Annotated in this window: 214 protein-coding genes, 5 tRNA genes, 1 other RNA gene and 1 pseudogene (1 of these 221 running past the window's edge); 102 read left to right on the forward strand and 119 right to left on the reverse strand. The window is 63.9% G+C overall.

The genetic code is table 11. From position 1 onward, the window contains the following. The first annotated feature begins 866 nt into the window (after positions 1–866). Together AAA989_RS00005 and AAA989_RS00010 are read left to right on the forward strand one after the other, a co-directional pair. The gene (locus AAA989_RS00005) at positions 867–3,758 is read left to right on the forward strand and encodes a class I SAM-dependent DNA methyltransferase (protein WP_338240341.1); all 2,892 of its coding nucleotides are present in this window, start codon (positions 867–869) and stop codon (positions 3,756–3,758) included. A gap of 57 nt (positions 3,759–3,815) precedes the next feature. Continuing rightward, complete coding sequence (locus tag AAA989_RS00010; RefSeq protein ID WP_338240342.1) at positions 3,816–4,556, forward strand: hypothetical protein; 741 nt, start codon at positions 3,816–3,818, stop codon at positions 4,554–4,556. A 128-nt stretch (positions 4,557–4,684) separates the two neighbouring features. Here AAA989_RS00010 and AAA989_RS00015 read toward each other — a convergent pair whose 3' ends face one another. From AAA989_RS00015 to AAA989_RS00025, 3 genes are all read right to left on the reverse strand, one after another. Further along, the gene (locus AAA989_RS00015; protein WP_338240343.1) at positions 4,685–4,906 is read right to left on the reverse strand and encodes a hypothetical protein; all 222 of its coding nucleotides are present in this window, start codon (positions 4,904–4,906) and stop codon (positions 4,685–4,687) included. 73 nt (positions 4,907–4,979) lie between these two features. Beyond that, entirely contained in the window at positions 4,980–5,987 is a 1,008-nt protein-coding gene (locus AAA989_RS00020; protein WP_338240344.1) for a tyrosine-type recombinase/integrase, read from the reverse strand. Between the two features lie 118 nt (positions 5,988–6,105). Next, positions 6,106–6,182: transfer RNA gene (locus AAA989_RS00025), tRNA-His, on the reverse strand. A gap of 195 nt (positions 6,183–6,377) precedes the next feature. Here AAA989_RS00025 and AAA989_RS00030 point away from each other — a divergent pair. Both AAA989_RS00030 and AAA989_RS00035 read left to right on the forward strand, forming a co-directional pair. After that, a complete protein-coding gene (locus AAA989_RS00030; RefSeq protein WP_338240345.1) occupies positions 6,378–7,010 on the forward strand; it encodes a prolyl hydroxylase family protein in 633 nt (210 codons plus the stop codon). Positions 7,011–7,014: 4 nt separating this feature from the next. Then, a complete protein-coding gene (locus AAA989_RS00035) occupies positions 7,015–7,428 on the forward strand; it encodes a GFA family protein (RefSeq protein WP_338240346.1) in 414 nt (137 codons plus the stop codon). 64 nt (positions 7,429–7,492) lie between these two features. Here AAA989_RS00035 and rpmE read toward each other — a convergent pair whose 3' ends face one another. The 15 genes from rpmE to AAA989_RS00110 all read right to left on the reverse strand — a co-directional run bounded on the left by rpmE (position 7,493) and on the right by AAA989_RS00110 (position 22,893). After that, complete coding sequence (gene rpmE, locus AAA989_RS00040) at positions 7,493–7,720, reverse strand: 50S ribosomal protein L31 (RefSeq protein WP_338240347.1); 228 nt, start codon at positions 7,718–7,720, stop codon at positions 7,493–7,495. Positions 7,721–7,808: 88 nt separating this feature from the next. Next, a complete protein-coding gene (fabZ, locus tag AAA989_RS00045; protein WP_338240348.1) occupies positions 7,809–8,258 on the reverse strand; it encodes a 3-hydroxyacyl-ACP dehydratase FabZ in 450 nt (149 codons plus the stop codon). A 25-nt stretch (positions 8,259–8,283) separates the two neighbouring features. Beyond that, on the reverse strand, positions 8,284–8,955 hold the full coding sequence (locus AAA989_RS00050; RefSeq protein ID WP_338240349.1) for an OmpH family outer membrane protein: 672 nt from the start codon (positions 8,953–8,955) through the stop codon (positions 8,284–8,286). Further along, positions 8,955–11,678, reverse strand: a complete 2,724-nt coding sequence (bamA, locus tag AAA989_RS00055; RefSeq protein WP_338240350.1) for an outer membrane protein assembly factor BamA — start codon at positions 11,676–11,678, stop codon at positions 8,955–8,957. Before bamA ends, AAA989_RS00050 begins: the two co-directional genes overlap by 1 nt. Positions 11,679–11,874: 196 nt before the next feature. Beyond that, entirely contained in the window at positions 11,875–12,996 is a 1,122-nt protein-coding gene (gene rseP / locus AAA989_RS00060) for an RIP metalloprotease RseP (RefSeq protein WP_338240351.1), read from the reverse strand. Positions 12,997–12,999: 3 nt separating this feature from the next. Next, entirely contained in the window at positions 13,000–14,154 is a 1,155-nt protein-coding gene (locus tag AAA989_RS00065) for a 1-deoxy-D-xylulose-5-phosphate reductoisomerase (protein ID WP_338240352.1), read from the reverse strand. Further along, positions 14,151–14,996, reverse strand: coding sequence for a phosphatidate cytidylyltransferase (locus AAA989_RS00070; protein WP_338240354.1), 846 nt, complete (start codon positions 14,994–14,996; stop codon positions 14,151–14,153). The genes AAA989_RS00065 and AAA989_RS00070 overlap by 4 nt, the downstream gene beginning before the upstream one ends. Further along, positions 14,983–15,663: a polyprenyl diphosphate synthase gene (gene uppS / locus AAA989_RS00075; protein ID WP_338240356.1), complete on the reverse strand. Its 681-nt coding sequence runs from the start codon at positions 15,661–15,663 to the stop codon at positions 14,983–14,985. Before uppS ends, AAA989_RS00070 begins: the two co-directional genes overlap by 14 nt. A gap of 127 nt (positions 15,664–15,790) precedes the next feature. Next, positions 15,791–16,345 (reverse strand): ribosome recycling factor, encoded by a 555-nt coding sequence (frr, locus tag AAA989_RS00080; protein WP_338240357.1) that lies wholly within the window; start codon positions 16,343–16,345, stop codon positions 15,791–15,793. A 2-nt stretch (positions 16,346–16,347) separates the two neighbouring features. After that, the gene (gene pyrH, locus AAA989_RS00085) at positions 16,348–17,070 is read right to left on the reverse strand and encodes a UMP kinase (RefSeq protein ID WP_338240358.1); all 723 of its coding nucleotides are present in this window, start codon (positions 17,068–17,070) and stop codon (positions 16,348–16,350) included. A gap of 377 nt (positions 17,071–17,447) precedes the next feature. Then, positions 17,448–18,374 carry a translation elongation factor Ts gene (gene tsf / locus AAA989_RS00090; RefSeq protein WP_338240359.1) on the reverse strand — a complete coding sequence of 309 codons (927 nt, stop codon included), beginning with the start codon at positions 18,372–18,374 and terminating at the stop codon, positions 17,448–17,450. 118 nt (positions 18,375–18,492) lie between these two features. Then, positions 18,493–19,293 (reverse strand): 30S ribosomal protein S2, encoded by an 801-nt coding sequence (gene rpsB, locus AAA989_RS00095; protein ID WP_338240360.1) that lies wholly within the window; start codon positions 19,291–19,293, stop codon positions 18,493–18,495. 422 nt (positions 19,294–19,715) lie between these two features. Further along, positions 19,716–20,681 carry a CDP-alcohol phosphatidyltransferase family protein gene (locus tag AAA989_RS00100; RefSeq protein ID WP_338240361.1) on the reverse strand — a complete coding sequence of 322 codons (966 nt, stop codon included), beginning with the start codon at positions 20,679–20,681 and terminating at the stop codon, positions 19,716–19,718. Then, positions 20,681–21,433 (reverse strand): phosphatidylserine decarboxylase, encoded by a 753-nt coding sequence (locus AAA989_RS00105; RefSeq protein WP_338240362.1) that lies wholly within the window; start codon positions 21,431–21,433, stop codon positions 20,681–20,683. The genes AAA989_RS00100 and AAA989_RS00105 overlap by 1 nt, the downstream gene beginning before the upstream one ends. Positions 21,434–21,492: 59 nt before the next feature. Next, positions 21,493–22,893, reverse strand: coding sequence for a helix-turn-helix domain-containing protein (locus AAA989_RS00110; protein ID WP_338240363.1), 1,401 nt, complete (start codon positions 22,891–22,893; stop codon positions 21,493–21,495). A 146-nt stretch (positions 22,894–23,039) separates the two neighbouring features. Between AAA989_RS00110 and AAA989_RS00115 the strand changes: the two genes are divergently transcribed. The 3 genes from AAA989_RS00115 to AAA989_RS00125 are packed head-to-tail and all read left to right on the forward strand — an operon-like array spanning position 23,040 to position 26,986. Further along, positions 23,040–24,632, forward strand: coding sequence for an isocitrate lyase (locus AAA989_RS00115; RefSeq protein WP_338240364.1), 1,593 nt, complete (start codon positions 23,040–23,042; stop codon positions 24,630–24,632). A gap of 30 nt (positions 24,633–24,662) precedes the next feature. Beyond that, positions 24,663–24,818 carry a hypothetical protein gene (locus AAA989_RS00120; protein WP_338240365.1) on the forward strand — a complete coding sequence of 52 codons (156 nt, stop codon included), beginning with the start codon at positions 24,663–24,665 and terminating at the stop codon, positions 24,816–24,818. Continuing rightward, positions 24,815–26,986 carry a malate synthase G gene (locus tag AAA989_RS00125; RefSeq protein WP_338240366.1) on the forward strand — a complete coding sequence of 724 codons (2,172 nt, stop codon included), beginning with the start codon at positions 24,815–24,817 and terminating at the stop codon, positions 26,984–26,986. Before AAA989_RS00120 ends, AAA989_RS00125 begins: the two co-directional genes overlap by 4 nt. A gap of 79 nt (positions 26,987–27,065) precedes the next feature. Here AAA989_RS00125 and AAA989_RS00130 read toward each other — a convergent pair. Continuing rightward, a tRNA-Tyr gene (locus AAA989_RS00130) sits at positions 27,066–27,151 on the reverse strand. Between the two features lie 153 nt (positions 27,152–27,304). Here AAA989_RS00130 and AAA989_RS00135 point away from each other — a divergent pair. Together AAA989_RS00135 and AAA989_RS00140 are read left to right on the forward strand one after the other, a co-directional pair. Next, complete coding sequence (locus AAA989_RS00135; RefSeq protein WP_338240367.1) at positions 27,305–28,102, forward strand: TrmH family RNA methyltransferase; 798 nt, start codon at positions 27,305–27,307, stop codon at positions 28,100–28,102. A gap of 3 nt (positions 28,103–28,105) precedes the next feature. Next, positions 28,106–28,924 carry a hypothetical protein gene (locus AAA989_RS00140; protein WP_338240368.1) on the forward strand — a complete coding sequence of 273 codons (819 nt, stop codon included), beginning with the start codon at positions 28,106–28,108 and terminating at the stop codon, positions 28,922–28,924. Positions 28,925–29,008: 84 nt separating this feature from the next. Here AAA989_RS00140 and AAA989_RS00145 read toward each other — a convergent pair whose 3' ends face one another. From AAA989_RS00145 to ffs, 6 genes are all read right to left on the reverse strand, one after another. Beyond that, a complete protein-coding gene (locus AAA989_RS00145) occupies positions 29,009–29,281 on the reverse strand; it encodes an HU family DNA-binding protein (protein WP_120075658.1) in 273 nt (90 codons plus the stop codon). Positions 29,282–29,519: 238 nt separating this feature from the next. After that, on the reverse strand, positions 29,520–31,907 hold the full coding sequence (gene lon, locus AAA989_RS00150; protein WP_338240369.1) for an endopeptidase La: 2,388 nt from the start codon (positions 31,905–31,907) through the stop codon (positions 29,520–29,522). 249 nt (positions 31,908–32,156) lie between these two features. After that, positions 32,157–33,089: a TonB family protein gene (locus AAA989_RS00155; protein WP_338240370.1), complete on the reverse strand. Its 933-nt coding sequence runs from the start codon at positions 33,087–33,089 to the stop codon at positions 32,157–32,159. A 40-nt stretch (positions 33,090–33,129) separates the two neighbouring features. Continuing rightward, a complete protein-coding gene (locus tag AAA989_RS00160; protein ID WP_338240371.1) occupies positions 33,130–33,471 on the reverse strand; it encodes a YbaB/EbfC family nucleoid-associated protein in 342 nt (113 codons plus the stop codon). 22 nt (positions 33,472–33,493) lie between these two features. Next, positions 33,494–35,350, reverse strand: coding sequence for a DNA polymerase III subunit gamma/tau (locus AAA989_RS00165; protein WP_338240372.1), 1,857 nt, complete (start codon positions 35,348–35,350; stop codon positions 33,494–33,496). A gap of 74 nt (positions 35,351–35,424) precedes the next feature. Further along, positions 35,425–35,519: signal recognition particle sRNA small type (gene ffs, locus AAA989_RS00170), an RNA gene on the reverse strand. A 100-nt stretch (positions 35,520–35,619) separates the two neighbouring features. On the opposite strand from ffs, the gene AAA989_RS00175 reads away from it, so the two are divergent. Beyond that, positions 35,620–35,847: a plasmid stabilization protein gene (locus AAA989_RS00175; RefSeq protein WP_338240373.1), complete on the forward strand. Its 228-nt coding sequence runs from the start codon at positions 35,620–35,622 to the stop codon at positions 35,845–35,847. Positions 35,848–35,905: 58 nt separating this feature from the next. On the opposite strand, the gene AAA989_RS00180 is transcribed toward AAA989_RS00175, so the two are convergent. Then, positions 35,906–36,184 carry an ETC complex I subunit gene (locus tag AAA989_RS00180; RefSeq protein WP_338240374.1) on the reverse strand — a complete coding sequence of 93 codons (279 nt, stop codon included), beginning with the start codon at positions 36,182–36,184 and terminating at the stop codon, positions 35,906–35,908. A gap of 17 nt (positions 36,185–36,201) precedes the next feature. Next, complete coding sequence (gene hrpB / locus AAA989_RS00185) at positions 36,202–38,640, reverse strand: ATP-dependent helicase HrpB (protein ID WP_338240375.1); 2,439 nt, start codon at positions 38,638–38,640, stop codon at positions 36,202–36,204. Positions 38,641–38,822: 182 nt separating this feature from the next. Between hrpB and AAA989_RS00190 the strand changes: the two genes are divergently transcribed. Next, positions 38,823–39,626 carry a hypothetical protein gene (locus AAA989_RS00190; protein WP_338240376.1) on the forward strand — a complete coding sequence of 268 codons (804 nt, stop codon included), beginning with the start codon at positions 38,823–38,825 and terminating at the stop codon, positions 39,624–39,626. A 77-nt stretch (positions 39,627–39,703) separates the two neighbouring features. Here AAA989_RS00190 and AAA989_RS00195 read toward each other — a convergent pair whose 3' ends face one another. Next, entirely contained in the window at positions 39,704–40,726 is a 1,023-nt protein-coding gene (locus AAA989_RS00195) for a polyprenyl synthetase family protein (protein WP_338240377.1), read from the reverse strand. Between the two features lie 118 nt (positions 40,727–40,844). Between AAA989_RS00195 and AAA989_RS00200 the strand changes: the two genes are divergently transcribed. From AAA989_RS00200 to AAA989_RS00210, 3 genes are all read left to right on the forward strand, one after another. Further along, complete coding sequence (locus AAA989_RS00200) at positions 40,845–41,150, forward strand: chorismate mutase (protein WP_338240378.1); 306 nt, start codon at positions 40,845–40,847, stop codon at positions 41,148–41,150. Positions 41,151–41,217: 67 nt separating this feature from the next. Further along, complete coding sequence (locus AAA989_RS00205) at positions 41,218–42,321, forward strand: PAS domain-containing protein (protein ID WP_338240379.1); 1,104 nt, start codon at positions 41,218–41,220, stop codon at positions 42,319–42,321. Between the two features lie 12 nt (positions 42,322–42,333). After that, positions 42,334–42,708 (forward strand): response regulator, encoded by a 375-nt coding sequence (locus tag AAA989_RS00210; RefSeq protein WP_338240380.1) that lies wholly within the window; start codon positions 42,334–42,336, stop codon positions 42,706–42,708. A 2-nt stretch (positions 42,709–42,710) separates the two neighbouring features. Here the strand turns inward: AAA989_RS00210 and AAA989_RS00215 are convergent, their stop codons facing one another. The 4 genes from AAA989_RS00215 to AAA989_RS00230 form a co-directional block, all read right to left on the reverse strand. After that, complete coding sequence (locus AAA989_RS00215) at positions 42,711–44,027, reverse strand: sensor histidine kinase (RefSeq protein WP_338240381.1); 1,317 nt, start codon at positions 44,025–44,027, stop codon at positions 42,711–42,713. Positions 44,028–44,121: 94 nt separating this feature from the next. Then, positions 44,122–44,799, reverse strand: coding sequence for a response regulator transcription factor (locus tag AAA989_RS00220; protein WP_338240382.1), 678 nt, complete (start codon positions 44,797–44,799; stop codon positions 44,122–44,124). 104 nt (positions 44,800–44,903) lie between these two features. After that, the gene (locus AAA989_RS00225) at positions 44,904–45,209 is read right to left on the reverse strand and encodes a hypothetical protein (RefSeq protein ID WP_338240383.1); all 306 of its coding nucleotides are present in this window, start codon (positions 45,207–45,209) and stop codon (positions 44,904–44,906) included. Between the two features lie 97 nt (positions 45,210–45,306). Further along, on the reverse strand, positions 45,307–46,017 hold the full coding sequence (locus tag AAA989_RS00230; RefSeq protein ID WP_338240384.1) for an SIMPL domain-containing protein: 711 nt from the start codon (positions 46,015–46,017) through the stop codon (positions 45,307–45,309). Between the two features lie 125 nt (positions 46,018–46,142). Between AAA989_RS00230 and AAA989_RS00235 the strand changes: the two genes are divergently transcribed. Both AAA989_RS00235 and AAA989_RS00240 read left to right on the forward strand, forming a co-directional pair. Beyond that, positions 46,143–47,957 carry an ABC-F family ATP-binding cassette domain-containing protein gene (locus tag AAA989_RS00235; RefSeq protein ID WP_338240385.1) on the forward strand — a complete coding sequence of 605 codons (1,815 nt, stop codon included), beginning with the start codon at positions 46,143–46,145 and terminating at the stop codon, positions 47,955–47,957. A 63-nt stretch (positions 47,958–48,020) separates the two neighbouring features. Continuing rightward, positions 48,021–49,514, forward strand: coding sequence for a hypothetical protein (locus AAA989_RS00240; RefSeq protein ID WP_338240386.1), 1,494 nt, complete (start codon positions 48,021–48,023; stop codon positions 49,512–49,514). Here the strand turns inward: AAA989_RS00240 and AAA989_RS00245 are convergent. Continuing rightward, positions 49,511–49,987, reverse strand: a complete 477-nt coding sequence (locus tag AAA989_RS00245) for a DUF6456 domain-containing protein (protein WP_338240387.1) — start codon at positions 49,985–49,987, stop codon at positions 49,511–49,513. The genes AAA989_RS00240 and AAA989_RS00245 overlap by 4 nt on opposite strands. Positions 49,988–50,090: 103 nt before the next feature. Between AAA989_RS00245 and AAA989_RS00250 the strand changes: the two genes are divergently transcribed. Together AAA989_RS00250 and AAA989_RS00255 are read left to right on the forward strand one after the other, a co-directional pair. Beyond that, positions 50,091–50,663, forward strand: a complete 573-nt coding sequence (locus tag AAA989_RS00250; RefSeq protein WP_338240388.1) for a helix-turn-helix domain-containing protein — start codon at positions 50,091–50,093, stop codon at positions 50,661–50,663. Between the two features lie 13 nt (positions 50,664–50,676). Next, entirely contained in the window at positions 50,677–51,855 is a 1,179-nt protein-coding gene (locus tag AAA989_RS00255) for a glycosyltransferase (protein WP_338240389.1), read from the forward strand. A 31-nt stretch (positions 51,856–51,886) separates the two neighbouring features. On the opposite strand, the gene secF is transcribed toward AAA989_RS00255, so the two are convergent. From secF to yajC, 3 genes are read right to left on the reverse strand one after another with little or no spacing between them, the layout of a single operon-like run. Further along, positions 51,887–52,864: a protein translocase subunit SecF gene (secF, locus tag AAA989_RS00260; protein WP_338240390.1), complete on the reverse strand. Its 978-nt coding sequence runs from the start codon at positions 52,862–52,864 to the stop codon at positions 51,887–51,889. 15 nt (positions 52,865–52,879) lie between these two features. After that, on the reverse strand, positions 52,880–54,478 hold the full coding sequence (gene secD, locus AAA989_RS00265) for a protein translocase subunit SecD (protein WP_338240391.1): 1,599 nt from the start codon (positions 54,476–54,478) through the stop codon (positions 52,880–52,882). 22 nt (positions 54,479–54,500) lie between these two features. Next, a complete protein-coding gene (yajC, locus tag AAA989_RS00270) occupies positions 54,501–54,821 on the reverse strand; it encodes a preprotein translocase subunit YajC (protein ID WP_338240392.1) in 321 nt (106 codons plus the stop codon). Positions 54,822–54,997: 176 nt separating this feature from the next. Here yajC and AAA989_RS00275 point away from each other — a divergent pair. Beyond that, a tRNA-Pro gene (locus AAA989_RS00275) sits at positions 54,998–55,074 on the forward strand. 20 nt (positions 55,075–55,094) lie between these two features. Here the strand turns inward: AAA989_RS00275 and AAA989_RS00280 are convergent. The 6 genes from AAA989_RS00280 to AAA989_RS00305 form a co-directional block, all read right to left on the reverse strand. Further along, the gene (locus AAA989_RS00280) at positions 55,095–55,751 is read right to left on the reverse strand and encodes a DUF2490 domain-containing protein (RefSeq protein ID WP_338240393.1); all 657 of its coding nucleotides are present in this window, start codon (positions 55,749–55,751) and stop codon (positions 55,095–55,097) included. A 67-nt stretch (positions 55,752–55,818) separates the two neighbouring features. Next, positions 55,819–56,553: a carbonic anhydrase gene (locus AAA989_RS00285; RefSeq protein ID WP_338240394.1), complete on the reverse strand. Its 735-nt coding sequence runs from the start codon at positions 56,551–56,553 to the stop codon at positions 55,819–55,821. A gap of 185 nt (positions 56,554–56,738) precedes the next feature. Beyond that, complete coding sequence (locus AAA989_RS00290; RefSeq protein ID WP_338240395.1) at positions 56,739–58,748, reverse strand: ATP-binding protein; 2,010 nt, start codon at positions 58,746–58,748, stop codon at positions 56,739–56,741. Then, the gene (locus AAA989_RS00295; RefSeq protein WP_338240396.1) at positions 58,748–60,037 is read right to left on the reverse strand and encodes an O-acetylhomoserine aminocarboxypropyltransferase; all 1,290 of its coding nucleotides are present in this window, start codon (positions 60,035–60,037) and stop codon (positions 58,748–58,750) included. The genes AAA989_RS00290 and AAA989_RS00295 overlap by 1 nt, the downstream gene beginning before the upstream one ends. Before the next feature lie 18 nt (positions 60,038–60,055). Further along, on the reverse strand, positions 60,056–62,302 hold the full coding sequence (scpA, locus tag AAA989_RS00300; protein WP_338240397.1) for a methylmalonyl-CoA mutase: 2,247 nt from the start codon (positions 62,300–62,302) through the stop codon (positions 60,056–60,058). A 49-nt stretch (positions 62,303–62,351) separates the two neighbouring features. Next, positions 62,352–63,623 (reverse strand): cytochrome b/b6 domain-containing protein, encoded by a 1,272-nt coding sequence (locus AAA989_RS00305; RefSeq protein ID WP_338240398.1) that lies wholly within the window; start codon positions 63,621–63,623, stop codon positions 62,352–62,354. Between the two features lie 136 nt (positions 63,624–63,759). On the opposite strand from AAA989_RS00305, the gene AAA989_RS00310 reads away from it, so the two are divergent. From AAA989_RS00310 to AAA989_RS00335, 6 genes are all read left to right on the forward strand, one after another. Further along, a complete protein-coding gene (locus AAA989_RS00310) occupies positions 63,760–64,173 on the forward strand; it encodes a holin family protein (RefSeq protein ID WP_338240399.1) in 414 nt (137 codons plus the stop codon). A 62-nt stretch (positions 64,174–64,235) separates the two neighbouring features. Then, complete coding sequence (aroQ, locus tag AAA989_RS00315) at positions 64,236–64,670, forward strand: type II 3-dehydroquinate dehydratase (RefSeq protein ID WP_338240400.1); 435 nt, start codon at positions 64,236–64,238, stop codon at positions 64,668–64,670. Positions 64,671–64,751: 81 nt separating this feature from the next. Further along, positions 64,752–65,258: an acetyl-CoA carboxylase biotin carboxyl carrier protein gene (accB, locus tag AAA989_RS00320; RefSeq protein ID WP_338240401.1), complete on the forward strand. Its 507-nt coding sequence runs from the start codon at positions 64,752–64,754 to the stop codon at positions 65,256–65,258. A 10-nt stretch (positions 65,259–65,268) separates the two neighbouring features. After that, on the forward strand, positions 65,269–66,633 hold the full coding sequence (gene accC, locus AAA989_RS00325) for an acetyl-CoA carboxylase biotin carboxylase subunit (protein WP_338240402.1): 1,365 nt from the start codon (positions 65,269–65,271) through the stop codon (positions 66,631–66,633). Positions 66,634–66,655: 22 nt separating this feature from the next. After that, positions 66,656–68,587: a S9 family peptidase gene (locus AAA989_RS00330; RefSeq protein WP_338240403.1), complete on the forward strand. Its 1,932-nt coding sequence runs from the start codon at positions 66,656–66,658 to the stop codon at positions 68,585–68,587. Positions 68,588–68,605: 18 nt separating this feature from the next. Then, positions 68,606–69,610: a calcium/sodium antiporter gene (locus tag AAA989_RS00335; RefSeq protein WP_338240404.1), complete on the forward strand. Its 1,005-nt coding sequence runs from the start codon at positions 68,606–68,608 to the stop codon at positions 69,608–69,610. 13 nt (positions 69,611–69,623) lie between these two features. Here the strand turns inward: AAA989_RS00335 and AAA989_RS00340 are convergent, their stop codons facing one another. Continuing rightward, positions 69,624–70,055, reverse strand: a complete 432-nt coding sequence (locus tag AAA989_RS00340) for a GFA family protein (RefSeq protein ID WP_338240405.1) — start codon at positions 70,053–70,055, stop codon at positions 69,624–69,626. A 1-nt stretch (position 70,056) separates the two neighbouring features. After that, on the reverse strand, positions 70,057–70,524 hold the full coding sequence (locus AAA989_RS00345) for an Lrp/AsnC family transcriptional regulator (RefSeq protein WP_338240406.1): 468 nt from the start codon (positions 70,522–70,524) through the stop codon (positions 70,057–70,059). Positions 70,525–70,731: 207 nt separating this feature from the next. Here AAA989_RS00345 and AAA989_RS00350 point away from each other — a divergent pair, with 207 nt between their 5' ends. Then, positions 70,732–72,516: a sensor histidine kinase gene (locus tag AAA989_RS00350; protein WP_338240407.1), complete on the forward strand. Its 1,785-nt coding sequence runs from the start codon at positions 70,732–70,734 to the stop codon at positions 72,514–72,516. A 15-nt stretch (positions 72,517–72,531) separates the two neighbouring features. Then, the gene (locus tag AAA989_RS00355) at positions 72,532–73,530 is read left to right on the forward strand and encodes a polysaccharide deacetylase family protein (protein WP_338240408.1); all 999 of its coding nucleotides are present in this window, start codon (positions 72,532–72,534) and stop codon (positions 73,528–73,530) included. Between the two features lie 86 nt (positions 73,531–73,616). Here the strand turns inward: AAA989_RS00355 and AAA989_RS00360 are convergent, their stop codons facing one another. Then, on the reverse strand, positions 73,617–73,889 hold the full coding sequence (locus AAA989_RS00360; protein WP_338240410.1) for an usg protein: 273 nt from the start codon (positions 73,887–73,889) through the stop codon (positions 73,617–73,619). Positions 73,890–74,295: 406 nt separating this feature from the next. Between AAA989_RS00360 and groES the strand changes: the two genes are divergently transcribed. Both groES and groL read left to right on the forward strand, forming a co-directional pair. Continuing rightward, the gene (gene groES / locus AAA989_RS00365; protein ID WP_338240411.1) at positions 74,296–74,610 is read left to right on the forward strand and encodes a co-chaperone GroES; all 315 of its coding nucleotides are present in this window, start codon (positions 74,296–74,298) and stop codon (positions 74,608–74,610) included. A 50-nt stretch (positions 74,611–74,660) separates the two neighbouring features. Continuing rightward, complete coding sequence (gene groL, locus AAA989_RS00370; RefSeq protein WP_338240412.1) at positions 74,661–76,283, forward strand: chaperonin GroEL; 1,623 nt, start codon at positions 74,661–74,663, stop codon at positions 76,281–76,283. Positions 76,284–76,366: 83 nt separating this feature from the next. On the opposite strand, the gene AAA989_RS00375 is transcribed toward groL, so the two are convergent. The 9 genes from AAA989_RS00375 to AAA989_RS00415 form a co-directional block, all read right to left on the reverse strand. Then, positions 76,367–77,338, reverse strand: coding sequence for a fumarylacetoacetate hydrolase family protein (locus tag AAA989_RS00375; RefSeq protein ID WP_338240414.1), 972 nt, complete (start codon positions 77,336–77,338; stop codon positions 76,367–76,369). Beyond that, positions 77,338–77,904 carry a cupin domain-containing protein gene (locus AAA989_RS00380; protein WP_338240415.1) on the reverse strand — a complete coding sequence of 189 codons (567 nt, stop codon included), beginning with the start codon at positions 77,902–77,904 and terminating at the stop codon, positions 77,338–77,340. The genes AAA989_RS00375 and AAA989_RS00380 overlap by 1 nt, the downstream gene beginning before the upstream one ends. A gap of 16 nt (positions 77,905–77,920) precedes the next feature. Further along, complete coding sequence (locus AAA989_RS00385; protein ID WP_338240416.1) at positions 77,921–78,616, reverse strand: glutathione S-transferase family protein; 696 nt, start codon at positions 78,614–78,616, stop codon at positions 77,921–77,923. Continuing rightward, positions 78,613–79,752: an MFS transporter gene (locus tag AAA989_RS00390; RefSeq protein ID WP_338240417.1), complete on the reverse strand. Its 1,140-nt coding sequence runs from the start codon at positions 79,750–79,752 to the stop codon at positions 78,613–78,615. The genes AAA989_RS00385 and AAA989_RS00390 overlap by 4 nt, the downstream gene beginning before the upstream one ends. A 160-nt stretch (positions 79,753–79,912) precedes the next feature. After that, positions 79,913–81,070 (reverse strand): alpha/beta hydrolase family protein, encoded by a 1,158-nt coding sequence (locus tag AAA989_RS00395; protein ID WP_338240418.1) that lies wholly within the window; start codon positions 81,068–81,070, stop codon positions 79,913–79,915. A gap of 4 nt (positions 81,071–81,074) precedes the next feature. Next, positions 81,075–81,977 (reverse strand): VOC family protein, encoded by a 903-nt coding sequence (locus AAA989_RS00400; RefSeq protein ID WP_338240419.1) that lies wholly within the window; start codon positions 81,975–81,977, stop codon positions 81,075–81,077. Positions 81,978–82,003: 26 nt separating this feature from the next. Then, on the reverse strand, positions 82,004–83,119 hold the full coding sequence (locus tag AAA989_RS00405) for an FAD-dependent oxidoreductase (RefSeq protein WP_338240420.1): 1,116 nt from the start codon (positions 83,117–83,119) through the stop codon (positions 82,004–82,006). Between the two features lie 3 nt (positions 83,120–83,122). Next, positions 83,123–84,103: an MBL fold metallo-hydrolase gene (locus tag AAA989_RS00410; RefSeq protein ID WP_338240421.1), complete on the reverse strand. Its 981-nt coding sequence runs from the start codon at positions 84,101–84,103 to the stop codon at positions 83,123–83,125. 2 nt (positions 84,104–84,105) lie between these two features. Then, a complete protein-coding gene (locus AAA989_RS00415; RefSeq protein ID WP_338240422.1) occupies positions 84,106–86,595 on the reverse strand; it encodes a TonB-dependent receptor in 2,490 nt (829 codons plus the stop codon). Between the two features lie 120 nt (positions 86,596–86,715). Here AAA989_RS00415 and AAA989_RS00420 point away from each other — a divergent pair, with 120 nt between their 5' ends. Next, a complete protein-coding gene (locus AAA989_RS00420) occupies positions 86,716–87,612 on the forward strand; it encodes a LysR family transcriptional regulator (RefSeq protein WP_338240423.1) in 897 nt (298 codons plus the stop codon). Positions 87,613–87,648: 36 nt separating this feature from the next. On the opposite strand, the gene AAA989_RS00425 is transcribed toward AAA989_RS00420, so the two are convergent. Genes AAA989_RS00425 through AAA989_RS00435 form a run of 3 tightly spaced genes read right to left on the reverse strand, consistent with a single transcriptional unit; the run spans position 87,649 to position 91,201 of the window. Beyond that, a complete protein-coding gene (locus tag AAA989_RS00425; protein WP_338240424.1) occupies positions 87,649–89,082 on the reverse strand; it encodes a mannitol dehydrogenase family protein in 1,434 nt (477 codons plus the stop codon). Beyond that, entirely contained in the window at positions 89,016–90,425 is a 1,410-nt protein-coding gene (uxaC, locus tag AAA989_RS00430) for a glucuronate isomerase (protein WP_338240426.1), read from the reverse strand. Before uxaC ends, AAA989_RS00425 begins: the two co-directional genes overlap by 67 nt. A 26-nt stretch (positions 90,426–90,451) precedes the next feature. Beyond that, the gene (locus tag AAA989_RS00435; protein ID WP_338240427.1) at positions 90,452–91,201 is read right to left on the reverse strand and encodes a FadR/GntR family transcriptional regulator; all 750 of its coding nucleotides are present in this window, start codon (positions 91,199–91,201) and stop codon (positions 90,452–90,454) included. A gap of 105 nt (positions 91,202–91,306) precedes the next feature. Between AAA989_RS00435 and manD the strand changes: the two genes are divergently transcribed. From manD to AAA989_RS00460, 5 genes are all read left to right on the forward strand, one after another. Continuing rightward, positions 91,307–92,515, forward strand: coding sequence for a D-mannonate dehydratase ManD (manD, locus tag AAA989_RS00440; protein ID WP_338240428.1), 1,209 nt, complete (start codon positions 91,307–91,309; stop codon positions 92,513–92,515). A gap of 7 nt (positions 92,516–92,522) precedes the next feature. Next, a complete protein-coding gene (locus AAA989_RS00445; RefSeq protein ID WP_338240429.1) occupies positions 92,523–93,437 on the forward strand; it encodes a sugar kinase in 915 nt (304 codons plus the stop codon). 455 nt (positions 93,438–93,892) lie between these two features. Continuing rightward, a complete protein-coding gene (locus tag AAA989_RS00450; protein WP_338240430.1) occupies positions 93,893–95,614 on the forward strand; it encodes a cation:proton antiporter domain-containing protein in 1,722 nt (573 codons plus the stop codon). 62 nt (positions 95,615–95,676) lie between these two features. Continuing rightward, on the forward strand, positions 95,677–96,117 hold the full coding sequence (locus AAA989_RS00455; RefSeq protein ID WP_338240431.1) for a universal stress protein: 441 nt from the start codon (positions 95,677–95,679) through the stop codon (positions 96,115–96,117). A 125-nt stretch (positions 96,118–96,242) separates the two neighbouring features. Next, positions 96,243–97,661 carry an amidohydrolase family protein gene (locus tag AAA989_RS00460; RefSeq protein WP_338240433.1) on the forward strand — a complete coding sequence of 473 codons (1,419 nt, stop codon included), beginning with the start codon at positions 96,243–96,245 and terminating at the stop codon, positions 97,659–97,661. Between the two features lie 160 nt (positions 97,662–97,821). On the opposite strand, the gene AAA989_RS00465 is transcribed toward AAA989_RS00460, so the two are convergent. Beyond that, on the reverse strand, positions 97,822–99,042 hold the full coding sequence (locus AAA989_RS00465; RefSeq protein WP_338240435.1) for a potassium/proton antiporter: 1,221 nt from the start codon (positions 99,040–99,042) through the stop codon (positions 97,822–97,824). Between the two features lie 316 nt (positions 99,043–99,358). Here AAA989_RS00465 and AAA989_RS00470 point away from each other — a divergent pair, with 316 nt between their 5' ends. The 6 genes from AAA989_RS00470 to AAA989_RS00495 all read left to right on the forward strand — a co-directional run bounded on the left by AAA989_RS00470 (position 99,359) and on the right by AAA989_RS00495 (position 105,321). Further along, positions 99,359–100,423, forward strand: coding sequence for a fatty acid desaturase (locus tag AAA989_RS00470; protein ID WP_338240437.1), 1,065 nt, complete (start codon positions 99,359–99,361; stop codon positions 100,421–100,423). Positions 100,424–100,786: 363 nt separating this feature from the next. Then, a complete protein-coding gene (locus tag AAA989_RS00475; protein WP_338240438.1) occupies positions 100,787–101,863 on the forward strand; it encodes an NAD(P)-dependent alcohol dehydrogenase in 1,077 nt (358 codons plus the stop codon). Then, the gene (locus AAA989_RS00480; protein WP_338240439.1) at positions 101,860–102,813 is read left to right on the forward strand and encodes a bifunctional enoyl-CoA hydratase/phosphate acetyltransferase; all 954 of its coding nucleotides are present in this window, start codon (positions 101,860–101,862) and stop codon (positions 102,811–102,813) included. The genes AAA989_RS00475 and AAA989_RS00480 overlap by 4 nt, the downstream gene beginning before the upstream one ends. Continuing rightward, positions 102,810–103,994, forward strand: coding sequence for an acetate/propionate family kinase (locus tag AAA989_RS00485; RefSeq protein ID WP_338240440.1), 1,185 nt, complete (start codon positions 102,810–102,812; stop codon positions 103,992–103,994). The genes AAA989_RS00480 and AAA989_RS00485 overlap by 4 nt, the downstream gene beginning before the upstream one ends. Before the next feature lie 98 nt (positions 103,995–104,092). Then, positions 104,093–104,908 (forward strand): M90 family metallopeptidase, encoded by an 816-nt coding sequence (locus AAA989_RS00490; protein ID WP_338240441.1) that lies wholly within the window; start codon positions 104,093–104,095, stop codon positions 104,906–104,908. A 101-nt stretch (positions 104,909–105,009) separates the two neighbouring features. Then, on the forward strand, positions 105,010–105,321 hold the full coding sequence (locus AAA989_RS00495) for a hypothetical protein (RefSeq protein WP_338240442.1): 312 nt from the start codon (positions 105,010–105,012) through the stop codon (positions 105,319–105,321). 698 nt (positions 105,322–106,019) lie between these two features. Here the strand turns inward: AAA989_RS00495 and AAA989_RS00500 are convergent. Beyond that, a complete protein-coding gene (locus AAA989_RS00500) occupies positions 106,020–107,570 on the reverse strand; it encodes an ArnT family glycosyltransferase (protein WP_338240444.1) in 1,551 nt (516 codons plus the stop codon). A gap of 128 nt (positions 107,571–107,698) precedes the next feature. Here AAA989_RS00500 and rfbF point away from each other — a divergent pair, with 128 nt between their 5' ends. Next, the gene (rfbF, locus tag AAA989_RS00505; RefSeq protein WP_338240446.1) at positions 107,699–108,472 is read left to right on the forward strand and encodes a glucose-1-phosphate cytidylyltransferase; all 774 of its coding nucleotides are present in this window, start codon (positions 107,699–107,701) and stop codon (positions 108,470–108,472) included. After that, positions 108,469–109,551: a CDP-glucose 4,6-dehydratase gene (gene rfbG, locus AAA989_RS00510; protein WP_338240448.1), complete on the forward strand. Its 1,083-nt coding sequence runs from the start codon at positions 108,469–108,471 to the stop codon at positions 109,549–109,551. Before rfbF ends, rfbG begins: the two co-directional genes overlap by 4 nt. Here the strand turns inward: rfbG and AAA989_RS00515 are convergent. From AAA989_RS00515 to AAA989_RS00560, 10 genes are read right to left on the reverse strand one after another with little or no spacing between them, the layout of a single operon-like run. After that, a complete protein-coding gene (locus tag AAA989_RS00515; protein WP_338240449.1) occupies positions 109,503–110,465 on the reverse strand; it encodes a class I SAM-dependent methyltransferase in 963 nt (320 codons plus the stop codon). The two genes, rfbG and AAA989_RS00515, sit on opposite strands and share 49 nt — an antisense overlap. Beyond that, positions 110,465–110,869, reverse strand: coding sequence for a GtrA family protein (locus tag AAA989_RS00520; RefSeq protein ID WP_338240451.1), 405 nt, complete (start codon positions 110,867–110,869; stop codon positions 110,465–110,467). The genes AAA989_RS00515 and AAA989_RS00520 overlap by 1 nt, the downstream gene beginning before the upstream one ends. Then, on the reverse strand, positions 110,869–112,692 hold the full coding sequence (locus AAA989_RS00525; protein ID WP_338240452.1) for a thiamine pyrophosphate-binding protein: 1,824 nt from the start codon (positions 112,690–112,692) through the stop codon (positions 110,869–110,871). Before AAA989_RS00525 ends, AAA989_RS00520 begins: the two co-directional genes overlap by 1 nt. Beyond that, the gene (locus tag AAA989_RS00530) at positions 112,689–113,702 is read right to left on the reverse strand and encodes an NAD-dependent epimerase/dehydratase family protein (RefSeq protein WP_338240453.1); all 1,014 of its coding nucleotides are present in this window, start codon (positions 113,700–113,702) and stop codon (positions 112,689–112,691) included. Before AAA989_RS00530 ends, AAA989_RS00525 begins: the two co-directional genes overlap by 4 nt. Further along, positions 113,699–115,000, reverse strand: coding sequence for a hypothetical protein (locus tag AAA989_RS00535; RefSeq protein ID WP_338240454.1), 1,302 nt, complete (start codon positions 114,998–115,000; stop codon positions 113,699–113,701). Before AAA989_RS00535 ends, AAA989_RS00530 begins: the two co-directional genes overlap by 4 nt. Next, positions 114,997–115,947 carry a glycosyltransferase family 2 protein gene (locus tag AAA989_RS00540; protein WP_338240456.1) on the reverse strand — a complete coding sequence of 317 codons (951 nt, stop codon included), beginning with the start codon at positions 115,945–115,947 and terminating at the stop codon, positions 114,997–114,999. Before AAA989_RS00540 ends, AAA989_RS00535 begins: the two co-directional genes overlap by 4 nt. After that, complete coding sequence (locus tag AAA989_RS00545) at positions 115,944–117,050, reverse strand: capsule biosynthesis protein (protein ID WP_338240457.1); 1,107 nt, start codon at positions 117,048–117,050, stop codon at positions 115,944–115,946. The genes AAA989_RS00540 and AAA989_RS00545 overlap by 4 nt, the downstream gene beginning before the upstream one ends. Further along, the gene (locus tag AAA989_RS00550; RefSeq protein ID WP_338240458.1) at positions 117,047–118,930 is read right to left on the reverse strand and encodes an SLBB domain-containing protein; all 1,884 of its coding nucleotides are present in this window, start codon (positions 118,928–118,930) and stop codon (positions 117,047–117,049) included. Before AAA989_RS00550 ends, AAA989_RS00545 begins: the two co-directional genes overlap by 4 nt. Beyond that, the gene (locus tag AAA989_RS00555; RefSeq protein ID WP_338240459.1) at positions 118,927–119,757 is read right to left on the reverse strand and encodes an inositol monophosphatase family protein; all 831 of its coding nucleotides are present in this window, start codon (positions 119,755–119,757) and stop codon (positions 118,927–118,929) included. The genes AAA989_RS00550 and AAA989_RS00555 overlap by 4 nt, the downstream gene beginning before the upstream one ends. A gap of 5 nt (positions 119,758–119,762) precedes the next feature. Further along, a complete protein-coding gene (locus AAA989_RS00560; protein WP_338240460.1) occupies positions 119,763–120,575 on the reverse strand; it encodes an aldolase/citrate lyase family protein in 813 nt (270 codons plus the stop codon). A 139-nt stretch (positions 120,576–120,714) separates the two neighbouring features. Between AAA989_RS00560 and AAA989_RS00565 the strand changes: the two genes are divergently transcribed. The 10 genes and pseudogenes from AAA989_RS00565 to AAA989_RS00610 all read left to right on the forward strand — a co-directional run bounded on the left by AAA989_RS00565 (position 120,715) and on the right by AAA989_RS00610 (position 132,452). Then, the gene (locus AAA989_RS00565) at positions 120,715–121,329 is read left to right on the forward strand and encodes a M23 family metallopeptidase (RefSeq protein WP_338240461.1); all 615 of its coding nucleotides are present in this window, start codon (positions 120,715–120,717) and stop codon (positions 121,327–121,329) included. A gap of 113 nt (positions 121,330–121,442) precedes the next feature. Continuing rightward, positions 121,443–121,955 carry an RNA polymerase sigma factor gene (locus AAA989_RS00570; RefSeq protein ID WP_338240462.1) on the forward strand — a complete coding sequence of 171 codons (513 nt, stop codon included), beginning with the start codon at positions 121,443–121,445 and terminating at the stop codon, positions 121,953–121,955. 33 nt (positions 121,956–121,988) lie between these two features. Further along, positions 121,989–122,990, forward strand: a complete 1,002-nt coding sequence (locus tag AAA989_RS00575; protein ID WP_338240463.1) for a FecR family protein — start codon at positions 121,989–121,991, stop codon at positions 122,988–122,990. Next, positions 122,974–125,421 (forward strand): TonB-dependent receptor, encoded by a 2,448-nt coding sequence (locus AAA989_RS00580; protein WP_338240464.1) that lies wholly within the window; start codon positions 122,974–122,976, stop codon positions 125,419–125,421. Before AAA989_RS00575 ends, AAA989_RS00580 begins: the two co-directional genes overlap by 17 nt. Before the next feature lie 120 nt (positions 125,422–125,541). After that, positions 125,542–125,723: pseudogene (locus AAA989_RS00585) on the forward strand (OsmC family protein); the annotation flags it as partial. 180 nt (positions 125,724–125,903) lie between these two features. After that, positions 125,904–126,776 carry a LysR family transcriptional regulator gene (locus AAA989_RS00590; RefSeq protein WP_338240465.1) on the forward strand — a complete coding sequence of 291 codons (873 nt, stop codon included), beginning with the start codon at positions 125,904–125,906 and terminating at the stop codon, positions 126,774–126,776. Between the two features lie 230 nt (positions 126,777–127,006). Continuing rightward, positions 127,007–128,128 (forward strand): alkene reductase, encoded by a 1,122-nt coding sequence (locus tag AAA989_RS00595; RefSeq protein ID WP_338240466.1) that lies wholly within the window; start codon positions 127,007–127,009, stop codon positions 128,126–128,128. Between the two features lie 50 nt (positions 128,129–128,178). After that, complete coding sequence (locus AAA989_RS00600) at positions 128,179–129,564, forward strand: NAD-dependent succinate-semialdehyde dehydrogenase (protein WP_338240467.1); 1,386 nt, start codon at positions 128,179–128,181, stop codon at positions 129,562–129,564. 263 nt (positions 129,565–129,827) lie between these two features. Continuing rightward, a complete protein-coding gene (locus tag AAA989_RS00605) occupies positions 129,828–130,658 on the forward strand; it encodes an alpha/beta fold hydrolase (protein WP_338240469.1) in 831 nt (276 codons plus the stop codon). A 177-nt stretch (positions 130,659–130,835) separates the two neighbouring features. Then, a complete protein-coding gene (locus tag AAA989_RS00610) occupies positions 130,836–132,452 on the forward strand; it encodes a GMC family oxidoreductase (RefSeq protein WP_338240471.1) in 1,617 nt (538 codons plus the stop codon). 81 nt (positions 132,453–132,533) lie between these two features. Here AAA989_RS00610 and AAA989_RS00615 read toward each other — a convergent pair whose 3' ends face one another. The 3 genes from AAA989_RS00615 to AAA989_RS00625 all read right to left on the reverse strand — a co-directional run bounded on the left by AAA989_RS00615 (position 132,534) and on the right by AAA989_RS00625 (position 134,720). Continuing rightward, complete coding sequence (locus AAA989_RS00615) at positions 132,534–133,499, reverse strand: hypothetical protein (RefSeq protein WP_338240473.1); 966 nt, start codon at positions 133,497–133,499, stop codon at positions 132,534–132,536. A 115-nt stretch (positions 133,500–133,614) separates the two neighbouring features. Further along, positions 133,615–134,394: an SDR family oxidoreductase gene (locus AAA989_RS00620; protein WP_338240474.1), complete on the reverse strand. Its 780-nt coding sequence runs from the start codon at positions 134,392–134,394 to the stop codon at positions 133,615–133,617. Next, positions 134,391–134,720: a nuclear transport factor 2 family protein gene (locus AAA989_RS00625; RefSeq protein WP_338240475.1), complete on the reverse strand. Its 330-nt coding sequence runs from the start codon at positions 134,718–134,720 to the stop codon at positions 134,391–134,393. The genes AAA989_RS00620 and AAA989_RS00625 overlap by 4 nt, the downstream gene beginning before the upstream one ends. 117 nt (positions 134,721–134,837) lie before the next feature. Between AAA989_RS00625 and AAA989_RS00630 the strand changes: the two genes are divergently transcribed. After that, positions 134,838–135,746, forward strand: coding sequence for a LysR family transcriptional regulator (locus AAA989_RS00630; protein WP_338240476.1), 909 nt, complete (start codon positions 134,838–134,840; stop codon positions 135,744–135,746). On the opposite strand, the gene AAA989_RS00635 is transcribed toward AAA989_RS00630, so the two are convergent. Both AAA989_RS00635 and AAA989_RS00640 read right to left on the reverse strand, forming a co-directional pair. After that, positions 135,691–136,839 carry a DMT family transporter gene (locus AAA989_RS00635; RefSeq protein ID WP_338240478.1) on the reverse strand — a complete coding sequence of 383 codons (1,149 nt, stop codon included), beginning with the start codon at positions 136,837–136,839 and terminating at the stop codon, positions 135,691–135,693. The two genes, AAA989_RS00630 and AAA989_RS00635, sit on opposite strands and share 56 nt — an antisense overlap. Before the next feature lie 86 nt (positions 136,840–136,925). After that, positions 136,926–137,735, reverse strand: coding sequence for an alpha/beta fold hydrolase (locus tag AAA989_RS00640; protein WP_338240479.1), 810 nt, complete (start codon positions 137,733–137,735; stop codon positions 136,926–136,928). A 95-nt stretch (positions 137,736–137,830) separates the two neighbouring features. On the opposite strand from AAA989_RS00640, the gene AAA989_RS00645 reads away from it, so the two are divergent. Then, entirely contained in the window at positions 137,831–138,856 is a 1,026-nt protein-coding gene (locus tag AAA989_RS00645) for a GlxA family transcriptional regulator (RefSeq protein ID WP_338240480.1), read from the forward strand. 72 nt (positions 138,857–138,928) lie between these two features. Here the strand turns inward: AAA989_RS00645 and AAA989_RS00650 are convergent, their stop codons facing one another. After that, on the reverse strand, positions 138,929–139,480 hold the full coding sequence (locus tag AAA989_RS00650) for an FMN-dependent NADH-azoreductase (protein WP_338240481.1): 552 nt from the start codon (positions 139,478–139,480) through the stop codon (positions 138,929–138,931). Positions 139,481–139,608: 128 nt separating this feature from the next. Here AAA989_RS00650 and AAA989_RS00655 point away from each other — a divergent pair, with 128 nt between their 5' ends. The 4 genes from AAA989_RS00655 to AAA989_RS00665 all read left to right on the forward strand — a co-directional run bounded on the left by AAA989_RS00655 (position 139,609) and on the right by AAA989_RS00665 (position 144,634). Then, positions 139,609–139,995, forward strand: coding sequence for a winged helix-turn-helix transcriptional regulator (locus AAA989_RS00655; protein ID WP_338240482.1), 387 nt, complete (start codon positions 139,609–139,611; stop codon positions 139,993–139,995). A gap of 498 nt (positions 139,996–140,493) precedes the next feature. Beyond that, positions 140,494–140,829, forward strand: coding sequence for a helix-turn-helix domain-containing protein (locus tag AAA989_RS16395; protein WP_353527000.1), 336 nt, complete (start codon positions 140,494–140,496; stop codon positions 140,827–140,829). Next, entirely contained in the window at positions 140,826–143,933 is a 3,108-nt protein-coding gene (locus AAA989_RS00660) for an HsdM family class I SAM-dependent methyltransferase (protein ID WP_338240483.1), read from the forward strand. The genes AAA989_RS16395 and AAA989_RS00660 overlap by 4 nt, the downstream gene beginning before the upstream one ends. Beyond that, the gene (locus AAA989_RS00665; protein ID WP_338240484.1) at positions 143,930–144,634 is read left to right on the forward strand and encodes a hypothetical protein; all 705 of its coding nucleotides are present in this window, start codon (positions 143,930–143,932) and stop codon (positions 144,632–144,634) included. The genes AAA989_RS00660 and AAA989_RS00665 overlap by 4 nt, the downstream gene beginning before the upstream one ends. 50 nt (positions 144,635–144,684) lie before the next feature. Here AAA989_RS00665 and AAA989_RS00670 read toward each other — a convergent pair whose 3' ends face one another. From AAA989_RS00670 to AAA989_RS00710, 9 genes are all read right to left on the reverse strand, one after another. Further along, positions 144,685–145,755 (reverse strand): DUF3800 domain-containing protein, encoded by a 1,071-nt coding sequence (locus AAA989_RS00670; protein WP_338240485.1) that lies wholly within the window; start codon positions 145,753–145,755, stop codon positions 144,685–144,687. Between the two features lie 22 nt (positions 145,756–145,777). Continuing rightward, the gene (locus AAA989_RS00675) at positions 145,778–146,092 is read right to left on the reverse strand and encodes a hypothetical protein (RefSeq protein ID WP_338240486.1); all 315 of its coding nucleotides are present in this window, start codon (positions 146,090–146,092) and stop codon (positions 145,778–145,780) included. A 178-nt stretch (positions 146,093–146,270) separates the two neighbouring features. Continuing rightward, positions 146,271–146,897, reverse strand: coding sequence for a hypothetical protein (locus AAA989_RS00680; protein WP_338240487.1), 627 nt, complete (start codon positions 146,895–146,897; stop codon positions 146,271–146,273). A 2-nt stretch (positions 146,898–146,899) separates the two neighbouring features. Next, the gene (locus AAA989_RS00685) at positions 146,900–147,127 is read right to left on the reverse strand and encodes a DUF2188 domain-containing protein (protein ID WP_338240488.1); all 228 of its coding nucleotides are present in this window, start codon (positions 147,125–147,127) and stop codon (positions 146,900–146,902) included. 336 nt (positions 147,128–147,463) lie between these two features. After that, positions 147,464–147,943, reverse strand: coding sequence for a Dps family protein (locus AAA989_RS00690; RefSeq protein ID WP_338240490.1), 480 nt, complete (start codon positions 147,941–147,943; stop codon positions 147,464–147,466). 33 nt (positions 147,944–147,976) lie between these two features. Beyond that, positions 147,977–148,786: an alpha/beta hydrolase gene (locus AAA989_RS00695; protein WP_338240492.1), complete on the reverse strand. Its 810-nt coding sequence runs from the start codon at positions 148,784–148,786 to the stop codon at positions 147,977–147,979. Positions 148,787–148,817: 31 nt separating this feature from the next. Continuing rightward, entirely contained in the window at positions 148,818–149,684 is an 867-nt protein-coding gene (locus tag AAA989_RS00700; protein ID WP_338240493.1) for an alpha/beta fold hydrolase, read from the reverse strand. A gap of 11 nt (positions 149,685–149,695) precedes the next feature. Continuing rightward, positions 149,696–150,349, reverse strand: coding sequence for a cysteine hydrolase family protein (locus tag AAA989_RS00705; protein WP_338240494.1), 654 nt, complete (start codon positions 150,347–150,349; stop codon positions 149,696–149,698). A gap of 209 nt (positions 150,350–150,558) precedes the next feature. Next, a complete protein-coding gene (locus tag AAA989_RS00710; protein ID WP_338240496.1) occupies positions 150,559–151,389 on the reverse strand; it encodes an alpha/beta fold hydrolase in 831 nt (276 codons plus the stop codon). A gap of 172 nt (positions 151,390–151,561) precedes the next feature. On the opposite strand from AAA989_RS00710, the gene AAA989_RS00715 reads away from it, so the two are divergent. Together AAA989_RS00715 and AAA989_RS00720 are read left to right on the forward strand one after the other, a co-directional pair. After that, positions 151,562–151,942: a response regulator transcription factor gene (locus AAA989_RS00715; RefSeq protein ID WP_338240498.1), complete on the forward strand. Its 381-nt coding sequence runs from the start codon at positions 151,562–151,564 to the stop codon at positions 151,940–151,942. A 45-nt stretch (positions 151,943–151,987) separates the two neighbouring features. Further along, positions 151,988–152,632 (forward strand): response regulator transcription factor, encoded by a 645-nt coding sequence (locus tag AAA989_RS00720; RefSeq protein WP_338240499.1) that lies wholly within the window; start codon positions 151,988–151,990, stop codon positions 152,630–152,632. On the opposite strand, the gene AAA989_RS00725 is transcribed toward AAA989_RS00720, so the two are convergent. After that, on the reverse strand, positions 152,613–154,640 hold the full coding sequence (locus AAA989_RS00725; protein WP_338240500.1) for a PAS domain-containing sensor histidine kinase: 2,028 nt from the start codon (positions 154,638–154,640) through the stop codon (positions 152,613–152,615). The two genes, AAA989_RS00720 and AAA989_RS00725, sit on opposite strands and share 20 nt — an antisense overlap. 136 nt (positions 154,641–154,776) lie before the next feature. On the opposite strand from AAA989_RS00725, the gene AAA989_RS00730 reads away from it, so the two are divergent. The 4 genes from AAA989_RS00730 to AAA989_RS00745 all read left to right on the forward strand — a co-directional run bounded on the left by AAA989_RS00730 (position 154,777) and on the right by AAA989_RS00745 (position 158,405). After that, complete coding sequence (locus tag AAA989_RS00730) at positions 154,777–155,448, forward strand: hydrolase (RefSeq protein WP_338240501.1); 672 nt, start codon at positions 154,777–154,779, stop codon at positions 155,446–155,448. Between the two features lie 93 nt (positions 155,449–155,541). Then, positions 155,542–155,793: a DUF1427 family protein gene (locus AAA989_RS00735; RefSeq protein ID WP_338240502.1), complete on the forward strand. Its 252-nt coding sequence runs from the start codon at positions 155,542–155,544 to the stop codon at positions 155,791–155,793. Continuing rightward, complete coding sequence (locus AAA989_RS00740; protein ID WP_338240503.1) at positions 155,790–157,727, forward strand: amidohydrolase; 1,938 nt, start codon at positions 155,790–155,792, stop codon at positions 157,725–157,727. The genes AAA989_RS00735 and AAA989_RS00740 overlap by 4 nt, the downstream gene beginning before the upstream one ends. Before the next feature lie 3 nt (positions 157,728–157,730). Next, a complete protein-coding gene (locus tag AAA989_RS00745) occupies positions 157,731–158,405 on the forward strand; it encodes a YoaK family protein (RefSeq protein WP_338240504.1) in 675 nt (224 codons plus the stop codon). Position 158,406: 1 nt separating this feature from the next. On the opposite strand, the gene AAA989_RS00750 is transcribed toward AAA989_RS00745, so the two are convergent. The 3 genes from AAA989_RS00750 to AAA989_RS00760 form a co-directional block, all read right to left on the reverse strand. Further along, a complete protein-coding gene (locus AAA989_RS00750) occupies positions 158,407–158,745 on the reverse strand; it encodes a hypothetical protein (RefSeq protein ID WP_338240505.1) in 339 nt (112 codons plus the stop codon). Between the two features lie 1,088 nt (positions 158,746–159,833). Next, on the reverse strand, positions 159,834–161,033 hold the full coding sequence (locus tag AAA989_RS00755; RefSeq protein ID WP_338240506.1) for a tyrosine-type recombinase/integrase: 1,200 nt from the start codon (positions 161,031–161,033) through the stop codon (positions 159,834–159,836). Positions 161,034–161,205: 172 nt separating this feature from the next. Beyond that, a tRNA-Pro gene (locus AAA989_RS00760) sits at positions 161,206–161,282 on the reverse strand. A 195-nt stretch (positions 161,283–161,477) separates the two neighbouring features. Here AAA989_RS00760 and AAA989_RS00765 point away from each other — a divergent pair. Next, on the forward strand, positions 161,478–161,864 hold the full coding sequence (locus AAA989_RS00765) for a thermonuclease family protein (RefSeq protein ID WP_338240507.1): 387 nt from the start codon (positions 161,478–161,480) through the stop codon (positions 161,862–161,864). A gap of 108 nt (positions 161,865–161,972) precedes the next feature. Here AAA989_RS00765 and AAA989_RS00770 read toward each other — a convergent pair whose 3' ends face one another. The 3 genes from AAA989_RS00770 to AAA989_RS00780 all read right to left on the reverse strand — a co-directional run bounded on the left by AAA989_RS00770 (position 161,973) and on the right by AAA989_RS00780 (position 164,166). Next, positions 161,973–162,563 carry a DUF1989 domain-containing protein gene (locus AAA989_RS00770; protein WP_338240509.1) on the reverse strand — a complete coding sequence of 197 codons (591 nt, stop codon included), beginning with the start codon at positions 162,561–162,563 and terminating at the stop codon, positions 161,973–161,975. Beyond that, positions 162,560–163,225, reverse strand: coding sequence for a guanitoxin biosynthesis heme-dependent pre-guanitoxin N-hydroxylase GntA (gene gntA, locus AAA989_RS00775; protein WP_338242159.1), 666 nt, complete (start codon positions 163,223–163,225; stop codon positions 162,560–162,562). Before gntA ends, AAA989_RS00770 begins: the two co-directional genes overlap by 4 nt. Positions 163,226–163,377: 152 nt before the next feature. Continuing rightward, the gene (locus AAA989_RS00780; protein WP_338240510.1) at positions 163,378–164,166 is read right to left on the reverse strand and encodes a Crp/Fnr family transcriptional regulator; all 789 of its coding nucleotides are present in this window, start codon (positions 164,164–164,166) and stop codon (positions 163,378–163,380) included. 450 nt (positions 164,167–164,616) lie between these two features. Here AAA989_RS00780 and AAA989_RS00785 point away from each other — a divergent pair, with 450 nt between their 5' ends. Genes AAA989_RS00785 through AAA989_RS00800 form a run of 4 tightly spaced genes read left to right on the forward strand, consistent with a single transcriptional unit; the run spans position 164,617 to position 167,893 of the window. Beyond that, complete coding sequence (locus tag AAA989_RS00785; RefSeq protein WP_338240511.1) at positions 164,617–165,264, forward strand: SRPBCC family protein; 648 nt, start codon at positions 164,617–164,619, stop codon at positions 165,262–165,264. Beyond that, positions 165,264–166,451, forward strand: a complete 1,188-nt coding sequence (locus tag AAA989_RS00790; RefSeq protein WP_338242161.1) for a zinc-dependent alcohol dehydrogenase — start codon at positions 165,264–165,266, stop codon at positions 166,449–166,451. The genes AAA989_RS00785 and AAA989_RS00790 overlap by 1 nt, the downstream gene beginning before the upstream one ends. Beyond that, a complete protein-coding gene (locus AAA989_RS00795; RefSeq protein WP_338240513.1) occupies positions 166,448–167,248 on the forward strand; it encodes an SDR family NAD(P)-dependent oxidoreductase in 801 nt (266 codons plus the stop codon). The genes AAA989_RS00790 and AAA989_RS00795 overlap by 4 nt, the downstream gene beginning before the upstream one ends. A 27-nt stretch (positions 167,249–167,275) precedes the next feature. Continuing rightward, positions 167,276–167,893: a flavodoxin family protein gene (locus AAA989_RS00800; protein WP_338240514.1), complete on the forward strand. Its 618-nt coding sequence runs from the start codon at positions 167,276–167,278 to the stop codon at positions 167,891–167,893. Positions 167,894–167,961: 68 nt separating this feature from the next. Here AAA989_RS00800 and AAA989_RS00805 read toward each other — a convergent pair. From AAA989_RS00805 to AAA989_RS00830, 6 genes are all read right to left on the reverse strand, one after another. Then, a tRNA-Ile gene (locus AAA989_RS00805) sits at positions 167,962–168,037 on the reverse strand. An 82-nt stretch (positions 168,038–168,119) separates the two neighbouring features. After that, a complete protein-coding gene (locus AAA989_RS00810; protein ID WP_338240515.1) occupies positions 168,120–169,505 on the reverse strand; it encodes a M28 family peptidase in 1,386 nt (461 codons plus the stop codon). Between the two features lie 40 nt (positions 169,506–169,545). Then, entirely contained in the window at positions 169,546–170,043 is a 498-nt protein-coding gene (locus AAA989_RS00815) for a DUF427 domain-containing protein (RefSeq protein ID WP_338240516.1), read from the reverse strand. After that, positions 170,040–170,975, reverse strand: a complete 936-nt coding sequence (locus AAA989_RS00820; RefSeq protein ID WP_338240517.1) for an NAD(P)/FAD-dependent oxidoreductase — start codon at positions 170,973–170,975, stop codon at positions 170,040–170,042. Before AAA989_RS00820 ends, AAA989_RS00815 begins: the two co-directional genes overlap by 4 nt. 48 nt (positions 170,976–171,023) lie before the next feature. After that, a complete protein-coding gene (locus AAA989_RS00825) occupies positions 171,024–172,220 on the reverse strand; it encodes a GGDEF domain-containing protein (protein WP_338240518.1) in 1,197 nt (398 codons plus the stop codon). A 94-nt stretch (positions 172,221–172,314) separates the two neighbouring features. Next, complete coding sequence (locus AAA989_RS00830; protein WP_338240519.1) at positions 172,315–173,286, reverse strand: L,D-transpeptidase family protein; 972 nt, start codon at positions 173,284–173,286, stop codon at positions 172,315–172,317. 143 nt (positions 173,287–173,429) lie between these two features. Between AAA989_RS00830 and ettA the strand changes: the two genes are divergently transcribed. Further along, on the forward strand, positions 173,430–175,103 hold the full coding sequence (gene ettA, locus AAA989_RS00835; RefSeq protein ID WP_338240520.1) for an energy-dependent translational throttle protein EttA: 1,674 nt from the start codon (positions 173,430–173,432) through the stop codon (positions 175,101–175,103). A 71-nt stretch (positions 175,104–175,174) separates the two neighbouring features. Here ettA and AAA989_RS00840 read toward each other — a convergent pair whose 3' ends face one another. Continuing rightward, a complete protein-coding gene (locus AAA989_RS00840; RefSeq protein WP_338240521.1) occupies positions 175,175–175,462 on the reverse strand; it encodes a hypothetical protein in 288 nt (95 codons plus the stop codon). Between AAA989_RS00840 and AAA989_RS00845 the strand changes: the two genes are divergently transcribed. Continuing rightward, positions 175,455–175,742, forward strand: coding sequence for a hypothetical protein (locus AAA989_RS00845; RefSeq protein WP_338240522.1), 288 nt, complete (start codon positions 175,455–175,457; stop codon positions 175,740–175,742). The genes AAA989_RS00840 and AAA989_RS00845 overlap by 8 nt on opposite strands. 23 nt (positions 175,743–175,765) lie before the next feature. Here AAA989_RS00845 and AAA989_RS00850 read toward each other — a convergent pair whose 3' ends face one another. Further along, the gene (locus tag AAA989_RS00850; protein WP_338240523.1) at positions 175,766–176,803 is read right to left on the reverse strand and encodes an HWE histidine kinase domain-containing protein; all 1,038 of its coding nucleotides are present in this window, start codon (positions 176,801–176,803) and stop codon (positions 175,766–175,768) included. Between the two features lie 299 nt (positions 176,804–177,102). Here AAA989_RS00850 and AAA989_RS00855 point away from each other — a divergent pair, with 299 nt between their 5' ends. The 3 genes from AAA989_RS00855 to AAA989_RS00865 all read left to right on the forward strand — a co-directional run bounded on the left by AAA989_RS00855 (position 177,103) and on the right by AAA989_RS00865 (position 178,839). Continuing rightward, positions 177,103–177,903 (forward strand): TerC family protein, encoded by an 801-nt coding sequence (locus AAA989_RS00855; RefSeq protein ID WP_338240524.1) that lies wholly within the window; start codon positions 177,103–177,105, stop codon positions 177,901–177,903. 27 nt (positions 177,904–177,930) lie between these two features. Continuing rightward, positions 177,931–178,197 (forward strand): acylphosphatase, encoded by a 267-nt coding sequence (locus tag AAA989_RS00860; protein WP_338240525.1) that lies wholly within the window; start codon positions 177,931–177,933, stop codon positions 178,195–178,197. Positions 178,198–178,260: 63 nt separating this feature from the next. Beyond that, positions 178,261–178,839, forward strand: a complete 579-nt coding sequence (locus tag AAA989_RS00865; RefSeq protein WP_338240526.1) for a hypothetical protein — start codon at positions 178,261–178,263, stop codon at positions 178,837–178,839. Between the two features lie 158 nt (positions 178,840–178,997). Here AAA989_RS00865 and AAA989_RS00870 read toward each other — a convergent pair whose 3' ends face one another. Beyond that, complete coding sequence (locus tag AAA989_RS00870) at positions 178,998–179,630, reverse strand: pyridoxamine 5'-phosphate oxidase family protein (protein ID WP_338240527.1); 633 nt, start codon at positions 179,628–179,630, stop codon at positions 178,998–179,000. A 135-nt stretch (positions 179,631–179,765) separates the two neighbouring features. On the opposite strand from AAA989_RS00870, the gene AAA989_RS00875 reads away from it, so the two are divergent. Beyond that, on the forward strand, positions 179,766–180,770 hold the full coding sequence (locus AAA989_RS00875) for an RcnB family protein (RefSeq protein ID WP_338240528.1): 1,005 nt from the start codon (positions 179,766–179,768) through the stop codon (positions 180,768–180,770). 83 nt (positions 180,771–180,853) lie between these two features. Here the strand turns inward: AAA989_RS00875 and AAA989_RS00880 are convergent, their stop codons facing one another. Next, positions 180,854–181,405, reverse strand: a complete 552-nt coding sequence (locus AAA989_RS00880; protein WP_338240529.1) for a cytochrome b — start codon at positions 181,403–181,405, stop codon at positions 180,854–180,856. Positions 181,406–181,483: 78 nt separating this feature from the next. Here AAA989_RS00880 and AAA989_RS00885 point away from each other — a divergent pair, with 78 nt between their 5' ends. After that, complete coding sequence (locus AAA989_RS00885) at positions 181,484–182,167, forward strand: prolyl hydroxylase family protein (RefSeq protein ID WP_338240530.1); 684 nt, start codon at positions 181,484–181,486, stop codon at positions 182,165–182,167. 10 nt (positions 182,168–182,177) lie between these two features. Here the strand turns inward: AAA989_RS00885 and AAA989_RS00890 are convergent, their stop codons facing one another. Beyond that, a complete protein-coding gene (locus AAA989_RS00890) occupies positions 182,178–183,806 on the reverse strand; it encodes a lysine--tRNA ligase (RefSeq protein WP_338240531.1) in 1,629 nt (542 codons plus the stop codon). A gap of 112 nt (positions 183,807–183,918) precedes the next feature. On the opposite strand from AAA989_RS00890, the gene AAA989_RS00895 reads away from it, so the two are divergent. From AAA989_RS00895 to AAA989_RS00910, 4 genes are all read left to right on the forward strand, one after another. Next, positions 183,919–184,794, forward strand: coding sequence for a mechanosensitive ion channel family protein (locus tag AAA989_RS00895; protein ID WP_338240532.1), 876 nt, complete (start codon positions 183,919–183,921; stop codon positions 184,792–184,794). A gap of 72 nt (positions 184,795–184,866) precedes the next feature. Continuing rightward, positions 184,867–186,609 carry a MoaF N-terminal domain-containing protein gene (locus AAA989_RS00900; RefSeq protein WP_338240533.1) on the forward strand — a complete coding sequence of 581 codons (1,743 nt, stop codon included), beginning with the start codon at positions 184,867–184,869 and terminating at the stop codon, positions 186,607–186,609. After that, a complete protein-coding gene (locus tag AAA989_RS00905) occupies positions 186,606–187,085 on the forward strand; it encodes a hypothetical protein (protein ID WP_338240534.1) in 480 nt (159 codons plus the stop codon). Before AAA989_RS00900 ends, AAA989_RS00905 begins: the two co-directional genes overlap by 4 nt. A 15-nt stretch (positions 187,086–187,100) precedes the next feature. Further along, the gene (locus AAA989_RS00910) at positions 187,101–188,612 is read left to right on the forward strand and encodes a tannase/feruloyl esterase family alpha/beta hydrolase (protein WP_338240535.1); all 1,512 of its coding nucleotides are present in this window, start codon (positions 187,101–187,103) and stop codon (positions 188,610–188,612) included. Here AAA989_RS00910 and AAA989_RS00915 read toward each other — a convergent pair. Next, positions 188,609–189,568 (reverse strand): hypothetical protein, encoded by a 960-nt coding sequence (locus AAA989_RS00915; RefSeq protein WP_338240536.1) that lies wholly within the window; start codon positions 189,566–189,568, stop codon positions 188,609–188,611. The two genes, AAA989_RS00910 and AAA989_RS00915, sit on opposite strands and share 4 nt — an antisense overlap. Positions 189,569–189,756: 188 nt before the next feature. On the opposite strand from AAA989_RS00915, the gene AAA989_RS00920 reads away from it, so the two are divergent. Further along, positions 189,757–192,504 carry an ATP-dependent DNA helicase gene (locus tag AAA989_RS00920; protein ID WP_338240537.1) on the forward strand — a complete coding sequence of 916 codons (2,748 nt, stop codon included), beginning with the start codon at positions 189,757–189,759 and terminating at the stop codon, positions 192,502–192,504. Then, positions 192,501–193,034 (forward strand): SixA phosphatase family protein, encoded by a 534-nt coding sequence (locus AAA989_RS00925; RefSeq protein ID WP_338240538.1) that lies wholly within the window; start codon positions 192,501–192,503, stop codon positions 193,032–193,034. The genes AAA989_RS00920 and AAA989_RS00925 overlap by 4 nt, the downstream gene beginning before the upstream one ends. A gap of 34 nt (positions 193,035–193,068) precedes the next feature. On the opposite strand, the gene AAA989_RS00930 is transcribed toward AAA989_RS00925, so the two are convergent. From AAA989_RS00930 to rpmF, 5 genes are all read right to left on the reverse strand, one after another. Then, positions 193,069–193,449, reverse strand: a complete 381-nt coding sequence (locus tag AAA989_RS00930; protein WP_338240539.1) for a MerR family transcriptional regulator — start codon at positions 193,447–193,449, stop codon at positions 193,069–193,071. A gap of 36 nt (positions 193,450–193,485) precedes the next feature. Further along, positions 193,486–193,782: an integration host factor subunit alpha gene (locus AAA989_RS00935; RefSeq protein ID WP_338242162.1), complete on the reverse strand. Its 297-nt coding sequence runs from the start codon at positions 193,780–193,782 to the stop codon at positions 193,486–193,488. Positions 193,783–193,887: 105 nt separating this feature from the next. After that, positions 193,888–194,853: a beta-ketoacyl-ACP synthase III gene (locus tag AAA989_RS00940; RefSeq protein WP_338240540.1), complete on the reverse strand. Its 966-nt coding sequence runs from the start codon at positions 194,851–194,853 to the stop codon at positions 193,888–193,890. Then, a complete protein-coding gene (gene plsX / locus AAA989_RS00945; RefSeq protein ID WP_338240541.1) occupies positions 194,850–195,920 on the reverse strand; it encodes a phosphate acyltransferase PlsX in 1,071 nt (356 codons plus the stop codon). Before plsX ends, AAA989_RS00940 begins: the two co-directional genes overlap by 4 nt. Before the next feature lie 30 nt (positions 195,921–195,950). Further along, positions 195,951–196,133, reverse strand: a complete 183-nt coding sequence (gene rpmF, locus AAA989_RS00950) for a 50S ribosomal protein L32 (RefSeq protein ID WP_082126465.1) — start codon at positions 196,131–196,133, stop codon at positions 195,951–195,953. 207 nt (positions 196,134–196,340) lie between these two features. On the opposite strand from rpmF, the gene AAA989_RS00955 reads away from it, so the two are divergent. Continuing rightward, complete coding sequence (locus tag AAA989_RS00955; protein ID WP_338240542.1) at positions 196,341–196,736, forward strand: MAPEG family protein; 396 nt, start codon at positions 196,341–196,343, stop codon at positions 196,734–196,736. A gap of 9 nt (positions 196,737–196,745) precedes the next feature. Here the strand turns inward: AAA989_RS00955 and AAA989_RS00960 are convergent, their stop codons facing one another. Continuing rightward, on the reverse strand, positions 196,746–197,411 hold the full coding sequence (locus AAA989_RS00960) for an MBL fold metallo-hydrolase (protein ID WP_338240544.1): 666 nt from the start codon (positions 197,409–197,411) through the stop codon (positions 196,746–196,748). A gap of 51 nt (positions 197,412–197,462) precedes the next feature. Between AAA989_RS00960 and AAA989_RS00965 the strand changes: the two genes are divergently transcribed. From AAA989_RS00965 to AAA989_RS00975, 3 genes are all read left to right on the forward strand, one after another. Continuing rightward, entirely contained in the window at positions 197,463–197,924 is a 462-nt protein-coding gene (locus AAA989_RS00965) for a GNAT family N-acetyltransferase (RefSeq protein ID WP_338240545.1), read from the forward strand. Between the two features lie 97 nt (positions 197,925–198,021). Then, on the forward strand, positions 198,022–198,435 hold the full coding sequence (locus AAA989_RS00970; protein ID WP_338240546.1) for an ester cyclase: 414 nt from the start codon (positions 198,022–198,024) through the stop codon (positions 198,433–198,435). A 213-nt stretch (positions 198,436–198,648) separates the two neighbouring features. Beyond that, positions 198,649–199,422 (forward strand): SDR family NAD(P)-dependent oxidoreductase, encoded by a 774-nt coding sequence (locus AAA989_RS00975; protein ID WP_338240547.1) that lies wholly within the window; start codon positions 198,649–198,651, stop codon positions 199,420–199,422. 49 nt (positions 199,423–199,471) lie between these two features. Here AAA989_RS00975 and AAA989_RS00980 read toward each other — a convergent pair whose 3' ends face one another. Continuing rightward, positions 199,472–200,104 carry a LexA family transcriptional regulator gene (locus tag AAA989_RS00980; protein WP_338240548.1) on the reverse strand — a complete coding sequence of 211 codons (633 nt, stop codon included), beginning with the start codon at positions 200,102–200,104 and terminating at the stop codon, positions 199,472–199,474. A 145-nt stretch (positions 200,105–200,249) separates the two neighbouring features. Between AAA989_RS00980 and AAA989_RS00985 the strand changes: the two genes are divergently transcribed. Next, positions 200,250–200,438, forward strand: coding sequence for a hypothetical protein (locus tag AAA989_RS00985; protein WP_338240550.1), 189 nt, complete (start codon positions 200,250–200,252; stop codon positions 200,436–200,438). Further along, positions 200,428–200,784: a hypothetical protein gene (locus AAA989_RS00990; protein WP_338240551.1), complete on the forward strand. Its 357-nt coding sequence runs from the start codon at positions 200,428–200,430 to the stop codon at positions 200,782–200,784. The genes AAA989_RS00985 and AAA989_RS00990 overlap by 11 nt, the downstream gene beginning before the upstream one ends. A gap of 12 nt (positions 200,785–200,796) precedes the next feature. Here the strand turns inward: AAA989_RS00990 and AAA989_RS00995 are convergent, their stop codons facing one another. The 6 genes from AAA989_RS00995 to AAA989_RS01020 form a co-directional block, all read right to left on the reverse strand. Continuing rightward, on the reverse strand, positions 200,797–202,230 hold the full coding sequence (locus AAA989_RS00995) for an aldehyde dehydrogenase family protein (RefSeq protein ID WP_338240552.1): 1,434 nt from the start codon (positions 202,228–202,230) through the stop codon (positions 200,797–200,799). 66 nt (positions 202,231–202,296) lie between these two features. Then, positions 202,297–203,235 carry a D-2-hydroxyacid dehydrogenase gene (locus tag AAA989_RS01000; protein ID WP_338240553.1) on the reverse strand — a complete coding sequence of 313 codons (939 nt, stop codon included), beginning with the start codon at positions 203,233–203,235 and terminating at the stop codon, positions 202,297–202,299. Then, positions 203,232–204,671 (reverse strand): cysteine--tRNA ligase, encoded by a 1,440-nt coding sequence (cysS, locus tag AAA989_RS01005; RefSeq protein ID WP_338240555.1) that lies wholly within the window; start codon positions 204,669–204,671, stop codon positions 203,232–203,234. Before cysS ends, AAA989_RS01000 begins: the two co-directional genes overlap by 4 nt. 197 nt (positions 204,672–204,868) lie before the next feature. Continuing rightward, positions 204,869–205,366, reverse strand: a complete 498-nt coding sequence (locus tag AAA989_RS01010; RefSeq protein WP_338240556.1) for a DUF2939 domain-containing protein — start codon at positions 205,364–205,366, stop codon at positions 204,869–204,871. Positions 205,367–205,474: 108 nt separating this feature from the next. Then, a complete protein-coding gene (gene cobT / locus AAA989_RS01015) occupies positions 205,475–207,298 on the reverse strand; it encodes a cobaltochelatase subunit CobT (RefSeq protein WP_338240557.1) in 1,824 nt (607 codons plus the stop codon). Positions 207,299–207,351: 53 nt separating this feature from the next. Next, positions 207,352–208,044 carry a DUF4197 domain-containing protein gene (locus tag AAA989_RS01020; protein ID WP_338240558.1) on the reverse strand — a complete coding sequence of 231 codons (693 nt, stop codon included), beginning with the start codon at positions 208,042–208,044 and terminating at the stop codon, positions 207,352–207,354. Between the two features lie 53 nt (positions 208,045–208,097). Here AAA989_RS01020 and AAA989_RS01025 point away from each other — a divergent pair, with 53 nt between their 5' ends. The 4 genes from AAA989_RS01025 (at position 208,098) to AAA989_RS01040 (ending at position 214,697) form a co-directional block, all read left to right on the forward strand. Continuing rightward, positions 208,098–210,269, forward strand: a complete 2,172-nt coding sequence (locus AAA989_RS01025; RefSeq protein ID WP_338240559.1) for a primosomal protein N' — start codon at positions 208,098–208,100, stop codon at positions 210,267–210,269. An 86-nt stretch (positions 210,270–210,355) separates the two neighbouring features. Continuing rightward, positions 210,356–211,426 carry a PAS domain-containing protein gene (locus AAA989_RS01030; protein WP_338240561.1) on the forward strand — a complete coding sequence of 357 codons (1,071 nt, stop codon included), beginning with the start codon at positions 210,356–210,358 and terminating at the stop codon, positions 211,424–211,426. A 38-nt stretch (positions 211,427–211,464) separates the two neighbouring features. Next, positions 211,465–213,024: a cryptochrome/photolyase family protein gene (locus AAA989_RS01035; protein ID WP_338240562.1), complete on the forward strand. Its 1,560-nt coding sequence runs from the start codon at positions 211,465–211,467 to the stop codon at positions 213,022–213,024. Between the two features lie 92 nt (positions 213,025–213,116). Then, positions 213,117–214,697, forward strand: coding sequence for a tetratricopeptide repeat protein (locus AAA989_RS01040; protein WP_338240563.1), 1,581 nt, complete (start codon positions 213,117–213,119; stop codon positions 214,695–214,697). 9 nt (positions 214,698–214,706) lie between these two features. Here the strand turns inward: AAA989_RS01040 and AAA989_RS01045 are convergent, their stop codons facing one another. Then, positions 214,707–215,765, reverse strand: a complete 1,059-nt coding sequence (locus tag AAA989_RS01045; RefSeq protein ID WP_338240565.1) for a bifunctional transcriptional activator/DNA repair enzyme AdaA — start codon at positions 215,763–215,765, stop codon at positions 214,707–214,709. An 81-nt stretch (positions 215,766–215,846) separates the two neighbouring features. Between AAA989_RS01045 and AAA989_RS01050 the strand changes: the two genes are divergently transcribed. The 8 genes from AAA989_RS01050 to AAA989_RS01085 all read left to right on the forward strand — a co-directional run bounded on the left by AAA989_RS01050 (position 215,847) and on the right by AAA989_RS01085 (position 223,350). Next, positions 215,847–217,445 carry a S1 family peptidase gene (locus AAA989_RS01050; protein WP_338240566.1) on the forward strand — a complete coding sequence of 533 codons (1,599 nt, stop codon included), beginning with the start codon at positions 215,847–215,849 and terminating at the stop codon, positions 217,443–217,445. 147 nt (positions 217,446–217,592) lie between these two features. Continuing rightward, positions 217,593–218,150 carry a F0F1 ATP synthase subunit delta gene (locus AAA989_RS01055; protein ID WP_338242163.1) on the forward strand — a complete coding sequence of 186 codons (558 nt, stop codon included), beginning with the start codon at positions 217,593–217,595 and terminating at the stop codon, positions 218,148–218,150. A gap of 28 nt (positions 218,151–218,178) precedes the next feature. Continuing rightward, on the forward strand, positions 218,179–219,708 hold the full coding sequence (gene atpA, locus AAA989_RS01060) for a F0F1 ATP synthase subunit alpha (RefSeq protein ID WP_338240567.1): 1,530 nt from the start codon (positions 218,179–218,181) through the stop codon (positions 219,706–219,708). A gap of 30 nt (positions 219,709–219,738) precedes the next feature. After that, positions 219,739–220,611: a F0F1 ATP synthase subunit gamma gene (locus AAA989_RS01065; RefSeq protein WP_338240568.1), complete on the forward strand. Its 873-nt coding sequence runs from the start codon at positions 219,739–219,741 to the stop codon at positions 220,609–220,611. A 16-nt stretch (positions 220,612–220,627) separates the two neighbouring features. Continuing rightward, positions 220,628–220,972, forward strand: a complete 345-nt coding sequence (locus AAA989_RS01070; protein WP_338240569.1) for a hypothetical protein — start codon at positions 220,628–220,630, stop codon at positions 220,970–220,972. A 47-nt stretch (positions 220,973–221,019) separates the two neighbouring features. Next, the gene (atpD, locus tag AAA989_RS01075) at positions 221,020–222,477 is read left to right on the forward strand and encodes a F0F1 ATP synthase subunit beta (RefSeq protein WP_338240570.1); all 1,458 of its coding nucleotides are present in this window, start codon (positions 221,020–221,022) and stop codon (positions 222,475–222,477) included. Positions 222,478–222,482: 5 nt separating this feature from the next. After that, entirely contained in the window at positions 222,483–222,740 is a 258-nt protein-coding gene (locus AAA989_RS01080; RefSeq protein WP_338240571.1) for an ATP synthase F1 subunit epsilon, read from the forward strand. Positions 222,741–222,777: 37 nt separating this feature from the next. After that, positions 222,778–223,350 (forward strand): SAM-dependent methyltransferase, encoded by a 573-nt coding sequence (locus tag AAA989_RS01085; protein WP_338240572.1) that lies wholly within the window; start codon positions 222,778–222,780, stop codon positions 223,348–223,350. On the opposite strand, the gene AAA989_RS01090 is transcribed toward AAA989_RS01085, so the two are convergent. Together AAA989_RS01090 and AAA989_RS01095 are read right to left on the reverse strand one after the other, a co-directional pair. Beyond that, positions 223,347–223,625 (reverse strand): HNH endonuclease, encoded by a 279-nt coding sequence (locus AAA989_RS01090; RefSeq protein WP_338240573.1) that lies wholly within the window; start codon positions 223,623–223,625, stop codon positions 223,347–223,349. The two genes, AAA989_RS01085 and AAA989_RS01090, sit on opposite strands and share 4 nt — an antisense overlap. Before the next feature lie 11 nt (positions 223,626–223,636). After that, positions 223,637–224,542, reverse strand: coding sequence for a DMT family transporter (locus AAA989_RS01095; protein ID WP_338240574.1), 906 nt, complete (start codon positions 224,540–224,542; stop codon positions 223,637–223,639). 164 nt (positions 224,543–224,706) lie between these two features. Here AAA989_RS01095 and AAA989_RS01100 point away from each other — a divergent pair, with 164 nt between their 5' ends. Next, positions 224,707–225,710, forward strand: the 5' portion of a protein-coding gene (locus tag AAA989_RS01100; RefSeq protein WP_338240575.1) for a glycosyltransferase family 2 protein. It continues 25 nt past the right edge of the window; 1,004 of the gene's 1,029 nt are visible here — the first part of the coding sequence; its start codon is at positions 224,707–224,709; the stop codon falls past the right edge of the window.

Below are 225,710 nucleotides of genomic sequence, written 5' to 3' on the forward strand. Positions count from 1 at the left end.
TGAAGGCCACTGGCAAGACCCACCGGGGCAAGGACAGCCTTGGCCGCCCATTTGCCGCCAATGCCCGCGACGTGGCCACATGGCGCAAGTCCAACGAGGCCAGCATCAGCGAGACCGCACGGCACTTCAGCATCTCCCCAGCGACCGTAAAACGATACTGTGCTGCGCGTGACTAGCCGAAGACACCATCAGTGCTTCTACTTCGACCGAGTAACGGACGATTTGAGACGGTTAGTTTGTCGATGAAACAAACCTAGCGTAAACCTCCTGTTGGAAACCACTGTGATGTCGAGGGGGTCGAACTTTGAACCGCTACTGGGCGCTCATCAATGTGTTTGCTCTAGCGGCTTGCCAGCAGAGCAATGAGACCAATGGCCGCACTGTCGGCTTCGTTGAAGACCCTGAGAGATGCAACGAGACTTGGGTGGCTTTACTGGATCAGGAGCGAAGCAGGGTCCTCAATGAGGAAGATTATTGGCCGGAAATGGTCGTCCTAGACGCGGAGTTTGGGGGTGATGCCGAGTTGGCATCCCGATATATGGTGGCGCGGGGTTGGTCTGGGGTTGCAATGCCCCCACGTGACCAGTCCGACACCATGTATTTTCTACCCGGGGTCACTTTCAATATATCGGGCGAGGTGGCTAGTGTAACTCATGGGGACCTTCTTACACCGTGTAAGGCGTCTTGGGTTTCTGGGGTCCCATTCACTAGAGTTATCCGGCGGTACTCTGGGGAGAACGGGGGTATCGCTTATGAGGTTGAGGCTCGTTAATCTGTCTCCCCCCACCTTTGCTCTTAGACGCAACCCTTACGCGCCTATTCCAAAAGCCGCTTTATCTGCGGCCCCCGCGCGCTAAGACATTAGCATGACACCCCAGCAGTTTATCGCCAAGTGGCGCGACGCCGAACTGAATGAGCGCGCCGCCTCGCAGAGCCACTTCAACGATCTGTGTGCATTGCTGGGGGTGGACGACCCTATTTCTGCTGACCCCAAGGGTGAGTGGTATGCCTTCGAGAAGGGGGCGACCAAGACGAGTGGCGGCGAAGGCTGGGCCGACGTGTGGCGCAAGGGCTGCTTCGCGTGGGAGTACAAGGGGAAGAAGAAGGACTTGGACAAAGCCTTCGCCCAGCTCCAGCAGTACGCCATCGCGCTGGAGAACCCACCGCTCCTGATCGTGTCCGACATGGACCGCTTCCGCATCCACACCAACTGGACCAACACCGTCCAGGTGGTGCACGAGTTCGCACTCGACGACCTGAACGATGGGGCCACGCGCGACCTCCTGCGTAGCGCCTTCGAAGAACCCGAGCGCCTCCGCCCTTCAAAGACCCGCCAAATGCTCACCGAAGAGGCGGCGGAGGAGTTCTCCCAGCTCGCCCAGCGCCTACGCGACAGGGGACACGACGGACCCGCCGTGGCCCACTTCGTCAACCGGCTGGTCTTCTGCATGTTCGCCGAGGACGTTGGCCTCCTGCCAGGTCATATGTTTTCGGAGATGCTGAAAGCCAGCCGCTCGCAGCCCGAGACGTTCGCCGACCATGCCGCCACTCTATTCGCCGCGATGAAATCCGGTGGGCTGGTCGGCTTCACTAAGGTGGAGTGGTTCAACGGCGGCCTGTTCGACGACGATACCGCCCTGCCGCTCGACCGGGACGACATCGCCCTCCTGATCGCCGCCGCCAAGCTGGACTGGTCCGAGGTGGACCCCTCAATCCTCGGCACCCTGTTCGAACGCGGGCTGGACCCTGACAAGCGCAGCCAGCTCGGGGCGCACTATACCGACCGCGACAAGATCATGCAGATCGTGGAGCCGGTCATCATCCGGCCCCTGTCCGATGAATGGGCGGCAATCCGGTCGGAGATTGAGGAGTTGGTGTCGAGCGCCCCGCAGCAGACCGCTGACAAGCTCCTGCGTGGCTCCGAGTTGGGGAAGCGGACCAAGGCTCTCGACAAGGCTCAGGAGCTACTCAGGGGCTTCGTGGAGCGCCTCCGGACGTTCCGGGTACTTGACCCGGCGTGTGGTTCCGGAAACTTCCTGTATCTGTCCCTGCTCGCCCTCAAGGACTTGGAGCATCGCGCCAACCTTGAGGCTGAGGCGCTGGGCTGTACGCGCGAGTTCCCGGCAGTCGGCCCCGAGTGCGTGCTCGGGATCGAGCTGAACCCCTATGCGGCAGAGCTGGCCCGCGTCTCGGTGTGGATTGGTGAAATCCAGTGGATGCGCCGCAACGGCTTCGAGGCCGCCCGCAATCCCATCCTCCGCAGCCTCGGCAACATAGAGTGCCGGGATGCTGTGTTGGACGAGGAGACGGGCGAGCGCGCCCGCTGGCCCGAGGCCAATGTGGTGGTCGGCAATCCTCCATTTCTCGGGGACCGCAAGATCGTCCCCGAACTCGGGATAGAATACGCGACAAGGCTGCGTGCAGCTTACATGGGCTGTGTACCTGGCGGAGCGGACCTCGTTTGTTACTGGTTTGCGAGGGCATGGAAGATGATTAGCGACAGATCCCTTGAACGCGCCGGATTGGTCGCCACCAACTCGATCCGAGGCGGTGCCAACCGCGAGGTACTCAAACCCATTGCTGCGTCGGGTCGTATCTTTGAGGCCCTGAGCGATGAGGACTGGACCGTGGAAGGAGCCGCCGTACGTGTGTCCTTGATTTGCTTCGAGGCATCTGGCGGTAGTGGCGCAGTTCTCAACGGAAGGAACGTCCCGGAAATCTACAGCGATCTTACTGGTGGTCTCGATAGCGTCGACCTGACTTCCGCCGCACGACTGCCCAAGAACAGCGGTGTGGCCTACCAAGGGGTGATAAGTTACGGACCATTCCAAATAGAGGCGAGCGAAGCCCGGGAGTTGCTCCAGCTTCCCCGCAACCCTGACGGGTCCTCCAACCACGAGGTAGTCAAACCTTGGGTCAATGGACAAGACATTACGCGCCGACCCTCCAACAGATGGATCATCGCATTTTCGGACGAGGCAGCAGCATCGGACGCTTCCTTGTACGAAGGTCCATGGAGCATAGTCGAACAGCGGGTCCGCCCTTACCGCGCTCAGCGAGATAATGAGGTCCTAAACCGGTATTGGTGGCGTCTCTGGCGCAGTCGACCTGAAATGAGTGAGGCCGTGGTCAACCTGCACCGTCAAATCATTACACCCCGGGTTTCCAAGCATCGCCTGTTCGTGTGGCGAGAGGCAACGGTTATCGCGGACAGTGCGACGGTTGCCATTGCCCGGGACGACGATACGACTTTCGGCATCCTCCACAGCTACTTCCATGAACTCTGGGCGCTAAGGATGGGTACATTCATGGGGGCTGGCAACGACCCTCGTTACACTCCATCATCGACGTTCGAGACCTTCCCCTTCCCACAGGGTTTAACCCCCGACATCCCAGCCGCCGACTATGCCGATGATCCCCGCGCCGTGGCCATCGCCACCGCAGCGGCCCGTCTCGATGAGCTGCGCGAGAACTGGCTAAACCCGCCCGACCTGATTGAGCGTGTCCCCGAGGTTGTCCCCGGCTACCCCGACCGTATCATCCCCAAGGACGAGACCGCCGCCAAGGAGCTGAAGAAGCGCACCCTCACCAACCTGTACAACAAGCGCCCCGCATGGCTCGACCACGCCCACCGCGCCTTGGATGAGGCTGTGGCCGATGCCTACGGCTGGGGCGACGATTGGCGCGCTGGCACGCTCACCGACGACGAAATCCTAGCCCGCCTGTTCCAACTCAATCAGGAGCGAGCGGCCCGTTAGGTGCATCTGCCTCCGCAGCTTCCCCTCCCCGTCCAGCAAGATCAGAGCAGCCCGCGTGTGACAAAGCTAACCATAACCAACACTGACCCTGACAACCCCGATGATGAGCGTGTCATCGAAGAGCTGGGCCTGGAACTCCCCGCCGATGCACCCCAGACAGTGCCAGCCGCGTTCGCAGACGCAATCCTTACGGCTTCAGAAAATGCGCCGGAGGAGGCACCGCCGCTACCAGTCCATGCCGCAGCCCAAGCCTTCCTGAAGTCGGAGCACGAAAGGATCAGCAAGCAACTCAAAGAACAATACGGGTTGAACATGGGGGGTGGCTCGCCGTGGGCCTACAAGCCCAAGCCCAAGGACGCATACAACCTCTGGAAGCGGGCGGTGCCATTGTTCAAAGAGCTGCCACAGTCCTTGGATTGGTCGGTGATCCAACTCGCCGCGCATCTCGACAAAACCGAAGCCAACTTCGATGTCACCCGGGACATGATGTATGACCAGCTCAACGGGTACGCTGTGAAGGACCTACGCCGCGCTTTGGAGAAGCTCGGTGTGCGATTTGAGCTGAGACTGCCAGTGACCATCGCATCGCTTCGGCAGCAGTTCATCGAGAGAAGGGACGCCCTTCAGGGGAAGGCCGAAGAGCAGTTCAAAGGAGAGTTCGTGATCCGTGGAAACAAGGTCTGGATCAACGGGAACTCGTACGCGATCCAGCGAGCGCCCAACGGAGCAAGGCGCGTCCGCTACGGGTCTAACGGCTGGCTCAACGTTGAGGCGTTGAAGGATTTTTGCACACGGTAGCGGCACAGTCGGTGTCCTGTTGTATTTATATACAGAGGCACAGAATACCAATCGACCCTGTCGGCGATTTGATACCGTCTGAAGAAAGGCCGCCCTTTCTCGCGCTCCATCTGTCTCGTTTTCGCCTGCTACTCGCCGGATATATCGCGCCGTCCGTTACGGCGGCGCTCTGCGACTAGGTAGGCCATGCCCCCGCCTAGGGCCATCACGGGAAGCGTGTTGAAGGGGGTATCGAGGAACCAGCCAAAAATGACTGCTGCGAATACCCCCAGCCCGACCGGGACCTCCCAGCGTCCCCACCACCCGGACCCCAAAATCACGAGCCCCAGGACTGTCATCATCAGTTCCATATATTGCCCCGCCTCCCGGTGCAGAAGCTAGCCGCAAGGCTATCGAGGGCTAATGGAAAGGGAAGGTCCCCCATTACCATGTCAGGCTCCTCGCTGCTTCCCGGAGATAGTCCGGGTGATACCTCGCATAGACCCGCACGGTGACGTTAATGTCCCTGTGCCCCAGGTAGGAGGCAATCTCCGCCATAGGCACCCTATCCTCGGCCATCCACACCGCGGCAGTGTGCCGCAGCATGTGAGGGTGGAGAGATACCCCACTGCGCCTCGCGGCAGCAGCAAAGCCCTTCTTAATGTCTTTGCAGGGTGCCCCATTGTGTTCGATTATGTACTCGGTCGTGCGCCCTAGGTGGGCCTCGCAAAGGGCGGGCATAATCACGTCGTTGAGTGGCACGGTGGCGCGGTACTTGCTGTTCTGCCTCCGGCCCTCGGGGTTCAGGTTCAGGATACGGCGGGTGAAGTCCACCTGCTCCCACTTCGCTTCCAGCAAGGCTGTCTTGCGGCCACCCGTTGTCACCCCAAGCATGGCGAACAGCTTGATGTGCGGGGTAGCGCATCCATCGAGAAAGCGGCGAAACTCGTCCTTGGTCACATGCCCCACGCTCGTCTCGGGCATGGCGGGCAGCTTGATCGGCGGGGCGGCAGGGATATGCCGCTCACCCACCGCCCAGTTACAGGCAGTGCGAATAAGGGACAGCTCGTGGCGCATTGTGTTGATCGCACGGTTGCGCCAGGCGAGGTAGTCCTTGCTCACCTTGGCGTCGATCAGGTCAGGCCGCAGGTCGGCCCAGTATCTCTTACAGGCGGCCCAGCACTCCCGTTTGCGGCCCTCCTGCTTCTCGCCATTGAGACTATCGAGGTACGTCTCGACGATGTCCCCAATAGTACCGAAGCCACGCTCTTGCAGCCTTGAGGCTTCCCAGCGGGCGCGAGCATCGGCCCTGGCCGTTTGGAGGTCGGTCGTCCCCAGCGATATGCGGGTCCGCGTTCCATGAGGATTACGGGCAATCAGGCAATAGGACCAATAGCGAGTGCCATCGGCACGGGTCCGGGTGAGTTTTCCAATCGTGTAGGGTTCAGACATCAGCAGTCTCCTCCAAAGTCCGCCAGCGGCGGAGGGATTGGACGAGGGCCAGCAACGGCGCAGGTTCAGATGAACCCAAGGAGCGCCGGTACTTTCCGAGCTAAACTACTGGAGAAAATGGGGCGACCGACGGGATTTGAACCCGCGACCTCCGGTACCACAAACCGGCGCTCTAACCAACTGAGCTACGATCGCCACAACGAACAGGCACACATGCCGAGGCCCGGCCTGTTAGGGGTCTGCGCCGGTCGGTCAAGCCGCATTCGGCGCGGGCGCTGGCCTGTTGCACAAGTCGCGCCGCGTGCAAAGTGAAAAGTGCTTGTGGGGGCGTTACACGCAATAAAATTTCGCGGCTTGAACGGCGATATGGCGCGGCTAAACAATGCGCGCATGACGACTCCGGGCGAAACATCTGCCGAGATTCTCACGCGCCACCCGCGCGTGCGCCGCGTGCCCTCCCCGCGGCTGACGTTGCTCGACTGCCCGCGTTTCCTGCCGCCCGAACTGTGCGAAAGCCTGATCAAGCTGATCGACAAGGATCGGCGCCCTTCCACCATCGCCGATGCCAATGGCGACGACTATTTTCGCACCAGCGAGACGTGCGATCTCGACGCGAAGGAGGCCGCGGTGAAGGAGCTGGAGGAGATGCTGTTCGAACTCAACGGCATCGATCCGGCCCACGGTGAGCCGGTGCAGGGCCAGCGCTATGCCGTGGGGCAGGAATTCAAGCCGCACACCGACTATTTCGAGCCGCAGGGGCCGGACTTCACCAAGTTCTGCAGCGTCGCGGGCAATCGCACCTGGACCTTCATGGTCTATCTCAACGAAGTCGAGGCGGGCGGCGGCACGCGCTTCAAGGTAATCGGCAAGACCTTCCAGCCCGAGACCGGAAAGCTGGTGTGTTGGGACAACCACCGGCCCGACGGCAGTCTGAACGCCGCCACGCTTCATCACGGCATGAAAGTGCGCAAGGGCGTGAAATACGTGATCACCAAGTGGTATCGCGAAAAGCACTGGGGGTGATGAAATGACCGAATCACGAGAAGGCGGCTGCCATTGCGGCACGGTGCGGTTCACCGTCGATCTGCCCGAAGAGCCGACGATCCGCCGCTGCAACTGCACGATCTGCGCGATGAAGGGCGTCGTCATGCTCGACGTTCCGCTTGCCGCGCTGGAAATCACGAAGGGCGAGGATGCGTTGACGCTCTACACCTTCGGTTCGGGCGAGGCGAAGCATCGCTTCTGCTCGAAGTGCGGCATTCACCCGTTCCACCAGACCCGTTCGGATCCCGACAAGTACGGCGTCAACGTCGCCTGCATCGACGGGATGACGATCTACGATTTTGCCGAGGTGCCGGTGTTCGACGGGCAGAACCACCCGATGGACACCGGCGAGTCCGTCTATCTGGGCGTGATGCGGTACGAAAAGTCCGAACGCTGAATCGAAAAGGGCGGCCCGCCTGGACCGCCCTTCCCTGATTTCGCCACGCTTTCGTGGAAGACGCTTACTTCTTCTTCAGCGACAGACCACCAAAACGCTTATTGAACTGGGCCACTCGGCCGCCATCCTGAAGACGCTGCGGGCCGCCGGTCCACGCCGGGTGGCTGGTGGGGTCGATTTCGAGGTTCATCGTATCGCCCTCGCTGCCCCAGGTGGAGCGCGTCTGGAATTCGGTGCCATCGGTCATCTTGACCGTGATCATGTGGTAATCGGGATGTAAGTCGGCCTTCATGGCATTGTGTCCTTTATGGTGTGAGCCGGTTCCGACCGGTTCGCCAATGTCTGGGAAGCGGCGCCTTTATATGCGCGCCGAAATAAAATCAAGCGTCCGCGATCATGGCCGTGATGCTGACCTCGCAAGTCACCTTGCCCTCCACGCTGGCCTTGCAGTCGAACTTGCAGACCTTGCTGCGCTGCTGGGTGAAGGTGCTCTCCAGCGTCAGCAGGCAACCCGGGGTTACCGGTGCGCGGAACTTCGCGTTCTCGATGGCCATGAAATAGACGAGCTTGCCCGTTCCGGCCAGTTCCAGCGTCTCGATCCCGAGGATGCCGCTGGCCTGCGCCAGCGCCTCGATCTGCAACACGCCAGGCATGATCGGGCGTCCGGGGAAATGTCCCTGGAAGAACTGCTCGTTCATGGTCACGCCCTTGATGGCGGTGATGCTCTCGCCCTTGGCGAGATGCGTCACGCGGTCGACCAGCAACAGCGGATAGCGATGCGGCAGGGCCTCGAGAATACGGACGACGTCGTAGTCTTGCGTTTCGCTCATGGCCCTGCCCCATTCTCGTCTTGTCTTAGCGTCCGGTAGTCGCCGGCTGCTGTGCCGGAGCGGCAGCCTGCGCCGCGGCGGCAGCTTCCTGCTGCGCGCGCAGTTCGGCAGGCAGCCAGCCCTCGGGCGGAACGATCTGCGCGGACGGGATCAGCGTGTTGAGCTGGGCCAGCACGGCCTCGTTCAGATTGTGGCTGGCTTCGGCGTGAAGGATCGTGTCCGGCGTGATCACCAGCGAGACGCCCTGCGCGCGCGCAGCGTTTTCGATAGCGGTGCCCAGCTGTTCGCGGATCTGCTCTTCCACATAGGCCTGGCTCAGCGCGACGGGAGCCAGGATCTGCTGCAGTTCGGCCTGGCCGGTCTGCTGCAGCTGCTGGATCTGCCGCGCCTGCTGCTGCAGCGAAGCCTGATCGGCATTCGGCTGCTGGCGGGCGGTGTCGAAGGCCTGCACCAGCGGGTCGAGCTGCGCCTGCAGGGCGGCACGACGGGTTTCAGCCTGCTGCAACTGCGCGGAATAGGTCGTCTGGCGCTGCTGCTGGGCGGTCTGGTAAGCCGAAGAATTGGCGACCACGGCATTGACGTTGACGAAGGCGACACGCTGGTTCTCCTGCGCCGCTGCGGGAGCGGTGACGGCGGGTGCCATCACGGCCCCGGCGGAGAGAGCGGCAACGAGCGCCGATTTCACGAGAATTTTCATCAGAATTGCGTTCCTACGTTGAAGGAAAAGGTTTTGGTTTCGTCCCCGCGCTCCGATAGCACATCGTAAGCCACATCGATCCTGAACGGACCGAATGGGGAGTTCCAGTTCACGCCGATACCGGCCGTGACACGGGGCGACGGGGTATCGCCCACGAATTCCTCGACGAACGGCGGCAGCTGCGTGCCGATCGGATCGTTCAGGCGGCCATCCGGCGCCACCGGGCTGGTGGTGATTTCGGTGCCGATGACCTGGCCGTTGTCGCCCAGGTTGACCTGCGCATAGAGCGAGTTGCCCTCGCCGTCGCGCTGCGGGATGAACAGGCCGTCGGGCAAGGGGCTCTGCGTCAGCTGCGGTGTATCGACTCCGAATACCGAGCCCACATCGACGAAGACCGAGGGGCGCAGGCCGAGTTCGCGCGCGCCGGAACCGAGCGGAATTTCCAGCTCCGCGCGGGCCAGGTAATAGGCTTCACCGCCCAGCGCATCGTCCTGGTTGCGTTCGTCGCCCAGCGGGATGAGGACCTGGTTGCCGTCCTCGTCAGGCTCGTAGAACCGGCGCACAACGCGCGGGCCCACGCCGCGAATGTCGAAGCCGCGGATCTGCCCTTCACCCAGGAAGAACCGGTCGGTCAGCAGCACGTCGTCGCCAAGGCCGTTGATGTAGCCGCCCTCGAGGCGAAGCGAACCGACGAAACCCGATCCCAGCGGCCAGTACTTCGCGGCGTTGATGCGGGTGCGGATGTAGCGCGTATCGCCGCCGGCACCGGCAAACTGCACGGTGGCCGATACGTTCTCGCCGCGCGTCGGGCGCACCCGGCTGTCGAGAGAGCTGTAGTTCAGCGAAAGGCCGAGGATCGACTGCAGGCGATCGCCCAGGGCGTCGCACAGGTAACGACCGGCCAGCAGCGGTTCGCACTGCGCCACGCCGTCGCCGTCGAAGTCGGCGAAGAACTGTTCCTCGGCCACGGTCACCTGCTGATAGTTCAGCGTGTAGCTTCCCAGCAGGCTCATGTACTCGGTCAGCGGAACGCCGACACGCAGCGAGATACCGGTGGTCGTCTGCTCGTAGGTCGCGCTGTCGCGGTCGAAGTAGCCGTTGTTGTAATCCTGGCGGTAGATGTCGAAGCCGAGCGCGATGTCGCGGTCGAACACCTTGGGCTCGGTGAAGCTGACGTTGGCGGAGCGCGAATAACGCGAATAGTTGACGCCGAGGCCGATGGTCTGGCCACGCCCGCGGAAGTTGTTCTGCCGGATCGAGCCGTTGAAAATGAAGCTTTCCAGCGAGGAGAAGCCGGCCGAAAGCGAAAGCTCGCCCGTCGGTTCTTCCTGCACGTTGGCCTGCAGGATGATGCGGTCCGGGCTGGATCCCTCGACCTGCTCGACCTCGAAATTCTCTTGGAAATAGCCCAGCGAGTTGATGCGCGCCGACGAACGGGCGACCTGCAGCGAACTGAAGGCGTCACCTTCCGCGAGACGGAACTCGCGGCGAATCACCTTGTCCTGCGTCAGCGTGTTGCCGTTGATCTCGATCGCCTCGACGTAAACACGCGGGGCGTCGGACACGGTGAAGGTCACATCCATGGTGCGATCTTCGGGGTTGCGGTTGATGCGCGGATCGACGTCGGCGAAGGCATAGCCGAACGCGCCGGCCGTCTCGGTCAGGCCCTCGATCGTCTGGTCGACCTGCTCCGCGTTGTACCAGTCGCCCGGTTCCATGGAGAGGCCGGCGGAAAGCTGTTCGCTGGTGAAGTCGCGCAGCTGGCTGACAACCTCGACATCGCCGAACTTGTAGCGCTCGCCCTCTTCCACCACGTAGGTGATGATGAAGTCGCGCTTGTCCGGGGTGAGCTCCGCAACCGCGGAAACCACGCGGAAATCGGCATAGCCTTCGGTCAGGTAGAACTGGCGCAGCTTCTGCTGGTCGAACGCCAGGCGATCGGGATCGTAGCTGGTGTTGGAGCTGAAGATGGCCAGCAGGCTGTCTTCGCGCGTCACCATCTCGTCCTTCAGGTCGCCGTCGGAGAACATCTCGTTGCCGATGATGTTGATCTGGCGGACCTTGGACTTGGGACCTTCGGAAATCTCGAAGATCACGTCGACGCGGTTCTGGTCGAGCATGACCATCTGCGGTTCGACCGTGGCGGCAAAGCGGCCCTGCCGCTTGTAGAGCTCGATGATGCGGGCAACGTCGGCGCGCACACGGCTGCGGGTGAAGATCTGGCGCGGCGAAAGGTTGATCTCGGGCAGGATCTTCTCGTTGTCGATCCGGCGGTTGCCCTCCAGGATGACCCGGTTGATGATCGGGTTTTCCTCGACGGTGATCACCACCGCGCCCGTGCTCTCGTTGAAGGCGATCTGGTAGTCGGCGAACAGTTCGGTGTTCGCCAGGTCCAGCAGGGCCTGGTCGGCTGCTGCAGCGGTATAGGTCATGCCCGGGCGCAGCTGGATGTAGGAGACGATCGTTTCGGGCTCCAGGCGCTGCGCGCCGGAAACCGCGATGGTGCGGATCACCTCGCCCTGCTCCTCCTGAGCGGGCGCGGGGGTCGGCGTCGGCTGGGGGGCAGGCGTTGCCGCCTCCTCCGACTGGGCCTCGGCCGCGGGCGGCGTCTGCGCGTCGCCATCCTGGGCCAGCGCATGCACCGGCAATCCTGCAAGCATGGTGCAACCGAGCAGGGCTGCAGCGTAATGCTGGGAAATTATCGTCCTGGCCTTGGAACCCATTATCCGTCCACTCTTGTCGACACCGGCGCATCGGAGAAACAGGGAACCCTCAACCCGCTCCCCCTAGCGGGCGTCAGCCTTCCGGTTTCTCGCGCGAAAAGCGCCCTTGCCCGATGCCAGACTGGCAATCAAGCGCAGTTGCCTTGAATCACGCCGAAAGTGCCTTCCTTTCCCCACTTAAGCCCGTCTGGCCGGGCTAGCTGCCGAATATCGGCAACTTGGCGATATCGATCACAGTCACGAAGAGCATCAGCGCCAGCACGAAAGCCATGCCGGTACGAAACGCCCATTCCTGACTGCGCGGGCTGGCTGGCTTACGGCGGACCGCTTCGACCGCATAGAAAGCCAGGTGCCCGCCGTCGAGCGCGGGGATTGGCAGGAGGTTGATGAATGCCAAATTAAGTGAAATCAGCGCGGCGAAGCTGGCAAATTCCAGCCAGCCGAGGCTGAGTTGTTCGCCCGACACCTTGGCGATGGTGACGGGGCCGCCCAGTTCCTTGACGGAGCGGTCGCCGGCGAAGATCTGCCCGATCCCGGTCAGCATCATGTCGACGGTTTCGACGCACTGCTGCCAGGCAAGACCGATGGCCGATATGGGACCGACCGGTTCGAAAACACGTTCGCTCGGGCGGCCTTCCACGCCGATGCGGCCGATGACCGTGGCATTGCCGAACTGGTCGGTAACCTCGATGCGGTCGGTCGTGATGGGGACGGTGAAGGTCCTGCCGTCCCGCTCCACGCCGATGTCCAGCTCACTGTCGGGATAGAGCATGATGGACCGCGCGACCTGGCGGAAATCATCCATCGGTTCGCCCTCGACCGATACGATGCGATCGCCGATCTCGAGCCCGGCATCGCGCGCAGGCGAATCCTCGGCGAAAGCGGCGATGACCGTTTCCTCGGCCGGATCGCTGGCAACGGGGTTGCCGAAGATCATGAAGAACGCAGCGAATATGCCAAGGGCGACGATGACGTTGGCCACCGGCCCTGCCGCCACGATCAGCGCGCGCTGCCACAGCGGCGCGTTCTGGAAATCACCCTCGCGGGCAGGCTTGTCGGGATCGGGCTGGCTGGCCGGGTTCATGTCGCCCTGGAACTGCACGTAGCCGCCCAGGGGCAGCGCCGAGAGCTTCCAGCGCGTGCCGCGCCTGTCGGTAAAGCCGGCAAGTTCCTTGCCGAAGCCGACGGAGAAGGCTTCCGCCCCCACGCCGAACATGCGTCCGACGAGATAGTGCCCCAGTTCGTGAAGCACGACCAGCGGGCCGAGCATCAGCAGGAAGCCGAGAATGTACAACCAGAAGGGCGGGCTTTCGAACATGGGTCAGGCAATCTCCAGCATCTCTCCCGCGCGTGCCCTCGCCTCGGCATCGACGGCGAGCACGTCGTCGAGCGTTTGTGGCGCAGGGGGCGCGTAATTGTCGAGGGTTCTGGCAGATATTGCCGAAATTTGCGTGAACTTTACCTGACCGGCGAGGAAGGCCGCCACGGCCACCTCGTTCGCGGCGTTGAGGACGGCAGGCGCGCCGCCGCCCGCATGGGCCGCCTCGCGGGCCAGCCTGGTTGCCGGAAAACGCTCCTCGTCGGGCGCGAAAAAACTGAGTTCCCCGATGGTTGCCAGGTCGAGCGGCTTGCAGGCCGTGTCCATGCGCTGCGGCCAGGCCAGCGTGGAGGCGATCGGTACGCGCATGTCGCTGGGGCCAAGCTGGGCCAGCGTGGAGCCGTCGCGATATTCCACCATGGAATGGATCACGCTTTGCGGGTGGACGATGATGCGCAGGCGATCCAGCCCCACCGGGAACAGGTGGAAGGCCTCGATGAATTCCAGCCCCTTGTTCATCATGGTGGCGGAATCGACGCTGATCTTCGCTCCCATGTCCCAGTTGGGATGGGCGACGGCCTGTGAAGGTGTCGCAGCCTCCAGCTCGGCCATGCTCTTCGTGCGGAACGGACCGCCGCTGGCGGTCAGCGTGATCCAGCGCACGTCGGCAAGGTCGTTGCCCTGCAGACACTGGAAAATCGCGTTGTGCTCGCTGTCGACCGGCAGGAGCGTGGTGCCGTGCTGGGCGACGCGTGCCGTCATCACCTCGCCCGCCGAAACCAGCGCTTCCTTGTTGGCAAGGGCGACGGTGTTGCCCTGCTCTATCGCGCGCATCGTGGGCGCAAGGCCCGCGCAGCCGACGATGGCGGCGACGGTAATGTCGACCGGCCGCGCGGCGGCATCGCACAGCGCCTGCTGGCCTCCAGCGGCCTTCACCTTGCTGCCGGATAGGTGCTGCCTGAGTTCGGGCAGACAGGCCTCGTCACCCACCACCGCGATTTGGGCGTCGAATTCGATGGCGAGTTTGACCAGCTTCTCCGCCGAGCAATTGGCGCTGAGGGCAACGACGTTCCAGTTATCGCGATCGTTGCGGATGAGATCGAGCGTGGAATCACCGATGGAGCCTGTTGCGCCCAAAATGGAAATGGAGCGGGTCATGCTGAAAAGGTGTAGCCCGCGATACCGAGAATGAACAGCACAGCAAGTAGGCCATCCACGCGGTCGAAAAGGCCACCGTGGCCGGGAATAAGCTTGCCGGAGTCCTTCATCCCCGCCTTGCGCTTCATCCAGCTCTCGAAGAAGTCACCCGCTTGGGCAACGATGGCGACGAGCGCTCCTCCGATCACAGCCCATAACAAGATGGTTTCCGGCAGACCGATACGGATGATACCGGAACACGGTCCGTCAAACTGAAAAAATCCAGGTGGCAGCTCAGCGGGGGGATAAAACACCCGACAAAGTCCGTTGTCCCACGCGATAGGAAAGCTCGCGAGCATCGCCGCAGCACCCACCATTCCACCGAACAGCCCGGCCCAAGTTTTTGACGGACTTATCCGCGGGGCGATTTTCGGACCGCCAATCGTCCGCCCAGCGAAGTATGCTCCGATATCGGTAGCAATTACGGCTCCGAGGATCATCAGAACGGACCCCACGCCTTCGAACTGTCCGTGCACCGCAAACAGAGAGAAAGCGGCGATAGAAACATACGTAATGCCTGCCAGCATCCATAGTATTCGACTAGAAATCGAATCTGCGAAACGAAAGACGAGTCCCCGCCACTCCCAGAGCACGCCAAGCGCAACGAGCACACAGAAAACGGCCCACAACCAACCCCCCGCCCACAGCGCAGCCCCAGCCAAGGCAACCATCACCACCGCACTCGCCGCGCGCTTTGGCAAGTCGCTCGTGCGCACCGACAGCGGTACAGTGACGGCTTTCTTGGCATAGCGCTTTATCCTGTCGCGCCTGCGCTCCGGCGGAAGGTCGTCAACGTCCTCCATAGCGGCGCTCCCTCCTCGCGAATTCTTCGCAGGCTTCGCGCAAGTGATCCTCGCCGAAATCGGGCCAGAGCACGTCCATGAAGAGCATCTCAGCGTAGGCCGATTGCCACAGCAGGAAGTTCGACAACCGCACTTCGCCGCTGGTGCGGATCAGCAGGTCGAGCGGCGGCAGCTCGGCGGTGTAGAGATGGCGGTCGATCGCCTCGGGCGTAACCTCGCCCTCCTCCGCCGCCAGCCGCGCGGCGCGGGCGATTTCCTGCTGCGCGCCGTAGTTAAGCGCCACCGCCAGCGTGCGATCACCGTCCTTTGTGCGCTCCAGCGCATCTTCGAGCCGTTCGACAATATCGGGCGCGAAAGCCTTGTAATCGCCGATGATCTTCAGACGCACGCGGCGCTCTACCATGTCGTCCAGGTTCGCTTCGATGAACCTGCGCATCAGGTTCATAAGGTCGGAAATCTCGCCTTCCTCGCGCTTCCAATTCTCGCTGGAGAAGGCGTAGAGCGTCAGGCATTCCAGCCCCAGCTTCTCAGCCGCCTGCACAGTGCGGCGCACGGCTTCGCCGCCGGCCTTGTGGCCCAGCGCGCGCGGCATGGCGCGTTTTTTCGCCCAGCGGCCATTGCCATCCATGATGATGGCGACATGGCGGGGGAAGGTGGAATTGGTCATCAGAGAATAGACCGGGTGTCCTGAGCCTGTCGAAGGGCCGCTCCTGTTCCCGCTACGCCCTTTCCGAGAAAAGGCAGCCCCTCGGCAGGCTCGGGGCAGGCGGAGACAGGAGGGCAGCCCCCAACCGTCACTGCGACAGGATTTCCTGCACCTTCTTCTCCACCGCGGCATCGGTGTCGGCGACGTGCTTGTCGGTCATCTTCTGGACCTCGTCCTCCAGTCGCTTGCGCTCGTCCTCGGAGATTTCCTTCTTCTTCTCGTCTTCCTTCAGCGCCTCGTTCGCGTCGCGGCGAACGTTGCGGATGGCGATCTTGGCCTTCTCGCCGTATTCGCCAGCCAGCTTGGCCAGTTCCTTGCGACGTTCCTCGTTGAGGTCGGGCATGGGCAGGCGCACGTTCTGGCCGTCGGTCATCGGGTTGAGGCCGAGGTTGGCCTTGGTGATGCCCTTCTCCACCGCGTTCACGTTGGCCTTGTCCCACACCTGCACGCTCAGCATGCGCGGTTCGGGCGCGGAGACGGTGGCAACCTGGTTCAGCGGCATCATCGAGCCGTAGACTTCCACCACCACCGGATCGAGCAGCGAGGTGTTGGCGCGCCCCGTGCGCAGGCCGGAAAGGTCCCCCTTCAGGCTTTCGACGGCACCGTCCATGCGGCGCTCGATATCGGCCTTGTCATACTTCATCTTCAGTCATCCTTCCTGACAATCGTCTGTACGCCCTCGCCCGCCAGCACGCGTGCGACATTGCCCTTTTCGCGGATCGAGAAGACCACGATGGGAATGTCGTTCTCGCGGCACAGCGCGACGGCGGCAGCATCCATCACCTTGAGGTTATCACTCAAAACCTTCGAATAGCTAATCGTTTCATGGCGCTGCGCATCGGGGAAGCGCTTGGGGTCCTTGTTGTAGACCCCGTCCACGCTGGTGCCTTTCAGCAGCGCATCGCAGTTCATTTCCGCCGCCCGCAGCGCGGCGCCGGTATCGGTGGTAAAGAACGGATTGCCCGTTCCGGCGGCGAAAATCACGATCCGCCCCTTCTGCAGGTGCCGTTCCGCCCTGCGGCGGATGTAGGGTTCGCATACGGCGGCCATGGGAATGGCGCTCTGCACGCGGGTCTGCACGCCCAGCTTTTCCAGCGCCGCCTGCATGGCCAGCGCGTTCATCACCGTCGCCAGCATGCCCATGTAATCGCCGGTGGTGCGGTCCAGCCCCTTGGCCGCGCCGGCCATGCCGCGAAAGATGTTGCCGCCGCCGATGACGAGGCAGATCTCGAGACCGGTTTCCTTGGCCGCCTTCACCTCTTCCGCCAGCCGCGCCACATATTCGGGATCGATGCCGAATTCGTGTTCCCCCATCAGCACTTCGCCCGAAAGTTTCAGCAAGATGCGCTTTGAGTTCGGCAGCAGCATGGGTGGATTAATCCTCTGGGCAAGCGGGGTTTGCGGGCTTCTAGAGCGAGCGGGCGAAACTGCCAAGGGTTCCCGCCTTGGTTTTGCCAGGGCTTGAGTTCCCTCGGAATGTCGCTCGAAGCATCAGCCAGGGGGCCCGTGAAGCCGTTGCCGAGCGGACCATTCTATCGGATGGGCCGCGCCCTTAGCTTCGCAGCGGCTCTTTTCCATCGTCGGTTTTCGCCGCTTTGCCATCCAGATCGCTTTCGCGCGCGCTGTCGGACAAGTGTCAAGCAGATGGCGAGATATTCGCGCTATTTATCAGGCAGATAGCAAAACGGCGAAGTTGACAGTGTCAACTTCGCCGCCTTGTTTGCGATTCGTTGTGAAAGAGACGATCAGCCGCCGACGGCAGCCGCGACTTCCGCCGCGAAATCGCTTTCTTCCTTCTCGATGCCTTCGCCCAGCTGGAAGCGGACATAGTCCTTCAGGACGATCTGCGTCCCGGCTTCCTTGCCGGCCTGGGCCACGACGTCGGCGATCGGCGTCTTGTTGTCGATCACGTAGATCTGGCTCAGCAGCGCGTTTTCCTTGGCGTACTTCTTCACCGCGCCTTCGACCATCTTTTCCTGGACGTTTTCGGGCTTGCCGCTTTCGGCAGCCTTTTCGGCCGCGACCTTGCGCTCACGCTCGATCACCTCGGGGTCGAGGCTGTCGGCATCGAGCGCCTGCGGGAAGGCAGCGGCGATGTGCATGGCGAGCTGCTTGCCGAGCGGCTCCAGCACATCGGCACCGGCATCGCTTTCCAGCGCCACGAGGACGCCGATCTTGCCCAGGTTGGGCGCCTGCGCGTTGTGCATGTAGGGCACGACGATGCCGTTGGCGACATTCACCGTCTGCATGCGGCGCACCTGCTGGTTCTCGCCGATGGTCGCGACGTTGTCGGTCAGCTTGTCGCCCACGGTGCCGCCGTCGGGATAGGATGCGGCCTTCAGCGCTTCCACGTCGTCGCTGTCCATGCCCAGGGCCACCTGCGTGGTCTTGCGCACGAAATCCTGGAACTTCTCGTTCTTGGCAACGAAGTCGGTCTCCGAGTTCACTTCGACGGCAGTGCCCTTGGTGCCTTCGACGGCAACGCCGACCAGGCCCTCTGCCGCGGTGCGGCTGGACTTCTTCTGGGCGGTGGCCAGGCCCTTGGCGCGCAGCGCGTCGATCGCGGCTTCGATATCGCCGTCGGAAGCTTCGAGCGCCTTCTTGGCGTCCATCATGCCCGCGCCGGTCTTCTCGCGCAGGGCTTTCACGTCGGATGCGGAAAATGCAGCCATGTCGGTATTCCTTCAGGTTAGGTCGGGTGCCGGTTCACCAACGGGGGGAATTGGTGAACCGGCCCCTTGTGCTGTGAATGTGACGCGCGGCTTACGTGCCGCGCATCGCATGCAAGGATCAGGCGTCGGCCTTGCTTTCCTCGGCGGGCGCTTCCTCTGCCGGGGTTTCGGCAACGGCGGCCTCTTCCGGGGGAACGTCCATGGCACCGATGTCGGCGCCGGAGTCCACGACGCCTTCATTCTGGCCGGTGCTGGCGGCCTTGGCCACGGCATCGCAATAGAGGCGCACGGCGCGGCTGGCGTCGTCGTTGCCGGGGATCGGGAAGGCGATGCCGGTCGGATCGACATTGGTATCGAGCACGCCGATCACCGGGATGCCGAGCACTCCGGCTTCCTTGATGGCGAGGTCTTCCTTGTTGGCGTCGATCACGAACATCACGTCAGGGATGCCGCCCATGTCGCGGATGCCGCCGAGCGAAAGCTCAAGCTTGTCGCGCTCGCGCGTCAGCTGCAGGACTTCCTTCTTGGTCAGCAGATGGGTGTCGCCGGCCAGCTGCTCTTCCAGCGTCTTCAGGCGCTTGATCGACTGGCTGATCGTCTTCCAGTTGGTGAGCATGCCGCCCAGCCAGCGGTGGTTGACGAAGTGCTGGCCGCACGAACGCGCGGCTTCGGCGATCGGCTCCTGCGCCTGGCGCTTGGTGCCGACGAACAGCACCTTGCCACCTGCGCGAACGGTGCTGGAAACGAAGTCCAGCGCGCGCGCCATCAGCGGCACGGTCTGCGACAGGTCGATGATGTGAACACCGTTGCGGCTGCCGAAGATGTACGGCTTCATCCGCGGGTTCCAGCGGTGGGTCTGGTGGCCGAAGTGTGCGCCGGCCTCGATCAATTGCTGCATGGTGACGGTAGGAGCCGCCATAGATAATTCCTTTCCGGTTAAGCCTCTGGAAGACGGGGAACCGGCCTGTTGCGATAACGCGCGAGGCGGCACCGGTATGTCAGTGCCTTCCATGTGGATTTTGCCATCGCCAGCGGAAACGGGAATCGTTCCTGCCCTTCAGGCGGTCGCGCCACTAACGGATGTAGGGCGGGAAATCCACCCCAAAAACGCAGAGCGATCCGTAAGGGCGGAACACATCCGGAACAAAAAGCGCTTGACGGACTGGAACGAAAGTGGAACACGGAACGCAACAGGAACAAACGCGGAGTTTGAAGACATGACTGTAGCGATAGCGATTTCGGTGTTCTTCGGTTTCGTGGCCGCGGCTGCGTTGATCTCCTGCCACGCGTCGATCCGCCGCGGCGTGATCCGCTGGAAAGAGATCCGTGCGGAACTGGCCGCTATCGATCGCGGTCCCGTGAAGGCGACGGTTCCGCTTCGCCGTCCGAAAGAGGCTTTCGTGCTGCTGGCGGCGTAACCGCCAGGTCTGTTTCCTCGGTATTCATTGCGGCACCTGCGGCGCGCCGCTCCCGCTTCACCTTGGCATAGCCGCTGACCGCCCACGCGATCAGCACCATGTAGACCACACCGATCAGCACCAGCGTCCACCAGGTCTCGATCAGCAGACCGCCCACCAGCAAGCCCGCCAGCGCAATGAAGATCAGCTTGAAGTCGCCCGACGGACGCAGCGACTTCCAGCTTGGCGTCGCCATGTTGGAGACCATGAGCAGGGCGACCAGCATGATCCAGGGGCCCACCAGCCAGGCTTCGCGGAAGATCGGCTCACCCGTTGCCAGCCACAGATACATCGGCATGAAGGCAAAGCCCGCGCCCATCGGCGCCGGGACGCCGGTGAGATATCCGGCGGACTTGTGAGGCTGATCGTCGACATCGATCTGCGCGTTGAAGCGGGCAAGTCGCAGCGCACAGCAGATCGCATAGGCCAGCGCAGCCAGCCAGCCGAAGCGCGGCGCATCAACGAGGGCCCAGAGATAGAGGACCAGCGCGGGGGCGATGCCGAAGCTGGCGGAATCGGACAGGCTGTCGAGCTCGGCACCGAAGCGCGATTGCGCCTTCAGAAGCCGGGCGATACGTCCGTCCATCGCATCCAGCACGCCTGCCAGTATCATGGCGAACACCGATTGCGGCCACTGCCCGCCAATGGCGAAAAGTATGCTGGTCAGGCCCGAACAAAGCGCAGCCGCCGTGATCGCGTTGGGCAACACCGCTCGCAGCGACAGACCCGGGCCCGCGCGTGAACGCGTCACGCGCTCGTGTTCGCTCGCCTTCGGGCCAAGCCATGCGGGCCCCGCAGTGGCAGTTTCGGTATCGTCGAAGTCGTCTTGCTCGTCATCAGGGCTTGTCATCACTGATTAACACCCTCGAGAAGCCCCATCGTTCCAATTTCGGCCAGCACCGTCTCTCCCGCAACAACCCTTTGACCCAGCAGGACCTTCGGCTCCGTACCCGCAGGCAGGTAGACATCCACCCGGCTACCGAAGCGGATCAGGCCCACGCGCTGCCCTGCGGCGACGATGTCACCCGGCTTCACGAAGGGGACGATCCTGCGCGCCACCATTCCGGCGATCTGGGTAAAACCGATGCACGTGCCGTCGCCCTGTTCCACCAGGATATGCTGTCGCTCGTTCTCCTCGCTCGCCTTGTCGAGATCGGCGTTCATGAAGGTGCCGGGAATGTAGACGACCCGCTTCACGGTGCCCGCCACCGGCGCGCGATTGATGTGCACGTCGAACACCGACAGGAAGATCGAGATGCGCGTGACAGGGACAGCTCCGAGGCCGCGTCCCTCCTGCTCATCGTCGCGTTGCAGTTCGGCGGGCGGAAGGACCTGCGTGATCAGCGAAACCTGGCCATCGGCGGGCGAGACTATCAGCCGCTCGCCCTGCGGCACGACTCGCTCCGGATCGCGGAAGAAGGCGAAGACGCCAACCGAAAGGAACAGCAGGGGCCAGCCCAGCAATTCCCAGTCGAGGATCAGCAGGATGGCCAGCGCGATACCCATGGCGATCATGCCGAACTTGCGGCCTTCCGGATGGATCGTCGGAAGGCTCCACTCCGCATCGCCGCGACCGCGATTGTCTCTCAGTTCACCAGCCATATCCGGAGTCTATGCGCTCCGATCACGGCGGACAAGCGAAACGGGCCGCTGTCCCCCGCCTATTCCGCAGAGAAGTCGAACGGCATTCCGCTGTCGCGAAACCGGCTGGGTATCAACTCGCGGCCCAGCGGTGGGGCGGATCGCGCGATGCAGCGGGGGCGATGGCACAGGCGGCAGGCTACCCCGATCGGCGTCGGTTCGCTGGCCTTCACGGCCTCCCTGTATACGAGCCGGTCGACGTGGTCCGCCGAACAGGCCAGCGCCACTGCGCGCAGCACGCTGCGTTCGCCGAAGCGCCCTCCCCCGGCGCGCACGGTGCGAGCGATGGAAAGGTATCGCTCTCCATCGGGCAGTTCGATCACCTGCGCATCCACCACGCCCGGGGCGGAAAAAACCTGGTGGATGTTCCATAGCGGGCATGCCCCGCCGTGCCGCGCCAGCGGAAAGCCCGCGCCGTCCAGCCGCTTGGAGACATTGCCTGCCCGGTCCACCCGCAGGAAGAAGAACGGCACCCCCTCCTCGCCCGGCCGCTGGAGCGTGGTGAGCCGGTGTGCCGCCTGCTCGAAACTCACGGAAAAACGCGCGGCCAGGGCCTCGACATCGTAGCGCAGGTCTTCCGCCGCGGTTCGAAAGGCGCGGTAGGGCATCAGCAGGGCAGCCGCCCAGTAGGATTGCAGGGCACGGCGCACGAGGCGGGCAGTGTCCTCGCCGGAGAAGCGGCCCTCGGCCAGAAGCGCGTCGATGGCTTCCCCCTGATCCATGATGGCGAGTTGCAGGGCCGCCTGGAACCGGCGCCCGGAATGGTCGAGCCGTTCGGAAATGTGGACCCGGCGGCGGTGATAGTCGTGCCAGCGCATCCCGCCGCGCAGCAGGCCATCGTCTGCCAGTCGCAGATCGAGACCATGCTTCTCGGCGATATGGTCCCGCATGGCCTCGAAACTGCCCAGCGTTCGCGCCGCTTCGCCGGCGCTGTCGTCCAGCGTGGGGAAGCAGTTCCGCCGCGCAGCCAGGAAGGCGCGCGCCTCGGCCACCGGGTCGCTCGCGGACTGGGATGGTTCGCCCAGCCGCACCTCGCGCCTAGCGGCCAGCGCCAGCTGATCCTCCCCGAATGCCGTGTAGAGACGCAGCAGCGCCTCGGCCATGCCGGGGTAGCTCGTGGCGATGTCCTCGATATCGAGCGGTTCGATGGCGATATCGGCGAACAGCTGGTCGCGCAGGGCCGACTGGAGGCGGGCAACGGTCTCGTCGGCGTCTCCGTCGGCGAGATCGGCCACGTCGATGCGGTAGGTGGTCGCCAGCTTCAGCAGCATTTCCGCCGTCACCGGCCGCTGATTGCGCTCCATCAGCGCGATGTAGCTGGCGGAAATGTCCAGATCGGATGCCATGTTCGCCTGGGTCAGCCCCAGTTCGCGGCGCAGTTTCTTGAGGCGCGGCCCCAGGTAAAGTGTCTTTGCGGCCATCGCCGGTCCTCGTCGAAGTGTCGAACTTTACAACTTTACATGCAAATCCTGTAAAGTTCGACAACATTACAACGAATCGCACGAAACTTCCTCGATCAGGTGTCAGAAGCGCAGGCGAGAAACCCGCTTCCAAGGACCGACTAAACATGACCTATTTCGAGGAAATCCATCGCCAGTCCGCCATCAAGCACCGCAATGGCGCCACGTGGAAAGGCATCGACCCCGAATTCGCCGCGCGCCTGCGGATGCAGAACCGCTTCCAGACCGGGCTGGAGATAGCTCGCCACACCGCGAAGGTGATGCGTGCGGACATGGCTGCCTACGATGCCGACCCCGCTGCCTACACGCAGTCGCTGGGTTGCTGGCACGGGTTCATCGGCCAGCAGAAGATGATTTCCATCAAGAAGCACTTCGGCACCACCAAGGGCCGTTACCTCTACCTTTCGGGCTGGATGGTCGCCGCACTGCGCAGCGAGTTCGGCCCCCTTCCCGATCAGTCGATGCACGAGAAGACCAGCGTGCCCGCGCTGATCGAGGAACTGTACACTTTCCTCCGCCAGGCCGATGCCCGCGAACTCGGCGGCCTGTTCCGCCAACTGGACCGGGCACGCGAGAGCGGCGACGAGGCCGCTGCCGCGACGGCGCAAAAGGCAATCGACAGCCACGAAACGCACGTCGTGCCGATCATTGCCGACATAGATGCAGGCTTCGGCAATGCCGAGGCGACCTACCTGCTCGCCCGCAAGATGATCGAGGCCGGTGCCTGCGCGTTGCAGATCGAGAACCAGGTGTCCGACGAGAAGCAGTGCGGTCACCAGGATGGCAAGGTCACCGTTCCGCACGAGGACTTCCTGCAGAAAATCCGCGCCATTCGGTATGCCTTCATCGAGCTCGGCGTGCCCGATGGCATCATCGTCGCCCGCACCGACTCGCTGGGTGCAGGCCTTACCAAGCAGATCGCCTACAGCCGTGAGCCCGGCGACCTGGGCGACCAGTACAACCGCTTCCTCGATTGCGAGCCCGTGGAAGGGGTCGGCCAAAAGGGCGACGTGCTGCTGAACCGCGATGGCCTGCTGGTGCGTCCGAAGCGTCTGCCGTCCAATCTCTTCCAGTTCCGTTCCGGAAGCGGAGAGGACCGCGTCGTACTAGACTGCATCACCGCCTTGCAGAACGGCGCCGACCTGCTGTGGATCGAGACCGAGAAGCCTCATGTCGAGCAGATCGCAGGCATGGTGGACCGCATCCGCGAGGTCTGCCCCAACGCCAAGCTGGTCTACAACAATTCGCCCAGCTTCAACTGGACGCTTAACTTCCGCCAGCAGGTCTATGACGCCTGGGAAGCCGAAGGCCGCGACCTGTCGATGTTCGAGCGGGACCAGCTGATGAGCCAGCACTACGACGACAGCGACCTGGCCATCGAGGCAGACGAGAAGATCCGCACCTTCCAGCGCGATGCAGCGAAGCGGGCGGGCGTGTTCCACCACCTGATCACCCTGCCGACCTATCACACGGCGGCGCTCAGCACCGACAACCTCGCCAGGCGCTACTTCGGCGAGGAAGGCATGCTTGGCTACGTCAAGCAGGTCCAGCGCGAGGAGATCCGCCAGGGCATTGCCTGCGTGAAGCACCAGAACATGGCCGGATCCGATATCGGCGATGACCACAAGGAAGCCTTCGCCGGCGAAGCGGCCCTGAAAGCGGGCGGCACCAACAACACCATGAACCAGTTTGCGGCCTAGGTCCGCGCAAAGCGAAGAAGGAGAAGTATAATGGCACACCCGACGATAGCCCGCCCGGTCTTCTCGACCGAGGATTTCGGCCTCATCCGCAACGCGCTGGCCGTCGCCATCCGCAATGGCGAGGACAATGCAGAGACGCGCAAGCTGGTGAATCTGCACCATCGCATGGGACGCTTCGGCCGATGACGGCGACAACGTCTCGCCAGCGCGAGCACGGCAGCGAAACCACTCCGCGCGACGAGCCAGCAAATGGCCTGGTCCGCCGCGCGGGGCTGGACGTCGATCCCTTGCTCGCCACGTTCATCGAGACGGAGGCCCTGCCCGGCACAGGGATCGACGCCGACCGGTTCTGGTCTGGGCTCGCCGCTCTGGCGCGGGATTTCACTCCGCAGAACCGCGCGCTGCTGCACCGGCGCGAGGAATTGCAGGACCGGATCGACGCCTGGCATCGCGCCAATCCCGATGCAGGAACAGGCGTACCCCCGCGTGTGCTGCGCGAGATGGGCTACCTCGTGCCCGAGCCGGACGCTTTCACGATCGGCACGCGCGGCGTCGATGCCGAGATCGCGCAGGTGGCCGGTCCGCAGCTCGTCGTGCCTGCCATCAACGTCCGCTTCGTACTCAATGCCGTCAATGCCCGCTGGGGCAGTCTCTATGATGCGCTCTACGGCACCGATGCCCTCGGCAGCGCGCCTGACGCGCCGGGCTATGACCCCCAGCGCGGCCAGCACGTTATCGCCTGGGCGAAGGCCTTCCTCGACGACGCTGTCCCGCTCGCCACAGGCACCTGGACCGAGTGGACCGGCGGCCTGCCCAGACTTGCCGACCCCGCACAGCTGGTCGGCACGCTGGGCGACAATCTGCTGCTGCGGCACAACGGCCTCCACATCGAGATCGTGATCGATCCCGCGCACGAGATCGGCGCCGAAGACATTGCCGGCATTGCCGACATCCGCCTCGAATCCGCGCTCTCGACGATCGTCGACCTGGAGGATTCGGTGGCCGCAGTGGATGCGGCGGACAAGGTTGCCGCCTATCGCAACTGGCTGGGGGCATTGCGCGGCGATCTCGTCGCCAGCTTCACCAAGGGCGATGCCAAGGTCGTGCGCACCGCCAATCCCGATCGCACCTACCGCGACCTCGATTGCGACCAGCACGAATTGCGCAGCCGCAGCCTGCTTCTGGTTCGCAATGTCGGCCACCTGATGACCACGCCGGCCGTGCGCCTGTCCGATGGCAGCGAGATGTTCGAAGGGTTGCTGGATGCTGCCGTCACGACACTGATCGGGCTGCACGACCTGAAGCGTCTCGGTCGCCTGCAGAACAGCCGCGCGGGTTCGATCTATATCGTGAAGCCCAAGATGCACGGACCCGAGGAATGCGCCTTCGCCGATCTCCTCTTCGCAGCAGTGGAGGACATGCTCGGCCTGGATCGCAACACCGTGAAGATCGGCGTCATGGACGAGGAACGTCGGACCAGCGCCAATCTTGCCGCCTGCATTCATGCGGTGAAGGACCGGATTTTCTTCATCAATACCGGCTTCCTCGACCGAACGGGAGACGAGATCCATACCTCGATGCTGGCGGGCCCCATGCAGCGCAAGGCCGAGATCAAGCGCGCGGAGTGGATCGCCGCCTACGAGGATCGCAATGTCCAGATCGGCCTCGCCTGCGGCCTCGCCTGCGGCTTCGCCGGGCGGGCGCAGATCGGCAAGGGCATGTGGGCCGCGCCCGATGCGATGCAGGCCATGCTGGAAGAGAAGATCGGCCACCCGATGAGCGGCGCAAGCACGGCCTGGGTCCCCTCCCCCACGGCGGCAACGCTTCACGCCACCCACTACCATCGCTGCGACGTCTCCGCGCGCCAGCAAAATCGCATGGCCGAGCCTCTCGTCCCCGTCGAAAAGCTGCTGACCGTGCCCCTCGCCGAGGAGACCAACTGGACGGGTGAGGAAATCGCCGCCGAACTCGACAACAACGTGCAGGGCATCCTTGGCTACATGGTCCGCTGGATCGATGCCGGGATCGGCTGCTCCAAGGTGCCCGACATCAATGACGTGGGCCTGATGGAGGACCGCGCCACCCTGCGCATTTCCAGCCAGCACATTGCCAATTGGCTGCATCACGGCGTGATCGACCGGCTGATGCTGGACGAAGCGCTGCACCGCATGGCGGCCAGGGTCGATGCCCAGAATGCAGGCGACCCGGCCTATCGCCGGATGACGACCGCTGCCCGCACCTCCATCGCCCTGAATGCGGCGCGCGAACTGATCGTGACCGGTACGAAACAGCCGAGCGGCTATACCGAACCGGTCCTCCACCGGGCGCGGGCACTGGCAAAGCAGCGGGATTGAGAGCCGGAGAGGGGGAAGACGGCCGTCGCGGGAAACCTTGCGGCGGTCGTCTTTCGGCTGGTCTTCTTGTGAGCGGCGGTGGTGGACAGGGCTGGATTCGAACCAGCGTACGCTTGCGCGGGCAGATTTACAGTCTGCTGCCTTTAACCACTCGGCCACCTGTCCATACCGATGCCGGAAAGCGGGCTTTCGCCTGCCTAGATACGCTCCTGCCAAAAGGAGCCGTCCGACCGAGAGGCGGCTCTTTGGCGAAGCGTCGCTTGCCTGTCAATGGGCGGGCTGGCAGGAGGCGCCAAAGTTTCCAGGAGACAAGCCGATATGGCCAAGAAGGACAAGCGAGCACTGCGCGGGCGCGCGGGACGGATGCAGGGCGGTCGCGGTTCCGGGCGCGCGGCCAAGGGCCACGTTCGCCTTTGGGGTCGTCACGCCGTGGAAGCGGCGCTGATGAATCCGCGCCGCCAGCATCGCAAGCTGTGGGCGACGCGTGAGGGAATCGAATCGCTCGACGGTGAACTGCCGGCCGACTTTCCGGTGGAATATGCCGACGTCACCGACCTGGCGCGGCTGGTGGCCAAGGATGCGCCGCACCAGGGCCTGGTGCTCGATTGCGAGCCGCTGGAAGACCTTCACCTGGACGATGTGCTGGATGGCGATCCGGCGCGTCCGCTGGTGGTGCTCGACCAGGTCACCGATCCGCACAATGTCGGCGCCCTCCTTCGCTCGGCCGCGGCCTTCGATGCTGCCGCGATCATCACCCAGGATCGCCATGCCCCGCCCGAAGGCGGCGTGATCGGCAAGTCCGCATCGGGGGCGCTGGAAGTGGTGCCCTGGGTGCGCGTGGTGAACCTTTCCCGCGCGCTGGAGGACATCGCGGCTGCCGGTTACTGGCGCATCGGCCTTGCCGGAGAAGCGGAGGCGACACTGGCCGAGGCGCTTCCTGCCGGACCTGTCGCGCTGGTGCTGGGTGCCGAGGGCGAAGGCATGCGCCACAACGTCGCGCAGCATTGCGACGCCCTCGCCCGCCTCCCGATCAGCGAGGCAATGGAGAGCCTCAACGTATCCAATGCAGGAGCAATTGCGCTATATGCGATAGCGACACGCAATCGGGGGGAATGATCGATGAAATTCACGCGCCTTGCGGCCGGAGCCACTCTGCTGGCCTCCACCGCCATGCTGTCCGGCTGCCTGTTCCAGCCGGGCACGTTCGATTCGACGCTTCAGATCGGTGCCGACCGGGATTTCACCTTCTCTTACCAGGGTGAAATCGTCCTGGCCGGTCTCACCCAGCTGGCGGAGATGGCGCAGGAGGCCGAGGGCGAGGAGCCTTGCCGCGACGAGGCCAGCGGCAAGGAGCGACCCTGCACCCAGGAAGAACTAGACGAGCGCGCCCGCGAGAATGAAATGGGCCGGCAGATGATGGAAGGCATGATCGGCGGTATCGACATGTCCGACGAGGAACAGGTCGCGCAGATGACCGCGATGCTGGAACGGCAGGCCGGCTGGCACAGCGTGGAGGTGGTCGAGGAAGGCGTCTTCCTCGTGGACTTCTCGATCACGAGCACACTGGGTCACGACTTCGATTTCCCCACGTTCGAGGACATGCCCATGTCCAACGCTTTCGTCTCCGTCCGGCTGCGCGACGACGGCCGTGCGCGCATTGCGGCCCCCGGCTTCGCGCCGACTGGCGGCAACCCCATGGGTGCGATGATGATGGGCATGTTCGGCGCGATGAGCGAGATGGGCGAACAGGCTGACGATACCCCGCAGATCGAGATGCGCCCGGTCGACGGAACCTTCCGCATCATTACCGACGCGCGAATCCTGGCCAACAATACCGACGAGGGACCGACGGATGATCCGCGCGGCCAGGTGCTCACGTGGAATATCGATGCCAACAGCATGGCGGCACCGACTGCGCTGATCGAATTCGCCGAGTAGGAAACACCCGGCCCGGACATGAAAAGGGCCGCCCCGCAGGACGGCCCCATCTCACCTGACCCGTTCGGGTCGGCAAGCGTTACGTCAGTTCACCGCGTCCTTCAGACCCTTGCCGGCCTTGAACTTCGGCTGGGTGGATGCCTTGATCGTCATCGGTTCGCCGGTGCGCGGGTTGCGGCCCGTCGAGGCCTTGCGCTTGGCGACCGAGAAAGTGCCGAAACCGACGAGGCGAACTTCGTCGCCCTTCGACAGCGTGCCGGTGATGGTGTCGAAAACAGCTTCGACGGCCTTGGTCGCGTCGTTGCGCGACAGGCCACTGGAATCCGCGACCGCGCCGATCAGTTCGTTCTTGTTCATGTTCTGGAGAACCCCCTCATTTTCTATACTCGAGACGAAATTCGTGAATCGCTCTGCGATGACGGGAATTGAGCGAGTTTTCCGGGCTCTGTCAAAGGCAAAGCCGGTCGGAAAGCGGGATTTTCGGGACAGCACGACGCATTATCTCGCCGGATTGCCCAAATGTTGCCTCCGCGCCTTCAAAAAGCGCCGATGGACAATTGGCCAGCAGGCTTGCGGCCCGCCGAATCCCGCCGACTCAGTGCGCGGTCGTGACCGGCGGATCTCCCGCGTGGCCATGCGGCTGGCTGGCCAGATCGTCCGCCTCGGTCCATTCGATCGGCGCCGGCAGCGCCGTTAGGGCATGCTCCAGCACCTGGTCGACGTGACTGACGGGGATGATCTCCAGGCCTTCCTTCACGTTGTCGGGAATTTCGGCGAGGTCCTTCTCGTTCTCTTCCGGGATCAGCACCGTCTTGATGCCGCCACGCAGCGCCGCCAGCAGCTTTTCCTTCAGGCCACCGATGGCCAGAACGCGCCCGCGCAGGGTCACTTCGCCGGTCATGGCCACGTCGGGTCGCACCGCGATGCCCGTGAGGGTGGAAACGATGGAGGTGACCATGCCGATACCCGCGCTCGGGCCGTCCTTGGGAACGGCACCCTCGGGCAAGTGGATATGGATGTTCTTGCGCTGGAAGATGCTGGGCTTGATGCCGTAGGCCGGCGCACGCGCCTTCACGAAACTGAAGGCGGCGGCGACGCTCTCGTTCATCACGTCGCCCAGCTTGCCGGTCGTCTTCGCCTCGCCCTTGCCGGGCGTGGTGACGCTTTCGATGGTCAGCAGCTCGCCGCCCACCGATGTCCAGGCAAGGCCGGTCACTGCGCCAACCTGCGCCTCTTCCTCCGAGATGCCGTGCTTGAACCTGCGCACGCCCATGAAGTCGCCGAGGTTCTCGGGCGTGATGGTCACGCTCTCGACTTCCTTCTCGAGGATCTTGCGAAGGCTCTTGCGGCAAAGCTTGGCGATCTCGCGCTCCAGCGTACGCACGCCGGCCTCGCGGGTGTAATAGCGGATCAGGTCGCGCAGACCGGCCTCGGTCAGCTCGAATTCGCCTTCCTTCAGCCCGTGGTCGCTCACCTGCTTGTCGATCAGGTGGCGCTTTGCGATCTCGACCTTCTCGTCCTCCGTGTAGCCTTCCAGCCGGATGATCTCCATCCGGTCCAGCAGCGGCTGCGGTAGGTTGAGGCTGTTCGCCGTCGTGACGAACATGATGTCCGACAGGTCGATATCGAGTTCGAGGTAGTGATCCTGGAACTTGTTGTTCTGTTCGGGGTCCAGCACCTCCAGCAGAGCGGAGGCGGGATCGCCGCGGAAATCCTGGCCCAGCTTGTCGATCTCGTCGAGCAGGAACAGCGGATTGCTGGTGCCGGCCTTCTTCAGGTTTGATACGATCTTGCCCGGGAGCGAGCCGATGTAGGTGCGGCGGTGACCGCGGATCTCGGCCTCGTCACGCACGCCGCCCAGCGACTGGCGGATGAACTCGCGCCCGGTCGCCTTGGCGATGGACTTGCCGAGGCTGGTCTTGCCGACACCGGGAGGGCCGACGAGGCACAGGATCGGCCCCTTCAGCTTGTTGGTGCGCGCCTGGACGGCGAGGTATTCGACGATGCGATCCTTCACCTTTTCGAGCGCGTAGTGATCGGCATCCAGCACTTCCTGCGCCTTGCCGATATCCTTCTTCAGCTTGCTCTTCTTGCCCCACGGCAGGCCCAGCAGCACCTCGAGGTAGTTGCGAACAACGGTCGCCTCGGCGCTCATCGGTTGCATGGAACGCAGCTTCTTCAGCTCGCTTTCGGCCTTGGCACGGGCTTCCTTGGAGAGCTTCGTCTCCTCGATCTGGCGCGCCAGTTCGCCCAGCTCGTCGCCGTACTCGCCCTCGCCGCCAAGCTCGGACTGGATCGCCTTCAGCTGCTCGTTGAGGTAATATTCGCGCTGGGTCTTCTCCATCTGCCGCTTCACGCGGCCGCGGATCTTCTTTTCCACCTGCAGGACGGAAAGCTCGCCCTCCATCACGGAGAACACCATTTCCAGACGCTTCAGAGCATCGGCCTCGGCGAGCAGTTGCTGCTTGGTTTCGACCTTGGCGGCAAGGTTCGCGGCAATGGCATCGGCCAGACGACCGGCGTCGTCGATGGCTTCCAGCTCTTCCTCAAGCTCGTCGGACATCTTCTTGTTCGACTTGGCATATTCGGTGAACTGGCCCAGCGCGCTGCGCATCATGGCGGACACCTCGGTGCCGCTGGCGGTGGATTCCTCCACCTGCTCGGTCTGCGCCATCACGAAATCGTCGGACAGGCGCATCTCGGTCATCTTCGCGCGGAACTGCCCTTCCACAAGCACGCGCACGGTGCCGTCGGGCAGTTTCAGCATCTGCAGCACCTGTGCCACCACGCCCAGGTCGTAGAGGTCGTCCGCCTCCGGATCGTCGCACGCAGGATCGATCTGGGCGACGAGGAAGATATCCTTGCCGTTCTCCATCGCCGCTTCCAGCGCCGCTACCGACTTGTCGCGCCCCACGAACAGGGGAACGACCATGCCGGGAAAGACGACGATGTCGCGCAGGGGAAGAAGGGGAAATGCAGTCATTTGAAATTCCGTAATTCTGGGTTGGAACGGAATATGGGCATGACCCGCCAAGGCTGCAACGTCGGCTTTGTGCTTAGGGGTGGATAGCTAATGTGGAACACATGGAACACTGTCCTGAGGGGGAAATTCCGGGGTATTGCGGCGAGCACACATGAAGGCAGGGGCGATCCGCGAATTACCGGCATTACTCGGCCCTCGCATAATCTGATGGCAGTAGGAAAAGGCCTCCCCCGGCGACGGTTGGCTCTCCTATCCTATCGTGTAGATGACCCGCGTCACCCAATAGCTGGCGATCGGCTCGCCATTGCCGGCGATGGCCGATTCGAACCGCGCATGGCGTAGCAGCATTTCGCATGCCAACTCATCGAATGTCGGTTCGTTGAGAGAGTTCTGGACGGCGCAATCGCTCGGCCTTCCGCTCTCGTCCACGGTCAGGCGGATATTCACGATGGCCTGCTCCCCGCGGTAGAGCATGTCCCTAGGGTATTCTTCCTGCAGACGCCTGGCCCAGCTTTCGATTTCGAGAGGCCGGACGCGGCGAACAAGGCTCTTGTGCGCCTCCGCATCGATCCCCCAGTGGGTCAGCAGCTCGTCCATGCAGGTACGCATAGCATTCATCGGTGATCGCATCTCGCCCGTTTCGAGAACGAAATCCTCGTTGAACGCACGGCCGACGGCCAGACCGGTGATCTCGTTCTCACGCTCTTCGCGTCGCTCCTGCGTAATCGCGAGATCGACACCCTGCGTCACGGTCAGCTGGGTATCGAGACGCCGTTCCTCCGCTGTGAGAATGCCGATCTGCGAAATGTAGCCTTCGCCATACCCGTCGATAGCGATAGGCATCGGCCGCCCGTGATCGTGAGGTTCGCTGTCGGGAATGAAGTTCGCGGTAACGCCGCGGCTGCTGCGGAAGGAAAACCCGCGGTCGCTTCGGCGCAAATCATCGCTGGAAACGATCAGCTGCATCGCTTCACCGGGCTGGTATTGCCGCAGTTCGAGATAGACCTGCTGCCCCTCCTCCCCGAACAGGCTTCGCAGCGCGCAGCTATCCTGGGCATAGTCCATGACCCACGGCCCCGTCTTGGGAAGCCGCAGCCAGTCGTCGTATTGCGCGTGGGCCGCAGAAAGCGGCAGAACCGCCAGCACCAGCGCAGACAGCGCCCTGCACTCGAAAATACCCATCACGCCCTTCCCCAACGGCGTCAGTCCTGCAGAGTTCGACCTACCCCATACCCGGCAGGTTGAATCCCGGCGGCAGGCCCAGGCCCTGCTGCATTTCGGCCATGTGTTCGCCCGCCTTGCGGTCCGCCTTGTCGCGGGCATCGTTGAAGGCGGCGGTCACCAGGTCTTCCAGGATCGCCTTTTCCTCTTCCTTGAACAGGCTGTCGTCGATGGAGACGCCGAGGATGCGGCCCCGCGCGCTGGCGCGCACTTTCACCAAGCCGCCGCCGGCGCTGCCTTCCACCTCGATCTGGTCCAGCTTCACCTGCGCATCGTTCATCTGCTGTTGGATCTTCTGCGCCGCTTCCTGCGCGGCCTTCATCATTTCTTCCATGTTCTGCATGTGGTCTCTCCTTGGGGGGCTATCAGGCCCGCCTGCTCCAGTCCTGGCGACCGCGCGGCGGCTCCGTCTCTTCTACCAGTTGCGCATCCGGGAAATGGCTGCGCACGGCCTGCATCATCGGATGGCTTTCCACCCGCTCCTTCTCGGCGCGGCGGAGGGCCTCTTCCTGCTCTACAAGGGTGGGCGCGCCCTGTTCCTCGCTGCGCTGCACATCCCAGCGCTGGCCGGTGATTTCCAGCAGCGCCTGGCGGATTTCCTGCACGATGTCCTCGTCGAAGCCATCGGGCTGGGAAAAGGTCAGCTTGCCCGGCGCCAGGTCCACCACCCGTACCTGCAGGCGCAGCTTGGTGGCCAGCGACATGGCGTTGGGCAGGGCCGAATGATCGACCCGATCGACCAGCTCCTGCCAGCTGATCGCCTGCACGCCGCCCGCGCCTTCGCCGCCGGCACCACCAGAGGCGATGCCGCCCGCCAGCGCCGCGTCCTTCAGTTCGCGGGCCAGTTTTCCGGGATCGGGCATGTCGGCAGCATGCAATACGCGCAGCAGCGCCATCTGCGCCGCCACCAGCGGATCTGGCGCGGTGCGCACCTCGTCATGGCCTTTCAGCAGCAGCTGCCAGAGGCGATGGACCTGTCCGGGGGAAAGCTTCTCCGCCCATTCGCCCAGCGTCTCGCGCTCGTCCTCGGTCGGCGCGTCCACTTCGCCGCCGCCCACCTGGGCAACGGCGATGCGGTGGGTGAATTCCATCAGCGACCGGATCAGGGCCAGCGGTTCGACGCCCAGCGAATACTGCTGATCCACCGCCTCCAGCAGCGCCTGCGGGTTGCCTTCCAGCAGGTGCTGGAACAAACGCCGCTGCGCACCCTTGTCGGCAAGGCCGAGCATGTCGCGAACCTTGGCCGCGCGCACCGTGGCGCCAGCCTCGCCCGCTTCCATGTCGGCGTGGGCGATCGCCTGGTCGAGGATGGAAAGCCCGTCGCGCACCGATCCTTCGGCGGCGGCGGCGATCATGGCGAGCGCCTCTTCCTCCGCCTGAACGCCTTCCTTGCGGCAGATCCCGGCGAAATGGTCGCGCAGCATGTCGCGCGGGATGCGGCGCAGGTCGAAGCGCTGCGTGCGGCTGAGCACCGTGACGGGCAGCTTGTCCACCTCGGTGGTGGCGAACAGGAACTTCACGTGCGCGGGCGGCTCTTCCAGCGTCTTCAGCAAGCCGTTGAAGGCCGCCTTCGACAGCATGTGAACCTCGTCGATGATGTAGATCTTGTAGCGCGCTGACACGGTGGCATAGCGCACCGCTTCGATGATCTCGCGGATGTCGTCGATGCCGGTGTGGCTCGCGGCGTCCATCTCGATCACGTCGATATGACGCCCCTCGGCAATGCCGACGCAGGCATCGCAGACGCCGCAGGGGTTGATAGTGGGGCCGCCCTGCCCATCCGGCCCGACGCAGTTCAGCGCCTTGGCGATCAGGCGCGCGGTGGAGGTCTTGCCCACGCCGCGAACGCCCGTCATCAGGAAGGCATGGGCCAGCCGGTCGCGCTCTATGGCATTGCCCAGCGTGCGCACCATCGGTTCCTGCCCGATCAGCTCGCCGAAGGTCTGCGGTCGATACTTGCGCGCCAGCACGCGATAGGGCTGCGCCTTGTCGGGCAGCGGCGCCGGCTTCGGCGCATCGCTAATGGTGGCGGGCTTTTCGGGCGCGGGCGTGGTGGGCACGGGTGCCTCTGCAGCGGGCTTCGCGGCCGGGGTCGGGGGCGCATCGCCGAACATCGAGTTCTGCCCGGCGGCCTCCAGCTCTTCGGCAGAGGGCTTTGCCTCGTCGTCCTGCTCGTCAATTTCCCACGGCGGGGTATCCGGGTTGTCCGGTGAATCGCTCATGCCTGCGAAGGTAGGCGCTGCCCGCGCGAATGTCATGGCAACAATGTTGTGGGAATCGCAGATCGCGCGAAGCGAGAAAAGGAGCCGAGCGACCCGCTGCCATTTACCTGGGCTGCTTCCTTCCGGACCTGACCCGGTGAGCAAACGCGAACGTCCACCCGACTCCCGGCGCGCCATATGGCGAAACGGTCGGCCCGTTACAAGCCCGGTCTGAAACAAGAGGGGGCTTCAATGCGTTGCATCGGCAGGAAAGAGAAGGAGAAACAGTCATGTCGCAAGGAGACAAGGACAAGTATACCGACAAGCAGAAGCGCAAGGCCGAACACATCGAGGAAAGCTACGAGGAACGCGGCGTTTCCGAGAAGGAGGCCGAGCGCAGGGCCTGGGCCACGGTGAACAAGGAATCGGGCGGCGGAAACAAGTCCGGTTCGGGCCGCGGCCAGAAGGACACGCACGAAAGCAGCGCAAAGGGTGGCCGCAAGAGCGGTTCCGGCTAGTCAGCCAACTTTAGCTTGAGACAATCCCCGGAAACGGAGCGTCCGGGCCTTCGATAAACTAGCGGAAGTTGTCCGCGTAGGCCTGGAGCTTCAGCTTCTTGGGCGGCACCGGGTGCACCCGCGCCGCGATGCCGTGCTTTTCGGCATAGGCCTGCGCGGCCTCGCACGTGGGGAACTTCAACTGCACCTGCTGGCGCGTGTCGCCGCTGCCGGCCCAGCCCATCAGGGGATCGGGCTTCTTCGCCTCCGCGGGCACGAAATCGAGCACCCACTGGTCGATCAGGGCCTTGCCGGATTGCATCGCGCTCTTGGGGCGCTTGTAGATACGGGCTTCCATAATGGGCAGCGGATAATTCAACCGCCGCCTTTTGAAAAGGCGTTCTTGGTCTTCAGGCTGGGTTTTTCGGCCCAGGGCTCGTCGGGCCAGCGGTGCTTGGGATAGCGGCCCTTCATGTCCTTGCGCACATCTTCCCAGCTTCCGCGCCAGAAAGCTGGCAGGTCACGCGTGGACTGTATGGGGCGGCCCGCCGGGCTGGTGAGCTTCAACAGGAGCGGCGTCTCCCCGATCATCGGATGGCGTTCGAGGCCGAACACGGCCTGCACGCGCACCTCCACGCTGGGCGCATCGTCGCCGGCGTAGTCGATCGCGTGGGACGTGCCGGCGGGGCTGGTAAACTGGCGCGGGGCCCTGGCATCGAGTTGCTGCCGCTCGTCCCACGACAGCAGGTTGAGCGCCGCTTCGGCAAATCGACCCGGGGGCAAGTCCAGGTCCCGGCGTCCCTGCAGAAGCGGGACGAGCCATTCCTCCGCACGAGAGGCGAGAGCGGCCTCGGACAGAACTTCGACCCCGGCGAAGCGGGCGCGCGCCAGGAAGCCGGGCGGTAGCAGTATCCCCAATTGCTCCACCGACTTTTCCACAAGGATATCCACAATCGCGCCCTGGTCGGGATCGGGGTCCGGCCCGCTCGCCAGAGTGATTGCGCCCATTCGCCTTTCGCGGCGGGCCTCGACGCGTTTTTCGCTGGAATTCCAGCGTGCAACCGTCCGTTCTTCGATCAGATATTCAAGATGCTTCTCGACATCGTTTCGCGACAGTTCCGCCGCCGCGGTGATCCTCGCGCCCTTGGCCTGTCCCTGCGCGTCGGCGATCACCAGCCACTCGGCCCGGCCAAGGGGCGACCCGGGATCGAGGCTGAACCCGCGACCGCCGACCGTGGCCCAGCTTTCTCCCGAAGCATCGCGCCGTCGAGCGACGAAATCAGGTCGGGCGCGGGCGAGATAGATGGCCGGGTTCTCGCCGACGGATGAGGCCGAGGCACCCTCGCTCGCTCGTTCGGCGAGCTGCGCCCAGCGCGCGGCCAGCTTGCGCGAAGCCTCGGCCCGCTTGCCCCGGTCGCCGTTCCAGCGCTGGAGGCGGCCCAGCAGGTCTTCCCCGCGCCCGCCAAGCCCGCGTTCCTGAGCCAGAAGGACCAGTCGCGCGGCCTCCCGGGCCTGCCCGCCCTGCGCGGCGAACAGCACGGCAGCCGCGCCTTCGGGGTCCAGCGGGAGCGATGCCACCTGTTCGCCCCATCCCGTGATGGCCCCTGCACCATCAAGAGCACCCAGCTTGCCGAGCCTCTCCCGCGCCGAGGCGACGGACGCTGCTGGCGGGGGATCGAGCCATTGCAGGCTGGCGGGATCGGTCACGCCCCAGCGCGCCAGGTTCAGCACCAGCGGCGCGAGGTCCTGCGTCAGCATCTCCGGCGGGTCGAAATCGGGCCTTCCCGCATGGCCGGCCTCTTCCCACAGGCGATAGGCGACGCCCGGCCCCTGCCTTGCCGCGCGCCCTGCCCTTTGCGCCGCCGCTGCCTGGCTGGCGCGCTGGGTGAGAAGGTGCGTGGTGCCCGCCGCACGATCGAACTCGGCCCTGCGGGAAAGGCCGCTGTCGACCACCACCGATACGCCCTCCAGCGTCAGCGAGGTCTCGGCAATGCTGGTGGCAAGGACGATGCGGCGACGGCCTTCCGCGTCGCGGCGAATGGCGGCGCGCTGATCCTGCGGCTGCACCTGTCCGTGCAGGGGCAGGATCGGCACATCGGGCAGGCGCTCGGCCAGCCGCTCGCGGGTTCGTTCGATCTCTCCGACGCCCGGCAGGAAGGCGAGGATGTCGCCCTCCTCCTCGCGCCACGCCTGGAGGATGGCGGATGCCATCGCAGCCTCGATCCGCTCTTCAGGTCGCGCGCCAAGCCATTCGATACGCAGCGGGAAGGCCTTGCCCTCGCTTTCGATGACCGGAACGTCTTCGCCCATCAGGCGGGCAAATCGGGCACCGTCGATCGTCGCGCTCATCACGCCGATCCGCAGGTCTTCGCGCAGGACAGCCTGCGTCTCCAGAGCCAGTGCCAAGCCAAGGTCGCTGTCGAGATTTCGTTCGTGCGCCTCGTCGAAGAGCAGTGCCGAGACGCCGGCAAGCTCCTGGTCCTCCAGCAGCCGGTTCACCAGGATCGCTTCCGTCACCACCAGGATGCGGGTCGCCTTCGACTGCCGACTGTCCAGCCGGGTAAGGTAGCCAACCCGCTCACCCACCTGCTCGCCCAGCAGGCTGGCGATGCGCTCGGCAGCAGCGCGCGCGGCGACCCGGCGCGGCGAGGTGAGGATGATCTGCCCGGTACACCACGGTTCGTCGAGCAGCGCCGGAGCGACAGCGGTGGTCTTCCCCGCTCCCGGAGGCGCAACCAGAACGGCGCCATTGCCATTACGCAAGGCTGCGAGCAGGTCTGGCAGAACGGCGTGGATGGGCAGGCGATCGGACACGGCGCCTCCTTCGCACAAGCCCGCCCCGCTTGCAGCCCCCGAAGCCCGCCAGACACCGATTTCTTGGCAGGAGCTTCCAAAAGCTGCTACCCCACCGCTGCGGTCGCGAAACGGGGTCTTGGCTGCCCCGCACTGACGGTGCGCGGCCGACCTCCAATCAGATGGGGGAACATATGCAAAAAATGATGACGGCGATTGCCGCGATTACTCTGACCATGGGCGTTGCAGCCTGCGGCGAAACGGCCGAGGTGGAGACAGAGGAAACGGTGGCATCGGACGGCACCATAACCGGCGAATGGCTGGCCGACGTGGATTCGGCCGAGTTCGAGAACGACAACCGCAACTACATACTGGCAGACGGCACGTTCGAGTGCCTCAGCTGCATTCCGCCCTACGAGGTGAACGCCAACGGCGAATGGCAGAGCGTGGATCGCCCCGGCGTGGACTCCGTCATGGTGGAAGTCGTCGACGATTCCACCGTCCGCTCGGCCTTCCGCCTGGGCGAGGAGGAACTCGGCTCCACGACCTGGACGGTTAGCGAGGACGGACAGACCCTGACCAGCGAGTTCAACGACACGTCGGGCGACGAACCGGTGAGCGGTTCGGAAACTTTCACCCGCACTGCGGAGGGTCCGGAAGGCTCCCACGCCATGTCCGGCGAGTGGACCCTGGCCGACGTCGGCGAAATCAGCGATGCCGGCCTGCGTTTCTCCTACAGCCTCGATGGCGATCAATACACCAGCACGGGCAACGGCAGCAGCTACACCGCCACTCTCGGCGGGGAGCCCGTCGCGATCGAAGGCAATGATGCGAACGTAATGGTCGCGGTCGAGGAGATCGGCGAGAATTCCTATCGCGAAACCTACATGCGCGACGGCGAAACGCTTTCCGTCACCGAGATTACGATCAACGGCGACACGATGTCGGCGGTGAACACCAATCAGCGGAACGGCAGCATCGTGAGGTACAACGCCACCCGGCAGTAACGCGAACCGCGAAGGCGACAGATGGCCCCGGCTCTCTCACGAGGGTCGGGGCTTTCCTTTAGTCTGGAGCCAGGAGCCTAGTACCCGCGCGCCACGGCGAACTGCGCGGCTTCCACCATGGCGCGCCGTGCCGCGGAATCGGGGAAGATCGACAAGGCGTCGCAGGCGCGCTGCGCGTAGTGCCGGGCGCGGTCGCGGGTGGCGGAAACGCAGTCGTGCTTTCGGATCAGGTCCACCGCGTGGGCAAGGTCCTCGTCCTCGGCGGAAAAGCCGGCAATGGCATCCTGCCAGAAGCGCCGTTCGGACTCGTCGCCACGGGCATAGGCAAGGATGACGGGAAGCGTCATCTTGCCTTCGCGGAAATCGTCGCCGCGATCCTTGCCCATCTCGGCGGCTTCGGAATCGTAGTCGATGGCATCGTCCACCAGCTGGAAGGCGATGCCCAGGTTGCGGCCATAGGAATCGAGCGCCTTTTCCTCTTCATCGCCCCTTTCGGCAACGACGGCGGAAATGCGGCTGGCAGCGGCGAAAAGGGCGGCGGTCTTGGCGCCGATGATGTCGAGATAGCGCTCCTCGCTCGTCTCGATCTTGCGCTGCGCGGTCAGCTGATCGACCTCGCCCTGCGCGATAACGGCGCTGGCGCCTGACAGGATCTTGAGCACCTTCAGGCTGCCGTCCTCCACCATCAGTTCGAAGGCGCGGCTGAAGAGGAAATCGCCCACCAGCACGGTGGCGGGGTTGCCGTAGACGATGTTGGCGGCAGACTTGCCGCGACGCATCTCGCTGCCGTCCACCACGTCGTCATGCAGCAGGGTGGCGGTGTGGATGAATTCGACGGCAGCGGCCAGCTTGTGATGGCGCGTGCCCTGGTATCCCACCACTTCCGCGCCCGCTAGCGTCAGCATGGGACGCATGCGTTTTCCGCCACCTGCGATCAGGTGCCCCGCCAGCGCAGGGATCAGCGGAATCTCGCTCTGCATCCGGTCGAGGATGATGGAATTCACCGCGTTCATCGCCGTGGCGGTGAGCGACAGGATCGGGGTCAGCGTGGGTGGTGACGCATCAGGGCCGCGCTTGAGGGGGACGACGTTGTCGCTCATGCCGCTCTCCATGGGGATGCACAGGGGTGTTGGCAAGATGCCATTTCTCCCGCAAGGAAGGCGCATGACCATGCCGACCCAACAGTCGCGGCCTCTACCGGAGGCACCGGAGGCCCCAATGTCAGACGCGTCGTCAGAGACGCCACCCGATCCCGTGCTCGCTGGCTATCGCAAGAGCATCGACAATATCGATGCAGCGCTGATCCACATGCTGGCCGAGCGCTTTCGCATCACCCAGGCCGTGGGCGAGCACAAGGCGAAAACCCGGTTGCCAGCGGCCGATCCGGGACGGGAGGCGAGGCAGGTCGAGCGGTTGCGCAAGCTGGCGGTGGAGGCCGATCTCGACCCTGAATTCAGCGAGAAATTCATCCGTTTCGTGATCGACGAGGTCATTCGCCACCATCGCATCGCCCGAGGTGATTGACACTTTTAGCGTTTCACTGCTTTTCGGATGGAAACCGATCCGTAATTTCCACGTTTAGCAAGGCGAAATGGACAAGCCAACCAAACCGAAGCCCGGCGACAAGGCGCCGAAGGGCACCGGTCAGACATACGACGCTGGACCGAATTTCGACTCCAGCCCCGACCGCTTTCGCGAAGCCCACCCCGAAGACCAGTTCGTGGGTGCGTCAGGCGTGCTGTTCGAGCAGGCCATGGCGCAGACCCGCATGGCCATCTGCCTGACGGATCCCAACAAGCCCGACGATCCCATTGTCTTCGCCAACCGCGCCTTTCGCGAACTGACCGGTTATTCCGAGGAAGAAGTCATCGGCCGGAACTGCCGCTTTCTGCAGGGTCCGGAAACCGACCAGAACGAAGTCGCCAAGATTCGCGAGGCGCTGGAGACCGAAGACGTGACGGTCGTCGAGCTGCTCAACTACCGCAAGAACGGCGAGACGTTCTGGAACGCCCTCCACATCGGCCCGATCTACAATTCCGAAGGCGAACTGCTGTATTTCTTCGGCAGCCAGTGGGACGTGTCGGACGTGCGCGCGGCGCGGGCGGAAGAGCTCTATGCGAAGGAAATGGCGCGCGAGCTCTCGCACCGCATGAAGAACATGTTCGCCGTGATTTCGGGCATCGTGAACATCACCGGCCGGATGCGCGGCGTCGAGGAAGAAGCGCGCGAGATCAATCACCGGGTCCAGGCGCTGGGCCGTGCTTACGAAACCACGCTGGACGAGGCATCGTCCGGCAATATCCAGATCGGCGAGGCCATTCGCGCCATCCTGGAACCCTACGACGTCGGAACGGGCCGGCTTACCTTGCACGGCAATGGCCTGAAAGTGCCCTTCAACGTCGTTTCGGGCGTCGGCCTGACGCTCCACGAACTGGCGGCCAATGCCGAAAAGCATGGCGCCTGGTCCACTGACGATGGCCATGTGGAAGTGGATTGGTGGGCCGAAGGCGAGGACAACGAAGACCTCGTGGTCACATGGCGGGAAAACGGCGGGCCGGACGCCTCCATCCCCGTAGAACATCACGGATCAGGCAACGCGATCATCGATCGTCTTGTCACGCATGCGGGCGGCGTCATCCACCGGGATTGGAAGCGCGAAGGCCTGGAAGTACGGATCGAGTTTCCCGCAAGCTGAGGACCCCCCTTAATGAAAGACTGTTCCATCCTTTTGCTGGAGGACGAGCCTCTTATCCTGATGGATCTGGAGTTCGCCGCCGAGGACCAGGGCTGCACGCCCTTCTGCGCCAGCGGGGTCGCCAAGGCGATGGCTCATCTTGAAGGCCGCGATATCGACGTGGCCGTCCTCGACGTGACGCTGAAGGGCAAGGAGACCTGCGTGCCGGTGGCCGAGGAACTGGACAGGCGCAGGATTCCCTACCTGCTCCATTCGGGTGACCTGAACCGCGCCGACGAGACGGTGCGCAACCTGGGCGCGACGCACGTGCCCAAGCCCGCCGATGCATCTCTCGTCATCGAGACCGCGATCAATCTTCTGAAGCAGCCGGCCACCCAGAGCCGCTGACGCTATTCGCTGGCGCGGGGCAAGCGCAGGGTAATCAGCAAGCCGCCCAGGTCCTCGCTCTCGCCCAGGTCGACGCTGCCGCCGTAGATTTCCGCCACGTCGCGCACGATCGCGAGGCCGAGACCCGTGCCGGGCTTCTCGGTATCCAGCCGCGCGCCGCGACCGAAAATTTCGGCCCGCTTTGCCTCGGGGATTCCGGTGCCGTCGTCCTCGACCATCACCGCGCACAGCGCCGCCTCCGGCTCCGAATCGACCGTCACGAACACGCTGCCACCGCCGTACTTGGCGGCGTTTTCGATCAGGTTGCCCAGCAATTCCTCCAGGTCCTGCCGTTCTACCGCCACGTCTGCCGCCTCGTTGCCGTCGATATCGAACCGCACCTCGGGATAGAGGCGGCCCACGGCGCGCTCCACCGCCACGGCGCTTTCCATCACGTTGGCGCGGCTGAGGCCCACGGCGCGCCGACCAACGGCGCGTGCGCGGGCAAGATGGTGATCGACCTGTCGACGCATGGTGCTCGCCTCGCGCAGCACGGTCTCGTCCAGGTCTGGCGCACCTGCGCTTGCGGCGTTGGTCACGACGGTCAGCGGCGTCTTCAGCGCATGGGCAAGGTTGCCGGCATGACGTCGGGCTTCCTCCGCCTGCAATTCCGAATGGGCCAGCAGCGCGTTCAGCTCGTCCACCATGGGCTGCACTTCCAGCGGCAGCGGGTCGGTGACGCGGTTGCTGCCCGACGAGCGGATATGCGCAATCGCCTTGCGCACCCTTCGCAGCGGTCCGAGGCCGTACCAGGTCTGCGCCATGGCCATCAGGAACAGTCCGATGCCGAGGACCGCGAAAGACCAGGCGAGGATCGAGCGGATATCCGCGATCTGCTCGTTCAGTTCCACCCGGCTTCCCGCCACCACGAATTGCCATTCCACATCGCTGCCGGGCAGCGACACGGTGCGCTGCGCGATCCGCAGCGGCTCGTCGGTGAATTGCCCGGAATCGTAGAAGATCGTCTCGTACGCCTGCACGTCCTCGCGAATCTGAAGCAGGTCGTCCCACAGCGAGCGCGAGGGATATGGGGCGACGCCCTCGCCGCTGATCTGCCAGTAGAAGCCGCTGTTGGGTTCAAGGAAGCGCTGGTCGCCCAGGATGCGGTTGAACCGCACCTCGCCGAAGGGGTCGAGCTCAGCCGACAGCACCATGGCGTTGAGGGAAATTTCCAGCTGCTCGTCGAACTGATTGGAAACGAGGTTGGTCAGCGCCCGGTCCAGCGCCAGCCCGCCAAGCAGCAACAGGGCGAAGATCCACCCCGCCGCGATAAGCATCATGCGCCGGGCAAGGCTACCTGTATGACGCGGCCCGAAGGGGACGGCGGTTTCGCCGTCATTCGCGCGCGTCTCCACGTCCTGCGCTACGCCGGTCTTACTCGCGCGCAGGGTCGTCGGGGTCGTCGAGGCTGTAACCGAGGCCACGGATAGTCGTGATTACGTCAGCGCCAAGTTTCTTGCGGATGCGGGTGACGAAGACTTCGATCGTGTTCGAATCGCGGTCGAAATCCTGGTCGTAGATATGCTCGATCAACTCGGTCCGGCTGACGACCTTGCCCTTGTGGTGCATCAGGTAGCTGAGGAGCTTGTATTCCTGCGCCGTGAGCTTCACCGGCTCACCCGCCAGCGTGACGCGGCCCGAACGCGTGTCGAGCCGGACGTCGCCCGCCGTCAGTTCAGATGAGGCGTTGCCCGAAGCACGGCGGATCAGCGCGCGCAGGCGGGCGATCAGTTCCTCTGTCTGGAAGGGTTTTGCCAGGTAATCGTCAGCGCCTGCGTCGAGCCCGGCGACCTTGTCGCTCCAGCTGTCGCGCGCGGTCAGCACCAGGACCGGGAAATTGCGGCCTTCCTTGCGCCACATCCCCAGCACCGTCAGCCCGTCGATCTCCGGCAGGCCCAGGTCCAGCACGACGGCATCGTAATCCTCGGTGCTGCCCAGAAAGTGGCCGTCCTCGCCATCCGTGGAAAGGTCGACCGCATAGCCGTTCTGCTCCAGCGTCGATTTGAGTTGCTGGCCGAGCGTAGGCTCGTCCTCGACGATCAGGATGCGCATTCGATTAAGTCTCCCCTGCAATCACGCCCGACAATTGGGCTTTTGCCACAAACGCGTCAAGCGAGGTGGAAGTTTCCGGCAAGAAGCAGGTGGAAACCCGCGAATCAGCGGGAAATTCGCAGGATGCGAGCCGTCTGCGCGTCCACGTCGACCCAGATCATGCGGCCGTTGCGGATGAATTTCAGGCGATAGGCCTGCGCCGTGCGATCGTATTCGAAACCGATGTACTCGTCATCGCTTTCCATGCGCGGAATGATCCGCCGCTCGATCTCGCGGATCGGCATGTTGCGGCCCGCCTGCATCTCGGCGCGCGCGCTCTGCTGGTCGCCGCGCGACTGCGCGTGCACGGGTGCAGCGCCGAGCGAGGCGGCCAGCGCAAGCGCGGCGAGACAGGCGGAGAGGGATTTCATGGTGAGGTTGTGCCTAAGGCAATACCATTGAACAAGGAGTGAATGTTGCGCGCCAGAGGCGTTCAGGAAGCTTCACCGGCGAGGTGTGGCAGGAATGCTACTCCACCATCTCGAAGCTGAAATTCACCGTGATTCCGGCCTCTACCTGGCCCGGCCGGACCGGCGTCGATTGCTCCGCCACGTCGGCTGTCGCCGCGACCTGCCGATACATCGGCATGGGCTGGCTGGTCACGTTCTCGCTGATCTCCAGCAGACGCACGTTGCCGTAGCCCGACAGCCGCGCGTAATCCTGTGCCCGCTGGCGAGCGGTGGCAAAGGCGGCCTGACGCGCCTGCTCCACGAACGGCGCGGGATCGTCCACCGCCCAGCCGATGCCGCCAAGGTCGGTAGCCCCTGCGGCGACGAGCGAATCCAGCACTTCGCCGGTGCGCTGAATGTCGCGCAGCACGATGTTCACCCGGTTCATCACCCGATAGCCGCGGAATTCCTGCTGCCGGGTCTCCTGATTGTAGTCGTATTCGGCATTCAGGTTCACGCCGCTGGTCTGGATATCGTCCTCGTCGATGCCCAGTGCCTCGATCCGCTCGATGACACGGTTCATGGCCTGCGCATTCTGGCGCATGGCCTCCACCGCCGTGGGGGCGACCGTCGTCACGCCTGCGCTCAGATTCGCGATGTCGGGATCGACCGCCACGCTTTCGCTGACCGACAGTTCGACCACCGGGCCGGCAGCCTGAATATCAACCTCGGCGGCGGCGGGCGAAGCCATGACGGCGGCGGCGACTACGGGCAGGATGGGGCGGATCATATGATGTTGCTCCTTGGATACAGGCGCTCGGCTTGCGCCAGGCGGGATAACGCCAGGCTGAACGCCCCCGTTCCCGGCGAGGCCGCTTGCCAGCCGACCGGCGCACGCCTACCTGCGCGCTCGTCATGGCAGAACCACCGATCTTGAGCTGGGAAGGACTTGGCCTGCAGCAGGGCGGCCGCTGGCTGTTCGGCGATCCGTCGGATGGCGACGGGATGGACCTGCATATCGGACCGCGCGACCGTTTTGCGCTGATCGGTCGCAACGGCGTGGGGAAGACCACGCTGCTGAAGCTGATAACCGGCGAGATCGAAGCCGACCGCGGCACCCGCAAGGTGAAGCCGCACATCAACATCGTCTGGCTGGAACAGGATCCCGATTTCGACGGCTTCGATACCCTGATGGATTTCGCCCTTTCGGGAGATCGTCCCCCGGCAGAGCACGAGGTGGAGGCCATCGCCGGACAGCTGGGCATCGACATGAGCACCGGCACCGCCGGCGCCAGCGGGGGCGAGAAGCGTCGCGCCGCCATCGCCCGCGCGCTGGCACTGCAACCCGATCTCATCTTGCTGGACGAGCCGACCAACCACCTCGATCTTGCCGCCATCGACTGGCTGGAGGCCTGGCTGACCCGCTACAAGGGCGCCTTCATCGTCATCAGCCACGACCGCACGTTCCTGAAGCGCCTCACCCGCTCGACGCTGTGGCTCGACCGCGGACAACTGCGTCGCAAGGACGTTGGCTTCGGCGGCTACGAGGCGTGGGAGGAACAGGTCTACGCCGAGGAAGCGCGCGCGGCGGAGAAACTGGACGCCAGGCTGAAGATCGAGGCGCACTGGCTGGAGCGCGGCGTCACTGCGCGGCGCAAGCGCAACATGGGCCGGCTGGAGAAGCTTTGGGAAATGCGCGCCGCCCGTGCCGCGATGATATCGCCTGGCGGCACGGCCAAGCTGAAACTGGCCAGCGACGACGATTTCAAGAGCAAGTCGGTGATCGTCGCGGAGGATATCTCCAAGAGCTACGACGGGCGCGACATTATCAAGCCGTTCTCCCTGCGCATCCAGCGCGGCGACCGCATCGGCATCGTCGGCGCCAATGGCGCGGGCAAGACCACCCTGCTCACGATGCTGACCAAGGAGCTGGAACCCGATACCGGCACCGTGACGCACGCCAAGACCCTTTCGGGCGTGATGATCGATCAGCAGCGCTCACTGCTCGATCCGCAGAAGACCGTGCGCCAGGTGCTGGCAGAAGGCGGCGATTGGCTGGATGTGCGCGGACACCGCAAGCACGTGCAGGCCTATCTCAAGGACTTCCTTTTCGACCCCTCGCTGGTCGATGCGAAGATCGGCACCTTTTCGGGCGGCGAACGCAGCCGCCTGCTGCTGGCGCGGGAGTTCTCGCGAACATCCAACCTCCTCGTGCTGGACGAGCCTACCAACGACCTCGACCTCGAGACGCTGGACCTGCTGCAGGAAGTGATCGCCGACTACGAGGGTACCGTGCTGATCGTCAGCCACGACCGCGATTTCCTGGACCGCACCGTCACGGTGACGCTGGGCCTTGATGGCAGCGGTACGGTGGACATCGTGGCCGGCGGATACGAGGACTGGCAGGCCAAGCGGACACGAAAGCCGCAGAAGAAGGAGGCGAAGGGACAGGACGCCCCGGAAAAGAGCGCCCCGCCCCCTCCCCCGCCGCCGAAGGACCCGGCCAAGCTGAGCTACAACGACCAGCGCGATTACGAACGGCTGCCCGCGCGGATAGAGGAACTGGAAGGACTGATTGCCAAGGGCGAGGCCGCTCTTGCCGATCCGGACCTCTACAGCCGCGACCCGGATCGCTTCGCGCGCATCACGAAGTCGCTGGAAATGGCCCGCACCGAGAAGGACGAGGCCGAGGACCGCTGGCTGGAACTCGCCGCCCTGGTAGAGGGATGACGCCTCTCGCAAGAGGTTAATTCGCGTTAACCACGCTTGCTCACGTCGTTTGCACCAAAGTCCGTGAAAAGGCTTCTTATGGGGAATGCGACGAGCTCCGCTATGCGTGCCGACGAGACGGCAACGCCCGCACATGCAGCGGGTGAGGATGGACCTGCGTTCGGCAGCCTTGCCAACCTGGGCGGTCCCAAGAAATTCAAGAAAAAGCCTGTTCTCGTCCTCGATCCCGAGGAGCTCGAGAAGGCACACATGATGTTCCAGGATGCCTCCGCCGAATTGCTCGGCGAAGAAGTGCAGCGACCGGAACGTCCTTCCGCCGTCCTCGGCCTTGCCCCAATGGACGACGAGGATTCCTCGCCCGAGGACATGGGCGCCGACGAGGAAGGCGATGAGACCGACGACACCGAGGTGCCGACTGCCGAGGACCTGCTGCGGATGTCCGCCTCGCGCCCGGAGCCGGATCCAGACGACGAAGCCGCCATCGCCGCACACCTCGAAGGCCTCGATTTCGATCACCGCATCTTCCCCAGCCTGCCGCTGAAATCGGACGAGGAGATCGCCGCCGAGGAAGAAGCGGAACTGGCGCGTTCGGAACGCGAGAAGGCAGAAGAATTCGAGAACGGGGACGCGGACGATTTCACGCCGCCGCACGATGCCGCGTACCGGGCCGAAGCGACTTATAACGAACCCGGGATGGCGAGCACAGGCGGCGATGCCCCGCCCGTCGATCCACGCGCGCAGAGATTTCCAGTCAATCCGTTGCCTGAGCCGGAAGCAGAGTACGATCTGCCGGAAGAGGCGTTCGCCGAACCAGAAATCGAATCGCAGACCGAGGAGCCCGCCGAAAGGGCACAGGTATTCGGCGACGAGCCGTTCCTGGAGTTCCCGACCGGACCAATCAGCTGGCGTCCGGTGGCTGGCGAACCTGCCGCGGACCTCGAACCAGCCGCCGAGCAGGACCTCAACGAGGCGCAGCCCGATACCGACGCGTCAGTCGAGGACGACACCTTCGCCGCACTTCCCGAAGTGGAAGCGGAAGCCGAGTTCGAGCCCGATGCGTGGTCCGAGCCGATGGAAGAGCCTGCATCGAGCGAGCTTCCGCTCGACTATGCGACCGTGCCCGAGGCAGTCCCCGAAGATCGATCTTCCGCCGAACCGGAAGACGACACGAGCGCGGACTACGAACCCTATTCACCCTATACGGACGAAGACCCGAACCGGTTCGAATGGGAAATGGAAGAAGTGGTGGAGGATGGACATGTCCCTCCCCCGCCGCAGGATCGGCCCGAACCGGCAGACGATTTTCTCGAAGAGGAGATCGACGAGGAAGACGACAGCTATACCGAGACCGACGACGAGCCGGTGGATGGCTACGCCTTCATGTATTCCGCCAACCCCCGGGGCCGCACTTTGCATGCGCTGGCTGAAGGTGAGAGCAACTCGCTACGAGCTCGCCTGATCCGCGAACGCGAGCAGGCGCAGGCCGAGAGCGAATATGCGAGCGGACCGTCGCTGTGGGCGAAGTTCACCAGCTGGCTGCGCGGTCTTCTCAGCTAGTTGATCCGGTAGTAGTCGGCCACCCGGTCCAGCGCCAGTCTCAGCACCAGCTTGCCGCTGCGCGCGGGCCATTCCAGCGCCTTTTCCGCTATGGGGAGCGTTTCCCCGGCGCAGACGACGCGCCAGAGAATGTCTTCCAGCCCCCGCCCCGCCTGGCGCAGTGCGCCATCGAAACGCGAGCGCGCGGCGATCTGGCGCTCGGTTGCGGTCAGACCCTGCTCGCCCGTGCCCTTCACCCGTACCGGGTCCCATCGCATGGTGACGTTGGCGCCCAGCTGCGCCCGTTCGTAGTCGGCGCGTAGCCGCTCCCCTGCATCGAACAGGCGATCGTCGAGGTGACCGTGCGCATGCAGCCAGCCCAGCGGGCTCTCGGCGAGGTTGACCGTGACGCTGCGCTTGCGGCGACTGGCTCCGCCTCTCCTGCGCGGTCCCTCGCTCGTCAGTTCGCGTTCCACCAGCTTGCGGTTGTCCATGCGCTTTCCCCTTCTTCGACAGGCGGCCGCCTTGCAAAGGCGAATCGGGTGTAGGAAAGAGGATTTTGCAACCAGATCGGTTAAACCTGTTACGAGTGAGCCCATGATCAACCGCATCCGCGACATCCGCAAGCAGAAGGGCATGACCCTTGCCGAAGTCGCCGCCGCCTGCCGCCCCGCCACCACGGCGCAGACCATCGGTCGGCTCGAAACGGGCATGCGCAACCTCTCGCTGACCTGGATGAACCGCATCGGGGAAGCCCTCGGCGTCGATCCGGAAACCCTGGTGAAAGGCGAAGGCGGGCAACAGACGCAGATCATCGCCCGGTTGACGGAGGCCGGCGCGGAAAGCCTCTCCAGCCCGCGCGACGCGATTCTTCCGACAGAGCTGGTGGACGGTGACGCGCTGGTGTGCCTTTCCATCGAGACAAGCCAGGGCGAATACCGCAGCGGCGACCAGCTATGGATGCGCCAGGTATCGCCGGACGAGGCGGCCAACCTGGTCAATCGCGACGTCCTGGCCCCGCGGTCGGGCGGCCGGTTCGCATTCGGGCGGCTGATCGACAGGCAGGGCACGATGGTCGGCCTGCTTCCGCCGGGCATCGGTCAACGGCAGATCGTCATCGATAATCCCGCGTGGCTGGCCGTGGCCGAAATGCTGGTGAGAAAGCTATAGGGCCCTGCGCACCATGCCCCGGCTGCTCTCCATAACGACGCTTTACCCAAACATTCACCTGCCGCGTTTCGGCACCTTCGTCGCGCGGCAGATGGAGGCCTTGGCCGCGCACGGGGGCTGGGACGTCACCGTCATCAACCCCATCGGCGTGCCGCCCTTCCCGATGGGTCGGTATCGGGCGCAGGCCGAAGCGGCGATTTCTGGCGAGGAAGGCGGCGTGGACGTGCGGCGGCCCCGCTTCACCCTCATCCCGGCCGTGGGCGGCCCCTTCAATCCGGGAATGATCGTGAAAGCCGCACTGCCGATTGCCCGCAGGCTGCACGAGGAGGAGCCCTTCGCCCTCGTCGATGCGCAATTCTTCTATCCGGACGGACCCGCTGCGGCGCAGATCGCGGAGGACTTGGGACTGCCCTTGGCGATCAAGGCGCGCGGAGCAGATATCCAGCACTGGGGCCAGAAGGCCTATGCGCTGGAAAAGATGCTGGCTGCCGCCGATCAGGCTTCGGGACTGCTTGCAGTGAGCGAGGCGCTGAAGGCCGACATGGTGCAGCTCGGCTTTCCTGGCGAGAAGATCGCGGTGCATTACACCGGGCTGGACCGCGAACTCTTTCGCCCGCTCGACCGTGGGGACAGCCGTCGAAAGCTGGCAGAGGACTACAACGTTCGACTCGAGGATGACGCGCCGCTGCTGGCGACGGTCGGCGCGCTGATACCGCGAAAGGGGCAGCATTTCGTGATCCGCGCGCTGGCCAGGTTGCCCGATGCCCACCTGGTTCTGGTGGGCAGCGGCGGAGACCGCGCCGCGCTGACAGAACTGGCGCTGGAACTGGATCTGTCGCGGCGCGTGCATTTTCTCGGCAGCCTCGACCACGGCGAATTGCCGACTGTGCTGAGCGCCAGCGATGCCCTGGTCATGCCCTCGTCCAGCGAAGGACTGGCCAACGCCTGGGTGGAATCGCTCGCCTGCGGCACGCCGCTGGTCATCACCGACGCCGGCGGCGCGCGCGAGCTTGTATCGCGGCCCGAAGCCGGGCGGATCGTGGCGCGCGATGTCGAGGCGATCGTCACGGGAGTGCGCGAGGTGCTGGCGGCGGGATACGCTCCAGCCGACGTGGCGCGAAGTGTCGAGGCATTCAGCTGGGAAGCGAACGCAAAGGCACTGGCCGACATTTACGCCAGGCTCATCGACTGACGCCCTCCCGCTGACGGGAGGACGCCATCCGTCAGATTTCTCCGCGCGCCTTCTTGTCCTGCTGGTCGGCCACCGATTCCTCCGGAACGAAGCTGTCGCTGGTCACGCCCAGCCACACCAGGATCGGTGCGGCCATGTAGACCGAGGAATAGGTACCCACGAACACGCCCAGCACGATCGCGGCGACCATGCCGAACAGGCTGGCCGGGCCGAAGAACAACAGCGGCACCAGTGCGACGAGCAGCGTGAGGCTGGTCATCACGGTACGCGCCAGCGTCTCGTTCACCGACAGGTCGAGCAGTTCGGGCAGCGGCATCTTGCGATATTTCTTCAGGTTCTCGCGAATGCGGTCGTAGACGACGATCGTATCGTTCAGCGAGTACCCGATGATCGCCAGGATCGCGGCGATGATCTGCAGGCTGAATTCCAGCTGGAACAGCGCGAACATGCCCAGCGTCAGGCTGACGTCGTGGAACAGCGCGAACAGCGCGCCCACGCCGAACTGCCATTCGAAGCGGATCCAGATGTAGGCGGCGATGGCCAGCATCGCGAACAGCAGCGCGTAGAGCGCGGTCTGGCGGAATTCCCCCGAAACCTTGCCCGAGACGGTGTTGTTCGAATCGACGCGGAAATCCTGGTGCTCGGCCGTAACCGTGTCGATGATCTGGGTGGCAATGCGATTGGCCGCCGCCGGATCGCCTTCTGCGCTTTCGGGCAGGCGGACGCGGATGGAGACCTGGTTGGCCTCACCGAACCGCTGGATCACCGGATCGCCCAGCCCCAGCGTGCTTACCGTCTCGCGCAGCTCGCCAATGGGAGCTTCTTCTTCCTGCGTGAAGGTGCCGGTGATTTCCTGTCCGCCGGCGAAATCGACGCCGTAATTCAGGCCGTTGGCCCATACCAGGCCCCAGCTTGCCGCAATCAGCAGCAGGCTGACCACGTAGAACGGCACGCGCCATTTCAGGAACTTGATGTTGGTGGTATCGGGGACGAGTTTCAGAAGTTTCATGTCGTTTCCCTCCCCTTACACGTGGATTTCGGCGGGGCGCTTGGCACGAAGCCAGCCCGCGACCCACATGCGGGTGAGCGTCACCGCGGTGAACACCGAGGTGAACAGGCCGATGATCAGCACCACGGCGAAGCCGCGGATCGGGCCGCTGCCGAACAGGAACAGCAGCACACCGGCGATGAAGTTGGTGACGTTGGCGTCGTAGATGGCGCGGCTGGCTTCCTTGTAGCCGTTCTCCACCGCGGCGACCACGCGCCGCCCTCGCCTTCGTTCCTCGCGCATGCGCTCGTTGATAAGCACGTTGGCGTCCACCGCCGCGCCCACGGTCAGCACGAAACCCGCGATGCCCGGCAAGGTCAGCGTGGTGTTCATGAAGGCCATGATGCCCAGCACCATCAGCACGTTGAACGCGAGCGCCACGGTGGCGTAGACGCCGAAGCGACCATAGGTGGAGATCATCAGGAACACGACGAGGGCAGAACCGATGCCCATGGCCACCGCGCCCGCGACGATCGAGTCGCGGCCGAGGTCCGGGCCGACGGTGCGTTCCTCGATGATGGTCAGGTCAACCGGCAAGGCACCAGAGCGCAGCGAGATCGCCAGCGCGTTGGCGCTTTCCACGGTGAAGCCGCCGGAAATCTGCGCGCTGCCCGAGAGGATCGGTTCGTTGAACTGCGGCGCGGAGATCACCTCGTCATCGAGGATGATGGCAAAGCGTTCGCCGACATTCTCGGTCGAAAGCTGGGCGAAGCGCGCTCCGCCCTGGGCGTCGAACTGGATCGAGACGATCGGTTCGTTGGTCTGCTGGTCGAACCCCTGCTGCGCATTTGTCAGGCTGTCGCCGCGAATCCCGCCAAGCCGCTCCACCGCCTCGAACTGTCCGGCAAAATCGCTGTCCTCGGCATAGGGCACCAGCTCGCTGCCGGGATTGGCGATACCTTGCGCGATGTCGCTAGGAAGGGCGTTGGTGTCGACCAGCTTGAATTCCAGTCGCGCCGTCTGGCCCAGCAGTTCCTTCAGCTGGTCCGGATCCTCAAGACCCGGCACCTGCACCACGATGCGGTTGTCGCCCTGGCGGATGATGGTGGGCTCACGCGTGCCGAGATCGTCGATACGGCGGCGAACCACGTCGGTGGCCGATTCCATCGCATCGCTCACGGCCTGGTCGAGGCCCTGTTCGGTCTGCGTCAGCACGATGCGGTTGCCGTCGAGCACGGACAAATCCCACTCGCGCACCAGGCCCGAGCCGTTCATCAGCGGAGTCAGTATCTCGCGGGCGCGATCGATTTCGCCGGGATCTTCCAGAATGAAGGAAAGGCGACCGTTCGCGGTCGATACATCGCCGATACCGATGCGCGGTTCTGCTTCGCGCAGTTCCTCGCGCACCGCTTCTTCCATTGTCTCCAGTCGCTGGCTGGCCACCTGCGAGGGATCTGCTTCCAGCAGGATGTGGCTGCCGCCTGCAAGGTCGAGGCCAAGATTGACCTCGTAGCCCTCAAGTGCGTCGGGCGCATCGATACCGGACAGCGTGGCGATAGAGGGAAGCGCCAGCAGGGCCAGCAACAAGGTGATGGCCCAGAGCGATAGGCGCTTCCAGAGGGGAAAATCGAGCATTGTCAGCTATTCGCAGTCCGGATCAGTCGTTCGCGGGCTTGCCGCCCGGCTTCAGGATGTCGCCAATGGTGCTCTTGACCACCTTGATACGGGTACCCTGCGCAATCTCGACCTCTGCATAGGTGTCGTCCACCTTGGTCACCTTGCCCACGATCCCGCCGGCGGTCACCACCTGGTCGTTCTTCTTCAGGCTAGACACCTTTTCCTGGTGCTCCTTCGCGCGCTTCATCTGCGGACGGAACAGCAGGAACCAGAAGATCAGGATCATGCCGACGATAGGCAGGAACTGCAGCCATCCCGGAGGGGCATCACCGGCAGAAGCGGCGGCGAGAATATCAAGCATCAAACGAAGTCCATCCCGAGCAGTTGATCAGTATTGTGGGGAGGCCGCAGCGAGGTTCAAGTCGCGCCCCCTCTCCGGCACATGGCTGGCGCGCCTAGCAGCATTGGCAAATTGAGGCAATCGAGGTGGTTGCCAGCAGCGCGATGCCAAACTATAGGGCCGCTCTCCACTGGTCTCGGGAAGTAGCGCAGCCTGGTAGCGCATCACACTGGGGGTGTGGGGGTCGCAGGTTCGAATCCTGTCTTCCCGACCAGTGGACCTTGTCTCCAATCTTCAGAACGCGAATTCCACCCCGATCAGCGGGGCGTGGCCGATCTCGTCAGGTCCGTTGTCCTCGAAATCCTGCTGCCGAAGGTAGGTCAGCCCGATCTCAAGATTCTCGGTGATTGCGTAATCGAAGCCCGCCTGGGTGCGAAGGCCGGTGATACCCGTATCGCCGCCGGGGCTCGTGCCGCGAAGGGTCCAGAACAGTTCCGCGTCCGTGCCGAAGCTCAGGCGATCCGTCACGGGAATCGCAACGCCTGCGCGAGGACGCAGCCGGAGACCCATGCGGCCATCGCGATTATCCACGAATCGCTGCTCCAGCCGCAGCCGCGTGCGCAGAATGCCGTGGCTGGTAGTCAGTTGCTGCATCAGACGGGTTTCATCGTTGCCGCCATCGTTGACGCGCCGCTCCACCGCGCCGGACAGCGTCAGCCCCTGCGCAACCCGCTGAGAAAGCCACGCGCGGGCGAAATAGGTATCCACCCGGTCATTTCCCGCGGACCGGAAACGCTGCGCGGTTTCGAGTTTAACCGCCGTATCGGAATCGAGGTCATATGAGATCGATGGGTTGAGCCAGAGTTCGAAATCCTCGCCTGCATGGGCGGGACCGGCGGCAAGAAACGCGGCGCAACCGCCGATGACCCAGAGGAAACGAGTGCGTGTCATCTCTCATACTCCCTGGAAAAAGGGCCGGATCGCGCGAGCGACCCGGCCCCTGTGTCCGCGGCGTTTCTTACTCCGCGCCTTCGGGCAGATCGAAGAAGTCCACCTCGCCGGTATCGAGGTGGTAGTAGGCGCCCACCACCCACAGATTCCCCTCACGCTGCGGATCGAGCATGATCGGATCGGTCTGGTTGCGCAGCTGGTTCACGACGCGGCGCACATTGGCGCGAACCGAATTGTCCAGCAGATCGCCCGGTTCGTCCCGAACGCTCAGCACGGCCGGGATGATCGGCTCCACCATCGGGCCGATGGAGCCGGGGAACGTCGCATTCTCGGTCACCACCTTGGTGGCCGCGTCCACAGCGCCGCAACTCTCGTGACCCATCACGACGACCAGCGGCGTCTTCAGCTGGGCGACGGCATATTCGATCGAACCGAGCGCGACCGTATCCACGGTGTTGCCGGCGTTGCGGATGATGAACAGTTCACCCAGCCCGCGACCGAACAGCAGTTCCGGCGGCACGCGGCTGTCGGAGCAGGTGACGTAGGCGGCAAACGGGGACTGGCCGCGAGCCAGGTCCAGCCGCCGCTGGGCGCTGGTGAGCACGCGGGTCTGTTCCCCGCGAAGGAAGGCGGTGTTGCCTTCGCGCAGCAGGTCGAGCGCCTGCTGCGGGGTCAGGTCCGTGGCAGGCGGCGCCGGCGTCATTCCGCCCGTGCTGTCCTGCGCCACGGCGGTGTTGGTGGCGACTAGGGTGGCGGCACTGGCTGCTCCCAGCCCGCCGATGAAATTCCTGCGTGTAGTCAATTGGGTTACTCCTCTTCTCTACCGCCGATGCGATTGGAGGAGGTCGGCCCCCGTCAAACTGCATCGGCTGTCCGATGCGGTCCGACATCACGTGTGGCTAATGCCACCCGCCAGAGGGGCCCGGTATCCGCGCGTGATATAATATTGCCTTGGCCAGCATTTTCAAGACTGGACCAAGTCCCGTGTCACTCCAGTTCCAGGATCACCGCGTCCACCACCAGCGTCTCGCCTTCCTCGGCATTGATGCTGGAGACGGTCCCCGACTTCTCGGCGCGCAGGATGTTTTCCATCTTCATCGCTTCCACCGTGGCCAGCGGCTGGCCGGTTTCCACCTGGTCCCCCTCGCCCACGTGCAGTTTCACCAGCAGGCCGGGCATCGGGCAGAGCAGCATCTTGGAAAAGTCCGGCGGCTCCTTCTCGATCATGTGATCGGCGTGCTCCGCCAGTCGGGCTGGAAGGGCGCGCGCGGTGTAGGTGCGACCGTGGGTGTTGATTTTCCAGCTCGGGCGCTCGCGCGTGACGACAAGGCCCAGCGTCGGCCCGCCAGGCTGCGTGGCCGTGGCGGTCCGCTGGCCCGGCTGCCAATCGCAATGCCCTTCCACCTTGTGCCCATCGACCATGGCGTGGCCCTCGCCCAGCGTAACCATGTGATCCTCGCCATCCACGCGCACGATCCATGCGGGCGTTACCGGCAGCGGCCCGTCGAGCTGGCCGCTGATCTGGCGCTGGCGGGCCTGGTAGGTGAACTCGATCCCGGCAGCGATGGCCGCGATCACGCGGGTACGCTCCTCGCTGGTCGCCGCGCCTTCGAAGCCTTCGGGATATTCCTCGGCAATGAAGCCGGTGGTGAGCTCGCCGCTGCGGAAGCGCGGGTGCTGCATCAGCGCGGAGAGGAAATCGACGTTGTGGCCGAGGCCTTCCAGCTCGACCGCGTCCAGCGCCTTGATCTGCAGGTCAGCCGCCTCGTCGCGCGTCTTGCCCCATGTCACCAGTTTGGCGATCATCGGGTCGTAGAAGATCGACACCTCGCCGCCTTCCTGCACGCCCGAATCGAAGCGCACGCTGTCGACGCCGCGCAGGTCGCCCGCCCAGGGTTCGACCGAGGTGGAGTAGCGCACAAGTCGCCCGGTGCTCGGCAGGAAGCCGCGATAGGGGTCTTCGGCGTAGATGCGGTTCTCGATGGCCCAGCCGTCGATGCCGATATCGTCCTGCGTCATCGGCAGCTTTTCGCCAGCGGCGACGCGGATCATCTGCTCGACGAGGTCGGTGCCGGTGATCGCCTCGGTGACGGGATGCTCTACCTGCAGGCGGGTGTTCATCTCGAGGAAGTAGAAGCTCTCGCCGGTCGGGTCCGCGCCGCTGACGATCAGCTCCACGGTGCCCGCCGAATAGTAGCCCACGGCCTTGCTGAGCGCGACGGCCTGCTCGCCCATCTTGCGGCGCATTTCCGGCGTTACGAAGGGGGAAGGTGCTTCCTCCACCACCTTCTGGTGGCGGCGCTGGATGCTGCATTCGCGCTCGTTGAGGTAGAGCACCGTGCCGTGCTTGTCGCCCAGCACCTGGATCTCGATATGGCGCGGGTCCTGAATGAACTTCTCGATGAAGACGCGATCATCGCCGAAGGAGTTGAGGCCTTCGCGCTTGGTCGCCTCGAAACCTTCCTTCACTTCCTTGTCGGTCCAGGCGAGGCGCATGCCCTTGCCGCCGCCGCCCGCGCTGGCCTTCATCATCACCGGGTAGCCGATCTCATTGGAGACCTTCAGCGCCTCCTCTGTGGTGTCGATGGCATCCTCGGAGCCGGGCACGGTGTTGACGCCCGCTTGCTTGGCGAGCTTCTTGGACTCGATCTTGTCACCCATCGCCGCAATCGCGCTCGCGGGCGGACCGATGAAGGTGATGTTCTCCTTCTCCAGCGCTTCCACGAAGCTGGCGCGCTCGGAAAGGAAGCCATAGCCAGGATGCACCGCCTCGGCGCCGGTCTGCTTGCAGGCCGCGATGATCTTGTCGGCGAGCAGGTAGGACTCGTTGGCGGGTGGCGGACCGATATGCACCGCCTCGTCCGCCATCTGCACGAACGGCGCGCGGGCATCGGCATCGGAATAGACTGCAACCGTCTGGATACCCATGGCCTTGGCCGTCTTGATGACCCGGCACGCGATCTCGCCACGGTTGGCGATGAGGATTTTCTTGAACATCAGAGGTTTGCGAGGCCTTTCTCGAGATCGGCAATGATATCGTCGACATGCTCGATGCCGACGGAAATGCGCACAACGTCCGGCCCGGCGCCAGCCGCAACCAGCGCGTCGCCTTCAAGCTGGCTGTGCGTGGTCGAGGCCGGGTGAATGATCAGCGAGCGGGTGTCGCCGATGTTGGCGAGGTGGCTGAACAGTTCCACTCCCTGCACCAGCTTCACGCCAGCCTCGTAGCCGCCCTTCACGCCGAAGGTGAACACCGCCCCGCCCTTGCCGCCAAGGTACTTGTCGGCGAGCGGCTTGTACTTGTTGTCTTCCAGGCCCGCATAGCTGACCCACTCGATCTTCGGGTGATCCTGCAGCCACTTGGCCACGGCCAGCGCGTTGTCGCAGTGGCGTTCCATGCGCAGGGCCAGCGTTTCCATGCCGGTCAGCGCCAGCCAGGCGTTCTGGGGCGCAAGCGCCGGGCCAAGGTCGCGCAGGCCCAGCACGCGGCAGGCGATGATGAAGGCGATCGGGCCGATGGGCTCAAGCGCATCGACCAGCACCGCGCCGTGATAGCTGCCGTTGGGCTGCGTCAGGCTGGGGAACTTGTCGCCCTGTGCCTTCCAGTCGAACTTGCCGCTGTCGACGATAACGCCGCCGATGGCGTTGCCGTGGCCGTTCAGGAACTTGGTGGTCGAATGCGTGATGATATCCGCGCCGTGCTCGATGGGGCGACATAGCGCCGGGCTGGCCATGGTGTTGTCCACGATCAGCGGCACGCCGCCATCATGCGCGATATCGGCTATCGCCTGGATATCGGTGACGACGCCGCCCGGATTGGCGAGGCTTTCGATGAAGACGCAGCGCGTCTTGTCATCCATTGCATTTCGCACGTTCTCGACGTCGTCGGTGTCGACGAAGCGGGTTTCCCAGCCGAATTTCTTGAACGACTCTCCCATCTGGTTGAGCGAGCCGCCATACAGCTTCTTCGCCGCCACGATGTTGCAGCCCGGCTCCATCAGCGTGTGGAACGCCACGAGCTGCGCCGCGTGACCCGAAGCGACACCCAAAGCGCCCACCCCGCCTTCGAGCGCGGCGATCTTCTGCTCCAGCGCATCGTTGGTGGGGTTCATGATGCGGCTGTAGATGTTGCCGAATTCCTTGAGCGCGAACAGGTTCGCGGCGTGCTCGGCATCGTTGAAGACGTAGCTCGCGGTCTGGTAGATCGGCGTGATCCGCGCATTGGTGGTGGGATCGGGCTGCTGGCCCGCGTGGATGGTGAGCGTTTCGATCCTGTGGTCGGCCATTATTCAATCCCCTCCGGTTTATTCGGCTGCGTCGAGTTCTTCGCCCGAGGGCGGCATGTTGTGGCCGAGCAGGCGCAGCAGGTCCGCCGCAGCTTCCACCACATTGGTGCCGGGGCCGTAGATGCCCTGCACGCCGGCCTTCTTGAGGAAATCGTAGTCCTGCGGCGGGATCACGCCGCCTGCAACCACCTTGATGTCCGAACGGCCTGCGTCCCTCAGGTGGCCGATCAGTTCGGGGATCAGCGTCTTGTGGCCTGCCGCCAGCGAGCTTGCGCCGACCGCGTCCACCTCGTTCTCAAGCGCCGTTTTCGCCGCTTCCTCGGGGGTCTGGAACAGCGGGCCTGAAATCACCTTGAAGCCCATGTCGGCAAAGGCACTGGCGATTACGTTGGCGCCCCGGTCGTGCCCGTCCTGGCCCATCTTGGCGACCAGGATGCGCGGGGCGTGGCCCAGCTGCCGTCCAACCGCCTCCACCCCTTCGGTCACGGCCTTGTAGCGCGCATCGCCCTCGTAGGCGCGCGAATAGACGCCGATCACCGGCGAGGGCTTGGTGTCATAGCGACCGAAGGCCTGTTCCATCGCCTGCGAGATCTCGCCCAGCGTCGCATCGGCGCGCGCGGCTTCCACCGCCAGCGCCAGCAGGTTCGTCTCGTTGTCGGCGGCCAGCTTGGCCATCTCCGAAGGCGGCAGGGGCACGCCGCGTTCGTCGCGGCCCTCGGCAAGCCTGGCCTCGTTGTCGGCCCGGTCGACCTGCGCGCCGCGCGTCAGCCTGGCGAGCGCGGCCTTCACCGCTTCCTCGTCACGGTTGCGGCGGACCTTCTCGATCCGTTCGATCTGGCTCTGGCGCACCTTGTGGTTGTCGATATCCAGCGTGTCGATGTGCGCTTCCTCGTCCAGGCGATACTTGTTCACCCCGACAATCACCGTCTCGCCCTTGTCGATCCTCGTCTGCTTTTCCGCCGCCGCTTCCTCGATCCGCGCCTTGGGCATGCCCGACGCGACGGCGGCCGTCATGCCGCCCATTTCGTCCACTTCGGCAATCAGGGCGCGAGCCTTCTCGACCAGCTCGTTGGTCAGGTTCTCGATGTAATAGCTGCCGCCCAGCGGGTCCGCGACATTGGTCACGCCGCTTTCTTCCTCGATCACCAGCTGGGTGTTGCGCGCGATACGGGCGGAGAAATCCGTGGGCAGCGCCAGCGCCTCGTCCAGCGCGTTGGTGTGCAGCGACTGGGTACCGCCCAGCACCGCGGCCAGCGCCTCCAGCGTGGTGCGGATCACGTTGTTGTAGGGGTCCTGCTCCTGCAGGCTGACGCCGGAGGTCTGGCAGTGCGTGCGCAGCATCTTGGACTTGGGGTTCTGCGCGCCCAGCTCGTCCATGATGTCGTGCCACAGCACCCGGCCCGCCCGCATCTTGGCGATCTCCATGAAGAAGTTCATGCCGATGCCCCAGAAGAACGACAGGCGCGGCGCGAAGGCATCGATGTCGAGGCCTGTCGCCATGGCGCGCTTCACGTATTCCTTGCCGTCGGCAATGGTGAAGGCGAGTTCCTGCAGCGCCGTCGCTCCGGCCTCGTGCATGTGATAGCCGCTGATCGAGATCGAATTGAAGCGCGGCATGTGCTGGCTGGTGTAGGCGATGATGTCCGAAACGATCCGCATCGAAGGCTCGGGCGGATAGATGTAGGTGTTGCGGACCATGAACTCCTTGAGGATATCGTTCTGGATGGTGCCGCTCAGCTTTTCCTGGCTGACTCCCGAACGTTCCGCCGCGACGATGTAGAACGCCATCACCGGGATCACCGCCCCGTTCATCGTCATGGAGACGCTCATCTCGTCGAGCGGGATTTGATCGAACAGGATTTCCATGTCGCGCACGGTGTCGATGGCGACGCCCGCCTTGCCCACGTCGCCGCGAACGCGCGGATGGTCCGAGTCGTAGCCGCGGTGGGTCGCCAGGTCGAAAGCGACGGACAGGCCCTTCTGTCCGGCGGCGAGATTGCGCCGATAGAAGGCGTTCGATTCCTCGGCGGTGGAGAAACCCGCGTACTGCCGGATCGTCCACGGACGGCCGGTGTACATGCTGGCATAGGGGCCACGCGTGAATGGCGCGAAACCCGGCAGGCCGGGATCGAGGCCCTCGGCATCGCCTGCCGTGTACAGCGGTTTCACCGCGATACCTTCCGGCGTGTGCCAGGTCAGGTCACGGCCCTTCACTTCCTTGTCGGCCTTCGCCTGCCAGTCTTCGAACGTGTTTTCTTCACTCATGTGAAAAGCCTCATACAGACGCCGCGCGGGGTTTCAACGCGCAGCATGATCAGGAGGTTGCATCGAACGTGAAGCTGACCCGTACTGTCCCTGCCAGGTTTTCGGCGCTGGACCCGGTTCCGACGGAGAAGGCATTGCGGTCTATCGACGCGTTGCCTTGCACCGAACGTCGGTTCCCGCTGCCGTTCAGAGTGAATGTGATGCGCTGCGGGCGGCTGGCCCCTTTCAGAGACAGCGTCCCGTCCGCTTCGTAGCGATTGCCCGAGACCCGTCGCACGCTGGTGCTGCGCCAGGTGGCCTGCGGGAAGGCCGACGTATTGAAGAAATCGCCGCTTTTCAGCATGTCGTCCTGCGTGGCATCGCCCAGCGTGGCGCTGGCGAGGTTCACGGTGATGGAAATCCGCGCCGTTTCGGGCGCATCCGGGTCCATCACGATATCGCCGCGCCAGTTGGCGAAGCTGCCATTGAGCGCATTGCCGGCGTTGTCGACGCTGAACCGCAGGGAGCCGCCGGGCTGGATCGCCCAGCTTGGCGGCGGCCCGGCAGGTTCGACGACTTCCTGCTCTGTCTCTTCCGCGGCTTCGGACTCGGTCTGCTCGTCGGGTTCGGATTCTTCCTCGACGATTTCGTCCTCCCCGGCTTCGGATGTGGGCGATGACGAGAGTTCGGGCGTCTGCGCCGGTTCGACCGCCTCCTGCGGCTCCTCGATCGCTAGTTCGCGATCCTGCGCCACCGAGAAGAGCACGATAAGCCCGACGGCAACGATCGCCCCGCCTGCGGCAATGGCACGGTCGCCCTTGCCGTCGAAAGTCATCCGCGCCAGCAGGCCGTCATCCATGAGGAAATGATGCCGCAGCGCGCCGGCAACGTGCAGCACGAACAGCGCCAGGCCGCCCCAGGCCAGCCATTCGTGCGATTCCTCGGCCAGGTCGTTCCACCCGTCCGCCAGCGGCAGGTGCGGCAGTTCCACCACCCCGAAAAGGATGGTCGGCACGTTCAGGGAGTCGGTGGACACCATTGCCCAGCCGGTCAGCGGCATGGCGATCATGAAGACGTAGAAACCCACGTGCACCGCGCTCGCCAAGAAACCGGCAAAGCCGCCCTCCAGTCGGGGCGGGCGGGCATGGGTGAAACGCCAGCCCAGCCGCACCAGGCTGAGCGCCAGGATGGTGATGCCGATGGACTTGTGCAGCTGGTATTCGGCAAACCCGCTGGCATCCTTGGGCATGGCGAAGCCCAGCGCGATCTCTCCCGCCAGGGCAAGTGCGATCAGCCAGTGGAGGACGATGGCCCCCTTGGAATAGCGTTGTGCCTCGCTCAAAACTTGCCTCCCGGTCGTCTCGCGCCGGTGTCGCCCATCACGGCGTCGCGATCAATCCCGCGCGCAACCGCTTTCCTACACGATCCGGCGCGGTTCACAGCCGCCCGCGACTCCAACAGCAAGCGGAATCAAGTACATGGCCATCATCGAATCGCTTATCGGTCCCATCGCCTCCATCATCGACAAGGTCATTCCCGACAAGGAAGCGCGCGAACGCGCCAAGATCGAGCTTATCAAGCTCGAAGGAACGCAGGAAATGCAGCAGATCGAGGCGCGGCTTTCGGCCATCGTGGCGGAGGCGAATTCATCCGATCCGTGGACCAGCCGCGCCCGGCCGAGCTTCCTCTACGTGATGTACGTGCTGCTTCTCACGGCCCTGCCGATGGGCGTGCTGTCCGCCTTTGCCCCTACCACCGCGCAGGATATTGCGCGCGGAATGAACGATTATCTGGGCGGGCTTCCCGAGCCGCTCTACGCGCTGTTCGGCACAGGCTACCTCGGTTACACGGCGGCGCGCCAGTGGGGCAAGATCAAGAGCGTGGAGAAATAACCGCCCGATTTGCCGCAATCAGCCCTTGGCCGCGCCGGGTCCGGGCGGCTAAGGGCTGGTGCATGACCGACACGATATTTGTACTCAACGGACCCAACCTCAACCTCCTCGGCGTGCGAGAGCCCGATATATACGGCGCGGATTCGCTCGACGATATCGCCGGACGGCTCGAGGACCGCGCAAAGCCGCTCGGTATCGAGATCGAGATGCGGCAGTCCAACCACGAGGGACACCTGGTCGACTGGTTGCACGAAGCGCAGACCGTCGGCGCCAAGGCAGTGATCCTCAACGCGGGCGCCCTCACGCACACCAGCCTGGCGCTCTATGACGCCATCAAGGGGCTCAAGACCCCGGTGATAGAGGTACACATCTCGAACCCCGCCGCGCGCGAGGCCTATCGCCACAAGAGCTATGTCGGAATGGCGGCGCTCGGTACTATCTCCGGATTCGGCGCTTACGGCTACGAACTGGCGCTGGATGCCGCTGCCAAGCTGTGATCCCGCAGTGAGACTTGCCTTGCGGGCCGACAGGCTCTAGCCCGCAAGGCCAGCCTAAATTGGTCGCAGAATGGGGATTGCATGCCTGAAACGAAGGGCAAAACCGCCCGCAAGGGTGGACTGAACGTCGATACCGCGCTGGTGCGCGAACTGGCCGATATCCTGGCCGAAACCGGTCTGACCGAGATCGAGGTGGAGGACGACGACAGGCGTATCCGCGTGTCGCGCGGGTCCGTGGCAAGCGCCGCGCCCGCCACCTACGCCGCTCCCGCCATGGCCGCGCCCGCTCCGGCGAACGCCCCGGCGGATCAGCAGGGCAGTGCCGAGCCCGCCCAGCCCGCGCCGGTCGATCACGCCAATGCGGTGAAATCGCCGATGGTGGGCACCGCCTATCTCGCGCCCGATCCCGGATCGCCCGACTTCGTTAAGGTGGGCGACGCCGTGAAGGCCGGCGATACCTTGCTGATCGTGGAAGCGATGAAGGTGATGAACCCGATTACCGCGCCAAAGGACGGCACGGTGAAGGACTTGCTGATAGGCAACGGCGAGCCGGTCGAGTTCGACCAGCCGCTCGTCATCGTCGCGTAGGGGCGCGGTCATGGGCATTTCCCGCATCCTTATCGCCAATCGCGGAGAGATCGCGCTGCGTATCCATCGCGCCGCGCACGAGATGGGTATCGAGACGGTGGCGGTGCATTCCACCGCCGATGCCGAGGCCATGCACGTGCGGCTGGCCGACCATGCAGTGTGCATCGGTCCGCCGCCTGCCAGCGAAAGTTACCTGAACCACGCCGCGATCATCTCCGCGGCGGAGATCACCGGGGCCGACGCGATCCATCCCGGCTATGGCTTCCTGTCGGAAAACGCCAAGTTCGCGGACATCGTGGAAGCGCACTCGATCGCCTGGATCGGCCCGAAACCCGAACACATCCGCACGATGGGCGACAAGGTGCAGGCCAAGAAGACCGCCGGTGCGCTGGGCCTGCCGCTGGTGCCCGGAAGCGACGGCGCGGTTTCCGATTTCGACGAGATGCGCGAAGTCGCCGCGGAAATCGGCTACCCGGTGCTGGCCAAGGCGGCGGCGGGCGGCGGCGGTCGCGGCATGAAGGTCGTGCCAAGCGAGGAGCAGCTGGAACCGCTGGTGAAGCAGGCCATGAACGAGGCGAAGGCCGCGTTCGGCGACGACACCATGTACCTGGAAAAATACCTCGGCAATCCGCGTCACATCGAATTCCAGGTGTTCGGCGACGGGCGCGGGAATGCAATCCACCTCGGCGAGCGCGACTGTTCACTGCAACGCCGTCACCAGAAGGTGTTCGAGGAAGCCCCCAGCCCTGTCATCACCCAGGAGGAGCGGATGCGCATGGGCGGCATCGTGGCGAACGCCATGGCCGACATGCAGTATCGCGGCGCGGGCACGATCGAGTTCCTGTGGGAGAACGGTGAGTTCTACTTCATCGAGATGAACACCCGCCTGCAGGTGGAGCATCCGGTGACCGAGGCGATCACCGGAATGGACCTGGTGCGCGAACAGATCCGCATCGCCGACGGCAAGGATCTGTCGGTAAAGCAGGAGGATATCCGCTTCACCGGCCATGCCATCGAATGTCGCATCAATGCCGAGGACCCGTTCACCTTCGCGCCCAGCCCCGGCAAGATCGATTACTATCATGCTGCAGGCGGCATGCACGTTCGCGTGGATAGCGGCCTCTACGCCGGCTACACCATCCCGCCCTACTACGATTCCATGATCGCCAAGCTGATCGTCTACGGTCGCACTCGCGAGGGGTGCCTCATGCGCCTGCGCCGGGCGCTTGAGGAAATGGTGATTTCCGGCGTGAAGACCTCGATCCCACTGCATCAGGAATTGCTGCGGCAACCCGACGTCCTCAGCGGTGACTACACGATCAAGTGGCTGGAGGAATGGCTGGCCGAACGCGAGACCCCTGCCGACAAGAACTGACCTGAAAGCTGGAGTGCCTCTTATGCGTTGGATTGCCGTGCCCCTCGCCCTCATGTCGCTCTCCGCACCGGTTCTGGCGCAGGACGACGGCGGGCAGGTCGTGGAAAAGCCGGCTGCCATCGTGGCAGACGGTATTCCCGCGATCCCGCAATCGCTGGCGGCAGAAACGCGGCCCTATTTCGAATACCGAACCGCGGGCTTCAGCGGCTGGAACGCAGGCGATCGTTCGATGATCGTGACCACCCGCTTTGCCGACACCGCGCAAGTCCACCGCGTGGCCGTGCCCGGCGGCGCGCGCACGCAGATGACCTTCGAGGAAGAGCCGGTCGGGGGAGCCAGCTATTCGCCCGACGGCAGCGTACTGCTCATCTCGAAGGACATCGGCGGCAACGAGTTCGACCAGATCTTCCGCTACGAGAACGGTCAGCTGGCGCTGCTGACAGACGGCACCAGCCGCAACGGCCTCGGCGCGTGGACCAACGACGGATCGATGGTCGCCTTCAGCTCGACGAAGCGCAACGGGCGCGACACCGATCTCTACATCATGGATCCGCGCGATCCCTCCACCACCCGCGTGCTGGCCGAGCGACAGGGCGGCGGCTGGTTCGTGGCAGACTTCACGCCCGACGACAGCGCTGCGCTGGTGATCAACTATATCTCCGTGCAGGAAATCGAGCTTTATCTGATCGACCTCGCCACGGGCGAGGAAACCCGCATTACCGATCCCGATAACCCGATGGCCTTCAGCGGCCTGGAATATGCGCCCGATGGTCGCCTGTGGGTGTCGACGGATCAGGGCTCCGATTTCAAGCGGCTGGGCACGCTTGACCCGGCAACCGGCGCGTTCACGCCGGTGGTGGAAGAAGACTGGGACATTTCCGGATTCGATATCTCCGACGACGGCAGCTTCATCGCCTACGAGGTGAATGCGGCGGGCCGGTCGCAGCTGAAGATCTACGACATCGCCAGCGGCGAGATCCGCACGGCCGACTTGCCGCCCGGCGTCGTTGGCGGATTCGAAATCGCACCTTGGGGCGAAGTCGGCTTCACCTTCAGTTCCAACCAGGCATCGTCCGATGCCTACAGCCTCGACCCGGAGACACTAGAACTCACCCGCTGGACCACCAGCGAGACGGGCGGGCTCGACCCGACAGCCAACGTGCTGCCCGAACTGGTCGAGATCGAGAGCTTCGACGGCGAACCGATGTCGGGCTTCCTCTATCGGCCGGACCCTGAACGCTTTCCCGGACCGCGCCCGCTTATCGTGGATATTCACGGCGGCCCCGAAGGCCAGTCCACCGCCAGCTTCCAGGGCCGGGCCAACTACCTCATCAACGAATGGGGCGTGGCGATCTTCGAACCCAACGTGCGCGGCTCCACCGGTTACGGCAAGCGCTTCGTCAGCCTCGACAACGGTCCCTACCAGCGCGAGAACTCGGTGCTGGATATCGGCGCCTTCCTCGACGTGCTTGAAGCGGACCCCGCCATCGACGCGGAGCGCATGATGGTGACCGGCGGCAGCTACGGCGGCTACATGTGCTATGCCAGCGCCCTGCGCTACGGCGACCGTTTCGATGCCGCCGCCTGCGTCGTCGCGATCTCCAGCTTCGTCACTTTCCTCGAGAATACAGAGGATTACCGCCGCGACCTGCGCCGCGTGGAATATGGCGACGAGCGGGACCCCGAACAGCGTGCCAAGCTGATCGAGATCAGCCCTCTGACCCGGATCGACGAGCTTGACATACCCTTGCTGGTGGCGACCGGCGCGAACGATCCGCGCGTTCCCGCATCGGAAGCCGATCAGGTCATCCAGGCGGTGCGCGACAACGGACGCGAGGCGTGGCATTTCCTCGCCGAGAACGAGGGTCATGGTTTCGCACGCAAGGAAAACGCCGATTACTACTATTGGACCTTCCTGACTTTCGTGCGCGAAAACCTGCTGGACCAGGACTGACGGGAACCGCCAGTCACGATGCCAGCCCTCTCCGATATAGGAATACTCGTTGCCGGCCTCCTGCTGCTGATGGTCGGCGGGGACGTGATGGTGCGCGGCGCGGTGCGCATTGCCGAGCGGCTCAGTCTCTCGCCCATGCTGATCGGCCTCGTGGTGGTCGGCCTGGGCACGTCCAGCCCCGAACTGGCCGCCAGCGTTCAGGCTGCCCTCGCCGGATCGCCGGGCCTGGCCATCGGCAACATCGTCGGCTCCAACATCGCCAACCTCCTGCTGGTGCTGGGCAGCGCGGCCCTGATCGCCCCGATGGCGGTGGATCGCACCGCCCTGTGGCGCGACGGCGGCGTGGGCCTGGCGGCCTCGCTGGCGCTGATGCTGGCGGCCTACACGCTGGGCCTCGACCGCGTCGTGGCCACGGTGTTTCTGCTCGCCCTCGCCCTCTACATCTGGAGCGCATACAAGCAGGAGCAGACCTTTCCGGCGGACCAGAAGGTGGATCACAGCGCCGCCTACGACAGGGCCGCGGCTTCCGAAGGGCTGGACCCCGCCCTCTCCCCGCACGACGCGCCTGAGGGCAGCCTGGCCAAGGCGCTGGTGCTGTTCGTCGTCGGACTGGCGGTGATCGTCGGTGGCGGCACCCTGCTGGTCAACGGAGCCGTGGCCATTGCATCCGACATGGGCGTGAGCGAGGCGGTAATCGGCCTTACCATCGTTGCCGTGGGCACTTCGGCACCCGAACTCGTCACCTCGGTCATCGCCGCCATTCGCGGGCAGAGCGACATCGCGCTCGGCAACGTGCTCGGCTCCAACATATACAACTTGCTGTTCATCGGCGGCGTCACCGGCCTTGTCGCGCCTGGCGGCATCCCGGAGAAGATCGCCGATTTCGACCTGCCGCTAGCTACGCTGACGGCATTCGTCGTGATGGTTTTCGCCTATACCGGCGGGCGGCTATCGCGCCGCGAGGGCGGTCTGCTGCTGTTCGGCTACGTGGCATACACGGCCGTTACCTCCGGCCTAGTCTAGACACGTCGCCGCCCTAGTCGAAGGTAAAGCCCGCGGCTTTCGCTTCCTCGATCACCTCTTCGCCGGTCTGCCGGGGATGATCGCCTGATATCTCCGCCCACCGGGCCTTCTCGTCGACGAAAATCTCCTTCTCGACGGCGAAGGCATCGGCATCGGAGAACAGGCCCGCGTGAAAGCTGCGGTTGCCGGTTGGCAGAAACTTGTACCACAGGTTGCACCCGCAGGTGCCGCAGAACGCGCGTTCCGCCCATTCGCTGGAGCGATAGCGGCTGATCGCATCCTCTCCCGCGATGGTGAAGCTTTCCCCCGCCAGCGCGGCGTAGAACGGACCTCCGGTGCGACGGCACATGTCGCAGTGGCATATCTCTACGGATTGTTTCGGATCGACGAGCGTTATCGTCACCGCGCCGCACAGGCAGTGCCCCTCGATCGCGGCCGCGGTCATCCTAGGGTTCCAGCGGTACGCCGGGCTTGTGCTTGGACGTGCGAATCGTCAGCGAAGTCTTCACGCTGGCCACGTTGGGCGCGGGCGTCAGCTTGCTGGTCAGGAATTCCTGGAAGCTCTGCAGGTCCTTGCTCACGATCTTGAGGATGAAATCGATCTCGCCATTGAGCATGTGGCACTCGCGCACTTCCTCGAGCCCGGCGATGTGATCCTCGAACGCCTTCAGGTCCTCCTCCGCCTGGCTGCGGAGGGAAACCATCGCGAAAACAGTGATGGCAAAGCCCAGTTTCGAGGAATCCAGGTCGGCGTGGTAGCCACGAATCACGCCCTCTTCCTCCAGCGCGCGCACGCGGCGGAGGCACGGCGGAGCGGTCAGCCCGACGCGGCGCGCCAGGTCGACATTCGTCACCCGGCCTTCTGCCTGAAGCTCCGCCAAGAGGCGGCGATCAATCTTGTCGAGTGTGGACATCCAAAAGCCCCCTCCAGGGATTCCGCAATCCTGCGGATGTAGCACGCAACATATACTACGCCGGAACGCGTTCTCGCATAACAAAGTTCCTTATGATTGCAATTGTCCCCTTTTGCAACGCACCGGGCAACGGCCATGCCTGCCCCCCCTCGCCCGGCTATTGGCACGGTTGGTGAACCTTTAATCGCGTTTCCAACCGGAGCCTGAATGCTGTTCGATGACCGCCTAGCCACCGTGCTGCGCATGCGCGCCGGAAGCGAGGCCGCCTTGCGCACACAATTCAGGCAGTTACTCGACCTGCTGGGCACGCGGGATCCGGGAGTTCCGGGAGACGCGCTGGCCCGCATCGCGCGGTCTGCAGCAAGGTTGCCAGCTTCGGAAATCGAGCGGATGCTCGTTCGGCCCGCGCTGGAAAAGGGCGATGCGCGGCTCGCCACCATCAGCGGTTTCGTGCGCCTGCACGAATTGCAGCAGGCGATTCCGCAGGAAACGCAGTCCGCCATCCTGCGCGAGCCCGGCCTTCGCCTGCGCGATCCCGAGTTCGTGGCCTTCCTGGCCGAGGGCGATCCCAAGCCTGCCGCCGCCGCCGTCGCCACCGCGCGTCTGAGCGAGGCGCAGTGGCTCGACCTGATCCCCCGACTGCCGGTGACCGCGCGCGGCTTCCTGAGGCATCGCCGCGACCTGCCGGAGGGCGTCAAGCGCCTGCTGAGCCAGCTCGGCGTCCGGGACCTGGTGCTGCCGATGGGGAGCATGGCGGAGGAAGAAGCCGCCGCCATGGCAGCAAGCGAAGCCGGCCGGGAAGCATCCGATGTATCCCCCGTGGCGGGCACACCTGCCTCAGAAGAAGGGATCGGCGCGCTGCGACGGCGGATTGAGGCTTTCCGCGAGAACCGCCAGCAGGCCAAAACGGCCCCTCGCCTGCCCTTGGGCGACAGCGCCGCGCAGCCGGACGCTCCCGGTCACGACGTGCTCGATATCGTCACGGACGGCGCCGGCAACGTGGTAAGCGCGGACGGCTTTGCCGCGCCGATGCTGGTTGGCCTTAAGCTGACGGCCCCCGCCCCCGGCACGCTGGTAAGTTTCGAAGACGATGTCGCGGCCCAGTTGCGCCGCCACCTTCCGTTGCGCCAGGCGCACCTGACGATCGACGCCGCGCCGGAGATCAGCGGCGAATGGCGTATGGACGCAACGCCGCTGTTCGCCACCGCCACCGGCGGCTTCACCGGATACGCCGCGCGGCTCTACCGCCCGAACCGTCCGGTCGTGAGCGGGCGCGAGGACAGCCAGGCCGACGCCATGCGCCAGGTGCTGCACGAACTGCGCACTCCGGTAAACGCGATCCAGGGCTTCGCCGAGATCATCCAGCAGCAGATCTTCGCCACCGTACCTCACGAATATCGCGCCCATGCCGCCGCCATCGCGGTCGATGCCGCGAAATTGCTGGCCGGGTTCGAGGAAGTGGACCGGCTGGTGAGGCTGGAAAGCCGCGCCATGCAACTGGAGGAAGGCAGCTGCGATTTCCGCGCCGCGCTGGCCGACACGGTGGAGCGCCTGCAGCGCGTGCTGCGTCCCCGCAACGCGGGATTTGCGCTCGAGATCTCCGGCTCCCATTTCACCGTCGGGTTCGACCGGACAGAGGCAATGGCCATGTGCTGGCGACTGCTTGCCACTGCGGCGGGCGCGCTTGGGCCGGGCGAGGAATCGCGGCTGGCTCTATCGGGTGACGAGGCTGGCATCACGCTGGACCTGTCGGTGCCCGAATCCCTGCGTGCCGCGGCGCCCGATACTTCTCGCGAGGGGCAGCGGCGCAGCGTCGTCAGCGCGGGCATGTTCGGGCCGCGTTTCACATTCCGACTGGTGGAGGCCGAGGTCCGCGCAGCCGGGGGTTCGCTGTCGTGTGAGGGAGACCGGGTGACATTGCGCCTGCCCACCTTGACCTCGACGGGGGCGAGCCATAGCACCGGCACCGGATCGCAGGGCAACGGCCCTTGAAACAGGAGATCGACCATGGCGATGGGCAACATGCTCAACCCGCCATCCGCGGGCGCCACGGCGAGCTTCGCTGACGATACTCCGCGTTTCCTGCTGACGGTCGACACCGAAGAGGATTTCGACTGGGACCGGCCCCTGGCGCGCGACAGTCACGATACCCGGCACGTCAGCCAGCTGGGGAAATTCCAGCAGTTCTGCGAGAACGAGGACGTGGTGCCCGTCTACCTGGTGGACTGGCCCATAGCCAATTCGCAGACCGCGGCGCAGATCCTGCGCGAACCGCTGATCGATGGCCGGGCCGAGATCGGCGTGCAACTGCACCCCTGGGTGAATCCGCCGTTCCAGGAAGAGGTGACGCAGCACAATTCCTTCGCCGGCAACCTGCCGCCGGACCTGGAGGACAGGAAAATCGGCATGCTGCGCGAAGCGATCGAGAAGAATTTCGGCCTCGCCCCGCTGATCTACCGCGCCGGACGTTACGGCCTTGGCAGGCACACCGCCGCATCGTTGGAACGGCATGGCATAGCCATCGACACCTCGGTGCGGCCGCTGTTCGACTATTCCAGCGCCGGAGGACCGGACTATCGCTTCCACCCGCGGCATCCCTACTGGATCGACGACGACAGGACATTGCTGGAGCTGCCGCTGACCAGCAGTTACTGGGGGATGCTGCGCCAGCAGGGCGGACTGATCTACCCGCGGCTATGGCGCGTCCCCTCCATGCGCGGCGTGCTGGCCCGGCTGGGCCTTCTGGAACGGGTGCCGCTCACGCCCGAGGGCGTCAGCGTGGAGGAGGCGATCCGCGGGATCGACATCGCGCTCGACGACGGGCTGCCCCTGCTCGTCCTGTCATTTCACAGCCCCTCGCTGCGCCCCGGCTCCACGCCCTACGTCCGCGACGAGGCCGATCTCGACGCCCTGTACGACTGGTGGCGCCGCATCTTCGCCTACCTGCGCCAGCGCGGCGTCGCCGCCAGCAGCGTGCGCGACGTGATGGGCGCCGTGAAGCGGTAGGCGGGAACCCGCACGGAGGGCCGCGACAGGGCGGGTAGAGAGGGTCTTCGAGCCCTCCTCCGCCGCGACCTTTTGCTAGCCTCGCTTCACTCCTTCCATGAGATGACACCGTCGACGGATCGCCATTCGGCAGGCCGGATCAGCTTCTCGTGCGCGATCGTGACCGACTGTATCTCCGCCTCGATCTGACGCCGCCAGTGCGCCAGGAAATCGAACAGGACCGGGAAGTCCGGCGCTGCGTCGTATTCCTGCCAGGCGAACAGCTGAAGCAGAGAGGGGTGATCGGGCATGAAATAGCAGATTTCGGCCGTGGTCAGCCCGTATCCGTCGAGCTGGGCGATCAGGGCGCGATCGGTCATCGTCGTGGGCCACCTCGTTCGCAAGGCCGCCGCTCGGGTTCGCGGGTCCTGTTCCAGGATGCGAGAAGCGCCTGGGCAACCTCCGGCTCGTATTTCGGGCGAGGCGGATCAAACGGGTGAAGATAGCGGGAGAAGGGCTGCGACATCAGATGGTCCTCCTTTCTGTCTTCGATGCCTGCTCCATATCATGGGACGCGACGGGTCATATTTTTGAGTCAGGACGGCGATCTCGTCAAGACGGAACGAGAGCGGCATCGGCACCGATTGGCACTCGCTGCGAAGAGTGCCAAAAAATTTTCAGCCCCCTCTTGAAGCCGAATTTTTCGCCGCCCATTTTTCTCGCGTCTCCTGCTGGATGACCCGGGGGAGACACCATTGACATATCGCTTATTGATGGAGGTTATGTATGAATTTCCGTCCCTTGCACGATCGCGTGCTTGTTCGTCGTATCGAGGCGGACGAGAAGACCGCTGGCGGTATCATCATCCCTGACACCGCCAAGGAAAAGCCGATGGAGGGCGAAGTCGTCTCCGTCGGGGCCGGGACTCGCGACGATTCAGGCAAGCTGGTCGAACTCGCCGTGAAGGCGGGAGACCGCGTCCTGTTCGGCAAATGGTCCGGCACCGAAGTGCGTATCGAGGGCGAGGATCTGCTCATCATGAAGGAGAGCGACATCCTCGGCATCATCGAGGCGAGCGCCGAACTGAAGAAGGCCGCGTAAGCAACGCAGCCCGATCGATCTTCAACCAACTTTGAAAGGAGCAGGCCAAAATGGCTGCCAAGGAAGTAAAATTTGCGTCGGATGCGCGTGATCGCATGCTCCGCGGCGTGGATACGCTTGCGAATGCGGTCAAGGTAACTCTCGGCCCCAAGGGCCGCAACGTGGTGATCGAGAAGAGCTTCGGCGCGCCTCGTATCACCAAGGACGGTGTCACCGTCGCCAAGGAAATCGAGCTTAAGGACAAGTTCGAGAACATGGGCGCGCAGATGCTGCGCGAAGTGGCCAGCAAGCAGAACGACAAGGCGGGCGATGGCACCACCACCGCCACCGTGCTGGCACAGGCCATCGTGCGCGAAGGCGCGAAGGCGGTCGCCGCCGGGATGAACCCCATGGACCTGAAGCGCGGCATCGATCTGGCCGTGAGCACCGTGGTTAAGGACCTCGAGGCCCACGCGAAGGAAGTCTCCGCCAACAGCGAGATCGCGCAGGTCGCCACCATCTCCGCCAACGGCGACGCCGAGGTGGGCCGCATCCTGGCCGAGGCCATGGAAAAGGTCGGCAACGAAGGGGTGATCACGGTGGAAGAGGCCAAGAGCCTCGAGACCGAACTGGAAACGGTCGAGGGCATGCAGTTCGACCGCGGCTACCTCTCGCCCTACTTCGTCACCAATGCCGAGAAGCTGAAGGTGGAACTGGAGGATCCCTATATCCTCATCCACGAAAAGAAGCTGTCGAACCTGCAGGCGCTGCTGCCCGTGCTGGAACAGGTGGTGCAGTCGAACCGTCCGCTGCTGATCATCGCAGAGGACGTGGAAGGCGAGGCCCTGGCGACGCTCGTGGTCAACCGCCTGCGCGGCGGGCTGAAGGTCGCCGCCGTGAAGGCACCCGGCTTCGGCGACCGGCGCAAGGCCATGCTGAACGACATCGCCATCCTCACCGCCGGCAACGTCGTCAGCGAGGAACTGGGCACGAAGCTGGAAAACGTCACGCTCTCCATGCTCGGTAGCGCGAAGAAGGTCATCATCGACAAGGACAATACCACCATTGTCGATGGCGCCGGCAACCGGAGCGAAATCGATGCCCGGGTCAGCCAGATCCGCGCCCAGATCGAGACCACGACCAGCGACTACGACCGCGAGAAGCTGCAGGAACGTGTCGCCAAGCTGGCGGGCGGCGTTGCCGTGATCCGCGTCGGCGGCGCGACCGAGGTCGAGGTGAAGGAGCGCAAGGACCGCGTGGACGACGCGCTGCACGCCACCCGCGCTGCGGTCGAGGAGGGCATCCTTCCCGGCGGCGGTATCGCCCTGCTGCGGTCTCTGAAGGCGCTCGAAGGACTTCAGGCCGCCAATGACGACCAGCAGTCCGGTATCGACATCGTCCGCCGCGCCCTGCGCGTGCCTGCCCGGCAGATCGCCGAGAATGCGGGCGAGGACGGTGCCTTCATCGTCGGCAAGCTGCTGGAAGGCGACGACTACAACCACGGCTTCAACGCCGCGACCGGCGAATATGAAGACCTGGTGAAGTCGGGCGTCATCGATCCTGCCAAGGTGGTGCGCACCGCACTGCAGGACGCCGCCTCCGTCGCTTCGCTGCTCATCACCACCGAAGCGCTGGTGGCCGAGCTGCCGAAGCAGGAAAGCGCGTCGCCCTCGATGCCGGCGATGGACTTCTAAGGCAGCCCAGTCTTTCGCCAACCCGGGCAGGCGCGTTCGCAGGGACGCGCCTGCCTTTCCTCCGACCCGGCTCTTTCCGGGTCCTAGTGCCCCGGCGCGCGGACGCTCTGCTCTATCGCGCCGAATGGTGCGGTCCCATCGCTCGTGCGCGCCTCCATCCGGATGCTGTCGCCAAAGCGCATGAACCCGGTTTCCGGCTTGCCGCCTGCGATGATCTCGATAGCGCGGCGCTCGGAGATGCAGCTGGAGCCGACTTCGGCGTAGTTCCTGTTGGCGACGGTTCCGGAACCGATCATCGTGCCTGCCACGAGGTCGCGCGAAGTCGCTGCGTGGGCGACCAGATCATGGAAGCCGACGGACATCTCCCGCCCATTGGCGTGACCGAAGGGTTTGCCGTTCCAGGCGATGTGGAGATCGAGACAGACGCGGCCATCCTGCCAAGCTTCGCCCAATTCGTCGGGCGTCACCGCGAACGGCGCGACCGAACACGCGGGCTTGGCGAGGATGAAGCCGAAGCCAGTGCGCATTTCCGGCACCGCGAACGCGCGCAGGGACCAGTCGTTGATCTGCACTATCAGCCTGATGTGCTTCATCGCTTCTGCCGGACTGGTGCCCATGGGCACGGCATCGACAATGACGCCGAATTCGCCCTCGAAATCGATCCCGCCCTTCTCGTCGGGAAGCACGACATCCTCGCGGGGACCGATGAAGCGATCGGACATGCCCTGGTACATCAGCGGTCGTTCGGGATTGAGCGGCTCTGTATCGAAGGCGACCTGCATCAGGTCGGCATGGGTCTGGAAAGCCGACCCGTCGAGCCACTGCCAGGTGCGCGGCATGGGAGCCCGCAATGATGCGGGATCAAGCGCCTCGCCGTCGCCTTGCCGAAGGCGTTCGGCGAGTGCATCGAGCCGGGTCCAGGCGTTTTCCCAATCCTCCAGAGCGGACAGAAGACTTGGAAACCGCGATCCTGCCGCGAGGCAGCGCGTTGCGTCGTCCGAAACCGCCACGAGTTCGCCGTCGGGTTTCCCGTTCGCGCGCGTCGCCAGGCGCATCAGGCCAGGTCCCCCGTGAAGGTTCCGTCGATCAGGATGAAGGCAATGCGGCAGTTGCGATCCGTGCGATTTGCCCAGCCGTGATTGGTGCCACGCTGGATGATGATGTCACCCGCCCGGCAGACGGTTTCGCCTTCGTCGACAATCAGCACGAGTTCGCCTTCCAGCACGATGCCGTAGTCGATCGTCTCGGTGCGGTGCATGTGCGCATGCTTCGATCCCGTGCCGGTGTGCGACGAGGCATCGCCCGCACCAACCTCGGCGAAGTGCGCCCTCGCCTCTTCCGGGGTGACGTTGTCGAGCTTGTCACCGTCGGGCGGAATGTCGAGCACCCGGATGCGCGTGCCGTTCTTCGGCGGAGCAAGCTTGATGCCGTCTTCCGGCGGCTCCCCCGATGCCGCGTCGATCGGGGCAGGCGTACCGGTCGTGTTCCAGACTTCGTGGAACATCGGACCTTCATCTCCCCCGATGCGCTGGTAGCGCGGCACGGGGCCATCTTCCTGGATGATTGCCTGCCCGTCGGAATTATGTCCGGTGACTATGCGCCGTGTCGGTCCTGTCATCATGGCCTTGGTCTCTCCGTCAGTCTGGCTTGCCAATCGGCGGAGGCTGGAAGAACAGCCCGCGCGCCTTGAGGTCGTCCTGTGCCTTTTCCTCCCGCTCCAGCGCAGCCTGTGCGCTCGGTCGCCGGGAAGCCTCGGCATAATGCCGCTTTAGCGCGGGAAATTCATCCTGATCGAAACCTGCCCCCGTGATGCGGAACCATATCCACGCGAGATAGGCATCGAGGATCGACCAGTCCTGACCCAGCACCCACGGCTGCCCGTTCAGCCTCTGCTCCAGCGGAGCCAGCTGCATGGCAAGCCCCTCGGCCGCCTTGGCCCGGATGCGCGGTGCGTCGGCAGCGTCGATGGAGATCATCGGCGCCATCACGAAGCGCGTCACCAGCGGATGCAGGTCGCTGGAACAGCGGAGCAATTCGCCGAGCATTCTTGCTCTTTCCGCCGCATCCTGCGGCTGGGGCAGCAGCCCTGCCTCTGGGAAGACCTGCGCCAGGTAGATCAGGATCGCGCCGTTCTGCACGATCACGCCATCGTCGGTTTCCAGCGCGGGCACCTTGCCAGCCGGATTGACGGAGAGAAACTCAGGTTTGCGGTGCTCCCCCGCCATGAAGGCGATGAGCCGCGTTTCGAACGGCTGGCCGATCTCCTCCAGCGCCGTCAGCGAAACGCGCGCGCAGGTCTGCGGAGCGAACCAAAGGACAAGCCCCTTGCTCATGCTGCGGCCCTTCCCGGCGATTTTAACGAGAGGACTGCCCACAGGGCACCAACCCCCGCGGCGAGCGAGTAGATGATGAGGGCTTGCGGCAGGTTGCCTGCAAGACCGGAAAGAGCAGCCAGCATCAAAGGTGCAAGAAACTGGGCCAGGAAGAAGGAACCCGTCCAGAGGCCCATTCCCCTTCCCCGCATGGCCGCCGGAAGTGAACGCATTGTCCAGGCAAGCATGTTGGGCAACATCAGGCCGCTGCCGAAGCAGATCAGGACGCCACAGGCAGCGAGAGCGAAAAGACCGGGCGAAAGCCCAATGCCGGCATAGCCAATGCTGGCCACTGCCAGACCGATCGCCAGCAACTTCGGGCCAGCATTCTGCCTGCCCCGATGAAACGCAAGCGATCCGATGGCTACAGCGAGATTGCAGATGGCTCCGATCAATCCGATCTGCGCGGGAGAAACCGGTCCGGAAGTCTCCAGGATAGGGCCAAGCTGAACGGTCACAGTGTAGAAAATGACGCCAACCACAAAGGTCACGAGCGCCAGCGGCAGGACAGTTCGAAACGGAAAAGCCTGCGCATCCGTCCTCTCTTCGCTCGCGGTAACGTCCGGCTCGAAGAGACCTATCGCAGCCGCCAGCGCCACCGGCAGCGCGAGCAAGTAGAGGAGAAAGGGCCCTCGCGAGCCCAGGAGTTCGCCCAGTATCCCGCCGATGGCGATCAGAACGATTGCCGCCACACTGCCAACGGCGATCTGCAGGGCGATCCATTTTTCACGGCGCTCGCCTGAAAAGTAGTCCCCGATCAGCACCGTCGCGAGAGTCATGATGACAGCTTCCACCACTCCGAGGCCGAAGCGAGCGGCGATGATCAGGAAGAGGTCGTTGAGAAACCATGGCAAGATGCCAAAGAGTGCGTAGAGCACGAGAGCGCAAACCATCAGGTGCTTGCGCCCGATCAGATCGGATAGCCATCCCGCCAGAGGCGAGAACACCGCGACGCAAAGCGCCGGTATCGTGAGTGCCATCGGCACAAGGAACTCGCTACGGGGCACGTCCGCGAATTCGCTCAGCAACAGCGGCAGAACCGGGATCAGGGACACGATTGCCATGATCGGCAGCACCGCGGTCGCCAGCAGGATCAAGCCCTGGCTTCTTCCCGCCTCTCGCGCCCACGGAGCGTGACCCTTCATGAAACCGGCCTTTCCGTCCCGATGGCGCACCCTGCGGCTTCCGGGTTGGATCGACGCAGAACGACTTGCAAGGTCCTGCCCCGGTGCGCGCGGGTCCGCTGCGGCCACGTCGTCATGCGGTGTGGCCACCCAGCGTTTCCGCGAACCAGTCTGCGATCAGGTCGCGGCCATAGCTCATGTTGTCTGCGCCGACGTGTTCGACCCCGCCCTCGCGCTCTGTGAAGATCACCTTCTCACGTCGCGGCGAATTGACGAGCTGGTCATACAGATCGTCGGCATAGTCGACGCTGATCTGCCGGTCGTGCGCGCCGTGGGTGACGAGGAAGGGCACCTTGATCCGGTCCATGTGGCCGTTCAGGTTCATGTCGGTCGACTTCTCGAGGAAATCGTCCTGATCCTTGGCCCCGAAGGCCCAGTGAACGTGTGCCCAGTAATGCGGCACCGGGTTCTCGCCTTCGCGCTCCATGCGCTTGTCCTGCACCTCGCGCCAGTTGTGATTGGCGCCCCACACGGCGCCGCTGGCAAAGCGCGGTTCGTAGGCGACGGCACGCGGGGCAAAGTGACCGCCCAGCGAGATGCCGGTCATGCCGATGCGAGAACCGTCGACCACGTCCCGCGCTTCCAGCCAGTCGACTGCCTTGCTTGCCCAGTTCTCGGAATGCGGATCGACCGGCAGGTTCTGAAGGCGCAGGGCCTCCCCGGTTCCGGGCTGATCGACGCACAGGGTGGAGATGCCGCGACGCGCGAGGGCGGCGGGCATTCCGGTCCAGTAAAGCATTTCCTTGCAGCTATCGAGACCGTTGCAGAAGACCACGCATGGCTTTGCCCCCTCGCCCGGCGCGCGGGTGAAGATTGCCGACATGGTGCCTTCGGCCAGCGGAATCTCGACCCGCTCGCGGTTGATCTTCCCAAGCTGTGTCGAGCGGTCGAAAATTTCGCGGGCCAAGGCGTAGGTTTCCTCGCGACCCTTGGTTCCGTGGCCCTGCATCCGCTCCGCCACCAGCAGGTAGAGCGATGCCCGCTCCATCTTGTCGGAGGCGGAGAAGGCACGGCCCTTCTCCTCATCTTCCGCCGACAGTTCCAGCAGCTTGTGGCCCATGGCCGCCCAGGCCTGCATGAACTGCGGAGTGCCGGCATCGGCACCGTTGTCGGCCGCATCCAGGATCGGCTGGCACATGTCGACGATCTCGCCGATGCGCCCCCCGCTTTCCATCGCGATGGCGACGCTGAGGTTCCAGATGTAGTTCTTGAAAGGCGAATAAAGGGCCACGCGATCAGACCTCCGCCGGCTTGAACAGGCAGGGATCGGGCGCGGGCTTCGGCATGGTCTGCGGCCCTCCGACGCCAATGCCCCACTGGTCCATGATCCTGGGCGCGGGTTCGTAGACCGTCGGCTCGAAGGTCTCGAAGTCCACTTCCTCCAGCTCTGCGGTGTATTCCACGGCAAACCCGTTGGGCGTGCAGAAATAGCTGAAGGTGTTGTCGCCCGCGGTATGACGGCCCGGCCCCCACTTGATGTCGATGTCGCGCTGCTTCAGTCGCGAGACGCCGCGCAGCATGTCGTCCGCGCCCAGCATGTCGTAGGCGACGTGGTTGAGACAGGGCGGCCCGGGCAGCAAGGCAAGGCGGTGGTGCGCGCTGTTGCAGCGCAGGAAGCACATGAAGTCGCCCAGCCAGTCGGAAACCTTGAAGCCGAGCACGTCGGTGAAGAACTTCACCGCAGCCTGGTGATCGGGCGAATGCAGCACGATGTGGCTGATCTTGACCGGCAGGCCTTCCCAGCGTTCCATCGCCCGCTTGTCGAGCTTCTCTACATCTGCCGAAATCTCGAACGGCAGACCATCGGGCGAGAAGAAGCGGAAGCCGTAGCCGCCGCCCGGCCCGTCGATTGGGCGCGGCTCGTGGACGATCTTGCAGCCGGCTTCGGCAACCTTGCCGTGCAGATCGTCGACGTCCTCGCGGCTGTCCGCTGCCAGCGCAATCACCTCGATGCAGTTGATGCCGGTGTCGTGCAGGCGGACGACATGGTGTTCGTCGTGCCCGTGGGTCTTGAACCAGGCCATTCCCTCGGCATCGGCAACTTCGACGAGACCCCAGTCGTCGGCATAGAATTTTCGCTCGGCGTCAAAGTCCTCGACGCCATATCCGACATAACGGATTTCTGTGACTCGGCTCATGTGCTTGTCCCTCACAATGGTAGGAATCAGATCGGCTGCGCGGTGACTTCGAACATCTCCGCGGTGGCCTTGTGGTTGTCGACAGCCGGACCCTTGCCCAACTGGCCGTGGCAGATCGCCAGCGAGCTCTCGACGATGTATCTGCAGCGTTCGAAGCGGCGCTCACGGTAGGCGGCAAAGGCCTCTTCCGGCGTATCGGCTCTGGCCAGTTCTTCCGCCAGGACGATGCTGTCCTCGATCGCCATGCCCGCGCCCTGGCCCAGGTGCGGTGTCGTCGCGTGAACGGCATCGCCCAGCAGCACCACCCGGCCCTCGCTCCACGGACCGTAGAGCATCATCGCCTCCAGCGGGCGGTAAACGACGCCGTCATCGTCGGTGATTTGCTCGGCGAGTTCGCGAATGGGAGATGCGGTGTTCGCGAGCTTGTCCCGCATGGCCCCAGCCAGACTTTCCCTGTCGTACCAAGGATTTCCGGGTTCGGGCGTGGTGACGTACATGTACATCAGGTCCGAGCTCATGGGGACGAGACCCACTCCCGTCGGTCCATTGTAGACATGCAGGGCATCGAGATCGTCGGGACGAGGCAGGTTGTAGCGCCACACCGCCTGGCCGGTGTATTCGGGCTTCGGAGCATCGGGCATGATCTTCTGCCGGGTATCGGAATAGACGCCATCGGCACCGATCACGATGTCGTAACGTCCCTCGCTGCCGTCGGAGAAGCGTACCGTCACGCCTTCGCTATCGTCTTCGATAGCCTCTGCCGTCACGCCCAGGCGTACATCGGCACCCGCCGCAATCGTGCGATCGCCCAGCACCTTGTGCAGTGCCGGGCGGCCGATGCCGACATTGGCCGGGTAGCCCTCGACCAGCCGAGGACTCGGCACCTTGGCCACCTGCGTCCCGTCCGGCGCGTGGACCGCGACGAAATCGAAGCCGACCGCTGCATCCATGTAATCGTCGAGCAGGCCAAGTTCCTTCATCGCCCGCAGGACATTGCCCTGCTGAATGATGCCCACGCCGTAGACAGCCCATTCGGGATCTTTCTCGATCACCGTCACCCCATGCCCGTCGCGGCGAAGGGCAATGGCTGCCGTCAGACCACCGATGCCGCCGCCTACGATCAATATCTCGAGATTTTTCATCGCTCAGAATGCATCCATGTCGTCGGCTATCAGGAAGGGCCCTTCATAGACCGCTGCGATATCGTGAAGATACCGCATATGTTCAGGCTGGTTCTTTTCCCAGCCCGAGAAGTGCGTGACCACGACCGAACCGACGTCGGCGCGGCTGGCCAGCTCACCCACCTGCGTCGGCGAAAGGTGATGATCGGCCAGGTGCGATTGCGTGGCGCGCGAGACCGCTTCCGGCATGCCGGGATTGGCGGCCAGCATCCGTTCGATCGTAAGGGGTATGTCCATCATTTCCACGACGAGCAGATCGGCGCCACTCGCCAGTTCCTCCACTGCACTGCTGGGACCGGTGTCTCCTGTATAGGCGATGGAGCGACCCGGCAGGTCGAAGCGGTAGGAGAGCGACTGGAAACGGGCTGCAAGCTCGCTTCCTTCGGGAAAGCTGTAATGCGTGTTCTCGCGGACCGTAACCGTCATGCCGTCAACATCGACGCTGTCCCCGTCCCGCATTTCGATGACGCGGATACCGGCGCGATGATCCACGGGCGCTGCCCCGGCGACGCCGTAGTTGGCCGTCGCGCCCGGTACCATGGCGGCCAGAATGCCATCCACCAGCTGCTGCGTTTCTGGTGGGCCATAAATTGTCAGCGGATCTCTGCCGTTGGTCTGGAAGCGCAGCCCGAGAATCCCCGCGAGGCCAGCGGTATGATCGAAGTGAAGGTGGGAGATGAATATCCCGTCGATCATCTTCGTTTGCACACCAGCATTTCCGCTCTGCCTGGCCGCCCCGTCCCCGACATCGATCAGGTAGTCGCGCCCGTTGAAGCGGAGGAGGTTCGAGGGCTGGGAGCGTGTCGAACTGGTGACCGGCCCGGCACCGGTGCCAAGCGTGACCCAGACCCCTTCGCCCCCACCCGCTCTCTCCTGCGCTGCTGCGGGAATAGCAGACAGCGACAGGGAAGCGCTTGCTACGAGGAATCGTGCAAGAAGCTTCATGATCAAAACTCGTAACCCAGCCGCAGTCCATAGGTGCGCGGCGGCTCGTACTTCGGAGAAGCCACGTTTGCCGCCCCCAGCTGGTACAGCGAGCGCATTGCCTCGTCGGTGATGTTGCGAACGAACACGCTGGCCGTGAAGCCCTTGTCGTAAGGCACGAGCGAGATACTCGCATCAAGCGTCACGTCTTCCCCTGCATTGCCGGTGGGAAGATAGTTGAAACCGATGACCCTCTCGCTGCGGTAACGGCCGTCGAGAGTGGCGATTACCTCATAATCGCGCATCTCGAAGGTTTGCTGGATGCCCAGGCTGACGGTCCAGTCCGGCGCATTGAGAGCCGGCTTGCCGGAACAGTCGACCGTGAAGGTCCGCTGCGCCCCGAGGTTCTGCGTATAGTTGCAGCCGGTGATCGGCGTGAGGAAGTTGGGCGGATCGGTGGCGTCGGAGAGATCGACCTGCTCGTAGACGAAGGTGTCGTAAGTCGCGTCCAGATACTGGACACCCCCCCGCAGCAGGGTCGTTTCGGTTACCAGGGCCTGGAAGTCGATCTCGACGCCCTTGATCGAGGACTCGCCGACGTTGCGGGTGTAGAACGAGTTGTTGCCCCGATCGTCCACGCCCAGCGCGGCAAGTTGCTGTCCGCGGTAATCCCAGTAGAACGCCTCGAAATTCATTTGCAGGCGGTTGTCGAAGAAGCTGTTCTTTGAGCCGATGGTATACGCATCGATGTATTCCGGATCGTACTCTTCCTGCCCGAAGGTGAGATTGAATCCGCCGGCGCGGAAACCCGTCTCGAAACTGGCGTAGATAAGGTTGTCGGGCGTTGCATCGTATTCGAGCGCGGCGCGCCAGGTCACTTCATCATCGCCCGAAGATCGGACAATTTCAGTGGGTGTGTTGATCAGCAGCGCCTGCGGGCCCATCGGACCGAAGGGACCGTAGGGGAACGCCCCATAGGGCACTGCTGCATCGAGCGGCGACCCCGCGGGGAACAGCGCAGGGTTTAGCTGCTCCAGCGATTCCTGCAGCGTAAGACCCGCCGGAATGGTCGGCACTTGTGGGCAGCTCGGTGGTCCGAATTGCGGTTCGATCAGGCAGACACCGGTCGTGCTGATCGAAAGCGCGTCGATCGAACGGCTTTCGTCCGTGTAGCGAATTCCGCCAACCACACGGAAGTCGTCGGTCAGGCTGTAGCTCGCGCGCGCAAATACGGCGACGGATTCGGTTTCCGACGCGAAATCCTGGAATGAGACGGTCGAGAACTGGTTGTAGGAATTCAGCCCTTCGACGCTTTCGTCGAAATAGTATGCTCCCAACAGCCATTCGAGCGGACCTGCGTCACCGGACAACCGTCCCTCGATGCTGAACTGCTCGGCGGTGTCCTGGTTGATACCGGCCTTGAACGGCGCGCCGTTGAACTGGTTGTCCAGCTGGGAACTACGGAAGGCCGGAATGACGACCAGATCGGCTCCGCCAAGATCGAGATTGAACTCGGCATTGATACCCCAGTACTCGTCGTCCCTGTAAGGGAATTCATAGCCTACGACGGGCGAATAGAGCGGAGCGGCCGTCGCGGTCTCTTCGATGAAATCGAGGGTTTGCGGCGCGAAGAGACCCGTAAAGGGCTCGCTCACGGAAGAAGGCGCCGGGATGAACTGCCAGTTCGGAACGGTGGCATCGGGAGTGAAGGGCGCGAAGGTATAAACACCATCGACGTTCAGGCCCGGACCGGTGCCCTTCTGCGTGGAGTAGTCCGCCGACAGGCGAAGATCCGCGGCGGGGGAAATCTCGAAGAATAGCTGGCCGCGCAGCGCCAGGTCTTCCTTCGAGCCGGTTCCGTCGTCGTAATACCCGTCACGCTCCGAATAGGTGCCGGCCAGCCTCGCGGCGATCCTGTCACCAACCGGCAGGTTGATGACGCCGGTCGTCTCGATCGCATCATAATTGCCGTACTGGGCGCTGACGCTCCCCTCCAGCACACCGAGGCGCGGAGCGTTGGGAATGACGTTCACCGCGCCGCCCGTTGCGTTGCGTCCGTACAAGGTGCCCTGCGGTCCCTTGAGCACCTCGACGCGGTTTACATCGAGGAACGAGGCGACCGTGGACGACGGGCGACCGATGTAGACGCCGTCCAGATTGAAGGCGACCGCGGGGTTGGTGTAACCGTTGTTGGCGAAATTTCCGACGCCGCGGATGAAGTAACCTACGTTCGCGCCGCCCGCCTCGGGGACGTAGAGCGCGGGTGCGACCTTGTTCAACTGCGTGGCATCGACAACGCCCGTACGCGCCAGTTCGGCCCCGCTGATCGCGTTGATGGGAATGGCCGCATCCTGCAGGCTCTCTTCGCGCCGCTGGGCTGTCACGGTGATGACATTGAGGCCGGTGCTTTCCGCCGCCGGTTCGTCTTCGTTGCCCTGTGCTTCCTGGGCGCTGACGCCTTGGGCGAATGACAATGCGGCAAGAGCCGTGGTCGCGAATAGCAATTTCGACATGCTTCGAATCTCCCAACTGCCGCCTGACGGGCGGTCTCGAACGCGGGACGGATCGCACCGAAATTTGAAACAGTCGAATTTTTTGTTTTTGTCGTCTTCCATTTACGATATTGATACATCATGAGACTGGACAACTTCGACCTCAACCTGCTCGTCGCCTTTCACGTCCTGATGCAGGAGCGAAGCGTAACCGGCGCGGCCCGCCGCCTGAACCTCACGCAGTCCGCGATGAGTGCCGCGCTTTCGCGGCTGAGACAGTCGTTCAAGGATGAATTGCTGGTGCTGCACGGCAAACGCATGATCCCGACCCAGCACGCGCTATCGCTGGCCCCCCAGGTTGCGACGACCATTTCCCGGCTTCGCGGATTGATCGCGGCAGGGACGGCATTCGATCCGGCCACGTCCCAGCGCACCTTCCGCATCGACGCCTCCGACTATGCGACAACGGTCCTCCTCGTGCCCTTCATCACGCAACTGGAGCAATCTGCCCCGGGGGTGCGTTTCGAAATCTCCTTGCCAGGCGATGCCAGTCGCAGGCGTCTCGACAACGGCGAAATCGACCTCATCCTGACGCCCGAGCAGTTCATCGGAGGCGAGCATCCGAGCGAACTGGTTTTCGAAGAACGGCATGTCGTCGTGGGATGGTCGGAAAATCCCGCGATGCGAGACATGGATCTGGAGACCTTCGGGAATGCCGGACACGTCGCCGTGAGGATCGGCGGTCAGGATACTTTCGCGGAGGCGCTCCTGCGCCCCCTGGTTCCCGAACGGCGGATAGAGGTGGTCGCGCAGTCCTTCATTCAGGTCCCCTGGTTGCTGCAGGGAACCCAGCGGCTGGCAGTGATGCACGAACGGCTGGCGAATGCCTGCCGGCAGCTTCATTCGCTCGTGATCTGCGAGCCGCCGTTCGTCCTGCCGCTGATGCGGGAAATGATGCAGTTCCATTCCGCCCGCCAGAATGACGGAGGCCTGTCGTGGCTGCGCGAGAAGATGCTGGAGTTTGCGAAAACCCGGTAGAGGCAAGGCCGGCAGGGTAAATCCCGCCGCTGGAGGTCATCGCAGGTGCCGTAGCGTTTCGTCGATAAAGGCGATTTCGGACTCGTCCGGCATCCAGTCTGACTGCAGCGGGCCACCCGCACCGAACACCGCTTCCACGATGCCCTGCTTCCCTGCCTGCTGCCAGATTTCACGCAAGGCCGCCGCCTGCGGGTCTTCTACCTTACGCACGTCGCCGCTGACATGGTGAAGCCAGTGCGCAATGCCGGTCAGGATAGCTTCACAGCAATTGCCGCGCTTCTGCTGGATCGCGAGCGTCTCGAGCCAGCGTTGGCCAATCTTCTGGCTGCCGTCCATGGCGATCTGTGCGAGCCGGTGATTGAGCGCGGCATTTTCGAACCGCTCGATCAGTTCAGCGCCGTAGGTATCCAGATCCTGCCCCTCGCCCGCTGCAATCGTGGGGGCCGCCTCTTCCATCATCAGCTGCTGCACGAGTTGTCGCAGCCTTTCGTCAGCGATGGCCTCATGAACGAAGGTATGGCCGTGATCCAGCGCGGCATAGGCGAGCAGTGAGTGGGCACCATTGAGCATCCGCAGCTTGGCTGTCTCGAAGGGAGCGACATCGGATACGATCTGCACGCCGTGTTCTTCCCAGCGGGGATGCGGCCCTGCAAAGTCGTCTTCGATCACCCACTGCGTGAAGGCTTCCGTGAACACCGCCCCTTCGTCGCGCATCCCGATCCGCTGCTCCAGATCGTCGAGATCGGCAGCCGAAGAGGACGGCACGATCCGGTCGACCATGCTGTCCGGCGTCGTGCAATTGCCTTCGAACCAGCCGCGGAGGTCGGCGGCCTCGGCGTCGATCCACTCCAGCATCAGTCGCCTCAGCTGCTTTCCGTTGCCCGAGAGGTTGTCGCAACTGAGCAGCGACAGCCCCGGCAGGCCAGCATCGCGCCGCCGGGCCAGCGCTTCGCACAGGATCGGATGGAAGCCATCTTTGGCCGCAGCGAAGTCAAGCGACCCGTCGGGTGCGCGGCAGTAGCCCTTCTCGGTAACGGTAAACGTCACCAGATGACATTCGGGCGAGGCAAGGCGCGTGACGATTGCTTCACGGTCCGACGCGGCAACGAGAACCTCAACAACCGAGCCGATCAGTGCCGTGTTCTCACCAGCCGATCGCACGGTCAGCGTATAGAGTCCGTCCTGCGGATTGAGTTGGTCGGCGACGGTTGCCGAGCGCATGGAAACCCCGGCGATCATCCAGCCGGTCTCGCCCGCCCTCAGGCACGCGTCCGTATAGGCAGCCTGGTGCGCGCGATGAAACGCGCCGATGCCGAAGTGGACAATCCCGACAGGCTGCGTCCGGTCGTATCCGGGACGCGAAACATCCCCGGGCAACTTCCCGGCATTCTGGGTCGACAGCCTCACAGCTTGTAGGCCGCCTTGGCGAAATTGTAGGCCAGGTCCTGCGCCAGTTCGGCCGCTTCCCATTCTTCCATCCGGTGCTCTGCCACCAGCTCCGCCAGAAAGCCGCAGTCGATCCGCCTCGCCAAATCATGCCTGGCAGGGATGGACAGGAACGCGCGCGTGTCGTCGTTGAAGCCGACGGTGTTGCAGAAGCCCGCGGTCTCGGTGACCATGCGGCGATAGCGGCGCATCCCCTCGGGACTGTCGTGGAACCACCATGCCGGACCAAGCTTGAGCGACGGATAGTGTCCGGCGAGCGGCGCAAGTTCGCGAGCATATGTCGACTCGTCGAGCGTGAAGACTATCAGCGAGAGACGCGGATCGTTGCCGTGCTTCGCCAGCAGCGGCTGCAACGCGCGAACGTACTCGGTGCGAACGGGGATGTCGGCCCCCTTGTCTCTGCCGAAGCGATGGAAGAGCGCCGGATTGTGATTGCGGAACGAGCCGGGATGGATCTGCATGACCATCCCGTCGTCGAGGCTCATGGTCGCCATTTCCGTCAGCATCTGCGCGCGGAAGAGTTCGGCGTCTGCCGGGTCCACCTCGTCAGCCTGCACCTTGCGGAACAGGTTCTCGCAGTCGGCGAGGGAAAGGTCGGCGGTCGTCGGGGTGGGATGGCCGTGATCGGTGGACGTGGCGCCCATCTCGCGGAAGAATCCGCGGCGCTTTCGGTGCGCGGCAAGATAGCCCTGCCACGATGTGCAGTCTTCGCCCGTCAGGTCGCTCAAGGCACCAAGGTTGGCCCTGAAGCCTTCGAATTCAGGATCGATGACGGGATCGGGCCGGTAAGCTGTTATGACCCGGCCACCCCACCCGCTCTCCCTGATCTGCGCATGGCTTTCCAGTGTATCGAGAGGGCCTTCGGTCGTCGCAATCACCTCTATCCCGAAGCGATCGAACAAGGCGCGCGGGCGGAATTCGTCGCGCTGGAGAGCATCGGTGATGGTGTCGAAATAGCTATCCGCGGACTCGGCCGACAGCAGGACATCGAGATCGAAGACTTCGCTGAAGACCCAGTCCAACCAGATGCGCGAGGGCGTTCCGCGGAACAGATGATAGTTGGCAGCGAACAACCGCCAGGCTTCGCGGGGGTCGGCACTCGTGGCCCCGGATGTGTCGGGTACGCCGAGTGCTTCCAGCGCAATGCCCTGCGAATAGAGCATGCGCAGCAGGTAGTGATCCGGGACCAGCAGGAGATCGGTCGCGTTGCCGAAGCTTTCGTTCTTCGCGAACCACGCCGGATCGGTGTGTCCATGAGGACTGACGATCGGCAGGTCCCGTACGGTCTCGTAGAGTTCGCGGGCGATGGAGCGGGTGGACTTTTCCGCCGGAAAGAGCCGGTCAGGGTGGAGACGAAGCTGGGACATGATGGCAGAGATTTCTTCCAGTCTTGCTAGGCCGTCAGCTGCGCGTAGCGTTCGCGCTTGGCCTGCATGTTGCGGCGGGCCTCATCGACGGCGCGTTGCTCGGTCGCGAACAGCAGACTGTCGAGAACCTTCAGCAAGTGAGCGCGCATGGCAGCGCGCGCAGCGGCGGGGTCTCTTTCCTGCAATGCGCGCAGGATCGCCGTGTGCTCGTCGACAACCGGCTTGATGTTTGCGTGGCGCGCCTTCTCGTGAAGGAGAGCGGCCTCGCGGGAAGTGCTGCGCAGCTCCCACAGACGCTCCACCGTTTCCACGAGAGCGCTGTTCCTCGTCGCCCTCGCGACGGCCAGGTGGAAGGCGGTATCCGCCTCCTCCTTGCCGCCAGGGGCCTCGTTCTCTTCTTCGATCTGGCCGACCAGGATTTCCAGTTCGCGCAGCTCTTCGTCGGAAATTTGCGCAGCGGCCAGCGCGGCCACCTCGCTTTCGACGAGAAGGCGCGCTTCGGTAAGTTCGATTGCCGATACGTCGCCCGCGCCCACCTGATCCTGCTCCGTCGCAGAGCGGACGTAGGCGCCCGAGCCGACGCGCACGTCGACAAGGCCCCGGACTTCCAGCGCAATGATGGCCTCGCGGATTACCGGGCGGCTGACATCGTATTTCACAGCCAGATCCCTCTCCGCCGGAAGGCGGGCTCCGACTGGGAAGTTTCCGGACTGGATTTCCCGGATCAGCCTGGCAGCGATGTCCTTGTAGAGACGGGGGCTGGCCTGACTCTTCATCCGTCTCTTCGCCTCCTTTGGACTTACCAATTCTTGAAACTTGACAGACCAAATTGGTGTCGTCAACGACAGCATATTGCCTGTCGCAGACTTCCGGGGAGCTGCATGAAAATTCAAGCTGCGAAAGTCATCGTCACCTGCCCGGGACGAAACTTCGTTACGCTCAAGATCGAGACCGATCAGGGCGTGTACGGCATCGGCGACGCCACTCTGAACGGCCGGGAGCTGGCGGTCGTCTCCTACCTGGAAGACCACGTGATCCCCTGCCTGTTGGGAATGGATCCGCGCCGTATCGAGGACATCTGGCAATATCTCTATCGCGGTGCCTACTGGCGGCGCGGCCCGGTGACCATGCGGGCCATCGCGGCGGTCGACATGGCCTTGTGGGACATCAAGGGAAAGATGGCGGGAATGCCGCTCTACCAGTTGCTCGGCGGGCGCAGCCGCGACCGGGTGATGGTCTACGGGCACGCCAGCGGCGCCGATATAGAGGCGACGGTGGACGCCGTGGGCAAGTATATCGACCTGGGATACCGGGCCATCCGCGCGCAGAGCGGCGTGCCGGGCATCCAGAATGCCTATGGTGTCGGCCGGGGCACGCTGCATTACGAACCCGCCGACGCGGAACTGCCGTCCACCACCGGGTGGGACACACGCAAGGCCCTGAACCATGTGCCAAAGCTGTTCGAGAAACTGCGGGAAACCTATGGCTTCGATCATCACCTGCTGCACGACGGCCACCACCGCTACACGCCGCAGGAAGCCGCGAGCCTGGGCAAGATGCTGGAGCCCTTCCAACTATTCTGGTTCGAGGACTGCACGCCGGCCGAAAACCAGGAGGCTTTCCGGCTTGTGCGGCAGCACACCACCACTCCCCTGGCCGTGGGTGAGATCTTCAACGCGATCTGGGATTGCAAGGACCTGATCGAGAACCAGCTCATCGACTATATCCGCTGCACCGTCGTGGGCGCAGGCGGTCTCACGCACCTGCGCCGCATTGCCGATCTCGCCAGTCTCTACCAGGTCCGCACGGGATGCCACGGCGCGACGGACCTTTCGCCGGTCACCATGGGCTGCGCACTCCATTTCGACACCTGGGTGCCCAACTTCGGCATTCAGGAATACATGCGCCATACCGAGGAGACGGATGCGGTGTTCCCTCACGACTACACCTTCGCCGATGGCCACCTGCACTGCGGAGAGACGCCGGGCCACGGGGTGGACTTAGACGTGAAGCTGGCCGCCAAGTACCCATACAAGCCCGCCTACCTGCCGGTCGCCCGGCTGGAGGATGGCAGCATGTGGAACTGGTGACGCGCCGATGGCCCGCGTAACTTTCGTTGGCGAAGGCATGGTCGAACTGCGGCAGGCCGAGGGCGATGCCTACCGGCTTGGTTACGGCGGCGACACGCTGAACTCGGCCATCCACATGGCCCGCTCCGGCTACGACGTGGCTTACGCGACCGCGCTGGGTAACGACACGTTCAGCGAGCGCCTCCGCTCCGCCTGGGAGGACGAAGGGCTCGATTGCTCCACCATCCTCACCGATCCAGCCCACGGGGCCGGACTCTACGCGATCTCGCTCGATGCCCGGGGCGAGCGCAGCTTCACCTACTGGCGAAGCGACAGCGCAGCGCGCCAGCTCTTTGCCCTTCCCCGGACTGCGGACATGATGGAGCGCGTGGAGCAGTCCGAGATGCTGGTCTTCTCGCTGATTTCCCTCGCCATCCTGCCCGAGGCCGGGAAGGAGGCCTTGCTTTCGCTCGCAGCCCGGATGCGCGACAACGGCTGCTTGGTGGCCTTCGACGCCAATTACCGTCCCAGGCTCTGGGACAGCGCCCGGTCCGCCGCGCACTGGCGCGACCGGGCAATCGCGGTGGCGACGCACGGTCTTCCTACGCTGGACGATGAGATGCAGCTCGGCCCGGCGGGCGATGCCGACGATGTCGCCGCCCACTGGCAGGACCTGGGATGCGCAGAGGTCGTCGTGAAACTCGGAGCCGAAGGATGCCGCCTGCCCGACGGCGAGATACTGGCTCCGGCATCGACACTGGACCCGGTGGACACCAGCGGCGCGGGCGACGCCTTCAACGCCGGATATCTCTCAGCCCGCCTAGGTGGAGCCGATCCTCGCGAGGCGGCACGAAAGGGTAACGCGCTGGCTGCATGGACCATCATGCGCGCCGGAGCCATCCCGCCCCGGGATACCTCGGCACCCTACCCGGAAGACCCGTAACGAGAGCCGCCAGACTATCGCGCTGCGGAAAGGCCGCCACGATCCGCTGAGGCGCGCCAGTCGAAGTGGTCGGGGAGACGGAATTGGAATTTCGGTCGGTAATCCTCACCTTTCCACACTTCGCCCAACATCAGCCCCTCAAGATCAGACGAAGTGCGCCTCGCTAGTCGCACATTTCGCGAAGTCGGCTTTGCGCCCTCATCCCGGTCATTCGCGTTGCGCTCGCAAGCATGACAGCTTGGAGGGAGGACTCTCGAGAGCAATTCTCGATTCATTCCCGTTTCTTGTTCGATTGCGGTTGCGACAAGACTCCTGACGCGAGGCAGTACCAGTTGCATCAGGGAGTGGGAAACCTTGCTCGTCTCCCGGCTCGATGGCGCTGCGACGCCCCCTTCACAAATCCGACTGGAGACCTATCCTGCCTATTCGCTATCTGGAGTAGCCATCGCGCGGCCATGGAGAGCCACGTTCATATTCCCTACTTGCGGGAAGTTCTCGTCTTCCTGCTCGCGGCGGGTCTTGTCATTCCGCTGCTGCAACGCTTCGTCAGCCCGGTCATCGCCTATTTCCTGGTCGGCAGCATAGTCGGCCCCTACGGCCTCGGCCTTCTGGCCGACGACTTCGAGGCAGTATCGTGGCTTGTGATAACCGACCTGGAGGGCGTCGCGACCCTTGCGGAGCTGGGCGTCATCTTCCTCCTTTTCGTCATCGGGCTTGAGCTTTCGTTCCAGCGCCTGTGGGCAATGCGCCGACTGGTCTTCGGCCTCGGCAGCGCGCAGATCCTGGTCACCGGAGCCGTCATCGCAGGGATCGCCTTTGCCTGGGGCAACAGCGCTGCAACAGCCGTCATTCTCGGCGCCTGCCTCGCCCTGTCTTCGACCGCTATCGTCACGCAGCTGCTGATCGAGAGCGGGCGGCTGGGCTCGACTTCGGGCCGGGCCACTTTCTCGATTCTGCTGATGCAGGATCTGGCCGTTGTGCCGATCCTGTTCGCCGTGAGTGTGCTGGGTACGCTGGCAGTCAGCAACGTGGCCACGGGGTTCGGACTCGCGCTGCTTGAAGCGCTGGCCACGGTCGCGGTGATCTACGGCGTGGGACGCATCGTCTTGCGTCCGATCCTGAAACTGGTTGCGGGAGCCGACAGTCGGGAAGCGTTCGTTGCGATCATACTTGTTATCGCCGTCGGCACCGCGGCTTTGACCGGCGTGGTTGGCTTGTCGATGGCGCTGGGCGCGTTTCTCGCCGGACTACTCGTGGCCGAAACCGAGTTCCGGCACCAGGTGAAGATCGACATCGAGCCCTTCAAAGGCCTCATGCTCGGCCTCTTCTTCCTATCGGTGGGCATGGGGATCGACTGGCGCTTTGTTATCGAGAATCCGTTCTGGATCGTGGCCTCGGCTGCAGGACTGATCGTCCTCAAGTCCGCCATCAATTTCGGCCTCTGCCTTGCATGGAAGCTGCCCCGCAACCGTGCTGCAGAGGTGGCCATCATGCTCGGCCAGGCGGGCGAGTTCGGCTTCCTTGTTGTCGGCCTTTCCGTAGCTGTCGAATTGCTTCCTCCAGATGTCGGCCAGTTTATGCTGATCGTCGTGGGCCTTACCATGCTGGCGACGCCGGGGCTCGACTGGCTGGCGCGCAATGTCTCCCGCATTCTCGATCAGGAGCATAAGACCGACGACGACCCGAACACCGTGGTGGACGAGGAGCTGGAGGGACACATTATCATCGCAGGCTACGGCAGGGTCGGCGAAACCATCGCTACGGTGCTGGACAAGCAGGATATCCGCTATCTCGCTATCGAGAAGGATGTCGCCCTCGCCCGCAAGGCCATGCACGAGGGGCGGCCCGTCCGCATGGGCGACGCGGCGCGGCTGGAAACCTTGCGCGAGGCGCATCTTGATCGCGCTGCCGCCGTTGCCATTACCATCGGCGACGAGCAGGCGACGGAAATGCTGGCGGCGGAGATTCACCGAAGGTGGCCGCTGGTGAAGATCCTCGCTCGCGCCCGCGATGCCGATCACGCGCGCAAGCTGCTCGAACTGGGAGCGAACGTGGCCGTACCGGAAACGATCGAGGGAAGTCTTCGCCTCGCGCACACGATACTCCTGGAAGTCGGCACGGACGAGGAGACGGCCAGCAGGCAAATCGATCTTGAGCGGTTCGGCGAGGAACAGTGACGCTTCAGGCTTTCGGCCGAGGCTTGCGCAAGACCGGGGCTTAGGCTCGGAAAGGAACGAAGATGTATCGCAGGATCCTGGCGGCAATCGATTGCGAAGATGAACATGGCACCGCGCTGATTCTGAAGCGATGCGCTTCCCTGGCGCGCATGTGCGAGGCGAGAACATCTCTCGTGCATGTAAGGTTGCGCCTTCCCGAGGCCTACAGTCGCCACTTTGAATGGTATTCCGAGATCGATCTGGTTAGGGAATTGAAGGCCTCGCTCAGCGATCTGGCGCGGGAACACGGGCTGGAAGACTGTCTTTCCAATGTTCATGTTCCTGCGGGTTCGATCGCCAGGGAAGTGATCCGCACTGCCGAGGACGAGCGCGCCGATGTCATTGTCATGGCCGCACATGCGATGACTATCGGCCGGGTCGTTCTGGGTTCGAATGCCCACGCGATAATGCGCGAAGCTCCCTGCGATGTGCTGGTCACCAAAGTGCGGCAGATGGACCGATGAATGGTGGCGGTGCGCTGAGCTCCGGGATGGCGCGTGGGACTGGCGATTTCCGACCAGGGGCAATCGCTAGCGGAGGCAGTTGATGACGCCGAGACAGGCAAACTTGTGATGAGGGTGATTTGGCGATGAGAACGATTATCCTGGCGGCTTTCGCTTTGTGTCTTTCGGTATCGACCACGGCGCAGGCTGACGTCCTCCTGACCAATGTTACTCTCGTTGATATTGAGGAGGGCACGCTTAGCCCGAGCCAATCGGTTCTAATTGAAGGGACGCACATCGCAGCGGTCGGGCGTGATGTGTCGGCCACCGCTGAGGTCGAGCGGATCGACGCCGAGGGAATGTTTCTGATTCCCGGCTTATGGGACAGCCACGTCCACATCTTTTCCTCCGCAATTGAGCCCGATACCGCCTTCCCGCTCTATCTCATCAACGGCGTGACCGGAGTGCGTGACATGGGCGCGCTATGGCCAATCGCCGAGCAACAGGCGCTCCAGGCGCGGATCGAGAGCGGAGAGATTCCAGGACCCAGGCTCGTGCTCTCTGGCGCATGGGTAGACGCCAGCCCCGGCTCATGGCCCGGCATGTTTCTCGCCGACACGCCCGACGAAGCCCGCGCGGTAGTCGCTCGTATCGACGAGGAAGGCTGGCGAGCGGTCAAGTCCTACTCGATGCTCGATGAGCCAACCTATCTCGCACTGGCGGAGACATCCGAAGCGGCGGGTCTCCCGCTGGTGGGTCACATTCCAGAACGGGTGGCCCTTCGCACTGCAATCGAAGCGGGTCATGACGGCATGGAGCATTTCGGGCGTATCCCGATGGCTTGTTCAACCGAAGAGGAGGCAATGCTTGATGCCTTGCGCTCCGCCATGGCGGCAGGGGCATCGCAGGAGCAGATCTTCGCAATCATGGCCTCGCGCAACCGCATCATCCTCGAAACCTGGGACGAGAGACGCTGCGCAGCTATCTTGGCGGATGTCGCAGATGCCGATCTCCACGTCAGCCCTACGCTGGTTGTCGCCGATTTCTATCTCGGCAATTGGCCGAGCGCCGACACGCCGCGCATGCGGATGCTCCCCGCCGAAGTGCGCGAAGCATGGGGGAAGCCAGATTTCAGACTCGAAGCCATGACCGACGATGTTCGTGCGCTGGCGCAGGACAGTATCGCGCTCGATCGCAGGACGTTCCTGATGGCCCATCGCGCAGGCGTGCCAATACTCGCCTCCACCGATGCGTCTTTCGCAAACCCGTACCTGTTTCACGGCTTCTCGCTGCTCGACGAGCTTGATCTTTACGTAGAGATAGGCCTGTCACCGCGCGAGGCGCTGTTCACGGCAACCGTCGCGCCGCCTCGCTTTTTCGGTCTGGAAGATCAGGATGGGATTATTGCTGCGGGACGTCGCGGGGACCTCGTGCTGCTAGACGCCAATCCTCTGGATGGGCTGGCAACACTGCGCCGACCGCGAGCTGTCGTGGTCGGTGGGCGGCTACTCGATCGCGCTGAACTCGACGCTTTGGAAGAGCGGCTGCTAGAAGGATCGGACTAGACTATCACGTCAGCGTCACTCGGACGTCCGCCGGGCGGCGCATGCGCCTGAAACCGGACGTTCCGATAACGGGCCACGTTCGGTCAGTACGCGATGCATCGCGCCGGATTAGGCAAGAATAGGTGTTTGCCCCTTCGTTTGCAGCCAGCCTGCCCTTCGGTCAGGTTCCGGCCTGCTCCGACCGATCGTCCCTCGTGGTCATTCCCAGGCGTCCGGCAAACCAGTTGATGGTTGGCCCCTGGATGAGGCTAGAAAGCAGAACGACAAAGAACACGATATTGAATATCGCGAAGGCACCGGGCACGCCCGCGACAATCGGAAAGGTCGCCAGGACGATTGGCACCGCGCCACGCAAACCGGCCCAAGAGACGAACAGCTTGGCCCTCCAGCCGAAGCGTCGAAACGGTGCGAGACAAATGAACACGCTGACCGGCCTGGCCACCAGCATCAGAACGAAAGTAATCGCCAAGCCCGGCACGATGACGTCAACGAGGTTCGAAGGGGCGACGAGCAGGCCCAGGGTGAGAAACATGACAACCTGGGCGAGCCAAGCCATGCCGTCCTGAAAAGTAGCGACAATACGGTTCGCCGTATATGTCCGGCTGCCGGCCACGAGACCTGCAACATAGGCAGCCAGGAATCCATTGCCTCCTGCGACTTCGGCAAGGCCATAGGCGATGAGCACCCCCGCTATCGAAATGACGAAAGCGAGGCCGCCGTGCCGGTAATGAGATCGCTTCAATATCTCGGGTAGCAACCACCCGATACCGAACCCAATCGCACCGCCCGCCGTCATCTGGATCACGAATTGTGGGACAAGGGTCAGGGAAGATGCGTCGGGGCTTGCCAAGAACAGCAGCGCCGCGCCCACCAGGAAAATCGCCATCGGATCATTTGAGCCTGATTCGACCTCGATCAGTGCCGGCACATCTCCGTGGAGGTCAAGTCCTGTGGAGCGCAGAATGGCGAACACTGCGGCGGCATCGGTGGAAGCGACAACGGTGCCCAGCAGGAAGCCCTGCAAGGGCTCGAAGCCCAGAACCAGCATGGCGGCCAGCCCCGTGATGCTAGCGCTGAGCACAACTCCTACCGTAGCGAGGATCAGCGCCGGGGCGGCCACGCGCTTCACGTCGCGCCAATCGGTATCAAGCCCACCCGAGAACAGAATGAAGATCAGGCAAACGATGCCGATCCCCTGCGCGAGCGGATAGTCGCTAAAGGAGATGCCGCCCGGTCCATCGACTCCAGCCAGCATGCCCAGGGCGAGAAACCCGATCAGTGCCGGGAGCCCGAAACGGCTGGAGAGAGAGCCTGCGAAGACGGTGGCCAGAAGCAGAACGCCTACTGCGAGCAGCGCGACTTCTGGGCTGATGAAAGGCATGGCTGCCTAGAGAGACGCTTGCGGGCCAATTGGCAACCTCCGGCGCTCCGAGCCGCACGAATTGACAGGGCGATGACGCTTCAGGCACGCGCACGAAACTGCCGCAAGCGGTGACCCTCGGCGACAGCGTTTTCAGCACAAGGCCTCAGTTCGTCAAAACCGGACAGCCGACTGAAGGCCCAGACAGCGAATTCGCCGAACGAGCTTCAACCTAAGGCTGGGTTAATTTCACTGCCCTACAATCCAAAAACTCTTTACCGCTCGGCACATAGGATCGGCCGACGCGCGGTCAAACCAATCTAGAAAGCTTGTTACATTGAAGAATTGCCATTCGCCTGGCCCCGAAGACTCAGGCGACATTCGGGTTGCTCCTGTCGATCCGCGAAGACTCGTCACAGAGCTGAAAAGGTTCGGAACTCCCGACACGACCAAGAGCGTTGGCGAACTCGCTGCGACAATCGGTCCATTTTTCGGCGCGATCTTCGCCATGCTATTTGCCATCGAGGCTGGATATTATCTTGCGCTGGCGCTTGCCCCCCTGACGGGGCTGCTCCTACTCAGACTCTTCATCATTCAGCATGATTGCGGGCACGGGTCGTTCCTTGCGTCCAGGCTTTCCAATGACTGGGCCGGCCGGGTCCTGGGCGTCCTTACATTCACGCCGTATGATTGCTGGGCGCGTTCGCATGCTCTCCACCATGCGAATACGGGTAACCTTGATAGCCGTGGTTTCGGCGACGTCGATACTCTGACGGTTCGCGAATTCTTCGCTCGAGGACGACTCAAGCGGTTGGGATACCGCATCTATCGACATCCGCTCGTTCTGTTCGGCTTAGGCCCCGCCTACCTTTTCCTCCTGCGCCATCGATTGCCGATTGGGCTCATGAAGCAGGGCTCGAAGTACTGGGTGAGTGCGATCGCAACCAATTTCGCTACGGGCATTCTTCTGGCGGCGCTTGTCTTCTTCTTCGGCTGGCTTGCGACCTTGCTGGTCGTTGTCCCCACGATATTGATTGCCGCGTCAGTCGGCGTCTGGTTGTTTTACATCCAGCACCAGTTCGAAGATGCTCATTGGGATGCCAAGGCCGACTGGTCGTTTCACGATGCGGCCCTGTTTGGAAGTTCGTACCTGGATCTGCCCCAACCACTTCGCTGGTTTACCGGGAACATCGGAGTTCATCACGTCCATCACCTTGCAAGCCGCGTCCCGTTTTACAGGCTTATGGAGGTCCTCTCGGCATATCCGGAATTGCGAGACCTAAATCGCTTCTCCGTCCAACAATCATTCAAACCAATTTGGCTCTGCCTATGGGACGAAGAAAATCGAAAGCTGGTTACGTTTCGGGAAGCAGCCAACAAGGCGGCCCAAGGCCGCTGCTGACGCCGTTCTTCACCTAAGCGGTGGGCGCGGCGATGGCGGGAGACGAGAACGGGGCTGCGCATGCTCGGCGGTGAAGCTTCGGCCGTCGGTGGAGCAAGCTCGCGCTTGCTCTGCTGGATTACCATCTGGCCTTTCGGATCGTTATGCAGATCCCGAGCGGTCCACGGCATCTGGAGTCACCCGGACCGTCTCCTCGGGCTGATCCCGCATCGGAAAAAAGCCCGACCCCACTAGCTGACATCAGGAACCTCGCCGCAAGTCGATCAAATCGGCCGGCTTTGATGGCCTGGGCCTCTTTGACCCGCATCAACTCCGTCGTCACCGGGTATGCTATGTCACAGGCGTACCGCCAGGAGGATCTCTATGTCCAAGATGATGAAAGCCGCAATTTTCGTCGAGCCCAACCGCATCGTGTTAGACGACAAGCCGATCCCCGAGGTCGGCCCGCTGGACGCGCTGATAAAGGTCACCACGACTACGATTTGCGGAACCGACGTGCACATCCTGAAGGGGGAGTATCCCGTCACCAAGGGGTTGACCGTCGGCCACGAGCCGGTCGGTATCATCGAGAAGCTGGGTTCGGCAGTGCAGGGATACCGCGAGGGTCAGCGAGTGATTGCCGGGGCCATTACTCCCAGCGGCCACAGCGCTGCCTGCCTTTGCGGACAGCACTCGCAGGACGGGGCCGGAACCAAGCACGGTTACAAAGCGATGGGCGGCTGGCGTTTCGGCAATACCATCGACGGTGCTCAGGCCGAATATCTCCTGGTTCCTGACGCCATGACCAACCTTGCGCCTATACCCGACGGGCTGACCGATGAGCAGGTGCTGATGTGTCCGGACATCATATCTACCGGTTTCTCGGGGGCCGAACGCGGCAAGGTCAGGATCGGCGATGTCGTGGCGGTGTTTGCGCAAGGACCGATCGGTCTTTGCGCAACGGCGGGTGCCCGTCTGATGGGCGCTAGCACGATCATCGGGGTCGAATCCGTCCCTGCTCGAATGGCAATCGCCCGACAGATGGGGGCTGACCATGTAGTCGATTTCACCAAATGCGATCCGGTGGATGAAATCATGCGCCTGACAGACGGCCGCGGCGTCGATGTGGCGATCGAGGCCCTCGGCCAGCAACAAACCTTCAGCTCTGCCCTGCGCGTGCTGCGCCCCGGGGGTACTCTGTCGTCGCTGGGAGTCTATTCGGGCGACCTTAGCATTCCGCTCGACGCCTTCGCCGCCGGTCTTGGCGATCATACGATCGTCTCCACCCTGTGTCCGGGCGGCAAGGAGCGGATGCGCCGTTTGATGGACGTGATCGGATCGGAACGGCTGGATACTCGGCCACTAGTGACGCACCGCTTCGCGCTCGACGACATCGAGGAAGCCTATGACCTCTTCGCGAACCAGCGCGATGGTGTGCTGAAAATCGCCATAACACCATGAGCAATGCGGTAGACGCACTGCCCACAACGCCGCGCAGCATCGCGGACATCCTGGCTCTGGCGGCAAACCGTCCGGCGATACGCTGTGCTGTCGTCCACCCTTGTGATGCCGCATCGCTCGGCGGCGCGGTTGCCGGGGCGGACAGCTTTCTGATCGAACCCGTGCTGGTTGGTCCGGAAGCGAAGATTCGGGCGGCTGCTGATGCGGCGGCGCTGGACATTTCCCGGTTCGCAATAATTCCCACCGAACACAGTCACGCCGCAGCCGAGGAAGCCTGCAGGCTGGCGCGCGATGGGGAGGTGGACGCCATCATGAAGGGCAGCTTGCATACCGACGAGTTGCTCGGTGCCGTGGTCGATCGCGATAACGGCCTGCGAACCGACCGCCGGATGAGCCATGTTTTCATTTTTGAAGTGCCCGACTACCCCAGGCTACTGCTGGTGAGTGACGCGGCAATCACCATCGAACCCGATCTCGGCGCCAAGAAGGACATCGTCCAGAACGCTATCGATTGTGCCATCGCGCTCGGCATTGCCGCGCCGCGCGTTGCGGTGCTGGCGGCGGTCGAGACAGTGCATCCCGCCATGGTGGCAACAACCGATGCAGCTTCGCTTGCCAAGATGGCACAGCGGGGTCAGATCGTCGGAGGTATCGTCGATGGTCCGCTGGCGTTCGACAATGCGATCTCGCCTTCCGCGACGAGCACCAAGCATATCGTTTCGGAAGTGGCTGGACGAGCCGACGTGCTCATCGCGCCCGATATCGAAGCGGGCAACATGATCGCCAAGCAACTCACCTATTTTTCGGGGGCGCTGTCTGCCGGGATCGTCCAGGGCGCGCGCGTACCGATTATCTTGACCAGCCGCGCGGACGACACAGAAACCCGCCTCGCGTCCTGCGCCGCAGCATTACTCGTGTCAGGGCACCAGCGGTTGAAGCCACCGCGATGACAAGCCGGTTTCTAGTTATCAACGCCGGTTCGTCGAGCCTGAAGTTCGCGCTCTACAAAGGCCGCGCTCGACCCGAGTTGCTCGCTTCGGGCAACCTGTCGCGGATCGGCACGACGCCGCAGTTCTCGCTGCAGTTGACCGGCGCCCCCGATCAAATTCGCGCCGCTGTACCTGGCCCGATCGATCTGCCGACTGCAGCCAATTTCGTGTTCGACGAGCTGGACAGACTGGGCTTGCTGGCCGACGTTGCAGCAGTCGGCCATCGCATCGTTCACGGCGGTGCGGAGTTTGACCGTCCCGTGCGCCTGGATACCAATGTCTTGGCCGAGCTCGAACGGCTGGTGCCACTGGCCCCGCTTCATCAGCCCCATAATCTGGATATTGTCCGATTGGCCGCGACGCGGCTGCCACAGGCCATTCCGATAGGCTGCTTCGACACAGCCTTCCATGCCGACCGTCCCCGGCTCGACAAGCTCTATGGCTTGCCCCTGGAGATGAGCGACGAGGGGATAATCGCCTATGGCTTTCACGGTCTCTCCTACGAGTACATCGCGGCGAGACTGCGCCTGCTGGACGGCGCGCGCGCGGGAGGCCGTACCATCGTGGCCCATCTCGGCAGCGGCGCGAGCCTGTGCGCGATGGAAAGCGGCGCCAGCGTTGCCACTACGATGGGGTTCTCGGCACTCGACGGACTGATGATGGCGACCCGCTGCGGGGCAATCGATCCCGGAGTGCTGCTGCATCTGATCGATGCAAGGCGAATGACCACCGGGTCGCTGGCGGATCTGCTTTACAACCGATCCGGCCTTCTCGGCGTTTCGGGCATATCGGGCGACATGCAGGTGCTTCTTCAAAGCGACGAGCCGCGAGCGGCCGAGGCGATCGATCTGTATGTTTACCGCATCGCGCGCGCCATCGGGTCGCTCGTCGCCGTGCTTGGCGGACTGGATAGCCTCGTCTTCACTGCGGGCATCGGCGAAAATGCGCCACTCATCCGCCAGCGGATAACCGAAAGCATCGCGTGGCTGGGCCTGCAGATTGACGAAGTAGCCAACCAGAAAGGCCAAGAAGTGATTTCCTTGCCTACTTCACGCGTGACCATTCGGGTCATCCCCGCGGATGAAGAGCAGGCGATCGCAGAGCGGATGGCAGACTGTTTCGGCCTGGCGGGGAATGAGTGATCGATGAATGACGTTGCCCCTGCCCCCGGCCCATAAGAACCTGTCAACGCAAGGGCGGCTGCCTACCATAATGATGTGGCCCATCTTATCTCTGCCGAATGGACCTTCTCCCCTTCCTTCTTGTCGCCCTGCTCATTGGCGGGTTCCTTTGGTATCGCCGCAGATCAAAACGGCGAAAACGTGACCAGCTCCTGGCGACACCGCTTACCTTGGAACAGGGCCAGATTGTCGCGAAGATGGTGCCGATTTCACGCCGATTGCCGGATTCACTGCGACCTAAACTGGAGGGGAAAATAAATCTCTTCCTCGACCAGGTTACCTTTCGCGGCAACAACGGCCTCGAGGTTAGCGAGGAAATGAAACTCTCCATCGCGGCGCAAGCCTGTCTTTTGGTCGTCAACAGTCCGGCCTGGTACGACACGCTCAGAAACGTTTTGATCTACTCTTCGGCCTTCGACACTCGCCGTCCCATTCAGGACGGTTTTGTCGTCCATGAGAACAAGCAGGCTTCGCTTGGCGAAAGCTGGGTCCGGGGACCGGTCGTCTTATCTTCGACCCATGCGTTGCAGGGTGGCCTGAACGCGGAGGATGGGCATAACGTCGTCATCCACGAGTTCGCCCATCAGTTGGATAGCCTGACCGGTCATACGAACGGCATTCCCATTTTGCGTAAGGGGCAAGCATACGCGGGTTGGGAAAAGGCCATGCTGGATGCGTACAATGCGCATGTGGAGCGTGTCGAACGCGCGCAGAAAACCTTGATCAACCCTTATGGCGCCACCGGTCACGAAGAGTTCTTTGCCGAAGCGATCGTCACCTTCTTCGAAAAACCTCGGGCATTGCGCGGCGAGGAGCCGACGCTTTACGCACAGTTGTCGGAGCTGCTGGCGCTGGATCCCGCAGAGTGGGTCTGATCGATTCCTGACGCCACGCTCGAAAAGTAACGGTGTAAACCTCTGACCCGCAGAATGTGATAGATACCAACGAGTGCAACCCGTCCGGCAGGAGGCAATCCTTGAAGAATGATGCAGCGGAAAATGACGGCAAGGTCGAAGATATCGGCCGCGCCAGCCGAGATCGGAGTATCTCGAAGGAGCTGGAGAGGCTGATTGAGCCCATCCATGCAGAGTTCCCCCATGCCGTGAGCATCAGCTTCGAGTTTCAAAAGGCGCTGCAACTTCACATCGACTTGCGAAGCCTGGAAGAAGCGCGCGTTGCCGAAACGAGATTACCGGCCTTCTGCGGGGGCATTTTCAGCCAGATTTTTTGCGGATCTTCCCCGCACCATCCATTCTTTCACCGGGTAAGCGCCAAGGTACACAGATAGTTCCGGACGGCGAAACACCGCGGCTAATTCGGTTGGCATCCAAAAATGGTAGCGCAGAAGAAACTCGGGTCCCGACACGCGGAGCATAATTCCAACGCCTGAGACTGCGAAGCCGTGTGCCCGTCACTGCCATGCTGGGCTCTTCGAAGTGACGTAATGGGCCAAGTGGTCGGGGAGACAGGATTCGAACTTCCCTATTGGACTTTAATTTTTTCGCACCTAGCCCAACGGATAGCCCAATAGCTGGGCAAGATAAGCCTGGCAGTCTCGGAGGCAGCGCCTCAACGTCCGCTCTGCGCCCCAATTTCGGTCATTCCGTAACATGCTCTGTCTTCCCGAATGCGGACATCCTCTCGCTGCTAAGAAGTTTTCGACTTAGTTTTAACGCATGGCTGGGGACAATTAGTCTCAAAATACCAAGTGAGAGCTTATCCTCACTTCGGAGCTTACCGTCACAAAGATATCAACTCTCAAGCCGCAAGTCGTGTTGCCTTGGCGGTCATCCGCGAACACCTGAAGCCGTTCTACATCACGAGTGGTCGGCCCTCGGGTCGATCTTGAGCCGATGATCCGGATGCTGATCATCGGTCAACACACCGACATCGGTTCAAGGGCTGATGTGCGAGGAAGTGCATCTGTCTGGAAGAAGCTTCCGCGAATTCGCAAAGGCCGCAGCTATAGCCGCACGCACCCGCAGTTTAATCTACTTCAAGAACTAAGATGCTCGGGCCGCCACGTTCTCCTGGCACCGGAGCGAACCTTATGCGCTTGACAGCAGCGTGGACAAACTTCGCGTAACGAGCGTAGGCCTCGGGATAGGCGGATCGCTCTGAGGCGTACCGGTCGAAGTTGGAGAAAACGTAGAAGTCGGCACGACAACTTTCGATTTTGGCCTGATCGACGTGACCAAGGTCGACGATCGGTCCGCCCAGACGTCGCTCGTCCACTTCAGTCGCCGATATTCTCGAAGCCAGCACTGACCGCGCATCGATGCATCCGTCGGAGCCCAACGGAAACTTCACGTTCCACGATCCCTGCAGCAAGTCGAAGGCGGCATGTTCCACGAGCACGGTCGACCCCGGCGGGGCGTTTCGTTCGATCCAGGCGGCAGCGGCCTGGCGCGTATCGTGGCGGCGCTCCAGCGAACGCGCATGGCCTTCGGCGATGATCGGTGGCACAAGGGCAAGGACCGTCGCGCCGAAGGCAATGCCGAAAGACGTCAGACTGACATCCTTTCGCCACAGCGCGGATAAACCGTTCACCAGCGGCCAGGAAAGGCCCAGCGCCAGAAACGGCAGGACCGGGACCAGCCAGCGTTCCCACCACAAATCCTGAAGGCAGATCAGCGCGAGAAAACTTGCGAATACCGGGCAGACCACCAGCAGGAAGATCCGCGAGCGCACGGCGGCGAGAACCGATCCGCTCAGCGCCCCTGCCAGACCGGCCCAGCCAAACGAGTTAGCCAACGGGCCGGCAAGATAGCTCCCGAGGTTTCCGATGAAGCCCGAACCGGTTGCGCCGGGATGGCTCTGCCGCGCTTCGCCTGCCAGATCGGCCAGGGTTACGTCGAAACTCAGCACAAGGAAGGGCGAAACAGAGAGCAGCGTTACGCCAGCTGTCAACGGCAGGATCAGCACGCGATGCCAGCTGCGGTCTCCCCGCAGCCACAGACAGGCTGTTACTGTCATCGGGCTCAGGAACACTATTGCCGCCGGCCACTTCGTCGCACAGGCGAGACCGGCGAACAGGCCCGCCAGCACGTGGGCACGGAGGCCCGCCCCGCGATAGATCGCGATCGTCATCAGCAGGCAGGCGAGCATGAAGACGCTCGCCTGCACGTCCGTGCGAATGACCTGCGACCAGCCGATATGGAGGGCGTTCATGGACAGAAGCAGGGCGGCAACCAGTCCGTACCAGCGCCCCCACAGACGGTCGCCGAGCAGGTAGGTCAGCCCCACGCAGGCCACGCCGTTGGCGGCGATGAACATGCGCGCCGGCAGTATCACGATGCCGGGATTCGCGTAGATCGCCTGTGCGAAGTCCCCGATCCCGGCATATTGCCCGCTCACCACTGCAATGGCCCCGGTGACCGCCATGATCGCCGCCAGGCAGTAGAGCGTAATGGTGCCCGGATGTCCGAACCACTGCGGATCGAGCGAAGCGCGATCGAGCATGTCATAGGCCAGCATCATGAACAGCGGTTCGTCAGGGTCGTTGAGCGCCGGCAGACCGAAGGCGATGCCGTCCAACCGCAAGACGGCGGCAACCGCCATGACGACGATGATCGGGCCGTGTTCGAGCGCGAAACAGGACAGTCGATTGCGGGCATGGGGCGGCGATTTCGTCATGGGCTCGAACACCAAGACGTGGAGGACCCATGCAAACCGTAATTCTGGCGGGCGGCCTCGGCACCCGCATCGGGGAAGAGACCGCCCTGCGCCCCAAACCGATGATCGAGATCGGCGGCATGCCGATCCTGTGGCACATCATGAAGATCTATTCCGCCAGCGGATTCAACGACTTCGTGATCTGCCTCGGCTATAAAGGCTACGTGATCAAGGAGTTCTTCGCGAACTATTACCTGCAGACATCGGACGTCACCATCGACCTGCGCAACGGGAACGGAATGGAAATCCATTCGGCCCGCAGCGAACCGTGGCGCATCACCCTGGTGGAAACCGGGCCGCAGACCATGACCGGGGGCCGACTGGCCGCCGTTCGGCCCTATCTCGATCCCGGCGAGCCCTTCTGCTTCACCTATGGTGACGGGGTTGCCGATATCGATGTCGGCACGCTGGTCGCCTATCACAAGGCGCATGGATCGCGGGCCACCATAACCTCGGTTTCGCCACCCGGCCGCTTCGGCGCGCTGGCCTTCGACAACGACCGGGTTACCGGCTTCCGTGAAAAGCCCGATGGCGATGGCGGACGGATCAACGGCGGATTCTTCGTCGCCGATCCATCGGTGCTGGACCTCGTCGACGGGCCGGAGACACCATGGGAATCGCGCCCGCTGGAACGGCTTGCGGGGCGCGGCGAACTGATGGCCTATCGCCATGACGGCTTCTGGCAACCGATGGATACCCTGCGGGACAAGCAGTACCTGGAAGAGCTGTGGGCCAGTGGCACGGCCCCGTGGAAGGTCTGGTGAGCCGCGTCTGGAAGGGCCGCCGGATCCTGGTTACCGGCAACACGGGTTTCAAGGGCAGCTGGCTGTCGCTCTGGCTGCATGCAATGGGCGCGCAGGTCACGGGCCTCGCGCTGGCCCCGCCGACGCAGCCAAGCCTCTTCGCTTCGGCCCGCATTGCCGAACGCATGAACCATATCGAGGGCGACATCCGTAATCCCGCCGCGGTAGAGCGCGCCTTCGCCGCAGCGCGGCCCGAGGTGGTCTTCCATCTCGCCGCGCAGCCGCTAGTGCGGCCGTCCTACTTGCAGCCGGTGGAAACCTACGCAACCAATGTCATGGGCACGGTTCATGTCCTCGATTCCGCGCGGCGCTGCGACAGCCTGCGGGCCATCATCGCGGTTACCAGTGACAAGTGCTACGAGAACCGGGAGTGGCCCTGGCCCTATCGCGAGAACGAGGCAATGGGTGGCCACGATCCCTATTCCAGCAGCAAAGGCTGCGCCGAACTGGTCGTATCGGCGTGGCGCCGGTCTTTCCTGGCAGGCGATGGCCCGCTTCTCGCGTCCGCGCGCGCGGGCAACGTGATCGGCGGAGGCGACTGGGCGGAGGATCGACTGGTGCCCGACCTTGTCCGGGCCTTCGAAAGCGGGGCTGCCCCCCTGATCCGTTCTCCCGGATCAGTTCGCCCTTGGCAGCACGTACTCGAAGCCCTGCGGGGATACCTGCTGCTGGCTGAGCGACTGCTGGCCGGTGAACGCGCCTTTGCCGATGGCTGGAATTTCGGTCCTTCGGACGACGATGCCCGGCCTGTGTCCTGGATCGTCGACCGCATGGCCGCAGCATGGGGCGGCACACGTCCTGCTGCTGCCGATGGCGGGCCGGGGCCGCACGAGGCTGGGCTGCTGCGGCTGGATTGTTCGAAGGCACGCGGCGAACTGGGCTGGCAGCCCATCCTGCCTTTGGCGCAGGCGCTCGACTGGATCGTTGCCTGGCACCGGGCGGTCGCGCAGGGCGCTGATGCTCTCGATGTTACCCTGGAACAGATTGTCGCCTATCGTGCGCTTTCCAGTTCCGTGCCGGCAATCGCCTCCGCAGCCTGAGCGGACACGCGCGCCAAGGTCAGGATATTGCCCAGCCGCAAACGCAACGCGATGGCCGGGAAGGAAACCCTCGCCAGCCCCAGTCCGACAGCCTGACCTGCCTGCCGCAACAGGAAGTCGCTGGGGAACACGTTCGCCGCGGCCCGCACCTCGACATGGTCGAAGCCTGCGCGGCCCAGCAGGCCGCGCATGGTTCGCGGGCTGAACAACTGGGGATGCTGCAGGCAGAAAGGCGGCCAGCGTGTACCCAGCAGGCGGCGCAGCAGCGAACCTTCATTGTGCGTGACGATAGCCAGCACGCCCCCCGGCTTCAGCTTGCGGGCAATCTGGCGAACCATGGCCGCTGGCTTGATCAGGTGATCGAGAACGTGGATCATCACCGCCAGCCCCACCGTGCCATCAGGCACGGCGGCAAGGTCCTCCATTTCGTCGGTGATTATCGCAGGCTTGCCGCCAGCGGCTTCGCGCAGCTGGTCATGCACGGCCAGATTGGGTTCGTAGAGCCAGTAGCGCTCGAAATTGCCGCGTCGCGCCGCTTCGCCTACCATGTAGCCGATATCCGGTCCGATCTCGAGGAAGCCGCCTGACAGATCGCTCTTGTCTGCTACGGTGTCAAAGTAGCCACGCTGAGTAGCTGCCACCATGTGCGGCGGCACCATGTCCATGTTCGGCTCGAGATCGGCGTAGAGCTGCGCGAGGGTCCTCCGGCTGAAGTAGGTCGGATTGTAAACCAGTCCGCACGCCGCGCAGCGCACATAGGAAAAGAAGGCCTTGTTTCTCCTTAGGCCCGCCCACTGCCGCACCAGCTGGTGCGGCAGCAGGCCTTCTGCCGGAGGATCGCTGGCCGCAACCACGCTTGCACGCACCTCGCCGCAAGCAGGGCAGCGGCGGGTCATTTTCTCGATGTCTTGCACTATTTGTCCTCCGCACCGCGAAAGGTGATTCGGCTGTGCCAGAACCAGCTTCCCGCGATCAGCAGCAGGGTGAAACTCGTCTGCGCGACCACCGGCGAAATCCCGCCCAGCTCGACGAGCACAGGCAAGGCACCCCAGTTGGCCGCGTAGTTGAACAGGTAGAAGGTGGAGAAGGCGCCGAATTCGCGCCCCACCCGCCCGCGAGTGCGAAACACGCCGAACTTGTAGATGGCGAAGGCGAAGGCAAGGCAGACCACCTGCGCGATGCCCAGCGCCAGCAGGTAATGCCGGTGCAGGTAATCCGTGCTCCACACCAGCAAGGGGTAGAATCCCAGCCCGAACCCGGTGTTGATCGCGCCCGCGGCGATGAAGCGATAGTGGCGCGGCATAGTCAGCGCGGCCATCAGTCCTCCTCCAGCAAAGGGATGCGCATGTTCTCCGCCAGCACCTTACGCGGCAGGAACGGAGAAAGGTCTTCCAGCGCAGGCGAGGTTATGCGCCCGTCGGGATGGGCCCTAGCACCCAGTTTGGGCGCGAAGCCCACGTTCTCGTCGACGAAGAATTCGCACAGGGCCGGTCCATCGCAATCAAGCGTAGCCCCGATCGCTCCCGGCAATTCATTGTGCGAACGCGCCGCGACATGGGGAATGTCGAATGCCTCGGCGATGCGGCGGAATTCGGGAAAGGAGACGTCGCTTTCCGGTCCGCCGCCGACCTCGACCCCGCCGAAGAAGTTGCGGTGGGTCTGGAAGATCGAGACGTACCCTGAATTGTTGATGAGAAATATCTTCACCGGCAGGCGCTTGCCAGCGATGGTCTGCAGTTCCTGCAAGTTCATCATGATGCTGCCATCGCCGGTGATGCAGATGGTTCGCTTGGTCTCGCCGCGCGCCACGCACACGCCGATTGCGGCCGGCAGGTCGTACCCCATGGTGGCACTGCCGGAATTCGTCCACAGGCGCTGGCCTTGTTGGATATGCGCGGCCTGGAATCCCACCACGCAGGCGCTGCCGTTGCCCGTCACCACCACGTCATCGTCAGCCAGCGCGGCGAACAGCTCGTCCATTGCGACATAGGGATGCACCAGCGGCCCGTGATCGCGATATTCGGGCAGGACGGCAGGGAAACACCGCGTCCGCTCGCGTGCCCAGGCCAGCCACTCGCGATGGCTTGGCGCAGGACCGGCAAAGGGCGCATGGTTGAGCGCGGGCAGCAGGTCGGCAAGGTCCGCCACCACCGGCATATCGGGCCGGACGCTGGGCTTGTTCAGTTCCACCGGATCGATATCGACCCAGATCTTGAAGGCCTCGCGCGCAAAGCTGTACCAGTTATAGCTTACCTGCCGGATGTTGAGACGGCTGCCCAGGACCAGCAGCAGGTCGGCGCTCTGGGTCACCATGTTGCCGCCCCGATCGCCCACGGTGCCCGGCTTGCCGCAGTTTAGCGGGTGATCCGTCCACAAGGTATCGTGCGCATTCCAGCCCGTGACCACCGGGATCTGCAGCCGTTCGATAAGTTGCATGAACTCGTGGTGCGCTCCGCTGAGGCGCACGCCGCTGCCGGCGAAGACCACTGGCCGTTCGGCGGCCGCCACCAGGTTCAGGATGCCTTGTGCAGCATCCTCCAGATCGGTTGCGCGCCAAGGCTCGTCCAGTTCTGCGGGGTCGAAACCGGGGTGCAGTTCCGCATGATCGATCCGCGCGGCCTGCACGTCCAGAGGAATGTCCAGCCATACAGGGCCGGGCCTGCCGCTGGTGGCGAGGTATAGAGCCTTTTCGCAATGATACCGGATCGACAGCGGATCGTTCACCATCGCGGCATACTTGGTGATCGGCGTCACGATGGGCTCGATGTCGAGTTCCTGGTCACCGTATTGCCGCAGCGGCAGGCCGGTATGTCGCACCGTCGTCTCGCGCTTCACCTGCCCCGAAATCACAAGCATGGCGACCGAGTCCACGTAAGCGCCATAGACGCCGGTGATGGCATTGGTGCCGCCCGGGCCCGAGGTCACGTTGACCACCGCTGGCCGATTGGTGAGCCGGGCATAGGCCTCTGCCGCCATGGCCAGAGACTGCTCGTGATGGCAGAAGGTGGTCTTGAGCCGCGCATGGGTGCCCAGCGAATGGTTGAGGTGCATCGCCCCGCCGCCGGTCAGCATGAAGACGTCGTCGATGCCATGTGCGGCCAGCCAGTCGGCGACCCAGTCGGACAGCTTTATCGTGGTCATGGGTTCCATCCGTTTGCTAGGGCGGTGCGCCGGATCGCCTCGTCGAGGGGGACAGTCAGGCGCAGGCCGAGATCGCGGGCAATCGCCGCGGTAGAGGGGACGTATCTTCCGGGGTTCCAGCCGGCGTCGGGCGCGCCCAGCACGTCCACGCCAGGGTTGCCCAGGATGCGCGCGGTCCGGTGGGCGAGATCGGCAACGGATACCGCCTCCTCCGATCCGCAATTGTAGGCGCTCCCCGCCCCGGCGCGGGCCAGCATCGTCCAGAGCCAGACCGCGAGATCTGCGGGGTATAGGTACGAACGGACGGCCTGCCCGCTCCCCTGCACCTGTATGCGCCTCCCGGCCACGGCATCGCGGATGAAGTTGCCCGCCGCGAAATGGGTGTCGAGCGGCAACAGGGGCCCAAGCAGGGCGAAGATGCGTGCACTGGCAGTCGCAAGGCCGAACTGTGCCCCGTAGATCGTGCAGAGGGTTTCGGCCGCGCGCTTGCCCTCGGCATAGGCGGACCGGGGATCGCCGAGGTCGGGCCCTCCGCGCCAATCTTCGGTTACATGTTCAACATCGGCGGGCTGAGCCCCATAGACCGCACCGGAACTCATCAGCAGGTAACGGCCGGCACCGCTGAAGCGCGCCAGATCGAGCGTGCGACGGGTACCGCGCACGATAGTATCGAACATGCGCCGCGGATCGCTGGCGGTCAGGGCGGCACTGGCGTCGGTCGCGCCGTGGACGACATGGGTGAAACGGCACCGAGGAAAGGCGAAGGTGGCGGTATCGCCGGCCAGCAGATCGAACCGCGCGGCCAGGTGCGGGGCCCTGGTAGCGAAAGCCGCCGGATTGCGGGTCAACAGCACCGCCTCCACGTCGATCGGCGCCCGCGCCAGGACTTCCAGCATCCACCGGCCGATGAAGCCGGTGCCGCCGGTCATGAATATCCGGGCACCGTCCAGCGCGGGCCAGACATGCTCCAGCGCCTTCACGGCCTGCTCGACATCGCTGTGCACGATCATGCTGCTGCGAGCCCCAGTGCCGGTCGGTGCGAGGCATGCGCGCGGGCGACCTGCGCGATCGTATCGAGCGCCAGCGCCCACACGATCAGGATCAGCACGGCCGGCCGCAGGAAATGCCCCCAGGCAAGGCCGAACTGGGGCCGCACGGTGCGTTCTCCCAGCCAGCTTGTACTGCTGATCTCCAGGATCGTGGCCAGCGGCCAGTCTCCCACCAGGCACAGCAGGTACGCACACACTATCGCCACAACCGGACCGGGCCGCCGGAACCGTTCGAGGAAGACAAGGAACAGCAGGAATACCTGCGTGTAGCCTCCCGGCGACTGACTCGCGAGGTAGGCGCCCAGCAGGACCGCAGCGATACGGGTTCCGGATACGGCCTGCGGCTGCAACCAAGCTGCCCCAAATGCCGCGAGGGCAATGGCCTGCGTCGCGCGGATAGCGACGGACACGGCCATCTCGATGCTCTCCACGGTGCGGGAAGAGACGAATTCGAGCAGCGGCAGCTGCGCTGCCCGCATGTCGAGAAAAGGCGCGTAGCTGGTGGAGAAATTGATCTCGTTCCAGACCTGTCCGCTCTGGAATTCGACCCAGTTGGCCGTGTTGGCGGCAAGTTCGGCCGGTGTGCCGGCGCCCACAATCGCAAGCGTCACCAGGTAAAGCGCGACGGTGGCAATGCCAGCCAGTTCCAGCGCACGCCATTCGCGCCGGATCGCATGCTGCAACACGGGAAGCACCAGGTATGGCTTGAAATTGATCGTCGCCGCAGCGGCGAGCGCGCGCCATAGCCGCGAGCGTACCAGCGGTCCGTGCGCTAGGATGAAACACGGCAGGGAGGCAAGGATGAGGTTGCCGCGCTCCAGCGTGAACAGCAAGGGCAGACCAAGTGCCATTGCAACGGTGCGCATCCACGCGGTTGCCGCATCTGCCCGGCGAAAGCTGAGCCACGACAGGGCGACGCTCAAGACATAAAGGCCGATGATCGCGGCACGGCCCAGCCAGTCACAGTCGCGCGCCCAGAACGGCGATTGCAGATAGCAGTCGGGCAGGCTGGCCAGATCGAGGAAGACGAAGGAAAGCGGCGGATAGATTGTCCGCCATACCGAGTACATGCCGGGGTTGTTCGCCCAGTATGCCGTGTTGAACCAGTCCATTAAGGTGTCGTTGGTATCGAGCACGAAAGGCTGCGGCAGGTATCCGTTCTGGCGGAAGAACCACCCCGTCAGGCCGAGGGTGGCCAGCACGGCCAGGGCCAGCGCGACTTCGATCGCGAGCGCCAGTGTGCGGCGGCGGGAGGTCACGAGACTGCCGGTGGAAAGTTGATCCGCTCTTCCTCGATCACCAGCGGGACGTTCCTGCTCCGCTCGCACAGCAAGCGGACCTGTTCGGCCACAAGCCCGATCGATAGCAGCACGACCGTAAGCGAAGCCACTGCGAGACCAGCAAAGGCCAGGGTTCCGGTAGGACCGTCAAGGAAGAGCGCCACGAGGGAAACCAGCGCCAGCACGATCGTGCCCAGACCGCCGATCATGGCAAGCAACAGCGGCAGCCGAAGCATCGAGCGCGCGGAACCCGCCAGCGCGGAAAGGGCAAATCCTGCCAGCGAGGCGAACCCGTTCTTGCTTCTTCCCGCTGCGCGCGGGGGCCGGTCGAAAGGCACCACCACGATGCGATAGCCAACCTCCACCAGCATGCCGCGGAAGAAGGGTTCGGGCTCGTTCCACCGCGCCAGGGCATCGACCACCTTGCGATCGAACAGGCCGAAACCGGTCGCGCCGGGGATCACGGGGTAGTCCCCGAAACGGGAAAGGAAGCCGTAGCCCGCCTTGCGCACGACGCGCAGCAGGATCGACGAACGCTCCCGTCGCCGCTGTCCCAGCACGACCTGTGCGCCTGCGCGCCACTGCGCCATGAAGGTGCCGATCATTGCGGGCGGATCCTGGAAATCGGCTCCCATGCCGATCACCGCCGCCCCGCTGGCCTGGTAGATGCCATAAGTGGGAGAGCGCATCTGACCATAGTTGCGGTTGTTGAAGATCGCCCGGACAGTAGGATTTTCTAAGCACAGATCGCGGATGATCGCACGGGTGCCGTCGGTCGAGCAGTTGTCGATCAGCACGACCTCGTGGCTCGAGGCTGCACGTTCCGCCTCGGCGATAACGGCCATGCAGATGGCGCGGACGTTCTCCTCCTCGTTGTAGCACGGGATGACCACGGAGAGTTCCGGCGAGGAAGGGGCGCTCGTCACAGGGCGGCTTCACGGCGATGGACCAGGGGCAGACGGATGCCCGTGGCAGGCGCATAGATTTCGGTGAAGGCAGCCAGCAGGACGAGCAAGGCCAGCGCGGCAACCGCGGCAATGTTGACCTTGCGATCGACATCGAGCCTTGCAGCCTCGATCACCTGGACGTCGGACGCGGTCTCGCCCGCCAGTGCCTCGACCGCGACCTCTTCTGTCGAACGCGAATAGACCTCGTACAGCGCCTGTGCGAACCGATAATCGCGATAGAGATTGAGGTATTCGCTGGAGACCTCGGACAAGCCGGCGACATTGGGCCCGGCTGCATCGCGCCCGGGCGTGGACGCACGGGCGATCTGCTGCTGCAGGGACGCCACTTCGGACTGCACGGCGACGAGGCGCGGGTTCTCCGGCCCGAGAAAGCCGGCCAGTGTGTTCAGCTCGATACGCTTCGCCTGCAACTGCGCCTGCAGTCCCGCGCGCAGGGATATCTCCGCACCCAGTTGCGCTTCGGGAGCGGCAAGGCTGTTGCGACGGCGAAAGGCATCGAGAGCGGATTCCGCCTGGGCCACCCGGTCCGCCGCCTCGGCGAAGCGCCGACCTACGACGCCTTCCTTGCGCGCCGTGCGATCGCGTCCCAACAGCACGATACGATCGCTGATGGCGGTACTGTATTCCTCGGTCAGGGCCTCGGCCTGGGCGGCATCGTGGCTGCGCGTCTCGATCTCGATGAGACCACCGGTCAGCGAGTGCACGTCGACCTTGCGAGCCAGCATCAGCCGTGCCTCGCGCCTGCTGCCGTATTCGCGTTCCAGCTCCAGTTCGTCGATCACCGCGTCGGCAACCTCGGTGCTGCGGGCGACGGCAAGGTGCATGTCGACAGGCTGCTTCGCGCCGCCCAGCAAGGCCGCGAAACCCTGGAGGCTGCCGTTCATTCCGCCACCCAGCCCAAGGCCAAGGCTTCCCGGATCCTGCGGCAGGACCTTGGCCCGCGCGACATAGGGCTGCGGAAACAGGCACAGCACGGCGAGAACCGAAGCCAGCAGGGCATAGCAGAGCCAGCGGTTGCGCGGCGCTTCGAGCCCGACGCCGATGCGCGACAGCACGCTCATTCCACCACCGCCTTTACCGATGCTGCGCCGATCACGCCGCCGAACAGCGTGCCCGATATCTCGCGCAGGCGAAGCCAGAACTCGCCGCGGTTGGCGTCGATCGGCACGAAGACGAGGTCGCCCGGCAATGCCTCGGCGCGCAGGGTGCGGCTGCCGCTGGACAGCACCGTGCCGTTGGCGCGCACGACGAAGATCTCGTCGTCGTCGCCCATGTCCTGGATTCCGCCCGCCATTTCCACGTAGTCGCGGATGCGGCGCTGCTCGGCGAAGGCGAAGGAAGCAGGCGTAGGCACCGCTCCGAACACGCCGACGGTGACGGGGCGCGCCGGGACATGGATCGTATCGTTGTTTTCCATGACCAGGTCGGCAGGCAGGTCGGTCGCGTCCAGCGGCAGGTCGAAAACCAGCCGCCCGGTTGGCTCGCGCATGCCCATCTGGTCTACCACCGAACGGATGAGGTCGACATTGGCCGGCTGGACCATCTGCGCGCGATCCGCCGATGTCAGCGGTTGCGCCGTCAGCAGCATTTCCACATCGGCGATCGCCCGCTCGAAGCTTTCCTGCTGCTGTCGTCGCACGCTCTCGCGGGTGATGACGCTGGCATAGGGAAAGGCATCGGCAGTCAGCCCGCCGGCCAAGGACAGCACGTCGGCCAGGCGCGTTCCGGGGGCGAAGAAATAGCGGCCGGGACGGGCCACCTCGCCGCTGATGGTCACCAGCAGCGATTGCCGGTGTAGCGGCCGGGCGATGTCGGCATTGGTAAGGACGCGAATGATCTCGCCGCGCTGCACCGGCCGGGACCGGGCCTCGGCAGCCGTGATCTGCGCCCATCCGCCCGCGCTCTCGGCCAGTGGATCATAGACCATCAGGCGGCTGCGATCCGCCAGGGTGTTGGTGCCGCCGGCATATGCAAGCGCATCGGCGAGTGTTTCTCCGGGTGCGAGTTCGTAGATCGCCTCGCGGTTGACGCTGCCGGTCACGGCCACCTGCTCGCCCGCGGCAGCAACGAAGATGACATCGCCGTTCTGCAGCACGGCATCGCCCGTGCGGTCGCCGCGCAGCAGCAGATCATAAAGGTCGAAGTCCGACATCAGCTGGCCGCCGCGACGCAGCTGGATGGATCGAAAACTGCCGCCCGGCGAAGGCCCGCCTGCGGCAAGGACGGCATTCACCAGCGTCGACAGGCTCCCGACGGTGATCGTGCCGGGCTGATCGACGAAGCCGGTGACGAAGACGCTGACCCCGCCAAGCCGGGCGACGGCAACTTCCAGTTCAAAACTGCGATACTGGCGGGACACTTCCTGTCCGATAACCTCACGCAAGTCCGCATAGCGCACTCCGCCAACGCGGATGGCACCGATCTGCGGCACGAATATGCGGCCCTCGTTATCGACCGTCAGCCGCAGGTCGCTGGCGTGAACCGAACCGGCAAGGGACAGGCGGATCGTATCGCCCGGGTTCAAGCGATAGTCGGGTGGAATTGCGGCGGTAGGCGGCACCGCAAACCCGCGCGCCTCGGGCACCAGCAGTTCGGCGCCGAAGCGGCGCAAGTCGGTGCCCGCCAGGGTGGAGACGAAGCTTTCAAACTCACTGGGGACAGCTTGTCTGGAAAGCCTCGTCTCCTCAGCAACCGCCGCCTCTGCCACTTGTCCGGACGAGCCGCGGGTCGGGCTATCAAGGCTGGTCGGCTCAAACGACGGGATCCGGACTGGAGGGACGTCCTGTCCGGTCGCGGCGGTGCTGTTTTCGTTATCGCCAGATCGCTGCTGCTGCTGCTCGGGAGAAACGGGGAGAGAGAACTGGGCCAGCGCCGGCATGGACAGGCCGAGAGATCCGGCCGCCAGGCAGGCGAGCAAGCACCGGGCGGCCGGACGGTTCATGCAGCGCGCTCGATTTCCGGTGCCAGGCTCAGGGCCGCGGGCGCCAGCGTGCCGGTCGCAAGGTCCCACAAGTCATGGGTGGCAGCGGCGATCACGCCTACGCCGTCGCCGCCCACTCGGTAGGGCGATCGATCCCAGTGCGAGACATGGCCGCCGGCCTCTGTCACGAACAGCGCGCCGGCAGCGTGATCCCAGGGCAGGATGCGCTGAAACATCAGTACGTCGTCACGCCCCAGCACCAGCCGCGGGTAGCTTTCGGCCGCACACATCGGCACCGGCACGCGCTCGAAATGGGGACGCGCCGCGGCGTGGACCTGTTCGCGCCGCGCAGGTGAAAGGAAATGCGTGCCCAGCGCCGCAACGGGCCGGGCTCTCATGGGCCTGTGGCAGCGGACGCGAAGTCCGCCGCACCACGCGCCCTTCCCGCGTTCGGCAAAGCTCATGCGGTGCCCCCGGGGATCGAGCATCCATCCCATCTGTGTGATGCCGCCGATTACCAGCGCCACCATCATGCCGAAGGGTCCGCTGCCCGAAGCATAGTTTCTCGTTCCGTCGAGCGGATCTATCAACCACACGGCCCCTTCGCCGATACCGCCAAGCAAACTGGGATCGGCGGCAGCGGCTTCCTCTCCAACCACCCGCGCGGAAGGCAGGGCGGCGCGCAGCCCGGCTGCAAGCCGACGCTCGGATTCCAGGTCGACACTGGTGACAACCTCACCCGGCGACTTCTCGTAAACCTGTGCCTGTCGCAGGCAGCGGTAGTTCGGCAGAACCACCTCATCGGCCACCTGCCGCATCAGCTGCGAGACCTGGTCGTGGAGAGACATGGCTATCAGGCCGCCAGCGTTGCGAGGCCGATATTCCCGGCCTGGGCCCCGCGATCGCGCATCATGGCGATGCGCTTCGCATCTTCCTGCGCGATTTGCGAATAATAGGCGCGCTTGTTTTCAAGCCAGGCCAGCTCGAAGCCGACGGCATTGGAGATAGCTTCCTGATAGCGCGCGCTTTCCACGATGGCGGCATCGAAAACCACCTTGCGGGTCTCGATGCGATCCAGCCGAATTGCGCGGACCTCGCGCAGTGCGTCCACGGCTTCTGCAGAAATACCACCGCCCACGACGAGGTCGAGATCATGCTCGCGGCAAGCATCTGCCACGCGGGTCACGCATTGGGTGATCTGCGCCGTATTGATATGGTCGCGGCCCAGGCCGCGCGACAGGGTGAAATCTACGCGGCCAAAGACGATTCCGGCCAGATGCTGGCGCGCGATCGGCGCCATGTCGGCCAGGTTGGCAAGGCCAGTGACGGTCTCGATGTTGAAGAGGAAATCGGCTTGCGAGACATCGTCCCCCCATGTCCTTGCTCGCGCCTCGACATACTTGCCCAGCGCGTATGGCGTCTCCAACATCGGAGCGATCAAATAGTTCGCACCATAGAGCCTGGCCGCCAGCAGGTCGCTCACGGCCTCGCAGCCGCCGATCTTCAGTGCCACCTTCAGGTCTGCGCGATGCGTCATTTCCAGCAAGCGCAATAGTTCGTCTGGACGCGTGCCTTCCGCCTCGAATTCCGCCTTTACGGCCAAGACGCCGAACTCGTCGCGGCCCCTCTTCAGCATGTCTAGCATGTTCTGTTCGTAGGTATTCATTGTCGTGCCTCCCGAATTTGAGTGCGGTTTCCGGAAAGCGAGACGAAGCGGCGACAGCAGGCCCGCATAAAAAAATGGCCCGGCGAAAAAATTTTCGGAATGCTTGCGGGATCGCGCGCTCGGCTTCGTCCTGCCGACGATGCCGGTCCGAGCCGAACACTGTCTAGCCGTAGCTATCCTGCTGGTTTTCCAGCCGGTTCCCGCACGCTCGCAATCCGTGGAGCATTTTGGCCATGCGAGCACGGACAGTAGCAGCACCGCCGCTGGAGCGGTGATCCTGCCATGGCTGAGTTCCGGTTTCGGCTATCGCCGCCATCCGCTGGACGGAGCGGTGCGCCTGCATTCCGGCATCGACATCCCCGTGCCGCTGGGCACCCCCGTGCGCGCCGCCGCGCCGGGCCAGATCGGCCATGCGGGACGTGCGGGCGGCTACGGCCTGATGGTGGAAATCCGTCATGCCAATGCCATGCAGACCCGCTACGCACATCTTTCCCGGGTTCTGGTCGCGCCGGGCGAGCAGGTGGCCGAAGGCCAGGTTATCGCGCTTGCCGGTTCCACGGGGCGATCCACCGGCAACCACCTGCATTTCGAGGTGCGGCAAAATGGCCAGGCACGCGACCCGCTGCCCTTTCTTTCGACACCGCGCGCGTTTCGGCGTTTCGAGGCTGCTCCGCTGCTGGATTCAACGCCGCACGTGTCGGAATTCGCGCGCGCGCGCGAACGTTCGATCGCAGCGAACGGAGACGAGCTTTGAAACCGGGATGTGGTACGATCTTGACTTCGCCGCGTTTCAGCGATCTACGGGCGATAACGGCTTCGAGGGACGAGCCGGATCCGCACGCGGAGACCGATACCGTGTCCTCAGTCATGAATAACGAACATGTCAGTGGTTTGCAGGTCGTGGCGCTCAACGAGCGCGCGCGACTGCTGCGCTTCCTTGCCGCACGCGGCGCGGGAAACGATGCCGAAGACCTCTTCCAGGAGTTGTGGCAGCGCGTGGCGCGAACCCCGGCGCAGCCCGTTTCCGATCCCATGTCCTACCTGTTCCGCACGGCGGAAAACCTGATCCGCGACGTTCGCCGGTCGCAGATCAGCCGCGAACGGCGGCAACTGGAGTGGCACGATACGGGCGAGACCGCGGAAGACCATCCGCTTGGCGAACGGGTCCTGATCGCGCGCGAGCGGCTGGAGATGGTGTCGCGGACGCTGGAACAACTGGGGCCGCGCGTGGTAGCGGTGTTCCGACTGTACCGGCTTGACGGAATGACGCAGGCGGCAATCGCGCGGGAATACGGCATCAGCCTCAGTTCGGTGGAAAAGGACCTGCAGAAGGCCTACCGCGCGCTGGCACAGCTAAAGGCGAAATTCGATGCGGAATAGCGATATCGGCTTCGTCATCATCGGGGCGGGCGCATGACATCGGAGACTTCACAGGTCATGGATACCGCCCGCTCATGGATAATCCGCGTCAACGATCCCGGCTTCGAAGCCTGGGACGCTTTCACGCACTGGCTGGAGGCCGATCCGGTTCACCTGCACGCCTACGAAGCCGCGCTGGGGGAAGACGACTGGGCTGCAGAGGCGCTGCGCCAGGCCGACAACCCCGCTCCGGCGGTGACGGACCCCGTCACCCCGGTAGAATACGAACCCGACGAACAGCCGCCACGCACCGGGGGGATCTTCGCCTTTACGCGCAAGCAGCCTGTCTGGGGCGGTGCGATTGCCGCCTCGCTGGCGGCAGTCGTGGCATGGTCGTCCTTCCCAGGCGGGCCGCAGCTGACCGAGATCGCCACCGAGCCGGGCGAACACCGCAGCATCGCGCTGGGCGACGGTTCCCGGATGGAGATCAACGGCAACAGCCTGGTGACCTATCACCCCGAAGATCCGCGGCGGGTCACGCTCGCTCGGGGGGAGGCACTGTTCGAAATCGCTCACGACGCCGCCAATCCTTTCATCGTCACCGTCGGGGAAACCCGCCTGATCGACGCGGGCACGATCTTCAATGTCGTCCATGATGCGAACACGCTGGAAGTGGCCGTCGCAGAAGGCGTGGTAATCTACGATCATGGCGACGAGGAGGTGCGGCTTGAGCCGGGCGACCGGCTGTTGCGCGGAGCGCCGGGAACGGCGGTGGAAGTCGTCAGCGCCGCTTCAGGCACGATCGGTAGCTGGCGCGAAGGCCTGCTGCATTACGAAAACGCACCCCTGACGGACATTGCCCGAGATCTTTCGCGCGCGGTCGGCAAACCGGTGCAGGTGTCCGGGGATGCCCGCACCGTCCGCTATACCGGGACGCTGGCGACCGGCGGTTCCGAACGGCAATTGCTCGACAGCGCCAGCGCCCTGCTGGGCGTCAGCATCACGCAAACCGATGACAATTGGGAGATGAGACTGGGGAATGGTCCGCTTCGTTAGCCTGATCGTCGCAGCAGTCCTGCTATTCCCCTCTCCTGCCCTCGCCCGTGAGGAGCGGCAAAGGATCGACGTGTCGGTAACCTCGTTGGAGGAAGCCGTCCGCTCGCTGAGCCGGCAGACCGGATCGAGCATCGGTTTTCGCGATCGACGACTTGCCAATGTGCGAGTGCGATCGGTCAGGGGCGAGATGACGGCGAGCGAAGCGCTGGTTCGGATGTTGCGCGGCACCGGTGCCCGACCGCGCCGAGTCGCCTCCAACAGCTTCCTCATAGAGCGCGCCCCGCCATCACCGCAGCCCCGGCGCGCGCAGGCGGCGCCAGCCCCGCGTGCCCCTTCACCGGCCCCGCCACCGCCGCTTGTCGAGCCGATCGAAATTGTCGTTACCGCCACCAAGCGCGACATGCCGATCAGCGCCTATGCTGGGATGGTGCACGTGATCGAAGGCGATCGCCTGTCCGTTGCGCATGGCCGCCAAGGCACGGATGCGCTGGGCACCACGGCGGCAAGCGTCGTCTCCACCCATCAGGGGCCGGGCCGCAACAAACTGTTCATACGCGGCATCGCGGATTCCAGTTTCGTCGGGCCGACGCAGTCCACCGTCGGGCAGTATTGGGGCCAAAGCCGCATCACCTATGCCGCGCCAGACCCTAGCCTTCGCCTTTACGACGTCGGGCGGATCGAGGTGCTGGAAGGGCCGCAGGGCACTCTTTACGGCGCGGGTTCGCTGGGCGGGATCGTGCGCGTGGTTCCCCAGCCGCCGCGGTTGGACAGGATCGAGGGGTATGCCTGGGCCGGGATCGAAGCGGTTACCCACGGCGAGGTCGGCTACGATGGCGGCGGTGTCCTGAACCTACCGCTGGTGGAAGACCGGCTGGCGTTGCGCGCCCTCGCCTTCGGTACGTTTGAGAACGGCTATATCGACGACGTCGGTCGCGGACTGGAGGATGTCAACGATGTCGACTCGCTCGGGGGCCGACTGGCGCTGCGCTATCAGGGCGATGACGGCGTGACGATCGATGCCGGGCTTGTCGGTCAGCGGATCGAGGGCGCCGACGGCCAGTATTCGGAACCCGGACAGGGTGACCTGGAACGCGCCAGCACGATCGCCCAGCCTTTCGACAATGAATTCCTGCTGGCAGACCTCGTGGTAAACAAGGGCTGGGAAGACCTCCAGCTCACGCTGTCGGCCGCCTATGCCAACCAGTCGGTATTCGAAGCCTTCGAGGGTCCGGCCCTGGCCGATCTGCGCAATTCCGATATCGCCCCGCTTACCGGCGGTGAACTGGCCGGCTACACCCAGCGCAACCGCGAAGACATGTTCACGGCGGAAGCGCGGCTGGCGCGCACCCTGCCGGACGGTACCGGATGGCTGATCGCGGCCAGTTACCTGCATAACGAGGCGGAGACCTTCCGCCAGATCGATGTGAAAGGCACCGAATCCGATCTTACCGGCGTAGCGAACACAGTGGACGAGCTGACCGCTTATGGCGAGGCCACCTTCGCGCTGGCATCCGACCTTACCATGACCGCTGGCGGCCGGGTGACGGTGAGCCACCTGACGGGCGAGGCGCTGACCCCGGTCCTGCCGGAATTGGTGCTGAGCATCGATCCGTCGGCCGATGATAGACGAACCGAATCCGAATTCCTGCCCTCGCTCGCGCTGGCCTACCGGGTGGATGACAGTCTTACCGCGTTCCTGCGCTACCAGGAAGGTTTCCGCCCCGGCGGCATCGCGGTGCGCCGCGAATTCGTGCAGCAGTTCCGCAGCGACAGCGTGCAGACGCTGGAAGCCGGCGCCCGATATCGCGGGCAGGACCTCGAACTGGAAGCAAGCCTGTCATGGACGGACTGGAACAACATCCAAGCCGACCTGATCGATGGATACGGCTTTCCCACCACCACCAATATCGGCGACGGGCAGGTTTTTTCGCTCGGCCTGTCAGGGCGCTGGCGACTGACGCCGCGGCTGGAACTGGAAGGCGCCGTCTACTTCAACGAAAGCGAAGTAACCCAGCCGTTCGAGATTCTCTACCTGGCTGCGCCGACGGTGGAAGACGATGGCGACCTCGTGCGATTCAACGACGATCGCCTGCCCAACATCGCCGACCGGATGGCCCATGCAGGCTTCAGCTGGTGGACACCCCTGAGGCAGGATACCGAGCTGGAACTGTCGGGCTATGCCCGATACGTCGGCCAGTCCGTGCTGGGGATCGGTCCGCTGCTGGGGCGCCTGCAAGGCGACTACATCGACACCGGGATAGAGGCGCAACTGCTAATGGGCAAAACACGCTTCAGCCTGGCAGTCACAAATCTGCTGGATGCGACGGGCAACCGCTTCGCGCTCGGCTCGCCCTTCGAGATCCGCGACAAGGACCAGATTACGCCTCTGAAACCCCGATCGGTGCGTCTCGGCGTCCAGATTGCGTTCTGACGATTGTCTCGAAATGCAGAATTCCATATCCTGCTTCGTCCCGATTATCGAAAGCAGCGGCGGCGGTTATCTCTTGCGGACCCCAATCCGAAGGAGACTATCGTGAAAATCCTCTAGCAGACTTCCGCCACTGCTACCGGAGGCCGCACCGCAAGGTTGAATTCGACGACGGTTCCCTGGCCCTTACGCTGTCGACGCCGAAGGAACTTGGCGGGAGGGGCGGCCAGGGCGCCAATCCCGAACAGCTGTTCGCCAGCGGTTATTCGGCATGCTTCCTCAGTGCGCTGCGCTATGTTGCAAGTCCCCACTGGAGTCGATGAACCAGACATTCGGAGAGGTAATCCGGATGGAAGCGCTGTCCCGGCGAACTGCCGGAGCAACGCCTACGCTGGAGCAAAAACTACTCTCTTCCGAAATCTACAATATGGGTTATCGTTCACCCGGATTTTGAGGTTTGCTAACGAACTTCGTGAGGTGACCAAATGGATTCCCGGGGGCTTGAGGTGTTCGTCTGCGCGGTGCGCAAGGGCAGCCTTTCCGCCGCAGCCCGGCACCTCAAACTGACGGCCATGTCCGCCACGAGGCGGCTGGCTACGCTGGAAGAGGAACTGGGGGTTCGGCTGCTCCACCGAACGTCGCGTTCGCTCGCGCTTACGCCCGAGGGCGAGGCTTTTCTCCCGTTCGCTTCCGAGATGCTCGACACCCGGGAAGCTGCGTTGGCGACGCTCAGTCCTACTGAAGGCGGCGCGACTGGGCTGCTCCGTGTGACGGTAACCGCGACCCTCGGTCGCAAAAGGATCATGCCGATCGTTCATGAACTGCTCGAAGAGAATCCGCGCCTCCGGATCGATCTCGACTTGAATGATGCGATGGTCGATATCGTCGCGTCCGGCGTGGATCTTGCGATCAGAATTGCGCCACTCAAGGACTCGGGGCTGATTGCTCGGCGGATCGCAGATAATCCCAAGCTGATCTACGCTGCCCCTGCGTACTTGGAACAGCACGGCGCGCCCCGAACCATCGAAGATCTTACCAACCATGAATGCCTGACCTTCACCGACTTCACCCATTGGCAGTTCGTCGTCGATGGAAAGGAGCGATCGGTACCGGTGAGCGGCCGTTTCTCTTCGAGCAGCGTCGACGGATTCCTGTCGGCGTGCGTCTCGGGGCTCGGATTGGCGCAGCTCTCCGCCTGGGATGCAGAGGACGAGGTAGCGAATGGACGGCTTGTTCCTGTGCCGATCGAGGGCGCGACACCGCGCGATCTTGCGATTTGGGCGGTGTTCCCGTCGCGGCGGCAAGTACTTCCTAAGCTCCGTGTTTTCCTGGACAGATTCCAGAAAAGCTTGGCCTGAACCGGCTAGCGGACTGCGTCCTTGGAAAAATGAGCGCAGGAGTCCGCACGACTTGCCTTGCAACCCCCCGCAAAGCTGCCAGGTCAGGAAATTCCGGACTCTACACTGCAAGTCTTTTGGGACCCCAGTCAGTATAACGCTGCGCGTTACTAAGCTTCACTTGTAACGGATATGGTAACGACCGAGGGGGCGATTTACATCTTTGCCATTGATAACCAGCAGAGGTTCACATGGCACAGAACAATCTTTTTACTCCGCTCCAGCTCGGTGCGCTAACCCTCAGCCATCGTGTGGTCATGGCCCCGCTGACCCGCATGCGCGCGAGGCAGCCGGGCGACGTCCCGCATGAACTCAATGCCGAATATTACGGACAGCGCGCCAGCGCTGGCGGGCTCCAGATCAGCGAAGCGACCGACATTACGCCTCAGGCACATGGCTATCCCTGGGTGCCGGGGATCTACTCGGAAGAACAGATAGCCGGTTGGCGCCTCGCCACGGATGCAGTGCATGCCAAAGGCGGCGTCTTCTTCAACCAGATCTGGCACGTGGGCCGCGTCTCGCATTCGACGATGCAGCCCAAGGGCGCCCTCCCTGTTGCGCCATCGGCCATCGCAATCGCCGGCGATCACATGGACGCTCAGGGTAATCCGGTTCCGTTCGAAACCCCGCGTGCGCTCGAAAGAGAAGAGATTGCCGCGATCATCGGCGATTTCGTCCAGGCCGCCCGCAACTCGCGGAGCGCTGGCTTCGATGGCGTCGAAATTCACGGCGCGAATGGATACCTGCTGGACCAGTTCCTGCACGATGGCAGCAACCAGCGCACCGATAAATATGGCGGATCGATCGAGAATCGTGCGCGCCTTCTTCTCGAAGTCGTTGATGCTGTCGCTGCGGAGGTCGGTGCAGGGCGCGTAGGCGTTCGGCTGTCGCCGTGGAGCGGCATCCTGGACATGAAGGATTCCGCGGGCCTCGCGCTGTGGGATTACGCAATCGGCGAGCTCGGCAAGCGCAACATCGCCTACCTTCACCTGATCGAGCCCCGCGCAGACTTCACGAACGACGAAAAGCCGCTCGACTTGGATGCGCCCGATGTCGCTTCGCTGTTCAAGACGGCTTTTGGCGGTCCGATCATCTCTGCCGGCGGATTCCTGCCGGAAACGGCGGCAGCAGCCGTCGCCTCAGGAAAGTCCGATGCGATTGCCTTCGGGCGTCCGTTCATCGCTAATCCGGACCTGCCGGAGCGTATCCGCAGAGGTGCTCCGCTGAACAAGCACAATCGGGCGACCTTCTATGGTGGCGGAGCCGAAGGATACACCGACTATCCATTCCTGGTCGAAGCACAGGCTGCCTGATCACTCGGGAGGCCGGTCGGTCCGGCCCCTTTCAGAGTTGGAGAATTCCCATGGCGTACAAGAGCATCAATCCAGCGACCGGCGAGACCGTCGCCGAGTATTTCAACCACTCTGACCAGGAGATCGAGAACGCCCTCGCACAGGCAGACGCGGTTTACAGGGCGGACTGGTCGCAAGGACCGATCGAGCGGCGGCTCGCTGTTCTATCACTTCTGGCCGATCTGGTCGAGAACAGGGCGGAGGAACTGGCGCAAACTGCCGTTCGCGAAATGGGCAAGCGCATTTCCGAAGCGCGGTGGGAAGTCGAGGAGACCGCCAGGATCGCACGCCATTTCGCCGATAACGCTGCCAGGATGCTGGCGCCCGAGAAGATCGAGACCGATCAGGGAGATGCCTGGATCGAGTTCCATCCGATCGGCGTCGTGGTCGCCATCGAACCCTGGAATTTCCCGTACTACCAATTGGTGCGCGTGGCCGCTCCCGCAATCGCGACGGGCAATCCCGTGCTGGTCAAGCCGGCAGGCATTGTGCCGCAATGCGCAAAGCTGTTCGAAGAGCTGATACTCGAGGCAGGTGCTCCAAGGGGTGTCTGGACCACTGTCTTTGCGGATAAGGACCAGGTGGCCAAGCTGCTGCAGGATGATCGCGTCCAGGGCGTCACGCTGACCGGCTCGGAGCAGGCGGGCAGCATTGTCGCTGCCGAGGCGGGCCGCAATCTCAAGAAGTCGGTGCTCGAACTGGGTGGTTCGGACATCTTCGCCGTCCTGGACGATGCCGATCTCAATCGCGCAGCCGATATGGGCGCAGCTGGCCGCCTGACGGTCGCCGGACAGGTCTGCACGGCCGCCAAACGCTTTCTCGTCCACGAGAAGGTGGCGGAGAGCTTCATCGAGAAACTCGTGCAGAGGTTTCGGGCGATGCGCGTGGGTGATCCCATGGATGAAACCGTCGATCTCGGCCCTCTTTCCTCGCTCGCCGCGCGCGATTCACTCGCAGAGCAGGTCCGCAATGCGGTCTCGGCGGGCGCGCGTGTCCTCCATGGCGGCAACCCGGTCCAGGGCGGCGGCGCCTACTTCCAGCCGACGATCCTGTCGGACGTCGCGCGGGACAACCCTGCCTATTTCGAGGAGTTCTTCGGGCCTGTCGCGCAAATCCATATCGTGCGCGACGACGAAGAACTGATCCGGCTGGCGAACGACTCACCCTACGGCCTGGGCGGCTCCATCTTCTCGGCCGACATTTCCCGGGCCAAGTCGCTCGCATCGCGGATCGAGGCGGGCATGGTCTGGATCAACGCGATGACTGGCGGCGGCCCGGAACTGCCGTTCGGCGGGGTGAAGCGGTCCGGCTACGGCCGCGAGCTCGCCGAGAACGGCATCAAGGAGCTGGTCAATCAGAAGCTGGTGGTGGTGGCGTCCACAATGCAGGCCGCGTGATCCATCGACCCGAGCGAGAGCAGGAGCCGCTCGCTCGCTTTCAACCTGCACCCGCCCGCTCCGTTCGAATTGCGAACTGCCGGATCAGAGCTTGGAAGTGCCTCGCCCGAGAGCGACGGTAACACTCCCTCCCATCCTCCCAATCCCAGACCCGTCAGTTTCAACCCTGATTGTGTCACTTCCACCAAGCGTGCCGCTGCCGAGAGGCGACTAAACAACCTTTAGCAGCGGCGCTCCTGCCGCCTGAACCAAGGAGACCCATCATGGCGACGATCATTACCAAGGACGGCACCGAAATCTTCTACAAGGACTGGGGCAGCAAGGACGCGCAGCCAATCGTCTTTCACCACGGCTGGCCGCTCTCAAGCGACGACTGGGACAGCCAGATGCTCTACTTCCTGGGCCAGGGCTACCGGGTCATCGCCCATGACCGGCGCGGCCATGGCCGCTCCAGCCAGACCGACACCGGCAACGAGATGGACACCTATGCCGCCGATGTCGCGGAACTGGCAGCCGCGCTCGACCTCAAGGATGCCATCCATGTCGGCCATTCGACTGGCGGCGGGGAGGTTGCCCGCTACGTCGCCCGCGCCGAGCCGGGCCGGGTAGCCAAAGCCGTGCTGGTCGGCGCCGTGCCGCCGGTCATGGTGAAGTCGAACGCGCATCCCGACGGAGTGCCGATCGAGGTGTTCGACGGTTTCCGTGCCCAGCTCATCGCCAACCGCGCGGAGTTCTATCGCGAGATCGCCAGTGGACCGTTCTTCGGTTTCAATCGCGACAATGCTAAGGTGAGCCAGGGCTTGATCGACAACTGGTCCCGCCAGGGCCTCGCCGGCGGCGCCAAGGCGCAGTACGACTGCATCACGGCGTTTTCGGAGACCGACTTCACCGAGGATCTGAAGGCGATCGACGTGCCTGTCCTGGTCATGCACGGCACCGACGATCAGATCGTCCCTTTCGCCAATCATGGTCCGAAGGCGGTCGAACTGCTCGGGAACGGAACGCTGAAGGCATATGAGGGCTTGCCCCACGGCATGGCGCAGACTCATCAGGAGATCATCAATCCCGATCTCCTTGCCTTCTTCCTCAGCTGAGCGAACGAAGCCAACCGGCAACCGGCGCTGGCGCCGAGCCAGCCGCCGGTTGCCAGCCCCGCGGCGAAGACCGGCAACACCGGCCAAGGCCGCAAGAGCCATTCCGATCCCCGAGAAACGCCGGCGGCCTGCTGCCCGCCGCGGTTGCGGAGCAGTGTTCAACACCAAGGAACCCCGATGAGAGACCACGACAATATCGGCGAAGCCGCAGACTTTGAGCGCCTTGCACGCGAGAACCAGGCGCGCCTGACCGCCAATCTTCAACAAGCTTATGACTTCATCGTCTGCGGCGCCGGATCCTCCGGATCGGTAATCGCCCGCCACCTCGCCGAGAACCCGGACTGCAGGGTTCTTCTCCTCGAAGCAGGCGGAAGCGACGAGGCCGAGAGCGTGCTCGATCCGGCCCAATGGCCGACAAATCTCGGCAGCGAACGCGACTGGGGTTTCCAGGCCGAACCCAACCCTCATCTGGATGGACGCTCGCTGTCGATGTCGATGGGCAAAGGCCTCGGCGGCGGCTCCAGCGTCAATGTGATGGTCTGGGCGCAGGGGCATCGCAGCGACTGGGACCATTATGCCGCCGCATCGGGGGATCCGGGCTGGGGCTCCACGGCGGTGCGCGATATCTATCGCCGCATCGAGAACTGGCAGGGTGCGCCGGACCCGCAATATCGCGGCACCGATGGTCCGGTCTGGGTCCAGCCTGCCGCCGACCCAAGCCCGCTTGCCGGCGCGATGCTGGACGCGGCGCAGGAACTTGGCATCCCCCGCTTCGACAGCCCCAATGGCCGCATGATGGAAGGCGAAGGCGGCGCAGCCTATACCGACATGCTGGTGCGCGATGGACGCCGTCATTCGCTGTACCGCGCCTATCTGCGGTCATTGGCGGACCGGCCGAACCTGACGATCCTGACCGATACGCTCGTCCGGCGCGTCCTTTTCCACGGTCGCCGGGCAGTCGGCGTGGAGATCGAACGAAACGGCGACATCCTGGCGATTTCGGCCGGGAACGAAGTGATCGTTTCCACCGGCGCCATCAACACGCCCAAGCTTCTCATGCTATCGGGACTGGGTGACCGCGCAGAACTTGCCCGTCATGGCATCCCGCTGGTCGAGCACATTCCCGGTGTCGGACAGAACCTCCAGGATCACGTCGCCTTCTGCTGCACTTGGGAATTTCATCGCCCGCTAGCGCCGCGCAACAGCGGGAGCGAGGCTACCCTTTACTGGAAGACGCGGCCGGAACTGGAAGCGCCGGACCTGCTGTTCTGCCAAGTCGAGTTCCCGGTGCCGAGCGAGCGCACCGCCGCTCTCGGCGTGCCGGAGCATGGCTGGACGATGTTCGGCGGGCTGGCTCGCCCGCAAAGCCGCGGCGAAGTGCGCCTTACCTCCTCCGATCCTCATGCAGCTCCAATCGTGGACGCCAACATGTTGTCCGATCCGGCGGACGTCGAAGCCGCACGGGCCTGCATCTCACTTAGCCGGGAGTTGGGTGCCGCCGCAGCCTTCAGGCCTCTCGTCAAGAGAGAGGTAATCCCCGGAGAGGGCAACCCGATCGACTACCGCTTCATCCGCGATTCCGCGGTGACCTATTGGCACCAGAGCGGCACCGCACGGATGGGGCGCGACGACATGGCGGTGGTCGATGCGACGCTCAAGGTGCGGGGCGTCGAGGGCCTCCGGGTGGCCGACGGGTCCATCCTACCAAGAGTTTCGACCGGCAACACCCAGGCTCCTTGCGCAATCGTGGGAGAACGGGCGGCGCAATTCATTCGAGACACCCACGGCATCTGAAGACGTCAGGCTCCTCTCCGGTGGCTCACTCCACCGCCGGAGAGGAAAGGCGCTGGTTCGCCAGTCCTCGAGCCGGACAAATCACTCTGCAACGCTCGCCTTTGAACCACAGATATCTTCATAGCGGTCCAGCAGCGCCTGTACCTCCACGAAGCGCGACTGCACTTTAGGGGATTCGAGCGGATCGTAGCGATAGAGGGTTGCCCCCCCGCGGTCGCGGATGGTGAGTGTCAGGGACTGGTCAAAGCGCGATGCTAGCTGCTGCCAGGCGAAAAGCTCCGCCAGATCTTCGGGCGCTGCGGCACTGGCATAGAAGGAGACGAACGGGCTCTTGCGAAGCGATTCGTAAAAGGCCGGGGAATAGCGCAGGGGAACGGCCGACTCCCTTCGAAATGGCGTCCTCGCGGCGAGGCTGGAAGCGTGCGGTTGGGACAGGGCGCGAAGATCGTTCCAGATACCGGCACGGAAAGGTCCGGCTGCATTGTCCGTCAGGCCAAGAACCTGGTCGACGACATGCGACGCTTCGTGCAGCAGGATATAGGTAAGCGCGTCGCTCTCCCCGGCGTCGAACGCGACGCCGAAGCCCGACCCGTCATCTTCGAACAATCGGGCTTCCTTCGTGTTCAGGAATGCGGTCAGGCTTTCCTCCAGCAGGCTGGCCCGCAAGGTGATGTCGAATTGCAAGCTCGTCTCGTCGAGCCCGACCCTGCTGGTGAGCGCACTTCCGGAACCGGGCTGAAGATCGAGGAAGCTCAGTCGCCTGAGGTGCCGCTGCAGAAGGTCACGATGCAGGCGCGGCAATCGGGCAAGCGCGCGGTTTACCATGGCCAGTTCCTCAGGCGTAAGCTTGTGCACCGAAATGGCGCTCGCCCCTGCGCCGGAGAAAATGTCAATGATCGCCGGGTCGGGTCTGCCGATGCGAGAATCCAGCGGCACGGGATCATTCGCACCGGGCTCAAGGCAGGCAAGCGGCTGCGATCCGCCCGGCGCGGCTTGGGCCAGAACCGTGGTTGGTCCGGCCTGAATCGCCAGTGACAAAGCCGCCATTGCGCCAAGGCCGTTCCTCAACCCGAACCTCCCTGCTTCATCGTGTTCTTCGCCCTTCCTTCGTCCGTCCGGTTGCTGCATGACCGGCGCTTGCTCAACGCGATACCGCCCCGTCTCAGGCCGTGGGCACTGTGCCGCCGTCAATGACGTATTCGGTACCGGTAATCGTGCCGGCGCGGTCCGACGCGAGGAAGGCGATCAGGCTCGCCACCTCTTCGGGCTTCGACGGCCGGCCGATCGGTATTCCGCCAAGCGAGTCCATGATCATCCGTTTCCCCTGTTCGACATCCACCCCATGTTCTGCCGCCAGTCGTTTGGCCAGGTCGACCGAGGACTCGGTTTCGATCCAGCCGGGGGAGACCCGCACGACGCGCACGCCATTGGGTGAGACCTGTTTCGAGAGGCTCTTGCTGTAGGTGGATAACGCTGCCTTTGCAGCGGCGTAGGCGGTGGTCGCCTCTGGCAGCGGCAGTTCTCGCTGGATCGACGTCACGTGGATCACGACGCCAGACCCGCGCGTCTCCATTTCGGGAACAAGCTCGCGATCGAGACGGATCGCCGGCATGAGGTTGAGATCCAGTTCCTTCTGCCACTCCTGATCGGATAACGCTTCGTAGCCGCCGCCCGGCGCAGACGATCCGCCCAGCATGTGAACGATAATGTCCACCCCGCCGAGCCGCTCGCGCACGGCAGCGGCCAGCACGGTGCAGCCTTCCGCCTGCGTGAGATCAGCGGCGAAGAACTGCTCATCGGGCAGCGCCTCGGGCTTGTTTCGAGCACTGGTCAGAACGCGAGCGCCCAGTTCCTCGAACAGGGCCACCGTGGCAGCCCCCGCACCCCGCGTGCCGGAGGTCACAAGTGCTCGCTTCCCTTCCAGGCTGACAAGCGGGGTCATGGGACGATCTCCAGCTCGGCGATCTTCTCATCCTGAAGGACGAAGAAATATCGCAGGTCCACCGGGCTGCCGGGGAAGTTGCCGACAAGGTGGCTGGTGACCACGATTCGCCTGTCTTCTTCCGAAAGGGCAAAGGGCTCGACGGTATAGGTATACTGGGTGGACGCATTCGCCATCCACTGCCGGATCGCATCCCGGCCGGTATAGGTATTACCTTCGTCGATGACGACCGCGTCCAGCGTAAAGCATTCCGAAATCGCCTTCGCATCGCCCTTCTTGTCGGCGGAAAAATAGGCTGCAATCGCGCTAGATAGTGCGATGGTCATGATCTGTCTCCAGTTCGGTCCCGCGGTGCGCGGTTTCCGTCCGATGCAGATTTAGCGCTTTGACAGAATTCCTATAACCGGGATAAAGCAGGATGAAGAATTTCGGTTTTCAGGACAATGCGCAATTATAGCCTCACCGATTTCGAAGCGGTTCTCGCGATCAGCCGCAGAGGCACTTTTCGTGCGGCCGCGCTCGATCTTGGAATGTCGACGAGCGCCCTCAGCAATGCGATTGCCAAGCTGGAGGGGCAGCTCGGGGTGCGCCTCTTCAACCGGACGACGCGCAGTGTTTCGCTGACCGCTGCGGGGCAAAGATTTGTCGATCAGGTGACGCCCGCCCTCAAGGATATCCATCAGGCGCTCGATACGGTGCGCTCGCAGCAGGAGACGCCGTCCGGCACGCTGCGCATCAACACCTTCGCAACGGCAGGACGCGAAATACTCGCGCCCCTGGTGATCGAGTTTCTGCGGCGCTACCCCGAGGTCCACATCGACCTCGTGACCGAAGGGAAGCTTGTCGACATCGTGGCCGAGGGGTTCGATTTCGGGGTCCGAAGCGAGAATCTTCTGCCGACGGACATGATCGCGATTCCCCTAGGTCCGCCAAGGCGATATGCCGTGGTTGGCTGCCCCTCGTATTTCGAAGATCGTGATCGGCCTCGCGTGCCGTCCGACCTCCTTACACATCCCTGTATTCGCACGCGGCTGCCAAACGGAGCCTTGTTCCGTTGGCAGTTCGAGGCCGAAGGGCAGCCGGTGCAGGTCGACGTGGACGGTCCTGTAACGCTGGATGAGGCCAGTCTCGCCCGCGCCGCCGTTCTCGGCTCCTTGGGCATAGGTTTCTTCATGGAATCCGATGTGCGCGATGACATCGAAGCGGGTCGGCTTGTTCGAGTGCTGGACGAATGGACGCCACCGCTTTCACCCCTCTGCCTCTATTACCCGAGCCGGCGAAATCCGCCTGCAGCGTTCAAGGTTTTCGTCGACCTCGCTCGCGAACTCGCTCGCTCGTCGCGCCAGCACTGACCCCGTCAGGGTTCCCGGCTTCGGCCCCTGTGCAGCCAATCGGTTCGAGCGGACGCGGGTATCGATGCCCGGGCACGTGCCCGGTGCCCTGGCCTTCGTCGGCGATTGCCTCTGGATCACCCGCTTCACACGAAACAGGTTCCGCCGTCGGAATGAAGCTGACGCCGCGCTTCCTGACCGACAGGATCAGTCCGGCAGTCAGGACCGCCAGGCCGGTAACCTGCGTCAGCGTTGGGATCTCACCTGTCAGCGGCACGCCCAGAACAATCGCGACCCCCGGCGCAAGAGCGGGAAAAAGCGAGGCGCGGGCCGCACCGAGACAGCTCACCGCACGGCCGAAGGCGAATAGCGAAACGATGCCCGAGAACAGGCCGAGCACGATGGCGAACTCGATCACCATCAGCGGACCTGCGGCAATCAGCGCCTGCGGACCACGAATGAAAAGGTAACCGGGGGCATAGACCGCAAGCGAGATGACCGACACCGCGGCAGTGGTTGCCATGGGGTCCGCCGACCAGCGATGCTGCAGCAGGGTGAATAGCGCCCACATCAGGCCCGCCACGATGAAAAGCAGGTCTCCCTTCCAGGCGTGTGAACCGCCACCGAACAGCCCGGGGCCCACGGTTATCGCAAGGCCGGCGACGATCACCGCAAGTCCGATGGCGCGCGCGATGTCGACCCGATCATCAAGAAAGGCAGCGGCGAGGACGGTGCCCATCAGCGTCACGGTGCCGAGCTGGATCACCGGGCCATGTGCCAGGGGCGCAAAGGCAAGGCCGGCGGCGCTCACCAGAACGAATAGGGGGCCGGCGAGCAGCGCAAGCACGGCTCCCCGGAACCAGCCGACGCCGCCCAGCGATCTCACGTCCCTGCGCAACAGCCACGGCAGCATCAGTGCACCGGCCGTGCCGTAGCGCAGGAAGGCGAGGTCAGCGGCGTTCAAGCCTGCATCGATTCCGAGGCGCGCATAGGCGAAGAAGCCGCCCCAGATTAGCGCGGCGATTCCGCCCCATATGAATCCCCTTCGGCCGTCGGTCAGGCGCGGCCGACATGAGCAGGGCGGGAGTTGGTTGGTTGCTGGCGACAGGAGCATCGCTTTGGGTCCTTGCACGCAGTGATGGTCTAGCCGACGTGCGGGCGCGCCGAGCTCAGCCGGTCGACCGCGCCCGCCCAGTCTGCTCAGTTCGCGCCGACGGCGCTGGACTCGCCGGCTCGCTCGCGACTTTCACGTGCCGCGCGGTCGATCACATCGGACACCGCCTGCGCCTGGGTCATGAAGAGTGCATGGCTGCCGGGCACTTCGGTGATGTCGGCGTTCATGCGCCGTGCCATGTGCAGCAGCATGCCCTCGCCGAACGCCTTGTCCTCGCGGGCGATCACGGCCCAGCTGGGCTTGTTCCGCCAGGCAGCCTGGCCGATCGGCGTGGCGAAGACCGACATGTTGATCGGCACCTGCGAATCCCGCAGGAATGCGGCGTCGCTGTCGCTCGCATCGGCGGCGAAGGCGGCCTTGAACCTTTCCGGGTTCACGAAGCCGAAACCGTCGCCTTGCGTGTCGATTACGAAATCGGTGGCAGCGGGGAAGCCTTCATATTGTTGGGCGGTCGTCTCGCCCGTATCGGGAGCGAGCGCAGAGACGTAGACGAGGCCCGCCACCTTCGGGTGGTTCCCGGCCTCGGTGATCACCGTGCCGCCCCAGCTGTGCCCGACCAGGATGACGCGCCCCGGCTGGCGATCGATCACCCGGTTGGTGGCATCCACATCGTCCTCGAGCGAGGTCAGCGGGTTCTGCACGATTGCGACGCGATAACCCCTGGCGATCAGCCGGTCGTAAACGCCGCGCCAACCCGACCCGTCGGCAAAGGCGCCATGGACGAGGACGACGCTGGTCGTGTCTTCGGGGGTGCCGGCCGACTGGGCATCGGCCACCCCTGTCATGGCGAGCGCGGCCGCCGCGCCGAGCGCTAGGTTACGAATCTTACGTGTCATGATAGTCTCCTTCTCGTCGGTCCGGCGAAAGTGCCGGAAGATGACAAGGAAGCTACCGGGGTGGCGGCTCCGGCACGCTTGGGGAAAGCGACAGAATGCGGGACAAGACTGACAAGGATGCATCGAGCCGGATTGTCGCGGAGATCGCGCTGGTCATATATCCCGATTGCCAGCTTTCAGCGGTCTACGGCCTGACGGACCTGTTCCGCCTTGCCGTCACTGCGGCACAGATGGCGGGCGAGCGCGACGGGCCTGTCGTCCGCGTCACCCACTGGCAGGAAACTAACGATGGTATCACCTGCGCCTATGACAGCCATCCCGGTGAGCCGCACCGCATCACCTACATCATCACTCCGCCCAGCCTGGTAATGCCGAATGACCTGCCTTCGATGCGGGCGCTGGCCGTCTGGATGACGCGCCATCACGAACAGGGCGCGATTTTATGCTCGGTCTGTGCCGGGGCGTTCGTGCTTGCCGAAACCGGGCTGTTCGAAGGACGGGAGGTCACCACGCACTGGGCCTTCGCAGAAGCCCTGAGTTCTCGCTTTCCGGATGCGAAGGTCGATGCTGACCGCATCATTGTCGACGATGGCGATATCATCACCGCAGGTGGAATTCTCGCCTGGACAGATCTCGGCCTGACGCTGGTCCAGCGGCTACTGGGTGCCAGTTCGATGTTGCAAACCGCACGCTTTCTGTTGATTGATCCGCCGCGGCAAGCGCAGCGACCCTATATCAGCTTCATCCCGAAGCTCGATCATGGCGACGCGGCGATCCGCTCAGTACAACACTGGCTCCAGGCAAACGCGACGACGAATTGCTCGATATCGACACTAGCCGATCACGCCGGGCTGGAAGAGCGCACCTTCTTGCGCCGTTTCAAGGCTGCGACCGGGCTTCGTCCCACCGAATATGTGCAACAGATCCGCATCGCGCGGGCGCGTGAGGCGCTTGAGCTTACCCGCCGGCCGGTAGAACAGATCGCCTGGGAAATCGGCTATGGCGACCCGTCTGCATTCCGCAAGCTATTCAACAGAGTGACGGGGCTGCCCCCGGCCGAATATCGACGGCGCTTCGGCGTTGCGCTCCAGTCCCGGAACGAGGCGCAGGTTCATGGCTGAGCGGCATCCGCCCGACCATGATCGGGCGGATGCCAGCTCGTCGGGAGGCCCGCCTGCCAAAGGCGAAGACGCTCATGCAGCGAGCAACATAGCCTCGCCGCGCGCTTGAGCCAGCGCTGCTTTCTTCTGCTCCGGGCCAATGTTTACACCATCCGCGGCAACGACCTCCGGCTCGATGCCGATGAAATTGAAGGCCGTACGCAAGTAGGTCTCGAGATGCTCCATCGGAGCGGCAGGCGTATCGGCACCGTAGAATCCGCCACGCGCGAGCGCGATTATGACGCGCTTTTCGCCTACCAGGCCTTCCGCACCTGTCGCCGCGTAGCGAAAGGTTTTGCCGGCAACGAGGATGCGGTCGATCCACGCCTTGAGCTGGGTCGGGATCGAGAAGTTGTACATTGGCGCACCGATCACGACCGTGTCGGCGGCGAGGAATTCGTCGAGCACGGCGGTGTCGGCTAGTTCGGGCAGCGTGAAGTGGGGAAGCGGCTGCGCCACAAGATCACGCCGGATCACCTCCGCCCCTGCATTGCTCGCGGTCAACTTGTCGATAATGGCACGACTGATTTGGCGGCTAACGCTGTTTTCGCCGGTGATGCTGCTGTCGATGTGCAAGATGGTCATTATTGGCTCCTTGGTATGGATTTGATACCGAGGCTCATTAAGTAACCGCCCGTCAGACTCTCACAAGAACGCACATTTTTGTGTTTGAGGCACAAATTGGTGCCGAGGGAACAGGAAGGTAACCGTCCATGGCGCACGACGCGCACAGCCCCGCCTGCCGCACCATTAGCGGCCTTCTCCAGCGCGTGGGCGACAAGTGGAGCGTGCTGGTCGTCCACAATTTGGCCGATGGCAGCCGCCGCTTCAGCGAACTCCGGCGCGAAATTCCGAGCGTCTCACAACGGATGTTGACGCTTACCTTACGCAACCTGGAGCGAGACGGCCTCGTAAAGCGTACGGTCACGCCCACGATTCCACCCCGGGTCGACTACGAGCTGACCGAGCTCGGCCATTCCCTAAAAATCCCGGTCAACGCACTGTCCCAGTGGGCCCTGGATAACGTCGAAACCATCAAAGCCGCGCAAGCACGGTTCGACGCAGGGCGCGACGAGTCTAATCCCGCACGCTTTGCCTGAATCTAGGATCGTGCCGTCAGCATCGGTACCGAAATCTCGTGGCGATCTTTTAAGTACTCGCACCAGAAACGGGCTGGCATGCGGGCCTCGACCCCCCGCGTTTCTAAATCCTCGATTATGATTCAATTAGTTAGTCGACGATCTCGATAGCTTTTTTGGAACTCGAGAATGCATTTTCGCGCCCGCGAGCCAGCCAAGATTGATGTCCGCTTTGCGCCCTAATTTCGGTCATTCGTGCAGTCGAGATGTTCGCCCGAATGCTGCCGTAGGTTCAGACTAGCGTCGATCGCAGCAATGCGCCCTAAGATCGGTGATTTAGCCGGTTACAGCCGAATCTCTAGATCTGACATTCGTTCGGCGGCAATTGATCGATTTGTTAGGTTACAGCGCAGTTGGAGGGATGAGTAAATTGGTAGCAGGCGGACGCTAGACGGATAAATTGGAAACGTCCAAGCGCGCATCGAATCGGACGCGACTCTGGCCCAGTCGGCACCGCGCATGCTTTTCCCGACGTTCCATGGATGTTCTTGCGTTTGTCGGTCGCCGAGTCTATCGAATCTTGATAGACTTGGAGAAACTCGCTTGTTGTACAGTCGGAGCGCAGCCATCGCGGAACGGCATGACTCCCTGCTCGGGCTAATTCATCGCGGGGGCGGGTCTGCCACCGCTTTGGCGGAAGCGCTGGGTGTTTCTCCAGCGACAATCAATCGCGACCTCAGCTACCTGCGGAGCAAAGGGCACCCAATCCGAGCTCGACGTTCGGCTGCTGGCTGGTCTTACGCAATGGATGCCGCAGGCGGGACTAAACGCGCGACTTCCGAGCCGCGAGCATGACCACAGCAGCGGTCGAGGCCTGGCTCGAAAAGCTAGGCTATGTAGCTGAGTCGGGCGTGCTGCATCAGCGCGGCGACGTCGTTCCGGACACCCACCCTTATGCACTCGAAATCAAGACCCTTCTCAAGCCGGAGGGGGCCATCCGCGCGCAGGCCGTTTTCGATGTCGAGGGTGTACCGACCGTCGTGTTCGTCGGGGAGGATGGAACGCCGCTGTCGCAGGCCGAATTGGATAAGGCTCGCCAGCGCATCTGGAACCAGAACCTCGCGACGATCGTGATTGAGCTGAAGGGTGATGAGGCCGTCGCGCTCCCTGCTCGTAAGCTAAAGAATGCTGGCGAACGCTTGCGGCTCGAAGACGCGCGTTCGGATGGCCCGTTTTCCGCGTCGGACGTCTCGACGGCCAATTTGTCGAGGCGCATGCCGAAGTGGTTCGATGTCAAGGCGCGGGTCGATCGTAAGCTGCTTGCTAACCTGTCCACGACTGTCGCGAAACTGAGCGATGAGGGCCTGACCGGGATCGACGACGCCCGCGCGCGTCGACGCCTCGCCGAGCTTCTGATGGGTCAAGTGCTCTTTATCTCCTACCTCGAACATCGTGAGATCGTCGGCGCGACCTATCGAGCGCGGCGCGATGTGGAACAACTTTCTAACTTGGTTGCCCGGCTCGACCGTTCCGGCATCGCGGCGCTGATCGATCGGCTGCGGTCGGACTTCAACGGCGACTTCCTCGGAGACGATCGGCACGATCCCTGGACGGCGCTTTCGAACAGCGGCTTCAGCCTGCTCGCGCAGTTTCTCAGCCGCACCGACCTGCAGACCGGTCAGGGCGACTTCTGGAACTACGACTTCAGCTACATACCGGTCGAGCTGCTCTCCGGTCTATACGAACAGTTCCTGACGCGCGAAGAGCAGGCGGAAGACGGCGCCTATTATACGCCTCGCAATCTCGCCATGCTCGCCGTCGATCAGGCATTCCTCGCCTCTCCCAATCCGCTGACCGAAACGATCTTCGACGGCGCGTGCGGCTCGGGAATCCTGCTGACGACGGCCTATCGCCGGCTGATCGCGCTCGCGGAGGCAAAGAAGGGCGGCCAGCTCAGCTTTGCCGAGCGCGGTGAACTTCTCTCGCGCAGCATCTTCGGTGGCGACATCAACTTCATGGCCTGCCGCGTGACCGCGTTCAGCCTTTACTTGTCGCTTCTGGAGGGGCTCGATCCGGCCGACATTCTGGAAGCGCAGGATCGCGATGGTACCAAGCTGCCTCCGCTCAAGGACCACAACCTCGCGCACGGCCGCGATCATGCAGACTTCTTCGACGACGGCCATGCCTTCTTCGGGCGCCGCTTCTCGCTGATCATCTCCAATCCGCCCTGGGCGGAGCCAGAAGGTGAAGCGCACACCTCGGCGGACGTTTGGGCGGCGCGCGCGGGCACGCCATTCTCGCGCCGCCAAGTGGCTGGAGCCTACGCCCTGCGCGCGCTAGACTACCTGGACGAAGGGGGCCGGGCCTGCCTGATCTTGCCAATCGGCCAGCTCCTCGGCGCATCCAGCGAAGCCTTCGTCTCCTATCTGCTACGCGCCTATAAGCCGAGCCGGATCATCAACTTCGGTGACCTGCAGGGGTTGTTGTTCCCGACCGCCGAGAACACCTGCCATGTGTTCCTAGGCGCTCGCCGCGAGGCCAACGTTCCGAAAATCATCCCGTTTGGGGAGACGTTCGACTATCTGGTTCCTAAGGCCGATCTTAGCCTTGCACTCGGTCGTCTTACCATGCAGTCGGCCGATCGGCACCTACTACAGACTCGCTCGGTCGCTCAGGATCCGCAGCTTCTCGTCACTATGATGTGGGGCGACGCCAACGACCTAGCGATCTTGAGCCGGCTCAGCCTGCGCGGTACCTTTGCGAACCTCTGGCGCGGCCCTCGCGAGTTCCGGCGCTGGACCTACCGCAAGGGCATTCATCTCGAAGACAAAAGCCGTGAAGCAGTCGATCCCGGCCCGCTTCGCGATATGCCTCACATCCCGATCGCCGCGCTAAGCGCGGGGGTTCCGGTGCTGCATCCTGACCTGCTGCGGCCTTGGCCGGCGGAGAAGGCCACCGTTGTCGGCCTGAACGATGCGGTGCTCGCCGTGTTCGACGGGCCCCGCGTCGTCTTCCCTGATGGCTTCTCGCGCGAACAGCAGAATCTCCGCGCGGTTTACTACGACCGACCGGCGAGCTTTACCCATAGCATCGGGGTCATTGCCGGCCCCGAGCCCGACGCACCCCTGCTCAAGTTCGCGGCTGTCTATCTACGGTCCAGCCTCGCGCGCTATTTCCTGATGATGCGCGGCTGGAAAATGCTGTGCGAACGCAACGGTGTCCACCTGACTGATGTCGACGCATTCCCGTTTTTCTCGCCGGAAGACGCACCTGATCCTGACGCTGCCGCCATAGCGCTTGCATCGGTTAATAGTCGCGTCGATCGGCTGAGATCTCAGGACGAGCTCCTCCAGCGCGCCGATTACAGGTCGCTCCGCGGGGAGTTCGACGAGGCGGTCTTCTCCTATTTCGGCCTCACGGATGAAGAGAAAACCTTGGTGACAGAGACGGTCGAGGTGCTGATGCCCTCGATCAGGCCACGAAGCTTCAAGAGCCTCGATACTCGGGCGCAGAGAACCGCAAGCGACCAGGATTTCCGCATCTACGCCGATGCGCTGGTCGCAGCGCTGACCACTTGGCGCGACCGAACCGGTGGCCGGGGGCGGTTCGAAGTCAACGTGGTCGCCAGTGACCCGACTCGTGCTGGTCCTTCGGGTGTCGTGAAGATCAGCTACGCCGAAAAGGGGCGCGCGCGCTCCGCCGCTAAGGCAACCATCGATGATGAGCTTGTCATCGAAACCCTGGCCTCATTGCGCAAGTCGGGCTTGCGCACCATCCCGTCGGGCGATCACCTCGCCCTCGTCCCGGACGCCCATTTGTGGATCGACGGCAGCCTGTATCTGGCCCGGCCGTTGGCGCGCCGCCGCTGGACCGTTCGCCAGGCGTTGCGTGACGCTGAGCACATCGTGCGGTCGGTTCAGTCTGGCGCGGGCTCAGAAAAGCTGGCGGTGCGTTCGTGACGGAGGCTGCCGACTGGCTTTCCGCCTTTCCACTGCAATCCGCAACTGAGGCAGTCGAAGCGCTGTGTCAGGGATGGTCCGAGCTGGCGACTCGACCGTTTCCGGACTTCAATCCCAAGACCAAGGAAACCGCCCTTACGAAGCGCCTGAAGGTCTATGTCGAGAACGTTGTCGCTCGCGAGCGCGGCTTGCTTGGGATGTGGGCAGCCGAGGATATCATCGGTGACATCGATCCAGCCACCGGTGCGATGATCGAGGAGCGCCGTACCGACATTGTTTATGGTTGGAACAATGAGACGCAGGCGATGCAACTGGTATTCGAGTTCAAACGTCTTGGGCGCCAGAAGAGGCACCGGGACCATTATCTGCGCGATCAGGGGCTCGGCCGTTTCGTCAATGGAATCTATAGCCGGAAGCAGGCGGTTGCGGCGATGGTCGGCGTGCTACTCGACCCCGAGCCGGACATCGTGCCGCACATTCGCGACGCATTGGGCGATGCCGCAATCGCGAAGCTCTTGCGACTGAAGCCAACCGCCACAGGTGAGCCCTATGCACGGCCGTCATCACTGTTCACCGCCGCAGACTTCGACACGGAGCATGAGCGGGAGCCGGCGTTGGCACCCAGCCATGGCAGCATTCGCGTATCGCATTTTTTCTTCGCCTTCGGCTACCCCACGACCACCGTGAAGCCGAAGTTGTGAGGGCTGCTGCACAGCCGGCAGCCGCTGGTGACCGCTCGCTGGCCGAGCTATCACCGTTCTGGCCGCTTGCAATCCTTCGCAAAGTTTGCCGCGAAATAGTCGATCACCTCAGCCGCCTGTGTTCCCTTCCTGAAAGCCTTCTGCTCCTCGAAATCGACGCAGGGAATGAGATGAATAAACTGATTGTCGGCGTAGAGCGACATCACCGCATCTGGATCTAGTTCGCCACTCCGTAGTCCCGCCATGGTGTTTGCTGCTTCGAGCGCTGCGCCTATCATCACGTCGGCCAATTGCACCGCTGGGCTTTGCCTTGAATCGACCTGCGTTACCTGATTGAGCTTCAGCGGAAATTTGAAGCTGGCGATTGCGGTCTGGCGAAGCTCAATCGTGTCCTCGTGGTCGATGAAGCGCTGCAGCAGCTCGTGATAGCGTTCGAGGTTCTTCGACTGGTCGTGCTCGACCCGGTATGGCCCGTCGCTCATGATTTCCATCCGGCTGATTAGCGACTGCAGCACGATAATCGCGATGTCCGTATCTACGCCCGGCGTCATAATCGCTGACAGGCACTCGGGCGCTGCGTCGCGGGCAAGCGGGCCAATCGCTTCCGGTAACTCCAGCCAGTCCGTTCTCCGCGCCGCGGCAACGAGGGCACGCAACGCATCTGTGCTCTTCTCTTTGACCGCCCGTTGGAAAGCAGCCAGCAGGGCCGCGAACGCGGCCTCTCCCAGGATTGTAGGACCAGCGACCGACAGCAGTGAGGCCATCGCGTAGTTCTGGCCGTCTTCGTAGAAATTGTGTCCGCGCTCGTAATACCAAGGCTCAACCGCATAGTCGCAGAACATCAGGATGAGCAAGAAGCGCTTGTCGCACACATAGGTGACGCTCTTGAAGTCGGCGAGCAGATCGCGCAGCAGCGCGAGTAGCCCGGCATGGTTGGCTGGTCGGCGCGAGAGCGATCGATACTTCAGCTCGCTCGCTTGGACGCGCGGCAGGTGCTCCCTGATCAGGCGCGCTGCATCGTCATCACTTATCGCAATAGCCGCCGCGCCCTGGAAGCGCTGATCTACGTTCAGGAGGTCGAAGCCGGTAAAGCCGCTCTCATCGATCCGGAAGCATTCCATGATACTGGCTGGCCCCTAAAGGCTACGTCTCATATCGGCGCTCGTGCGACATCGGCATAGCGTCGCCCTTCAACTCCGCCCGCATGACGTGGATGTCTGGCTGGATTGAAAATGGCCTGGAGCTGTCCCACCAGCGTGCATGGACATGCAATTCGAAGCCGGATTCGTCCGTGTATATGTAGTTCCAGCGCTGGCTCATGGCGCGAGGCTCTTCGCCTCCTATCATGCCAACAGCTTCCGCTGCCTTTGGAACCGCATCAATGGTCTTCGCATCGGCAGCTTCGTCGATGATCTCGACGAAGCGGCGATAAAGTTCGAGCGACGTCGGTCGGGTCATCCTACGTCTATAGCAACAGAGCCGGTGCTTCGATAGAGAATAGGTAAGCGAAAACGCCTACAAGAATGAGCGCGAAGAGTTGCAAGCTCTCGTTCGCGCGGAGACGGCGGAAATTATGCGTCCGATCTTTGCGATCGATAAATAGAAGTGGACAGACCGCAATCAACCCGAGAGCCGCCTAAACAGGCTCTCCAGCGCCCTTCCACTCGTGCATCGCGCGAATGAGCTCGGCCGTTGGATATTCTTGAATGTCCTCTTCAGAAGATCCTGCCGCTAACTCTCGTTCCCAATACCATTCTTGGAAAGCGATATATTTCCCTTGGATTTTCGCTGATCCGATCGCGGCAGCTCCAGCCTGAGCGATGAGCCAGCTTCGCACATGCCGGACTGCTTTTTCATAATCACCGGCATGAGCTTGTATATCCCAACCGGAAATGTCCGAAAGCGCCCGTTGATAGTCGTACCGCGTATGCTCGAGAATGAGAATTCGCTTTTCCGTCAGAGGGAGTGGGCCAAATCGACGGCAAGCGTGATCCAAACCAAGTTCAAAGGGCATGTTCATGCGCGCGTATTCGTCGACCGTGCTCATCTTGCAGCGGCTTAGGTCATGAATGCCATATTTGGAGCCACGTATGAGATCAGCGATGCGGTCAAGTCGCGTCGCCGCGTTATCGGCGTTCTCTGGAGCCAGTCGAGGATGGAAGCCGAGATAGACGATGCAAAAAGCAAGCGCCTGCAGGATTGGCGCGTAATCGTCGTCAAACGGACAGTTGACGAAAACCGACTTCTCAAAGGGTGGAGTCAAACTCAGCCCTTCGGCGGATGCGGGTCGTTTCCGTAGGAACTACGTTCCCTAATCCGGCCATCACGGCCGTGTATGTAGAGTTCAGTCTTTTGATTCTGCGCGATCTTCGCTCCCGCCTTGATCGCATCGGCCTGCGTGTCGTGCACGCTACTGGCTCTGGACGAACCAGCCTTCTTCACTGCCCATCCACCAGATGAACTCCGAACTACGTGCTGACCTTGCTTCGCCATGGTTCTGACCTCCGCAACTGATATAGCAACATTGCTGGCCAGCCGCTAGGTGCTGCACGCCGATGTTTTGACCACAATGTCCGCTAAGCCTATCCACAATCCCGAGAGCTGACAGTCAGCTTACCGCCCAAAGCCGGACCTTGCCCTAGCGACGATCAAACGGCCGATTGTGGGCCGATACATGATTGCCCGCTTTTCATTTCATATGGCAGGCGAAGCCGACATTCAGCTATCGACCCAAGATGTACCAAGATGATTAGGAGCTGTGCGCAGCGTTCGTGGCTTCTCTGACAACGGAACTGGCTCACCTTGCTGATCCCAATTCGGCGACGAAGATCATTCCAGCAGACTACGCAGCATCCAAGCGGACTTCTCGTGAACATCCAGTCGCTGGGTTAGCAGGTCGGCAGTAGGCTGGTCGCCGTGCCTGTCGGCCACGACGAATACTTGACGGGCAGTTCGCGCGGCGGATTCTTGCGCGCTTACCAGAAGCCCGACCATCTCCATGGCCGTCGGAACGCCTTCGACTTCCTCGATGCTGCCGAGCGCAGTGAAGCACCGGTATGTGGCCGGAGCCGGAAAGCCGAGCGCACGGATGCGTTCGGCAATCAGATCCAGCGCCGACCATTGCTCAGTATATTGCACCATGAACATCTGGTGCAGGGAGTTGAACATCGGTCCGGTGACGTTCCAGTGGAAGTTATGGGTCATCAGGTAAAGCGTGTAGCTGTCGGCGAGCAGACGCGAGAGACCGAGGCTGATCTCCTCGCGCTGCGCTTCGGTCAGGCCGATGTTGATCGTTGGTGCGCTGGCCATTGTCGTCCTCCTTGCAGATGAAGTTTGCCCGGCCTAGGCGGCCGCAACCTGCTGATTGCTCTCCGCGGCTGGCGAGATGGTTGCGATCCAGTCAGCGATTGCCCCGGCAACCTCTTCCCAGCCGGGTTCCGCACAGAGGAAGTGGGATCGTCCGGCGAACTCGACATAGTCGGTGCGTGCCTTCGACCTCGACTGCGCCCGATAAGCCGCCTTTGACAGATAGGGCGAGACCAGCCGATCCTCGCTGCCGCCGGTGAACAGCAACGGCTGCTTGCGACCGGGGGTGTCGACCCAGCTGCCGAGCCACAGCGCGGCCTGGTGGAAGATCATGCCGGGAGCCGGGATGACGTAGGACGCGTAGGCCTCGTCGACCAGCGCCGGTGGCGCGGTGTGGGCGAACAGCTTGCCGAAACGCTTGCGCGACAACTTGTAGGGGCGCCGCCAGCCGAATAACCGAAGCATGATCGGCGTGATCGCGGCAAACGCGCTGGGGCCCGGTACCACCCCGCCGATCGGTGCCGGATCGATTGCAACGCCGGCGACACCACAGCCGCGGTCGATCAGCAGTTGGGTCAGCAGGCCGCCGAACGAGTGGCCCACGATGATCGGCACCTCGGGCAGTTCGCGGATGAAGGCCTCGTACCGGTCGACGATCTTGCCCAGAGTCAGGGCGCCGAAACCGGCCGGTGTGGCATTGTTCATCTCGTCGACCGAGTGTTCCGCCACGAAGGGCCATGCGGGGGCATGGGTGGTGAAACCACGGGCTTCGAAGAAGGCGCGGAATGGATCCCAGCTGGCAGGAGTGACCCATGCGCCGTGAACGAAAACGATTGTCTTGCTCATCTTGACCTCCATCGGGTTTCCTGGGGCCGGATCAGGCCTGGTTGACGAAGCTGGCGATCATCTCTGCCGCCATGACGGGGTACTGGTGCTGGGGGCCGTGGCCGCTGTCGGGGAAGGTCACAACGAACAGGGTTGGCCACTGGTCGTTGACCGCATACCAGTTCTCGACCGGAAAGATGATGTCGTGGTCGCCCGACAGCGCCATCACCGGGATGTCGGTGGTGCGGAAGAAATCGGCATAGGCACCGTCGGGATCGGGGAAGGGCGTGGTCGGATCGCTCGAAGCTTCGACCGACCTAATGAACACTTCCGCCGGGGTGGCGACATCGCGCACTTCTTCGCGAGCGGCAATGCGCGCCAGCGAGGCGTCGGCGAGCCGGCGGCTGGTGGCGGAATCCGGCTCGAAGAAGAGGATGTATTCTTCCTCCACGCCGTATTCGACCTTCCACGCCGTCTGGAAAAATAGGTCCTCGAAGGGCTTTACCATGAGGCCGGGAGGCATGGTGCCGATGGCGACCAGGTGGCTGACCCGCTCGGGGTGCAGCGCGGTGAAGACCTGCACGGCGTGGCCGCCGATCGACCAGCCGCCGAGCACCACCTTGTCGAAGCCGAGGCCGTCGATCAGGTCGAGGATGTCCTGCGCCATGTCGAGCTTCGCGTAGCTTGCTTCGCCGGTGGAAAGGCCCAGCCCGCGATAGTCGAACACGGTGACGGTGAACTTCTCCGCCAGCTGGTCGAGGAAGAGCGGGTCCCATACGTCCATCGTGCCGCGAAAGCGCACGGCCAGCACCAGGTTGGGGCCTTGGCCGAAAGTGCGGTAGGCTAGGCGCCGACCGTCAGCTTTGACGAAGCGATTGGGGGCGGTGAGTGCGGTATGCTTAGTCAGGGTATCGAGCATGGTACGGTCCTTCAGGCTGCGGCCGCGGGCACCGCGAGGGCACCCATCAGTTCGGCGGTGGTGGTGATGAGGTGGGCATAGGTGGGCCCATTAATCTCGTGCGCGCAGTGCATTGCCTCGCGGGTGGCAGCCGCAGTGGCATCGCGCACCAAGGTGACATGGTAGCCGAGCTCCGCAGCGTATTTGCCGGTGCTTTCGAGGCAGGTATTGGCGATCAGCCCGACGAGGATCACGTGCGAAATGCCGCGCTGCTTGAGCAGGGTATCGAGATTGGTGTTGGCAAAGCCGCTGCTGCCCCAATGCTCGGTGCAGACCATGTCTCCTTCGCGCGGGGCAAAGGCGGGGAACCATTCGCCACCCCAGCTGCCGACCGCGAAGATCTGCGCCTCGTAGCCAGCCAGCAAATAGGGGTTGGGGTGGTCCCAGGCATCGAGTTCGCCCGGCGACCAGCGATGGTGCGGAACGATTACCACCTGGATCCCGGCAGCGCGCACGGCGTCGAGCACGGCCGCCAACTTTCCGCGCAGGTCGATTTCGCCCGCCACTTCGGCTACCAGCGGCCAGAGCTTGCCTTCTGGATCGAAGAAGTCGTTGTATGGATCGACCAGCAGCAGCGCCGTCCGCGCGGGATCGAAACTTGGCGAGATGGCGGCATTGCTGCTCATGTCCGGATCCTTGCCTTGCCGGACGGGTGGTCCTGGCTCGCGAACGAACATGCGCCCCACCTGTGGCCAGGCCAATCGTACGGGAGAGTAACGCGGCTAAACCTTGGTATGGCTCGCGGCCTCCGAACCGGAGCTGGCAAATGCGAAACGCCGCCGCAGCTAGGGCTGCGACGGCGTTTGCGAGGGTGTGACACCCTAGCTGCAGAAAATTAGCTGCGGGCGAAGGCCAGCAGGTCCGGGTTCAATACATGAGGATGCGTGGTGCACATGCCATGCGGCAGGTCAGGATAGGTCAGCAGCGTACCTTTGGACAGCAGCGCCGCTGCCTTCGGAGCCGAGTCCGCGTAAGGCACGATCTGATCGTCATCGCCGTGCATCACCAGCACCGGGCAGGTGATCGCCTTGAGATCCTCGGTGAAGTCGGTTTCGGAGAAGGCCTTGATGCAGTCGTAGTGCGCCTTCGCGCCGCCCATCATGCCTTGCCGCCACCAGTTCCAGACGACCCCCTGGTCGACCTTAGCGCCCTCGCGGTTGTAGCCGTAGAACGGGCCGGCTGGCACATCGAGGAAGAATTGCGCCCGATTGGCGACGAGTGCCGCGCGAAAGCCGTCGAACACCTTCTTCGGCAAGCCTTCGGGGTTAGCCTGGGTCTGCAGCATGATCGGCGGCACAGCGCCGATCAACACGGCCTTGGCCACCCGGCCTGGCTCGGCACGCGCTACATAGCGCGCCACTTCGCCGCCACCAGTTGAATGGCCAATGTGCACCGCGTCCTTGAGGTCGAGTTTTTTGGCCAGCGCGATCATGTCAGCGGCGTAAGTATTCATCTCGTTGCCGGTCCATGTCTGCGTCGAGCGCCCGTGGCCGCGCCGGTCGTGGGCGATCACGCGAAAGCCTTCGCCCAGGAAGAACATCATCTGCCCGTCCCAGTCGTCAGCCGACAGCGGCCAGCCGTGGTGGAAGACGATCGGCTGCGCGTCCTTCGGACCCCAGTCCTTGTAGTAGATTTCGGTGCTGTCGGCGGTGGTGATGAAAGGCATGGTTCGCTCCTCGAGACAGTGGATGCATGGAGCATGCGGGTACGCACGGTCAGCGTCGATTGTGCGCAGGTCTTCCGCCACCAAACCAAGGTATGATTGCCCGCGACCGCGCGCGGCGCCTATCCGCAGTCCGAAGCTGCGCGGGTGCCCTGCGTCGCAGGAGAACGCCCAGTTGATCGCACTTCCCTCCCTGATTGCCGTGGTCGACGACGATCCCGGTATGCGGCGGGGTCTATCCAGCCTGCTCAAGTCCGAAGGATACGACTGCCGCGTATTCGCCGATGCGCGGGAATTTCTGGCCAGCCCAGCCAGCGATGAGGCCGATTGCCTGGTCACCGACTTGCACATGCCCGGCATGGACGGCTTCGATCTGCAGGGCGAAATGGCACGCGCGCGCCCTACTCTGGCGGTGATAGTGATGACCGCCTTCGGCGAGAAACAGACCCGCCATCGAGCGCTCGCAGCCGGGGCGCGGGCATTCCTGGTCAAGCCGTTCGAGACGCGCGAGCTGCTCGCCGAAATCGACTTGGCCTTGGGCGGGAAAATTGGATAAATCGTGGCAACCACCCGGCGCTAAAGCTCCGGTCCGGAGGGCATCATGGAACAGCAGGGACTGGTACATATCGTCGACGACGACCTCTCCATCCAGCGGGCGCTGGACTCGCTGCTTCGTTCGGTCGGGCTGGAAGCGCGCAGCTACGGTTCCTGTGGCGAGTTCCTCGCCACCAAGATGCCCGCGCAGCCAAGCTGCCTGATCCTCGACGTTCGGCTACCAGGCGTTTCAGGTCTCGATTTCCAGTCGCAGATGGCTTCGCACGGTATCAGCCTGCCGGTGATCCTGATGACCGGCCACGGCGACATCCCGATGTCCGTCAAGGCAATGAAGGCGGGCGCGGTTGACTTCCTGACGAAGCCGTTCCGCGATCAAGACCTGCTCGACGCCGTCACCACGGCAATCGAGCGCGATACCGCAGCCCGCGAAGAAGAGGGCCAGCTGCAGGCCATCATCGACCTCTACGACGCGCTGACCGAACGCGAACAGCAAGTGATGGACCTGGTCACCATGGGCCGCCTCAACAAGCAGGCGGCCTTCGATCTAGGGCTCAGTGAGATAACAGTGAAGATCTACCGCGCTTCGGCGATGAAGCGAATGCAGGCGCGCACGCTGCCCGATCTCGTCAAGATGGCCGAAGCCTTGCGGGCCGTCGGCCACTTGCGTCCGGTCACGCCAGGGGAAGCCTGATCACGAAGCGCGCGCCGCTGGCGTGATTTTCCGCCGCGATCGTGCCGTCGTGGGCCTCGACGATCGACTTGCACACAGATAGGCCCAACCCCATCCCAGTTCCCTTGGTGGTAAAGAAGCTGTCAAACAGCCGCGGCAGGTTCTCGGCGGCAATACCGGGCCCCGAGTCTGCGATCACCAGTTCGCAGTAATCGGCGCCGTCGGGCGTGATTGTCACCGAGATGGTGCGACTGTCCTCCGCGACCTGGTCCATCGCCTGCATGGCGTTGACTAGCAGGTTGACGATCACCTGCTGCAACTGGATCCGATCGCCGCTCACAGATGCGGGACCCTCGCCGAGATCCTTCTTCAGCTCGATTTCACGCGTCTCGAAATCGCGCCTTAGCAGCAGCAGCGATTCCCTCGTCATCTCGACCAGGTCAACCAGGCCGCGCGGTGCGGTCTGCTTGACCGCAAGCAAGCGGATGCGGCTGATGATCCCGCTAGCGCGCCGCGCATCGGAAGCAATGTCGACAGCCAGTGCACGTACCTCCTCGATGTCGGGCTGGGGGCGGTCGAGCCAGCGCAGGCTGGCATCGGCAAGCGCGGCAATGGCCGCCAGCGGCTGGTTCACCTCGTGCGCGATCGAAGCGGACATCTCCCCCAGCATCGAGATGCGCGAAGCGTGCGACAGCTCTTCGCGCACGCTACGCAGTTCTTCCTCGGCCAGCTTGCGTTCGGAGATGTCGACCAGCGCGACGATGTTGTGCCCACGGTCGACCTGGTCCTGCGTGAACGAGATCACGTAGAGCACGTCGATCGCCGACCCGTCGAGCAGGTTGATGCGGGTTTCCTCGGAGAACTCCAGCGCACCCCTCAGCCGGGCGACGAGCGAACGGCGCAGCGTACCTGGTCGATCGCGCCAGGCCCAGTCTACCGGCCCTTCCAGCTGGTCGAGCCGTTCGGCGCCGAACAGGTCGAGTGCCTCGCTGTTGGCATCGACCACGCGCGGGTGGCGTAATATCACCTCGATCAGCTGCGGATTGGCTTCGAGGTGGTCGGCAAGATCCTCGATCCCGCTTTCACTCAATTGCTGCAACCAGTCGTTGAGTTGTCCCAGCTCGATCCGCAGAAGGGCCACCGGCATGTTCTCGAACAGGTCACGATAGTGCTGTTCGCTTTCTTGCAGTTCGCGGAACGCGCGTTTGGTCTCCGACAGGTCAATCACGCCGACCAGCACGCTGCCTTGGGCCTTGTGGTCCTCGGGCCAGCAGACCGTGAACAGCACGTCAATCAGCCTGCCCGTACGGCTGCGCAGCACGGTCTCCACCGAAAAATGGTCGTCCCGTTTGAGCGCGGCGATCAGAGAACGGGCGAAAACTTCGCGGCTTTGCGGCGGCCAGGCCCATTCGATCGTGTCCCCCAGCGCCACATGCTTTTCGCCGATCTCGAACAAGTCGAGCGTCTTCTGGTTGACGTCGAGCACGCGAACGCGGGCGATCAGTTTGTCGATCAGTTTCGAATTGTCGAGCAGGTGCTGCGGCAGGTTGGCAACGCCTGCCATGTGCAGCCGGCCCAACTCCTCGCGTACACGTGAAAAGTCGAGTTCCCAGAATGAGGCTGCCATGGCGTTGAACAGGTTGACGTAGCGATGCGCGGAATCCCCGGCGAAGTCTTCGCTAGTGAAGGCCCGGCTCCATTCGGCGCGTTCGCTGGCCTCGGATAGCCTGGTGATGCGACTCTTCACACCCAAGCTCCGTCCGTCGGCAGCGGTGCGGAACACCTCGCCCTGCCACGTGCCAGTCTCCGCAACAGCCGTGTCGATGTGCGCCAGTCCGTGCGGGTGATGGGTTGCCAGCAGTTCGTCGATGTTGCGCCCCAGCGCCTCGCCGCTCGGATAGCCGTAGAGCTGTTCGGCCGCTGAGTTCCAGCTCAGGATCGCACCATTGGCAGAGGTGACTACCAGGCTGTCGGGCACGGCCTGGCCCAGCCAGCGGTTTCCATCCGGCGATTCCACGCGCGTGTCCATGGCGGGAGATTGTCGAATTGGCATCCCGATGCAAGCGCAACCTACCAAGGTATGACTTGCCCAATCCCAAGTTCAATCGCCACGCCGCGAGCGAGGCGGCAGTCTGGTTTCACCGAAGTTCCTGAGGAGAAATCAAATGTCCCTGACTGCCACCGCCAATCCCGCCACCAGCCTGCTCACGCCGGGCAACCACACGCTGCTGCTGATCGACCACCAGTCGCAGATGGCCTTCCCGGTCCGCTCGCAGGATGTCGCGGTGCTCCGCCTCAACTGTGGGCTCGTCGCCGAGTCGGCTGCGGGCTTCGGCGTACCCACAATCCTCACCACGGTCGCTGCCGAGAGCTTCTCCGGCCCGATCTTCGACGAGGTGCTCAATGCCTTCCCCGACTGCGAGGTGATCGACCGCACCACGATGAACTGTTGGGAAGACGCCAATGTCATCGACCGCATCAACGAGGTCAGCGGCAACCGCTTGGTGATCGGCGGGCTGTGGACCTCGGTCTGCATCGTCGACCCGGTACTCTCGGCTCTCGAACAGGGCTTCGAGGTCCATGTCATCAGCGACATCTGCGGCGACGTCTCGCCCGAAGCCCACGACCGCGCCATGCAGCGCATGATCCAGGCGGGCGCCGTGCCGATGACCTCGCTGCAGTACCTGCTCGAGCTGCAACGCGACTGGGCCCGCGGCGAAACCTACGAACTGACGACCGGCATCGCGAAGAAGTTCGCCGGCGGCTACGGCATCGGCATCGTTTACGCCAAGGCGATGTTCGGTGCCCAGGAAGGCGGCGAATCGCAGGCTGCCTAACCCAGTGAGCAGGCCGGCGGCGATCCCCAACCCCTCCCGTCCGATCCGCCGGCCTGCTCCTCTTTCCCATTCCCTGAGACAGAGGAGCGTCCGATGAAACCCTACCTGATCTCGCTTGCCGTCGGATTGCTGGCGGGCATTGTCTATTCGCTGCTAAACGTGCGTTCGCCCGCGCCGCCGACGATCGCCCTGATCGGGTTGCTCGGAATGTTGCTGGGCGAGCAATTGCTGCCCGTCGCCCGGCGGGTGATCAGCGGCGAACCGGTGCTTGCCTACGTCCGCACCGAATGCGCGGCGCAGGTGCTCGGCCCGCAAGCCGCGCCTCCCTCTGACGACTGCGTATGAGGCGCTTCTCACGCCGCGGGGCAATGGCCGCCAGCGCTGCCGGCGCACTGCTCGCCACCAGCCCGCTGTTCGCGCAGACACGGAGACAGAGCATGACCGACACGATCATCACCAATGCCCGGATCACTACGCTCGACCGCGAGAATCCGCGCGCGCAAGCGCTGCTGATCAGCGACGGACGCTTCGCCGTCGTGGGCAGCGAAGCGGAGGTGCGCGCCGCCGCTCCCGACGCCAAGATTATCGATGCGGGCGGACGCCGCCTCGTCCCTGGCCTGATCGACAGCCACATCCACGTGATCCGCGGCGGGCTCAACTACAACATGGAGCTGCGCTGGGACGGCGTACCCACGCTGGTCGATGCTATGGCCATGCTGCGCGAGCAAGTGGATCGCACACCCGCGCCGCAATGGGTGCGTGTCGTGGGCGGCTTCACCGAACACCAGTTCTCAGAGAAGCGGCTCCCCACGCTGGACGAGATCAATGCCGCGGCTCCCCACACGCCAGTCTTCATCCTGCACCTCTATGACCGCGCGCTGCTCAACGCGGCCGCGCTACGGGCGGTCGGCTATACAAGGGATACGCCCAACCCGCCCGGCGGCGAGATCCAGCGCGACGCCTCGGGTAATCCCACCGGCCTGCTGCTGGCCCAGCCCAACGCCACGATCCTATATGCGACGCTGGCCAGCGGTCCGAAGCTACCGCCCGACTACCAGAAGAACTCCACGCGCCATTTCATGCGTGAATTGAACGCGCTCGGCGTTACCACCGTGATTGATGCAGGCGGCGGCTTCCAGAACTACCCCGACGACTATGCGATCATCGAGGAACTGCATGCCGAGGGCCTGCTGACGCTGCGCATCGCCTATAACCTGTTCACCCAGAAACCGCGCGAGGAACTGGCCGATTTCGCCGGCTGGTCGACGCAAGTCAGACCGGGTCAGGGCGACGATCTCTATCGCCACAATGGCGCGGGCGAGATGCTCGTCTATTCGGCTGCCGACTTCGAGGACTTTCGCGTTGCGCGCCCCGAGATGCCGCCGAACATGGAAAGCGATCTCGAACCCGTGGTCCGCCTGCTGGCTGAGAACCGTTGGCCTTGGCGGCTGCACGCCACCTATGACGAGACGATCAGCCGCGCCCTCGACGTTTTCGAGAAGGTCCATCGTGATATTCCGCTCGACAGGCTCAACTGGTTCTTCGACCACTGCGAGACTATCTCGGACCGCTCGATCGACCGCATCGCCGCGCTGGGCGGCGGCATCGCCGTGCAGCATCGCATGGCCTATCAGGGCGAATATTTTCTCGAGCGCTACGGCCACCGGGCCGCCGAGGCGACGCCGCCGGTGGCGAAGATCTTGCGCGCAGGGGTGCCGCTTGGGGCCGGGACCGATGCGACCCGCGTTGCCAGCTACAATCCGTGGGTCTCGCTCGCCTGGCTGGTGACGGGCAAGACGGTAGGCGGGGCCACGCTATATCCTGTCGCCAACCGGCTGGACCGCGAGACGGCGCTGCGCCTGTGGACCGAGGCCAACACCTGGTTTTCCAGCGAGCAGGGCAAGAAGGGCCAGGTCAAGGCGGGCCAGCTGGCCGACTGCATCCTCCTATCGGACGATTTCTTCGAAGTGCCGGAAAGCGAGATTGCGCATATCCGGTCGGACCTGACGATCCTCGGCGGCAAAGTGGTGCACGGCTCGGGCGAGTTCGAGCCGCTCGCGCCGGAATTGCCCCGCCCCATGCCCGACTGGTCGCCTGTCGCCAGCTTCGGTGGCTATCATCAGCTCGATTTGCTGCAACAGGGGGCCGCGACCTGCTGCTGTGCGAGATCCTGTTCGGTGCACGACCATGACCACGCGGCGGCTCTCGGGTCTTTCATACCCACAGCAGACCCGCGCGGCTTCTGGGGCGCGATGGGCTGCTCCTGCTGGGCGGTGTGAGCCATGCCAGCCGATGACCGCCCCCTTGTCCCGATCCTACTGATCCTCTCGGTGGTGACCGGCATAGTCGATGCGGTTAGCGTGATTGGCCTCGGCAAGGTATTCGTCGCCAACATGACCGGCAATATCGTCTTCTTGGGCTTCGCCGTGGTGGGTACACCGGGCTTCCATTTCGCGCCCTTGCTCGCCGCGCTGGCCTGCTTTCTCATCGGTGCGTTGATCGCCGGGCGCAGCCTTACCCGCCCGCTGGAGCAGCGCACGCTGAGGGGCCATGTCTCTGTCGAAGCGGTGCTGCTGCTGATCGCCGCCGCTGCGGCAATCGGCTACGATCCGCAGGCACTTGCTCCCGGATGGCAGCTATACGCCATCATTGCGTTGACTGGTGTGGCGATGGGTTATCGCAATGCTACAATCCGCCATCTCAAGGTTCCGGAGCTCACGACCACGGTCCTCACCCTGACCCTGACCGGACTGGCTGCCGATTCCTCGCCTGCGGGCGGAACCAATCCTAATTGGCGCAGGCGGCTTGGCAGCGTGGCCTGCATCGGCGCGGGGGCGGCGGGAGGTGCCGTGATGCTACTGCGGGCCGGGATGGTACTGCCACTGGTCGTGGCCGGGCTGCTCGTGCTGGTCGCCGCATCACTGTGCCCCGGCAAGGCCATCGTTTCGCCCGCTTGATTCAGCCGGCGGGGATCTCCGCCTGGAAATCCATGCCGATGAAGCGCTGCATCAGCCCTCGATGCTCCGGCGGTTCGGGTGCAGGCTCGGCAAATTCCGGCTGGTTTGGATTGCTCCCATTCATGATGATCGCGCGGTTCGAAATGGAAGTGCCGTGATGGAATCGTTTGGCGACGATCTCGGCTGGAAGCGGCGCCGTCTCGAAAGGGTTAATCGAACGGCAGCTTTCGGGATTGCGTTGAATTAGAACGAACGGCCGAGATTGGGGCGCAAAGCAGCCATCGCCCGCGAGCTCATAGCGCTCTCGACGCCCTTTATTTGTAGACAGCCATCTGCTCATCTGGTCGCCCCTCACCCCTGCCAATGGGAACGCGCGCCGCGCCTCATGGTGACTCGCGCCCGCTGCTAGGGCCGCCCGAGTCGCGAATCACCTGCCGGACAGACACGGACTTGCCCTGCTTTTGTCCTGTCCGTCCCGCGCCTGCGCCCCTGAATCTCGAACTTTCCGCACGCTATGGGCGCGCCTGGTAGGTGGCAGCGTCTCAGGGCGTCTCATTCCGTCTCATTGTGTCTCAGGGCTTCTCAGGGCTTCTCATGCCTTCTCGCCAGTTGCGCTAGGGTGGTACCGTGGCACTCTGCTTTTGTGTCTCAGGGCGTCTCAGGGCGTCTCAGGGGCGCGATTGAAGGGGTCAGGGTCCTTCCCGCCGGGGTGCCTGGGCCGCGGGTGGCGCTGAGCGCGGATTCCGGGTGTTTTCGGAAATTCGCTAATAGGCATAGGGTCGATCCCAAAAACACAACACTTGCACGTCAGAGGAGTCACAGGAGTCACTCGAAGAGTCACAGGTTTCCGAGAGACTGTGACTCGTCTAGCCCGCAGAAATCCTCGGGTTTTTGGCAAGAGTCACAGGAGTCACAGTTACTTCCTATAGAGGCTATATTTGAGAAGTTGAGATGAGGAGGGGTGCCCCACATCACCTGGTCGGGGAGGGGTGAGATTCTGCAAAAATAGGGTCTCAGTGACCTACATGGAAAAAGAGTGTGACTCTTGAGCCAAGGCCCCCGAAAATTACAGTTAAAGCATTGAAACCAAAGGGAAATCAGGAGTCACACCCTGCCAGCCGAGGGTGTGACTCTTTTTCTGCGTTCAAAATCAGCGACTTATTGCTCCTGAGACGCTGTGAGACACTTCGCGACGCCTTGGGCCATGCGGCGAAATCACTTTTGGCCGAGCGTTTCGGAAGTGCTTGCGTCCCGGTTTGATCTCAAGAATGAACTGAGAAAACTAACTGCGTAAGCCCCCGAGGACCGGATAAAGGACGGATTCACAGAGTCGTCTCATAGCGTCTCACGAGAGAGCTCCCCCCTTCCCATTCAGGCTTCGGAGCCGCGCGACCATCAGGCGAAAACTCTCGAACCTAGCCTGCGGACCTAGACCAATTCTCCGAAGGTTCGAAGTTCGTCGAGGTAGCTCGCCCACCATTCGAGCATTGTTCGCCGCTGTCGCAGATACTGCGCCGAGTTGTACGCCGCCCTCACCTGATCTCGCTCATCGTGCGCAAGCTGACGCTCGATCCAGTCCGGCTCGAACTTCCCTGACTCGTTCAGGATCGTGGAGCCAGTTCCTCGGAACCCGTGCACTGTGGCTCTTCCATGATAGCCGAGGCGGTAGAGGGCGTAGAGCATGGTGTTCTCGCTCATCACGCCCTTACTCTTGCCCGGGAAGAGGTAGGGTCCCGCGAGCCCAAGCGAGCGCTGTTCGTGCAGGAGTGCGACGACAGATGGTGCCAGAGGGACAAGATGCTCAGAGCGCATCTTCATCCGCTTGGCCGGGACGCGCCATAACGGTTCTTTACCGTCCAGGTTCTCGAACTCGCTCCACTCGGCAAAGCGGGTCTCGTTGGTCCTGACAAGCGTATAGATCGTGAACAGGAGAGCGATCCGGGTTTGGGGCTCGAGCGACTCCCCGGCGAGCTTACTGAAGAACAGGGGAAGCTCCTTGCGCGGCATCGGCTTGTGGTGCCGGACCGGGGGGCGCTGCTTCAAGGCAGCCGTGATATCGCGCGATGGATCGCGCTCGGCAATTCCCTGGGCGACGGCGAAGCGAAAGATCGCGCCTATGTGATTATTCAACCTTTGCGCCATGTCGATCGATCCGCGCGCCTCAACCTTTCGGATCGTGTCGAGAATGTCCGCCGGAGTGATCTTTGAGATGGCCATGTCGCCAAGCATCGGGAAAATGTCCGCTTCGAGTCTTCCCAAGGTAATTCTTGCATAACGCTCGGTCCATTTGGGCTTCCGGCTCTCGTGCCAGTCGCGGGCCACCACCTCGAAGCAATTCGCTTCATCCAGCGCAGCCTGGCGCTTTGCCTGCTTTCGTGCTTCGCTGGGATCGATGCCCTCTGCCAACTGTCCTTTCGCCTTGTCACGCCAGGCGCGGGCCTTGGCCAAGGAGACGGCGGGATAGGTGCCGCCCGTCAGTTCTTTTTGTTTTCCACCGAATCGATAGGCAAGTTTCCACGTCTTTCGGCCCTTGGGCGAAACCGCGATCAGCAGTCCTTCCCCATCGGCAATCTTATAGGTTTTCTCGCGAGGCTTGAGGCTGCGAAGCCGTGTGTCCGTCAGTGCCATGTTGGGCTTTTCGCAGGGATGTTGGGCTTTGGCAATCACCAGCCCAACAAATCGATGAGATGGCATGAGAAGTCGTGAGACACTTCCCCATGCCATTTCCACATAAGATGCAATCTGAACAAGGCCCTATGAGAACCACTGAGACGCTGTGAGACAGCTGAAAGAGGCTGAGTGGTCGGGGAGACAGGATTCGAACCTGCGACCCTCTGCTCCCAAAGCAGATGCGCTACCAGGCTGCGCTACTCCCCGGACCGGGCCTGCCCTTAGGTTTTGCACGAAAACGGTGCAAGCGCCAATCGTCTCGCACGGCATCCATAGGCACGGTGTCCGACCGCTCCCCACCTGTCCTGCCGGGGCAGCCTAGGTAGAATCCCCTAGCCTTACGCGTCGATAGTGGAGCGGGATGGCCGCGCCGTGGCACGTCCCCCGCCCTAGTCAGGCGGCATGTTCATCACAGCCACGGCCCTTGCCATCACCCTCGCCTGCACCGTCACCGACGGGGACACCATCCGCTGCGGAGACGAACGCATCCGCATCACCGGGATCGACGCGCCCGAAACCCGCGCCTGCCGCCGTGGCAGGCAATGCGTGCCAGGCGACGGCCAGGCCTCGACCCACGCGATGGAACGGCTGGTTGACGGCGCACGCCTGTCGATCGTGAGGCTCGGGCGCGATCGCTATGGCCGCACGCTGGGCGTGGTCTATGCGGACGGGGTAAACGTGGCATGCGCCCAACTTGATGCAGAGCAGGCCTTCTACATCGAGCGATGGGACGACGATCAAATGGTGGCCGCCGACTGCCCGGAACTGACCGCAAGGAAGACAGTGTGATCCGGGCGGTGCTTCGGCCCGGCTCAGTGCGCGGCTGCCAGTGATTAACGCGCCGACGCGCTACGAATGCTGCTGGTTATGCGGATTCCCCGGATCGCCTCCACGGGGTCATGAGATCCTGTAGCCGATCGGTTTGAAGGTTCCGCCGTTGGACGCGTAGGCCGAGCAAGCGGTAAGCCCGATGACGAGGTCCATGCGCGCCTGCAGGGTCAATGTATCGCCGGCTTTCGAAACTGGCGGTTCAACCGAGAGCCGGCCGCTCTGGCCGTCGACGGGCACGTTCATGAAGACGTTGAAGGCACAGGGCAGGTCATCTTCGGTGATGTCGTATTCCGCCAGCGCTGCGGCGAGATTGCCGAAACATCCGCGGTGAACGGGCTTGTCCGGATAGAAATGCCGGAAGGTATCTTTGCTGCATGGCGTGAGGAGAAAATCGTGCATCCCCACATCGTCGGCGACGATATCCAGCATGGGGTTCGAGCGGTTCGACCACAGGGTGTTGCCGGCGGTAAGCTTGATCGTCTCCTCGTAGTCGAACGTCCGCCCGTTCGACAGCGCCTCGCCCCGGTCGGCCAATCCGAAGGCGAGGAGATCGGAAACCTGCCCCCCTTCGAGATCGATGACCTCCAGTCGCTGCCCCTCGCGAAGCACGAAGCTCGTGCCGCTTCGCGGCTCTATGCGGATCGCGTCGTCGCTCACGACCTGCGATCCTCGAACGGCGGCCTCCAGTCCTTGTCGACCGCCCGGCCGCTGTACTGCCGCGCTTCGCTTGCTTCGCCGTGGCGAGAGAGCATGGGATTGGTGTCGCCCGCCAGTTCGCGATCGCGATCCAAAATGGCTTCGCGCATCCTCTCGTATCGCCCCTGTTCGCGCAGACGCTCGAACTGGTCGTGCAGGTTGAAGACCATGACGGGGCGCGAGAACCTTCGGGCCGGGCGCGATGCGTTGGGATGCATTCCGACGACGAAAAAGGCCTCCCCGCCGAAGCTGAGGCTGAAATGCGGACTTTCGGGATCGGCACTCACGCGCTTGTCGTAGGTCTGGCCGCGCCAGTGATCCTTGTCGGCGAGAGACTGCAGCCGCTCCCACAGGTTCTTCTCGAATTCGTCTTCCGAAAGGCCAAGCGGTCCGTCGAACACCACGGCAAGGCTTCGCAGACCTTCGGGATCGTCCTTGTAGGCATAGGCCCACTTCAGCAGCGCATCGTGAATGGCGACGTCATTCCAAGCGCTGGTGATGTCACGCGCCTGGACGATGTTCAGCTTGCCAGTGGCAAGCGCCGACTTCGCGCCGACACAGGGGAAACCCTTGTCCCTGATATAGTCGGCGAAACGCTCTCTCGCCGTGTCATCACATTCGATTGTTGGCACCGTTCGCTCCAAATTCCTTGACCTAGAAGCGGCCCCGCGCGCGCAACGTTCCGCATTTAGCAAATGTCAAACGCGCGCCAGCGCCGCTTCCCTGATCGTGCGCGGCGGGTGCTGCACGATGGTCGAAACAGGTTCGCCCCGCGTCATTCGGGCGTCAGTTCATCGCCGATGCCAAGGCTGTCATCGCCATAGAGATAGCCCGGATCGAACCTGCCGAATTCCTCGAGCCCCTTGCGATCGTTGCAATAGAAGCGGCCCCTGCGGAACTCTCCCAGGCCCCGCTCCCTGATCGTTCTCAGCACGCGGCTCATGTGCACCGGGGTCGTGCCGCAGAATTCGGCGATGTGGCTTTGCGTCAGCGAACTGTTGAACCCGTCGTTTCTGGCCATCCCCACGAGTTCGAGCCTTGCCCAGGTCTCGGCAAAGAAGTGGGCGGCGCAGGCATCCGCGCGCAGCTGCTTGGTCTTGAGTATCCACTGGCGATGGATCGCCGCGTCGAGCAGGGTCGCGAACCACAGGATGCGCGCGAGGTGGGAATTGCCGTCGATGGCGGCCTTCAGGTCGTCGTGCCGACCATAGACCACCCGGCATTCGCCGACGGCCTGGATGTTGTGGTCCAGCCGCTTGAGCGCGAAGGAGTGAAGGTCGACGAAATCGCCGGGCACCTGGAGCCCCACGATACGCTGCTGGTGATCCGTGTCGATCGTTCGCAGCATCATGCCCTCGGTCAGGAGCATGCTCTTGTCGTAGAGTTTTCCCGCCTCGAGCACGATGGTGCCGGCGGGCACGTCCTGCTCGTCCGAGAGGATTTCCTCGAGCTCGGCCATTTCCCGGCTCGTCATCGCGTGCCGCAGGCGTCCCTTCAGGAAGGTTTCGCTTCGTGGGTAGGTGGTGCCGTCGCGCGCCATCATCTGTCCTGCTGTCAGTTCCATGCCGCATGGGAGTTCGGTTAACTCAATTTCAGGACGAGACTTCGGTTCCCCGTGGCGACTGGGACGGCCCCGATGCCTTCTCGTTGAAACGAAGTGCGTTTGCGCCGGGCCGGACACGGCGTGACTCTGCTGGCCGCGAAGGGCAGCGCCGATCCGCAGATTGTGGCGATCGAACCATCGCAAGGCACGCCGCAAGCGATGCCGCTCCGAACTTGAGAATGACTAATATTCTGATTTTTCGAACTTAATAAAGGTTAACTTGTCGAAGTTCCTGGCTTCGAACATGCAACCAAATGGCTCGCGCTCCGTTGCAAACCACACTTGTCGACATCCCTGGCACCACGCCCATGGAAGAGGATGTCACTGTTCCCGGCGCCCGCCCGCTCGCAGGCATGACCTGTCGAAGCGATGGAGATGAGGGCCAGCCGGACAGCACGGAAAGGAGCGGCAATGCGCAGCAAACATGACTTGAAAACGCCGGGGTCCCTCGTCGGCCTCGGGCTTGCCCTGGGAGGTCTGGCTTTCGGAACATTCCTTGCCCAGCGCAGGAAGGGCGGATCTGACGATGCGCCGATCTACACCCGCAAATCGCCGCCGGGCGAACATGCGGTGCTGGGACGCACCGTGACGATCCGCAAGCCGCGCGCCGAGCTTTACAGCTTCTGGCGCGACTTCCAAAACCTGCCGAAATTCATGGAAAACGTGGAGACCATCCGCTCGCAGGGCGACAGGTCGACCTGGGTCATCAAGGCTCCGGGCGGCAGCACGGTGGATGTCGAGACGCGGGTGTCGGACGAGCGCGAGAACGAGCGCATCGCCTGGCAGTCGACCGAGAACTCCGACATCCGGACAAGCGGCAGGGTGGAATTCACCGATGCCCCGGGTGAGCGCGGGACCAGGGTCTCGCTGATTATGTCGTACGACCCTCCCGGCGGCGCGGCAGGCCGCGCGCTCGCCAAGCTCTTCATGCGGGAACCCGAGGTGCAGGCCCGCCACGATCTGAAACGCTTCAAGGCCCTGATGGAAACCGGTGAGATCACCACGTCCGCCCGTCGCAGGGATGAAACCCGCGAAGCCAAACAGCAGGAGAACGGATGATGAGAGCTCTAACCTGGCACGGCACGCATGACGTCCGCGTTGAGACCGTCGACGATCCCGAGATCATCAACCCCCGGGACGCCATTATCAAGATAACCTCCACCGCGATCTGCGGCAGCGACCTGCACCTCTACGACGGTGTCATTCCGGGCGTGGTGCCCGGTGATGTCCTCGGCCATGAATTCATGGGTGAGGTGGTCGAGACCGGCAAGGATTCGACCCTGAAGAAAGGCCAGCGCGTGGTGGTGCCCTTCACCATTTCGTGCGGCGGATGCTTCCACTGCAAGATCCAGCAGTATTCCGCGTGCGAGAACTCCAATCCCGCCGAGAAGCAGGACATGTCGGCCACGCTCTACGGCCATCCGATGGCCGGGCTCTTCGGGTATTCGCACCTGACCGGCGGCTATTCGGGCGGGCAGGCGGAATATGTGCGCGTGCCATATTCCGATGTGGGGCCCATCGTGGTCCCCGATCATCTCGAGGACGACAAGGTCCTGTTCCTCTCCGACATCCTGCCGACCGGCTGGATGGGCGCGGAGAATGCCGAGATCCAGCCCGACGACACCGTGGCCGTCTGGGGCTGCGGCCCCGTTGGCCTGTTCGCCATCCAGGCCGCCATCGTGATGGGGGCGAGCAAGGTAATCGCCATCGATCACTATCCGAACCGGCTGGCGCTGGCCAAGCAGATGGGTGCCGAGACCATCGACTTCCGCAAGACCGATGTGCGCGAGGCGCTGATGGAAATGTCGGGCGGCATCGGCGTCGACGCGGTGATCGATGCGGTGGGCATGGAAGCGCACGGCTTCGCCATCGACAACATGCTCGACATCGCCAAGCAGAAGATCGGCATCGGCGCGGACCGGGCAAGAGCGCTCAAGCAGGCGATCCTGGCAGTGCGTCCGGGTGGCCGCGTCTCGATCCCCGGCGTCTATGGCGGCATGACCGACAAGTTCCCGCTGGGCGCGCTGATGGAAAAGGGGCTGCAGGTACGCAGCGGCCAGACCCATGTGCAGCGCTACCTGAAGGACCTGCTGGAAAAGATCGAGGACGGCACGCTCGATACCACATTCATGATCTCTCACCGCTTGCCGCTGGAAGATGCGGCACGCGGCTACAAGTGCTTCCACGACGAACAGAACGACTGGACCAAGGTCGTCCTCAAGCCCGACATGGAGATGGCCAAGTGAGCAAGAACAAGGTGAAAAAGCTCAGCGGCTTCACCGTCGTGACAGGAGCGAGCAGCGGCATCGGCCGCGAACTGGCGAAGCTGGCGGCGAAGGACGGATGCGACCTGCTGCTGGTCGCCGACCGCGACCTTGCCGCCGCCGAATACGAAATGCGCGAAAACGGCGCGGCGACGGTGGAGATTCTCGAATGCGACCTCGCCACCCGCGAGGGCGTGGACGAACTGATGGAAAAGATCGGCGAGCGATCGGTCGACAACCTGATCGCCAATGCCGGAACGTCCGAGGGCGGTGCCTTCCTCGATCACGAATGGGAGCAGGTCGCCCACACCATTCATACCAACATCACCGGCACGGTCTCGCTGATCTACCGTGTGGGCAAGGCAATGCGCTCACGCAACCGTGGGCGCATCCTCGTCACCGGCTCCATCGTGGGAGACATGCCGGGGCCCTACAATCTCGTCTACAATTCCACGAAGGCCTTCATCGACGACTTCTGCGTCGGCCTCGCCACGGAACTGAAGGATACCGACGTCGTCATCAGCTGCCTGCTGCCCGGCGTCACCGACACGGAGTTCTTCGAGAACGCCGACATGAAGGATGACACCATGGTCGGCCAGACCGAGATGAAGGCCGACCCCGCCAAGGTGGCGAAGGACGGCTACCAAGCCCTGCTGAACGGCGAGACCAAGGAAGTCAGCGGACTGATGAACAAGGTCCAGTATTTCTTCGCCGACATCCTGCCCGCCGGCGTCGTGTCCAAGATGCACGAACGCATGGCCAAGCCGCAGGACGCCTGACACCCCAATTGCTCGAAGGAGCCCCCCATGGCCAAACTCACCGCCATCGCCCTCAATGCCACGCTCAAGTCGAGCCGCGGCGACCCCTCGTCCACCGACGCCATGATCGACGTGCTGAAGAGCGAATTCGCCGGGCATGACGTCGAACTGACAGAAACGATCCGGCTCGCCGACTACGACATCAAGCCGGGCGTCACCTCCGACGAAGGCGAAGGCGACCAGTGGCCGGCGCTTCGCCGCAAGATAGTCGCGCACGATATCCTGATCTTCGGCACGCCTGTCTGGATGGGCCAGATCTCAAGCGTGGCCAAGCGGGCGCTCGAGCGCATGGATGCCTTCATTTCGGAAACCGACGACGAGGGGCGGATGCCCAGCTACGGCAAGGTCGCCGTCGCGGCGATCGTGGGCAACGAGGACGGCGCGCACAATTGCAGCGCGCAACTGTTCCAGTCGCTCAACGATACCGGATGGACCAATCCCCCCGTCGCGGCCTGCTACTGGGTGGGCGAAGCGATGGGCAGCACGGACTTCAGGGAACTGGAGAAAACCCCCGACCCAATCGCCAGGACGGCGAAAATGGTCGCGGCAAATGCCGCGCATGTCGCCCGGCTGTTCGAGGGAAAGGAATTTCCGGCGATCAGCTAGTCTTTGCCAGCCCCCGACGAATGAGGTGCAGGCCCGGCGGACGCTTTGCCGGACGAGCGAACGCAAGGTGGTGGGCCCGGCAGGATTCGAACCCGCGACCTAGCCGTTATGAGCGGCCAGCTCTAACCACTGAGCTACAGGCCCAACCGTGCCTTGCGTCCATTTGCGCCCCTAGCTTCCGCTCCGGCGTCGGGCAAGCAGGCAGTGTCGCAGATGGGAGCGAACCCTACTGGACGCCCCCCTGGATCGGCGCCGCCTCGTTGGCGAGGATGCCGACCACCTGCGTCCACACCGCCACGTTCTGGCGCAGCTGGACCGGGTCCACCATGGCGAGGGTATCGTCGGGCGTGTGGTGCAGTTCGAAGTAGCGGGTGCCGTCCTGCTGCAGGTCGATGATCGCCCCGCCCTGATCGCGCGAGATGTTGATATCCGCGCCGCCGGTGGCGACGATTGTGGAATTGGCGACGCCGAACCGCGCCACGGCCTGCGCCAGGCGGGCGTGCAGGTCGGGATTGGTCTCGCGGAAATTGCTCTCGAAACGCCAGATGCCGTCTGCTCCGAAATCGCTTTCGAGGCCCACGGCGATGGGTTCGTCGATGTGCGCGGCGCTGTAGGCCTCGCTGCCCCAGAGGCCGGTTTCCTCCGCGCCCGCCATCAGCACGCGGATCGTGCGCAGCGGCTGTCCGGCCTCGGCCACGTTCAGCGCCGCGGCGGATACGATGCCGCAGCCAGCCGCATCGTCGATCGCGCCCGTGCCAAGGTCCCAGCTGTCGAGGTGACAGGCCACCAGTACCGGCGGCAGCGAGGGGTCGCGGCCGACGATCTCGCCCACCACGTTGCCGCTGGTGGTCTCGCCCAGCCAGCGCGGGGTGAGCGTGAGGTGCATGATAATCGGCCGACCGTCGGCGCGGGCGAACATGCGTTCCAGATTGTCCGCATCAGGGTTGGACAGCGCACCCGCCGGGGTCGGCTCCACGCCTTCGGGGAAGGTGGTGCCGCCGGTATGCGGCGTGCGGTGGCGCTCCGTGCCGATGGAGCGGATCACCGTGGCGATCGCGCCCTTGCTGGCGGCAATGCCCGGCCCGGTCCAGCGGGCGGGACCGGCAAAGCCGTAGCCCGAACCGTCCTGCGTGGCGCGCATGTCGTGGCTGATGAAGGCGATCTTGCCCTCCAGGCTGCCCGCCGGCGCGGCGACCAGATCGGCATAGCTGGGGAAGTAGACCACCTCCGCCTCGATCCCGTCCGGACCGGTGGAGGCCGTGTTGCCCAGTGCGGTGATGTACATGGGCTGGGCGAAGGGAGCGGTCACGCGGGCCTCTTCCTCGCCGCGCACCCAGGTGCGCATCTGGAAGGGCTCGTCCGCCACGTTGGCGAAACCGCGGTCGTTCAGCCAATCAATCGCCCACGCCCGACCCCGCGCCTCGGCAGGGGTGCCCGGCTGGCGCGGACCGACTTCGGTCGTGATTCCTTCGAGGAAATCCCATGCAGCGGTATCGTGATCCAGCGCGCGATCAGCCATTTCGGCCACCGGGTCGGCGTGATGATCGGCCAGCGCTACTGTGGGGAAGGCGAGAGATGCGGCGGCGACGGCCGCGAGAAGATGTTTGTGCATGGCCGGGACCGCTAGCGCCACCTGTCCGGCTTGCCAAGCTCTACCAGAAACGGCTGCCCGGCACGCCCTTGAACGGGCCCGCGACGCCGCTGGTGATCCAGCCGCCATAGAATTCGCCGGGCTGCGGAATGACCTCTTCGCCATTCACCAGGCAGCGATCAAAGGGGGCGGCGTAGAACGCGATGTAGTCGGTCAGCGCGGCAAAGCCAGGCGTGGGGCTGGCATAGGACCAGCCGACGCGTTCCAGCACGTCATCCTTCACCACCACGTCCCAGTATCGCGCCGCGCCTTTCCATTCGCAGAAGGATGATCCGCCCGCACGTCGCAACACGCCCTTGGCGATGTCGACGGGCGGAATGTAGTAATTGGGCGGATGGCTGGTTTCCAGCACGCGCACGGCGCTGCGCGTATCGGCGATGGTCTGCCCGCGATGCTCTATCACGATGTGCGCATCGGTCGGCTCCGCAACGGCAGGACGCGGATAGTCCCAGACGCTTTCCTGGCCGGGCCGGACGGGATCGGGTTCGGGATGGATCATGCCGTATCCAGCACTTTCTGCGCCAGCTCCCAGCCGGAAAGCCAGGCATCCTCCACGCGCGGGCCATTCAACCAGTCCCCGCAGGCACCAAGGCGCGTTTCGGGATCCCAGATAGCGCCGCGGCCTGCGTTTCCGCTCATCGCGTAGCGCCACCTGTGGGCGGAGGAATGTCGCACGCCCGGCAATCTGCCCCCGGCCTGTTCCCGCAGCGCATCGAACAGCAGGACCGAGACCATGTCCTGCTCTTCTTCCAGGTATTCCCGCGACCATGCCGGCGATCCCTGCACCACCCAGCACTCGGATTCCCCGCGCTGCGGTTTGGAGGCGTTGCGGGCCGCCCACCCGATCGGCCATGCGTCGCGGATGGTGTCGGGAAGATCGGGGGGATCGTCGAAACCGATCATCAAGGTCCAGCAGGGATCGGACACCGTTCGCTCCGCCAGGTCCGTGATCTGGGGCACGTGCAGACCCAGCAGCGGGCCGACCTGCTCGGCGGGGACCGCGGAGATGACCGCTTCGAAAGCGCCGTCAGGGGCGCCCTCGCCCTCCAGCCGCCAGACGGTGCCCACAGCCCTTATGCTTTCGATCCGCGCTCCGAAGGTGACGTTTGCCCCTGCCGCCATCGCCTTTACCGGAGCGTTCATGGCCGGCGTACCGACCCATGCGCCGTCCCGGGCATTCGGCCATCGAGCCACGACGCCATCGGCCTCCCACTCCTCCACCTGGCGCACGAACCGCTCGTCGCGAGCGGTGAAGTACTGCGCGCCATGATCGAAGTGCAGCGTCTCGCCATCGATCTCCACGCGCCGGGAAGACATGCGTCCGCCGGGGCCACGGCCCTTGTCGAACAGCCGCACCGCGTGGTCGTTGCTTGTCAGACGCGCCGCGCAGGCCAGGCCTGCCATTCCGGCACCGATGATAGCGATATCCATCAAGGCGATTTGGCGACAAATGCGCCCCCGCCCAATACCTCATTTCGGCTATGCCGCAGCTACGACCCCCCGGGCGGGAACGACATGCGCACGCGCGGCCCGGCCGGCGTCGCTTGCCACGCGGTTCCGGCCTGCTTCCTTGGCGCTGTAGAGCGCGGCATCGGCGCGGGCGAACATCGCGGCGTAACTCTCGCCGCCGCGCCAGTCTACCACGCCGAAGCTGGCGGTGAGGCATATACCGTCGCCCAGCGCCGGGTGGACAAGCTGGGCACAGGCCAGCCGCAGGCGTTCCGCCAGTTGCAGGGCGGAAGCTTCTGCGCAATCCCACACCAGCACGCAGAATTCCTCGCCGCCCACGCGGCCTGCGAGGTCGTTCTTTCGGGTCGAATCGCTCAGCAGAGCGCCGAAGGCCGCAATGGCCTCGTCACCCGCCTGGTGCCCCCACAGGTCGTTGACCTGCTTGAAGTGGTCGATATCGGCCACCACCAGGCTGACCGGAACGCCCTCTCGCGAGGCGGCAGCCAGCCGCGCGTTGACGCCCTTTTCGAAGGCTTCGCGCATCCGCAGCCCGGTCATCGGATCGAACTTCGCACGTTCATGAACGGCATTGAACATGTCGAGGAAACAGGCCCCGATCAGCACCATGGCAACGCCCAGCGCCTTCACCGTCAACACCAGGTTGATCACCGAGTAGTAGATCGACTGCCGGTATTCGCCCACCGGGATCGCGCCTTCCGCCAGCAGGGTGAGGCTGGGTCGCAGCAGGAAATCGAGTGCGTTCAGGGCCAGCGCGGCGATGATCAGGTTGTCCATCCATCCACGGCGCGGCGAACCGAGCAGGGTCACCGCCCCGATGACGAACATGACGCCATAGCCGGTGTTGACGATGATCAGTCGCGGCCCGGCATCGTCGGAAAGAACGACCGCCACCACGAGTGCAAGCGCCGCGGCAACATAGGTGATGCCGAGAGCGGGAAGACTCACGGACACTCCGATCCTGTGGCAAACGCCCCATATCAGACAGGTCGATGCCGCGGCATAGAACAGCTGAGAGACGTGGAAGAGGAGCGGCGAGCCCGTGGGGAAGAGGTGGGTAACGCCGAAACCGATGGCAAACAGGCCATAGCCTATTGCGAACACCAGCACATGGCGCCCCATCCGCCCCTGGCGCCACATGACGAGCAGCGTCACCATGAAGACGACGGCCGTCAGCGGCGTGGTCAGTCCAAGGATCTGTTCGCGCATGTAAAATTCGGTCCCCTTGCGTCCCGTATCTAGGCTGCAAAGGTAAATGCGCGGCTAAGGAATTGGCGCAGGTCGCTTCCGCGCCCGCTGCGCTTCAGACGAATTCCACTTCCACGCCCTGCGAAACCGCCTGGGCGAGCTCGTCGGCATCCCAGTTGGTAAGCCGCACGCAGCCATGGCTGGTGGTCTTGCCGATCAGCTGGGGATCGGGGGATCCGTGAATGCCGTATCCGTCCTTGCCCAGGTCGATCCATGTGCCGCCGATGGGGTTGTTCGGGCCGGGCGGGATAATGAAGGTCTTGTCCGGCCCCCACCGCTGGTCGTCCGGGTCGAAGGTGTAGTTCGCCTCCGGGGCGATGGCGTTCACCGTCATGCGACCGCTGGGGCTGGGAAATTCGCCGCTGCCAACGGTGGCGGGATATGTCGCCAGCTCGTTGCCCTGGGCGTCCAGCGCGGCGACTTCGCCTGCGTCCTTGCGCACCTCGATGCGCGCGACTTCGCCCGCGATTGCCTGCGTGCCGTGGGCCGCGACGACAATCTCCTGACCGGCCCGGCCAAAGTCGGCATCGGGATTGAGCGCGGCCAGGAACTCACGGTCCATGTGAAACCGCTCCGCCAGCATCTCGTGCGGGCTTTCGTAGCCTACCCGCTCCATGTCCGCCTGCTCGGCGAAGTCGGAGGGGACGTCGTAGAACGGGCCGTCCACGTCGTCCTGCGTGATGGTGTATGTGCGGAACATCGAACCCGATTCCGCCTCCAGCAGCGAACGCAGGAATTCGGTATTGATGCCGCCGCCCTCGGGAAGGCCGTTGTTGCGGCGGTAGGCGGCGACGGCGCGCTGGGTGTTGCCGCCGTTGTAACCGTCGATCACGCCCGGAGAATGGTTTGTGCGGTCGAGCATGATCTGCACCGCCAGCACTTCCATGTCACGGTCCCCCAGCTGGGCCCGCGTGATGCCCTCGGGCAGCGTTACCGAGAGGCCGGGGCCTTCCTGCGCCGTGACAGGGGGCGCGACAGCCAGCAGCGGCAGGGCGAGAAGGGCGGCGAGTATGGGGCGATGGTTCATACCTTTGTAAACAAAGGCCGCGCATGCCTGTTCCCCCGAGGGTCCGCCTCCGCGCTTGCCCCGGCCAAGGCAAACCCCTATCTGCGCCCCAAGCCTCTCAGGCAAATCCTCATTCGACCAGATTTCCGCGACAAGGACCGAAAATGGCCGCCCAATACGCATATGTCATGAAGAACATGACGAAGACCTTCCCCGGCGCGCAGAAGCCGGTGCTCTCCAACATCAACCTGCAGTTCTATCGCGGGGCCAAGATCGGCATCGTGGGCCCCAACGGCGCGGGCAAGTCCACCCTGATGAAGATCATGGCCGGCATCGATACCGAAATCACCGGCGAGGCATGGCCGGGCGAGAACATCACCGTCGGCTACCTGCCGCAGGAGCCTGAGCTGGACGAGAGCAAGACCGTGCTCGAAAACGTCAAGGACGGCGCGCGGCACATCGCCGACAAGGTGGACGAGTACAACGCCATCGCCGCGCAGATGGCAGAGCCCGACGCCGATTTCGAGGTGCTGGGCGACAAGATGGCCGCGCTTCAGGCCGAGATCGACGCGGTCGACGGTTGGACGCTGGACAACCAGCTGGAGATCGCGATGGAAGCGCTGCGCTGTCCGCCCTCGGATGCCAGCGTGGAAAACCTTTCCGGCGGCGAGAAGCGCCGCGTGGCGCTCACCCGCCTGCTGATCCAGAAGCCCGACATCCTCCTGCTGGACGAGCCGACCAACCACCTCGACGCAGAGAGCGTGCAGTGGCTGGAAACGCACCTGAAGGAATATGCTGGCGCCGTCCTGATGATTACCCACGATCGCTACTTCCTGGATAACGTCGTGGGCTGGATCCTCGAGCTCGATCGCGGCTCGTACTATCCCTACGAAGGCAACTACTCCACCTACCTGGAAAAGAAGGCCAAGCGCCTGGAGCAGGAAAGCCGCGAGGAATCGGGCAAGCAGAAGGCGCTGCAGCGCGAACTGGAGTGGATCCGGCAGACCCCTGCCGCGCGCCAGACCAAGAGCAAGGCGCGTATCCGCAAGTTCGACCAGCTGCAGGACGAGATGGGCAACCGCAAGCCGGGCAAGGCGCAGATCGTCATCCAGGTGCCCGAGCGCCTTGGCGGCAAGGTGATCGAGGCCAAGAACATCTCCAAGGCCTATGGCGACAAGCTGCTGTTCGAGGACCTGTCCTTCATGCTTCCCCCGGGCGGCATCGTGGGCGTGATCGGGCCGAACGGCGCGGGCAAGTCCACCCTGTTCAAGATCATCACCGGGCAGGAAGAGCCCGACAGCGGCACCATCGAGATCGGCGACACCGTGCGCCTGGGCTATGTCGACCAGAGCCGCGACGACCTGACTGCGTCGAACAACGTGTGGGAGGAAATCTCGGACGGGCTCGACTACATGAAGGTGAACGGACACGACGTGTCCACCCGCGCCTATGTCGGCGCGTTCAACTTCAAGGGCCAGGACCAGCAGAAGAACGTCGGCAAGCTATCGGGCGGTGAGCGCAACCGCGTGCACATGGCCAAGATGCTGAAGCAGGGCGGCAACGTGCTGCTGCTGGACGAGCCGACCAACGACCTCGACGTGGAGACGCTGGGCGCGCTGGAAGAAGCCATCGAGAACTTCGCCGGCTGCGCCGTGGTGATCTCGCACGACCGCTTCTTCCTGGATCGGCTGGCCACGCACATCCTCGCCTTCGAGGGCGACAGCCACGTCGAATGGTTCGAAGGCAACTTCGAGGCTTACGAGGAAGACAAGCGCCGCCGCCTGGGCGACGCGGCAGACCGCCCCACGCGGGTGCAGTACAAGAAGCTGACGAGGTAACGAAAAAGGGGCGGCCAACTGACCGCCCCTTTTTTATTTCGGGCCCAGGGGCTCGTCTGGTTCGTGGCGGATTACGCTTCGGAATCCGCAAGCGTGACCACTGTGCCGTCTTCCGCAGTAGACGTCATGGAACCGTCTTCGCCCTCGACCCAATCGGACCAGCAGCTTTCTTCCGCACCCTCTTCATCGCCGAGATAGCAGGTCAACCCGTCGTCCCTCTCCGCATAGGTGCCGGTGGCATCGCCATAAAGATAGGTGCCGTCTTCGTAGCGAACCAGCGTCGTCGTCGTTCCGTCTTCGCTGGTGATACCCATGGTGTCGGCCACGAGCTTTTCAGGTGCCGCTTCTTCCATGGCCATGTCTTCGGCTGCGGGTTCTTCTGTTGCCGGCTCGCCACAACCGACCAATGCAAACGCGGTGCCCAAGACAATCAATTTCTTCATAATCAATACCCCCTGTTTATTGGAAATTGACAATAGCACCGTCGGGGCATTCGGCAAAATTGATCTTAAGAAATTCCTGCAAGCTCATGAATATGGCTATGAAACGCGTCGGAAAAATTCATCGTCGGGCTTCATTTTTACTGATCCAGCTGCAAAAAGACGCCCCGCGTTGTCGAGCAGGACTACGTTCTTTTAGCCTTGGTCGGCAGGTCTCTCCGGTCACGAAGCGACCGGGCCAGCCTTGTCTGTCCAGCTGAAGGTGACGGCGATCCCTTGTTCGGACCGGTCGTAGACCACCTCGGTCCCCGGATCACGGCGAAGCGCGACGTCGATAAGCTTGCGCCCGAAACCCTCGTTGATGTCGTCCGGAGCAGCTTCGCCCTGATCGTAGGGCGATGTTTCGCGCCATGTCAGCGCGACGGTATCACCGTCGCGCTTGCAGCTGAGTGAAATCTCGCCCTCGCCGTGACCCATCGCCCCGTATTTACCGGAATTCGTCGCCAGTTCGAACAGCGCGAGCGTCAGCCCGTGCATGTATCGCGCGGGCACCAGCACCTCGTTGGCACAGTCGATGACGATCTGCTTGTTCGGCAGAAACGGGTTGAGCGCCGCCTGGGCGAGCTCATCGACGCTGGCCGACGCCTCCTTGCGCCTGAGCAACAGATCCTGCGCCCCGGACAACGCGTTCAGGCGCCTTGAAATGAGTTTCCGGTACTCATCGATGTCCTGGGTATCCCTCAGGCTGCCGATGGTTATCGCCTGAACCACGGCGAGCAGGTTCTTGATCCGGTGGATGGCTTCCTGCGCATCATAATTGCGCAGTTCCTCGCTGGCGATGGCAAGGTCCAGCGTGTGGCGGGCAAAGCCCACGGCCAGGGCCAGGAAAATCGATGTGACTGCGTAGATTTCGAGGGAGATTACCGCCGTGGTCGATTCCAGAGAGAAGCTGGAAAAGGGCGGAAAGAACCAGATCCACGCCACCACGCAGCTGAGGGCGGCGATGATCGCTCCGGTTCTGGCACCAGCCACAAGGGCCGAGATGACGACGGTGGAATAGAGGAAGATGAATGGAGGCAGTTCGTCCCCCACCCAATCGTCCACGACCAGTTTCAGGACGATGGCGAGAAGGAGCAGCGAGAAGGCAATGATGCCTGCCCGAAGCGACCTTCGCGGCGGCAGAAGCCCATGGATGCGAAATGCGAGATCCCGGCGTTTGCCGGATAGGATCGTCTCCAGCCGGTTCAATCTCTCGGGCACGGTTTTATCCTTGTCGCTATCGGCCGATCCGGTCCACGGCGGGAAACCAGGAAGAGATCAATCGCAGTTCGCGATAACCCGATCCTGCGGTCTGACGCAACTCTGATGCTGGCCCGTCGCCTCATAGGAGGCTTACACCGCGATCTGCAAATTTTACAACGAGTTGATGGGCGACCAGACTGCACGCACCGCGGGCCGGCCTGGCGGGAGAAGCCGGCTGGGCAACTGCCGGATGGTAACTGCGATGACATGTCCGCCACCACTTGCAGCAAAGCCCCGGCTTCGGCATGGAGCCTGCCATGGATATCATGGCTTTGCTCTCCGATCCCGCCGCGTGGCTGGCGCTCCTCACCCTCATCGGCCTTGAGGTCGTTCTGGGTGTCGACAACCTCATCTTCATCGCGATCCTGTCGAACAAGCTGCCGGAATCGCAGCAGGCCAGGGCGAGGCGCATCGGCCTGGCGCTGGCGCTCATCATGCGCATCGGGCTGCTTATGCTGATCGGCTGGATCGTCACGCTGCAGACGCCCCTGTTCGATCTCGGGATAGAAGGCGCGCCGGACGAGTACGGCCGCGTCAATTTCGAGACAGCCTTCTCCGGGCGCGACCTGATCCTGCTGGCGGGCGGCCTGTTCCTGCTGTGGAAAGCGACCAAGGAAATCCACCACTCGATGGAGCCGGAGGACAATTCCGGCGACCTGCTCGACAAGACGCCCGGCGCTGCCGACGTGGCAAAGGCCAGCTTCGGCATGGTCATCGCCCAGATCATCGCGATCGATCTCGTGTTCTCGATCGACTCCATCCTCACGGCGGTCGGCATGACGGACGAGATTCCGATCATGGTGGCGGCAGTGGTCATTACTGTCGGCGTGATGCTGGTGGCGGCGGACCCACTCGCCCGGTTCATCGAGCACAATCCCACGCTCGTCATGCTGGCCCTCGCCTTCCTCGTCATGATCGGGCTGGTGCTGATCGCCGATGGCTTCGGCTTCCATGTGCCCAAGGGCTACATCTATGCGGCCATGGGCTTCTCCATCTCGGTGGAGCTGCTCAACATGGCCCAGCGGAACAGGCGCAAGGCGCAGACGGCAGAGGCCTAGGAAGAGCAGGATGGCCCGACCCGCAGGATGACCTCCACTCGCCTCAACGTCCACGGCCGCGTGCAAGGTGTGTTCTACCGCGACTGGACGGTGCGCACCGCGCGCCAGCTTGGAGTGGCCGGATGGGTACGAAACCTGCCGGATGGCACGGTGGAGGCGCACCTGGAAGGCAGCCAGGACGCCGTCGAGAGCATGATCGAAAAGATGCACGACGGCCCTCTTGCGGCAAAGGTGGAGCGGATCGATCGCAGCGAGGCCGAGACCGAGGCGTTCGACGACTTCACGCGGCGCTAGGCCCCACGCTTCACAAGATCGCCGAAGGATGGCAGCTTTGCCCCTCTCAACAGGGGATCCGTCATGCGACTTGCCGCCTTCGTCATCGCCGCCGCAGCGCCCGCGCTGCTTGCCCTAGCCGCCACGCCGGTCACCGCGCAGGATGCCGCGGCAGACCTGCCGCCGGGCATCCAGTTCGCCGGAACCCATCCCCCCGATCCCGAAGCCATCGCCGTCGCCCTCGCCTATGCCGAGGCGGACCAGGGGTATGACAGCATCGCCGAGCGCGATGCCGCCCGGGCAAACCTGGTTTCGGAGGGGTATTTCTATCACGGGCTGGATGGCCACCCGATCGACTTTACCGGGTTGGGAGAACGCCAGACCAGCAACGATATGCAGGATGCGAGCGAACGCGTCACCTTCGATGTCACAGTGCACCAGTACGAAAACACGATGCTCGTCACCTACAAGAGCTGGGACGTCCGGATGGACCGGGGCGCCATGCGTGAGCGTCTCGGCTCGGCGCTGATGGTCCTCACGCGCACAGACGATGGCTGGAAGGTCGCGTCCGACTTCCTTGGCCTCCAGCCGATTGACGAGCATGTGTCGCCGGAAGTCCTGGCCATGCGCGAGGCGTGGCTGGCCGAACACGGAGGCGAGTAGGCGGCTGTCCTACCGGGGGGCCGAGGCGGCACGAAAACGCCGTGCCTTTCCAGAATGTCTTTCACGAGTACCACCTAAAACCGGCCATCGGCACCCGCACGTTTTCCTCGCCAGGACAGTGTTCCATGTGTTCCAGATTGGCGCCGGGATCGGCGCGGTCAGGGCGCGACCCAGCGGCCCTGCCCGCTCGCCACGTCGATGATCGCGCGTCGGTGGCCATCGTTGGAAAGGTAGAACCAGTCGGCGCGAACCAGCTCCACCATCAGCACTGCGAAATTGGAACGCGCGGGAGCGAGGGCATCCTCGTCCGGCTCTATCCCCTCGGCCCAGTCCGGCAGGCCCGATGTGGGCGTTTCGGAAAGAGCGCCCGGCCCCTCGCCCAGGTAGCAGCGGCGGGCGAAGCAGGTGCTTTCCTCCCACGCGGCATCGGCCAGCGAGCTATCCGTCTCTATCCAGCCGGTGCCCCGGCAGCGGATCTGGATCTTCGCCTCGCGGTCGTAGAACAGCACGCCGACGGGCGATCCGCCGTCCTTCTTCCCGCCGATCACGCCGCACTTGGGCGAACGGGCGTCGGTATGGAAGCGCAGCCGCCAGCCACGCCTGTCGAACGCGCGCAGCACCATCACGCGCGCATCGGCATCGGCGGTCGCCACCACGCCCGTATGCATGGCCGAACGGCGGTTCGTTGCACCCTCGTTCAGGCGAAAGGCGATATCGTCTCGAATGGAATCAAGGGTTTCGATGGCACGGCTCCTTCGATCAGACCTGTTCAGCTTTGGGATCGTTAACATGAACGTTAAGCAAACATGCCGGTTCAGTTAACGCTCATCGCGACTCGCTACAACTTGTGACACGAAACGACTTTTATCGACTTTCCTGGCCGCAGCACTCGGGCGGCATTGGTCAACATGAAGGGAGATGTTGCAATGCAACTCGCAGAACTCTTGAAATCCTGCGGCCTTGCCGCGCTGGCAGCGGCAATGGCAATTCCGATGCTTCCGAATACCGCCCAGGCTTCCGCCAGTGCCGCCACCGAAGCCGCTGCAGATCAGCAGCAGCGTGGTGAACGCGGCGAACGCAGCGAACGCCGTTCACGCGAGGATCGCCGCCAGGCACGTTCCGAACGTCGCGGCGATCGCGGCGAGGCACGACGCGCCGACCGAGAGGACAACCGCCAGTATCGCAATTCCGAGATGGCCCAGGCCCGCGCCCGTCGCGATGCCGCGCAACGCGTGGACAATCGCAGCGAGCGGCGTGCCGAGCGCATCGAGCGTCAGGGCGATCGTAATGCGGAACGGGCGCGCCGCAGTGGCGACTATCGTACCGCGCGCCAGATAGATCGCCGTTCCGAACGGCAGGCCGAGCGGGTTGAACGTCGCGGCGATCGCCGGGCGGACAACATCCGCTGGGGTGATCGCAACGCCAGCTACCGTGATCGCGATCGCAACCGCAGCTATCGTGATCGCGACCAGCGCAACTGGCGCGACCGTGACCAGCGCAACTGGCGCGACCGCGACCGCCGCGACTATCGTGACCGTGATCGGCGCGACTATCGCGACCGGCGCGACTATCGGAGCGACAGGCGTGACTACCGCCGCGAGGCGCGTCGCGACTATCGCCGGTGGAACCGCGATCACTGGCGTCGTGACAACCGGTACAACTGGAACCGCTACCGTGCGAACAACCGTCGTCTGTACAGCCTCGGCCGCTACTACGCGCCCTACCGCAACTACAGCTATCGCCGCCTGAGCATCGGGTTCTATCTCGACAACCTGTTCTTCGGCAGCCGCTACTGGATCTCCGACCCGTGGCAGTACCGCCTGCCCGAGGTCTACGGCCCCTACCGCTGGGTACGCTACTACGACGATGTCCTGCTCGTGGACATCTACACCGGCGAAGTGGTGGACGTGATCTACGATTTCTTCTGGTAAGGAAGGAACACTTCATTGCCGGAGCGAGTGGCCGGCAGTGGACCCCTCGCCCTCTAGCAGGGCGGGGGGTTTTTTATTCGGCGCTAGTCTCGCGGCTGTCCTACAGGCAGCATCCGCCACAGGTTGCCGCTACGGTCGATGAACATGTGTTTCAGCACTCCCAGCACGTGCAGTCCGATCAGCACGAGCATGGCCGTGCCGCTGGCGGCGTGAATATCGAACACCTGTCCGGCAAGGTCGGGATTCTCCGCCACCGGCAGCGCGGGCCATTCGAACACGCCCCATACATCGATGCCCCGGCCATAGCTGGACATGGCAAACCAGCCTGCCAGCGGCATCCCCACGAGCAGGACGTAGAACAGCGTATGCACGATCCGCGCCAGCGCCTTTTCCCACGATGCCAGCCTGTCCGAAAGCGGCGGCGGTCGATGGACAAGACGCCAGGCCAGGCGCAGCAGCGTGAGAACCAGGATCGTCATGCCAAGCGCGAAATGGTTGCCCATGATGGCACCGGCTTCCTCCTGCGTGGCCGCCTGCTCGGCAGCCTCGGCTATGCGCCAGTTGACGATCACCGCGATGGCGATCAGCCAGTGCAACGTCATGGCGACACCGGAATATCGACGGGACTGCGTCATGACCCTCTCCTTCACCCCTTTGCCGGCGTGGAAACTGCACTTGCCTCCGGCGCAAAGCAATGGAAAAGCATGGGCACCATGGCTGGCGAAACGAAGAGCAAGTTCCCCCCCAACGCGGACCAGGCGCGGTTGCAGACCCTTGGCCGCCAGGTGCGCGAACGGCTTGCGGCCAATCCGCAGGTCTACACCGTGCCCAGCGAGGAGGTGGAACTGTTCGCGGTGGGCGATTTCATGTCGCCCCCCGAATGCGCGAAGATGATGGAGCTGATCGACGCGACGGCAAAGCCCAGCAAGGTGTTCGATCTGGAATACGAATCAGGCTATCGCACCAGCTATTCGGGCGATGTCGATCCTTGCGATCCCTTCGTGAAGAAGATCGGCCGGCGGATCGACGACCTGCTGGGCATGGACCCGAGCTTTGGCGAGACGATCCAGGGCCAGCGATACATGCCGGGGCAGGAATTCCAGCCGCACCACGACTGGTTCCATCCGAACACCAGCTACTGGGAATTCGAGATGAGCCGCGGCGGGCAACGCAGCTTCACGACCATGGTCTTCCTCAACGAGGTGGAAGCCGGCGGCACCACGGATTTTCCGGATCTGGGCATTTCGCTGGAGCCCAAGCCCGGCGTGCTGCTGATCTGGAACAATGCGCAGCGCGACGGGCTGACCAACCCCAAGACGATCCACGCCGGCCGGCCGGTTCAGGCCGGGGCGAAGTACATCATCACCAAGTGGTATCGCACCCGGCAGTGGAACTAGGCGGAGAGCTCTAGCGAGCCAGCGCCTCGGCAATCAGCTTGCGGGTGTTATCCACGCCGTAAAGCGCGATGAAGCTGCCCATGCGCGGCCCCTGGGATGACCCCAGAAGCGTCTCGTACTGCGCCTTGAACCAGTCGCGCAGGGATTCGAATTCGAACCGCTCCATCTTGCCGACCTCATAGACGATGGTCTGCAGATCCTCCGCCGCCGTTTCCGGGTCGACCTTGGCCAGCCGGGCATCAAGCTCGCGCAGCGCCGCCGCCTCGTTCGGCTGGGGCGCACGCTTCACCAGCGTGGGGGCGATAAAGTCGCGGTTGTAGGCCAGCGCCTTGTCCACCAGTCGGGCCAGGTCCGGATGGTCGTCCGGATCCATGTCGTGCATGTAGTTGCCGAGGTAGGACCACACCTGGTCGTGCGTCGCCGCCGCGCCCAGCACGCCCACGAGGTTGAGGAGCAGGCCGTAGGTGACCGGCAGGCTGTCGCCCGATCCGACGGGGGGCTGCGAACCGCTGGCATCCTTCACCCGCAGCAGGTTCCATGCAGGGTTGCCCAGCTGCTTCTCGATATCCTGTTCGGGAATACGCTCGCGGAACTGCCAGTAGTCGTCCACCGCGCGCGGGATGACGCCCACGTGCAGCTGCTTGGCGCTCTTGGGGTTCGGGAAAATGTAGAAGCCGAGGCTCTCTTCAGAACCGTAGGTCAGCCATTCCTCGATCGTCAGGCCGTTGCCCTTGGACTTGGAAATCTTCTCGCCATTGGCATCCAGGAACAGTTCGTAGATCAGCCCTTCCGGCTTGCGACCGCCCAGCACCTGGGCAATCTTGCCGGACTGAACGCCGGTGTCGGTCAGGTCCTTGCCGTACATCTCGTAATCGACGCCCAGCGCCACCCAGCGCATGGCGAAATCGACCTTCCACTGCAGCTTCGCCATTCCGCCAAGCGCGCTCTGCTCGATCACCTCGCCATCCGAGTCGGTAAAGCGCACGATGCCTTCGTCGGCATCGACCACTTCCACCGGCACCTGCAGCACGTGGCCCGTCTTGGGCGAAATCGGCATGATCGGCGAATAGGTCGCCGCACGCTCCGCGCGCAGCGTGGGCAACATGATGTCGAGAATCGCCTGGTTGTTGCGCAGCACCCCGCGCAGCGCATCGTCGAACGCGCCGGTATTGTACTGACTGGATGCGGCGATGAATTCGTATTCGAAGCCGAACCGGTCGAGGAATTCGCGCAGCATCGCGTTGTTGTGCGCGGCGAAGCTCTCGTACTTCTCGAAAGGATCGGGAATGCGGCTCAGCGGCTTGTGCAGGTTTTCTTCCAGCAGGGCCTTGTTCGGCACGTTGTCGGGCACCTTGCGCAGGCCGTCCATGTCGTCCGAGAAGGCGACGAGCCGCGTCGGCGCGGGAGTGCCGTCGTCTGCCGCGCCGACGATTTCGTAGGCCTTGCGGACCAGCGTCGTGCGCAGCACTTCCTGGAAGGTGCCGATGTGCGGCAGGCCGCTGGGGCCGTAGCCGGTTTCGAAAAGCACGGGCTTTCCGCCGGGTTTACCCTGCGGGTATCGCTTTGCTAGGCGCTGCGCCTCCTGAAAGGGCCAGGCCTTGGACGTGCGGGCGGCTTCGACGAGATCGGTGCTGAACATACAGGCCGCGCTTAGGCGCAAGACCAGCCTTTTCGCAAGTGCAACCGGAACCGGAACCTCGCTGTAGAGCCCGCGTTCAACAACAAATGATAAGCCGTATCGGGGGCCGTTCTTGAATTATGTCGAAATCCTGAGGACCCAGATCATGGGCATGTGGCAGGGCTTCATCGCCGTGCTGCCCAATCTGGCCATCGCCATTCTGGTCCTGCTGCTGACGTGGATCGTGGCGAAGTTCGCCATCCGCATCGCCAACAAGGCCACTGCCAAGTCCAACATGCGCGAGGATTTGCGGCAGCTTGTCGAAACCGTGGTGCGCCTGTCGATCTGGATTGCCGGCATCATCCTGGCGCTGGTCGTGGCGATCCCCGGCTTCACGCCGGCCGGCCTGATCGCCGGCCTGGGTATCGGCGCCCTCGCCATCGGCTTTGCCTTCCAGGACATCTTCGAGAATTTCCTTGCCGGCGTGCTGATCATGCTTCGGGAAAAGATGCGCATCGGTGACCTGATCGAGGTCGAAGGTGTGCTGGGCAAGGTAGAGAAGATCACCCTGCGCGAAACCTATGTGCGACAGCTCTCCAACGAGCTGACGATCATGCCCAATTCGATGCTGTTCAAGAACGCGGTGCAGATCCTGACCGACGACACCGTTCGCCGCAACGAGGTCGTGGTAGGCGTGTCCTACGATACCGACCTGGAAGTGGCGCAGCAGGCGATCATGGATGCGATGCTGACGGTGGACGCCATCGTCGAGGACCGCCCCATCATCGTCTACGCGCAGGAATTCGGCGGCAGTTCGATCGATTTCCTGGTGCAGTGGTATGCCCAGTCCGCGGCGCGCGACCTGCGCCAGACCAAGAGCGAGGCGATCAAGGCGATCAAGAAGGGCCTCGACGCCGCGGGTATCGACATCCCCTTCCCCATCCAGACGAACTATTTCGCAGAGCCCCTGCGGATCGAACAGGTTTCCGCCGAGAAAACCGCGGACTAAGTCAACGAAAGCGATTGGCGCGGCGCGCAGCCTGTGGCATCCTTCCCGCAATAACAAAGGGGAGAGATGGCTGTGGCAACGCGCCAGGATGCCGCGAGGGCTGCCTATCCGGACATTCCGCTGTTCCGGTACGGATACACCGATCTATCGCTTGCCGAGGTATCGAGGCGCCTTACCGCTCCGGCGCTGGCCGGGCCGCAAAGCCTGTCTCCATCAGACGATCTTGCCGGCGAAACCCTGCGCTTTCGCAGCGAAAACGGCCCTTCGCTCGATTTCAATTTCAGCCCCGAGCGGCGGGTGGAAGTAGGCGGCGCGGAAACCGCCTACGGCGCGCTGACGCTCGACCATGTGACCCTCGTCACCATGATGCTGCCCCGCGAACCGCGGGCCTATGCACTGGCGTGGGATCGTCACGACAACCGTGCCACGCTGTTCGAACTGTGGTTCGGCAACGGGCCTGCCCCCGTGGCCCGCGAGGTCAATCGTGAACTTTGGCACGGCTACATCGATACAGGCGCCGGTGCCCCGCAGGCCGAACTGCACGCCCCCACCGCCAGGTGCGAGGGCCGGGCGTGCATGTGGGCGGAGGATACCGGCAACCGCACGGTCGACTACTATCCCAGCTCCGCATTCTCGCATTGGGTGGAGCTTGACCGGCTGGAGGAAGGTCGCGGCTACTCCGCCCCGTCCGATTACATCAAGCTGACCGAGGACCTCTACCTCTACACTCGCACCGAGGCCGAGTTTTCCGGGCTCTGGCACATGTACGTGATGGATGCGAACCGGCTGGAGCAGGTTGGCCTGCGACTGGGGTTCAACGGGCTCGACGAGCTGGAATACTACATGTTCCGGGGCAACGGGGAATGGCTCGGCCAGCTCGCCCGGTTCCAGACCTTTGGCGACGTTTCCGGCGATCCGCTGGCGTTCGAGGATGCCGCCAAGGGCGAACGCCGGATCTACCGCCCCTTGCGCAGCTGGGACACCATGACGGAGGCCGAAGTTCGCGAGGCCATGGCAGCGCACGGGGCCAAGGTATTCGAACGCGCCAGCCCCATGGCGGGGCACGGCCTTCCGCCCAGCGACGGCCTGGCGGGCAGGACCTTCGCCGTCCGCTACGATAACGGGCCGCGCATGGAATACCGCTTCACCTCGGCCGACGAACTGCAATGGCGAGAGAACGGCGGCGGCTGGACGACGGCGCGCTACAACGCCTGGCAGAACATGCCCGGCGTGTTCATCTTCGGCCACTACCTCGAAGGGAAGCCCGACTACGACGGACACATCGTGGTCGCCGATCTCGAAACCGGCAAGGCCAGCGCCTTTCGCGGCTATCTGAACACGCCCTATTTCGCCAACGAGGCCGGCGCTGAAACGTGGTTCGGCAAGCTGGAAGGCGAAGGCATTCCCGATCCGGGCGAAGACCGGCACGAACGCACGCTGGATCTGCTGGGCCGGGCATTCACCTGGTCCTATTCCCCCGGCCTCACGTCCATGCACCTCTACTCCAGCCCCAACACCGTCAGCTGGATCATTTTCACGCCCAGCCAACACGGCGGCTCTGAATGGAGCGGCAGCGGCGACTTCGTGAAGATCCGCGACGAGCTGTACTTCGTGCGCTGGCAGGAGGAAGCCTGCAACGGAACGCTGGGCACCATCCTCATCAACATGCGCACGATGCACGACAGCGGGATCAGCTACCACATGGGGGAAGAGGGTCTCTCCATGGGCCCCGTGGGCGCCTATGCCCGCCATGCCGGGCACATCGGGGGCGCCCTGCCCTACCTATCCGACAAGCCGGGAGGACATTCGGTATGACGACCCGCCGCGAAGCTTTGAAGTTCGGCGCTCTTGCCGCCGCCCCCGTCGCCGCGCTGGCACCCGCCGCCGCGCTGGCGGGAGACGACAGCGCCGCACGCCTTGCCCGCATGGAGGACGAGCGCGCGCTTGGCGAGCTGGTCAGGAATTTCGTGCGCCGCTTCAACGGCAGCGGGAATTGCAGCGAGTTCGTCGCCAGTGCTGGCGCGATCCGCATCGATCCGCAGGTCTGCGCCATTGGCGAGGATGCCAGCCGCGATCCGCAACTGGCCTTTGCCGGGGATGGCCGCTCGGCCGCTTGGCAATCGCGCGCGCGGGTCGACCTGCTGACCGATTTCGACGGCGATTCCACCGTGGAAAAGATGGCCCGCTTCCAGGGCCAGGGCAGCGCCTCTTCCCGTGCGGAGCGTCGCCTCGAAGCCGAATTCGCCCGCAGCGGCGGCAACTGGACCATCACTCGCCTCACCCTCGTCTGAGTACCGGAGACACCCATGCGTTTTCACACGACCACCGGCCTTGCCACCATCGCCCTTCTCGCCGCCTGCACGACGGGAGGGACCAGCGATCCCGATGGCACGCGCGGTGCCGCTCTATCGGCGAACCAGTGCGAATTCCTCGCCACCGAGGAGCCGGGAGACCTGCCCCTGTCGACCCTCTGGGTCCCGGCGGCGGACGGCCTGCCATCCTATTGCGAAGTCACCGCGACCCTGCATCCCGTCGAAGGGTCAAACATCGGGGTGGTCTATCGCCTGCCGGAAGACTGGAACGGCGATGTGCTAGGCATCGGCGGCGGGGCATGGCTGGGCAATACCTCGCTGATGACTGCGCGCGACGGACTGCTGAAGGGCTATGCAACGATGCAGACCAACGCAGGTCACACCAGCACCAATCCCTGGGGCAACGAATGGGTGATCAATCCCATCCAAGCCGCCGATTTCAGTCACCGCGCCATCCACACCATGACCGAGGTCGGCAAGCAGGTTGCCTCGCGCTTCTATGGACGCGACCACGACACGGCGGTCTATTCAGGCTGCTCGACCGGCGGGCGCGTGGGCCTGATGGAAGCTCAGCGCTATCCGGCCGATTACGACGCCGTGATCGTCGGCGCGCCCGTCTATACCCTGCAGGTGCAGACCAGCGCGGTGTTCCGCAACCAGACCTTTGCCGAGCCCGGCGCGGCCTTCTCCATGGAAGACCTTCAACTGGTGGAGAACGCGGCGCTGGCCGCCTGCGACGCGAACGACGGGCTGGAGGACGGACTGATCAACGATCCGATGGCCTGCACCTGGCAGCCGCGCGCGCTGCAATGCTCGCCCGGTGAAAGCGAGGGCTGCATCAGCTCGCAACAGGTCGATGCGCTGAACGCGCTCTACAACGGTCGGCGCGCGTCAGACGGCAGCTGGGCCATGCACCCGATGATGCGGGGTGGAGAGGCCTCGTGGGGCTTCTTCAACCGTGCCGACGGCAGCGGGCAGAGCGCCGATCCCACGCGCGGCGGCGGCCTGATGGGCCTGCAGCCGGTGATCTTCGGCGCACGCGACGTGGACTGGGACAACTTCTCCGACGCCAACTACCTCACCGTGCGCAATTCCGATTTCGCCGACATGTACGAGGCTGACGAGACCGACCTCTCCGCCTTCTTCGAGCGCGGTGGACGCCTGATGCTGTGGCACGGCATGAACGATGCCGGCCCCAGCCCGGTACTGTCGGCGGACTACGCGCAGGCGGTGACAAGCCAGAATCCGGAGGCGTCGGACCAGTTCCGCTACTTCACCATGCCCGGCATGGGCCACTGCGCGGGCGGCCCGGGCGCCGATCAGGTCGACTACCTGGGTGCGATGGAGGAATGGCTGGAAACCGGCGACGCGCCGCAGCGGCTGATCGGTCGCAAGGCGGACAGCGATCTCGTGCGGCCGCACTGCGCATGGCCCACGACGGCCCGCTACGATGGCGCTGGCGATCCCAACGATCCTGCCAGCTGGAGCTGCGTGCCGCGCAGTTAGCCGCCGCGCGAAGGGGAAAACGAGGTAACGATACGCCCGTCCGCAGAGACGAAGCGCCTGTTCCCTGTGGCTGTCGCCACGTTGGGCGCAGGGGCAGGAGCAGGTGCCGGTGGCTCAGCTTGCCGGGGCTGGCCGCTGGGCACCGTCAGGCGGCTGGTCACGAAACCTCCGCCACTCACCGGGCCTTGCGCGGCGCCTGGGTTCGTGGAAGCCGGCGTCACCGGATCGGCCCCGGCGGGCTCGCGAGCAATGGCCGGCTCGGTCTTCGCAGGTTCAGGCACCGGCATGCGATAGGGCTCGATCTTCTCGACGACGAACGCCGGACCCTGCCGGCGCCGAAGCCAAGCCAGAATTGCTGCGGCAATCGCGGCAAGCAGGATACCGCCGAGTATCCAGAGCATCCATCCGAAGCCCGAGGCGCCGCCATCGGAAACCTGCGCCTCGGAAACCCCGACATCGGCGCTCGAGGGCGCAGGAACCGGCACTGTCTCTTGCATGGGCGCATCAGCGACAGGAAGGCCAGCCGGTTCGGTGCCCGCATCGGGCTCGACCGGAGTATCCGGGGCATCCCGCACTTCGGAGGCCGGTGCAGCTTGCTGGACCCGGCTCTCGCGCTGCGGGGATCGTTGCGGCTGTGCGGGCACCGTAAGCCGGGGCACCGCAGCCTCCGTTTCGCTCCTCACGTCCGGCACGGTAATGGCGGGCTGCGAGCGAGATTGGGAGGCAGTCGGCGATGGCTGCGGCACCGGTTGAACCATCGGTTCGAAACGATTGCCAGCCGGCGCTGCCTCGCGGGGTTGAAGGCTGAAGCCTTCGGGAACGCCTTCAAGCGTCTCTACGCTGTCCGGTTGCGCGGTGGGGGCCGGGTCGGGCTCTGCCTGCTGCGCGAGCGCAGCGGCGGGGAGCCCCAACAGCGATAGCGCCGCCAGACGGGAAACATGCGAGATTAGGACCATGGCGACAGCCGCCATAGAACCCTTTCACGTTGCCCGCAGATGAACATTCTCGCCGGAAATCTCCGAAGGCCGCGGGACGCGGTCAGCCGAGAGACGATTGCGATCAACGACGCCAAAAGGTGAACCGTTCACTGCCGCGGCGCTCTCCTTTGTTTACATTGTGTTCTCATCCGCGATAGTGGCCGGTGATGGCCGAGACCGACCGCCCCGCCCAGCAGGTGCCATTGCCCGCTCTGCACGCCAGCCACGCCGGAAGCTGGCTGTGCGGCGGCGACGGAACGGTTCGCGGCGCGTCGAAAGGCGAGGCGGTGATGGCCGCCGCCGACACTCCGCACCTGATCCTGAACGCCCCCCTGGTGGCCACGCGGCTGGGCTACCCCGATCTATCGGGGCTCGACCTCCTCGAACTGTTCGCCTTCGTCCATCCGGCCGTGTTCTGCGTGCCCACGCCCAAGGGCCTGGCCCACGCGCTGGACCTCCCGGAGCCCGAGGACGGCGCGCAGGTGCCCACACTGCTGCGGCAAGCCGCGGGCGTGCTGCTGGAGACCTGCGAGCGGGAAGACTGGAAGGCGCGCGAAGGGGCCTGGGCCTCGCTGCAGTCGCTCTCCCGCCTCCGCTGGCCGTGGGCGCAGGTTCTCGCGCCCCACGTCGCCAGGCCCGAACGCGCGGAAAAGTGGCTGTTTTCCCGCCTGCCCGAATGGGAGGAAAGTTCAGAACGCCCGCAGCCGGCGCAAGTGGCGCTGGACGAGAATGCCATCCAGGGCCAGCTTGAACGCCTCACCGGCGAAGGGGCGGAGCGTCGCGAGGGGCAGCGCGCCTATGCCGGCGAAGTCGGCAACATATTCGCCCCGAGGGAACGCCGCGACAAGCCGCACGTGCTCCTGGCGCAGGCCGGAACCGGGATCGGCAAGACGCTGGGCTACCTGGCCCCGGCCTCGCTGTGGGCAGAGGCGTCTGGCGGCACGGTATGGGTGTCCACCTACACCAAGAACCTGCAACGCCAGCTGCGAACCGAGGCGGCGCGCGCCTGGCCCGACCGGCGCACGGACGGCACGCGCCCCGTGGTGGTACGCAAGGGGCGCGAAAACTACCTGTGCCTGCTCAATCTGGAAGACGCCTTGCAGGGCGGGTTCGGCGGGCGCGCGGCGGTGCTGGCGCAACTGGTGGCGCGATGGGCCGCATACAGCCAGGATGGCGACATGATCGGCGGCGACCTGCCGGGCTGGTTGGGCACGCTGTTCCGTCAGCGCGCGATCAAGTCGCTGACTGACCAGCGCGGTGAGTGCATCTATGCGGGCTGCCCGCATTACCGCAAATGCTTCATCGAACGCGCCGCCCGCGCAAGCGCGCAGGCCGACCTGGTGATCGCCAACCACGCGCTGGTGATGGTGAACGCTGCACGTGGGCGCGACCATGCCCAGCGCCCAACGCGCATCGTGTTCGACGAGGGGCACCATGTCTTCGACGCCGCCGATTCAACATTCGCCGCCGCGCTCACCGGGCAGGAAGTGATCGAGCTGAAGCGCTGGATACTGGGGCCGGAACGCGGATCGAAGGGACGCCGCCGCGGGCTGGCCGCGCGGTTGGCCGATGTCGCCAGCTACGACGAGGCGGGCGGCGCGGCGATCGACGCCGCGTGCGAGGCGGCACACGCTCTTCCCGGCGAGGGATGGCTCGGAAGGCTGGCGGAAAATCAGCCGTCCGGCCCGGTCGAAACGCTGCTCGCCGCAGTGCGCGCCGTCACCTATGCGCGCGACGAAAGCGGCGCGCTGGATGCCGGTTACGGGATCGAGACCGAGGCCGCAGGGTTGGACGGCGACTTCATCGAGCGCGCGCAGGCGGCAGCGCAGGCACTCACCGAAATCCGCACGCCGCTGATCAAGCTGGGCGTGCGGCTGGAAGCCATGCTGGAGGATGCGCCAGACTGGCTGGACGGCCAGGGCCGCGCGCGGATCGAGGGTGCGCGCTTCTCGCTCGCCTGGCGCATCGACACGCTCGCCGCATGGGAGGCGCTGCTGCACCGCCTTGGCGGACCGGCCGATCCCGAGTTCGTGGACTGGCTGAGCGTGGAGCGCAACGACACCCGCGAGTTCGATATCGGCCTGCACCGCCGCTTCCTCGACCCGATGAAGCCGTTTGCGCGCGTCGTGCTGGAACCCTCGCACGGCGTCATGCTGACCAGCGCCACTCTCACCGACCGCGGCGAGGACGGACCGGACTGGCCCGCAGCCATCGGCCGTTCGGGGGCGAGCCACATCGAGGTGCAGCCGCGCCTGGCCGACGCTATGAGCCCGTTCGACTATGCCGCCCGTGCCGAAGTGCTAATCGTCACTGATGTGAAGAAGGGCGATCTGGCCGGTCTTGCCGGAGCCTATGCGCGCCTGATCGAGGCGAGCGGAGGCGGCGTGCTGGGCCTGTTCACCGCGATCCGCCGCCTGCGCGCCGTTCACGGTCGCATCGCCGACCGGCTGGCGCGCGAGGGCCTGCCCCTCTACGCCCAGCATGTCGATCCGATCGATACCGGAACGCTGGTGGATATCTTTCGCGACGATCCGCGCGCCAGCCTGCTGGGCACCGATGCCTTGCGCGACGGCGTGGACGTGCCCGGCCATTCGCTGCGCTGCGTGGTGATGGAACAGGTTCCGTGGCCCAAGCCCAGCATTCTGCATCGCGCGCGGCGAACCGCAGGCGGCGGCAATGCCTACGATGACCAGATCATTCGCGGCCGACTGGCGCAGGCCTTCGGACGGCTGATTCGCAGCCGTGAGGACAGCGGCCATTTCGTGGTGCTGTCGCCCGCTTTCCCATCGCGCCTGCTCACCGCCTTCCCGCCGGGCGTGCCGGTCACGCGGTTGACGCTGGACGAGGCTTTACAACGCGTGGCTGCGGGTGTTTCCTGCAGCACCGCCGCATTGCAAGAGGACGCGCGCAAGTGAAACGCCTGGGCCTGCTGCGCCATGCCAAGTCCGACTGGGACGACATGAGCCTGCGCGATTTCGATCGCGGCCTGAACGCGCGCGGTCGCAAGGGCGCGCGGCTGATGGGCGATCATATCCGGGAACAGGGCGGCACCTGGGACAAGGCGCTGGCCAGCCCGGCGGAACGGGTGAAGCTGACGCTGGAGGCGAGCGGGCTGGACCTTCCGGTGCAGTTCGAGGAATCGGCCTATCTTGCCGATGCCGGCACCCTCATCCAGCTGCTCTCGGCGTTCGACGATTCCGCCGATGCCGTGCTCCTGCTGGGGCACAATCCCGGATTGCAGGAAGTTGCGCTGGAACTCGTCGCCCCCGATGCGGAGGACGAGCTGTTTCGCGAAGTGCTGCAGAAATATCCGACCGCGGCCTTTGCCGTGCTCGAACTCGATATCGACAGCTGGCGTGATATCGAACCCGGCTGCGGTCGCATCGTGCATTTCGCCCGTCCGCGCGATCTCGATCCGGAACTGGGCCCGCAGCGCGTCGGCTGACGCCTACCGCGCAGCCTGGCGTTTCACCGGGCGATCAGTCCGCCAGCGCGGCGGCAAGGCGATTGCGGATGGAATAGAGGCGCACCAGCACTTCGGATGTCGCCGCTTCGTGCCGGGGCTCCGCGGAGGGAAATTCGGAATCGGTTTCGCCTACAGCGTTCACCCCCTCCACCAGCGCCTTGTTTGCGCCCTTCAGGGTATAGCCCTGCCGGTTCACGAGCTTGTCGATCCGCTCGATCAGGGCGATATCTTCGGCCCGATAAAGGCGGCGCCCGCCGCTGCGCTTCAGCGGCTGGAGCATGGGAAACTGCTGTTCCCAGTATCGCAGCACGTGCGGCTTGATGCCGAAGGCAGCGGACACTTCCCCGATCGTACGCATGGCGTCGGGCGCCTTGCCGTCGTCAAATCGCGCCATCGGAGAGGACTGTCCGTTCATTATCCGGCCAGCCCGTTATCCCTGCGCGATGCGCTCTTTCAGCTTCTGGCTGGCGCGAAAGGTCATCACGCGGCGCGGCGTGATCGGAACCTCGACACCCGTTTTCGGGTTACGGCCGATACGTTCCTTCTTGTCGCGCAGCACGAAGCTGCCGAAACCGGAAATCTTGACGTTTTCCCCATCGGACATCGCGTCGCACATCTTGGCAAGGATCGCTTCGACAAGTTCGAGGCTCTCTGCGCGAGACAATCCCATCTTGTGATTGATCGTCTCTGCCAGGTCAGCGCGTGTCAGCGTCCCTACGGATCGCATTACGTTCATGCGTTCCCACTCCTATAATCAGACGACCCAATTAACAATTATGTAGGAAGAACCGGGTTTACGCAAGGTTACGTGCAGTCCGATCGGGGAAAAATCCTATGCGCGCAGCAGGCTGGCACCCCAGGTGAAGCCGCCGCCCATCGCTTCCAGCATCACCAGATCGCCCGGCTTGATGCGGCCATCCTTCTTCGCCACGTCGTAGGCGAGCGGTACAGATGCGGCAGAAGTATTGGCGTGGCGGTCCACCGTCACCACCACTTTTTCCATCGGCAGGCCAAGCTTGCGGGCCGTTGCATCCAGGATGCGGAAGTTGGCCTGGTGGGGCACGATCCAGTCGATATCGGCGGGCTTGCAGCCGGCATCGTCGAGCACTTCGCCCAGAACGCTGGAGAGGTTGTTGACGGCGTGGCGGAACACTTCCCGCCCCTTCATGCGCAACTTGCCGACCTCGCCCGTGCTCGAGGGGCCGCCGTCGACATAGAGCATCTCGCCATGTTCGCCCTCGGCATGGAGGCGCGATGCGATCACGCCTGCGCCGCCTTCGGCAACGTCCTGCGCCTCGATCACGAAGGCGCCCGCGCCGTCACCGAACAGCACGCAGGTGGTACGATCTTCCCAGTCGAGGATGCGGCTGAAGGTTTCCGAGCCGATCACGATGGCGCGCTTGGCCATGCCCGATCGCAGCATCGCGTCCGCGGTGCTGAGCGCATAAAGGAAGCCGGAACAGACCGCCGCCACGTCGAAGGCAGGGAACCCCTTGCCACCCAGCCGGTGCTGCACCTGCGTGGCGGTGGCGGGAAAGGTGTTGTCGGGCGTGGCCGTGGCCAGCACGATCAGGTCTATGTCGCTAATGGCCAGGCCGGCATCGTCCAGAGCCGCCTGGGCCGCCTGCGTGGCCAGCGAGCCCGTCGTCTCGCCCTCGCCCGCGATATAGCGCTGGGTGATGCCCGTGCGCTCGCGGATCCATTCGTCGCTTGTGTCGACGCGCTGCGCCAGCTCTTCGTTGCTGACGCAGTTTCTCGGCAGCGCCGAGCCCGTTCCCAGGAGGACGGAGCGGATCACTTGCTTTCCGCCGGCTCTACCGGCGCAGAAGCGTTGCCGCTGAGGGACTCTTCGCCCATCTTCGCAAGATCGGCGGCGATGCGGTGGGTCAGGTCGTCTTCCAGCAGCCGCGCCGTCACCGCCACGGCATTGGCGACGCCTTGCGCATTGGCGCTGCCGTGCGACTTCACGATCACGCCGTTCAGGCCCAGGAAAACGCCGCCGTTGTGGTTGTTGGGATCGAGGTGATGCCTCAGCAGCTCGGTCGCAGGGCGCGAGACGAGGAAGCCGATCTTCGAGCGCAGCGAACTGGTGAACGCGGCCTTCAGCAGGTCGGTGACGAAGCGTGCCGACCCCTCGATCGCCTTGAGCGCGATGTTGCCCGAAAAACCGTCGGTCACCACGACATCCACTTGCCCGCGGTTGATCTTGTCGGCCTCGACGTAGCCGTCGAATTCCATGTCGAGATCGGTAGCTTCCTGCAGCAGCCTGGCGGCGCGCTGGAGATCGTCCGTGCCCTTGGTGCTTTCGGTGCCGATGTTCAGCAGCCGCACGCGCGGGGTGCGGCCCTTGTTCACGATGCGCGAATAGGCGGCGCCCATGATCGCGAACTGCACAAGGTTGCGCGCGTCGCAGTCGGTGTTGGCACCAAGGTCGAGCATGATCACGTCATGCTCTTCCAGCGTTGGCAGCAGGGCGGCAAGCGCCGGGCGGTCTATGCCCGGCATCGTGCGCAGCGCCAGCTTGCTCATGGCCATCAGTGCGCCGGTGTTGCCCGCGCTGACGGCAGCGCCGCAGTCGCCGCTCTTCACCGCCTGGATAGCCAGGCCCATGCTCGTCGTCTTGGCACGGCGCAGCGCGCGGCTGGGCTTTTCCTCGCCCGAGACCACGTCGTCACAATGCAGGATTTCGGATGCTTCGCGCATGCCGGGGTGATCGTCGAGGGCGCGCTTGATGCGCTCCTCGTCACCCACCAGCAGGAACTTGAACTTGTCATGCTGGCGCCGCGCCAGGGCAGCGCCGTGCACCATCACGCGCACGCCATGATCCCCGCCCATCGCATCGACCGCGATACGGGGCAGGCTCATGCGCGCGACCTCCTTTGTCCGGTGGGGACTTTACAGGCCCTTGGGCTCGATGACCTGACGGCCATTGTAGTGGCCACAGGCGTTGCAAAGCATGTGCGGGCGCTTAAGCTCGCCACAGTTGGAGCATTCGTGGAAGGCTTCCACCTTCAGCGAATCATGCGACCGGCGATTGCCCCGGCGATGCGGCGATACTTTTCTCTTAGGGACAGCCATGCGGCACCTGTTCCTTGAATTCGTTCAAAAACTGCGTCGGAGCCGCCCTAGGCCAAGCCTGTCCGCTGCGCAAGCGCGCCGGAGCAGTCCTGTCGAGGATGCGGCGAAGGCGCGCGCTATAGCGATTTCTCGCCCACATGCAACCTCGGTTGCAAGCACGCCCTGCCCGCTCTAGCGAGGAAATGGGACCTGGGGAGAAGACAATCAATGGCAGATCTGCACATCAGCCTTATCAGCGTGGTGCTGGCGACGGCCATCAATCTGTGGCTGGCGGTGCGCTGCGGCAGGGCGCGCATCGGCGGCCAGGTACTGCATGGAGACGGTGGCGACGTGGCCCTGCAACGCCACATGCGCGCACAGGCGAATTTCGTCGAATACACGCCCTTTGCCCTGCTGCTGATCCTGCTGCTGGACCTGACCGACCAGGACGGCTGGCTGCTGGGACTGACCGCGCTAGCCTATTTCGCCGCGCGGCTGCTGCATCCGCTGGGGATGCAGGCGGACCATCCGGCGAAAACCCGCCAGATCGGCATCGGCGTGACGTTCATCCTGCTGGCGTTCTGGAGCGGCTGGGCCGCCCTCGTCGCCTTTCGGATTGTCTAGCCCCGAAATTCAGCCACGCGCCATTGCGGCATCGGACACGTAGGGATTGGTCTGCCGTTCCTGACCGAAGGTGCTGGTGGGCCCGTGCCCCGGAACGAATGTGACGTTGTCGCCCAGCGGCCAGAGCTTCTGCGTGATCGCGTCGAGCAGGTCCTGGTGATTGCCCATGGGAAAATCGGTACGCCCGATGCTGCCCTGGAACAGCACGTCGCCGACGAAGGCGAAATTGGTCGGGCGATGGAAGAACACCACGTGGCCCGGGGTGTGGCCCGGGCAGTGGATCACTTCCAGCGTGGCTTCGCCCACCGTCACCGTATCGCCGTCCTTCAGCCAGCGCGTGGGTTCGAACACCTCGCAATGCATCTGGAAGCGCGGCGCATCGTCCTCCAGCCGGCTGATCCAGAACCGGTCGTCCTCGTGCGGACCTTCTATGGGCAGGTCCAGCTCCTTCGCCAGCATGCCCGCCTGCCCGCAATGATCGGCATGGCCGTGGGTGAGCAGGATCTTCTCCAGCGTCACGCCCGCGCGCGACACGGCGTCCTTCAGCTTGTCGAGGTCTCCGCCGGGATCGACCAGGGCGCCGCGCATGGTTTTCGAACACCACACCAGCGAACAGTTCTGCTGGAACGGCGTGACGGGCACGATGGCGGCGCGGATCGGGGCTTCTTGCGTCATGTCCCGCTAAGTGGCGGTGACGGGAGCGGCTTGCAAGCGTAGAGGGAACCGATGCCTGCACTGACCTACCGAGAGGCTACCGAAGCCGATCTGACCTTCCTCGACGCGCTGATCGGACAGGACGAGGTGGCGGCTCGTCGTGACGGCATCCCCCCTGACAACGATGCGCAGCAGCGCGAGGCGATTCGCGCAATCGCCGCCGATCCCAACCATGAACTGTGGATCGTGGAGAGCGAAGGCGCGCCGGTCGCCAGCTTCCACCTGAGCTACCTGCCCGGCGTCTCCCGCCAGGGTGCATGGCGGGGGCAGATCGAGAGCGTGCGCGTGGCAAAGGATGTTCGCGGACAGGGCACGGGCGAAGCAATGATGCGCTGGGCGATAGAGCGCTGCCGCGATCGCGGTTGCGGCGTCGTGCAACTCACCAGCGACCGCCAGCGCGAGGCGGCGCATCGGTTCTACGAACGTCTTGGATTCCGCCCCACGCACACAGGGTTCAAGTTGAAGCTGGCCTAGGACACTCGCTTACAAGAGTCCGTCGCCTTTCGCTGGACCGCGGCCACCTTTCCGGACATGTTCCCCCATCGGGTCGCGCCGGGGGAGAATTTGTCCGATGACGATGAAACAGACCGCGCTCGATTTCTTCGATGCCTGCGAAACCGGAAAGGGATGGCAGGTGTGCAGCCAGTGGTGCGACCCCGACGCCACCTTCTCCTCCCAGACAGACCTGTTCGGCGAAACCGAGACACTGGAAGCCTATACCGACGCGATGGCCCACATGCTGGAGCCGCTGCCAGACATGCGATACGAGATGATCGCCTTCGGGGTGGACGAGGATCGCGGAAAGATCTGCGCCGCCGCCACCTTTCACGCGACCCACACTGGCGAAGGCGGTCCCGTGCCGCCGACGGGCAAGGCCGTGGCGACGGAATATTGCTATGTCATCGACTTCGACGGCGAGCGCGTCGCCCACATGACGAAGATCTGGAACGACGGCTTCGCGATGAAACAGGCCGGCTGGGACTAGGCCTCCCCGCTTGCTTTCCAACGGGAAAGCTACCGGCGCGCGCCCGGATGTCCGGACGAAGCGGAGTTCCAGCGACCCTAATGCAGACTTCTAACCTAGCCACCTGTCCGACGAGTGGCGTTGGGATGCTGGTCGAGGGGGGCGCACTCGCCGCAGCCTGGGACCGAGTTAGCGAGTAGGTGAAGAAATGTCCGAATTCAGGGGAGAGGGTAGATGATCGACTTGAGCGGAAAGGTTTTTCTGGTCGCGGGGGCGACCTCTGGCCTTGGAGCGGCCACCGCTCGCAAACTTGCTTCCTTGGGGGCAAGGGTCTCTCTGGCGGGGCGCAGGCAAGATCGCGGCGATGGATTAGTACGCGAAATCGAGCAGAGCGGCGGGGCAGCTCTCTTCGTGCGCACTGATGTGAAGCTTGCCGATGAAGTTGATGCGATGGTCGCAAGGACGGTCGAGCATTTCGGTAAGCTCGACGGTGCGGTCAACAACGCAGGAATATCCAACTCCGTGATGACGCCTGCTGCCGACATTACCGATGAGGACTGGCACGAAATGATTGCCGTGAATCTCACCTCTGTCTGGCGCTGCATGAAAGCCGAAATCCCGGCCCTCCTGGCAAACGGAACCGGCTCGATAGTCAACGTATCATCGGTTTATGGCTTGATCGGAAGCGAAATTGGTCACGCCGGTTATTCCGCGGCAAAATTCGGCGTGATCGGCTTAACTGAGAGCGCAGCGATCGATTACGGGCAGAGCGGCTTGAGAATAAACGCCATCTGTCCGGGCTATTGCCATTCGGAAATGGTCGATCCCTACGTCGAGAGCGAGCCGGAATTGATGGCGAATATAGTCGAGCATCATTCTGCGATGAACCGGCTGGGAGAGGCCGAGGAGATTGCAGATGCGATTGCGTGGTTGTTGTCGTCTCAGGCAAGTTTCGTGAACGGAGCTTCCTTGCCTGTGAATGGCGGACGGACTGCAAAGCTATACTAGATTGCGAACAGAGGGAGGTCCGGATTTTACCCAGTAGCGGTCGCTGAACTCACACTCGCCCGCTTTTCCACACGACGCGCCCGATGATGTCGAACTCGTCGGCGCTCACGTCGATAGGCGGATAGGCCAGGTTCTGGCTGAGCAGCGAGAAGCGGCCCCCGCCCTTGCTGGCGACGCGCTTTACCAGCAGCAGTTCGTCCAGCCGCACCACGTGCACACCGTCGCGGAACGGTTGATCGCGGCAGTCGACCAGAACCTCGTCGCCTTCGCGCAGCAGCGGCTCCATCGAATCTCCCACTACGCGGATGGCGGAGAGGCTGGCGCCGTCCAGCCCCTGCTCCGCCAGCCAGCGGCGGGAGAAGCGGAAGGCATCGAACACCTTTTCCTCGGCCCCTGCCGCGCCCGGCCCGGCGGAAGCATCGACATCCAGCCGCGGGACTTCGATCCAGTCCCGCCTCTCACGCGAATCATAGGAATTTTCCTTGGGGCCACCCAGCTGCGATTGATCCACGCCAAGGAACTTCGACAGGACGCGGCGGTCTTCCTCCTCCAGCTTCTTGGGGCTGCCCTTCGTGATATATTGCTGAAGATACGTAGGATTACGGGATAGCATGCGCGAGAGGGAAGCGAGGCTTGTGCCCCGTTCCTTTGCCAGCTCTGCCAGTCTCTCACGCGGGTCCATCGATGACCTTCCTATGCTGCAACGCGAAATCCTCCTACACGATGTATTTTTCCTAGACAAGTAGGATTTCGGCGGCAAGAGCTAGCCCATCGAGTCGCACAAGTGGCTCGTTCAACACGGGAAAATTGGAAGAGGGGTTCGCACCATGCTCATCCGCAAGATCGAAGTATTTCTGCGCCACACGCGCATGCCGCCCACCAAGTTCGGTCGCCTCGCCACGCGCGATCCGCGATTCGTGCTCGACTTGCGCAATGGGCGCATGCCGCGACCCGAAACGGAAAAACGGGTGGAACATTTCATGAACAAATACCGGGAGACGACCAATGCGTTCTGAACCGTTCACCCCTCCTCCCGCTCGCCGCCGCGCGCCGCGGGGCCCGCGCGAACTGCTCGCCGCCGCGCTGGTGGCGCTGGGCGAGGACAAGGGACGTATCGTCAGTCATTCGGAAAAGAGCTGGGCCAGCATCACCTTCGCCGGCACGCGGCACCGGGTGGAGATGGTGTTTTCAGGAAGCGAGGCCGTCGATGCTGGCGAATGCTTCATCGCCTTTCTCCCCGAGCACGAGTTCGCCATCCGCGGCCACCTGGTCGCCGATGCTGCAGTCGTGGAAGTGGAAAGCACGGTGGAACCCCCGCGTCTTTCGATCACGTGCGAAATCCTGTTGCTGGAAGAGGGCTGATCCCACGGGCAATTAAGTCCGCCTGATTATCAGGTTCCGGATCTCGGTCATGTCCTTCATGGCAAAGCGGATGCCTTCGCGGCCGAGACCGGAATCCTTCACCCCGCCATAGGGCATGTTGTCGACCCGGTAGCTGGACACGTCGTTTACCACCACGCCGCCGACTTCGAGGATATCCCAGGCATCCAGCACCTGCTGGAAATCGTTGGTGAAGATGCCCGCCTGGAGACCGAACCTGCTGTCGTTCACGCGGTCCAGCGCCTCGTAGAAATCCGAGAACCTGGAAAGGTTCGCGAGCGGGCCGAAGGCCTCCTCCCGGTTGGCGTCGCAATCGCGAGGCACGTCTTCCAGCAGCGTCGCTTCGAGCATGGCACCGTCCAGCCCGCCACCGCACAGCAGCTTTGCCCCGGCGTCCACCGCCTCGTCGATCCAGCCCTTCAGGCGGCTCGCTTCCTTCTCGGATATCATCGGGCCGATAAACGTGTCGCGATCCTTGGGATCGCCCGCGACAAGCGACCTGGTCTTGTCCACCAGCATCGCCTTGAACTCGTCGTAGATGCTTTCGTGGATGATGATGCGCTGCACGCCGATGCAGCTCTGGCCGGACTGGTAGAAGGCACCGATGATGATCCGCTCCAGCGCGTGGTCAAGGTCGGCATCCTTGTCGACAACCACCGCTGCATTGCCGCCCAGTTCCAGGATCACGGGCTTCTTGCCGGCCTTCGACTTGAGGTCCCAGCCCACCTCGGGCGAGCCCGTGAAACTGAGGAGCTTGAGCCGGTCGTCGGTGGTGAACAGGTCTGCCCCGTCGCGGCTGGCCGGGAGGATGGAGAAGGCGCCTTCGGGAAGATCGGTTTCGGCCAGAATCTCGCCCATTATCAGCGCACCTAGCGGCGTCTTGCTGGCGGGCTTCATGACGAACGGACATCCCACGGCGATCGCGGGAGCGATCTTGTGGGCGGCGAGATTCAGCGGGAAGTTGAACGGGGAGATGAAGCTGCAGGGACCGATCGGCACCCGCTTCCACATCCCCATGTAGCCCTTGGCCCGCGCCGAGATGTCGAGCGGCTGGACCTCGCCGTAGTTGCGCGTCGATTCCTCTGCGGCGATCTTAAAGGTGTCGATCAGGCGGTCGACTTCGCCCTCGGCATCGTTGATCGGCTTGCCCGCCTCGACGCAAAGCGAATAGGCCAGTTCGTCGTAGCGTTCGCGAAACCGTTCCACGCAATGTTGCAGGACCGCCTGCCGTTCGAAGCTGGCCATTCGCGCCATCGGTTCGGTCGCCCGGACTGTGCCGGCGATAGCTTCCTCGATGACGTCTGGCGTGGCCAGCGCGGTGCGGAACGCCACCTCGCCGGTAAACTTGTCGGTGACCTCGAGATCGGTATTCGGCTGCTCCGCCTTGTTGTTGAGGTAGAGCGGATAGACGTCCTTGAGTTCTGGCATTCGGGCCTCCTGACTGCTCGACTCAAAGCTTGCTGCTCAGTTCCTCGATCCGCGTTCTTGAGGTCGCTAGTATCCTCGATCGAGGTCCACCTGGCCCTCCAGCACCTCTCCGGCGCGGAACTTCTCGCAGTTGGCCAGGAACCGCTTCGCCGCGCGAGCCCGGCTGGCAGCGTTGGGGATGCCGGAAAGGTGCATGGTGACATGCGCATTGTCCAGCGACCACAGCTTGTGGTCGGGCGGCAAGGGCTCAGGCTCCGTCAGGTCGAGGATTGCACCGCCTATGCTCCCTGCCTCCAGTTCAGAAACGAGAGCATCCTGGTCGACGACCTCGGCGCGCCCGTAATTCACGAACCAGGCATCGTCCTTCATCGCCGCGAATTCGTCGGCGCCGAACATGCCCGCCGTATCCGGCGTATGCGGCAAGGAGAGGATCACCCAGTCGAAGCTGCCCAATTGCGCGCGCCAATCGTCGGGGCCGAGCACGCCCTTGCCCGACCTGCTGCGAACGGGGACGCAGTCCACGCCGAAACCGCCCAGCATCCGGGCAATCGCCTGGCCGATCGACCCGTAGCCAAGGATAAGCGCCCGGCTGCCATCCATCTCCCGCATGGAGGGCGGCCAGCCGAGCCATTCGCGGCGATCCTGCGCGCGCACGATGTCGCGATATCCGCGCGCCGCCGCCAGCATCGACATCACGGCGAATTCCGCCACCTGGTTAGATGCCAGACCCGCACCGCAAGACAGCACGACGCCGCGCCGCTTGAGTTCGGCAAGCGGCATCCAGTCCACGCCCGCATAGGCGCTGCACAGCCATTCCAGGCCCTGCGCCCTGTCGATGGCCGCAAGTGCCGGTGGCTTCACGTGCATGTCGAACCAGCCGATCTGCGCGCCGGGGGCCAGGTCGAGCAATTCGTCCTCGTCGCTCCACCAGGCGGCATCGATCCAGTCGGGCAGGTGCGGCTCGATCCCCTCACGCGCCCATTCCGGAAGAACGGCGCGGGTCAAAGCGCCCATTCCCAGCCCAGCGGATCGCCGTCCATCACTTCCACGCCTTTCGCCGCAAGCTCATCGCGCAAGGCATCGGACGTGGCAAAGTCCTTTTCCGCACGGGCGGCCTTGCGGCGGGCAAGCGCCTCCTCGATCTCGCCTTCGGTGATTTCGGCAGACTTCGGGCGAATGCGAAGGTCCTCGCGAGAAAGCTCCATCAGGCCAAGGCCGAGGACCGCGTCCATCGTTTCCACGACGGCGCGCTTGATCCCGGCGTCCACCTTCTTCACCGCCAGGGCATCCTCCAGCGCGGTGAGAGCAATGGCGGTGTTGAGGTCGTCGCTGATGGCAGCATCGAACTTTTCGAGCAGCGGAGCGAACCTGGGATGATCCGGTGTTCCGGCCTCGGCATCCTTCTGCCTCTCCGCCTGCATTACCATCCGCTTCAGCCGCGTCAGCGCCGCTTCCAGCCCTTCCCAGCTGAATTCCAGCTCGCTGCGGTAGTGCGCCTGCAGGCACATCATGCGGTAGGCGAGCGGGTGGTAGCCCTTGTCGATCAGCAGTTGCAGCCGCAGGAATTCGCCCGAACTCTTGCTCATCTTGCCCGATCGCTCGACCAGGAAGTTGTTGTGCATCCACATGCGCGCGCCGCTGTTCGCGGCATCCGACAGGCCGCCGCAGCCGCAGAAGGCCTGGTTCTGCGCGATCTCGTTGGGATGGTGGATTTCGCGGTGGTCGATGCCGCCGGTATGGATATCGAACGGGAAGCCGAGCAGCTTTTCGCCCATGACGGAGCATTCCAGGTGCCAGCCGGGCGCGCCGCGGCCCCACGGGCTGTCCCATTCCATCTGCCGTTTCTCGCCCGCGGGTGTCTTGCGCCAGATGGCGAAGTCGGCCGCGTTGCGCTTGCCTTCGACGGTTTCGATCCGGCCTTCGCCTTCCTCCGTCACGGCGCGGGCAAGGCGTCCGTAATCCTCGACGGTCGAAACGTCGAAGTAGAGGCCGCTGTCGAGCTCGTAGCAGTGCTTGTCCGCGATGCTCTTCGCGAATTCCAGCATCTCCTCGATGTAATCCGTCGCCACGGACCAGTGCGCCGGCTGGCGGATGTTGAGCGCCTTCACGTCCTGCCAGTAGGCCTCGGTATAGTGCCGGGCGATATCCCAGATCGATTGCGCGCGTTCCGCCGCGGCCTTTTCCAGCTTGTCCTCGCCCGCGTCGGCATCGTCGGTCAGGTGGCCGACATCGGTGATGTTGATGACGTGGGTAAGCCTGTAGCCCTTCCAGCTCAGCGTCCGGCCCAGAACGTCGGCAAAGACATAGGCGCGCATGTTGCCTATGTGCGGGTAATTATAGACCGTCGGCCCGCAGGTGTAGACGCGCGCCTCGCCTTCGTGGACGGGCACGAACGGCTCTATCTGCCGCGTGAGGGAGTTGAACAGTTTCAGGTCAGCCATTGCGCGGTTCGCTTATAGCGGGCGGCAGCGGGGGACAAGCGTGTGCTCGCTAATGTGGAACACATGGAACACTGTCCTGAAGCGAAAAGACCGCCTCGCGATTGGCCGCCTTTGCAGGCGGGCATGGTGCCCCGAAAATGCGGGCGGCTGGACATGCGAAGGGGATTGCCTGCCTGCCAGCCTGTAGGACATGGCTGCTAGGGCAGTTCGAACCCGGTCAGCTTCCAGCCCAGCCCGTCGCGGGCGAACAGCAGGATGGGGCCGCCGGTCCCATCCTCGAAGGTGCCGACGGCGCGGAAGCTCCCCAGCCCCTGCCGTTCCACGTCCCACTCGATTTCCTGTCCGCGCAGCCGTTCGGGCAACAGGCCTGCGGCAAAGCTGCCGCTCACCACCAGATTGCCGACCATTTCGGGCGTCAGCGCCCGCTCCACCGCCGCGCGACCAAGCCGCTCGGCAAGCGCGCCGCCGATCTGGTCGACCACGCCGCCCTGCCCTCGCCGCCGCCGGGTGGCCTCGCTGATCTGCTCACTGGCAGAGGCGCGCAAGGCGGGAAAGTCGACCCGCTCCTCCAGTTCGGCGGTATCGTTGGCCGCCGCCGCATCGGCGAGGCCCTTCATGGCCAGCCATGGAGAGGCGAAGTACCAGCCGCCGATAACGAGACCGATGAGGAGGACGAAAGCGAGGAGTTTCTTCATGAGTGGGTGAACGCACCGACACCCTCGATCTTTCCCGCAAGCCTGCCCGCCTCGTCGGCCCGCTTCATTTCATGGGCTTTGGCAGGCGCCAGAGAGCGACCCTTTCGATCACTCCATATCGAACAAGGCGGCCAGCTGTTCGATGATCGTGCCGCCAAGCTGCTCGGCGTCCATGATCGTCACCGCCTTCTTGTAATAGCGCGTCACGTCATGGCCGATGCCGATGGCGACCAGCTGGACGGGGGACACCTTCTCGATCCACTCGATCACCTTGCGCAGGTGCGCTTCGAGATAGCCCGCGGAGTTCACGGACAGGGTGGAATCGTCCACCGGCGCGCCGTCGGATATAACCATCAGGATGCGGCGCTCTTCCGGGCGGGCCAGCAGGCGTTCGTGCGCCCATAGCAGCGCCTCGCCGTCGATGTTTTCCTTCAGCAGGCCCTCGCGCATCATCAGGCCGAGCGAGCGGCGCGCGCGGCGCATGGGCTCGTCGGCCTTCTTGTAGATGATGTGGCGGATGTCGTTCAGACGGCCCGGATTCTCCGGGCGTCCGTCGGCCAGCCACTTCTCGCGGCTCTGCCCGCCTTTCCAGGCGCGGGTGGTGAAACCCAGGATTTCCACCTTCACCCCGCAGCGTTCCAGCGTGCGCGCAAGGATATCGGCGCTGATCGCCGCGATGGAGATGGGACGGCCACGCATGGAGCCGGAATTGTCGATCAGCAGCGTGACGACGGTATCCTTGAAGTCCTGCTCCTGCTCCACCTTGTAGCTGAGCGACTGGCCGGGACTTATGACCACGCGCGCCAGGCGGGCGGCGTCCAGCAGGCCTTCCTCCTGGTCGAAATCCCAGCTGCGGTTCTGCTGCGCCATCAGGCGGCGCTGCAGGCGGTTGGCCAGCCGCGTCACCACGCCGGCAAGGCCCGCCAACTGGCTGTCGAGGTAGGCACGAAGCCGGTCCAGTTCCTCGAAATCGCACAGTTCGGTGGCCTCGACCACTTCGTCGAAGCTGGTGGTGAAGGCCTGGTAATCGAAGGTATTGGGAATGTCCTGCCAGGGCGCATTCTTGCGCTGGGGCAGCTGGAATTCCTCGCCGTCGTCGCCCGGATCGCCTTCGGCCAGGTTTTCGTCGCCGGTGGCCTCGTCCTGCTCCTCGCCCTCGCCTTCCTCGCCTTCGGCCCCTTCGGCGCGGGTCTCCGGCTGGTCGGACTGGTCGGCGCCGTCCTCGTCCTCGCTGTCGGTCTCGGTCTCGTCCTGGCCGTCCTCGGATTCGTCGTCGTCGTCGAACCCGTCGAGGTCCTCCGGCTCCATCGGCACCATGTCGAGATGGCGCAGCATGTCGAGGCCCAGCTTCTGGAAGGCCGACTGGTCGTGCAGGGCATCGCGCAACTGCTCGAAATCGTCGCCGGTGCGGCTTTCCACGTATTCGCGCACCATTTCCACGCCCTCGCGGGCGGAGGCGGGGATCGGCTGGCCGGTCAGCTGTTCGCGCAGCATCAGGCCCAGCGCGGTGTGCAACGGCACGTCCTCGGCCGTCTCGGCCCGGCTGATGGGATCGCTCGCCACGCGCCTTTCCACCATGGCTTCCATGTTAGAGCGCATGCCGGCGTATTCGGTCTCGCCGATGGCCTCGTACCGGGCGCGTTCGATGGCATCGTAACAGGCGCGCGCCTCTGCATCGTCGGGGCGCTTCTTCGCGTGCAGGGCGCCGCTGTGATGGCGCAGGCGCAGCGCGAAACTGTCGGCAAAGCCGCGCGCCTCGCGGGCCTGTTCGGGCGAGACGTCGCGCCCCGGCATGGGCACGCGGGCGGACTTTCCGGTTTCGCTCGGCTGGTCCGCCGTCCACCCGATATCCGCCTCCGGATCGCGCGCAATCGCCCGCGCCGCGCCGGTCAGCGCGTTCTTGAACCTGTCGAGAGGGGATTCGTCGGACATCTGCAGCGTTCTCGCGCGCTGCCTAAAGACTGCGCCCCGGCTTGCGCAAGACCTTATAGTGCGTTGGCACCGCCGAACACGCCGATCAGCAGCGGATCGTTGGTGGCGCGGGGATTGCGGCGGATCTCCGCTTCCTCCACGCCCATTTCGGTCCAGATGGCGTTGTCCACCGTGGTGGCGAGATTGCGTGCGACGCCGCCCACGTCGACGCCGGTAAGTCCCGCGAGCAGTTCGGCCACCAGCGGTTCGTTCGCCACGCGCAGGGCATCGCCCAGTTCGGGCACCATGGCCTCCACCAGCGTGGTGCCCATGCTGCCGCGCAGGAATTGCGAGGCCGCCGTCGGTCCACCGTTCACCAGCGCCAGCGCGTTGCTGATGCCGATGACGCGCACGGCGTCGGCCACGATCGGTGCGGCACGCGCGGCCCCTTCGATGGCGACATCGGCAAAGGCGTCCTCCAGCCGGTTCTTGAACAGGGTGGAGGTGAGGATGCTGGAGAGCACGCCGCCGCGCGAACCGATCATGTCCGCCAGGCCCAGGGCAGCCACCTGCTCGTCCCAGAAGCCGCCGGGCGCGGTCAGCCGCGCGAAGGCGCGTTCGCTGGAGAGATAGAGCAATTGCCGGATGGCATCGGTCAGGCTCCAGCTTCCCATGCTCTGGCAGCCGGGCAGCAGCAGCGTGCCCGAAGCGAGAGCGCCGCCGATGAAGGCACGGCGACTGGTCGGCGAAGCGGCGAATTCGGTCATAAGGTCTTTCCTCTTCTTGCCCGCAGGCATGGGCATTGCCCATATGGCGAGCGATGCCTGCAACCCGCGCCCGCCTCCTGGTCATGAACGCCGCGCTCGGCCCGCTGGACTACCGCGTGCCGGAAGGCATGGCGGTAGAACACGGCTCCGTCGTCGTCGCGCCGCTCGGACCGAGACAAGTCACGGGCATAGTGTGGGAAGATGAACGCTTGCCGACCAATCCGGTGCCCGAGGAAAAACTGCGGGGCCTGCTGGCGGTTCTCGACGTTCCGCCCATCCGCGCCGAACTGCGCCGCCTGATCGAATGGACCGCCGACTACTACGTCGCTCCCATGGCTGCCGTGGCGCGCATGGTGATCGCCAGCGGCGGCGCGCTGCGCGGGGCGGCGACGATGACCGAATACCGGCTGACCGGCGGCGCGCCCGAACGCATGACGCCGCAGCGCCAGCAGGCGATTGAGGCGCTGGAGGGCGAGCAGGCGACGATCCGCGAACTGTCCGGCCTCTCAGGCGTATCCGAAGGCGTGCTGCGGGGCCTGGTGAATCAGGGCGTGCTGGAGCCGGTGGAGGTGGACGTCGACCGCCCCTACCCGCGCGCCAGCGCCGATCATCACCTGCCCGACCTCTCGAACGATCAGCGGAAAGTGGCGGACCGGCTGGTCGCGGCGGTGGAAGCGCACGAGTTCGCCCCGATCCTGCTCGACGGCGTGACGGGATCGGGCAAGACCGAAACCTATTTCGAAGCCATCGGCGCGGCGATCGCCGCCGACCGGCAGGTGCTGGTGATGCTGCCCGAAATCGCCCTGACCGAGGCCTTCCTCTCGCGGTTCGAGGAACGCTTCGGAGCCGCGCCGGTCGTCTGGCATTCCTCGCTGAAGAGCACCGAGCGCCGCCGCGCCTGGCGCGCCATCGCCAGCGGGGAAGCGCAGGTGGTGGTGGGCGCGCGCTCGGCGCTGTTCCTGCCCTATGCCAGGCTGGGCCTGATCGTCGTGGACGAGGCGCACGAGATCAGTTTCAAGCAGGACGACGGCGTGCGCTACAACGCCCGCGACGTGGCCGTGATGCGCGCCCGTTTCGAAAGCGTGCCGGTTATCCTCGCCAGCGCCACGCCGGCGCTGGAAAGCCTGCACATGGCCGACAGCGGAACCTATGAGAAGCTGGTGTTGCCGAGCCGCTTTGGCGGGGCGCAAATGCCCGACATACAGCTGGTGGACCTGACCGAGGAAAAGCCCGGCAGCGGCGCATGGATCGCGCCCCCGCTGCGCCGGGCCCTGTTCGACCGGATGGAGAAAGGCGAGCAATCGCTGCTGTTCCTCAACCGCCGGGGCTATGCTCCGCTGACGCTGTGCCGTCATTGCGGCTTTCGCTTCCAGTGTCCGAATTGCAGCGCGTGGCTTGTCGAGCATCGCCTCAGTAAGCGCCTGGCATGTCACCACTGCGGACACGAAACCGCGCCGCCGGAGAAATGCCCCGAATGCGGCGAGCCCGATTGCCTTGTCGCCTGCGGCCCCGGCGTGGAACGGATCGCCGACGAGGTGGCCGAACTGCTGCCCGAGGCGCGCGTGGCAGTAGTGACCTCGGACACCCTGAATTCACCCGAGAAGGCCGCCGAATTCGTCGCCATGGCGGAAGCGAAAGCCATCGACGTGATCGTGGGCACGCAGCTGGTGACCAAGGGCTTCCACTTCCCCGAACTGACGCTGGTGGGGGTGATCGACGCCGACCTTGGCCTGGAGGGCGGCGACCTGCGCGCCGCCGAGCGCACCTATCAGCAGGTGGCGCAGGTGGCAGGCCGCGCCGGACGCGGGGCGAAGCCGGGCGAAGTGCTGATCCAGACGCGGCATCCCGAGGCGCCCGTCATCGCCGCGCTGGAGGCAGGCGACCGCGATGCGTTCTACGAGGCCGAGACGGAGGCGCGCCGCTACGCCGGTGCCCCGCCCTTTGGCCGCTGGGCCGCGATCATCGTATCCAGCGAGGACGAGAAGGAAGCGCGCGAGGCGGCGCAGCGGCTGGGCGATACGCGCCCGCGGGTGGACGATGTGCAGGTGCTGGGCCCCGCCCCAGCCCCGATGGCGCTGCTGCGCGGGCGCTATCGCTATCGCCTGCTGCTCAATGCGAGGAGGAGCGCCGAGCTCCAGCAGGTCATCCGGCTCTGGCTGTCGAAACTGGATCATCCGCCGGGCGTTCGTATTGGCGTGGATATCGACCCCTACAGCTTCGTCTGACGGGCATACACTGGAGCCGGGCATCAATCTTGCGCAGGTTGGCGAAGGGCGATAGCAGGGCGGAAACTTGCAGGAATTACGAACAGATGACCAAGTCGATCAGCGACGAGAAGCAAAACCCGGCAATCGATCCTGGCAATCCGCCCCCGTTCCCCGTGGGCATCTCGCGCGAGACCATGGAGGACCTGCCGTTTTCGCTGGTCATCGCCGATGCGCAGCTGGAAGACATGCCGCTGATCTACGTGAACAGCGCGTTCGAACGCGTCACGGGCTACAATCGCGATGCCGTGATCGGGCGCAACTGCCGGTTCCTGCAGGGCCCCAAGACCAACGATAGCGATCGCCGCGACATCCGCGAGGCGCTGGAACAGGGCCGAGAGGTCACCGTGGACATCCTGAATTACCGCTCCACGGGAGAGGAATTCATCAACCGCCTGCTGCTTTCGCCCCTGAAGCAGGATGGCGAGATCACGCATTTCCTCGGCATCCAGTCCGAACAGCCGAAAGACCGCACGATCGCCGCGCGTGCCGCCAAGCTGGACGAGCAATTGCGCGAGGTGCAGCACCGGGTGAAGAACCACCTTGCGCTGCTGCTTTCGCTCATCCGCATGGAATCGAAGAAGTCCACCGATACCGGCAGCTCGCTGAAGGTGCTGGCCAACCGGGTCGAGGCGCTGAACCTGCTGTACGACGAATTCTCGCGTCCCGGCTCGACGGCGGCCGATACCGTGGCGCTCGGCGCCTATATCTCGCGCGTTTGCAGCGCCCTCAACATGCTGGACGGACACCGCGAGGTGCGCATGAACCTGGAAACGGACGAACTGCGCGCATCGGTCGATTCCGCCTCGCAGATGGGCCTGCTGGTTTCCGAACTGCTCACCAATGCCCTGCAACACGCTTTCGAGGCGGGCCGCGACGGCAAGGTGGACGTGCGGTTGTGGCACGTGGACGACGGCGAGACGGTATGTCTGCAGGTGTCGGATAACGGCAAGGGAATACCCGAGGGGGTCGACTGGCCCAACGACGGCAGTCTGGGCGCGCGCATCGTGCGCGAGCTGGTCGACCGGCTCGAGGGCAAGCTGAGCGTGGAAACGGGCAAGGACGGCACCGAAGTCACCATCAGTTTCCACACCGGGGCCCTGCTGCCCGAAGAATAGTTCGCGGAACTCCTGGCCAATCGCCCGGTTCGCCTTGCATGGCCAATCCCGTCCTTGTTCCGATACTCGGCGATCAGCTGACGCGCGATCTTGCCTCCATCAGGGGGCGCATCAAGGACGATACCGTCATCCTGATGATGGAGGTGTGGGACGAGGCGACCTACGTCCGCCACCACAAGCAGAAGATCGCCCTGATCTTTTCCGCCATGCGTCACTTTGCCGCCGACCTGCGCGACGCCGGGTGGCAGGTCGATTACATCCGCCTCGACGACGAGGATAACGCGGGCAGCTTTACCGGAGAGGTGGCGCGCGCGGTGGAGCGCCACGATCCCCGCGCCATCCACGTGGTGGAGGCAGGCGAGTGGCGGGTGCAGCAGGCCATCGAGGAATGGCCCGACAAGTTCGATTGCGAGGTGGAAATCCTGCCCGACGATCGCTTTATCGCCAGCCTTTCCGAATTCCGCGATTGGGCGGAAGGCCGCGACACGCTGCGGATGGAATACTTCTACCGCGAGATGCGCCGCAAGACCGGCCTGCTCATGGATGGCGACAAGCCCGAAGGCGGCGACTGGAACCTCGACAAGCAGAACCGCGAAAGCCCCGACGACGACATGGACCCGCCGGAACGGGCCAAGTTCGAACCCGACGAGATGACCCGCGAGGTGATCGCACTGGTCGAGGACCGCTTCGGCGATCATTTCGGCAATCTCGGCAACTTCGAGTGGCCCGTAACCCGCGAAGAGGCCGAAGAGGCCGCAGACCGCTTCTTTGCCGAGCGGATCGAGAAGTTCGGCCCCTACCAGGATGCGATGGTGCACGGAGAGGACGATCTGTATCATTCGATGCTGTCCACCAGCATCAACCTGGGCCTGCTCGATCCGCTGGAACTGTGTCGGCGCGCAGAGAAGGCCTATCGCGACGGCAAGGCCCCGCTCAACAGCGTCGAGGGATTCATTCGCCAGCTGATCGGCTGGCGCGAATACGTGCGCGGGTTCTACTGGTATTTCATGCCTGACCTGCAGAGCCGCAACGCGCTGAACGCGCAGCGCGCCCTGCCGGAATTCTACTGGACCGGCGAGACCGACATGCGCTGCATCGCCGATTGCGTGCGCTCCACCCGCGACAACGCCCATGCCCACCATATCCAGCGGCTGATGGTGCTCGGCAACTTTGCCCTGCTGGCGGGCATCGATCCGCGGGAGGTGCAGGACTGGTATCTTGTCGTCTACGCCGATGCCTACGAATGGGTGGAGCTGCCCAACGTCTCTGCGATGATCCTCTATGCGGACGGCGGCAAGCTGGCATCGAAGCCCTATGCGGCGAGCGGGAACTACATCAACAAGATGTCCGACTACTGCAAGGAATGCCGCTATTCGGTCAGCAAGAAGACCGGGGAGGATGCCTGTCCGTTCAACCCGCTCTACTGGCATTTCATGCATCGCCACCGCGACATGCTGGAAAGCAACCATCGCATCGGGCGCATCTATTCCACCTGGGACCGGATGGGCGAGGACAAGCAGAAGGCCTACCTCGACAGCGCGGAGACGTTCCTCGATTCACTGGGATCGGCGACCAGGGGATGGGCACGCCGGGAATGACCCGAGGACTGCGCCAAAGTTCAGGTTTCATTCGAAATTACCGCCGCTAAGCTGGCGTCCGAACGAATCACATTCGCTTTCTGGGGACTATCATGCGGCTTTTGATCGCGGCTTTCGCCGCACTGTTCGTTGCGACTCCGGCTCATGCCGAGTGGTACCGGGCAGAAACCAACAATTTCGTCATCATCTCGGAGGATGGGGAGGAAGAGGTCCGCCGCTTCGCAGCCGAGCTCGAACGGTTCGACATGGCGCTGCGCTACCTCCAGAACATGCCGATCGGCGAGGAGCAGCCGACCGACGCCACCAAGCTGACGGTCTATCGCTTCGGCGATGTCGGCGACATCGGGCGCATGGCCGGCGCATCGGGCGTGGCCGGATTCTACATCCCCCGCGCCGGCGATTCGGTGGCCTTCAGTCCGGCGCGCGAGGAACGTCGCCGCTCGATGACGGTGGTCGACGTGGATCGCAGCCGCAACCGCGTCGCGCGCCTCGATGCGGTCAGCGTTCTGCAGCACGAATACGTCCACTACTTCATGATGCAGCATTTCCCCGCCGCCTATCCCGCCTGGTACGTGGAAGGCTATGCAGAGCTGCTGGCGACGATCCGTTTCAACGACGACGGTACCTTCCACGTGGGCGATCCGCCGCAGTACCGCGCGGCACAGATCTTCCAGCTGCGCCAGTTCCCGCTCGAGGACATGCTGGACCAGGAGCACGAGCTTGCAGGCTACGAGGGTTACCAGTTCTACGGCACCGGCTGGCTGCTGGCCCACTATCTCAATTTCGATCCCACGCGCCTGGCGCAGCTCAACGAATACCTCGTCGCCATCGGCGAAGGGGAAGACAGCCTGACCGCCGCGCGCCGCATCTTCGGCGACCTCGACCAGATCGACCGCGAACTGCGCCAGTATCGCGACGGTGCCTTCCCCGGCTATGACGTGACGACCCCCGGCTATGTGGAGCCGCAGCCGCAGATCCGCCGTCTCACGGCCATCGAGGAGGACCTGATCCGCGAGGAAATGGAACTGCGCCGCGGTGTCGACAAGGACGAGGCCCGTGGAATTGCCGGGGACATTCGCCGCAAGGCGGGCGATCCCCTGCCGAGCGATCCCCATGCCCTCGCCCTGCTGGCGCGTGCTCTCTATTATGCCGAGGACTACGATGACGCGCTGGCGACGGCCGAACGCCTCAAGGAGGTCGACGGTAACGCCATCATGGGCCCGCTGGTCGCCAGCTGGGTCGCGTCCGAACGTGCGGAGGATGATCCCGCCTGGCAGGAACGTGCCGTCCGCCATGCCGCCGACGCCCTCGCCATCGACGAGCACGACCCGCGCTCCCGCATCGCCTATTACTACAGCTACCTCGCCGCCGGGATGGAAGTGCCCGAAAACGCGATCATCGCCCTGGAGCAGGCCTTCGACACCGCTGGCAGCGATCCGAGCTATCGGGTCTTTCTTTCGCGCCAGCTGATCTTCGAAGATCGCCTGAGCGACGCCAAGGCGGTTCTCCAGCCGATCGCCTTCCGTGGTCACAACCAGGGTCAGCGGGACGAGGACGACACCGAGGACGGCCCGCCCGGCCTCGACGACATCATGGCCGAGATCAACGAAGGCGACAGGGACGCCGCGCTCACCATGATCGACGAACTGATCGACTGGGAACCGGAGGACTAGGGTGTCGGCCTAGTCCCCGGTCCGTTCCCCGCCTTCGCGCCGCAGCAGTTCTGCCTTGATCTCGGTGCCATAGGCGTATCCGCCCAGTCCGCCGTCCGCCGCGATCACGCGGTGGCAGGGGATCAGCACCGCGACATGGTTCGCGCCGTTGGCCCCGCCCACCGCGCGGCTGGCCTTGGGATTGCCGAGCGCCGTGGCCAGTTCGCCGTAGCTGCGCGTCTCGCCCGCGGGAATGCGGCGGAGCTCTTCCCAGACGCGCTGCTGGAAGGCGGTGCCCTGTACGTCCAGCGGGATGTCCTGCCCGGTGCCGGGCCTTTCCACCGCGCCTGCCACCTTCTCGAACAGTGCCCTGAACTCAGGCCCGGCAGCCACGATCTCGGCCTTCGGAAAGCGCGCGCGCAGTTCCGCTTCACCTTCGCCGAAAGCCAGGCAGCATACGCCCCGGTCGGTAGCCCCGACCAGCATCGAGCCCACGGTCGTCTCGATCACGGCATAGTGAATGACCCTGCCCCTCCCGCCATCGCGGCGATCCTTCGCGCTCATGCCCAATCGGTCCTTCATGTCATCGTAGAATCGTGAGGGGGCCGAATAGCCTGCCTCGTAGATGGCGTCGGTCACCCGGCTTTCCCGCGAGAGGGCCTTTCCCGCCCGCTCGCGCCGCAGCGCCCTCGAATAGGCAGCAGGCGACATGCCCACCGCGCGCGTGAACACGCGCTGCAAGTGAGTGGGCGAATAGTCGGTCGCCGCGCCAAGCCTCTCCAGTGAAACCGGTCCGTCGGCATCGCGCAGCACCTCCAGGGCGCGAAGGATGGCCGTCTCCTCGCGGCTTTGCTGGTCGGGCGCACATCGCTTGCAGGCCCGCAGGCCCGCCGCCTCGGCTTGCAGCGGCGAGGCATAGAAGCGCACGTTCTCGCGCTTGGGCGCACGCGCCGGGCAGCTTGGGCGGCAATAGATGCCGGTGGAATGCACGCCGGTCACGAACACCCCGTCGAAACGACGGTCTTTCGCAAGCGCGATCTGCCAGCGATCCTCGTCGCTCAGCGCGGTGGTTTCATCTATCCTGTTCATGACCGGAGATATGCCATCTCAGTCGAGGGTGCGCATCCCGAAGCTTGCGGTCAATGCAGGGTGGTATAGATGTGCGCGGCAATGCAACGCATCCTCGCCGTTTTCGCCCTGTTGCTTGCCGCCGTGATGGCGGCTGCAACCCCGGCCCATGCCGATTCGGCCGATATAGAGGCGGCAGCGCGCGGCGTGGTGCGCGTGATCATCATCGGCCAGGACGGGGAGGAAATCTTTCCCGTCTCTCACGGCACCGGCTTCGCCGTAGGGGGCGAAAGGATCATCACCAATGCCCACGTCGTGTCAGAGGCGATCGAGGACGAGCGGCTGTCGATCGGCGTCGTGCCGGCAGAGGGCCAGCAGGCCGTCTACGCGCGGCTGGTGTCGGTCAGCCCGCGCAACGACCTTGCCCTGCTGGAACTTACCGAGCCGCTGGGCCTGCCGCCGCTCACCATAGCCGGCAACCCGGCGCAGAGCGGATCGGTGACGGCAGTCGGCTATCCGCTCAACGTGGACCGCGCGCAGGGGCTGGAACAGGCGGACATCTTCCGCGCGCAGCCGCCGGTGATGGCGACCGGCTTTCTGTCGGGACGCCGGCCGAGCCGCGAATTCGACACGATCCTCCACACCGCACCCATCGCGCGCGGCAATTCGGGCGGCCCGCTGCTGGACGATTGCGGGCGCGTGGTCGGCGTCAACTCCTTCGGCACCGAAAGCGCCGGGTCGGACGCGGAGTTCTTCTTCGCCATCAGCACGCGCGAACTGCTGCCGTTTCTGCGCGCCAACGACGTGCAACCTCGCCTCAATTCGCTGCCCTGCCGCAGCCTGGCGGACCTTGAAGCAGAAGAGATCGCCCGCGCCGAAGCACGCGCCGATCTGGAGGCCGAGCGCGCGGAGCGCGAGGCGGAGGCGCTCGCGCAGCAGACCGCCGAGGCGCGCCGGGCCATCACTTATGAAGTCATGGACGCGCGGTCCAACGGATTGGCGCTCGCCCTGCTGCTGTTCATCATAGCGCTGGCTGCCGGGGCGGCGGCTATCTGGAGCCATCTGAAGGGCGACATGCGCATGCGATCCATCGCCGGGGCTACGGCGCTGGTGGCGCTGGTGGGTGCGGTCATCGCCTGGGTGTCGCGCCCGGCCTTCGCCGAGATCGACGAACGGGTGGAGGAAACGCTGCGCGCCGGCGTGGAAACCGAAGGCCCGACCGGCGCGATTGCCACGCCCTCGCCCACCGCCACACCGCCAGGCAGCAGTCTGGCCTGCGTGCTGGACGTGGACCGCAGCCGGGTGGTCGGCGATCCCGAGGATGACATTGCCGTCGAATGGTCGGGCGATGGATGCATCAACCAGCGCACGCAGTACGGTTTGACCGGCGGGCGCTGGACCCGCGTGTTCGTGCCTGCCAACGAAGCGGCTGTTTCGGTGAACCGCTTCGATCCCGAAGCCGGCGAGCTGGTGATGGAACGCTACCTGCTCGATCTCGAGGCCATGCGCGATGCGCGGGCCGCGCGAGGCGGCTACGTCGCCCCCGAATGCGGCGTTGACGAGGCGGGCGCGCGGGAGCTGGGCAGCAATCAGGCCGCGATCATGTCCGCCCTGCCCCAGCGCCCGAACGAACGCTTGGTCTACACTTGCTCCGAGGCGATGGAACTGCCCGGCGAGAACTCCGGCGACGAACAGGGCTGATTGGCAGGCCTGCCGCGACCGGACTCGGGTTGCATCATTTTTACCTCGGTGCTAGGCGCGCGCCAGCCATCAAGAGGGTGCGCCCTGCGCATCCCGATACAGGCAACCAGTTTTTCCGTTTCTCGGACCTTGAAGGACACATCGCGCGTGGAGCTTTCCGCCGGTATTCAGGCCAGCCTTGCCGGGCGTTACGCCTCGGCCCTGTTCGATCTTGCCAGCGAATCTGGCACGGTAACCGCTGTCGAGTCCGATCTCGACCGGCTGGATGCCGCGCTGAGCGAATCAAGCGAACTTGCCTCCCTCATCCACAATCCGGAGATCAGCCGGTCGCAGCTGTCGTCCGTGATGGACGGCATCGCCGGCTACCTGCAGCTTTCGGATCTCACGAAGAACTTCCTCGGCGTGCTGGCGGAAAACCGCCGAGTGTCGAAACTGCCGGATATCATCCGCGCCTTCCACACGATCGCCGCAGCCCAGCGCGGCGAAGTGCAGGCAGAAGTCGCCAGCGCCCATGCCCTTACCGATGCCCAGCTGGCAGAGCTGGAAGGCAAGCTGCGCGCCCGCGAAGGCCGCACCGTCAAACTGAAATCGCGCGTCGATCCCGACCTTCTGGGCGGGCTCGTCGTCACCATCGGATCGAAGCGCATCGACAGCTCGATCCGCACCCGTCTCAACTCCCTCGCCCAGGCCATGAAGACCGCCTGAGTAGCCATATACAAGAAGGCTTATTGCAATGGATATCCGCGCCGCAGAAATCTCCAAGGTCATCAAGAACCAGATCGCCAACTTCGGCACCGAAGCCGAAGTCAGCGAAGTGGGTTCCGTCCTCTCGGTGGGTGACGGCATTGCCCGCATCCACGGCCTCGACAACGTTCAGGCCGGCGAGATGGTGGAATTCAGCGATGGCGTTCAGGGCATGGCGCTGAACCTGGAAGCCGACAATGTCGGTGTCGTGATCTTCGGATCGGACTCCAACATCAAGGAAGGTGACACCGTCAAGCGCACCGGCACCATCGTGGACGTGCCGGTCGGCAAGGGCCTGCTGGGCCGCGTGGTCGACGCGCTGGGCAACCCGATCGACGGCAAGGGCCCGATCACCGACACCACCCGCCAGCGCGTGGAAGTGAAGGCTCCCGGGATCATCCCGCGCAAGTCCGTGGACGAGCCCGTGCAGTCGGGCCTCAAGGCCATCGACGCCCTCGTCCCCGTCGGCCGCGGCCAGCGCGAGCTGATCATCGGTGACCGTCAGACCGGCAAGAGCGCCGTCGCCATCGACACCTTCATCAACCAGAAGGACGCGCACCAGGGCGACGACGAGACGAAGAAGCTCTACTGCATCTACGTCGCCGTGGGCCAGAAGCGCTCCACCGTCGCGCAGATCGTGAAGAGCCTCGAAGAGAATGGCGCGATGGAATACTCCATCGTGGTTGCCGCCACCGCGTCGGAGCCCGCTCCGCTGCAGTACCTGGCGCCCTACACCGGCTGCGCCATGGGCGAATTCTTCCGCGACAACGGCATGCACGCCGTGATCGTGTACGACGACCTTTCGAAGCAGGCCGTGGCCTATCGCCAGATGTCGCTGCTTCTGCGCCGTCCTCCGGGCCGCGAAGCCTATCCGGGCGACGTGTTCTACCTGCACTCCCGCCTGCTCGAACGCGCGGCGAAGATGAACGACGAGAACGGTGGCGGCTCGCTCACCGCGCTGCCGATCATCGAGACGCAGGCAGGCGACGTGTCGGCCTACATCCCGACCAACGTGATCTCCATCACCGACGGCCAGATCTTCCTCGAGACCGACCTGTTCTACCAGGGCATCCGTCCCGCCATCAACGTCGGCCTCTCGGTGTCGCGCGTGGGCGGTGCGGCCCAGACCAAGGCGATGAAGAAGGTTGCGGGCTCCATCAAGCTGGAGCTGGCGCAGTACCGCGAGATGGCGGCCTTCGCGCAGTTCGGTTCGGACCTCGATCCCTCGACCCAGCGCCTGCTGAACCGCGGTGCGCGCCTGACCGAGCTGCTGAAGCAGCCGCAGTTCTCGCCCATGCCGATGGAAGAGCAGGTCGTGTCGATCTTCGCGGGCACCAACGGCTACATCGACAGTGTCGCCGTCGACCGCGTGACCGAGTACGAAGCCGCCATGCTCAGCTACATGCGCAACGAGCATGCCGACGTGCTGAAGACGATCGCCGACACCGGCAAGTTCGAGGACGACACGCGCGAGAAGGTGAAGAGCGCGCTCGACACCTTCGCCAAGCAGTTCGCCTGATCCGGAACCAGAGATTGATAGGGAGCCGAAATGGCTAGCCTCAAGGAACTCAAGGACCGGATCAAGTCGGTCAAGTCCACGCAGAAGATCACCAAGGCGAAGCAGATGGTCGCCGCGGCGAAGCTGCGTAAGGCGCAGATGGCCGCCGAGGAAGCGCGCCCCTATGCGGAGCGGCTGGCCGGCGTGATGGGCGCGCTGGCGGCCAAGGTCGGCGATTCCGACAGCGCGCCGCTGCTGCTGCGCGGCACCGGCAACGACCAGAAGCACCTGCTGGTGGTCGTCAACACCGACAAGGGCCTGTGCGGCGGTCTCAACGCGAACATCGTGAAAGAGGCCAAGAAGCAGGCCAGGAAGCTCATGGCCGAAGGCAAGAGCGTGCAGTTCTACCTGGTCGGCAAGAAGGGCCGTGCCCCGATCAAGCGCGACTTTGCCGACCGGATCGACGCGCACTACGACACCAGCGACATGAAGAACCCCGACTTCGCCGAAGCGGAGAAGATCGCGGACGAGCTGGTGGCGAAGTTCGAGAAGGGCGAATTCGACGTCGCCCACCTGATCTACCCGATCTTCAAGAGCGCGCTGTCGCAGGACCCGACCACCACGCAGCTGCTGCCCGTCCCCTCGCCCGAAAGCGTGGAGGAGACGGCCTCCGTCGTGGAATACGAGCCGGGCGAGGAGGAAATCCTCGAGGACCTGCTGCCGCGCTACATCAAGACGCAGCTCTTCGGTGCCTTGCTCGAACGCGAGGCCAGCGAACAGGGTGCCTCGATGACCGCGATGGACAATGCGACCCGCAATGCCGGCGAGCTGATCGAGGATCTCACCATCGAATACAACCGCAGCCGCCAGGCCGCGATCACCACCGAACTGATTGAAATCATCGCGGGTGCGGAAGCACTCTGAAGCAGGACGAAATCACGTGAAATTCTACGCCCCCCTTCTCCTCCTCCCTGCCCTGGCGCTGGCCGCCTGCGGCGAGGAACCCGCTCCCGAAGCGACGGCCGCACCGGTCGCCGCGCCCGAGCCGACACCTTCCGCACCTGCGCCGGACGAAGCCCTGTTCTCGGAACTCTACGCCGCGACCTGCCCCGAGGCGGAAGCCGTCAACGAATCCATCTGCAAGCGCGCGATGGGTGCGGAAACCGCTTCTTGCGAATTCAGCCTGGGTGACGACGAATACATGCGCAACGACGCGACCCTCCAACTCGACGAGACGGGCGAAGCCTGGATCATCGCCGATGCCGAGACGGTCTGCACCCAGTAACTCGACCCCGCCACAGACACACATCCGAACGCCACAGGAAACCTAACATGGCTACCGCACCCGCTATCAACCAGACCACCAACGGCACGATCGCCCAGGTCATCGGCGCCGTCGTCGACGTGACCTTCCCGGGCGAGCTTCCGCCCATCCTCTCCGCGCTGGAGACGAAGAACGGCGGGCAGACGCTGGTCCTCGAAGTCGCTCAGCACCTCGGCGAGAACACCGTGCGCACCATCGCCATGGACGGCACCGACGGCCTCGTCCGCGGTCAGGAAGTGATTGCCACCGGCAGCCAGATTTCCGTGCCCGTAGGCCCCAAGACGCTGGGCCGCATCATGAACGTCGTGGGCGAGCCCATCGACGAGCGCGGTCCGATCGGTGCGGATATGACCATGCCGATCCACGCCGAGGCCCCGCTGTTCGTCGACCAGTCGACCGAAGCCGACATTCTCGTCACCGGCATCAAGGTGATCGACCTGCTCGCGCCCTACGCCAAGGGCGGCAAGATCGGCCTGTTCGGCGGTGCCGGCGTGGGCAAGACCGTGCTGATCCAGGAACTGATCAACAACATCGCCAAGGGCCACGGCGGCGTGTCCGTCTTCGCGGGCGTGGGTGAGCGTACCCGCGAGGGCAACGACCTCTACCACGAATTCCTCGACGCAGGCGTTATCGCCAAGAACGAAGCTGGCGAGGCGATCAGCGAAGGCTCCAAGGTGGCCCTCGTCTTCGGCCAGATGAACGAGCCTCCCGGCGCGCGTGCCCGCGTGGCGCTCTCGGGCCTGACCATGGCCGAATACTTCCGCGACCAGGAAGGCCAGGACGTGCTGTTCTTCGTGGACAACATCTTCCGCTTCACCCAGGCCGGTTCGGAAGTGTCCGCCCTGCTCGGCCGTATTCCTTCGGCCGTGGGCTATCAGCCGACGCTGTCCACCGACATGGGCAACCTGCAGGAACGCATCACCTCCACCAACAAGGGTTCGATCACCTCGGTGCAGGCCATCTACGTTCCCGCGGACGACCTCACCGACCCTGCCCCTGCAACCTCGTTCGCGCACCTTGACGCGACGACCACGCTGAACCGCGCGATTTCCGAGCTGGGCATCTACCCGGCGGTGGACCCACTGGACTCGACCAGCCGCGTTCTCGAACCGCGCGTCGTGGGCCAGGAGCACTACGAGACCGCGCGCAAGGTCCAGGAGACGCTGCAGAAGTACAAGAGCCTGCAGGACATCATCGCCATCCTGGGCATGGACGAGCTTTCCGAAGAGGATAAGCTGACCGTGCAGCGCGCCCGCAAAATCCAGCGCTTCCTGTCCCAGCCCTTCCACGTGGCCGAGGTGTTCACCAACATCCCCGGCAAGTTCGTGCAGCTGGAAGACACCGTCCGCTCGTTCAAGGCGGTGGTCGAAGGCGAATACGATCACCTTCCCGAATCTGCCTTCTACATGGTCGGCGGCATCGACGAAGCCGTCGAGAAGGCCCAGAAAATGGCCGAGGAAGCCTGATCCAGATGGCACTCCACTTCGAACTGGTCACGCCGAGCAAGCTGGTCCGCTCCGAGGACGTCCACATGGTGGTCGTCCCCGGCAGCGAGGGCGAGTTCGGCGTGCTGGAGGGCCATGCGCCCTTCATGTCGACCATCCGCGATGGCGCGGTGCAGGTCTACAAGACCGAGGGCGGCAGCCCGGAGAGCATCGAAGTACGCGGCGGCTTTGCCGAAGTGGGCGACAAGGGCCTGACGGTCCTTGCCGAACACGTAGAAGACTGAGCGCGGACCTGCCCCTCACTTGCGCAGAAGGGGCACCATGACGGCAAGGATCGCACTGGCGGCAACCGCGTTGCTGGCCGCATCATCCTGCGTCGATACGAGCCAGGACATCCACTACATCCCCACCCCGCCGGCCGTGGTGGATGAACTGCTCCGCCTTGCCGAGATCGAGGAAGGCGACGTCATCTACGACCTGGGATCGGGCGACGGCCGCATCGTGATCGCCGCGGCGCGCGATTACGGCATCAGGGGGGTCGGTATCGAGATCGACGACGCCTTGCTGGAACGTGCAAGGCAGAACGCGCGCGAGGCAGGCGTCGAGGACCTGGTGGAGTTTCGCAAGCAGGACCTGTTCGAAACAGACCTGACCGGGGTCGACGTCCTGGCCTTATACCTCGGTCCGACCCAGAACCTGCGCCTGCGTCCTCGGATCCTGGAGCAGATGGAGCCAGGCTCTCAGGTCGTCAGCCATGCCTTTGCCATGGGCGGCTGGATTCCGGACGTCGAAAAGGAAGTCGAGAACCGCAAGGTCTTCAAGTGGACCGTCCCGGTGGAATTCATCGACGGCTTCCCCAGCGTCCTGCCGGACGAAGAGCAGGACGCCGGCTAGCTCCGCCCACGCCGCGTTGGCGCGTGGAAATCGGGCGGCTTGTCGGCGATCCTGCGAAGGAACTTCGCCACCTCGTCATGCGCCACGACGAAATCGCGCTCGCCCTCTGACCGGGCCAGTTCCGCATTGGTGAAATGCGCGTGGATCGTGCGGTGGCAGATCGGGTGCACGGGCACGGTTTCCCGGCCCTTCTTCGCCTTGGGCACCGTATGGTGATACTGAACGCGCCGCCCCAGCGGTCTTTCACAAAGCCAGCATTTGCGGGCATCATCCATCCGCGTCGATCTCAGGCAGGGGCCTTGGTGCCCTTGCGCACGCGCCCCTCGTACCACAGCCAGAGGCCCGCCATCACGATCAGGGCTGCGCCCGCCATCGCCGTCAGGTCCGGGACTTCGGCGAAGAAGAAATAGCCTATCAGCGAAGCGGCGATCAGCTGGCCGTATGTCATCGGGGCGACCGTGGCCGCACCGGCCCGCTCCGTCCCCATGTAGATCAGCCAGTGCGCCGCGCTGGCCGTCACCGCGATGATCGCGACCCGGGCCCAGATGTGCCAGACGGGCCAGTGCACCTCCAGTTGCGCCAGGCCGCTGAAATGGCCGAGAACCATGGCTGCCACGAGGATGACGGTGGCGAAAAGGGCGACATAGGCCTGCATCGCCAGAGCGCTGCCCCTGCCCGCGACCGCGCGATTGGCCGTGACGAGCACGGACATGCCGAAGGCCGCGCCCAGCGGCAGCAGTGCCGCCAGCCCGATCTCCGCGAAATTGGGCCTCAGCACGATCAGCACGCCAACGAACGCGACGAGCGTTGCCGCTACGGTTTGCCAGCGCAGTTTCTCACCCAGGAACACGGCGGCCAGGATTGCGGTGAACATCGGCTGGGTGAAGACGAGGGCAATCGCCTCGGTCAGCGGCATCAGCCAGACACTGGCGAAGAAGCAGATGGTGGCAACGCCCACCCCTGCCCCGCGCAACCACTGCATGCCGGGATTGGGGATATTGCGCAGAGGCTGCACGCCTTCCTTCATCAGCAGGATCGCGGTCAGGCCCAGCGCGCCCAGGCCATATCGCCAGGCCGCGATGGCGGTTGGCGCCCATGCCCCGTCGATGCCCTTCACGATGCTGTCACCGATGGTGAGCGTGCAGAATCCGGCCAGTGCGAACAGCAGCCCCGGCCGATCCGATTGTTGCATGAATTCCTGCCCTTCAAACGCGGTGCAGGCCGCTTAGGAGGCACGGGCGCAGCGGGCAAACGCTTTCGTTCGCAAGTCTCGGCGGAATTTTACGAAGCGTTAAACGGTCATGCTTAACAAAGCCCTATGGCGCGCCCCCGCAGGGGCGCAAACCCGGGGGCCCGATGACGAAGCTGATAATCCAGATTCCCTGCCTGAACGAGGTGGAACACCTGCCAGAGACGCTGGCCCGGCTTCCGCGGCGGATCGAGGGTATCGATTGCATCGAATTCCTGGTGATCGACGATGGCAGCACCGACGGCACCGCGCAGGTTGCGCGCCAGTGGGGCGTGCACCACGTGGTGCAGCATCGCCGCAACCGCGGACTTGCCGCCGCCTACCGCAGCGGCATCGACGCGGCGCTGGCGCAGGGTGCCGACATCATCGTGAACACCGATGCCGACGGGCAGTACGAGGGCGCCGATATCGCCGCTTTGGTGCAGCCGATCCTGGCAGGGGAAGCGGATATCGTGGTCGGCGACCGCGGCGTGGCCGACAATGCCCACTTCTCTCCCTTCAAGCGCACCCTGCAAAAGCTGGGCAGCGCGGTCGTGCAGCGCCTCGCGGGCACACAGGTGAACGATGCCGTGAGCGGGTTTCGCGCCATCAGCCGGGAAGCCGCGCGCCGCATCAACATCACGACCGAATTTTCCTATACCACGGACATGCTGATCCAGGCCGGTCGCAAGCGGCTGGCCATCGCGACGGTGCCCGTGCGCACCCATGCCGCAGCCCGGCCTAGCCGCCTGTTCAAGTCGATCCCCGGCTTCATCGGACAGACCGGCGTCACCATCATGCGCGCCTATACCACGCACAATGCCCTGCGCGTGTTCGTGGGCACCGGCCTTGTGACCGCCATGCTCGGCGCACTACCGATCTTTCGGTTCCTGTGGTTCTGGCTCAACGGAGACGGCGACGGCCACCTGCAATCGCTGGTGATCGGCGGCGCACTGCTAATGCTGGGCACGATCATGTCGGTGCTGGGCATCCTGGCGGACCTGATCGCCACCAATCGCAAGCTGCTGGAAATGAACCTGCAGAAGCTGCGCGAGATCGAAGAGAAGGTGGCGAGCGTCGCCGCCCGTCCGCAGGAGAGTGCCGAGGTTGGCGAGGCGGCAAGGCTCGTCGC

This window comes from Aurantiacibacter hainanensis (genome assembly GCF_036321025.1).
GTDB lineage: Bacteria > Pseudomonadota > Alphaproteobacteria > Sphingomonadales > Sphingomonadaceae > Alteraurantiacibacter > Alteraurantiacibacter hainanensis.

Bases quoted from the DNA above. Each gene is read 5' to 3' on its own strand.
- AAA989_RS00005 (WP_338240341.1), top strand. From the start codon at position 867: ATGACACCCCAGCAGTTTATCGCCAAGTGGCGCGACGCCGAACTGAAT.
- AAA989_RS00015 (WP_338240343.1), bottom strand. From the start codon at position 4,906: ATGGAACTGATGATGACAGTCCTGGGGCTCGTGATTTTGGGGTCCGGG.
- AAA989_RS00020 (WP_338240344.1), bottom strand. From the start codon at position 5,987: ATGTCTGAACCCTACACGATTGGAAAACTCACCCGGACCCGTGCCGAT.
- AAA989_RS00030 (WP_338240345.1), top strand. From the start codon at position 6,378: ATGACGACTCCGGGCGAAACATCTGCCGAGATTCTCACGCGCCACCCG.
- AAA989_RS00035 (WP_338240346.1), top strand. From the start codon at position 7,015: ATGACCGAATCACGAGAAGGCGGCTGCCATTGCGGCACGGTGCGGTTC.
- rpmE (WP_338240347.1), bottom strand. From the start codon at position 7,720: ATGAAGGCCGACTTACATCCCGATTACCACATGATCACGGTCAAGATG.
- fabZ (WP_338240348.1), bottom strand. From the start codon at position 8,258: ATGAGCGAAACGCAAGACTACGACGTCGTCCGTATTCTCGAGGCCCTG.
- AAA989_RS00050 (WP_338240349.1), bottom strand. From the start codon at position 8,955: ATGAAAATTCTCGTGAAATCGGCGCTCGTTGCCGCTCTCTCCGCCGGG.
- bamA (WP_338240350.1), bottom strand. From the start codon at position 11,678: ATGGGTTCCAAGGCCAGGACGATAATTTCCCAGCATTACGCTGCAGCC.
- rseP (WP_338240351.1), bottom strand. From the start codon at position 12,996: ATGTTCGAAAGCCCGCCCTTCTGGTTGTACATTCTCGGCTTCCTGCTG.
- AAA989_RS00065 (WP_338240352.1), bottom strand. From the start codon at position 14,154: ATGACCCGCTCCATTTCCATTTTGGGCGCAACAGGCTCCATCGGTGAT.
- AAA989_RS00070 (WP_338240354.1), bottom strand. From the start codon at position 14,996: ATGGAGGACGTTGACGACCTTCCGCCGGAGCGCAGGCGCGACAGGATA.
- uppS (WP_338240356.1), bottom strand. From the start codon at position 15,663: ATGACCAATTCCACCTTCCCCCGCCATGTCGCCATCATCATGGATGGC.
- frr (WP_338240357.1), bottom strand. From the start codon at position 16,345: ATGAAGTATGACAAGGCCGATATCGAGCGCCGCATGGACGGTGCCGTC.
- pyrH (WP_338240358.1), bottom strand. From the start codon at position 17,070: ATGCTGCTGCCGAACTCAAAGCGCATCTTGCTGAAACTTTCGGGCGAA.
- tsf (WP_338240359.1), bottom strand. From the start codon at position 18,374: ATGGCTGCATTTTCCGCATCCGACGTGAAAGCCCTGCGCGAGAAGACC.
- rpsB (WP_338240360.1), bottom strand. From the start codon at position 19,293: ATGGCGGCTCCTACCGTCACCATGCAGCAATTGATCGAGGCCGGCGCA.
- AAA989_RS00100 (WP_338240361.1), bottom strand. From the start codon at position 20,681: ATGACAAGCCCTGATGACGAGCAAGACGACTTCGACGATACCGAAACT.
- AAA989_RS00105 (WP_338240362.1), bottom strand. From the start codon at position 21,433: ATGGCTGGTGAACTGAGAGACAATCGCGGTCGCGGCGATGCGGAGTGG.
- AAA989_RS00110 (WP_338240363.1), bottom strand. From the start codon at position 22,893: ATGGCCGCAAAGACACTTTACCTGGGGCCGCGCCTCAAGAAACTGCGC.
- AAA989_RS00115 (WP_338240364.1), top strand. From the start codon at position 23,040: ATGACCTATTTCGAGGAAATCCATCGCCAGTCCGCCATCAAGCACCGC.
- AAA989_RS00120 (WP_338240365.1), top strand. From the start codon at position 24,663: ATGGCACACCCGACGATAGCCCGCCCGGTCTTCTCGACCGAGGATTTC.
- AAA989_RS00125 (WP_338240366.1), top strand. From the start codon at position 24,815: ATGACGGCGACAACGTCTCGCCAGCGCGAGCACGGCAGCGAAACCACT.
- AAA989_RS00135 (WP_338240367.1), top strand. From the start codon at position 27,305: ATGGCCAAGAAGGACAAGCGAGCACTGCGCGGGCGCGCGGGACGGATG.
- AAA989_RS00140 (WP_338240368.1), top strand. From the start codon at position 28,106: ATGAAATTCACGCGCCTTGCGGCCGGAGCCACTCTGCTGGCCTCCACC.
- AAA989_RS00145 (WP_120075658.1), bottom strand. From the start codon at position 29,281: ATGAACAAGAACGAACTGATCGGCGCGGTCGCGGATTCCAGTGGCCTG.
- lon (WP_338240369.1), bottom strand. From the start codon at position 31,907: ATGACTGCATTTCCCCTTCTTCCCCTGCGCGACATCGTCGTCTTTCCC.
- AAA989_RS00155 (WP_338240370.1), bottom strand. From the start codon at position 33,089: ATGGGTATTTTCGAGTGCAGGGCGCTGTCTGCGCTGGTGCTGGCGGTT.
- AAA989_RS00160 (WP_338240371.1), bottom strand. From the start codon at position 33,471: ATGCAGAACATGGAAGAAATGATGAAGGCCGCGCAGGAAGCGGCGCAG.
- AAA989_RS00165 (WP_338240372.1), bottom strand. From the start codon at position 35,350: ATGAGCGATTCACCGGACAACCCGGATACCCCGCCGTGGGAAATTGAC.
- AAA989_RS00175 (WP_338240373.1), top strand. From the start codon at position 35,620: ATGTCGCAAGGAGACAAGGACAAGTATACCGACAAGCAGAAGCGCAAG.
- AAA989_RS00180 (WP_338240374.1), bottom strand. From the start codon at position 36,184: ATGGAAGCCCGTATCTACAAGCGCCCCAAGAGCGCGATGCAATCCGGC.
- AAA989_RS00190 (WP_338240376.1), top strand. From the start codon at position 38,823: ATGATGACGGCGATTGCCGCGATTACTCTGACCATGGGCGTTGCAGCC.
- AAA989_RS00195 (WP_338240377.1), bottom strand. From the start codon at position 40,726: ATGAGCGACAACGTCGTCCCCCTCAAGCGCGGCCCTGATGCGTCACCA.
- AAA989_RS00200 (WP_338240378.1), top strand. From the start codon at position 40,845: ATGTCAGACGCGTCGTCAGAGACGCCACCCGATCCCGTGCTCGCTGGC.
- AAA989_RS00205 (WP_338240379.1), top strand. From the start codon at position 41,218: ATGGACAAGCCAACCAAACCGAAGCCCGGCGACAAGGCGCCGAAGGGC.
- AAA989_RS00210 (WP_338240380.1), top strand. From the start codon at position 42,334: ATGAAAGACTGTTCCATCCTTTTGCTGGAGGACGAGCCTCTTATCCTG.
- AAA989_RS00215 (WP_338240381.1), bottom strand. From the start codon at position 44,027: ATGATGCTTATCGCGGCGGGGTGGATCTTCGCCCTGTTGCTGCTTGGC.
- AAA989_RS00220 (WP_338240382.1), bottom strand. From the start codon at position 44,799: ATGCGCATCCTGATCGTCGAGGACGAGCCTACGCTCGGCCAGCAACTC.
- AAA989_RS00225 (WP_338240383.1), bottom strand. From the start codon at position 45,209: ATGAAATCCCTCTCCGCCTGTCTCGCCGCGCTTGCGCTGGCCGCCTCG.
- AAA989_RS00230 (WP_338240384.1), bottom strand. From the start codon at position 46,017: ATGATCCGCCCCATCCTGCCCGTAGTCGCCGCCGCCGTCATGGCTTCG.
- AAA989_RS00235 (WP_338240385.1), top strand. From the start codon at position 46,143: ATGGCAGAACCACCGATCTTGAGCTGGGAAGGACTTGGCCTGCAGCAG.
- AAA989_RS00245 (WP_338240387.1), bottom strand. From the start codon at position 49,987: ATGGACAACCGCAAGCTGGTGGAACGCGAACTGACGAGCGAGGGACCG.
- AAA989_RS00250 (WP_338240388.1), top strand. From the start codon at position 50,091: ATGATCAACCGCATCCGCGACATCCGCAAGCAGAAGGGCATGACCCTT.
- AAA989_RS00255 (WP_338240389.1), top strand. From the start codon at position 50,677: ATGCCCCGGCTGCTCTCCATAACGACGCTTTACCCAAACATTCACCTG.
- secF (WP_338240390.1), bottom strand. From the start codon at position 52,864: ATGAAACTTCTGAAACTCGTCCCCGATACCACCAACATCAAGTTCCTG.
- secD (WP_338240391.1), bottom strand. From the start codon at position 54,478: ATGCTCGATTTTCCCCTCTGGAAGCGCCTATCGCTCTGGGCCATCACC.
- yajC (WP_338240392.1), bottom strand. From the start codon at position 54,821: ATGCTTGATATTCTCGCCGCCGCTTCTGCCGGTGATGCCCCTCCGGGA.
- AAA989_RS00280 (WP_338240393.1), bottom strand. From the start codon at position 55,751: ATGACACGCACTCGTTTCCTCTGGGTCATCGGCGGTTGCGCCGCGTTT.
- AAA989_RS00290 (WP_338240395.1), bottom strand. From the start codon at position 58,748: ATGTTCAAGAAAATCCTCATCGCCAACCGTGGCGAGATCGCGTGCCGG.
- AAA989_RS00295 (WP_338240396.1), bottom strand. From the start codon at position 60,037: ATGGCCGACCACAGGATCGAAACGCTCACCATCCACGCGGGCCAGCAG.
- scpA (WP_338240397.1), bottom strand. From the start codon at position 62,302: ATGAGTGAAGAAAACACGTTCGAAGACTGGCAGGCGAAGGCCGACAAG.
- AAA989_RS00310 (WP_338240399.1), top strand. From the start codon at position 63,760: ATGGCCATCATCGAATCGCTTATCGGTCCCATCGCCTCCATCATCGAC.
- aroQ (WP_338240400.1), top strand. From the start codon at position 64,236: ATGACCGACACGATATTTGTACTCAACGGACCCAACCTCAACCTCCTC.
- accB (WP_338240401.1), top strand. From the start codon at position 64,752: ATGCCTGAAACGAAGGGCAAAACCGCCCGCAAGGGTGGACTGAACGTC.
- accC (WP_338240402.1), top strand. From the start codon at position 65,269: ATGGGCATTTCCCGCATCCTTATCGCCAATCGCGGAGAGATCGCGCTG.
- AAA989_RS00330 (WP_338240403.1), top strand. From the start codon at position 66,656: ATGCGTTGGATTGCCGTGCCCCTCGCCCTCATGTCGCTCTCCGCACCG.
- AAA989_RS00335 (WP_338240404.1), top strand. From the start codon at position 68,606: ATGCCAGCCCTCTCCGATATAGGAATACTCGTTGCCGGCCTCCTGCTG.
- AAA989_RS00340 (WP_338240405.1), bottom strand. From the start codon at position 70,055: ATGACCGCGGCCGCGATCGAGGGGCACTGCCTGTGCGGCGCGGTGACG.
- AAA989_RS00345 (WP_338240406.1), bottom strand. From the start codon at position 70,524: ATGTCCACACTCGACAAGATTGATCGCCGCCTCTTGGCGGAGCTTCAG.
- AAA989_RS00350 (WP_338240407.1), top strand. From the start codon at position 70,732: ATGCTGTTCGATGACCGCCTAGCCACCGTGCTGCGCATGCGCGCCGGA.
- AAA989_RS00355 (WP_338240408.1), top strand. From the start codon at position 72,532: ATGGCGATGGGCAACATGCTCAACCCGCCATCCGCGGGCGCCACGGCG.
- AAA989_RS00360 (WP_338240410.1), bottom strand. From the start codon at position 73,889: ATGACCGATCGCGCCCTGATCGCCCAGCTCGACGGATACGGGCTGACC.
- groES (WP_338240411.1), top strand. From the start codon at position 74,296: ATGAATTTCCGTCCCTTGCACGATCGCGTGCTTGTTCGTCGTATCGAG.
- groL (WP_338240412.1), top strand. From the start codon at position 74,661: ATGGCTGCCAAGGAAGTAAAATTTGCGTCGGATGCGCGTGATCGCATG.
- AAA989_RS00375 (WP_338240414.1), bottom strand. From the start codon at position 77,338: ATGCGCCTGGCGACGCGCGCGAACGGGAAACCCGACGGCGAACTCGTG.
- AAA989_RS00380 (WP_338240415.1), bottom strand. From the start codon at position 77,904: ATGATGACAGGACCGACACGGCGCATAGTCACCGGACATAATTCCGAC.
- AAA989_RS00385 (WP_338240416.1), bottom strand. From the start codon at position 78,616: ATGAGCAAGGGGCTTGTCCTTTGGTTCGCTCCGCAGACCTGCGCGCGC.
- AAA989_RS00400 (WP_338240419.1), bottom strand. From the start codon at position 81,977: ATGAGCCGAGTCACAGAAATCCGTTATGTCGGATATGGCGTCGAGGAC.
- AAA989_RS00405 (WP_338240420.1), bottom strand. From the start codon at position 83,119: ATGAAAAATCTCGAGATATTGATCGTAGGCGGCGGCATCGGTGGTCTG.
- AAA989_RS00410 (WP_338240421.1), bottom strand. From the start codon at position 84,103: ATGAAGCTTCTTGCACGATTCCTCGTAGCAAGCGCTTCCCTGTCGCTG.
- AAA989_RS00415 (WP_338240422.1), bottom strand. From the start codon at position 86,595: ATGTCGAAATTGCTATTCGCGACCACGGCTCTTGCCGCATTGTCATTC.
- AAA989_RS00420 (WP_338240423.1), top strand. From the start codon at position 86,716: ATGAGACTGGACAACTTCGACCTCAACCTGCTCGTCGCCTTTCACGTC.
- AAA989_RS00425 (WP_338240424.1), bottom strand. From the start codon at position 89,082: ATGGGAAGCGGCCGAACTGGCGCAGGACCTGGCCTACAATTTCGCCAA.
- uxaC (WP_338240426.1), bottom strand. From the start codon at position 90,425: ATGTCCCAGCTTCGTCTCCACCCTGACCGGCTCTTTCCGGCGGAAAAG.
- AAA989_RS00435 (WP_338240427.1), bottom strand. From the start codon at position 91,201: ATGAAGAGTCAGGCCAGCCCCCGTCTCTACAAGGACATCGCTGCCAGG.
- manD (WP_338240428.1), top strand. From the start codon at position 91,307: ATGAAAATTCAAGCTGCGAAAGTCATCGTCACCTGCCCGGGACGAAAC.
- AAA989_RS00445 (WP_338240429.1), top strand. From the start codon at position 92,523: ATGGCCCGCGTAACTTTCGTTGGCGAAGGCATGGTCGAACTGCGGCAG.
- AAA989_RS00450 (WP_338240430.1), top strand. From the start codon at position 93,893: ATGGAGAGCCACGTTCATATTCCCTACTTGCGGGAAGTTCTCGTCTTC.
- AAA989_RS00455 (WP_338240431.1), top strand. From the start codon at position 95,677: ATGTATCGCAGGATCCTGGCGGCAATCGATTGCGAAGATGAACATGGC.
- AAA989_RS00460 (WP_338240433.1), top strand. From the start codon at position 96,243: ATGAGAACGATTATCCTGGCGGCTTTCGCTTTGTGTCTTTCGGTATCG.
- AAA989_RS00465 (WP_338240435.1), bottom strand. From the start codon at position 99,042: ATGCCTTTCATCAGCCCAGAAGTCGCGCTGCTCGCAGTAGGCGTTCTG.
- AAA989_RS00475 (WP_338240438.1), top strand. From the start codon at position 100,787: ATGTCCAAGATGATGAAAGCCGCAATTTTCGTCGAGCCCAACCGCATC.
- AAA989_RS00480 (WP_338240439.1), top strand. From the start codon at position 101,860: ATGAGCAATGCGGTAGACGCACTGCCCACAACGCCGCGCAGCATCGCG.
- AAA989_RS00485 (WP_338240440.1), top strand. From the start codon at position 102,810: ATGACAAGCCGGTTTCTAGTTATCAACGCCGGTTCGTCGAGCCTGAAG.
- AAA989_RS00490 (WP_338240441.1), top strand. From the start codon at position 104,093: ATGGACCTTCTCCCCTTCCTTCTTGTCGCCCTGCTCATTGGCGGGTTC.
- rfbF (WP_338240446.1), top strand. From the start codon at position 107,699: ATGCAAACCGTAATTCTGGCGGGCGGCCTCGGCACCCGCATCGGGGAA.
- AAA989_RS00520 (WP_338240451.1), bottom strand. From the start codon at position 110,869: ATGGCCGCGCTGACTATGCCGCGCCACTATCGCTTCATCGCCGCGGGC.
- AAA989_RS00525 (WP_338240452.1), bottom strand. From the start codon at position 112,692: ATGACCACGATAAAGCTGTCCGACTGGGTCGCCGACTGGCTGGCCGCA.
- AAA989_RS00530 (WP_338240453.1), bottom strand. From the start codon at position 113,702: ATGATCGTGCACAGCGATGTCGAGCAGGCCGTGAAGGCGCTGGAGCAT.
- AAA989_RS00545 (WP_338240457.1), bottom strand. From the start codon at position 117,050: ATGAGCGTGCTGTCGCGCATCGGCGTCGGGCTCGAAGCGCCGCGCAAC.
- AAA989_RS00550 (WP_338240458.1), bottom strand. From the start codon at position 118,930: ATGAACCGTCCGGCCGCCCGGTGCTTGCTCGCCTGCCTGGCGGCCGGA.
- AAA989_RS00555 (WP_338240459.1), bottom strand. From the start codon at position 119,757: ATGTCTCTCCACGACCAGGTCTCGCAGCTGATGCGGCAGGTGGCCGAT.
- AAA989_RS00560 (WP_338240460.1), bottom strand. From the start codon at position 120,575: ATGAATACCTACGAACAGAACATGCTAGACATGCTGAAGAGGGGCCGC.
- AAA989_RS00565 (WP_338240461.1), top strand. From the start codon at position 120,715: ATGCCGGTCCGAGCCGAACACTGTCTAGCCGTAGCTATCCTGCTGGTT.
- AAA989_RS00570 (WP_338240462.1), top strand. From the start codon at position 121,443: ATGAATAACGAACATGTCAGTGGTTTGCAGGTCGTGGCGCTCAACGAG.
- AAA989_RS00575 (WP_338240463.1), top strand. From the start codon at position 121,989: ATGACATCGGAGACTTCACAGGTCATGGATACCGCCCGCTCATGGATA.
- AAA989_RS00580 (WP_338240464.1), top strand. From the start codon at position 122,974: ATGGTCCGCTTCGTTAGCCTGATCGTCGCAGCAGTCCTGCTATTCCCC.
- AAA989_RS00590 (WP_338240465.1), top strand. From the start codon at position 125,904: ATGGATTCCCGGGGGCTTGAGGTGTTCGTCTGCGCGGTGCGCAAGGGC.
- AAA989_RS00595 (WP_338240466.1), top strand. From the start codon at position 127,007: ATGGCACAGAACAATCTTTTTACTCCGCTCCAGCTCGGTGCGCTAACC.
- AAA989_RS00600 (WP_338240467.1), top strand. From the start codon at position 128,179: ATGGCGTACAAGAGCATCAATCCAGCGACCGGCGAGACCGTCGCCGAG.
- AAA989_RS00605 (WP_338240469.1), top strand. From the start codon at position 129,828: ATGGCGACGATCATTACCAAGGACGGCACCGAAATCTTCTACAAGGAC.
- AAA989_RS00610 (WP_338240471.1), top strand. From the start codon at position 130,836: ATGAGAGACCACGACAATATCGGCGAAGCCGCAGACTTTGAGCGCCTT.
- AAA989_RS00615 (WP_338240473.1), bottom strand. From the start codon at position 133,499: ATGGCGGCTTTGTCACTGGCGATTCAGGCCGGACCAACCACGGTTCTG.
- AAA989_RS00620 (WP_338240474.1), bottom strand. From the start codon at position 134,394: ATGACCCCGCTTGTCAGCCTGGAAGGGAAGCGAGCACTTGTGACCTCC.
- AAA989_RS00625 (WP_338240475.1), bottom strand. From the start codon at position 134,720: ATGACCATCGCACTATCTAGCGCGATTGCAGCCTATTTTTCCGCCGAC.
- AAA989_RS00630 (WP_338240476.1), top strand. From the start codon at position 134,838: ATGCGCAATTATAGCCTCACCGATTTCGAAGCGGTTCTCGCGATCAGC.
- AAA989_RS00635 (WP_338240478.1), bottom strand. From the start codon at position 136,839: ATGCTCCTGTCGCCAGCAACCAACCAACTCCCGCCCTGCTCATGTCGG.
- AAA989_RS00640 (WP_338240479.1), bottom strand. From the start codon at position 137,735: ATGACACGTAAGATTCGTAACCTAGCGCTCGGCGCGGCGGCCGCGCTC.
- AAA989_RS00645 (WP_338240480.1), top strand. From the start codon at position 137,831: ATGCGGGACAAGACTGACAAGGATGCATCGAGCCGGATTGTCGCGGAG.
- AAA989_RS00650 (WP_338240481.1), bottom strand. From the start codon at position 139,480: ATGACCATCTTGCACATCGACAGCAGCATCACCGGCGAAAACAGCGTT.
- AAA989_RS00655 (WP_338240482.1), top strand. From the start codon at position 139,609: ATGGCGCACGACGCGCACAGCCCCGCCTGCCGCACCATTAGCGGCCTT.
- AAA989_RS16395 (WP_353527000.1), top strand. From the start codon at position 140,494: ATGCTTTTCCCGACGTTCCATGGATGTTCTTGCGTTTGTCGGTCGCCG.
- AAA989_RS00660 (WP_338240483.1), top strand. From the start codon at position 140,826: ATGACCACAGCAGCGGTCGAGGCCTGGCTCGAAAAGCTAGGCTATGTA.
- AAA989_RS00670 (WP_338240485.1), bottom strand. From the start codon at position 145,755: ATGGAATGCTTCCGGATCGATGAGAGCGGCTTTACCGGCTTCGACCTC.
- AAA989_RS00675 (WP_338240486.1), bottom strand. From the start codon at position 146,092: ATGACCCGACCGACGTCGCTCGAACTTTATCGCCGCTTCGTCGAGATC.
- AAA989_RS00685 (WP_338240488.1), bottom strand. From the start codon at position 147,127: ATGGCGAAGCAAGGTCAGCACGTAGTTCGGAGTTCATCTGGTGGATGG.
- AAA989_RS00690 (WP_338240490.1), bottom strand. From the start codon at position 147,943: ATGGCCAGCGCACCAACGATCAACATCGGCCTGACCGAAGCGCAGCGC.
- AAA989_RS00695 (WP_338240492.1), bottom strand. From the start codon at position 148,786: ATGAGCAAGACAATCGTTTTCGTTCACGGCGCATGGGTCACTCCTGCC.
- AAA989_RS00700 (WP_338240493.1), bottom strand. From the start codon at position 149,684: ATGCTCGATACCCTGACTAAGCATACCGCACTCACCGCCCCCAATCGC.
- AAA989_RS00705 (WP_338240494.1), bottom strand. From the start codon at position 150,349: ATGAGCAGCAATGCCGCCATCTCGCCAAGTTTCGATCCCGCGCGGACG.
- AAA989_RS00710 (WP_338240496.1), bottom strand. From the start codon at position 151,389: ATGCCTTTCATCACCACCGCCGACAGCACCGAAATCTACTACAAGGAC.
- AAA989_RS00720 (WP_338240499.1), top strand. From the start codon at position 151,988: ATGGAACAGCAGGGACTGGTACATATCGTCGACGACGACCTCTCCATC.
- AAA989_RS00725 (WP_338240500.1), bottom strand. From the start codon at position 154,640: ATGGACACGCGCGTGGAATCGCCGGATGGAAACCGCTGGCTGGGCCAG.
- AAA989_RS00730 (WP_338240501.1), top strand. From the start codon at position 154,777: ATGTCCCTGACTGCCACCGCCAATCCCGCCACCAGCCTGCTCACGCCG.
- AAA989_RS00735 (WP_338240502.1), top strand. From the start codon at position 155,542: ATGAAACCCTACCTGATCTCGCTTGCCGTCGGATTGCTGGCGGGCATT.
- AAA989_RS00740 (WP_338240503.1), top strand. From the start codon at position 155,790: ATGAGGCGCTTCTCACGCCGCGGGGCAATGGCCGCCAGCGCTGCCGGC.
- AAA989_RS00745 (WP_338240504.1), top strand. From the start codon at position 157,731: ATGCCAGCCGATGACCGCCCCCTTGTCCCGATCCTACTGATCCTCTCG.
- AAA989_RS00750 (WP_338240505.1), bottom strand. From the start codon at position 158,745: ATGAGCAGATGGCTGTCTACAAATAAAGGGCGTCGAGAGCGCTATGAG.
- AAA989_RS00755 (WP_338240506.1), bottom strand. From the start codon at position 161,033: ATGGCACTGACGGACACACGGCTTCGCAGCCTCAAGCCTCGCGAGAAA.
- AAA989_RS00765 (WP_338240507.1), top strand. From the start codon at position 161,478: ATGTTCATCACAGCCACGGCCCTTGCCATCACCCTCGCCTGCACCGTC.
- AAA989_RS00780 (WP_338240510.1), bottom strand. From the start codon at position 164,166: ATGGAACTGACAGCAGGACAGATGATGGCGCGCGACGGCACCACCTAC.
- AAA989_RS00785 (WP_338240511.1), top strand. From the start codon at position 164,617: ATGCGCAGCAAACATGACTTGAAAACGCCGGGGTCCCTCGTCGGCCTC.
- AAA989_RS00790 (WP_338242161.1), top strand. From the start codon at position 165,264: ATGAGAGCTCTAACCTGGCACGGCACGCATGACGTCCGCGTTGAGACC.
- AAA989_RS00800 (WP_338240514.1), top strand. From the start codon at position 167,276: ATGGCCAAACTCACCGCCATCGCCCTCAATGCCACGCTCAAGTCGAGC.
- AAA989_RS00810 (WP_338240515.1), bottom strand. From the start codon at position 169,505: ATGCACAAACATCTTCTCGCGGCCGTCGCCGCCGCATCTCTCGCCTTC.
- AAA989_RS00815 (WP_338240516.1), bottom strand. From the start codon at position 170,043: ATGATCCATCCCGAACCCGATCCCGTCCGGCCCGGCCAGGAAAGCGTC.
- AAA989_RS00820 (WP_338240517.1), bottom strand. From the start codon at position 170,975: ATGGATATCGCTATCATCGGTGCCGGAATGGCAGGCCTGGCCTGCGCG.
- AAA989_RS00825 (WP_338240518.1), bottom strand. From the start codon at position 172,220: ATGCGCGAACAGATCCTTGGACTGACCACGCCGCTGACGGCCGTCGTC.
- AAA989_RS00830 (WP_338240519.1), bottom strand. From the start codon at position 173,286: ATGAACCATCGCCCCATACTCGCCGCCCTTCTCGCCCTGCCGCTGCTG.
- ettA (WP_338240520.1), top strand. From the start codon at position 173,430: ATGGCCGCCCAATACGCATATGTCATGAAGAACATGACGAAGACCTTC.
- AAA989_RS00845 (WP_338240522.1), top strand. From the start codon at position 175,455: ATGGCCATGTCTTCGGCTGCGGGTTCTTCTGTTGCCGGCTCGCCACAA.
- AAA989_RS00840 (WP_338240521.1), bottom strand. From the start codon at position 175,462: ATGGCCATGGAAGAAGCGGCACCTGAAAAGCTCGTGGCCGACACCATG.
- AAA989_RS00855 (WP_338240524.1), top strand. From the start codon at position 177,103: ATGGATATCATGGCTTTGCTCTCCGATCCCGCCGCGTGGCTGGCGCTC.
- AAA989_RS00860 (WP_338240525.1), top strand. From the start codon at position 177,931: ATGACCTCCACTCGCCTCAACGTCCACGGCCGCGTGCAAGGTGTGTTC.
- AAA989_RS00865 (WP_338240526.1), top strand. From the start codon at position 178,261: ATGCGACTTGCCGCCTTCGTCATCGCCGCCGCAGCGCCCGCGCTGCTT.
- AAA989_RS00870 (WP_338240527.1), bottom strand. From the start codon at position 179,630: ATGTTAACGATCCCAAAGCTGAACAGGTCTGATCGAAGGAGCCGTGCC.
- AAA989_RS00875 (WP_338240528.1), top strand. From the start codon at position 179,766: ATGCAACTCGCAGAACTCTTGAAATCCTGCGGCCTTGCCGCGCTGGCA.
- AAA989_RS00880 (WP_338240529.1), bottom strand. From the start codon at position 181,405: ATGACGCAGTCCCGTCGATATTCCGGTGTCGCCATGACGTTGCACTGG.
- AAA989_RS00885 (WP_338240530.1), top strand. From the start codon at position 181,484: ATGGCTGGCGAAACGAAGAGCAAGTTCCCCCCCAACGCGGACCAGGCG.
- AAA989_RS00890 (WP_338240531.1), bottom strand. From the start codon at position 183,806: ATGTTCAGCACCGATCTCGTCGAAGCCGCCCGCACGTCCAAGGCCTGG.
- AAA989_RS00905 (WP_338240534.1), top strand. From the start codon at position 186,606: ATGACGACCCGCCGCGAAGCTTTGAAGTTCGGCGCTCTTGCCGCCGCC.
- AAA989_RS00910 (WP_338240535.1), top strand. From the start codon at position 187,101: ATGCGTTTTCACACGACCACCGGCCTTGCCACCATCGCCCTTCTCGCC.
- AAA989_RS00915 (WP_338240536.1), bottom strand. From the start codon at position 189,568: ATGGTCCTAATCTCGCATGTTTCCCGTCTGGCGGCGCTATCGCTGTTG.
- AAA989_RS00920 (WP_338240537.1), top strand. From the start codon at position 189,757: ATGGCCGAGACCGACCGCCCCGCCCAGCAGGTGCCATTGCCCGCTCTG.
- AAA989_RS00930 (WP_338240539.1), bottom strand. From the start codon at position 193,449: ATGGCGCGATTTGACGACGGCAAGGCGCCCGACGCCATGCGTACGATC.
- AAA989_RS00935 (WP_338242162.1), bottom strand. From the start codon at position 193,782: ATGCGATCCGTAGGGACGCTGACACGCGCTGACCTGGCAGAGACGATC.
- plsX (WP_338240541.1), bottom strand. From the start codon at position 195,920: ATGAGCCTGCCCCGTATCGCGGTCGATGCGATGGGCGGGGATCATGGC.
- rpmF (WP_082126465.1), bottom strand. From the start codon at position 196,133: ATGGCTGTCCCTAAGAGAAAAGTATCGCCGCATCGCCGGGGCAATCGC.
- AAA989_RS00955 (WP_338240542.1), top strand. From the start codon at position 196,341: ATGGCAGATCTGCACATCAGCCTTATCAGCGTGGTGCTGGCGACGGCC.
- AAA989_RS00960 (WP_338240544.1), bottom strand. From the start codon at position 197,411: ATGACGCAAGAAGCCCCGATCCGCGCCGCCATCGTGCCCGTCACGCCG.
- AAA989_RS00965 (WP_338240545.1), top strand. From the start codon at position 197,463: ATGCCTGCACTGACCTACCGAGAGGCTACCGAAGCCGATCTGACCTTC.
- AAA989_RS00970 (WP_338240546.1), top strand. From the start codon at position 198,022: ATGACGATGAAACAGACCGCGCTCGATTTCTTCGATGCCTGCGAAACC.
- AAA989_RS00975 (WP_338240547.1), top strand. From the start codon at position 198,649: ATGATCGACTTGAGCGGAAAGGTTTTTCTGGTCGCGGGGGCGACCTCT.
- AAA989_RS00980 (WP_338240548.1), bottom strand. From the start codon at position 200,104: ATGGACCCGCGTGAGAGACTGGCAGAGCTGGCAAAGGAACGGGGCACA.
- AAA989_RS00985 (WP_338240550.1), top strand. From the start codon at position 200,250: ATGCTCATCCGCAAGATCGAAGTATTTCTGCGCCACACGCGCATGCCG.
- AAA989_RS00990 (WP_338240551.1), top strand. From the start codon at position 200,428: ATGCGTTCTGAACCGTTCACCCCTCCTCCCGCTCGCCGCCGCGCGCCG.
- AAA989_RS00995 (WP_338240552.1), bottom strand. From the start codon at position 202,230: ATGCCAGAACTCAAGGACGTCTATCCGCTCTACCTCAACAACAAGGCG.
- cysS (WP_338240555.1), bottom strand. From the start codon at position 204,671: ATGGCTGACCTGAAACTGTTCAACTCCCTCACGCGGCAGATAGAGCCG.
- AAA989_RS01010 (WP_338240556.1), bottom strand. From the start codon at position 205,366: ATGAAGAAACTCCTCGCTTTCGTCCTCCTCATCGGTCTCGTTATCGGC.
- cobT (WP_338240557.1), bottom strand. From the start codon at position 207,298: ATGTCCGACGAATCCCCTCTCGACAGGTTCAAGAACGCGCTGACCGGC.
- AAA989_RS01020 (WP_338240558.1), bottom strand. From the start codon at position 208,044: ATGACCGAATTCGCCGCTTCGCCGACCAGTCGCCGTGCCTTCATCGGC.
- AAA989_RS01025 (WP_338240559.1), top strand. From the start codon at position 208,098: ATGCCTGCAACCCGCGCCCGCCTCCTGGTCATGAACGCCGCGCTCGGC.
- AAA989_RS01030 (WP_338240561.1), top strand. From the start codon at position 210,356: ATGACCAAGTCGATCAGCGACGAGAAGCAAAACCCGGCAATCGATCCT.
- AAA989_RS01035 (WP_338240562.1), top strand. From the start codon at position 211,465: ATGGCCAATCCCGTCCTTGTTCCGATACTCGGCGATCAGCTGACGCGC.
- AAA989_RS01040 (WP_338240563.1), top strand. From the start codon at position 213,117: ATGCGGCTTTTGATCGCGGCTTTCGCCGCACTGTTCGTTGCGACTCCG.
- AAA989_RS01045 (WP_338240565.1), bottom strand. From the start codon at position 215,765: ATGAACAGGATAGATGAAACCACCGCGCTGAGCGACGAGGATCGCTGG.
- AAA989_RS01050 (WP_338240566.1), top strand. From the start codon at position 215,847: ATGCAACGCATCCTCGCCGTTTTCGCCCTGTTGCTTGCCGCCGTGATG.
- atpA (WP_338240567.1), top strand. From the start codon at position 218,179: ATGGATATCCGCGCCGCAGAAATCTCCAAGGTCATCAAGAACCAGATC.
- AAA989_RS01065 (WP_338240568.1), top strand. From the start codon at position 219,739: ATGGCTAGCCTCAAGGAACTCAAGGACCGGATCAAGTCGGTCAAGTCC.
- atpD (WP_338240570.1), top strand. From the start codon at position 221,020: ATGGCTACCGCACCCGCTATCAACCAGACCACCAACGGCACGATCGCC.
- AAA989_RS01080 (WP_338240571.1), top strand. From the start codon at position 222,483: ATGGCACTCCACTTCGAACTGGTCACGCCGAGCAAGCTGGTCCGCTCC.
- AAA989_RS01085 (WP_338240572.1), top strand. From the start codon at position 222,778: ATGACGGCAAGGATCGCACTGGCGGCAACCGCGTTGCTGGCCGCATCA.
- AAA989_RS01090 (WP_338240573.1), bottom strand. From the start codon at position 223,625: ATGGATGATGCCCGCAAATGCTGGCTTTGTGAAAGACCGCTGGGGCGG.
- AAA989_RS01095 (WP_338240574.1), bottom strand. From the start codon at position 224,542: ATGCAACAATCGGATCGGCCGGGGCTGCTGTTCGCACTGGCCGGATTC.